The sequence below is a fragment of the Paraburkholderia sp. RAU6.4a genome (assembly GCF_050435625.1).
GTDB lineage: Bacteria > Pseudomonadota > Gammaproteobacteria > Burkholderiales > Burkholderiaceae > Paraburkholderia > Paraburkholderia tuberum.
In genome coordinates this window covers 2,580,112-2,810,797 of sequence record NZ_JBNDKQ010000002.1, presented here as the reverse complement: position 1 = coordinate 2,810,797, position 230,686 = coordinate 2,580,112, and the positions used below count along the sequence as shown (strand labels likewise).

The 230,686-nt window shown below is 63.6% G+C and carries 198 protein-coding genes, 3 tRNA genes and 12 pseudogenes (2 of these 213 running past the window's edge); 118 read left to right on the top strand and 95 right to left on the bottom strand.

The annotated features are described in order from the left end of the window. The 3 genes and pseudogenes from OKW40_RS17810 to OKW40_RS17800 all read left to right on the top strand — a co-directional run. Positions 1 to 744, top strand: the 3' portion of a protein-coding gene (locus OKW40_RS17810; RefSeq protein ID WP_184062618.1) for a homocysteine S-methyltransferase family protein. Its footprint begins 327 nt before the window's first position; the window shows 744 of its 1,071 coding nt (coding positions 328-1,071); the start codon falls outside the window, past its left edge; its stop codon occupies positions 742 to 744. Positions 745 to 803: 59 nt separating this feature from the next. After that, a pseudogene (metH, locus tag OKW40_RS17805) lies at positions 804 to 3,533 on the top strand (methionine synthase); the annotation flags it as partial. Positions 3,534 to 3,722: 189 nt separating this feature from the next. Then, positions 3,723 to 3,920 (top strand): hypothetical protein, encoded by a 198-nt coding sequence (locus OKW40_RS17800; RefSeq protein WP_018419250.1) that lies wholly within the window; start codon positions 3,723 to 3,725, stop codon positions 3,918 to 3,920. Between the two features lie 131 nt (positions 3,921 to 4,051). Here the strand turns inward: OKW40_RS17800 and OKW40_RS17795 are convergent, their stop codons facing one another. Further along, positions 4,052 to 4,378 (bottom strand): DUF1840 domain-containing protein, encoded by a 327-nt coding sequence (locus OKW40_RS17795; RefSeq protein ID WP_018419249.1) that lies wholly within the window; start codon positions 4,376 to 4,378, stop codon positions 4,052 to 4,054. A 458-nt stretch (positions 4,379 to 4,836) separates the two neighbouring features. Here OKW40_RS17795 and argS point away from each other — a divergent pair, with 458 nt between their 5' ends. From argS to OKW40_RS17750, 9 genes and pseudogenes are all read left to right on the top strand, one after another. Further along, the gene (argS, locus tag OKW40_RS17790) at positions 4,837 to 6,627 is read left to right on the top strand and encodes an arginine--tRNA ligase (RefSeq protein WP_090802794.1); all 1,791 of its coding nucleotides are present in this window, start codon (positions 4,837 to 4,839) and stop codon (positions 6,625 to 6,627) included. Positions 6,628 to 6,706: 79 nt separating this feature from the next. After that, a complete protein-coding gene (locus OKW40_RS17785) occupies positions 6,707 to 7,504 on the top strand; it encodes an SPOR domain-containing protein (RefSeq protein WP_429490762.1) in 798 nt (265 codons plus the stop codon). A gap of 176 nt (positions 7,505 to 7,680) precedes the next feature. Further along, on the top strand, positions 7,681 to 8,319 hold the full coding sequence (locus tag OKW40_RS17780) for a thiol:disulfide interchange protein DsbA/DsbL (RefSeq protein WP_184062632.1): 639 nt from the start codon (positions 7,681 to 7,683) through the stop codon (positions 8,317 to 8,319). A gap of 15 nt (positions 8,320 to 8,334) precedes the next feature. After that, a complete protein-coding gene (locus tag OKW40_RS17775; RefSeq protein ID WP_429490760.1) occupies positions 8,335 to 9,108 on the top strand; it encodes an SDR family oxidoreductase in 774 nt (257 codons plus the stop codon). 3 nt (positions 9,109 to 9,111) lie between these two features. Then, complete coding sequence (locus OKW40_RS17770; protein ID WP_429490758.1) at positions 9,112 to 9,930, top strand: helical backbone metal receptor; 819 nt, start codon at positions 9,112 to 9,114, stop codon at positions 9,928 to 9,930. 281 nt (positions 9,931 to 10,211) lie between these two features. Beyond that, positions 10,212 to 11,799 (top strand): annotated as a pseudogene (locus OKW40_RS17765) (ABC transporter substrate-binding protein). Between the two features lie 155 nt (positions 11,800 to 11,954). After that, entirely contained in the window at positions 11,955 to 12,575 is a 621-nt protein-coding gene (locus OKW40_RS17760) for a hypothetical protein (RefSeq protein ID WP_429490757.1), read from the top strand. Between the two features lie 12 nt (positions 12,576 to 12,587). Continuing rightward, a protein-coding gene (locus OKW40_RS17755) for an IS3 family transposase (protein WP_090812387.1) occupies positions 12,588 to 14,155 on the top strand; the annotation gives its coding sequence in 2 pieces (ribosomal slippage) (positions 12,588 to 13,026 and positions 13,026 to 14,155; 1,569 coding nt in all). Between the two features lie 271 nt (positions 14,156 to 14,426). Beyond that, positions 14,427 to 14,870, top strand: coding sequence for a lysozyme inhibitor LprI family protein (locus OKW40_RS17750; RefSeq protein ID WP_429356514.1), 444 nt, complete (start codon positions 14,427 to 14,429; stop codon positions 14,868 to 14,870). A gap of 100 nt (positions 14,871 to 14,970) precedes the next feature. Here OKW40_RS17750 and OKW40_RS17745 read toward each other — a convergent pair whose 3' ends face one another. Beyond that, positions 14,971 to 16,044, bottom strand: coding sequence for an MBL fold metallo-hydrolase (locus OKW40_RS17745; protein WP_429490754.1), 1,074 nt, complete (start codon positions 16,042 to 16,044; stop codon positions 14,971 to 14,973). A 158-nt stretch (positions 16,045 to 16,202) separates the two neighbouring features. Here OKW40_RS17745 and OKW40_RS17740 point away from each other — a divergent pair, with 158 nt between their 5' ends. The 6 genes and pseudogenes from OKW40_RS17740 to OKW40_RS17715 all read left to right on the top strand — a co-directional run bounded on the left by OKW40_RS17740 (position 16,203) and on the right by OKW40_RS17715 (position 22,079). After that, positions 16,203 to 16,607, top strand: coding sequence for a MerR family transcriptional regulator (locus tag OKW40_RS17740; RefSeq protein ID WP_429490752.1), 405 nt, complete (start codon positions 16,203 to 16,205; stop codon positions 16,605 to 16,607). 39 nt (positions 16,608 to 16,646) lie between these two features. After that, positions 16,647 to 18,464: a bifunctional isocitrate dehydrogenase kinase/phosphatase gene (gene aceK, locus OKW40_RS17735; RefSeq protein WP_429490750.1), complete on the top strand. Its 1,818-nt coding sequence runs from the start codon at positions 16,647 to 16,649 to the stop codon at positions 18,462 to 18,464. 72 nt (positions 18,465 to 18,536) lie between these two features. After that, positions 18,537 to 19,746 (top strand): annotated as a pseudogene (locus OKW40_RS17730) (acetyl-CoA C-acetyltransferase). 28 nt (positions 19,747 to 19,774) lie between these two features. Continuing rightward, positions 19,775 to 20,452: an SDR family oxidoreductase gene (locus tag OKW40_RS17725; protein WP_429490749.1), complete on the top strand. Its 678-nt coding sequence runs from the start codon at positions 19,775 to 19,777 to the stop codon at positions 20,450 to 20,452. A 33-nt stretch (positions 20,453 to 20,485) separates the two neighbouring features. Continuing rightward, complete coding sequence (locus OKW40_RS17720) at positions 20,486 to 21,616, top strand: acyl-CoA dehydrogenase family protein (protein ID WP_429490747.1); 1,131 nt, start codon at positions 20,486 to 20,488, stop codon at positions 21,614 to 21,616. A gap of 7 nt (positions 21,617 to 21,623) precedes the next feature. Further along, positions 21,624 to 22,079: a YchJ family protein gene (locus OKW40_RS17715; RefSeq protein WP_429490745.1), complete on the top strand. Its 456-nt coding sequence runs from the start codon at positions 21,624 to 21,626 to the stop codon at positions 22,077 to 22,079. Between the two features lie 335 nt (positions 22,080 to 22,414). Here the strand turns inward: OKW40_RS17715 and OKW40_RS17710 are convergent, their stop codons facing one another. Continuing rightward, entirely contained in the window at positions 22,415 to 22,543 is a 129-nt protein-coding gene (locus OKW40_RS17710; protein WP_429490743.1) for a hypothetical protein, read from the bottom strand. Positions 22,544 to 22,697: 154 nt separating this feature from the next. Here OKW40_RS17710 and OKW40_RS17705 point away from each other — a divergent pair, with 154 nt between their 5' ends. The 11 genes and pseudogenes from OKW40_RS17705 (at position 22,698) to OKW40_RS17655 (ending at position 33,498) form a co-directional block, all read left to right on the top strand. Continuing rightward, positions 22,698 to 24,005, top strand: a complete 1,308-nt coding sequence (locus tag OKW40_RS17705; protein WP_429356509.1) for a dienelactone hydrolase family protein — start codon at positions 22,698 to 22,700, stop codon at positions 24,003 to 24,005. Between the two features lie 352 nt (positions 24,006 to 24,357). Beyond that, the gene (gene bioA / locus OKW40_RS17700) at positions 24,358 to 25,719 is read left to right on the top strand and encodes an adenosylmethionine--8-amino-7-oxononanoate transaminase (protein ID WP_429490741.1); all 1,362 of its coding nucleotides are present in this window, start codon (positions 24,358 to 24,360) and stop codon (positions 25,717 to 25,719) included. Beyond that, positions 25,719 to 26,904: pseudogene (gene bioF / locus OKW40_RS17695) on the top strand (8-amino-7-oxononanoate synthase). Before bioA ends, bioF begins: the two are co-directional and overlap by 1 nt. After that, positions 26,901 to 27,641 (top strand): dethiobiotin synthase, encoded by a 741-nt coding sequence (gene bioD, locus OKW40_RS17690; RefSeq protein ID WP_429490740.1) that lies wholly within the window; start codon positions 26,901 to 26,903, stop codon positions 27,639 to 27,641. Before bioF ends, bioD begins: the two are co-directional and overlap by 4 nt. 52 nt (positions 27,642 to 27,693) lie before the next feature. Beyond that, the gene (bioB, locus tag OKW40_RS17685; protein ID WP_429490738.1) at positions 27,694 to 28,794 is read left to right on the top strand and encodes a biotin synthase BioB; all 1,101 of its coding nucleotides are present in this window, start codon (positions 27,694 to 27,696) and stop codon (positions 28,792 to 28,794) included. 528 nt (positions 28,795 to 29,322) lie between these two features. Next, entirely contained in the window at positions 29,323 to 30,264 is a 942-nt protein-coding gene (locus tag OKW40_RS17680) for a 2-hydroxyacid dehydrogenase (RefSeq protein WP_429490736.1), read from the top strand. A gap of 116 nt (positions 30,265 to 30,380) precedes the next feature. Next, entirely contained in the window at positions 30,381 to 31,307 is a 927-nt protein-coding gene (locus OKW40_RS17675; protein WP_429490734.1) for a hydroxymethylglutaryl-CoA lyase, read from the top strand. A 34-nt stretch (positions 31,308 to 31,341) separates the two neighbouring features. Then, positions 31,342 to 31,863 (top strand): YbaK/EbsC family protein, encoded by a 522-nt coding sequence (locus OKW40_RS17670; RefSeq protein WP_184051277.1) that lies wholly within the window; start codon positions 31,342 to 31,344, stop codon positions 31,861 to 31,863. A gap of 5 nt (positions 31,864 to 31,868) precedes the next feature. After that, the gene (locus OKW40_RS17665) at positions 31,869 to 32,114 is read left to right on the top strand and encodes a DUF1289 domain-containing protein (RefSeq protein ID WP_429490732.1); all 246 of its coding nucleotides are present in this window, start codon (positions 31,869 to 31,871) and stop codon (positions 32,112 to 32,114) included. Further along, positions 32,111 to 32,584 (top strand): MaoC family dehydratase, encoded by a 474-nt coding sequence (locus OKW40_RS17660; protein ID WP_429356501.1) that lies wholly within the window; start codon positions 32,111 to 32,113, stop codon positions 32,582 to 32,584. Before OKW40_RS17665 ends, OKW40_RS17660 begins: the two co-directional genes overlap by 4 nt. Further along, positions 32,581 to 33,498: an MBL fold metallo-hydrolase gene (locus OKW40_RS17655; RefSeq protein WP_184062674.1), complete on the top strand. Its 918-nt coding sequence runs from the start codon at positions 32,581 to 32,583 to the stop codon at positions 33,496 to 33,498. Before OKW40_RS17660 ends, OKW40_RS17655 begins: the two co-directional genes overlap by 4 nt. A 299-nt stretch (positions 33,499 to 33,797) precedes the next feature. On the opposite strand, the gene OKW40_RS17650 is transcribed toward OKW40_RS17655, so the two are convergent. Next, a complete protein-coding gene (locus OKW40_RS17650; RefSeq protein ID WP_429490730.1) occupies positions 33,798 to 34,736 on the bottom strand; it encodes a DMT family transporter in 939 nt (312 codons plus the stop codon). Positions 34,737 to 34,848: 112 nt separating this feature from the next. On the opposite strand from OKW40_RS17650, the gene OKW40_RS17645 reads away from it, so the two are divergent. Beyond that, complete coding sequence (locus OKW40_RS17645; protein WP_184026307.1) at positions 34,849 to 35,319, top strand: Lrp/AsnC family transcriptional regulator; 471 nt, start codon at positions 34,849 to 34,851, stop codon at positions 35,317 to 35,319. A 49-nt stretch (positions 35,320 to 35,368) separates the two neighbouring features. Here OKW40_RS17645 and OKW40_RS17640 read toward each other — a convergent pair whose 3' ends face one another. Next, positions 35,369 to 36,259, bottom strand: coding sequence for an alpha/beta fold hydrolase (locus tag OKW40_RS17640; protein ID WP_429294382.1), 891 nt, complete (start codon positions 36,257 to 36,259; stop codon positions 35,369 to 35,371). 314 nt (positions 36,260 to 36,573) lie between these two features. Here OKW40_RS17640 and OKW40_RS17635 point away from each other — a divergent pair, with 314 nt between their 5' ends. Continuing rightward, positions 36,574 to 37,533, top strand: coding sequence for an NAD(P)H-dependent flavin oxidoreductase (locus OKW40_RS17635; RefSeq protein ID WP_429356499.1), 960 nt, complete (start codon positions 36,574 to 36,576; stop codon positions 37,531 to 37,533). A 38-nt stretch (positions 37,534 to 37,571) separates the two neighbouring features. Here OKW40_RS17635 and icmF read toward each other — a convergent pair whose 3' ends face one another. From icmF to OKW40_RS17615, 4 genes are all read right to left on the bottom strand, one after another. Next, complete coding sequence (gene icmF, locus OKW40_RS17630; RefSeq protein ID WP_429490728.1) at positions 37,572 to 40,952, bottom strand: fused isobutyryl-CoA mutase/GTPase IcmF; 3,381 nt, start codon at positions 40,950 to 40,952, stop codon at positions 37,572 to 37,574. A 118-nt stretch (positions 40,953 to 41,070) separates the two neighbouring features. Beyond that, on the bottom strand, positions 41,071 to 42,003 hold the full coding sequence (locus tag OKW40_RS17625) for a LysR family transcriptional regulator (RefSeq protein ID WP_184051262.1): 933 nt from the start codon (positions 42,001 to 42,003) through the stop codon (positions 41,071 to 41,073). A 151-nt stretch (positions 42,004 to 42,154) separates the two neighbouring features. Next, positions 42,155 to 43,240: a porin gene (locus OKW40_RS17620; protein WP_184062688.1), complete on the bottom strand. Its 1,086-nt coding sequence runs from the start codon at positions 43,238 to 43,240 to the stop codon at positions 42,155 to 42,157. 504 nt (positions 43,241 to 43,744) lie between these two features. Then, on the bottom strand, positions 43,745 to 44,281 hold the full coding sequence (locus OKW40_RS17615) for a hypothetical protein (protein WP_429490726.1): 537 nt from the start codon (positions 44,279 to 44,281) through the stop codon (positions 43,745 to 43,747). Between the two features lie 555 nt (positions 44,282 to 44,836). Between OKW40_RS17615 and OKW40_RS17610 the strand changes: the two genes are divergently transcribed. From OKW40_RS17610 to OKW40_RS17575, 8 genes are all read left to right on the top strand, one after another. Next, entirely contained in the window at positions 44,837 to 45,862 is a 1,026-nt protein-coding gene (locus OKW40_RS17610; RefSeq protein ID WP_184062690.1) for a bile acid:sodium symporter family protein, read from the top strand. Positions 45,863 to 46,232: 370 nt separating this feature from the next. Further along, complete coding sequence (locus OKW40_RS17605) at positions 46,233 to 47,219, top strand: LacI family DNA-binding transcriptional regulator (RefSeq protein ID WP_090805561.1); 987 nt, start codon at positions 46,233 to 46,235, stop codon at positions 47,217 to 47,219. Next, a complete protein-coding gene (locus OKW40_RS17600) occupies positions 47,216 to 48,517 on the top strand; it encodes an AGE family epimerase/isomerase (protein ID WP_429490724.1) in 1,302 nt (433 codons plus the stop codon). The genes OKW40_RS17605 and OKW40_RS17600 overlap by 4 nt, the downstream gene beginning before the upstream one ends. Continuing rightward, on the top strand, positions 48,514 to 49,422 hold the full coding sequence (locus OKW40_RS17595; protein ID WP_429490722.1) for a carbohydrate kinase family protein: 909 nt from the start codon (positions 48,514 to 48,516) through the stop codon (positions 49,420 to 49,422). Before OKW40_RS17600 ends, OKW40_RS17595 begins: the two co-directional genes overlap by 4 nt. A gap of 153 nt (positions 49,423 to 49,575) precedes the next feature. Further along, on the top strand, positions 49,576 to 49,806 hold the full coding sequence (locus tag OKW40_RS17590; protein WP_018419210.1) for a hypothetical protein: 231 nt from the start codon (positions 49,576 to 49,578) through the stop codon (positions 49,804 to 49,806). A 76-nt stretch (positions 49,807 to 49,882) separates the two neighbouring features. Beyond that, positions 49,883 to 50,128 carry a hypothetical protein gene (locus OKW40_RS17585; RefSeq protein WP_184051250.1) on the top strand — a complete coding sequence of 82 codons (246 nt, stop codon included), beginning with the start codon at positions 49,883 to 49,885 and terminating at the stop codon, positions 50,126 to 50,128. A 222-nt stretch (positions 50,129 to 50,350) separates the two neighbouring features. Then, on the top strand, positions 50,351 to 51,313 hold the full coding sequence (locus tag OKW40_RS17580) for an ion channel (protein WP_187612568.1): 963 nt from the start codon (positions 50,351 to 50,353) through the stop codon (positions 51,311 to 51,313). A 243-nt stretch (positions 51,314 to 51,556) separates the two neighbouring features. After that, positions 51,557 to 55,144, top strand: a complete 3,588-nt coding sequence (locus tag OKW40_RS17575; protein WP_429490720.1) for an indolepyruvate ferredoxin oxidoreductase family protein — start codon at positions 51,557 to 51,559, stop codon at positions 55,142 to 55,144. Positions 55,145 to 55,161: 17 nt separating this feature from the next. Here the strand turns inward: OKW40_RS17575 and OKW40_RS17570 are convergent, their stop codons facing one another. Together OKW40_RS17570 and OKW40_RS17565 are read right to left on the bottom strand one after the other, a co-directional pair. Next, positions 55,162 to 55,878: a copper homeostasis protein CutC gene (locus OKW40_RS17570; RefSeq protein WP_184026264.1), complete on the bottom strand. Its 717-nt coding sequence runs from the start codon at positions 55,876 to 55,878 to the stop codon at positions 55,162 to 55,164. Between the two features lie 35 nt (positions 55,879 to 55,913). Then, positions 55,914 to 57,200 carry an EAL domain-containing protein gene (locus OKW40_RS17565; protein ID WP_090802732.1) on the bottom strand — a complete coding sequence of 429 codons (1,287 nt, stop codon included), beginning with the start codon at positions 57,198 to 57,200 and terminating at the stop codon, positions 55,914 to 55,916. Between the two features lie 312 nt (positions 57,201 to 57,512). Here OKW40_RS17565 and OKW40_RS17560 point away from each other — a divergent pair, with 312 nt between their 5' ends. Then, the gene (locus OKW40_RS17560) at positions 57,513 to 59,168 is read left to right on the top strand and encodes a Na+/H+ antiporter (protein ID WP_429490719.1); all 1,656 of its coding nucleotides are present in this window, start codon (positions 57,513 to 57,515) and stop codon (positions 59,166 to 59,168) included. A 62-nt stretch (positions 59,169 to 59,230) separates the two neighbouring features. Here OKW40_RS17560 and OKW40_RS17555 read toward each other — a convergent pair whose 3' ends face one another. Together OKW40_RS17555 and OKW40_RS17550 are read right to left on the bottom strand one after the other, a co-directional pair. Beyond that, positions 59,231 to 60,538, bottom strand: a complete 1,308-nt coding sequence (locus OKW40_RS17555; RefSeq protein ID WP_429490717.1) for a solute carrier family 23 protein — start codon at positions 60,536 to 60,538, stop codon at positions 59,231 to 59,233. Positions 60,539 to 60,687: 149 nt separating this feature from the next. Then, a complete protein-coding gene (locus tag OKW40_RS17550; RefSeq protein ID WP_429490715.1) occupies positions 60,688 to 62,220 on the bottom strand; it encodes a sensor domain-containing diguanylate cyclase in 1,533 nt (510 codons plus the stop codon). A 333-nt stretch (positions 62,221 to 62,553) separates the two neighbouring features. Here OKW40_RS17550 and antA point away from each other — a divergent pair, with 333 nt between their 5' ends. From antA to antC, 3 genes are read left to right on the top strand one after another with little or no spacing between them, the layout of a single operon-like run. After that, entirely contained in the window at positions 62,554 to 63,945 is a 1,392-nt protein-coding gene (antA, locus tag OKW40_RS17545) for an anthranilate 1,2-dioxygenase large subunit (RefSeq protein ID WP_429490714.1), read from the top strand. Next, a complete protein-coding gene (antB, locus tag OKW40_RS17540; RefSeq protein WP_429490713.1) occupies positions 63,942 to 64,430 on the top strand; it encodes an anthranilate 1,2-dioxygenase small subunit in 489 nt (162 codons plus the stop codon). The genes antA and antB overlap by 4 nt, the downstream gene beginning before the upstream one ends. 15 nt (positions 64,431 to 64,445) lie before the next feature. After that, positions 64,446 to 65,474: an anthranilate 1,2-dioxygenase electron transfer component AntC gene (gene antC / locus OKW40_RS17535; protein WP_429490712.1), complete on the top strand. Its 1,029-nt coding sequence runs from the start codon at positions 64,446 to 64,448 to the stop codon at positions 65,472 to 65,474. 6 nt (positions 65,475 to 65,480) lie between these two features. Here antC and OKW40_RS17530 read toward each other — a convergent pair whose 3' ends face one another. Further along, positions 65,481 to 66,404 (bottom strand): AraC family transcriptional regulator, encoded by a 924-nt coding sequence (locus tag OKW40_RS17530; protein ID WP_429490710.1) that lies wholly within the window; start codon positions 66,402 to 66,404, stop codon positions 65,481 to 65,483. A gap of 316 nt (positions 66,405 to 66,720) precedes the next feature. Between OKW40_RS17530 and OKW40_RS17525 the strand changes: the two are divergent. From OKW40_RS17525 to OKW40_RS17515, 3 genes and pseudogenes are all read left to right on the top strand, one after another. Continuing rightward, a pseudogene (locus tag OKW40_RS17525) lies at positions 66,721 to 67,050 on the top strand (methyl-accepting chemotaxis protein); the annotation flags it as partial. 376 nt (positions 67,051 to 67,426) lie between these two features. After that, on the top strand, positions 67,427 to 68,788 hold the full coding sequence (locus OKW40_RS17520) for a tyrosine-type recombinase/integrase (RefSeq protein WP_429490708.1): 1,362 nt from the start codon (positions 67,427 to 67,429) through the stop codon (positions 68,786 to 68,788). 12 nt (positions 68,789 to 68,800) lie between these two features. Then, positions 68,801 to 69,376: an AlpA family phage regulatory protein gene (locus OKW40_RS17515; RefSeq protein WP_429490706.1), complete on the top strand. Its 576-nt coding sequence runs from the start codon at positions 68,801 to 68,803 to the stop codon at positions 69,374 to 69,376. 112 nt (positions 69,377 to 69,488) lie between these two features. Here OKW40_RS17515 and OKW40_RS17510 read toward each other — a convergent pair whose 3' ends face one another. The 11 genes from OKW40_RS17510 to OKW40_RS17460 form a co-directional block, all read right to left on the bottom strand. Beyond that, a complete protein-coding gene (locus OKW40_RS17510; protein ID WP_429490704.1) occupies positions 69,489 to 69,875 on the bottom strand; it encodes a hypothetical protein in 387 nt (128 codons plus the stop codon). A gap of 106 nt (positions 69,876 to 69,981) precedes the next feature. After that, positions 69,982 to 73,878: a BREX-1 system adenine-specific DNA-methyltransferase PglX gene (pglX, locus tag OKW40_RS17505; protein WP_429490702.1), complete on the bottom strand. Its 3,897-nt coding sequence runs from the start codon at positions 73,876 to 73,878 to the stop codon at positions 69,982 to 69,984. A 222-nt stretch (positions 73,879 to 74,100) separates the two neighbouring features. Continuing rightward, positions 74,101 to 76,143 carry a protease Lon-related BREX system protein BrxL gene (gene brxL, locus OKW40_RS17500; RefSeq protein ID WP_429490701.1) on the bottom strand — a complete coding sequence of 681 codons (2,043 nt, stop codon included), beginning with the start codon at positions 76,141 to 76,143 and terminating at the stop codon, positions 74,101 to 74,103. 3 nt (positions 76,144 to 76,146) lie between these two features. Further along, entirely contained in the window at positions 76,147 to 78,699 is a 2,553-nt protein-coding gene (locus OKW40_RS17495) for a PglZ domain-containing protein (protein WP_429490699.1), read from the bottom strand. Continuing rightward, positions 78,699 to 80,786, bottom strand: a complete 2,088-nt coding sequence (locus tag OKW40_RS17490; protein WP_429490697.1) for a hypothetical protein — start codon at positions 80,784 to 80,786, stop codon at positions 78,699 to 78,701. The genes OKW40_RS17495 and OKW40_RS17490 overlap by 1 nt, the downstream gene beginning before the upstream one ends. Then, positions 80,783 to 82,609, bottom strand: coding sequence for an Eco57I restriction-modification methylase domain-containing protein (locus OKW40_RS17485; RefSeq protein WP_429490695.1), 1,827 nt, complete (start codon positions 82,607 to 82,609; stop codon positions 80,783 to 80,785). Before OKW40_RS17485 ends, OKW40_RS17490 begins: the two co-directional genes overlap by 4 nt. 1 nt (position 82,610) lies before the next feature. Next, entirely contained in the window at positions 82,611 to 83,699 is a 1,089-nt protein-coding gene (locus OKW40_RS17480) for a GTP pyrophosphokinase (protein WP_429490693.1), read from the bottom strand. An 8-nt stretch (positions 83,700 to 83,707) separates the two neighbouring features. After that, the gene (gene brxC / locus OKW40_RS17475; protein ID WP_429490690.1) at positions 83,708 to 87,256 is read right to left on the bottom strand and encodes a BREX system P-loop protein BrxC; all 3,549 of its coding nucleotides are present in this window, start codon (positions 87,254 to 87,256) and stop codon (positions 83,708 to 83,710) included. A gap of 9 nt (positions 87,257 to 87,265) precedes the next feature. After that, a complete protein-coding gene (locus tag OKW40_RS17470; RefSeq protein WP_429490688.1) occupies positions 87,266 to 87,841 on the bottom strand; it encodes a BREX protein BrxB domain-containing protein in 576 nt (191 codons plus the stop codon). Further along, positions 87,838 to 88,623 carry a BrxA family protein gene (locus tag OKW40_RS17465; RefSeq protein ID WP_429490686.1) on the bottom strand — a complete coding sequence of 262 codons (786 nt, stop codon included), beginning with the start codon at positions 88,621 to 88,623 and terminating at the stop codon, positions 87,838 to 87,840. The genes OKW40_RS17470 and OKW40_RS17465 overlap by 4 nt, the downstream gene beginning before the upstream one ends. After that, a complete protein-coding gene (locus OKW40_RS17460; protein WP_429490684.1) occupies positions 88,620 to 89,174 on the bottom strand; it encodes a BrxE family protein in 555 nt (184 codons plus the stop codon). Before OKW40_RS17460 ends, OKW40_RS17465 begins: the two co-directional genes overlap by 4 nt. A gap of 650 nt (positions 89,175 to 89,824) precedes the next feature. Here OKW40_RS17460 and OKW40_RS17455 point away from each other — a divergent pair. Then, positions 89,825 to 90,076 (top strand): hypothetical protein, encoded by a 252-nt coding sequence (locus tag OKW40_RS17455; RefSeq protein WP_429490683.1) that lies wholly within the window; start codon positions 89,825 to 89,827, stop codon positions 90,074 to 90,076. 106 nt (positions 90,077 to 90,182) lie between these two features. On the opposite strand, the gene OKW40_RS17450 is transcribed toward OKW40_RS17455, so the two are convergent. From OKW40_RS17450 to OKW40_RS17400, 11 genes are all read right to left on the bottom strand, one after another. After that, positions 90,183 to 90,785, bottom strand: a complete 603-nt coding sequence (locus OKW40_RS17450) for a recombinase family protein (protein ID WP_429490681.1) — start codon at positions 90,783 to 90,785, stop codon at positions 90,183 to 90,185. 190 nt (positions 90,786 to 90,975) lie between these two features. Then, positions 90,976 to 92,940 carry a GmrSD restriction endonuclease domain-containing protein gene (locus OKW40_RS17445; RefSeq protein ID WP_429490679.1) on the bottom strand — a complete coding sequence of 655 codons (1,965 nt, stop codon included), beginning with the start codon at positions 92,938 to 92,940 and terminating at the stop codon, positions 90,976 to 90,978. Between the two features lie 1,122 nt (positions 92,941 to 94,062). Beyond that, on the bottom strand, positions 94,063 to 96,654 hold the full coding sequence (locus OKW40_RS17440; RefSeq protein ID WP_429490677.1) for a DUF5906 domain-containing protein: 2,592 nt from the start codon (positions 96,652 to 96,654) through the stop codon (positions 94,063 to 94,065). A 59-nt stretch (positions 96,655 to 96,713) separates the two neighbouring features. Continuing rightward, the gene (locus OKW40_RS17435; RefSeq protein ID WP_429490676.1) at positions 96,714 to 97,148 is read right to left on the bottom strand and encodes a hypothetical protein; all 435 of its coding nucleotides are present in this window, start codon (positions 97,146 to 97,148) and stop codon (positions 96,714 to 96,716) included. Then, positions 97,145 to 97,354, bottom strand: coding sequence for a helix-turn-helix domain-containing protein (locus OKW40_RS17430; protein ID WP_429490674.1), 210 nt, complete (start codon positions 97,352 to 97,354; stop codon positions 97,145 to 97,147). Before OKW40_RS17430 ends, OKW40_RS17435 begins: the two co-directional genes overlap by 4 nt. Positions 97,355 to 97,539: 185 nt before the next feature. After that, entirely contained in the window at positions 97,540 to 98,307 is a 768-nt protein-coding gene (locus OKW40_RS17425; RefSeq protein WP_429490672.1) for a hypothetical protein, read from the bottom strand. A 210-nt stretch (positions 98,308 to 98,517) separates the two neighbouring features. Continuing rightward, a tRNA-Ala gene (locus OKW40_RS17420) sits at positions 98,518 to 98,593 on the bottom strand. 64 nt (positions 98,594 to 98,657) lie between these two features. Continuing rightward, positions 98,658 to 99,002, bottom strand: coding sequence for a c-type cytochrome (locus OKW40_RS17415; protein ID WP_429491995.1), 345 nt, complete (start codon positions 99,000 to 99,002; stop codon positions 98,658 to 98,660). Positions 99,003 to 99,010: 8 nt separating this feature from the next. Continuing rightward, on the bottom strand, positions 99,011 to 99,802 hold the full coding sequence (locus OKW40_RS17410) for a BON domain-containing protein (RefSeq protein WP_187628372.1): 792 nt from the start codon (positions 99,800 to 99,802) through the stop codon (positions 99,011 to 99,013). 26 nt (positions 99,803 to 99,828) lie between these two features. Continuing rightward, positions 99,829 to 100,416 carry a phosphoheptose isomerase gene (locus tag OKW40_RS17405; RefSeq protein ID WP_184002795.1) on the bottom strand — a complete coding sequence of 196 codons (588 nt, stop codon included), beginning with the start codon at positions 100,414 to 100,416 and terminating at the stop codon, positions 99,829 to 99,831. Between the two features lie 142 nt (positions 100,417 to 100,558). Then, a complete protein-coding gene (locus tag OKW40_RS17400; RefSeq protein ID WP_429491993.1) occupies positions 100,559 to 101,032 on the bottom strand; it encodes a YraN family protein in 474 nt (157 codons plus the stop codon). A 37-nt stretch (positions 101,033 to 101,069) separates the two neighbouring features. Here OKW40_RS17400 and rsmI point away from each other — a divergent pair, with 37 nt between their 5' ends. Continuing rightward, complete coding sequence (gene rsmI / locus OKW40_RS17395) at positions 101,070 to 101,954, top strand: 16S rRNA (cytidine(1402)-2'-O)-methyltransferase (RefSeq protein ID WP_429407737.1); 885 nt, start codon at positions 101,070 to 101,072, stop codon at positions 101,952 to 101,954. A gap of 120 nt (positions 101,955 to 102,074) precedes the next feature. On the opposite strand, the gene OKW40_RS17390 is transcribed toward rsmI, so the two are convergent. After that, a complete protein-coding gene (locus OKW40_RS17390; RefSeq protein ID WP_429490670.1) occupies positions 102,075 to 102,680 on the bottom strand; it encodes a septal ring lytic transglycosylase RlpA family protein in 606 nt (201 codons plus the stop codon). Between the two features lie 648 nt (positions 102,681 to 103,328). Between OKW40_RS17390 and OKW40_RS17385 the strand changes: the two genes are divergently transcribed. From OKW40_RS17385 to OKW40_RS17375, 3 genes are all read left to right on the top strand, one after another. Continuing rightward, a complete protein-coding gene (locus OKW40_RS17385) occupies positions 103,329 to 103,973 on the top strand; it encodes an MBL fold metallo-hydrolase (protein ID WP_187612058.1) in 645 nt (214 codons plus the stop codon). After that, positions 103,970 to 104,602, top strand: a complete 633-nt coding sequence (locus OKW40_RS17380; RefSeq protein WP_090802665.1) for an exonuclease — start codon at positions 103,970 to 103,972, stop codon at positions 104,600 to 104,602. Before OKW40_RS17385 ends, OKW40_RS17380 begins: the two co-directional genes overlap by 4 nt. 90 nt (positions 104,603 to 104,692) lie before the next feature. Then, positions 104,693 to 105,151: an Lrp/AsnC family transcriptional regulator gene (locus tag OKW40_RS17375; protein WP_012431468.1), complete on the top strand. Its 459-nt coding sequence runs from the start codon at positions 104,693 to 104,695 to the stop codon at positions 105,149 to 105,151. 63 nt (positions 105,152 to 105,214) lie between these two features. Here the strand turns inward: OKW40_RS17375 and OKW40_RS17370 are convergent, their stop codons facing one another. Next, positions 105,215 to 106,408, bottom strand: coding sequence for a cation diffusion facilitator family transporter (locus tag OKW40_RS17370; protein ID WP_429490668.1), 1,194 nt, complete (start codon positions 106,406 to 106,408; stop codon positions 105,215 to 105,217). Between OKW40_RS17370 and OKW40_RS17365 the strand changes: the two genes are divergently transcribed. Then, a complete protein-coding gene (locus OKW40_RS17365) occupies positions 106,397 to 106,600 on the top strand; it encodes a hypothetical protein (RefSeq protein WP_187612135.1) in 204 nt (67 codons plus the stop codon). The genes OKW40_RS17370 and OKW40_RS17365 overlap by 12 nt on opposite strands. 185 nt (positions 106,601 to 106,785) lie before the next feature. On the opposite strand, the gene OKW40_RS17360 is transcribed toward OKW40_RS17365, so the two are convergent. After that, positions 106,786 to 107,088 carry an H-NS family nucleoid-associated regulatory protein gene (locus tag OKW40_RS17360; RefSeq protein WP_008921239.1) on the bottom strand — a complete coding sequence of 101 codons (303 nt, stop codon included), beginning with the start codon at positions 107,086 to 107,088 and terminating at the stop codon, positions 106,786 to 106,788. A 404-nt stretch (positions 107,089 to 107,492) separates the two neighbouring features. Beyond that, the gene (locus OKW40_RS17355) at positions 107,493 to 108,155 is read right to left on the bottom strand and encodes a HugZ family protein (RefSeq protein WP_429490666.1); all 663 of its coding nucleotides are present in this window, start codon (positions 108,153 to 108,155) and stop codon (positions 107,493 to 107,495) included. Positions 108,156 to 108,406: 251 nt separating this feature from the next. On the opposite strand from OKW40_RS17355, the gene OKW40_RS17350 reads away from it, so the two are divergent. Then, entirely contained in the window at positions 108,407 to 109,621 is a 1,215-nt protein-coding gene (locus OKW40_RS17350) for an MFS transporter (RefSeq protein ID WP_184051207.1), read from the top strand. A gap of 106 nt (positions 109,622 to 109,727) precedes the next feature. On the opposite strand, the gene OKW40_RS17345 is transcribed toward OKW40_RS17350, so the two are convergent. Both OKW40_RS17345 and OKW40_RS17340 read right to left on the bottom strand, forming a co-directional pair. Next, complete coding sequence (locus OKW40_RS17345) at positions 109,728 to 110,873, bottom strand: branched-chain amino acid ABC transporter substrate-binding protein (protein ID WP_184026037.1); 1,146 nt, start codon at positions 110,871 to 110,873, stop codon at positions 109,728 to 109,730. Positions 110,874 to 111,324: 451 nt separating this feature from the next. Then, positions 111,325 to 112,428: an NAD(P)H-dependent flavin oxidoreductase gene (locus tag OKW40_RS17340; protein ID WP_429356442.1), complete on the bottom strand. Its 1,104-nt coding sequence runs from the start codon at positions 112,426 to 112,428 to the stop codon at positions 111,325 to 111,327. Here OKW40_RS17340 and OKW40_RS17335 point away from each other — a divergent pair. From OKW40_RS17335 to OKW40_RS17325, 3 genes are all read left to right on the top strand, one after another. Then, complete coding sequence (locus tag OKW40_RS17335; protein ID WP_184146058.1) at positions 112,427 to 112,654, top strand: hypothetical protein; 228 nt, start codon at positions 112,427 to 112,429, stop codon at positions 112,652 to 112,654. The two genes, OKW40_RS17340 and OKW40_RS17335, sit on opposite strands and share 2 nt — an antisense overlap. Before the next feature lie 95 nt (positions 112,655 to 112,749). Continuing rightward, positions 112,750 to 113,448: a dienelactone hydrolase family protein gene (locus tag OKW40_RS17330; RefSeq protein ID WP_018419150.1), complete on the top strand. Its 699-nt coding sequence runs from the start codon at positions 112,750 to 112,752 to the stop codon at positions 113,446 to 113,448. Between the two features lie 242 nt (positions 113,449 to 113,690). After that, positions 113,691 to 115,247, top strand: a complete 1,557-nt coding sequence (locus OKW40_RS17325; RefSeq protein WP_429490664.1) for an amidase — start codon at positions 113,691 to 113,693, stop codon at positions 115,245 to 115,247. Positions 115,248 to 115,312: 65 nt separating this feature from the next. On the opposite strand, the gene OKW40_RS17320 is transcribed toward OKW40_RS17325, so the two are convergent. From OKW40_RS17320 to OKW40_RS17310, 3 genes are all read right to left on the bottom strand, one after another. Beyond that, complete coding sequence (locus OKW40_RS17320; protein ID WP_429490663.1) at positions 115,313 to 115,624, bottom strand: high-potential iron-sulfur protein; 312 nt, start codon at positions 115,622 to 115,624, stop codon at positions 115,313 to 115,315. A 132-nt stretch (positions 115,625 to 115,756) separates the two neighbouring features. Next, a complete protein-coding gene (locus tag OKW40_RS17315) occupies positions 115,757 to 116,863 on the bottom strand; it encodes an NAD(P)/FAD-dependent oxidoreductase (protein WP_429407751.1) in 1,107 nt (368 codons plus the stop codon). A gap of 356 nt (positions 116,864 to 117,219) precedes the next feature. Further along, positions 117,220 to 118,197 (bottom strand): AAA family ATPase, encoded by a 978-nt coding sequence (locus OKW40_RS17310; protein ID WP_184060843.1) that lies wholly within the window; start codon positions 118,195 to 118,197, stop codon positions 117,220 to 117,222. Between the two features lie 270 nt (positions 118,198 to 118,467). On the opposite strand from OKW40_RS17310, the gene OKW40_RS17305 reads away from it, so the two are divergent. Next, positions 118,468 to 119,028: a hypothetical protein gene (locus OKW40_RS17305; protein WP_429490661.1), complete on the top strand. Its 561-nt coding sequence runs from the start codon at positions 118,468 to 118,470 to the stop codon at positions 119,026 to 119,028. Between the two features lie 54 nt (positions 119,029 to 119,082). Continuing rightward, a complete protein-coding gene (locus OKW40_RS17300; protein WP_184060845.1) occupies positions 119,083 to 119,880 on the top strand; it encodes an endonuclease/exonuclease/phosphatase family protein in 798 nt (265 codons plus the stop codon). A 46-nt stretch (positions 119,881 to 119,926) separates the two neighbouring features. Here the strand turns inward: OKW40_RS17300 and OKW40_RS17295 are convergent, their stop codons facing one another. Beyond that, on the bottom strand, positions 119,927 to 120,931 hold the full coding sequence (locus OKW40_RS17295; protein WP_429490659.1) for an aldose 1-epimerase: 1,005 nt from the start codon (positions 120,929 to 120,931) through the stop codon (positions 119,927 to 119,929). 354 nt (positions 120,932 to 121,285) lie between these two features. Here OKW40_RS17295 and OKW40_RS17290 point away from each other — a divergent pair, with 354 nt between their 5' ends. The 3 genes and pseudogenes from OKW40_RS17290 to OKW40_RS17280 form a co-directional block, all read left to right on the top strand. Next, positions 121,286 to 122,338, top strand: a complete 1,053-nt coding sequence (locus tag OKW40_RS17290; protein WP_429490657.1) for a LacI family DNA-binding transcriptional regulator — start codon at positions 121,286 to 121,288, stop codon at positions 122,336 to 122,338. 186 nt (positions 122,339 to 122,524) lie between these two features. Further along, positions 122,525 to 122,794, top strand: a pseudogene (locus tag OKW40_RS17285) (sugar ABC transporter ATP-binding protein); the annotation flags it as partial. Between the two features lie 96 nt (positions 122,795 to 122,890). Then, a pseudogene (locus tag OKW40_RS17280) lies at positions 122,891 to 123,100 on the top strand (ABC transporter permease); the annotation flags it as partial. Positions 123,101 to 123,286: 186 nt separating this feature from the next. Here the strand turns inward: OKW40_RS17280 and OKW40_RS17275 are convergent. After that, positions 123,287 to 123,499, bottom strand: a pseudogene (locus tag OKW40_RS17275) (hypothetical protein); the annotation flags it as partial. Between the two features lie 684 nt (positions 123,500 to 124,183). Between OKW40_RS17275 and OKW40_RS17270 the strand changes: the two are divergent. The 12 genes from OKW40_RS17270 to OKW40_RS17215 all read left to right on the top strand — a co-directional run bounded on the left by OKW40_RS17270 (position 124,184) and on the right by OKW40_RS17215 (position 138,599). Continuing rightward, complete coding sequence (locus tag OKW40_RS17270) at positions 124,184 to 124,954, top strand: ferredoxin--NADP reductase (RefSeq protein WP_018419136.1); 771 nt, start codon at positions 124,184 to 124,186, stop codon at positions 124,952 to 124,954. Between the two features lie 408 nt (positions 124,955 to 125,362). After that, positions 125,363 to 126,250, top strand: a complete 888-nt coding sequence (locus OKW40_RS17265; RefSeq protein WP_429490655.1) for a sensor histidine kinase — start codon at positions 125,363 to 125,365, stop codon at positions 126,248 to 126,250. Positions 126,251 to 126,260: 10 nt separating this feature from the next. Then, a complete protein-coding gene (rqpR, locus tag OKW40_RS17260; RefSeq protein ID WP_429490653.1) occupies positions 126,261 to 126,917 on the top strand; it encodes a response regulator transcription factor RqpR in 657 nt (218 codons plus the stop codon). A gap of 300 nt (positions 126,918 to 127,217) precedes the next feature. Then, on the top strand, positions 127,218 to 128,609 hold the full coding sequence (locus OKW40_RS17255; RefSeq protein WP_429490652.1) for an amino acid permease: 1,392 nt from the start codon (positions 127,218 to 127,220) through the stop codon (positions 128,607 to 128,609). A 415-nt stretch (positions 128,610 to 129,024) separates the two neighbouring features. Then, positions 129,025 to 129,546: a (2Fe-2S)-binding protein gene (locus tag OKW40_RS17250; RefSeq protein WP_429490650.1), complete on the top strand. Its 522-nt coding sequence runs from the start codon at positions 129,025 to 129,027 to the stop codon at positions 129,544 to 129,546. Positions 129,547 to 129,556: 10 nt separating this feature from the next. Continuing rightward, positions 129,557 to 131,938, top strand: a complete 2,382-nt coding sequence (locus tag OKW40_RS17245) for a xanthine dehydrogenase family protein molybdopterin-binding subunit (protein ID WP_429490648.1) — start codon at positions 129,557 to 129,559, stop codon at positions 131,936 to 131,938. A gap of 28 nt (positions 131,939 to 131,966) precedes the next feature. Continuing rightward, the gene (locus OKW40_RS17240) at positions 131,967 to 132,764 is read left to right on the top strand and encodes an FAD binding domain-containing protein (protein WP_187612077.1); all 798 of its coding nucleotides are present in this window, start codon (positions 131,967 to 131,969) and stop codon (positions 132,762 to 132,764) included. A gap of 168 nt (positions 132,765 to 132,932) precedes the next feature. After that, positions 132,933 to 133,814 carry an AAA family ATPase gene (locus OKW40_RS17235; RefSeq protein ID WP_429490646.1) on the top strand — a complete coding sequence of 294 codons (882 nt, stop codon included), beginning with the start codon at positions 132,933 to 132,935 and terminating at the stop codon, positions 133,812 to 133,814. 11 nt (positions 133,815 to 133,825) lie between these two features. Further along, positions 133,826 to 135,091 (top strand): vWA domain-containing protein, encoded by a 1,266-nt coding sequence (locus tag OKW40_RS17230; RefSeq protein ID WP_429490644.1) that lies wholly within the window; start codon positions 133,826 to 133,828, stop codon positions 135,089 to 135,091. Then, positions 135,082 to 135,696 (top strand): CoxG family protein, encoded by a 615-nt coding sequence (locus tag OKW40_RS17225; protein ID WP_429490642.1) that lies wholly within the window; start codon positions 135,082 to 135,084, stop codon positions 135,694 to 135,696. Before OKW40_RS17230 ends, OKW40_RS17225 begins: the two co-directional genes overlap by 10 nt. Continuing rightward, entirely contained in the window at positions 135,669 to 136,691 is a 1,023-nt protein-coding gene (locus OKW40_RS17220) for an XdhC family protein (RefSeq protein ID WP_429490640.1), read from the top strand. The genes OKW40_RS17225 and OKW40_RS17220 overlap by 28 nt, the downstream gene beginning before the upstream one ends. Positions 136,692 to 136,700: 9 nt before the next feature. Next, the gene (locus OKW40_RS17215) at positions 136,701 to 138,599 is read left to right on the top strand and encodes a DUF3857 domain-containing transglutaminase family protein (protein ID WP_429490638.1); all 1,899 of its coding nucleotides are present in this window, start codon (positions 136,701 to 136,703) and stop codon (positions 138,597 to 138,599) included. Positions 138,600 to 138,610: 11 nt separating this feature from the next. On the opposite strand, the gene OKW40_RS17210 is transcribed toward OKW40_RS17215, so the two are convergent. The 3 genes from OKW40_RS17210 to OKW40_RS17200 all read right to left on the bottom strand — a co-directional run bounded on the left by OKW40_RS17210 (position 138,611) and on the right by OKW40_RS17200 (position 140,478). After that, positions 138,611 to 139,657: a serine/threonine protein kinase gene (locus OKW40_RS17210; protein WP_429490636.1), complete on the bottom strand. Its 1,047-nt coding sequence runs from the start codon at positions 139,655 to 139,657 to the stop codon at positions 138,611 to 138,613. Positions 139,658 to 139,866: 209 nt separating this feature from the next. After that, entirely contained in the window at positions 139,867 to 140,079 is a 213-nt protein-coding gene (locus OKW40_RS17205) for a hypothetical protein (RefSeq protein WP_018419122.1), read from the bottom strand. 234 nt (positions 140,080 to 140,313) lie between these two features. After that, the gene (locus OKW40_RS17200; RefSeq protein ID WP_429490635.1) at positions 140,314 to 140,478 is read right to left on the bottom strand and encodes a hypothetical protein; all 165 of its coding nucleotides are present in this window, start codon (positions 140,476 to 140,478) and stop codon (positions 140,314 to 140,316) included. A gap of 20 nt (positions 140,479 to 140,498) precedes the next feature. Between OKW40_RS17200 and OKW40_RS17195 the strand changes: the two are divergent. From OKW40_RS17195 to OKW40_RS17185, 3 genes and pseudogenes are all read left to right on the top strand, one after another. Then, positions 140,499 to 141,520: pseudogene (locus OKW40_RS17195) on the top strand (efflux RND transporter permease subunit); the annotation flags it as partial. Positions 141,521 to 141,896: 376 nt separating this feature from the next. Beyond that, on the top strand, positions 141,897 to 143,087 hold the full coding sequence (locus tag OKW40_RS17190) for an MFS transporter (protein WP_018419117.1): 1,191 nt from the start codon (positions 141,897 to 141,899) through the stop codon (positions 143,085 to 143,087). A 326-nt stretch (positions 143,088 to 143,413) separates the two neighbouring features. Next, positions 143,414 to 143,596, top strand: a complete 183-nt coding sequence (locus OKW40_RS17185) for a hypothetical protein (RefSeq protein WP_090805541.1) — start codon at positions 143,414 to 143,416, stop codon at positions 143,594 to 143,596. Positions 143,597 to 143,696: 100 nt separating this feature from the next. Here the strand turns inward: OKW40_RS17185 and mgrA are convergent, their stop codons facing one another. Then, positions 143,697 to 144,740 carry an L-glyceraldehyde 3-phosphate reductase gene (mgrA, locus tag OKW40_RS17180; protein WP_429490633.1) on the bottom strand — a complete coding sequence of 348 codons (1,044 nt, stop codon included), beginning with the start codon at positions 144,738 to 144,740 and terminating at the stop codon, positions 143,697 to 143,699. Between the two features lie 228 nt (positions 144,741 to 144,968). On the opposite strand from mgrA, the gene OKW40_RS17175 reads away from it, so the two are divergent. Continuing rightward, positions 144,969 to 145,175: a DUF3185 family protein gene (locus OKW40_RS17175; protein WP_018419114.1), complete on the top strand. Its 207-nt coding sequence runs from the start codon at positions 144,969 to 144,971 to the stop codon at positions 145,173 to 145,175. A gap of 31 nt (positions 145,176 to 145,206) precedes the next feature. Here OKW40_RS17175 and OKW40_RS17170 read toward each other — a convergent pair whose 3' ends face one another. Further along, positions 145,207 to 145,968 carry a phytanoyl-CoA dioxygenase family protein gene (locus OKW40_RS17170; protein ID WP_429490631.1) on the bottom strand — a complete coding sequence of 254 codons (762 nt, stop codon included), beginning with the start codon at positions 145,966 to 145,968 and terminating at the stop codon, positions 145,207 to 145,209. Between the two features lie 572 nt (positions 145,969 to 146,540). Between OKW40_RS17170 and OKW40_RS17165 the strand changes: the two genes are divergently transcribed. Continuing rightward, a complete protein-coding gene (locus OKW40_RS17165; protein WP_429356424.1) occupies positions 146,541 to 146,915 on the top strand; it encodes a hypothetical protein in 375 nt (124 codons plus the stop codon). 316 nt (positions 146,916 to 147,231) lie between these two features. On the opposite strand, the gene metK is transcribed toward OKW40_RS17165, so the two are convergent. Beyond that, a complete protein-coding gene (metK, locus tag OKW40_RS17160; RefSeq protein WP_090802193.1) occupies positions 147,232 to 148,422 on the bottom strand; it encodes a methionine adenosyltransferase in 1,191 nt (396 codons plus the stop codon). A 285-nt stretch (positions 148,423 to 148,707) separates the two neighbouring features. On the opposite strand from metK, the gene OKW40_RS17155 reads away from it, so the two are divergent. The 9 genes from OKW40_RS17155 (at position 148,708) to hslU (ending at position 158,396) form a co-directional block, all read left to right on the top strand. Beyond that, positions 148,708 to 149,592: a lipid A biosynthesis lauroyl acyltransferase gene (locus OKW40_RS17155; protein ID WP_184060883.1), complete on the top strand. Its 885-nt coding sequence runs from the start codon at positions 148,708 to 148,710 to the stop codon at positions 149,590 to 149,592. Positions 149,593 to 149,764: 172 nt separating this feature from the next. Next, positions 149,765 to 150,700: a diaminopimelate epimerase gene (dapF, locus tag OKW40_RS17150; protein WP_184061033.1), complete on the top strand. Its 936-nt coding sequence runs from the start codon at positions 149,765 to 149,767 to the stop codon at positions 150,698 to 150,700. A 57-nt stretch (positions 150,701 to 150,757) separates the two neighbouring features. Continuing rightward, complete coding sequence (locus OKW40_RS17145) at positions 150,758 to 151,504, top strand: DUF484 family protein (protein ID WP_184060885.1); 747 nt, start codon at positions 150,758 to 150,760, stop codon at positions 151,502 to 151,504. Between the two features lie 28 nt (positions 151,505 to 151,532). Further along, positions 151,533 to 152,456, top strand: a complete 924-nt coding sequence (xerC, locus tag OKW40_RS17140; protein ID WP_187615113.1) for a tyrosine recombinase XerC — start codon at positions 151,533 to 151,535, stop codon at positions 152,454 to 152,456. A 61-nt stretch (positions 152,457 to 152,517) separates the two neighbouring features. Further along, positions 152,518 to 153,720 carry a class I SAM-dependent rRNA methyltransferase gene (locus OKW40_RS17135; protein ID WP_429490629.1) on the top strand — a complete coding sequence of 401 codons (1,203 nt, stop codon included), beginning with the start codon at positions 152,518 to 152,520 and terminating at the stop codon, positions 153,718 to 153,720. A gap of 240 nt (positions 153,721 to 153,960) precedes the next feature. Further along, a complete protein-coding gene (locus OKW40_RS17130; RefSeq protein ID WP_429490627.1) occupies positions 153,961 to 155,061 on the top strand; it encodes a CobW family GTP-binding protein in 1,101 nt (366 codons plus the stop codon). Between the two features lie 682 nt (positions 155,062 to 155,743). After that, a complete protein-coding gene (gene dksA, locus OKW40_RS17125; RefSeq protein ID WP_090802202.1) occupies positions 155,744 to 156,163 on the top strand; it encodes an RNA polymerase-binding protein DksA in 420 nt (139 codons plus the stop codon). A 339-nt stretch (positions 156,164 to 156,502) separates the two neighbouring features. Next, complete coding sequence (hslV, locus tag OKW40_RS17120) at positions 156,503 to 157,039, top strand: ATP-dependent protease subunit HslV (protein ID WP_184051150.1); 537 nt, start codon at positions 156,503 to 156,505, stop codon at positions 157,037 to 157,039. Positions 157,040 to 157,049: 10 nt separating this feature from the next. Next, a complete protein-coding gene (hslU, locus tag OKW40_RS17115) occupies positions 157,050 to 158,396 on the top strand; it encodes an ATP-dependent protease ATPase subunit HslU (protein WP_090802203.1) in 1,347 nt (448 codons plus the stop codon). Between the two features lie 133 nt (positions 158,397 to 158,529). Here the strand turns inward: hslU and OKW40_RS17110 are convergent, their stop codons facing one another. The 3 genes from OKW40_RS17110 to OKW40_RS17100 all read right to left on the bottom strand — a co-directional run bounded on the left by OKW40_RS17110 (position 158,530) and on the right by OKW40_RS17100 (position 160,939). Next, positions 158,530 to 159,072 carry a response regulator transcription factor gene (locus OKW40_RS17110; protein WP_184025882.1) on the bottom strand — a complete coding sequence of 181 codons (543 nt, stop codon included), beginning with the start codon at positions 159,070 to 159,072 and terminating at the stop codon, positions 158,530 to 158,532. Further along, positions 159,069 to 160,379, bottom strand: coding sequence for an ATP-binding protein (locus tag OKW40_RS17105; protein WP_429490625.1), 1,311 nt, complete (start codon positions 160,377 to 160,379; stop codon positions 159,069 to 159,071). The genes OKW40_RS17110 and OKW40_RS17105 overlap by 4 nt, the downstream gene beginning before the upstream one ends. Before the next feature lie 335 nt (positions 160,380 to 160,714). Then, positions 160,715 to 160,939 (bottom strand): cysteine-rich CWC family protein, encoded by a 225-nt coding sequence (locus OKW40_RS17100; protein ID WP_090802208.1) that lies wholly within the window; start codon positions 160,937 to 160,939, stop codon positions 160,715 to 160,717. Positions 160,940 to 161,204: 265 nt separating this feature from the next. Here OKW40_RS17100 and argB point away from each other — a divergent pair, with 265 nt between their 5' ends. The 7 genes from argB to OKW40_RS17065 all read left to right on the top strand — a co-directional run bounded on the left by argB (position 161,205) and on the right by OKW40_RS17065 (position 168,569). Then, positions 161,205 to 162,104 carry an acetylglutamate kinase gene (gene argB, locus OKW40_RS17095; RefSeq protein WP_018419098.1) on the top strand — a complete coding sequence of 300 codons (900 nt, stop codon included), beginning with the start codon at positions 161,205 to 161,207 and terminating at the stop codon, positions 162,102 to 162,104. A 157-nt stretch (positions 162,105 to 162,261) separates the two neighbouring features. Continuing rightward, the gene (locus OKW40_RS17090; RefSeq protein ID WP_184060892.1) at positions 162,262 to 163,029 is read left to right on the top strand and encodes a pyrimidine 5'-nucleotidase; all 768 of its coding nucleotides are present in this window, start codon (positions 162,262 to 162,264) and stop codon (positions 163,027 to 163,029) included. A gap of 41 nt (positions 163,030 to 163,070) precedes the next feature. Further along, entirely contained in the window at positions 163,071 to 163,781 is a 711-nt protein-coding gene (slmA, locus tag OKW40_RS17085; protein ID WP_429490623.1) for a nucleoid occlusion factor SlmA, read from the top strand. Between the two features lie 321 nt (positions 163,782 to 164,102). Then, complete coding sequence (gene metX / locus OKW40_RS17080; RefSeq protein WP_429490621.1) at positions 164,103 to 165,248, top strand: homoserine O-succinyltransferase MetX; 1,146 nt, start codon at positions 164,103 to 164,105, stop codon at positions 165,246 to 165,248. After that, the gene (gene metW / locus OKW40_RS17075; protein WP_090802214.1) at positions 165,245 to 165,853 is read left to right on the top strand and encodes a methionine biosynthesis protein MetW; all 609 of its coding nucleotides are present in this window, start codon (positions 165,245 to 165,247) and stop codon (positions 165,851 to 165,853) included. The genes metX and metW overlap by 4 nt, the downstream gene beginning before the upstream one ends. A gap of 14 nt (positions 165,854 to 165,867) precedes the next feature. Continuing rightward, positions 165,868 to 167,262, top strand: coding sequence for an AmpG family muropeptide MFS transporter (locus OKW40_RS17070; protein ID WP_184060896.1), 1,395 nt, complete (start codon positions 165,868 to 165,870; stop codon positions 167,260 to 167,262). Beyond that, positions 167,244 to 168,569, top strand: a complete 1,326-nt coding sequence (locus tag OKW40_RS17065; RefSeq protein ID WP_429490619.1) for a M48 family metallopeptidase — start codon at positions 167,244 to 167,246, stop codon at positions 168,567 to 168,569. Before OKW40_RS17070 ends, OKW40_RS17065 begins: the two co-directional genes overlap by 19 nt. 59 nt (positions 168,570 to 168,628) lie before the next feature. Here OKW40_RS17065 and OKW40_RS17060 read toward each other — a convergent pair whose 3' ends face one another. The 5 genes from OKW40_RS17060 to gatC form a co-directional block, all read right to left on the bottom strand. Then, positions 168,629 to 169,408, bottom strand: a complete 780-nt coding sequence (locus OKW40_RS17060; protein ID WP_090802219.1) for an exodeoxyribonuclease III — start codon at positions 169,406 to 169,408, stop codon at positions 168,629 to 168,631. Between the two features lie 52 nt (positions 169,409 to 169,460). Then, on the bottom strand, positions 169,461 to 170,300 hold the full coding sequence (locus OKW40_RS17055; protein ID WP_090802221.1) for a PPK2 family polyphosphate kinase: 840 nt from the start codon (positions 170,298 to 170,300) through the stop codon (positions 169,461 to 169,463). A gap of 143 nt (positions 170,301 to 170,443) precedes the next feature. Further along, positions 170,444 to 171,919, bottom strand: coding sequence for an Asp-tRNA(Asn)/Glu-tRNA(Gln) amidotransferase subunit GatB (gatB, locus tag OKW40_RS17050; protein ID WP_429490613.1), 1,476 nt, complete (start codon positions 171,917 to 171,919; stop codon positions 170,444 to 170,446). Between the two features lie 5 nt (positions 171,920 to 171,924). Beyond that, a complete protein-coding gene (gatA, locus tag OKW40_RS17045; RefSeq protein WP_429490611.1) occupies positions 171,925 to 173,412 on the bottom strand; it encodes an Asp-tRNA(Asn)/Glu-tRNA(Gln) amidotransferase subunit GatA in 1,488 nt (495 codons plus the stop codon). Positions 173,413 to 173,570: 158 nt separating this feature from the next. Next, positions 173,571 to 173,870, bottom strand: a complete 300-nt coding sequence (gene gatC / locus OKW40_RS17040) for an Asp-tRNA(Asn)/Glu-tRNA(Gln) amidotransferase subunit GatC (protein WP_018419087.1) — start codon at positions 173,868 to 173,870, stop codon at positions 173,571 to 173,573. Between the two features lie 372 nt (positions 173,871 to 174,242). On the opposite strand from gatC, the gene OKW40_RS17035 reads away from it, so the two are divergent. The 5 genes from OKW40_RS17035 to rodA all read left to right on the top strand — a co-directional run bounded on the left by OKW40_RS17035 (position 174,243) and on the right by rodA (position 180,700). Further along, positions 174,243 to 175,286, top strand: a complete 1,044-nt coding sequence (locus OKW40_RS17035; RefSeq protein ID WP_004189550.1) for a rod shape-determining protein — start codon at positions 174,243 to 174,245, stop codon at positions 175,284 to 175,286. Between the two features lie 154 nt (positions 175,287 to 175,440). Beyond that, positions 175,441 to 176,577 (top strand): rod shape-determining protein MreC, encoded by a 1,137-nt coding sequence (mreC, locus tag OKW40_RS17030; protein ID WP_429490609.1) that lies wholly within the window; start codon positions 175,441 to 175,443, stop codon positions 176,575 to 176,577. Then, the gene (gene mreD, locus OKW40_RS17025) at positions 176,574 to 177,086 is read left to right on the top strand and encodes a rod shape-determining protein MreD (protein ID WP_018419085.1); all 513 of its coding nucleotides are present in this window, start codon (positions 176,574 to 176,576) and stop codon (positions 177,084 to 177,086) included. The genes mreC and mreD overlap by 4 nt, the downstream gene beginning before the upstream one ends. A gap of 79 nt (positions 177,087 to 177,165) precedes the next feature. Continuing rightward, complete coding sequence (mrdA, locus tag OKW40_RS17020; protein ID WP_429490607.1) at positions 177,166 to 179,541, top strand: penicillin-binding protein 2; 2,376 nt, start codon at positions 177,166 to 177,168, stop codon at positions 179,539 to 179,541. Between the two features lie 10 nt (positions 179,542 to 179,551). After that, complete coding sequence (gene rodA, locus OKW40_RS17015; protein WP_187612101.1) at positions 179,552 to 180,700, top strand: rod shape-determining protein RodA; 1,149 nt, start codon at positions 179,552 to 179,554, stop codon at positions 180,698 to 180,700. 85 nt (positions 180,701 to 180,785) lie between these two features. Here rodA and OKW40_RS17010 read toward each other — a convergent pair whose 3' ends face one another. The 14 genes from OKW40_RS17010 to def form a co-directional block, all read right to left on the bottom strand. Further along, a complete protein-coding gene (locus tag OKW40_RS17010) occupies positions 180,786 to 181,520 on the bottom strand; it encodes a tetratricopeptide repeat protein (protein WP_429490606.1) in 735 nt (244 codons plus the stop codon). Next, positions 181,517 to 182,299, bottom strand: coding sequence for an HpcH/HpaI aldolase family protein (locus OKW40_RS17005; protein ID WP_429490604.1), 783 nt, complete (start codon positions 182,297 to 182,299; stop codon positions 181,517 to 181,519). Before OKW40_RS17005 ends, OKW40_RS17010 begins: the two co-directional genes overlap by 4 nt. Positions 182,300 to 182,490: 191 nt before the next feature. After that, positions 182,491 to 182,946 carry a 6-carboxytetrahydropterin synthase QueD gene (gene queD / locus OKW40_RS17000; protein WP_184061034.1) on the bottom strand — a complete coding sequence of 152 codons (456 nt, stop codon included), beginning with the start codon at positions 182,944 to 182,946 and terminating at the stop codon, positions 182,491 to 182,493. Between the two features lie 9 nt (positions 182,947 to 182,955). Next, a complete protein-coding gene (gene queE, locus OKW40_RS16995) occupies positions 182,956 to 183,588 on the bottom strand; it encodes a 7-carboxy-7-deazaguanine synthase (RefSeq protein WP_184060905.1) in 633 nt (210 codons plus the stop codon). Between the two features lie 64 nt (positions 183,589 to 183,652). Then, complete coding sequence (queC, locus tag OKW40_RS16990) at positions 183,653 to 184,384, bottom strand: 7-cyano-7-deazaguanine synthase QueC (RefSeq protein ID WP_429490602.1); 732 nt, start codon at positions 184,382 to 184,384, stop codon at positions 183,653 to 183,655. A gap of 395 nt (positions 184,385 to 184,779) precedes the next feature. Beyond that, positions 184,780 to 184,856: transfer RNA gene (locus OKW40_RS16985), tRNA-Phe, on the bottom strand. 93 nt (positions 184,857 to 184,949) lie between these two features. Continuing rightward, a complete protein-coding gene (gene esaR, locus OKW40_RS16980; protein WP_184051110.1) occupies positions 184,950 to 185,639 on the bottom strand; it encodes a response regulator transcription factor EsaR in 690 nt (229 codons plus the stop codon). Further along, positions 185,640 to 188,066 carry an ATP-binding protein gene (locus OKW40_RS16975; RefSeq protein WP_429490600.1) on the bottom strand — a complete coding sequence of 809 codons (2,427 nt, stop codon included), beginning with the start codon at positions 188,064 to 188,066 and terminating at the stop codon, positions 185,640 to 185,642. It lies immediately after the preceding gene. After that, on the bottom strand, positions 188,056 to 188,655 hold the full coding sequence (locus OKW40_RS16970) for a DUF4390 domain-containing protein (protein WP_090802240.1): 600 nt from the start codon (positions 188,653 to 188,655) through the stop codon (positions 188,056 to 188,058). Before OKW40_RS16970 ends, OKW40_RS16975 begins: the two co-directional genes overlap by 11 nt. Then, positions 188,652 to 190,091, bottom strand: a complete 1,440-nt coding sequence (rsmB, locus tag OKW40_RS16965) for a 16S rRNA (cytosine(967)-C(5))-methyltransferase RsmB (RefSeq protein ID WP_429490598.1) — start codon at positions 190,089 to 190,091, stop codon at positions 188,652 to 188,654. The genes OKW40_RS16970 and rsmB overlap by 4 nt, the downstream gene beginning before the upstream one ends. 199 nt (positions 190,092 to 190,290) lie before the next feature. Then, positions 190,291 to 191,148 (bottom strand): zinc metalloprotease HtpX, encoded by an 858-nt coding sequence (gene htpX / locus OKW40_RS16960; RefSeq protein ID WP_018418965.1) that lies wholly within the window; start codon positions 191,146 to 191,148, stop codon positions 190,291 to 190,293. Positions 191,149 to 191,253: 105 nt separating this feature from the next. After that, complete coding sequence (locus tag OKW40_RS16955) at positions 191,254 to 191,895, bottom strand: LysE family translocator (protein ID WP_429357154.1); 642 nt, start codon at positions 191,893 to 191,895, stop codon at positions 191,254 to 191,256. A gap of 125 nt (positions 191,896 to 192,020) precedes the next feature. Beyond that, the gene (fmt, locus tag OKW40_RS16950) at positions 192,021 to 193,007 is read right to left on the bottom strand and encodes a methionyl-tRNA formyltransferase (protein ID WP_429490597.1); all 987 of its coding nucleotides are present in this window, start codon (positions 193,005 to 193,007) and stop codon (positions 192,021 to 192,023) included. A gap of 30 nt (positions 193,008 to 193,037) precedes the next feature. Continuing rightward, the gene (def, locus tag OKW40_RS16945; protein ID WP_429490595.1) at positions 193,038 to 193,541 is read right to left on the bottom strand and encodes a peptide deformylase; all 504 of its coding nucleotides are present in this window, start codon (positions 193,539 to 193,541) and stop codon (positions 193,038 to 193,040) included. 277 nt (positions 193,542 to 193,818) lie between these two features. On the opposite strand from def, the gene dprA reads away from it, so the two are divergent. From dprA to OKW40_RS16930, 3 genes are all read left to right on the top strand, one after another. Then, a complete protein-coding gene (gene dprA / locus OKW40_RS16940) occupies positions 193,819 to 195,048 on the top strand; it encodes a DNA-processing protein DprA (RefSeq protein ID WP_429490593.1) in 1,230 nt (409 codons plus the stop codon). Positions 195,049 to 195,149: 101 nt separating this feature from the next. Continuing rightward, on the top strand, positions 195,150 to 195,527 hold the full coding sequence (locus OKW40_RS16935) for a thioredoxin family protein (RefSeq protein WP_018418960.1): 378 nt from the start codon (positions 195,150 to 195,152) through the stop codon (positions 195,525 to 195,527). A 308-nt stretch (positions 195,528 to 195,835) separates the two neighbouring features. Then, positions 195,836 to 198,502, top strand: coding sequence for a DNA topoisomerase III (locus tag OKW40_RS16930; protein WP_429356405.1), 2,667 nt, complete (start codon positions 195,836 to 195,838; stop codon positions 198,500 to 198,502). 188 nt (positions 198,503 to 198,690) lie between these two features. Here the strand turns inward: OKW40_RS16930 and OKW40_RS16925 are convergent, their stop codons facing one another. Then, a complete protein-coding gene (locus OKW40_RS16925) occupies positions 198,691 to 199,797 on the bottom strand; it encodes a LysR family transcriptional regulator (protein ID WP_090802249.1) in 1,107 nt (368 codons plus the stop codon). Positions 199,798 to 199,857: 60 nt separating this feature from the next. Here OKW40_RS16925 and OKW40_RS16920 point away from each other — a divergent pair, with 60 nt between their 5' ends. Continuing rightward, positions 199,858 to 200,124, top strand: coding sequence for a hypothetical protein (locus OKW40_RS16920; RefSeq protein ID WP_429490591.1), 267 nt, complete (start codon positions 199,858 to 199,860; stop codon positions 200,122 to 200,124). A gap of 16 nt (positions 200,125 to 200,140) precedes the next feature. Here the strand turns inward: OKW40_RS16920 and OKW40_RS16915 are convergent, their stop codons facing one another. Next, the gene (locus tag OKW40_RS16915; protein WP_184060914.1) at positions 200,141 to 201,997 is read right to left on the bottom strand and encodes a phosphoenolpyruvate carboxykinase (GTP); all 1,857 of its coding nucleotides are present in this window, start codon (positions 201,995 to 201,997) and stop codon (positions 200,141 to 200,143) included. 386 nt (positions 201,998 to 202,383) lie between these two features. On the opposite strand from OKW40_RS16915, the gene OKW40_RS16910 reads away from it, so the two are divergent. Continuing rightward, on the top strand, positions 202,384 to 203,397 hold the full coding sequence (locus OKW40_RS16910; protein WP_184025762.1) for a D-2-hydroxyacid dehydrogenase family protein: 1,014 nt from the start codon (positions 202,384 to 202,386) through the stop codon (positions 203,395 to 203,397). 58 nt (positions 203,398 to 203,455) lie between these two features. On the opposite strand, the gene OKW40_RS16905 is transcribed toward OKW40_RS16910, so the two are convergent. Further along, positions 203,456 to 204,334: a patatin-like phospholipase family protein gene (locus OKW40_RS16905; RefSeq protein WP_090805505.1), complete on the bottom strand. Its 879-nt coding sequence runs from the start codon at positions 204,332 to 204,334 to the stop codon at positions 203,456 to 203,458. 75 nt (positions 204,335 to 204,409) lie between these two features. Further along, complete coding sequence (locus tag OKW40_RS16900) at positions 204,410 to 204,814, bottom strand: PaaI family thioesterase (protein ID WP_018418954.1); 405 nt, start codon at positions 204,812 to 204,814, stop codon at positions 204,410 to 204,412. A gap of 200 nt (positions 204,815 to 205,014) precedes the next feature. Between OKW40_RS16900 and OKW40_RS16895 the strand changes: the two genes are divergently transcribed. Further along, positions 205,015 to 205,090: transfer RNA gene (locus tag OKW40_RS16895), tRNA-Lys, on the top strand. Between the two features lie 364 nt (positions 205,091 to 205,454). Then, positions 205,455 to 206,210 (top strand): complement resistance protein TraT, encoded by a 756-nt coding sequence (locus OKW40_RS16890; protein WP_184040829.1) that lies wholly within the window; start codon positions 205,455 to 205,457, stop codon positions 206,208 to 206,210. A gap of 114 nt (positions 206,211 to 206,324) precedes the next feature. Here OKW40_RS16890 and OKW40_RS16885 read toward each other — a convergent pair whose 3' ends face one another. Further along, complete coding sequence (locus tag OKW40_RS16885) at positions 206,325 to 207,842, bottom strand: sensor domain-containing diguanylate cyclase (RefSeq protein WP_429490589.1); 1,518 nt, start codon at positions 207,840 to 207,842, stop codon at positions 206,325 to 206,327. A gap of 436 nt (positions 207,843 to 208,278) precedes the next feature. Between OKW40_RS16885 and OKW40_RS16880 the strand changes: the two genes are divergently transcribed. After that, positions 208,279 to 208,866: a LysE family translocator gene (locus OKW40_RS16880; protein ID WP_429490587.1), complete on the top strand. Its 588-nt coding sequence runs from the start codon at positions 208,279 to 208,281 to the stop codon at positions 208,864 to 208,866. A 40-nt stretch (positions 208,867 to 208,906) separates the two neighbouring features. Here OKW40_RS16880 and OKW40_RS16875 read toward each other — a convergent pair whose 3' ends face one another. The 5 genes from OKW40_RS16875 to OKW40_RS16855 all read right to left on the bottom strand — a co-directional run bounded on the left by OKW40_RS16875 (position 208,907) and on the right by OKW40_RS16855 (position 213,905). Then, positions 208,907 to 209,779, bottom strand: coding sequence for an AraC family transcriptional regulator (locus OKW40_RS16875; protein ID WP_429490585.1), 873 nt, complete (start codon positions 209,777 to 209,779; stop codon positions 208,907 to 208,909). Between the two features lie 141 nt (positions 209,780 to 209,920). After that, the gene (locus OKW40_RS16870) at positions 209,921 to 210,715 is read right to left on the bottom strand and encodes an ABC transporter substrate-binding protein (protein WP_429490583.1); all 795 of its coding nucleotides are present in this window, start codon (positions 210,713 to 210,715) and stop codon (positions 209,921 to 209,923) included. A 64-nt stretch (positions 210,716 to 210,779) separates the two neighbouring features. After that, a complete protein-coding gene (locus OKW40_RS16865; protein ID WP_429490581.1) occupies positions 210,780 to 211,934 on the bottom strand; it encodes a pyridoxal phosphate-dependent aminotransferase in 1,155 nt (384 codons plus the stop codon). A 343-nt stretch (positions 211,935 to 212,277) separates the two neighbouring features. Continuing rightward, positions 212,278 to 213,681 carry an ATP-dependent RNA helicase DbpA gene (dbpA, locus tag OKW40_RS16860; protein ID WP_184056100.1) on the bottom strand — a complete coding sequence of 468 codons (1,404 nt, stop codon included), beginning with the start codon at positions 213,679 to 213,681 and terminating at the stop codon, positions 212,278 to 212,280. Positions 213,682 to 213,704: 23 nt separating this feature from the next. After that, positions 213,705 to 213,905, bottom strand: coding sequence for a hypothetical protein (locus OKW40_RS16855; protein ID WP_090802271.1), 201 nt, complete (start codon positions 213,903 to 213,905; stop codon positions 213,705 to 213,707). Here OKW40_RS16855 and OKW40_RS16850 point away from each other — a divergent pair. After that, positions 213,898 to 214,035, top strand: a complete 138-nt coding sequence (locus tag OKW40_RS16850; protein WP_429490579.1) for a hypothetical protein — start codon at positions 213,898 to 213,900, stop codon at positions 214,033 to 214,035. The genes OKW40_RS16855 and OKW40_RS16850 overlap by 8 nt on opposite strands. On the opposite strand, the gene cadR is transcribed toward OKW40_RS16850, so the two are convergent. After that, positions 214,028 to 214,459 carry a Cd(II)/Pb(II)-responsive transcriptional regulator gene (gene cadR / locus OKW40_RS16845; protein ID WP_429407840.1) on the bottom strand — a complete coding sequence of 144 codons (432 nt, stop codon included), beginning with the start codon at positions 214,457 to 214,459 and terminating at the stop codon, positions 214,028 to 214,030. The genes OKW40_RS16850 and cadR overlap by 8 nt on opposite strands. A gap of 81 nt (positions 214,460 to 214,540) precedes the next feature. Here cadR and OKW40_RS16840 point away from each other — a divergent pair, with 81 nt between their 5' ends. After that, complete coding sequence (locus tag OKW40_RS16840; protein ID WP_429490577.1) at positions 214,541 to 216,976, top strand: heavy metal translocating P-type ATPase; 2,436 nt, start codon at positions 214,541 to 214,543, stop codon at positions 216,974 to 216,976. A gap of 31 nt (positions 216,977 to 217,007) precedes the next feature. On the opposite strand, the gene eutC is transcribed toward OKW40_RS16840, so the two are convergent. After that, positions 217,008 to 217,799 carry an ethanolamine ammonia-lyase subunit EutC gene (gene eutC / locus OKW40_RS16835; protein ID WP_429490576.1) on the bottom strand — a complete coding sequence of 264 codons (792 nt, stop codon included), beginning with the start codon at positions 217,797 to 217,799 and terminating at the stop codon, positions 217,008 to 217,010. Continuing rightward, the gene (locus OKW40_RS16830) at positions 217,796 to 219,190 is read right to left on the bottom strand and encodes an ethanolamine ammonia-lyase subunit EutB (RefSeq protein ID WP_429490574.1); all 1,395 of its coding nucleotides are present in this window, start codon (positions 219,188 to 219,190) and stop codon (positions 217,796 to 217,798) included. Before OKW40_RS16830 ends, eutC begins: the two co-directional genes overlap by 4 nt. Positions 219,191 to 219,502: 312 nt before the next feature. Between OKW40_RS16830 and OKW40_RS16825 the strand changes: the two genes are divergently transcribed. Further along, on the top strand, positions 219,503 to 220,384 hold the full coding sequence (locus OKW40_RS16825) for an AraC family transcriptional regulator (RefSeq protein ID WP_429407847.1): 882 nt from the start codon (positions 219,503 to 219,505) through the stop codon (positions 220,382 to 220,384). Between the two features lie 459 nt (positions 220,385 to 220,843). Here the strand turns inward: OKW40_RS16825 and OKW40_RS16820 are convergent, their stop codons facing one another. Continuing rightward, positions 220,844 to 221,749, bottom strand: coding sequence for a dienelactone hydrolase family protein (locus tag OKW40_RS16820; protein WP_429490572.1), 906 nt, complete (start codon positions 221,747 to 221,749; stop codon positions 220,844 to 220,846). Between the two features lie 922 nt (positions 221,750 to 222,671). Here OKW40_RS16820 and OKW40_RS16815 point away from each other — a divergent pair. The 4 genes and pseudogenes from OKW40_RS16815 (at position 222,672) to OKW40_RS16800 (ending at position 225,471) form a co-directional block, all read left to right on the top strand. Next, positions 222,672 to 223,254: pseudogene (locus OKW40_RS16815) on the top strand (transposase). Next, entirely contained in the window at positions 223,230 to 223,586 is a 357-nt protein-coding gene (tnpB, locus tag OKW40_RS16810; protein WP_090812353.1) for an IS66 family insertion sequence element accessory protein TnpB, read from the top strand. The pseudogene OKW40_RS16815 and the gene tnpB overlap by 25 nt, the downstream one beginning before the upstream one ends. Positions 223,587 to 223,616: 30 nt before the next feature. Continuing rightward, a complete protein-coding gene (gene tnpC, locus OKW40_RS16805; RefSeq protein WP_429488555.1) occupies positions 223,617 to 225,197 on the top strand; it encodes an IS66 family transposase in 1,581 nt (526 codons plus the stop codon). A gap of 121 nt (positions 225,198 to 225,318) precedes the next feature. After that, positions 225,319 to 225,471: a hypothetical protein gene (locus OKW40_RS16800; RefSeq protein WP_429490570.1), complete on the top strand. Its 153-nt coding sequence runs from the start codon at positions 225,319 to 225,321 to the stop codon at positions 225,469 to 225,471. 22 nt (positions 225,472 to 225,493) lie between these two features. Here OKW40_RS16800 and OKW40_RS16795 read toward each other — a convergent pair whose 3' ends face one another. Beyond that, positions 225,494 to 225,718: a hypothetical protein gene (locus tag OKW40_RS16795; protein WP_184060931.1), complete on the bottom strand. Its 225-nt coding sequence runs from the start codon at positions 225,716 to 225,718 to the stop codon at positions 225,494 to 225,496. 155 nt (positions 225,719 to 225,873) lie between these two features. Continuing rightward, positions 225,874 to 226,059 carry a DUF3562 domain-containing protein gene (locus OKW40_RS16790; RefSeq protein ID WP_184060932.1) on the bottom strand — a complete coding sequence of 62 codons (186 nt, stop codon included), beginning with the start codon at positions 226,057 to 226,059 and terminating at the stop codon, positions 225,874 to 225,876. A 384-nt stretch (positions 226,060 to 226,443) separates the two neighbouring features. Between OKW40_RS16790 and OKW40_RS16785 the strand changes: the two genes are divergently transcribed. The 3 genes and pseudogenes from OKW40_RS16785 to OKW40_RS16775 form a co-directional block, all read left to right on the top strand. Next, positions 226,444 to 226,896, top strand: coding sequence for a hypothetical protein (locus OKW40_RS16785; protein WP_429356394.1), 453 nt, complete (start codon positions 226,444 to 226,446; stop codon positions 226,894 to 226,896). Positions 226,897 to 227,082: 186 nt separating this feature from the next. Then, complete coding sequence (gene phoU / locus OKW40_RS16780) at positions 227,083 to 227,790, top strand: phosphate signaling complex protein PhoU (RefSeq protein ID WP_184060934.1); 708 nt, start codon at positions 227,083 to 227,085, stop codon at positions 227,788 to 227,790. A gap of 60 nt (positions 227,791 to 227,850) precedes the next feature. After that, positions 227,851 to 228,374 (top strand): annotated as a pseudogene (locus OKW40_RS16775) (OB-fold nucleic acid binding domain-containing protein); the annotation flags it as partial. Between the two features lie 85 nt (positions 228,375 to 228,459). Here the strand turns inward: OKW40_RS16775 and OKW40_RS16770 are convergent. From OKW40_RS16770 to OKW40_RS16760, 3 genes and pseudogenes are all read right to left on the bottom strand, one after another. Beyond that, entirely contained in the window at positions 228,460 to 228,849 is a 390-nt protein-coding gene (locus OKW40_RS16770) for a response regulator (RefSeq protein WP_184060935.1), read from the bottom strand. A gap of 548 nt (positions 228,850 to 229,397) precedes the next feature. Continuing rightward, positions 229,398 to 229,577 (bottom strand): DUF2934 domain-containing protein, encoded by a 180-nt coding sequence (locus OKW40_RS16765; protein WP_184004408.1) that lies wholly within the window; start codon positions 229,575 to 229,577, stop codon positions 229,398 to 229,400. 307 nt (positions 229,578 to 229,884) lie between these two features. Next, a pseudogene (locus OKW40_RS16760) lies at positions 229,885 to 230,085 on the bottom strand (cold-shock protein); the annotation flags it as partial. 68 nt (positions 230,086 to 230,153) lie between these two features. On the opposite strand from OKW40_RS16760, the gene hfq reads away from it, so the two are divergent. Beyond that, complete coding sequence (gene hfq / locus OKW40_RS16755) at positions 230,154 to 230,447, top strand: RNA chaperone Hfq (protein ID WP_260321168.1); 294 nt, start codon at positions 230,154 to 230,156, stop codon at positions 230,445 to 230,447. Between the two features lie 23 nt (positions 230,448 to 230,470). Here hfq and OKW40_RS16750 read toward each other — a convergent pair whose 3' ends face one another. Beyond that, on the bottom strand, positions 230,471 to 230,686 hold the 3' portion of the coding sequence (locus OKW40_RS16750) for an XRE family transcriptional regulator (RefSeq protein WP_184060937.1). It continues 48 nt past the right edge of the window; the window shows 216 of its 264 coding nt (coding positions 49-264); the start codon falls outside the window, past its right edge — the gene reads right to left on this strand; its stop codon occupies positions 230,471 to 230,473.

Below are 230,686 nucleotides of genomic sequence, written 5' to 3'. Positions count from 1 at the left end.
GGCATGGAATCGCTCGCCGTCGAGATGAACATCGAATCGGCGAAGCTCGCGCGCGCCGCGTGCGACAAATACACAACGCCGGACAAGCCGCGCTTCGTCGCCGGCGCGATCGGCCCGACGCCGAAAACCGCCAGCATTTCGCCGGACGTCAACGATCCGGGCGCGCGCAACGTGACCTTCGACGAACTGCGCGCCGCGTACTACGAGCAGGCGAAAGCGCTGCTCGACGGCGGCGCGGACCTGTTCCTCGTCGAAACGATCTTCGACACGCTGAATGCGAAGGCCGCACTGTTCGCGCTCGACGAGCTGTTCGAAAACACCGGCGAGCGTCTGCCGATCATGATCTCGGGCACCGTCACCGATGCGTCGGGCCGCATTCTGTCGGGCCAGACCGTCGAGGCCTTCTGGAACTCGTTGCGTCACGCGAAGCCGCTCACGTTCGGCCTGAACTGCGCGCTCGGCGCGGCGCTGATGCGTCCGTACATCGCCGAGCTCGCGAAGCTGTGCGACACCTACGTGTCGTGCTATCCGAACGCCGGCCTGCCGAACCCGATGAGCGACACCGGCTTCGACGAATTGCCCGCGGATACCTCTGGCCTGCTGAAGGAATTCGCCGAAGCGGGGCTCGTGAACATCGCGGGCGGCTGCTGCGGCACGACGCCCGAGCACATCGCGGCGATCGCGAAGGCGCTCGCCGAGCTGAAGCCGCGCAAGTGGCCGAGCCAGTATCGCGACGCGGCCTGAGCCCGCCTGAAACACTTCGCCCCGACGCCCTGCACGTCCCTTAACGCACGCACCCGACTCGCACACACGCCATGACCGATCACACCATGCGCCTTGCCGGCCTCGAGCCGTTCAACGTCACGTCCGGGACGCTCTTCATCAACGTTGGCGAACGCACCAATGTGACCGGCTCGAAAGCGTTCGCGCGAATGATCCTGAACAATCAGTTCGACGAAGCATTGGCCGTCGCGCGCCACCAGGTCGAGAACGGCGCGCAGGTAATCGACATCAACATGGACGAGGCGATGCTCGATTCGAAAGCGGCAATGGTCCGCTTCATGAATCTGATCGCGTCGGAGCCGGACATCGCGCGCGTGCCGATCATGATCGACTCGTCGAAGTGGGACGTGATCGAGGCGGGTCTCAAGTGCGTGCAGGGCAAGGCGATCGTCAACTCGATCTCGCTGAAGGAAGGCAAGGAAGCGTTCGTTCATCATGCGAAGCTGATTCGCCGCTATGGCGCGGCTGCGGTCGTGATGGCGTTCGACGAACAGGGCCAGGCCGATACGTTCCAGCGCAAGACCGGGATTTGCAAGCGCTCGTACGACGTGCTCGTCAACGAAGTCGGCTTTCCGCCCGAGGACATCATCTTCGATCCGAACATCTTTGCGATCGCGACCGGCATCGAGGAACACAACAACTATGCGGTCGACTTCATCGAGGCGACCCGCTGGATCAAGCAGAACCTGCCGTACGCGAAGGTGAGCGGCGGTGTGTCGAACGTGTCGTTCTCGTTCCGCGGCAACGATCCGGTGCGCGAGGCGATTCACACCGTGTTCCTCTATCACGCGATCCAGGCGGGAATGGACATGGGCATCGTCAACGCGGGCCAGCTCGGCGTGTATGCCGAACTCGATCCCGAACTGCGCGAGCTCGTCGAAGACGTCGTGCTGAATCGCCGTCAAGACGGCACCGACCGCCTGCTCGAAATCGCCGACAAGTTCAAAAGCGGCGTCGCGAAGAAGGAAGAGAACCTCGAGTGGCGCAAGCAGCCGGTCGAGAAGCGTCTCGCGCATGCGCTCGTGAGCGGCATCACCACGTTCATCGTCGAAGACACCGAGGAAGTGCGCGCGAAGATCGCCGCTGCAGGCGGCCGTCCGATCAACGTGATCGAAGGTCCGCTGATGGACGGCATGAACATCGTCGGCGACCTGTTCGGCCAGGGCAAGATGTTCCTGCCGCAGGTCGTGAAGTCGGCGCGCGTAATGAAGCAGGCGGTCGCGCATCTGATCCCGTTCATCGAGGAAGAAAAGCGCCAGCTCGCGGCGGCCGGCGGCGACGTGCGCGCCAAGGGCAAGATCGTCATCGCGACCGTGAAGGGCGACGTGCACGACATCGGCAAGAACATCGTGTCGGTCGTGCTCCAGTGCAACAACTTCGAAGTGGTCAACATGGGCGTGATGGTCCCGTGCAGCGAGATCCTCGCGAAGGCGAAGGTCGAGGGCGCGGACATCATCGGGCTGTCGGGCCTGATTACGCCGAGTCTCGAAGAAATGGCCTACGTCGCATCGGAAATGCAGCGCGACGACTACTTCCGCGTCAAGAAGATTCCGCTCCTGATCGGCGGCGCGACGACCTCGCGTGTGCACACGGCGGTGAAGATCTCTCCGCACTACGACGGGCCGGTGGTCTACGTCCCGGACGCGTCGCGCTCGGTATCGGTCGCCTCGAGCCTGCTGTCCGACGAGGGCGCCGCGAAGTACATCGACGAACTGAACGCCGACTACAACCGCATCCGCGATCAGCATGCGAACAAAAAAGCACAGCCGATGGTCACGCTCGCGCAAGCGCGCGCCAATAAGACGAAGATCGACTGGGCAGGCTATCAGCCGGTCAAGCCGAAGTTCATCGGCCGGCGCGTGTTCAAGAACTTCGATCTGAACGAGCTCGCGAACTATATCGACTGGGGTCCGTTCTTCCAGACGTGGGATCTCGCCGGCCCATATCCGGCGATTCTCAATGACGAGATCGTCGGCGAATCGGCGCGGCGCGTGTTCTCCGACGGCAAGTCGATGCTCGCGCGCCTGATTCAGGGCCGCTGGCTGCAGGCCAACGGCGTGATCACGCTGTTGCCGGCCAATACGGTGAACGACGACGACATCGAAATCTACACGGACGAATCGCGCACCGAAGTCGCGCTGACGTGGCGCAATCTGCGTCAACAGAGCGTGCGGCCGGTGGTCGACGGGGTGATGCGACCGAACCGCTCGCTGGCCGACTTCATCGCGCCGAAGGACTCGGGCGTCGCCGACTACATCGGCATGTTCGCGGTGACGGCGGGTCTTGGCGTCGACGTGAAGGAGAGGCAGTTCGAGAAGGATCTCGACGACTACAGCGCGATCATGCTGAAGGCGCTCGCGGACCGGCTCGCCGAAGCATTCGCCGAAGCGTTGCACGCGCGCGTGCGGCGCGACCTGTGGGGCTACGCGAACAGCGAAAACCTCTCCAGCGACGAGCTGATCGCCGAAAAATACCGAGGCATCCGCCCGGCGCCAGGCTATCCGGCCTGCCCCGACCACCTCGTCAAGCGCGACATGTTCGACGTGCTGCGGGCGAACGAAATCAACATGAGCGTGACCGAATCGCTGGCGATGCTGCCGGCGGCGAGCGTGTCGGGCTTCTACCTCGCGCATCCGGACAGCACCTATTTCTCGGTCGGCAAGATCGGCGCGGATCAGCTCGACGACTACGCGCAGCGGATGTCGCTCACGAAAGCGGACGCCGAGCGCGCGTTGGCGCCGTTGCTTTGAGCGTGAAGCGATACGTGGCCGGGCCGTGCGGCCCGAGCCGCGCATGCGCGACTATATCGAGTCCGAAAGACAGAATATTTGGCGCCACCGCAATTTCGGCTTTGTAGACTGAGTCGGCTTTCATCCCGTCAGGCGCGAGCACAACGCGCCGGCTCACCGAGATTGCAACCGTCAACGGAGAAAAATCGTATGAAGAAGCTGACACTGTTATTGACCGCTGTTTCGCTGGCCGCGGGCGCTTCCGTGGCGCTCGCACAACCCGCCGCGCCGGGCGGATCGAGCGCGGTCAGCTCCTACTCGCCCCCCACCGAGGCGCATGTCAAAAAGGCGAAGAAGCAAAAGATGAAGAAAGGCGCGGCAGCCTCGGCGGCCCCCGCGAGCCAGTGAGCGGCGAGGCCGACAAGCCCTCTGAATGACAAAGAGCCCGCGTCAAGCGGGCTCCTTTCTTTGAGTGCGCCCCAAAAGCGCTTATGAAGGCCTTCCGAGACCGGGCCGCGGCGCTCGGGACCCAGCAGAAATCAAAGCCCCCAGACGATATCCGCGTTTTCCTTCTGCGCCGCGCGCAGCATGTCGAGGAACGGATACGCGCGCTGCGCGAGACCGGGCGGAATCTCGTGACGATCGCGGCCGTCTTCGCCCTCGTGGAAATGGCCCTCGTGCTCGGCGCGCTCCTGCTTGTCGGAGGTGATCGCCGCTTCGAGCTTCTCGATGGCCGGGCCCAGTTCGTCGTGAGTAATGACGCCCCGCTGCCCAAGGCGTTTGCCGACAATGCCAACCAGATACTGCGCCAGATTCTCCAGCATCATCACGTCCGGGCAGGCGTGGCACTTGAAAGTAATCAGCATGACTGTTCCCTTTTTCGTTATGTCGGGTTAATGCATGAGCGTCCCAAGGGCGGCAACAGCGCGCGCCTGACGTGGCGCCGGCAAGGCGCGGCGGCCCCAGCCCCTCGTGGGCAACTCATTAAACATATTAGCACCTGCTAAAATCCGTCTGAACGGAAAAGCGCGCCGCCCAGCGCCACGTATGGCAAGGCTCGACGAGCATCGCGCACGTGGGCCAAGCGGGGGCGTCGAACCATCGGCCGCGATCCGCATGCCGCGCGAGCCTGCGTGCCGGCGGGCCGCCGAGCGGAGTCCACCGGGTTGCGCTGCTTGCGTCTCGTCGCATCGCCTGGGGGACACTCTGCCGGCGGCGCAGCTATCGGCGCCGCAAAGCGCTGCCGCGTTCAACGCTTGCGACACCGGCCTCGGCCGGCGCCTCTTCCGCCTTACCGGATTGCCTCACTGGACTCGCAACAAGCATGCTGCCCGCACACAAACACACACTCGAAACACTGCTCGCCGAGACGGTGAAGCAGGTCGCGACTGCGACCCAAGGCGCGACGGAAGCCGCCTTCGTCTCGCCCGCCATCGCGCTGGAGCGCCCGAAAGTCGCCGCGCACGGCGACGTCGCGTGCAACGTCGCGATGCAGCTCGCCAAGCCGCTGCGCGCCAATCCGCGCCAGCTCGCGCAACAGATCGTCGATGCGCTGCTCGTCAATCCGCAGGCCAAAGGCCTGATCGACACCGCCGAAGTGGCGGGCCCTGGCTTCATCAACCTGCGGCTCACGGCCGCCGCCAAGCAAGGCGTGATCGCCGCCGTGTTCGCCGAGAAGGACGCGTACGGCCGCTCACGGCGCGACGCCGGCAAGCACGTGCTGATCGAGTTCGTGTCGGCCAACCCCACCGGCCCGCTGCACGTCGGCCACGGCCGCCAGGCCGCGCTCGGCGACGCGCTCGCGAACGTGCTCGCGTCGCAGGGCTGGGACGTGCACCGCGAGTTCTACTACAACGACGCCGGCGTGCAGATCCACACGCTCGCCCTGTCGACCCAGGCACGCGCACGCGGCCTCGCCCCCGGCGACGAAGGCTGGCCCGCGTCGGCCTATAACGGCGAGTACATCGCCGATATCGCGAAAGACTATCTGAACGGCATCACGGTCGAGGCGAGCGACGGCGAGCCCGTCACCGGCGCGCGCGACGTCGAGGACCTCGAGGCGATCCGCCGCTTCGCCGTCACGTATCTGCGTCGCGAGCAGGACATGGACCTGCAGGCGTTTGGCGTGAAGTTCGACCAGTACTACCTGGAGTCGTCGCTGTACACGGAAGGCCGCGTCGAGAAAACGGTCGACGCGCTGATCGCCGCGGGCAAGACCTACGAGCAGGAAGGTGCGCTGTGGCTGCGCACCACCGACGACGGCGACGACAAAGACCGCGTGATGCGCAAGACCGACGGCACCTACACGTACTTCGTGCCGGACGTTGCCTATCACGTCGCGAAGTGGGAGCGCGGCTTCACCAAGGTCATCAACGTGCAGGGCTCGGATCACCACGGCACGATTGCGCGCGTGCGCGCAGGTCTGCAGGGTCTCGGCATCGGCATTCCGAAGGGCTACCCCGACTACATCCTGCACAAGATGGTCACGGTCATGCGCAACGGCGAAGAGGTGAAGATCTCGAAGCGCGCGGGCAGCTACGTGACGGTGCGCGACCTGATCGAATGGTCGGGCGGCGCGACGCCGGGCTCGGAAGCGGCCGTCGATCTGATCGACGAGGAAACCATTCGCCGCGGCCGCGACGCGGTGCGCTTTTTCCTGATCTCGCGCAAGGCGGACACCGAGTTCGTGTTCGACATCGACCTCGCGCTGAAGCAGAACGACGAGAATCCGGTGCACTATGTGCAGTATGCGCACGCGCGCATCTGCTCGGTGATCGCCGAGTGCAACGCGCGCTACGGCCTGGATGAGAACGCGCTCGCGAGCGTGGACTTCGCGCCGCTGACAAGCGAGCGCTCGATGGCGCTGCTCAACAAGCTCGCCGAATTCCCGGACATGCTGCAGCACGCCGCCGACGAACTCGCGCCGCACGCGGTCGCCTTCTACCTGCGCGAACTCGCCGGCGAATTTCACTCGTTCTACAATGACCGTGCCGAGCGCGTGCTGGTCGACGATGCGGCCGAACGCAACGCTCGCGTCGCGCTGCTCGCGGCCACGCGCCAGGTGCTGGCCAACGGTCTCGCGACGATCGGCGTCTCCGCTCCCGTCAAGATGTAACTCCTCCAGCGTAATATGCGCGCGGCCGTCGTTATAATCGGCGGCCGTTCCTGGATTCTTTTTGCAGGTGATTCGTACGATGGCAAAACCACGCCGCACAACAAAGCAATCGAAGCAAACCGGGGGCACTTTTCTCGGCATCGTGCTGGGCCTGATCGTCGGCCTGGCGATCGCGGTAGTGGTGGCGCTGTATATCACCCGTGCACCTACGCCGTTCGTGTCGAAGGTCGCGCCGCCAGCGGCGACCGACAACGGTGCGAGCCAGCCGCAATACGATCCGAACCGTCCGCTGCAAGGCAAGACGCCGGGCCAGCCGGTGCCGCAGGCCGCGCAACCGGCTCCGCCGAACACCGCGCCGGGCCAGACCAACGCCCAGACCCAGTCGGGCATGCTCGAAGAACCGCAGATCGTCGAAGTGCCGCCGTCGGGCGGCAACGCGAATAACAACGGCACGGCGGTCGCGCCGAATCCCGCGCAGGAGAACGGCACCGGCGGCATCGTCGCGCCGGCGCCGGCGAAGAAGCCGCAGACCTCGAGCGCGCCGGCCGCCACGGCGGCAGGCTCCGCGCCTAAGAGCGCGACCACGGTCGCCAACGCCAAGCCGGGCTCGGCTGCCGCTCCGGCACCGGGCGAGGCGAACACCGGCTATTTCCTGCAGGTCGGCGCGTACAAGACCGCCGCCGATGCCGAACAGCAACGCGCGCGCCTCGCGTTCCAGGGCTTCGAATCGAAGGTCACGCAGCGCGATGCCGGCGGCGTCACGTACTACCGCGTGCGCATCGGGCCGTTCTCGAAGTTCGAGGACATGAATTCGAGCCGTCAGCGTCTGTCGGACGGGGGTGTCGATACCGCGGTGATCCGCTTCACCAAACAATAAATAAACGGTAATGCCGGCTCGCACGGTGCGTCGAACTATCCGCGCGGCGCGCGGGTCACAAGCACGATGGCCGCTTCGACCTGTATTGTGGCGGGCGGCCACACCGAATCCGACCAGCGGCGACGGGCCTTTCGCATGGCGTCGCCGCGCTACCGCCTTATCTGGGTCTACACAACATGAAAAAGCTGCTGAGCATCCTGTTTCTCTCGCTGGGCCTGATCGGGGCCAGCGCGCATGCGTCGCCGACCGCGCCGGTTGCCGGCAAGGACTACACCGTGCTGGCCTCGCCGCAACCGACCGACGTGCCGGCCGGCAAGATCGAAGTCATCGAATTCTTCTGGTACGGCTGCCCGCATTGCAATGAATTCGACCCGTTCCTCGAAGCCTGGGTCAAGAAGCAGGGCCCGGACGTCGTGTTCCGCCGCGTGCCGGTCGCCTTCCGCGACGACTTCATCCCGCACTCGAAGATGTACCACGCGCTCGACGCGCTCGGCGTCGCGAACGAACTGACGCCGAAGGTGTTCAACGAAATCCATGTCAACAAGAACTATCTGCTGACGCCGGAAGACCAGAGCAAATACCTCGCGACGCTCGGCGTCGATCCGAAGAAGTACATGGAAGCGTACAACTCGTTCTCGACGCAAAGCGCGTTGCAGAAGGACAAGAAGCTGCTCGACGACTACAAGATCGACGGCGTGCCGACGCTCGCGGTGCAGGGCAAGTATGAAACCGGCCCGGCCGCGACCGGCACCCTGCCGGGCACGATCCAGGTGCTCGACTACCTCGTCTCGCAAGTCCGCGCCAAGAAGATGTAATCACGAGGCGCCGGTATGAGCTCTCCGCTGAAGGTTTTCATTACCGGCGCTTCGAGCGGCATCGGCCTCGCGCTCGCCGGCGAATACGCACGGCGCGGCGCGATTCTCGGCCTCGTCGCCCGCCGCGGCGACGCGCTCGCCGCGTTCCAGCGGTCCCATCCCCAGAACACCGTCTCGATCTATGCAGTCGACGTGCGCGACGCAGAAGCGCTCGCCGATGCGGCCGCGCGCTTCATCGCCGCGCACGGCGTGCCGGACGTCGTGATCGCCAACGCCGGCATCAGCCGCGGCGCGCTGACGGGTCACGGCGATCTGCGCACGTTCCGCGAGGTGATGGACATCAATTACTTCGGCATGGTCGCGACGTTCGAGCCATTTGCCGCCGTGATGGCCGCATCGAAGCGCGGCACGCTGGTCGGCATTGCGAGCGTCGCGGGCGTGCGCGGCTTGCCCGGTTCGGGCGCGTACAGCGCGTCGAAATCGGCGGCCCTGAAGTATCTCGAGGCGTTGCGCGTCGAGATGCGGCCGTTCGACGTGGGGGTCGTCACGATCGCGCCCGGCTATATCCGCACGCCGATGACCGAGCACAATCCGTACAACATGCCGTTCCTGATGGACCCCGACCGTTTCGCGGCGAAGGTCGCGCGGGCAGTCGAACGGCAGACGTCGTTCGGGGTGTTTCCGTGGCAGATGCGCGTGGCCGCGATGCTGCTGCATGTGCTGCCGCGCTGGCTCTACGACCGCGTGTTCGAACGCGCGCCGCGCAAGCCGCGCGCCGCCACCGAGTAAGCCATGCAGTCCCGTGCGGTCGATGCAGCCGGCGTCGCGCACGAATCCGCGGGCACCGACGCGCGCATCGTGTCGCTGGTGCCGAGCCTCACCGAAACGCTTTTCGCGCTCGGCCTCGAACGGCAGATCGTCGGGCGCACCGGCTTTTGCGTGCATCCGCACGACAAGGTCCGGGCGGTGCCGAAGGTCGGCGGCACGAAGGCCGTCAAACTGGACGCGATCCGCGCGCTGCGCCCCACCCATCTGATCGTCAATGTCGACGAGAACGAACGCGACACCGTCGAGCAACTGCGCGCGTTCGTGCCGCACATCGTCGTCACCCATCCGCAGACGCCGCACGACAACCTCGCGCTGTTCGCGCTGCTCGGCGCGATCTTCGGGCGTGAAGAAGAAGCGCGGCGCTTGAGCGACTCGCTCGAAGCGCGTCTGCGCGAAGCCGGCGCTCACGCCTTCGCCGCGCAGAGCGTGCTGTACCTGATCTGGCGCGAACCGTGGATGAGCGTCGCACGCGACACCTACATCGCCGCGATGCTGCGCCTCGTGAACTGGCATACGCTGCCCGACGTGCGCGGCGGCAGCGCGGGCGCCGCGCGTTACCCCACGCTCGACTTCGACGACGCGCCGTGGCTCGCGCAGGTCGAGCGCGTGCTGCTGTCGAGCGAGCCGTACCGCTTCACGGCCGCGCATCGCGATGCGCTCGCGCGCGATCCGCGTCTCACCGGCAAGCGCATCGATCTGATCGATGGGGAAATGACGTCGTGGTACGGCGTGCGCGCAATAAGTGGCATCGGCTACCTGCTGCGTCAGGCCGCCGCAGCCTGAGGCGGCGGCATGGTCGCGCCGCCCCCATATGGATATGTCGATTAAATTGTTGTCGCCAAAATGGCGCTTCGATAAGCTTTCGCGAAGGCGCGCCGCCGGCCAGGCCTCGAAGGCCGGCCCCCAGGCCTCGGGCCGGGATCGCCCGACCTGTACGACGGCGCCGGGAACGTATCACAATCGTGGCGACGCGCGCGCCGGGACCGCTGACCTGCCCGCTCACGCATCGCCGCCATAAACACAACCAGACGCACTGCCTGACTGCGCTCGTTACCGGAGATCCTATGCGCTTCAAACTGCTCGCAGCCGCCATCCTGCTCACTGCGCCCGCGCTCGTGCTCGCCAAACCGTTGACCGTCTGTACCGAATCGAGCCCCGACGGCTTCGACGTCGTGCAGTTCAATTCGCTCGTCACGACGAATGCATCGGCCGACGTGATCTTCAACTCGCTGGTGTCGTTCGACGAAGCCGCGAAGAAGGTCGTGCCCGCGCTCGCCGACAAGTGGGAAGTGAGCCCCGACGGCCTGACGTACACGTTCCACCTGCGCCCCAACGTGCAGTTCCAAACCACCGACTACTTCAAGCCCACCCGCGCGCTCAATGCCGACGACGTGATCTTCACGTTCGACCGTATGCTCAACGACAGCAATCCGTGGCACAAGGTGGCGGGCGCGAGCGGCTTCCCGCATGCGCAATCGATGGGGCTGCCGAAGCTGATCAAGTCGATTACCAAGGTCGACGACAACACGGTCAAGTTCGAGCTGAACGAGCCGAACGCGACGTTCCTGTCGATCCTGACGATGGGCTTCGCGTCGATCTATTCGGCCGAGTACGCGGACCAGTTGCTGAAGGCCGGCAAGCAGGTCGATCTGAATGCGAAGCCGATCGGCACCGGCCCGTTCGTGCTGAAAAGCTATACGAAAGACGCGGTGATCCGTTATGACGCGAACCCGACCTACTGGGGACCGAAGCCGAAGATCGAGCGCCTGATCTACGCGATCACGCCGGACGCGACCGTGCGCGCGCAGAAGGTGAAGGCTGGCGAATGCCAGATCGCGCTGTCGCCGAAGCCGCAGGATCTCGCCGACGCGAAGAACGACAAGTCGCTCGCGATCGTGCAGACGCCCGCGTTCATGACGGCCTTCGTCGCGCTGAACACGCAGCAGAAGCCACTTGAAAACCAGAAGGTGCGCGCCGCGCTGAACATGGCGTTCGACCGCACGACATATCTGAAGACCGTGTTCGACAACACCGCGACGCCGGCCGTGAACCCGTTTCCGCCGAATACGTGGAGCTACAACCATTCGATCAAGGGCTGGCCGTACGACCCGGCGAAGGCGAAGAAGCTGCTCGCCGACGCGGGCTATCCGAACTGGTTTTGAAACGACGATCTGGGTGCGTCCGAATGGCAGCGTGCTCAATCCGAATCCGAAGGCCGGCGCCGAACTGCTGCAGGCCGACTTCGCGAAGATCGGCGTGAAGGCGGACGTAAAGGTGATCGAATGGGGCGAGCTGATCAAGCAGGCGAAGCAGGGTCAGCATGACACGCTGTTCATGGGCTGGGCCGGCGACAACGGCGATCCGGACAACTATCTGTCGCCGCTCTTCAGTTGCAACGCGGTGAAGTCGGGCATCAACTTCGCGCGCTTCTGTAATCAGGATCTCGACAAGCTGATCGCCGACGGCAGAGCGACGTCCGATATCGCCAAGCGCACGAAAGCGTATGAAGCCGCGCAGCAGATCATCCACGACGAAGCGCTGTGGATTCCGCTCGGCTATCCGACCGCTGCCGCGATCACGCGCACGAACGTGAGCGGGTATCACGTGAGTCCGTTTGGGCGGCAGAATTTTGGGGCGGTGGTGGTGCAGTGATTTTGCACTGCGGTTAGCGCAGGCGGCCCTGCAAGAAAGCCCGGTTTTTGAACCGGGTTTTTTTATTCAACGCGCGAATTGGCTGGTTGCATCTGACACTGCGTAACCTTTTTTTCGACGTGATCTCGGGCCTTCGCCCGCCAGACCGATTCCTAATGCAATTTTCCTCAGTCAAGAAGCTGATAATTGCTTGCAAAGTAGCCGCCCACACTTTGACAGAAGGAATGGTTATGGCAATGCAAGCTCCAACGCGGACAGGTTTTGAACGGTGGCAGGATGACGTTAGCAAGGCTGTAAGCGATGCCAAATGGAATTCCTGGGACTGCGAGATCCAGATGGCAGTCCATGAGTACAACCGCTATCTTCACGGCACTTCCGGGTACGTGCCCTTGGACTGGCAGCTTATCAAGGCGATGTTGTGGGTCGAAACAGGTGCCCACGATCCTCAGTGGAACGCCAAGCCGATGCAAATCGGGGTTGCAGGCGATCCTGGATTAGCATCGCTGCTTTCACGCAAAGAAGGCGGTGATTTGATTGTGCCGTCAGCCTGGATAGGACGGCTGACAATGGCCTCTGTCAGAACGATACCGGCGTATAACATTCGTGCTGGTATTGGTTATTTGCTAATGCGCATGGCACATTTTAAGTACAGAAGCGTACTTGGTGCTGACCCTGAGGTTTACGAAATCGCGGTGAGGCCAGGAGATAGCCTCGACAAGATCCCCCCGCGTCACATTGGTTGTCGCCTGGATAAAATTGGAATCTGGGGGCGATAAAGAGAGAACAAGTTGGCGCGTTACGGAAAGACATTCAAGGACAGAGCAGTGGCGCGGTTGCTGCCGCCGGAGAGCGCATCAGTGGAAGAGGTTGCGCGAGAGATCGGTGTGGGCGCGCAGACGCTGGAGCGCTGGCGCAGTGATGCGCTGTCCATGCCCGCTCGCGAGCGGGCATGGACAGCGGCCGCGCGTTTCGAAGCGGTGTTGAGCACGGCAGCGATGGACGAGACGGCCCGCAATGCGTGGTGCCGCGAGCATGGCGTGTATCCGCAGGAACTGGCGCAGTGGCGGCAAGCGGCCACGCAGGCGCTGGCCGAGCCCGAAGAGGCCCGTGCGAGTCCACAGCAGACGAAGCAGGACCAGCGTCGCATCAAGGAACTGGAACGCGAACTGCGGCGCAAGGAGAAAGCACTGGCCGAGGCAGCCGCATTGCTGGTTCTTTCAAAAAAACTCGGGGCGATCTTCAACACGGACAAGGGCGAGGACGAATGATCGGCCTCGAAGATCGCCAGTTCCTGGCCCGGGAAATCGATTCGGCAAGACTGGCTGGCGCACGGTTGCGCCTGGCCTGCGAGGTGGCCGGAATCGACGTGCGTACCCTGCAGCGCTGGAGGGCCAATCAAGGGCTCGTCACTGGCGACGCCAGGCCCGGCGCGATGCGCCTGCTGCCCGCGCACACCTTGAGCCCGCAGGAGCGGGAAAACGTGCTGCGCGTAGCCAGCGAGCCGCGCTTTGCCGACATGCCACCGGCGCGCATCGTGCCGATGCTGGCTGACGAAGGCGTGTATATCGCCAGCGAATCGACCTTTGCACGCGTGCTGCGCGAGCATGGGCAGATGAGGCGCCGTGGCCGTGCCAGAACTCCTTCGAGCGGCCGGCCGCCGACCACGCACGTTGCAACCGCGCCGCGCCAGGTGTGGTGCTGGGACATGACCTATTTGCCGGCAACGGTCACAGGGCGATGGTTCCACCTGTACCTGATTCTGGACCTGTACAGCCGCAAGATTGTCGGCTGGGAGGTGCACGACAGCGACGCGGCCGAACACGCTGCTCATCTCGTACGTCGTACGGCGCTCTCCGAAGGCATTGCCGCCCTTGAGGCCCGGCCGGTGCTGCACGGCGATAACGGGGCGACGCTGAAGGCCACGACCGTGCTGGCGATGCTGCACTGGCTGGGCATCAAGCCGTCGTACTCGCGCCCCCGGGTCAGCGACGACAACGCCTATGCCGAGGCGCTGTTCCGAACCGCGAAGTACCGGCCGGAGTTTCCGGTCACAGGCTTCGAGGACCTGAACGCTGCTCGCACCTGGGCTGCCGGCTTCGTGCAGTGGTACAACTTCGAGCATCGTCATAGTGGCATCCGCTACGTGACGCCTGCGCAGCGTCACGCCGGTGACGATCGTGCGCTTCTCGCCGCTCGGCATGCACTTTACGAGAGGGCCCGCGAGCGCAATCCGGCCCGCTGGTCGCGCCACACGCGCAACTGGACACCGGTTGGTGCCGTGACGCTTAACCCCGAACGCGACTCAGTCGTCGAGATGGCGTCGATCAGCGCAAATAAACAGCCTCTGGCTGCATGAGTGAGGCGACAACTTGCTTGACGCGCGCCGAGATGGCGAGGGCTCAGGGCACCACGATCGACACGTTAAAAAAACTGAATCCCACCGCCACTGTTCTGCGCCCCGGACAAGTGTTGAAGTACCGGAAAGCTTCAGTTCAAAACGCTGTTACAAGCTGGCGTCCCATGTCCGCGCCAGTGATAGCGGAGCGTTACAACGGAGGGGGCGACCCCAACTACGCCAGGAAGCTTGATTACGCTTTGTCAATGGTGCGCAAAGGAAAGGTAGCCCTATGCGCACGATGAAGCTGATCTGTTTCGGTTTGACCGCCTACCTGCCAACGATGGTCCTTGCGGCCTCAACTGCTCCCGTTGCAAGCGAACGGGCTCTGCGCGAGGAATGCAGCGCGTTCTCGCAAGCGGGAATGCGGGACTGTCTGGCAGAGAAAGCAGAGGCCAGTCTGAAGGCCCTCAAACGAGCCGAGGAGAAGATGGCTGGCACCCTCTCCGAATGGGATGAAGACAACAAGTACGTCAACCAGGCCAGGGCAAAACTCGTCGCATCAAACAGGAAATTCGCGGAGTACCGCAAGGCTCAATGCGAATTCGCAGCTTCGCTAAGTGGTGGTGGGGCTGGCAATTCGCACGAATTGGGCCGTTTGGCTTGCATTTCCGAACTCAACAACCGGCGAGCCCAGCAACTACGCGACGCTGCCTCCGGCTTGCCGTTGAAGTAGTTCGCACGAAAGGACGCCTGGCATCGTTGCGCCGCTCAGTGCCTCCGCGTAGCGCGGGCCTATGCGTCCTCGGTTCTACGGCCGCAGCCAACGGCCGAGATCACACCGCCGCAAACCGAATCACCCCATCCGCATCCTGCGTCCGCTTCAAATCCCCCGCCCGCCACAGCAGATGCAAATGCGCGAGCGCCTCACCCATCGCGAATGTCATCTGATGGATATCGAGCTGGCGCTTGAACATCAACGGCACGATATCGGCGGCGCTGCGCGGCTTTTCCGCACATGCTTCGCGCACTTCGGCGAGCCGCGCGTCGTGATGCTCGCGCAGTTGCTGAATGCGCGTGCGCACGCCGCGAAACGGCTTGCCATGCGACGGCAGCACGAGCGTGTCTTCAGGCATCGTCTCGTAGCGGCCGAGCGACTCCAGATACAGTTCGAGCGGCGAACCCTCAGGCTCAATATCGAACACCGACACGTTGGTCGAAATGCGCGGCAGCACCATATCGCCGGAAATCAGCGTGCCGGTTTGCGCGCAGTGCAGCGCACAGTGTTCCGGCGAATGGCCGAAGCCCGTCACCACGCGCCACGTCCTACCGCCAATCCTCACGTCCTCGGCTTCGCGCAAACGACGGTATTGCCCCGGAATCGCCGGCACGAGGCTCGCGTAGTAGCTATTGCGATTGCGCAGTTTCTCGAGCGATTCGGCGTCGGTCAGACCGTGCCGCGCGAAGTGCCGCGCCGCGGCCTCGCCACCCGCGTTCGAGCCGTCGCCGGTCGCCATCACGCGCGCCTGCATGTATTCGCCAAGCGTCATCCACAGTCGCGCGTCCCAACGCTTTTTATCGCCACCGCCGCACACCCAATGCGCGAGGCCGATGTGATCCGGATGGCAATGCGTGACGATCACGCGCAGCACCGGCAGGCCGTCGAGCACCGATTCGAACACGCTCTCCCAATTCGCCTTGATCGTGTCCGACGTGATGCCGCAATCGACCACGGTCCAGCCTTGCTGGCCATCGATCTCATCGCGCAGCAGCCACAGGTTGATATGGTCGAGCGCGAATGGCAGCGGCATGCGCAGCCAAAGCACGCCGGGCGCGACTTCCATCGTGCGGCCCGCGTCGGGCATCGTGTCGTTGAAGGGGTATTCGAGCTGGTGTTCGAGTGCATTCATGGGGACTGTCTTCCTCCGACGACCCTCCGGCATGGCGAGGTGTGCGATGCCGGTCGGCCGGGTTGTGGTTGCTTTCCGCTCAGGTTGACGATAACGTAAACGTCGATTCTATCGTCCAATCCGGTTTTGTGCCGACCAAGCGGCCACGAGATGTCCCGATGAATACGCAATACACGATTACCGAGCTGGCGCGCGAATTCGACGTCACGCCACGCGCGATCCGTTTCTACGAAGACCAGGGTTTACTCTCACCGAGCCGCGAGGGTTCGAGCGGCTTGCGGCGCGTCTATTCGGGCCGCGACCGCACCCGTCTGAAGCTCACCTTGCGCGGCAAACGGCTTGGCTTCACGCTGTCGGAGATCCGTGACCTGCTCGACGTCTACGAATCGCCGACCGATACCGTACAGCAGTTGCACGCGTTCCTCGCGACGGTCGCGCGTCATCGCGAAGTGCTCGAACGTCAGCGAGAAGATCTCGACGCGACGCTCGAAGATCTCGCGCAGTATGAAGCGCAGGCGCGCGCGCTGCTCGATGGCGCGAGGCACGACGCGAAGCCTGCCTGAAGCGGCCTGACTCTGACCGGCGTTTGCGGAGCGCGCGTGATGAATCACTTCCCCAAGCTGTTATCGTCGCAAATCGGTTTCGACGTCGCGCAGACGATGCTCGATGGGTTCGACCGTCACTACCGGATCTTTCGCGACGCGGCGATCCACGCGAAGACGCTGTTCGAAGCCGGCGACTGGCACGGCCTGCAAAAGCTCGCGCGCGACCGCATCACGTCGTACGACGATCGCGTGCAGGAATGCGTGCAGTTGCTCGAAGACGAGTACGACGCGGAGAACATCGACAGCGAAGTGTGGCAGCAGATCAAGCTGCACTACATCGGCCTCCTGACCACGCACCGTCAGCCGGAATGCGCGGAAACCTTCTTTAATTCGGTTTCCTGCAAGATTCTGCATCGCTCGTACTTCAACAACGATTTCATTTTCGTGCGCCCGGCGATCTCGACCGAATACATCGAGAACGACGAACCGGCCGCGAAGCCGACCTACCGCGCGTATTACCCCGGTACCGATGGACTTGCCGCAACGCTCGAACGGGTCATCACGAACTTCCAGCTCGATCCGCCGTTCGAGGATCTGACGCGCGACGTCGCCTGCGTGATGCAGTCGATTCGCGAAGCGTTCGGCATGTTCGACGAAGCGCCGAACTTCCAGATTCACGTGTTGTCGTCGCTGTTTTATCGCAACAAGGGCGCGTATATCGTCGGGCGCATCATCAACGGCGAAGCGCTGCTGCCGTTCGCGGTGCCGCTGCGTCACGTGAAACCGGGCGTGCTCGCGCTCGACACCGTGCTGCTCAAGCGCGAGCAGTTGCTGATCATCTTCAGCTTCTCGCACTCGTATTTTCTGGTCGACATGGAAGTGCCGTCCGCGTATGTCGAGTTTCTGCGCACGATCATGCCGGGCAAGCCGAAGGCGGAAATCTATACGTCGGTGGGTCTGCAGAAGCAGGGCAAGAATCTGTTCTATCGCGATCTGCTGCATCACCTGAAGCATTCGAGCGACCGCTTCATCGTCGCGCCCGGCATCAAGGGGCTCGTGATGCTGGTGTTCACGTTGCCGTCGTTCCCCTACGTGTTCAAGCTGATCAAGGACAACTTTCCGCCGCCGAAGGAAACCACGCGCGCGCAGATCCAGCAGAAGTATCTGCTCGTCAAACGTCATGACCGGCTCGGCCGGATGGCCGACACGCTCGAATATTCGAGCGTCGCGCTGCCGCTCGCGCGGCTCGACGAAACGCTGTTGCGCGAACTCGAAAAGGAAGTGCCGTCGCTGATCGAGTACGACGGCGACAACCTCGTGATTCGCCATCTGTACCTAGAGCGACGCATGGTGCCGCTCAATCTGTTCCTGCAGAACGGTAACGACGACGACGTCGAGCACGGCATCAAGGAATACGGCGACGCGGTGAAGGATCTGATCCAGGCGAACATCTTCCCCGGCGACTTGCTGTACAAGAACTTCGGTGTCACGCGACACGGCCGCGTCGTGTTCTACGACTACGACGAGATCGAATACCTGACCGACTGCAATGTGCGTGCGGTGCCGGCGCCGCGCAACGAGGAAGACGAAATGTCGGACGAGCCATGGTACGCGGTAGGCCCGCACGATATTTTCCCGGAGACGTACGGCACGTTCCTGCTCGGCGATCCACGCGTGCGGCGCTCGTTCATGCGGCATCACGCGGATTTCTTCGAGCCCGAGCTGTGGCAGCGATACAAAGATTTTCTGTTGAAGGGCGAGCTGCCCGATTTTTTCCCGTACGACCCGAGCGTGCGCTTCTGCGTGCGTTATCCGGAGCGGTTCGCCGAAGCAGCCGATGCGCAGGCGAACGAGCCAAATGTGCGCGTGGCTTGATGAATCCCACAAGGGTTCGCAGCGGGCAACGCGCGGCGGTAGCCATCCAAGCTATGACCAAGGAGCTCGAACATGAGTGACGCAAACCACAGTGGTATCAACGCCGATCCAATCGTAATCGTCAGCGCGGCGCGCACGCCGATGGCCGGCTTTCAGGGCGACTTCGCGTCGCTGAGCGCGCCGCAACTCGGCGCGGTCGCGATCAAGGCGGCCGCAGAACGAGCGGGTCTGAAGCCCGAGCAGATCGACGAAGCGGTGATCGGTTGCGTGCTGCCCGCCGGCCTCGGCCAGGCGCCCGCGCGCCAGGCCGCGCTCGGTGCGGGTCTGCCGCTCGCCACCCGGCTGCACGACGGTCAACAAGATGTGCGGCTCCGGCATGCGCGCGGCGATGTTCGCGCACGACATGCTGGCCGCCGGCTCGCTCGACGTGATCGTCGCGGGCGGCATGGAGAGCATGACGAACGCGCCGTATCTGTTGCCGAAAGCGCGCGGCGGCATGCGCATGGGCCACGGCCAGGTGCTCGACCACATGTTCTACGACGGTCTCGAAGACGCCTACGACAAAGGCCGTCTGATGGGCGCGTTCGCCGAGGAGTGCGCGGCGTCGTTCGACTTCACGCGCGAGGCGCAGGATGCGTTCGCGGTCGAGTCGTTGAACCGCGCAAAGCGCGCGAACGAGGACGGCTCGTTCGACTGGGAAATCGCGCCGGTCACCGTAGCGGGCCGAAAGGGTGACGTCACGATCGCGCGCGACGAGCAGCCGTTCAAGGCCAACCTCGACAAGATCCCCACGCTGAAGCCCGCGTTCAGCAAGACCGGCACCGTGACGGCGGCGAACTCGTCGTCGATCTCGGACGGCGCGGCCGCGCTCGTGATGATGCGCGAGTCGACCGCGAAACGGCTCGGCGTGGCGCCGCTCGCACGCGTCGTCGGTCATTCGACGTTCGCGCAGGCGCCCGCGAAGTTCACCACCGCGCCGGTCGGCGCGATCCGCAAGCTGCTCGGGAAGAACGGTTGGCGCGCCGGCGACGTCGATCTGTACGAGATCAACGAAGCGTTCGCGGTCGTCACGATGGCCGCGATGAAAGAGCACGATTTACCGCACAACAAGGTCAACGTGAACGGCGGCGCGTGCGCGTTAGGCCATCCGATCGGCGCCTCGGGCGCGCGCATTCTCGTCACGCTGATCGGCGCGCTGAAGAATCGCGGTCTGAAGCGCGGTGTCGCGACGCTGTGTATCGGCGGCGGCGAGGCGACCGCGATGGGTGTCGAACTGATCTGATGCATCCACAAAATCTTCGAGGAATACGATGAAAACAGTGTTGATCGTCGGTGCATCGCGTGGCATCGGCCAGGAATTCGTCCGGCAGTACAGAAAGAGCGGCTGGCGCGTGCTCGCGACCGCGCGCGACGGCGCCGCGCTCGACGCGCTCAACGAACTCGGCGCCGAAACCTTCGCGCTCGACGTCACCGCGCCCGAAGACATCGCGGCGCTCGGCTGGAAGCTCGACGGCGAACGGCTCGATGCCGCAATCCTGGTGTCGGGCGTGTACGGTCCGCGCACCGAAGGCATCGAAACGATCACCGCCGAGGACTTCGATCACGTAATGCACACGAACGTGCGCGGCCCGATGCAGTTGCTGCCAATCCTGCTGCCGCTCGTCGAGGAAACGGACGGAATGCTCGCGGTGATTTCGAGTCGCATGGGCAGCATCGCCGATGCAAGCGGCACGACCGGCTGGCTGTATCGCGCGAGCAAGGCGGCGCTGAACGCCGTGCTGAAGCTCGCGTCGCTCGACGCGCAGCGCGCGACCTGCGTGTCGCTGCATCCGGGCTGGGTGCGCACCGACATGGGCGGCGCGCAGGCCGCGCTCGATCCCGAGCGCAGCGTCGCTGGCATGCGCGAGGTGCTGGCGCAGGCGGCGGCATCGCGCGACGCTTTTCACGGCCGCTTCTTTCAGTACGACGGCACGCAGCTCGACTGGTAGACAACTACGTTGCATGGGACCGGAGACACGCTCATGGTGCTTGATCAGGATCACCTGATGGTGCGCGACGCGCTGCGCACCTTCGTGCGCGAAGAGATCACGCCGTACGCGGCGCAATGGGACCGCGACCGCACCTTCCCGCGCGACGTGCACCGGCAGCTCGCCGAGCTCGGTGCTTATGGCGTGCTGGTGCCCGAAGCGTATGGCGGCGCGGGCATGGACGCGCTCGCGCTCGCGTTGATCCTCGAAGAAATCGCGGCCGGCGACGGCGGCACGTCGACCGCGATCTCGGTGAACAACTGCCCCGTGTGCAGCATCCTGCTCACTTATGGCAACGACGCGCAGAAGCGCGACTGGCTCACGCCGCTCGCGCGCGGCGAGATGCTCGGCGCGTTCTGCCTGACCGAGCCGCAAGCGGGCTCGGATGCGTCGGCGCTGCGCACCACCGCGACACGCGACGGCGACGCGTACCTGCTGAATGGCGTCAAACAGTTCATCACGAGCGGCAAGAACGGCGACGTCGCGATCGTGATGGCCGTCACCGACAAGGCCGCTGGCAAGCGCGGCATCAGCGCGTTCATCGTGCCCACCGGCACACCGGGCTACGTGGTCGCGCGGGTCGAAGACAAGCTCGGCCAGCATTCGTCGGATACGGCGCAAATCGTATTCGAGGCGTGCCGCGTGCCGGCCGCGAACCTGATCGGCGCGGAAGGCGAAGGCTACCGGATCGCGTTGTCGGGTCTCGAAGGCGGGCGCATCGGTATCGCCGCGCAAAGCGTCGGCATGGCACGCGCCGCGTTCGAGGCGGCGCTGACTTACGCAAAAGAACGCGAGAGCTTCGGCGCGCCGCTGTTCTCGCACCAGGCGGTGCAGTTTCGCCTTGCCGACATGGCGACCCAACTCGAAGCCGCGCGTCAATTGATCTGGCACGCGGCATCGCTGAAGGACGCGGGCCAGCCGTGTCTGACCGAAGCCGCGATGGCAAAACTGTTCGCCTCCGAAGCGGCCGAGCGCATCTGCTCGGCCGCCTTGCAGACTCACGGCGGCTACGGTTATCTGAGCGACTTCCCGGTCGAGCGGATTTACCGCGACGTGCGCGTGTGCCAGATCTACGAAGGCACGAGCGACATCCAGAAGATCCTGATCGCTCGGGCGCTCAACTGAAATTTCAATGAACAAGCCATTGTTGTCACTGCAAAGACCTGTCGACTGTCCGTGCGGCGGCGCCGCGCCCGACGCACGCGGGGGCACCGCGACCAAAGCCCCGCGTTTCGTGCAATGCTGCGGCCGCTATATCGACGGCGGCGAAGCCGCGCCGCGCGCGCTCGAACTGATGCGCTCGCGCTATAGCGCGTACGTGCTCGGTGCAACCGACTACCTGCGCGCGACGTGGGACCCCCGCACCTGCCCCGCCGATCTCGACGTCGATCCCACCGCGCCCGACGCGCCCCGTTGGCTCGGACTGCAGATCAAAGGCTTCGCCGAAAGCGATGCCGATCGCGCGACCGTCGAATTCATCGCCCGCTACAAAGTGGGGGGACGTGCTTATCGGTTGCATGAATCGAGTCGATTCGTGCGCGGCGATGATGGCCGCTGGCGTTATGTCGATGGCGACGTCAATGAGTAAATGAAGAGCATGCGCCGATTAAGCAATCGCTGCATTACGCGCCGAAGCTTTCTCGTGTCTTTCACTTGCCCTCCACAAACTTTATAAAGGCCTTTGCATAGGCCTTTTTTCGTTCCTTTCACGCGGGCTTCTTCGTTGGCCTCGCGCCACAGCACTGACACGACCTTTGCTCGCCGCTTCCCGCCACATGTCCCCGGCCCTTGCCCGGCAAGGCTTTGAAGCCTCGTTCGCACATGCAGCAATTTTTTCGTCACGGGTTCTCCTTGATTGCACAAAACAAAATTGTCGTGCCAGGATGAGTCCGTAGTTTCATGACGTCACATTGCGAGAGCGGGTCATACCGGCTCCGCAACATGCAAAGGAAGGCTGACCGGCCGCTGATCGAACGCGAGCCGCGCGGACTCCGACAGCATCAGGTGACGTTCATCCTCGACGCGTGGGGTCGCGTCGGCCGTTGGGTTCATCCCGTGCGATCTCGATTTGCGTGCGTGCGCTTCCCGCAACGTTCGCGAGTGAGTCTGTTTGTGTCGAAATCGCGAACGAAAGCTGAATGTCAGCCGCGTTTTGCGCAACCGGACAGCACGGAATTCAGGACACGTCTTTAAAGCAGGTGCGTCAATGGTGTTGAGCAAGGTTCTGACGAAGTGTGCGGCGATCTGCGCCGCGGCCACGTGTGCTGTCACGATCGCGCATGCCGATCCGCTCGCCTACTCGTCCCTTTCCGCACACGACGCGACGCCGTCGAGCGACATCCAGGGACCGCTGTCGCGCGCCCGCGTGCCGCGCCTCGCGCTGGACGACGACGTCTACCTGCCCACCGCTCACCTGAACGAAAGGATCATCCGCGTACCGGTCGACGCCGCCGGCACGGTCACGCTTGAAACCACGATCTACAAGCCGGACGGCCCCGGCCCGTTCCCGATGATCGTCTTCAACCACGGCAAGATTCCGGGCGACCCGCGCACGCAGGAACGCAGCGACCCGCTGCCGTTCGCGCGCGAATTCGTGCGCCGCGGTTACGTCGTCGTCGCGCCGAACCGCCAGGGCTTCGGTCACTCGGACGGCGTGTACGAGCAGGACGGCTGCGACGTCGAGCGCAACGGCCTTGGCCAGGCCGGCGACGTCGCAGCGACGATCGATTACATGTCGAAGCAACCTTATGTCGACGCGACGCACATCGCGGTGGCCGGCACCTCGCATGGCGGTCTTGCGACGATCGCATACGGGACCGAAGCGGCGCCCGGCGTGCGCGCGCTGATCAATTTCTCGGGCGGCCTGCGCCAGGACGCCTGCGAAGACTGGCAAGGCAATCTGACGCGCGCATTCGGCGCGTACGGCGAAAAGACTGCGGTGCCGTCGCTGTGGCTCTATGGCGATAACGATTCGGTGTGGAACGCGCCGCTCGTCGCGGGCATGTACGCCGCGTACGGCGCACACGGCGCCAGCGCGAAGATGGTCGACTTCGGCCACTACAAGAACGACGCGCATCGGCTGGTCGGCGACCGCGACGGCGTGCACGTATGGTGGCCGGCCGTCGAAGCGTTCCTCGCGCGCGCCGGTATGCCGACTGCCGTGCAGTATCACGTCGCCGATCCGGCCGCGCCGAAGGCAACCGGATTCGCCGCGCTCGACGCGGTCGACTCGGTGCCGTACCTCGACAACGAGGGCCGCAATGGCTATCGCAACTTCCTGCATCAGTATCCGAGCCGCGCGTTCGCGGTGTCGGATTCGGGCGCGTGGTCGTGGGCCGAGGGCGGCGACGATCCGATGTCGGTGGCGGTGACGAATTGCCAGAAGCAGAGCTCCGATCCGTGCCGGTTGTATGCGGTCGATAACGCGGTCGTGTGGGGCAATCAGAACTCGCAGACGGCGGATGCAAGCGATGCCGATGCCAATGGGCGCAAAGCGATTGCGAGCCGGGAGTGAAGTACGAATAGAGCCGTGAATCGAGGCGTGAATCGCGCCTGATTCTGATGTGCCGCAAGCCCGCCGTATTGGCGGGCTTTTTCTTGTGCGCTCAGTTCCCCCGCAAAAAACACCTCGTCACCCCAAATTCTGGCCAGTAACAGCCCATTACTTTGACGTCGCTATCTCCGTCGATTGGCGAGCTTCCCTCACGAACTCGAACGAGCTGCATCGAACGATGCTAAACCTCGACGCCACCGCGAAAAACGAGCATTTCGAGGTTGATGCGCGCGACCAAATAAACCGCTAATCTCGACCCCGCGCACTCGCCGAGGCTTGCGTGCGTGGCAAAAAAGCACCCTGGAGTACCTCTTTGGAAAAGTCAGCAGTCCCCCCGGTCGCCCCTGAAGATTGGGTCGCCCGCAGCCTGCGCGCGGTGTGGCATCCGTGCACGCAGATGAAGCACCACGAACGTCTGCCGCTGATCCCCGTCGCGCGCGGTCAAGGCGCGTGGCTGTACGATCGCGCCGGTCATCGCTATCTCGACGCGATCAGTTCGTGGTGGGTCAATCTGTTCGGTCATGCGAACCCGCGCATCAACGCGGCGCTGAAAGATCAGCTCGATACGCTCGAACACGCGATGCTCGCTGGCTGCACGCACGAGCCCGCCGTCGAACTCGCGGAACGTCTGCACGCGTTGACCGGCAACACGCTCGGCCACGCGTTCTTCGCGTCGGATGGCGCGTCGGCGGTCGAGATCGCGCTGAAGATGAGCTTTCACAGCTGGCGCAACCGGGGCTACGCCGACAAGCAGGAATTCGTCTGCATCGCCAACAGCTATCACGGCGAGACGATCGGCGCGCTCGGCGTGACCGACGTCGCGCTGTTCAAGGATGCGTACGATCCGCTGATTCGTCACGCCCACGTCGTCGCCTCGCCCGATGTGCGGCTCGCGCAAGCGGGCGAAACCGCCGCCGACGTCGCGCGCCGCGCGCTCGACCATGTGCGTGCGCTGTTCGAGGCGCGCGCGAACCGCATCGCCGCACTGATCGTCGAGCCGCTCGTGCAATGCGCGGCCGGCATGGCGATGCACGACGCGTCGTACGTCGCCGGATTGCGCGCGTTGTGCGACCGGTACGGCGTGCATCTGATCGCAGACGAAATCGCAGTCGGCTGCGGCCGCACCGGCACGTTCTTCGCGTGCGAACAGGCGGGCGTGTGGCCGGACTTCCTGTGTCTGTCCAAAGGCATCAGCGGCGGCTATCTGCCGCTGTCGATCGTGCTGTCGCGCGACGAGATCTTCGCGGCCTTCTATCACGACGACACCGCGCGCGGCTTCCTGCACTCGCACTCGTACACCGGCAATCCGCTCGCGTGCCGCGCCGCGCTCGCGACGCTCGATCTGTTCACGAGCGACGACGTGCTCGCCGCCAACGCACGCAAATCGGCGACGCTCGCGGCCGCGCTCGCGCCGCTCGTCGAGCACGCGCAGGTGCGCAATCTGCGTCAGCGCGGCACGATCTTCGCGTTCGACGCAATGATCGACGATCCTCAGCAAGCCAAAACGTTCTCGCGCCGCTTCTTCGAAAACGCGCTGCAACGCGAGCTGTTGTTGCGCCCGATCGGCACCACCGTGTACCTGATGCCGCCGTACATCCTCGAAGACGAAGAACTCGCGCTGCTCGCCACGCGCACGCGTGACACCTTCGACGCCACGCTCGCGGAGGCCCGCTGATGCATCTGCTCGACACACTCGCCGAAGGCCTGAAGGAAATCGACGCGCGCGGCCTGCGCCGACGCCGGCGCACCGCCGACACACCATGCGCCGCGCACATGACGGTCGACGGCCGTGAAATCATCGGCTTCGCGAGCAACGACTATCTGGGCCTTGCCGCGCATCCGCAATTGATCGACGCGATCGCCGAAGGCGCGCGCCTGTATGGCGCGGGCAGCGGCGGCTCGCATCTGCTCGGCGGTCATTCGCGTGCGCATGCGCAACTCGAAGACGATCTCGCCGAATTTGCCGGAGGCTTTCTCGACGACGCCCGCGCGTTGTATTTCAGCACCGGCTATATGGCGAATCTCGCGACGCTGACCGCGCTCGCGGGCCGCGGCACGACGCTGTTCTCCGATGCGCTCAATCACGCTTCGCTGATCGACGGCGCGCGGCTGTCGCGCGCGGATGTGCAGATCTATCCGCACTGCGACGTGGATGCATTGAGCGCGATGCTCGAAGCGTCGGAGGCGGACGTCAAGGTGATCGTGTCCGACACGGTGTTCAGCATGGACGGCGACATCGCGCCGCTGCCGCGTTTGCCTCGAACTCGCCGAGCGGCACGGCGCATGGCTGATCGTCGACGATGCGCACGGCTTCGGCGTGCTCGGTCCGCAAGGCCGTGGCGCGATTGCGCAAGCCGCGCTGCGCTCGCCGCATCTGATCTCGATCGGCACGCTCGGCAAGGCGGCGGGTGTCTCCGGCGCGTTCGTCGTCGCCCATGCGACCGTGATCGAATGGCTCGTGCAGCGCGCGCGTCCGTATATCTTCACGACCGCGTCGGTGCCGGCGGCCGCGCATGCGGTGTCGGCGAGTCTGCGCATCATCGGCGGCGTGGAAGGCGATGCGCGCCGCGCGCATCTCCAGCAACTGATCGAACGCACGCGCGCGATGCTGAAGGCGACGCCGTGGCTGCCCGTCGATTCACATACGGCCGTGCAACCGCTGATCATCGGCGCGAACGATGCGACGCTCGACATCGCCGCGTCCCTCGATCGCGCGGGGCTGTGGGTGCCCGCGATCCGTCCGCCGACCGTGCCGACCGGCACGTCGCGCCTGCGCATCTCGCTGTCGGCCGCGCACTCCCATGCGGATCTCGACCGGCTCGAGGCCGGCCTGCAACAAGTCGGAGCGCGCGCGGCATGAGCAACATGATTAACGATGACGGCGCGCTGTCGCTGTTCGTCACCGGCACCGATACGGAAATCGGCAAGACCTTTGTGTCGTCGGCGCTATTGCGCGGCTTCGTGCGCGAAGGCCTGCAGGCAGCCGCGATGAAGCCGATCGCGGCAGGCGCGTTCGAAGTGAACGGCGTGCTGCACAACGAGGACGCGGATCAGCTCGATGCCGCGTCGAGCGTGCTGCTGCCGCCCGCCATGCGCACGCCGTATCTGCTGAGGGAACCGGCCGCGCCGCACATCGCGGCGGCGCTGGAAAACGTCTCGTTCGATCTCGAGCACATCGTCGCGTGCCACAGCCAAGCGTTGAAGCTCGCCGAGGTGGTCGTAGTCGAAGGTGTCGGCGGCTTTCGCGTGCCGTTGACCGCGACGCAGGACACCGCCGATCTCGCCGTCGCGCTGAAGCTGCCGGTGGTGCTGGTGGTCGGCATGCGGCTCGGCTGCATCAGCCACGCGCTGCTGACTGCCGAAGCGATCGCCGCGCGCGGTCTAACGCTCGCGGGCTGGGTCGCGAATCGCATCGACCCGGACATGACCTTTCCCGACGAAAACATCGCGTCGATTCGCGTGCATTTCGCGCAAGCGTACGACGCGCCGTTGCTCGGCGTCGTGCCGCATATCAGCCCGCCGTCGCCGGAGCTTGCAGCGCAACAGCTCGACATTCGACGGCTTCTGCAAACGCTGCGCCAATTGCGCGCGGCATAGCGCTGCCCCGCAGCGCCGAACCCAAATTCATCCGTTTACGAGGATCGATCATATGACACAACTGAACATCGCAGCGGGCACCGCCGAAGCGAGCGCCGCCAACAGCAATCCGACCGCAGCCGCTACTGAAGCGAAACCGCTCGCGCGTTGGCGCGTCGCCGATATCGTCGCGTTGTACGAACTGCCGTTCAACGACCTGCTGTTTCGCGCGCAGCAAACGCATCGCGAGCATTTCGACGCCAATGCGGTGCAACTGTCGACGCTGCTGTCGATCAAGACCGGCGGCTGCGAAGAGGATTGCGCATACTGTCCGCAATCGGTGCATCACGACACGGGTCTCGCCGCCGACAAGCTGATGCCGGTCGACGAAGTGTTGGCCGCCGCGCAGGTCGCAAAGCAGAACGGCGCGACGCGCTTCTGCATGGGCGCCGCGTGGCGCAATCCGAAGGACCGTCATCTGGAGCCGATCAAGGACATGATCCGCGGCGTGAAGGCCATGGGCCTCGAAACCTGCGTGACGCTCGGCATGCTCGAAACGCACCAGGCGCAAGCGCTGCGCGATGCGGGCCTCGACTACTACAACCACAACCTCGATACGTCGCCGGAGTTCTACGGCCAGATCATTTCGACGCGCACGTACCAGGATCGCCTCGACACGCTCGAACGCGTGCGCGACGCGGGCATCAACGTGTGCTGCGGCGGCATCGTCGGTATGGGCGAATCGCGCCGCGAACGCGCGGGGCTGATCGCGCAGCTCGCGAACATGGAGCCGTATCCGGAATCGGTGCCGATCAACAATCTGGTGCAGGTGCAAGGCACGCCGCTGAGCGGGACCGAAGCGATCGATCCGTTCGAATTCGTGCGCACGATCGCGATTGCGCGCATCACGATGCCGCGCGCGATGGTACGTCTATCGGCCGGACGCGAGCAGATGGATGAGGCGTTGCAGGCAATGTGCTTCCTCGCAGGCGCGAATTCGATTTTCTACGGCGATCAGTTGCTGACCACGAGCAACCCGCAGGCGGAAGCGGATCGCAAGCTGCTCGCGCGCCTGGGGATTCGCGCTGAGGCTGCGCAGCAGATGCCGGTCGAGCAGAGCGAGTGCGAGCATGGGTGTGCGCATGGGCATGGGGATCACAGCGTGGCGAATTGAGTCGCGGAACCGCTGAGCCGCATGCGCTGCGTGCGCGAACTAGTGGTCTGCGTCGCCGCATAGTGGCGAAATTCACCCCGAAAGTTGGACGTTGATCCAATCTTCGGAGTGTTTTTCATGGCGAAGCTTTGAACACCAATTCAAGAAACCTAATCAATATTCAAATTGCGTCAAATTAGGAATTGTTGCGATCGATCGGGTGCATGAAAGCATGTGCGTGCCTCGCTGCGCAAGGAATCCAGGCAATCATTGTCCCGCCCGGTCGCGCATCGATGAACCAGGTTTTTGTGCTTTCGTTATCGGGCAAACGAAGAAATGCGCGGGTACGCGCGAACTCGACGCCCACCACGGCATGCATCTCGAAGCGCACGTGCGTGCGCAAACGCGCGCGATTTGCGTCGAAAAAGTAGAATGAAGCCTGTTCATACCGGGAGGAGACCCGATCCCGCACGCGTCGTCCGATTGCCGTCGCGCGCTCCGGGTCCGTCCCGCTCACGCCCACATCGACGCCGACGCATTCCGCACCGCATGAAAATACTCTTCTACGCACCGCACACCGAAGCCGCCGCGTGGCTGCACGACTTTGCGCGCGCTCTGCCCGCCGCCGAGCTGCGCGAATGGAAGCCCGGCGACACCGGCCCAGCCGATTTCGCGGTGGTCTGGCGTCCGCCGCGCGAGATGCTGGCCGGACGCAATACGCTGCGCGCGATCTTCAATCTCGGTGCTGGCGTCGATGCGATTCTCGCGCTCGAACGCGCGCATCCGGGCACGTTGCCGCCCGAGGTGCCGTTGATTCGCCTCGAAGATACCGGCATGGGCGCGCAGATGGCCGAGTACGTGACGCATGCGGTGCTGCGCTATCTGCGCCGCTTCGACGAATATCAGGTGCTGCAAGGCGAGCGCCGCTGGAAAGTGCTCGAGCCGCATCCGCGCGCAACGTTCACGGTGGCTGTGCTCGGGCTCGGCGTGCTCGGCACGCAGGTCGCGCAAACGCTCGCTTCGTTCGGCCTGCCGGTGCGCGGCTTTACTCGCGGCGAGAAGCAGATCGATGGCATCGCGACGTTCGCCGGCGACGCGCAATTCGATAGCTTCCTCGACGGCGCGAAGGTGCTCGTCAATCTGCTGCCGCATACACCCGACACGGAAAGCGTGCTGAATGCGCGAGTCTTCGCGAAGCTCGCGCGCGGCGCATATCTGATCAACGTCGCGCGCGGCGCGCATCTCGTCGAAGCGGATCTGCTCGCTGCGCTCGCGAGCGGCCAGCTCGCCGCCGCGACGCTCGACGTGTTCCGCGAGGAACCGCTGCCCGCCGATCATCCTTTCTGGCGCGAGCCGCGCGTCACGATCACGCCGCACACGTCGGCGCTGACGTTGCGCGAGGACAGCGTCGCGCAGGTCGCGGACAAGATCGGCGCGATGATGCGCGGCGAGCAGGTGAGCGGCGCAGTGCAACTGGAACGCGGCTACTGAGTGAAACCCGCGCCCGCATGCGTCGCAGGCGTGCAGGCTGAATTGAATTGCAGCAACGCGGCAGCACCCATCCTGGATGGGACAGCGATCAAACCGCATCGGATCGGAGACACATCATGGCCTTACCGAAGCAAGTGAAAATCGTCGAAGTGGGTCCGCGCGACGGGCTGCAGAACGAAAAGGAATTCGTGCCGACCGCGACCAAGATCGAGCTGATCAACCGTCTGTCGGCGGCGGGCTTCCGCAACGTCGAGGCAGCGTCGTTCGTGTCGCCGAAATGGGTGCCGCAGATGGCCGACGGCGCCGACGTGATGGCCGGCATCGAGCGCCGCGACGGCACGATTTACTCGGTGCTGACACCGAACCTGCGCGGTTTCGAAGGCGCGCTCGCCGCGCGCGCCGACGAGATCGTCATCTTCGGCGCGGCGAGCGAGGCGTTCTCGCGGAAGAACATCAACTGCAGCATCGCGGAGAGCATCGAGCGATTCGCGCCAGTCGCCGCGGTGGCGAAACAACATAAGCTGCGGATTCGCGGCAGCGTGTCATGCGCGCTCGGCTGTCCGTACCAGGGCGAAGTGCCGGTCGCGTCGGTCGTCGACGTCGTCAAGCGCTTCGCGGCGCTCGGCTGCGACGAGATCGATATCGCCGACACGATCGGCGTCGGCACGCCGAAGCGCACCCGCGAAGTGTTCGAGGCCGTGACCGACGTGTTTCCGCGCGAGCATCTGTCGGGACACTTCCACGACACCTATGGCCAGGCGCTCGCGAACATCTACGCGGCGCTGCTCGAAGGCGTCGAGATTTATCATGCGTCGGTCGCGGGGCTCGGCGGCTGTCCGTATGCGAAGGGCGCGACCGGCAACGTCGCGACCGAAGACGTGCTGTATCTGATGAACGGCCTCGGCATCGAGACCGGTATCGACCTCGCGCAAGTGGTCGAAATCGGCGACTTCATTTCGAACGCGATCGGCCGGTCCAACGTGTCGCGCGCCGGTAAAGCGCTGCTCGCGAAGGCGCGCAGCGAAGCAAACACCTGCGTATAACCGCAGCATCCATTTTCATTCAGGGTCCCAAACAATGAACGACCTCGCGTCCTTCGACTCCGACGATCTCGCCGCGCTGCCCGACTCGGCACGCCGCGTCGCGCTGCTGCTGCGCGAACGCGGTCACGCGGGGCGAATCGTGATGCTGCCGGAAACCGGCAAGACTTCCGCCGAAGCGGCCGCCGGACTCGGCTGCTCGGTCGCGCAGATCGCGAAGTCGATCCTGTTCCGGCGCCGCGAAGACGACGCGCCGGTGCTCGTGATCGCGAGCGGCGCGAATCGTGTCGACGAAAAGAAAGTGGCCGCGCAGGTCGGCGAGATCGGCCGCGCGGACGCGAAGTTCGTGCGCGAAAAAACCGGCTATGCGATCGGTGGCGTGTGCCCGGTCGGTCACGCGACCGAGCCGGTCACGTTGATCGATGCGGATCTGCTCGAGCTGGAGAGCCTGTGGGCGGCCGCCGGTCATCCGCACGCGGTGTTCAATCTGACGGCGCAGGAGCTGATCTCGCTCACAGGCGCGCCGGTCGTCGATGTCGCGTTGCGCGAGCCGGCCTGAACACGATGGCGAGCGGCAACGACTACGACGACAAGGACGACGGCGGTTGCGTGCCGTCGCCGTGCATCAGCGTGTGCAGGATGGATGCATCGACCGGCTGGTGCGAAGGATGCCTGCGCACGATCGACGAGATCGCCGGCTGGTCGACGCTCGACAACGACGCGAAGCGCGCGGTGTGGGACGCGATCGAAGTGCGCCACGCGACGTTAATGGCGCTGCGCACGACATCGACGACGAAGGAGAAGCAATGAACGCCGCGCCGCGCATCGTGACGCCCGGTGAGACGTTCAGTTCGACGCTCGAGTTGTCGGTGGATTCGATCAAATCGTTCGCGACGCTCGTCGTCGATCTGAACCCGTTGCATCACGATGAAGCGTATGCCGCGCAAAGCCGCTTTGGAGGCTTGATCGCGTCGGGCACGCAACCCACCGCGTATTTCATGGCGCTGCTCGCCACGCATTTCTCTACTTACGCGCAACCGCTCGGCCTCGAATTCGATATCAAGCTGAAGAAGGCAGTGCAGGCGCACGACACGCTGACGATCACGTGGCGTGTGCGCGACGCTCACTGGAAGCCGAGCCTGAACGGCGATCTGACCTATCTCGAAGGTTCGGTGGTCAATCAGCGCGGCGAGCTGATGTTGACGGGTACCTCGACGATCCTCGTGATGCCGAAGCCCCCCGCAGTCGCAAACGCGCACGCGAGCACGGCGACGCCATGATCGCGCTGCCCGCATCGATCCGGGTTTTCGAACGCGGCTGGCTGTCGTCGAACAACGTGCTGCTCGTCGACGACACATGCGCCGCGCTGGTCGATACCGGCTATGCGACGCACGCATCGCAAACGGTCGCGCTGGTACGCAATGCGTTACGCACGCGGCCGCTCGATCTGATCGTCAACACGCACCTGCATTCGGATCATTGCGGCGGCAACGCACTGTTGCAGGCAACGTGGCCGTGCCGCACGCTGATTCCGTCATCCGAAGCCGATGCCGTGCGCGGCTGGGACGAAACTCGCCTCAGCTTTCGCGCGACTGGTCAAACCTGCGAGCGCTTCGGCTTCACCGGCACGCTGGCACCCGGCGCACGTTTGCGGCTGGGCGCACTCGACTGGCAGGTGCTCGGCGCGCCGGGCCACGATCCGCATTCGCTGATGCTCTATTGCGCGGACGAACGCTTGCTGATCAGCGCGGATGCGCTGTGGGAAAACGGCTTCGGTGTGATCTTTCCAGAACTCGAAGGCGAAAGCGGCTTCGCCGAGCAGCAAGCCGTGCTCGACCTGATCGCAACGCTCGACGTGCGCGTCGTCATCCCAGGCCACGGCGCGCCGTTCACGCAGGTCGAAGCGGCGCTCGAACGCGCGATGTCGCGCGTCGCCTGGTTGCGCGCCGATCCCGCGCGCAACGCAAGGAACGCGCTGAAGGTGCTGATCGTATTCAAGCTGCTCGAAGTCCGCGAGATGAGCGTGGACACGCTTTTGCGCATGCTCGACGACGCGGCCGTGATGCGCGCCGCCGCCTCGATGCTGAAGCCGCGCGGCGAATGGCCCGCGTTGCTGAAGGGAATGATCGGGGAGCTCGCGGCGAACGATGGGCCGCTCGAAGTGGACGGCACGCGCATTCTCGCGCGGCATTGAACTGTGATGTGACCGGTTCGACCGGCGCGGTGGAAAAGCGCACCGGAACGCAAAACCGTGCTGCCAAAAAGAAAACCGCTCGACGAAGCGAGCGGCGGAACATCTGTTGGACGTGATCAGCGTCGCTGTCGATGATACGCGTGTGGGTTTTTGCATCGCATCGGTGATTTCCCTACAGAAATTTGACGCCACGTTTTACGAATGCATACATGATCTGTCATCAAACGGCGTTAGGCGCTTGAACGCTTGCGCGTTGTTCCGGGATCCGTAGCAATATCCGATTGAATGTCGAATCGGCATCACGTGGACGATAAGCGCTTTCTCTGCGGCACGATCCGCCACCCGAGATTGACGCCCGCCGCCGCCAGCAGAATCAGCGCGGCGCCGAGCACCTGAATCCATGCGAGCGTCTGTCCGAACGCAAGCCGGTCGACGATGATCGCGACCACCGGATAGATGAACGACAACGCGCCCGTCATCGACGTCGGCAGCTTCTGGATCGCGCCATACAGCAGCACGTACATGAGCCCGGTATGGACGACGCCGAGCACGATCAGTTCGAGCCACTGCGCGCCGTTTGCCGGCAACGCGTCGAAGCGTACGAACGGCGCGAGCAACAGCACGCCGAGCGATACCTGAATCAGCGCGAGCAGATGCGGCGGCGTGCCCTTCAGCCGCTTCGTGATGATCGACGACACCGCGTACATCGCCGCCGCACCGACCGCATAGGCGACGCCGACCAGATACTGCCCCGGCACCGCGAGCACGGCCGGCTCGACCTTCACGACGAACACGAGCCCGACGAACGCGACCACGAGCCACGCGATCGTCGATACGCTGATGCGCTCGCGAAACACCAGCGCGCCGAGGCCGACCAACATGAACGGCTGCGTGTTGTAGACGGCCGTCGCCATTGAGATCGACGCGCGTGAATACGCGGCGAACAGCAATACCCAGTTCACGACGATCGCCGCGCCGCCGAGCAACGCGAGGCCGAGCATCTTCCACGAAAACAGCTCGCGGCGGAACAGGCCGAGTACGGCGCACACGAGCGCGAGCGTCGCGCCGCCGAAAATGCAGCGGAAAAACACCACGTTGAACGGGCTTTGCTGCGAAGACACGACGAGCCAGCCGATCGTGCCCGACATCAGCATCGCGACGCTCATCTCCGCCGCGCCACGGCGGATGTCGCTGGGCGAACTGCTCGAGGTCGTGACGGAAGCCTTGTTTGAAGCCATGATTCGATCCCGGATTGTGACTGCATAACTGGCAGTGTAATTAATCCACCCGCGCGAATACATGGCTAAACTTAAGCGTTACCGCATTTGCACCTCATAAACGAAGGCCATCATGAGCAAACGCCTTGCATCGATCACGCCGGTCGCACTCGACGACACCGACCGCGCACTGCTCGCCGCGCTCGCGCAGGACGCGCGCCAGCCGGTCAGCGAACTCGCGCGCGTCGTCGGCTTATCGGCGCCCAGCACGGCCGAACGCGTGCGGCGGCTCGAAGCGCAGGGCGTGATCGAGCGCTTCACCGTGCAGATCGATCCGCGCGCGCTCGGCTTCACGCTGCAGGCGGTAGTGCGCGTGAAGCCGCTGCCCGGGCAGCTGCATCTGGTGGAGGAAGTGATCCGGCGCATTCCGGAGTTCGTCGAATGCGACAAGGTGACCGGCGACGACTGTTTCATCTGCCGCCTGTACCTGCATTCGATCGAACAGCTCGACGAGATCCTGTCGAAAGTGACCGAGCGCGCGGAGACCAGCACGGCGATCGTCAAGTCGACGCCGGTCGCGCGACGGCTGCCGCCGCTCGGCTAACGAAGGTCCATCGCTGGTCAAACGAAGGTCGCGCGAAGCAGCCCGGCGCTTATTGTTCGAGCGTCTCGAAAAACGACAGCATCTCGGCGACCAGTTCGTCCGGCGCTTCCTCGGGCAGATAGTGCCCGCACGATAGCGCGCGGCCGCTCACGTCGCGCGCGACATGCCGCCATTCGTCGAGCGCATCGAAGCATTTTTCGATCACACCCTTGTCGCCCCACAGCACCCGCAGCGGACAGCCGATCTTGTTGCCGCGCTCGATATCGGCGCGATCATGTTCGAGGTCGATGCTCGCCGACGCGCGATAGTCCTCGCACATCGCGTGCACCGCACCCGGTTGCGCGAGCGCCGCCCGATACGCGTCGAGCGCGGCGGGATCGAACGGTGCGAGACCCGCGTGACGTCCGCCCATCACCGCGTCAACATAGGCGGCCGGATTTGCGCCGATCAACGTTTCGGGCAGCGGCTCGGGCTGGATCAGGAAGAACCAGTGGAAGTAGTGCGTTGCGAACGCGCGGTCGGTGGCTTCGTACATCGCGAGTGTCGGCGCGATATCGAGCAGCATCAAACGCTCGACCGCGTCGGCGTGATCGAGCGCCATCCGGTGCGCGACGCGCGCGCCGCGATCGTGCGCACAGACGAGGAAGCGCTCGAAGCCGAAGTGGCGCATCACCGCGACCTGGTCGGCGGCCATCACGCGTTTCGAATACGGTGCGTGCGCGGCATCGCTCGGCGGTTTGCCCGACGCGCCATAGCCGCGCAGATCGGTTGCGATCACCGTGAAGTGCTGCGCGAGCGGCGCGGCGCAGCGTTCCCAGATCAGATGCGATTGCGGATGGCCGTGCAGCAGAAGCAGAGGCGGCCCGGCGCCGCCCTTCACTCCGAAAATGTCGACATCGCCCACGGCGACGCGAAAAGACGTGAAATTTTCGAAGGCCATGACGTCTCGTTGATCGTTTGAGGTCCGTGCATTGTAGAAGGCCAACAGGTCCGTGCGAGGTGGGATATCCCACGCAGACATGGAACCTGAATACTCCTTCGAACCGTTCCAAACGGGCCTACCGCGCGCGGGTCGCCCGCATCGCCTATAATCGAACGACCGTTCTTAAATGTTTGGCGCGACTTCGACATGCCGGTTTCGTTCGATTGCCACACGCATTCGCCGGTCAACACGCCGCAAGCCGTGTCGCTAAACTCATTCATCTATTCGCCGGCGCACGTCGCACCGGTTGGCCCAACCTGGAGACTCGCACCATGGCATTGCCCGCCGTTCTGCAAAACCTCGCGCTGCCCGTCGTCGCTTCGCCGATGTTCATCGTCAGCTATCCCGAACTCGTGCTGGCGCAGTGCAAGGCCGGTATCGTCGGCTCGTTCCCTGCCCTCAACGCGCGCCCGGCCGAACTGCTCGACGAATGGCTGACGCAGATCCAGGCGCAACTCGCCGGGCACAAAGCCGCGAACCCGGATGCGGTGATCGGCCCGATCGCGGTCAATCAGATCGTTCACCAGTCGAATGCGCGGCTCGAGCACGACGTGCGCGTCTGCGTCGAGCACAAGGTGCCGATCTTCATCACCAGCCTGCGCGCGCCGGCACGCGAGATCGTCGATGCGGTGCATAGCTACGGCGGCATCGTGCTGCACGACGTGATCAATCTGCGTCATGCGCAGAAAGCGCTGGAAGCCGGCGTCGACGGGCTGATTCTGGTCGCATCGGGCGCGGGCGGCCACGCGGGCACCACCTCGCCATTCGCGCTGGTCGGCGAGGTGCGGCGCATTTTCGACGGCCCGATCGTGCTGTCGGGCTCGATCGCCAACGGCGGCTCGATTCTCGCCGCGCAGGCGATGGGCGCGGACCTCGCGTACATGGGCACGCGCTTCATCGCCACCAAAGAAGCGCACGCGGTCGACAGCTACAAGCAGGCGATCATCAATGCGAAGGCGTCGGACATCATCTACACGAATCTGTTCACCGGCGTGCACGGCAACTACATCCGCGAGAGCATTACGAACGCGGGCCTCGATCCCGACGCGCTGCCCGAATCGGACAAGACCAGGATGAACTTCGGCGGCGACAAGACGAAGGCGTGGAAGGACATCTGGGGCGCGGGCCAGGGCGTCGGCCTGATGGACGACGTGCCGGACGTCGCCGAGCTCGTGCGGCGTCTGAAGAAGGAATACAACGACGCGAAGGCGCGGCTCGGCATCGCGCGCTGAGGTGAAGAACGGAGCGGGCCGGGCCGCCCGCTCGCGGCCTACATATTGCGCCGATACTGCCCGCCCACCTCGAACAGCGCGTGGGTGATTTGCCCGAGCGAACACACGCGCACCACGTCCATCAGCACCGCGAACACGTTGCCGTCGTCGATCACCGCGCGCTTGAGGCGTTCGAGCGCCTCGGGCGCGGCGTCGCGGTGGCGCGCCTGGAAGTCGCGCAACCGCCGCAGCTGACTCTGCTTCTCCGCGTCGGTGGAACGCGCGAGCACCAGCGGCCGCGGCGCTTCATGCGGATGCGCGCTCAGGAACGTATTGACGCCGACGATCGGATACGAGCCGTCATGCTTGCGATGCTCGTACAGCATCGACTCGTCCTGAATCCGTCCGCGCTGATAGCCGGTTTCCATCGCGCCGAGCACGCCGCCGCGCTCTGTCAGCCGCTCGAATTCGGCGAGCACAGCCTCCTCGACCAGATCGGTCAATTCATCGATCACGAAACTGCCCTGATTCGGATTCTGGTTCTTCGCGAGCCCCCATTCGCGATTGATGATCAGCTGGATCGCAACTGCGCGGCGCACCGATTCCTCGGTCGGCGTCGTGATCGCTTCGTCGAACGCATTGGTGTGCAGCGAGTTGCAGTTGTCGTAGATCGCGATCAGCGCCTGCAGCGTCGTGCGGATGTCGTTGAAATCGATCTCCTGCGCGTGCAGGCTGCGGCCCGACGTCTGCACGTGATACTTGAGCTTCTGACTACGCTCGCTCGCGCCATAGCGCTCGCGCATCGCGACCGCCCAGATGCGTCGCGCGACGCGGCCGAGCACCGTGTACTCCGGGTCCATGCCGTTCGAGAAGAAGAACGACAGATTCGGCGCGAAGTCGTCGATCGACATGCCGCGCGCGAGATACGCCTCGACGTAGGTGAAGCCGTTCGCGAGCGTGTACGCGAGCTGCGAGATGGGGTTCGCGCCGGCCTCGGCGATGTGATAGCCGGAAATCGACACCGAATAGAAATTGCGCACGCCGTGTTCGACGAAATACGCCTGAATGTCACCCATCACCTTCAGGCTGAATTCGGTCGAGAAGATGCAGGTGTTCTGCCCCTGGTCTTCTTTCAGGATGTCGGCCTGCACGGTGCCGCGCACGTTTTCGAGCGCGGCGCGGCGCGTTGCGGCGAGTTCGGCTTCGGTCAACAGGCGGCCTTGCTGTTGCTCGCTCAGCGCGATCCGCTGGTCGATCGCGACGTTGAAGAACATCGCGAGGATCGTCGGCGCGGGGCCGTTGATCGTCATCGAGACCGACGTATCCGGCGAGCACAGATCGAAGCCGTCATACAGCGTCTTCATGTCGTCGAGCGTCGCGACCGACACACCCGAATTGCCGACCTTGCCGTAGATGTCCGGGCGCTCGTGCGGCTCCTCACCGTAAAGCGTCACCGAGTCGAACGCGGTGGATAGCCGTTTGGCCGGCATGCCTTCCGACAGCAGCCTGAAGCGACGATTCGTGCGCTGCGGATCGCCCTCGCCCGCGAACATGCGCGTCGGGTCCTCGTTCTCGCGACGAAACGGAAACACGCCAGCGGTGAATGGGAAATAGCCGGGCAGATTGTCGAGCATCAGCCAGCGCAGGATCTCGCCGTGATCGACGAATTTCGGCAGCGACACTTTGCGGATTTCGGAGCCGGACAGCGTCGTGACCGTCAGCGCGGTGCGGATTTCACGCTTGCGGATGCGCACCACATGTTCGTCGCCCGCATAGGCGGCCACCGTTTGCGGCCACGCGTCGAGCAGCTTGCGTTCGCGCTCGCCGAGCGCGGCGCCGCGTTGGTCGATCAGCGCATCGAGCGACGAGGCGTCGCTGCCCGCCTCGCCGAGCATGCGGCGCGTCTCGACGATCTGCCAGCGTTCCCGCGCGATTTGCGCCTGCGCGTCGGCCCGCGCTCGATAGCCGCGTACCGTCTGCGCGATGTCGGCCAGATAGCGCACGCGCGCGGGCGGCACGATTGCATGCAGGTTGCTCGAAAAGCGCAGGCCTTCGGTCGCGCCGAGCCGTGCGCCGCCCTCGCGCAGGCCGTGCGTGCGCAGCGCATTAGCGATGCGCCGGTACAGCGCGCTCACGCCGTCGTCGTTGAAGCGCGACGCGATCGTGCCGAACACCGGCATCGCGTCGGGCGATGTCGCGAAGTCCCCACGATTGCGCTGCACCTGCTTCGCGACGTCGCGCAGCGCATCCTGCGCACCCTTGCGATCGAATTTGTTGATCGCGACGAAGCTCGCGAAGTCGAGCATATCGATCTTCTCGAGCTGGCTCGCGGCGCCGAACTCCGGCGTCATCACGTACAGCGATTCGTCGACGAACGGCACGATCGCCGCATCGCCCTGACCGATCCCCGACGTCTCGACGACGATCAGATCGAAGCCCGCCACCTTGCACAGCATCAGCGCGGCGGGTAGCGAATCGGAGAGTTCGGTCGACGCCTCGCGCGTCGCCATCGAGCGCATATAAATGCGGGCGCCGTCGCCCCAATCGCCGATCGCATTCATGCGGATGCGGTCGCCGAGCAGGGCGCCGCCGGATTTTCGGCGCGACGGATCGATCGCGAGCACGGCGATGTTCAGCGAGTCGCCGTAGTCGAGCCGGAAACGGCGGATCAGCTCGTCGGTCAGCGACGACTTGCCCGCGCCGCCGGTGCCGGTGATGCCGAGCACCGGGATGCGTGGCGCTTGCGCGAGCGTCGCTAGCTGGTCGCACGCGGCGGCGTCGACGCTGTTCGTTTCGAACGCGCTGATCAGTTGCGCGAGGCGGCGCAAGATCGGCGCGGCGGGATCGGCGGGGTGCGAGCCAGCAGCAGTGCCAGCGTGCGGAGCATGGGCCTCACCGCAACGCGGCAACGGCCGCGCGGCCAGCTCGGCGAGCCATTCGCGCACCGGCGTCGGCCGCGCCGCGTCGGCCGCGCGCGCCCCTTCGACGCAGCGCGCGATCATGTCGTCGATCATGCCTTGCAGACCGAGCCGCTGACCGTCGTGCGGCGAGTAGATTTTTTCGACACCGTCGCGTTCGAGCGCGGCAATTTCCTCGGGGACGATCACGCCCCCGCCGCCGCCGAACACCTTGATGCGCTCGCCGCCGCTTGCACGCAGCAAATCCACCAGGTAGCGGAAGTATTCGTTGTGGCCGCCCTGATAGCTCGACACGGCGACGCCGTCGGCGTCCTCGTTGAGCGCGGCGGTCGCGACTTCGGCGACTGAGCGGTTGTGGCCGAGGTGGATCACCTCGACGCCGCTTGCCTGCAGGATGCGCCGCATGATGTTGATCGACGCGTCGTGGCCGTCGAACAGCGCGGCGGCGGTGACGAAGCGCAGGCGCCGGCCCGCGGGCAGTTCGTGGCTGCCGGCACGCTGCGGCGTGGACAGATCGGTCATGTCTCCCCCAGATCATTTAACTGATGGGTGCTCACAATCAGTATATAGAAACGGGGTAACACGGCGCCGGGGCGCGGGGCGGGCGATTGGCGACGTATGCTCGGTGCTTCGCGACACGCTACCGCACCGCCAACGCCTTGATTTGGTCGAGCGACGGCCACAGCGATTCGTTTGCGAACCGCGCCGCCAGAAAATCGACGAATGAGCGCACCTTGGCCGAGAGATGCCGCCGGCTCGTGTAGACGACGTGGATCGGCAGCTCCCGCGGCGGCACCTGGTCGACGAGCAGCGGCACGAGCCGCCCTTCGGCGAGATCGCTGCCGATCACCTCGGTGCCCAGCATCGCGATGCCCGCGCCATGCAGCACGACCACGCGCTGGGCCTCGAGCTGATTGACGATCAGGTTGCCCGACAGGCGCACACGCGAGCCCGCGTCGCCGGTCGCGACTTCGAGCGCCGATACGCCCGCGTACTGCAGATAGTTGTGGCGCGCGAGATCGGCGACGCTCTTCGGCGTGCCATGCTTGCGCAGATAGGCGGGCGATGCGCACAGCACCAGATGCGCGGTCGCGATCTGCCGCGCGATCAGCGACGACGACTTGAGCCCGCCCGGCGACGCGCGGATCGCGACGTCGAAGCCCTCGTCGATCAGTTCGACGACGCGGTCGGACAGTGTCATATCGACGGTGACCTGCGGATACTGCGCGGCGTAGTCCGCGACCGCGGCCATCACGTGATTCAGGCCGAACGCCGACAGCGACGACACCCGCAGCCGCCCGTGCGGCACGACGCTTGCCGCGCCGACCGCCTGGCCGGCTTCGTCGAGCTCGGTGAGCGCCTGACTCAGCCGCTCGTAGTACTCGCGGCCTGCCTCGGTCGGCGCGACGCGACGCGTGGTGCGGTTCAGGAGCCGCGCGCCGAGCTGCTGCTCCAGATGCATCACGTGCTTGCTCGCCATCGCCGCCGACATCTCCATCTTCTCCGCCGCGCCGACGAAACTGCCGGCTTCGACCACGTGGCGAAACACTTTCATGCTGACGAGGGTGTCCATCTCAGTCGCTCGCTTCAGGAATCAATCGACGTCATTTTGCCGGGTTTATCAAAAGAACGGCAGCAAACGCTCGTATTCGGCGGCGCCCGAAATCGACAAAGCCCGCGTTCCGGGCGGAACGCGGGCTTTGCGGTGACACCGTGAGCCGAGATCAGAACTTCGCGCGCAACCCCGCGCCATATGTATTGCCGCTCGACTGACCGGTGATGTGGTCATACAGGTACGCGGCATAGACATCGGTGCGCTTGGACAGCGGATAGTCGTAGCCGACCGCCGCCGTCTGGCGCGTCTGGTTCGAACCGCCGCCGTTACGCGAATACGCATACGAAGCCATCACCGAGCCAGGCCCGAACGGCACCGTGACGCCGCCCTGACCCGTGTTGACGTGCCAGCTCGTGACCTGCTGGTCGTTGTACGTGTACATGTACTGGCCGTACAGCTTGACGAACTTCAGGTCGTACGACACGCCCGCCTGCGCGACGCTCTGGCTGCGCAGACCCGGCACGCCCGACGTTTCGAAGCTGCCGAGGTCGCCCGGCACGTTGTTGAAGTTCACGTACTGGTACACCGCGGTCGCCGCGAACGGCCCGTGGAAGTACAGCACCTGGCCGCTCCACTTCTTCGCGCCGTTCTGGGTCGTGTTGCCGAGCGCGTACATCGCGGTCGCCGAAAGGCCGTTGAAGTTCGGCGACGTATACGACACCGCATTGTTCCAGCCCGAGTCGCCGGTCACGCCCTGGTCGGTCGTGTAGGTCGGGAAGGTGCCGAGGCCGAGGTACACGTGATAGACCATCGGCGAGAACCAGTACGAATCGACGAACGGGTTGAACAGGATCGTCGACACGAACAGCGGCGTCGTCAGGCGGCCGGCGGTCACCGTACCGTACGGCGATTCGATGCCGACGTACGCGTTGCGCGAGAACGTCGTGTCGCCGGTGAAGCGGCCGTACTCGCCGGTTTGCGCGCGGAAGAAGCCTTCGATAGTGAAGATCGCCTTGTAGCCGTTGCCCAGATCCTCGGTCCCCTTGAAGCCCCAGTACGACGTCGACATGCCGCCGCCCGACACGACCACCGCGGTCTTGCCGCCCGGAAACTTCTGCGAGCCGACCCATTCGTCGACCTGGCCGTAGAGCTGCACGCTCGATTGCGCGAACGCCGACGACGCGCTCGCCAGCGCGACGACGCATGCGGTGGCCTTGAGAGTAGTCTTCAGCGCGCTGCTGAGGCTTGTGTTCATGGGTTCTCCAATCTTTGTCAAAAGGGTGTGGCTGTGCGAAAGGGGGCGCTCGCGCGAAACGTCGTTGTTATCCGTTCGATCGTCGAGTCAATCTGGGCGGGTCCCATCTTTGCGGACCATTTTTATGAACAAAAATATCGCTGCTTATTGCGGGTATATCGGTCTGATTAGTTTGGTCGGTTATCGGCTTGATATGACGCTTCAGAGCGGACTGGCGCCGCCCCTTGGACGCAATGCGGCATGCGGCGAACGGCGCGCCACAGCGTGCTTGAACGCCTTAAATGACGGGCCGATGGCGCGACGCGGCAGAATGCCAAGATTTGACGCTGACCGGTAATTCGATGCCGGGTGTTTTCAAAAAAGTGTGGCGTCGAAACGTCAGATTCGGGGCTACAGCGCAGAGGAAGGCGCGCGAAGCCGCGCGAGGGATCGCGGGAAGGATCTGGAAGACGGGTTTCGGGACTGCGGTTGGGGCGGTGCGGTGGTTTGCGAAATCGCGCTCAGCTAATTCCGGTACGGTGAACCGCCCGGCTGACGCGGATCGTCGGCTGGGCGTTGCAGCGGGCGTGCTGCGCCACGCTCTTCGTTGTAGCGGGCGACGTCGGCGCGGATCGAGCCGTTGCGCATCGGCATGTTGGACGGGGGATGCGGCACCGGACGCGACTCCGCGCTGACCGGCGTGATCGCGCCCGCATAGCCGGACGGATCGCCGACACGGCGCATGCCGGACTTGTAGCTGCCGAAGCCATAACCGAAATTGGCGTCCGCGATATTCGCGTTGCCGCGCTGCGCGCGTGCGTCACGAGAAGCCATCGCATTGCGCGAGCCGCGCACAGCAGGTGCGCCGCCCGCACCGGCATAACGGCCGTCGCCACGCATCTCCATGCGCGGCGCGCGCCCGGCAGTGTCGCGCGAATGAGCGCCGCCCGCGGCGGCACCGCCGCCATGCGGCCCACCCGGCTCCTTCGCATAAGCGAACGAGCACAGCACGGCGATGACCGCGCCCCACGCCCAGTGCCTCGTTCTCGACAACCCGTCCACCTGTGACTCTCACGCCCGAAGACTTGCCTGAAATCCACCGTTCGAGCTGCGATGGACCTGTTGCGGGAGGAGAAAAGCGCCGCGTTCCTGTCGCGGCGCAGGGCATCCCTGCGGCCTTTGAACGAGTAATTTATGGTCGGGGGCAGAGGGTGTCGAGCCAAAAAGTGTTAGGTCTCGTCGGTGGATGTAACACCCTGTTACTGCGGCCTTTTTCCGCGCCGGAGCCCTCGTGCGGACGCGCCTCGGCGGCTTGCTGGCCGGCGTTTTCGCCTGGCCCGCGCGGGTGCCGTTTGTTGCAAATAAACGCCGCTTGCAACGTCAATGGTTAAACGGTTTGTCGCGAGAAAGCACCTCGCCAATACTGAGACCTGGCACGTCGCACGAATGGGCTCGGTCTGATTGGGGAGTCAATGCGCAAACTTCATTAATCGATTCGGCAAATGAATTTGCGTTTTCAATCGGCTTTCGACAACAATAGCCGCTTTCCATTGGCATGGACCACGCCTGACAGACCCGTCCCATGCTTACACCGCGTCATTGAATCGAGATTGCGACATGGCCCGCCCGAAATTCCTGCCCGATAACTTCACCCTGTGCCTCGTCGGCACCGTGATCCTCGCCAGCTTCCTGCCCGTTCATGGGCAGGCCGCCGTGGGGTTCAACTGGGTGACGAACATCGCGGTCGGCCTGCTGTTCTTCCTGCACGGCGCCAAGCTGTCACGCGAGGCGATCATTGCGGGCGCGACGCACTGGCGCCTTCACCTCGTGGTGCTGCTGAGCACGTTCGCGCTGTTTCCGCTGCTCGGCCTCGCGCTTAAACCGGTCCTTTCGCCGCTGGTCACGCCGTCGCTCTACGCCGGCGTCCTCTTCCTCTGCACGCTGCCGTCGACGGTCCAGTCGTCGATCGCGTTCACGTCCATTGCCAAGGGCAACGTGCCGGCCGCGGTATGCAGCGCGTCCGCCTCGAGCCTGCTCGGCATCTTCTTCACTCCAGCACTCGTCAGCGTCATCGTGACGAATCAGGCCGCGAGCGGCGGTGCGTCGCCGTGGCATACGATCGGCAACATCGTGCTGCAACTGCTCGTGCCGTTCGTTGCCGGCCAGCTGCTGCGCCCGCTGATCGGCAAGTGGATCGAGAAGAATCGCGGCGTGCTGAAGTTCGTCGACCAGGGCTCGATCCTGCTCGTCGTCTACGGTGCGTTCAGCGAGGCCGTCACCGAAGGCCTGTGGCACACGATTCCGCTGTCGGCGCTCGGCGGCCTCGTCGTGGTGAGCGCCGTGCTGCTCGCGCTCGCGCTGGCCGTGACGATCTTCGCGAGCAAGCGGCTCGGCTTCAGCCGCGCGGACCAGATCACCATCATCTTCTGCGGCTCGAAGAAGAGCCTCGCCGCCGGCGTGCCGATGGCCAAGGTGATCTTCGCGTCGCATGCGGTCGGCGCCGTGGTGCTGCCGCTGATGCTGTTCCACCAGATTCAGCTGATGGTCTGCGCCGCGCTCGCGCAACGCTGGGGCGCCCGCGACCTCAGCGGCGAGAGCAATGCCGCGGCGCGGCGACCCGCCGCCGCCGTCGCGCGCCGTTGAAAACACACGCAATGCAAACAGGACATTCATAAGCGCCCTCCCTGAGCGTCGTTTTGATCGTGTGAAGCAAGCCGCCTTCGGGCGGCTTTTCTTTTGGCTCTGCACTGGCCTTTGTCGTTATTTCACGCGCAAACGCTCTCGCTGTCGCCTCGGCCGGATGGCATAGGACGATTCTCGAACCGTCTCGAAAACGGCGGCCCGCCTGCTGTTTAGGCATTTTTACTAAACAACTTAATTTCCAACAAATCCATAAAATACGGGTATTTACTGGTGTCATGCTGGCGTTTTGCAAGCGGCTTTAGCTGCGTTTTACTATACAATCGCCCGACCTGAACCCGTGCTGCCTCGCCTCGCGCGGCAGCTTCATTCGATGGCCACAACCATCCGCGACGTCGCCCGCGCGGCCAGCGTTTCGATCGGCACCGTGTCGCGCGCGCTCAAGAATCAGCCGGGCCTTTCCGAGGCCACGCGCGAACGCGTCGTCGAAGCGGCGCGCCAGCTCGGCTACGACTCGGCGCAGCTGCGTCCGCGCATCCGCCGGCTAACCTTCCTGCTGCATCGTCAGCACAACAACTTCGCCGCGAGCCCGTTCTTCTCGCACGTGCTGCACGGTGTCGAAGACGCGTGCCGCGAGCGCGGCATCGTGCCGTCGGTGCTGACTGCCGGGCCGACCGAGGACGTGATTCACCAGATGCGCCTGCACGCGCCCGACGCCGTCGCGATCGCCGGCTTCGTCGAGCCCGAAACGCTCGCCACGCTGGTCGCGATGCAACGCCCGCTGGTGCTGATCGATCTATGGTCGCCGGGCTTGCGCTCGGTCAATCTCGACAACGCCGGCGGCGCCACGCTCGCAATGCGCCATCTGTTCGCGCAGCAGCGCAAGCGCGTCGCGTTCATCGGCGGCTCGCTCGCGCACTTCAGCATCGCCGAGCGCGCGCTCGGCTACCGGCGCGCATTCTTCGAAGCGGGGCTGCTGTTCGATCCGTCGCTCGAAGTGAACATCGACGCCGGGCTCGATCCCGACACCGGCGCCGCGCGCGCGATGCAGCGCCTGCTCGACGCGCCGGGCCCGCGCCCCGACGCCGTATTCGCGTTCAACGACGCCGCCGCGCTTGCCGCGCTGCGCGTGTGTCTCGCGCGCGGCTTCAGCGTGCCCGACGACATCGCGATCATCGGTTTCGACGACATCCCCGCCGCCGCCCACGCTACCCCGCCGCTATCGACGATCGCGGTCGACAAGGAAGCGCTCGGCCGACGCGGCGTCGAACTGCTGCTCGAAGACTCGCCCGCCGAACTCGAAGTCCGCTTGCCCGTTCAACTCGTTGCCCGTGCCAGTACTTTGGTGAAAACGCCATGACGCTAACCGATCCGCTTCAACTTTCCAGCGACGCCGCGAAGGCGCCGCCGTTCGCCAGCTTCCGCAAGCGCGAGTTCCTGCTCGCGCACATCGAAGACACGCTGCGCTTCTATGCGCCGAACGTGCTCGACCCGAGCGGCGGCTTCTACCACTTCTTGCGCGACGACGGTTCGATCTACAACCGCACCACGCGCCACCTGGTCAGCAGTTGCCGCTACGTGTTCAACTACGCGATGGCGTACCGGCAGTTCGGCGACCCGAAGCACCTCGAATACACGCGCCACGGCCTGCGCTTTCTGCGCGACGCGCACTGGGACTCGCAGCACGAGGGCTACGACTGGGAAATCGAATGGCGCGACAGCAAACGGCGCACGCTCGACGCGACGCGCCACTGCTACGGCCTCGCGTTCGTGCTGCTCGCGTACTCGCACGCGGCGATGGCCGGCATCGAGGAAGCGAAGCCGATGATCGGCGCGACCTTCGAGCTGATGGAGCACCGCTTCTGGGACGCCGCCGCCGGCCTCTATGCCGACGACGCGTCGGCCGACTGGCGTGTCAGCACGTATCGCGGGCAGAACGCGAACATGCATACCACCGAGGCGCTGCTCGCCGCGCATGAAGCGACCGGTCATCTGGTGTATCTCGATCGCGCCGAGCGCGTGGCGTCGAATATCACGCTGCGCCAGGCGAAGCTGTCGCAAGGACTCGTGTGGGAGCACTTTCACGCGGACTGGTCGGTCGACTGGCACTACAACGAAGAGGACAGCTCGAACATCTTCCGTCCGTGGGGCTTTCAGCCCGGTCATCAGACCGAATGGGCGAAGCTGCTGCTGATTCTCGAACGCTTCCGTCCGCTGCCGTGGCTGCTGCCGCGCGCGATCGAACTGTTCGACGCCGCGATGACGTACGCGTGGGACGAAGACCACGGCGGCCTCTACTACGGCTTCGGCCCCGACGGCACCGTGTGCGATCACGACAAGTACTTCTGGGTGCAGGCCGAAACGTTCGCGACCGCCGCGCTGCTCGGCAAGCGCACCGGCAACGAGCGCTTCTGGGACTGGTACGACGAGATCTGGCGCTATAGCTGGACGCACTTCGTGGACCACAAGTACGGCGCCTGGTATCGCATCCTCACCTGCGACAACCGCAAGTACAGCGACGAAAAGAGCCCGGCCGGCAAGACCGACTATCACACGATGGGCGCGTGCTACGAAGTGCTCGCCCATGCGCTCGGCGAAAACGCTGCGGCTGAATCAGCCGCTCCCGCCGCAGCGGCTTCCGCGGAGAAAGCACAATGAGCGCGACGACCAACCTCCCCGTTTTCGTATCCGCCGGCGACATCCTGACCGATCTCGTGCGCACCGGCGCATCGCACTGGCTGTCGCGTCCGGGCGGCGCGGGCTGGAACGCCGCGCGCTGCGTCGCGCGGCTCGGCCTGCCGACCGCGTGCGCGGGCTCGCTCGGCGTCGATAACTTTTCCGACGAGCTGTGGGACGCGAGCGTCGCGGCCGGCCTCGACATGCGCTTCCTGCAGCGCGTCGAGCGCCCGCCGCTGCTCGCGATCGTGCATCAGACCCATCCGCCCGCGTACTTCTTCATGGGCGAGAACGGCGCCGACCTCGCGTTCGAGCCGGCGAAGCTGCCCGCCGGTTGGATGAACGCGGTGAAGTGGGCGCACTTCGGCTGCATCAGCCTCGTGCGTCGGCCGCTCGGCGACACACTGGCGCAACTCGCCGCCCAGTTGCGTTCGCACGGCGTGAAGATCAGCTTCGATCCGAACTATCGCAACCTGATGGAGCACGGCTACGAGCCGACGCTGCGCAAGATGGCCGCGCTCGCGGATCTGATCAAGGTGTCGGACGAAGATCTGCGCATGATCTTCAAGACCAGCGACGAAGCCGCCGCGCTCGCGCAATTGCGCGCGATGAATCCCGCCGCCACCGTGCTCGTCACGCGCGGCCCCGAAGCGGCGATGCTGCTCGACGGCGCCGCGGTGATCGAGGCGAAGCCGCCGCGCGTCGAAGTGGTCGATACGGTCGGCGCGGGCGATGCGTCGATCGGCGGTCTGCTGTTCAGCCTGATGAGCGCGCCGCAACGCGGGTGGCCCGAGCATCTCGCATTCGCGCTCGCGGCCGGCGCGGCGGCTTGCGGGCACGCCGGCGCGCACGCGCCGACGCTCGACGAGGTGGTCGCGCTGCTATAAAACGCGACGCTGTAATTCTGCTGCCCTGGGGCGCGCGTAGCGTAACGGAAGTCGAGCACGTCGCGCGGCGCGAAGCTGCCCCGGGCGGGAACCGATCCCGCCACGCCGTGCTAGGATGAAAACATCGAAACCTTTGCGAAAAGGAGCGAGGCCATGGAGGACGTCACCTACACCAAAGGGCTCTACACGGCCACCGCGTCGATAAGAGAAGTCGCACATGACGCCTGGCAAGGTGTCGTCACCCTCGCGCGCGACGAAGGCGAACCCAGCGCCGATCAGGAAACCACGCTCTACGAAGTCGACTCGACGTCGTCGACGCCGGGAGAAGCGCTCGAAGAAGCCAAAGCGCTCGCACATCGTATCCTCGGGGAAATCGAACTGTAGGCCGAACCAGGGGCTGCGCGTCGCGCGTCCTCGCGCATCGGCGCGCCGCTGCCGGATCGGCCGGCTGGAGGCGATCATGGCTGAACAGCTGTTCCAATACGGCGTGTATTCGATTCACGTTCGTCCGCTCGAACTCAGTGGCGCGCGCTGGGACGCGGAATACGAAATCCGTCATCGCGAGAAGGCCGTCAAGGCGTGGACCACGGTCGGCGGCGACGCGGGTTATGCCGAGCAGGCCGAAGCGGTGGAAAGTGCGCATCGGCAGGCGGTCGACGATATCGAGCATGGCGCGGGAATTCCGAAGCCGCACGTGTTTCCGTGACGGCGGGTGGGTGTGGCGCGCGGCCGCGTCCGACCCGCTCGCCGCGCGTGATGCGACCTGACCCAGCCTGAATTCCGGGACGCGCCCGGAAGCATTTCAACGACGGCATCGCGCAACCTCGCACCCTGGCGATACATCGCGCCGCGCTGCCTTCGCACCGCGCGGAAACTCGCGCAGCGCGCCATGCTACGCTGTCCACGTCTTCATTCCCACGAGCGCGTGATGGCAAGCGAACCGTCAGACCGTTTTTCCACGCTCGGCGACACCGACGCGAGGCGCCGCGCGCGCGGCAGTCGCGAAATGCGTCTCGACGATCGCGTGGTGATCGCGCACGGCATGCCGACGCCGCTGTGGCAAGACCTGTATCACCGCGCGCTCGGCGTGCGCTGGCCGGGGTTCTTCGTGTCGCTCGCGCTGCTGTTCCTGCTGCTCAACATCGTGTTCGCCATGCTCTACATGCTCGGCGACGCTCCGATCGCGAATCAGTTTCCGAAGGGCTTCGGCGGTGCGTTCTTCTTTAGCGTCGAAACCCTTGCGACGGTCGGCTACGGCGACATGCATCCGCAAACCGTCTACGCGCACTGGATCGCGACGCTCGAAATCTTCATCGGCATGTCGAGCATCGCGTTGGCGACCGGACTGATCTTCGCGCGCTTTTCGCGGCCGCACGCGAAGATCATGTTCGCGCGCTACGCGGTGATCCGGCCGATCGACGGCCGCATGACGTTGATGGTGCGCTCGGCCAACGCGCGTCAGAACGTGATCGCCGAGGCACGCGCGCGGCTGCGCATCATGCGTCTGGAGACCTCGATCGAAGGCTTTACGCTGCGCAAGCTCTACGACCTCGCGCTGGTGCGCGACCAGCACCCGGTCTTCAAGCTCGGCTGGACGCTGATGCACATCATCGACGAAGCGAGCCCGCTGTTCGGCGAAAACGCCGAATCGTTGAAAGGCCGCGACGTTTCGCTGCTGCTCACGCTCGAAGGCATCGACGAATCGACGTCGCAAACCATGCAAGCGCGCCACATGTGGACCTGCGACCAGATCGTCTGGCAGCACCGGTTCGTCGACATCATGAGTGAGCGCGACGGCGTGAGCCACATCGACTACGCGCACTTCGACGAAATCGTGCCGCTCGATGCGGCACCGCTCCAACCGGACATCGCGGCGAACACGGCGCAATAGCAATAGCCATCGTCCCATTCGCCGCCTCACGACACCCCAGGGCATACCCGAAGCGCGCCGCCGCGTGGCAAATCCGGCTCAAAAGCGGGCCGAAACGCGCGACTCGTCGCGCCCATTCGCGCACGCCCGATTAAAGAAGAAATAATTCACTCTCGCGAGCGCTAAAAAATAGAGTCTCTTTCGCTGCGCGGCATCCGTGACCCCACCGCCCGCGCGCGAAGCCAGAACATTGGAGACTCCCCCATGACCGCTCGCCTGCCCATCGACGGCACGCCCGCACTCGCCGACTACAAGCTTTCCGACAATCTCACCGCGACGCGCGGCCGGATCTTTCTGACCGGCACGCAGGCGCTCGTGCGCCTCGCGCTGATGCAGCGCACGCTCGACAAGACCCGCAACCTGAACACGGCCGGTTTCATCAGCGGCTATCGCGGCTCGCCGCTCGGCATGGTCGATCAGCAGTTGTGGAAGGCAAAAAAACTGCTCGCCGCCAGCGACATCCGCTTTCTGCCCGCGATCAACGAAGAACTCGGCGGCACCGCCGTGCTCGGCACGCAGCGCGTCGAAGCCGATCCCGAGCGCACCGTCGATGGCGTATTCGCGATGTGGTACGGCAAAGGCCCGGGCGTCGACCGCGCGGGCGATGCCTTGAAGCACGGCAACGCGTACGGCTCGTCGCCGCACGGCGGCGTGCTGGTGGTCGCGGGCGACGATCACGGCTGCGTGTCGTCGTCGATGCCGCATCAGAGCGACTTCGCGTTGATCGGCTGGCACATGCCGGTCGTGAATCCGTCGAACATCGCGGACATGCTCGAATTCGGCCTGTATGGCTGGGCGTTGTCGCGCTTCTCCGGTGCGTGGGTCGGCTACAAGGCCATTTCGGAGACCGTCGAATCGGGCTCGACCGTCGATCTCGACGCGCTGCAAACCGAATGGACACCGCCACCGGAATTCGAAGCACCAGCCGGCGGTCTGCACAACCGCTGGCCCGATCTGCCGAGCCTGACGATCGAAGCGCGTCTGCACGCGAAGCTCGACGCGGTGCGCCAGTTTGCGCGCATGAACAGCATCGACAAATGGATCGCGCCGAGCCCGCACGCCAATGTCGGCATCGTCACCTGCGGCAAGGCGCATCTCGATCTGATGGAAACGCTGCGCCGGCTCGATCTGACGGTCGCCGATCTCGACGCGGCCGGCGTGCGCATCTACAAGGTCGGGCTGTCGTTTCCGCTGGAGATGACGCGCATCGACGCGTTCGTGTCGGGTCTGTCCGAAGTGCTCGTGATCGAAGAGAAAGGCCCGGTCATCGAGCAACAGATCAAGGACTATCTGTACAACCGCACACAAGGCACACGGCCGGTCGTGGTCGGCAAGCACGCCGAAGACGGCACGTTGCTGCTGTCGTCGCTCGGCGAATTGCGGCCGTCGCGCATTCTCCCGGTGTTCGCGAACTGGCTCGCGAAGCACAAGCCGGCGCTCGATCGCCGTGAACGCGTCGTCGATCTGGTCGCGCCGCAGATCCTGTCGAACGCGGCGGACAGTGTGAAGCGCACGCCGTACTTCTGCTCCGGCTGCCCGCACAACACGTCGACGAAAGTGCCGGACGGCTCGATCGCGCAGGCGGGCATCGGCTGTCATTTCATGGCGTCGTGGATGGAGCGCGACACGACCGGGCTGATTCAGATGGGCGGCGAAGGCGTCGACTGGGCCGCGCATTCGATGTTCACGAAAACCCGCCACGTATTCCAGAATCTCGGCGACGGCACCTACTTTCACTCCGGCATTCTCGCGATCCGCCAGGCGGTCGCCGCGAACGCGACGATCACCTACAAGATCCTCTATAACGACGCGGTCGCGATGACGGGCGGCCAGCCGGTCGACGGCAGCATCTCGGTGCCGCAGATCGCGCGGCAGGTCGAAGCCGAGGGCGTGTCGCGCTTCGTCGTGGTCAGCGACGAGCCGGAGAAATACGACGGCCATCACGGCCAGTTTCCGCAGGGCACGACGTTTCACCATCGCAGCGAGATGGACGCGGTGCAGCGCCAGTTGCGCGACACCGACGGCGTGACCGTGCTGATCTACGACCAGACCTGTGCGGCCGAAAAACGCCGGCGCCGCAAGAAGGGCGAATTCCCCGACCCGAACAAACGGCTCTTCATCAACGAGGAAGTCTGCGAAGGCTGCGGCGATTGCGGCGTGCAGTCGAACTGTTTGTCGGTGGAACCGGTGGAAACCGCGCTCGGTCGCAAGCGCCGCATCGATCAGTCGTCGTGCAACAAGGACTACTCGTGCGTGAACGGCTTTTGCCCGAGCTTCGTCACCATCGAAGGCGGTACGCTGAAAAAAGCCGCGGGCGACGCGTTCGATCCGCAGGCGCTCGCCACGCACGTCGACGCGTTGCCGATTCCCGCGACGCAACTCGATGCCGCGCCGTACGACATCCTCATCACGGGTGTCGGCGGTACCGGCGTCGTGACGGTCGGCGCCTTGATCAGCATGGCCGCGCACCTCGAAGGCAAGAGCGCGTCGGTGCTCGACTTCATGGGCTTCGCGCAGAAGGGCGGCGCGGTGCTGTCGTTCGTGCGCTTTGCCGCCCGCGACGAATGGCTGAACCAGGTCCGCATCGACACGCAGCAGGCCGACGTGCTGCTCGCCTGTGACATGGTGGTCGGCGCGAGTGCCGATGCACTGCAGACGGTGCGACATGGCCGCACGCGCATCGTCGTCAACACGCATGCGATTCCGAACGCGAGCTTCGTGCAGAACCCGGATGCGACGCTGCATGCCGACGCGCTGATCGACAAGATGCGTCACGCGGCCGGGGAAGAGCGTATGTCGACGTGCGACGCGCAAGCACTCGCAACGCGTTTTCTCGGCGATACGATCGGCGCGAACATTCTGATGCTCGGTTTCGCGTGGCAGCTCGGTCTCGTGCCGGTGTCGTTCGCCGCGATGATGCGCGCGATCGAACTGAACAACGTCGCCGTGCAGATGAACCAGCTCGCGTTCTCGATCGGGCGCATGGCCGCGGCTGATCCCGTCGCGCTCGAATCGCTGTGGCAGTCGCGTCATGCACCGAAGCCGAGCGTGCAGGTCGATACGCTCGACGAGCTGATCGCCCATCGCGAAGCACGGCTGCTCGCGTATGGCGGCGCGGCTTATGTGAAGCGCTATCGCGCGCTCGTCGGTGCGGCACGGCGCGCGGAGACCACCGTCGACGCGACGAGCGAGCGCGTGACGCGCGCGGTCGCGACGACGTTCTATCGCCTGCTCGCGGTGAAGGACGAGTACGAAGTCGCGCGCCTGCATACGGATGCCGCGTTCCGCGAAGCGCTCGAAGCGCAGTTCGAGGGCGTCGCCGGCAAGGACTTCACGATCCGCTTCAACCTCGCGCCGCCGACGCTCACGCGCGCGCAGCCCGGCGCCGTGCCAACGAAGAAAACCTATGGTCAGTGGATGTGGCCCGTGCTCGGCCTGCTCGCGAAATGGCGCGGTCTGCGTGGCTCTGCGCTCGATCCGTTCGGCCGCACGCTCGAGCGCAAGATGGAGCGCGAGCTCGCGAGCGATTACGAAGCCACGCTGCACCGTGCGCTAGCGAAACTCGACGCGGGCCATCTCGACGACGTCGCGAAACTCGCTGAACTGCACGCGCGCGTGCGCGGGTATGGGCACGTGAAGCTGGCGAATCTGGCGGGGGTCAAGCGTGGTGAGCGTGACCTCGCCGCGCGCCTCGGCATCGATGCGGCGACGGGTGTCGCGGTGAAGAAGTCGCTCGAGGAGATGAAGGGCGCCGGACAGTTGCGCGGCATTCCGGTGGTGGTCGCGAAGTAAGTGGTTCGTTGCGCTGCTCACCGTTGCATTGCGTCGAGCAGCGCCCTCACCTGCATCACCTTCGCCGGATCGACTGGCGCGAGTCCGTTGCCGTTCACGCGCACGCCGGAGCCGAAATGCACGGCCTCGACGTGCGTTTTGCTCACGAACTCCGCGACCGCATCGACCGTCAAGCCGGCACCGGCGAGCACCGTGCAATGCGAGCCGGCAGCCTGCCGCAGCAGTTCGCCGATCGTCGCTTGCGCCCGCAGCACCGACGGCTGTCCGCCCGACGTCAGCACATTCGTCACCGCCTCGAAACCGAGCAATACGTCGAGCGCTTCGCGCAGATCGCGCGCCTCGTCGAACGCGCGATGGAACGTGATCGCGAGTCCATCGGCAGCTTCGCACGCGCGCGCGAGACCTTCGCGGTCGATCGCCCGCTCGGCATCGAGCATGCCGATCACGATGCCGTTCGCGCCGGCCGCCTTGACGGCCCGGATGTCGCGCAGCATCACCGCGTAGTCGTCGGCGTCGTAGACGAACGCGCGGCTATGCGGCCGCACGATCACGTTCACGGGTACGCCCGCTGCCCGGACGCCGACCGCTGAAACCACCGCCTCGATCAACCCCACACTCGGCGTCAGTCCGCCCTCGCCCATCGCGGTCACGAGTTCGAGACGGTCGGCACCGGCCTGCGCGGCAGCGCGCGCATCGGCGACGGTCGTGGCAATCACTTCGAGCAGCACGGACATGAGCGCAACCTGGTGTCGTTGAAAACGACATCATGTCAGATGCGCGCGTCGCGTTCGTCTTCGACCCAGTCGATATCGCCGCACAGCACGCAGGTCTCGCTGCCGACGCGCGTTGCCACCGACAGCGTCACGCACGGCAACGCCTCGTTGATCGACAGATATGGCCGCGTCACGTGCACCCGCTCCGGCGCATTGATCGCGACGCTGAAGTACGGCCGACGCAGCCAGTTCGCGCCCTGCGCGTCGGCGAGCGGCAGAAAGCGCGTTTCGTGCGCCGCGCGATCGGCGCGCAGCACGACGTTGCGGCCGGCCTGGCGCCCCTTCGCGTCGAGCAGAAAACAGCGCGCCACGTGATCGAGCGCGAGGAAATTCCAGCACACCTCGTCGAGCGGCTCACCGGCGGCGAGACGCTCCGCGGCGCGCTCGAACGCGCGCAGATACGGGGCGAGCCGACTCGCGCTGCGCCGCTCGCGTGCCTCGGCCTGCTCACGATAACGCTCGGTGACTTCGCCGATGCAAACCGCCGCGTGGATCGGATCGGCAACACCCGGATTCGGCCGGCCAAAGAAAAAGCCCTGCACGAAGTCGGCATTGCAGGCGAGCGCCATCTGCGCTTCGTGCTCGGTTTCGATGCCCTCGATCAGCACGAGCTTGCCCGCTTCATGCAGCATCGCCACGAGCCCCGGCAGGATCGTCGCCATGTCGGCGCGATGCGCGGCATGCGACAGCATGACGCGGTCGAGCTTCACGATGTCGGGATTCAGTTGCCAGATCCGCTCGATGTTCGAATGGCCGGCGCCGAAATCATCGAGCGCGATCAGGAAGCCGCGCTCGCGAAACTCGCGCACCGCGTCGGCAAGTCGATCGAGATCTTCGGCGCTCTGCTCGAGCACTTCGAGCACGACGCGCCGCGGCGACAGATCGAGCCGCCGCAGATTGGCGAGCAAAGCGGCCGCGAGATACGGGTCGGTCAGCACGCCCGGGTGCACGTTCAGGAACAACCATTCGCGCTCGGCGCCGAGCACCTTGAAGTTCTCCAGATGCAGCGTCTGCGCCAGCCGGTCGATCTGCAGCGCGTCGCCGAGGCGCGCGGCCTCGCCGAACACATCGAGCGGCGACACCGCGCGATCGAGCGCGTCGTGCGCGCGCAGCAAGCCCTCATAGCCGACCGCGCGCAGGTGCGACAGACTGAAAATCGGCTGGAACACGCTGGTAAGCGTCAGTTCGCCGTGCTGCACCGAATAGCGTTGAAGGCCCGAGCTCACCTCGACCTCGAAGCCGTGCGGCACGCTCGCCGCCCTGTCCTGTTGCGCAATCGTCATGCAATCCTCTCACGCGAGAGCCGGCCGGTCCGAACGCGACCGGCAACGAGCTCTCAAAATGTGCGTCATCGTTACCGGTTAAGCAAGGTCCATGCGCACGCTGGCGCACACTGCGCTATAACTCGCTCGAAAGATTGCACCGGCGACAGCGCTCGTGCGCCGCCCGTGGGCGTCGCGCGCACCGTTGCGGTGCACGGATTCGCAGGCCACGTCGCGGCGAAGCTCGCGGCAACTGCGCGCGCCGCCGGGCTACACTCGACCCTGCGCATCGCGCCCTCTCCCGGGACAACCCTGCATCCCCCGAAACACACGATGGAAATTGTCTTTACCGTCCTGATCCTGCTACTCGCCGTCGCCGCGTCCGGCATGCTGACCCGCGCGCTGCCGTTCAAGCTGCCGCTGCCGCTCGTGCAGATCGCGATCGGCGCGATGCTCGCGTGGCCGCGCCTCGAATTGCACGTCGCGTTCGATCCGGAAATCTTCATGCTGCTGTTCATTCCGCCGCTGCTGTTCGCGGACGGCTGGCGCATCCCGAAGCGCGAGTTCTTCATGGCGCGCCGCGCGATCCTGATGCTCGCGCTAGGCCTCGTGTTCATGACGGTGCTGGTGGTCGGTCACTTCGTGCACGCGCTGGTGCCGCAGATCTCGCTGCCGGTCGCATTCGCGCTCGCCGCCGTGTTGTCGCCGACCGACGCGGTCGCGCTGTCCGGCATCGCCGGCAAGGGCAAGATTCCGGTGCAACTGATGCATATCCTCGAAGGCGAGGCGCTGATGAACGACGCGTCAGGCCTCGTCGCGCTGAAGTTCGCGATCGCCGCCGCGCTGACCGGCGCGTTCTCGCTGCGTGAAGCGTCGGTGAGCTTCGTGATCATCGCGGTGGGCGGCCTCGCGGTCGGCGCGGCGGTGAGCGCGGTGTTCAGCTTCGTGTCCGCGCGCTTCCTGAATCTCACCGAAGAAGGCGATCCCGCGCCGGGCGTCGTGATGACCCTGCTGATTCCGTTCGCCGCCTATCTGACCGCCGAGCGCTTCGAGCTGTCGGGCGTTCTCGCCGCGGTCTCCGCCGGCATGATGATGAACTACGCGAGCATCACGGAAAAATGGCAGGTCGCCTCGCGCGTGCGGGCCTCGAGCACGTGGACGATGATCGAGTTCGTGTTCAACGGCATGGTGTTCATCATGCTCGGCCTGCAGTTTCCGCACATCCTCGGCCGCGCGCTGCTCGACGCGCACGAAACCAACGACGCGCAGGTCGCGCTGCTGATCGGCTATATCGTTGCGGTGGCGCTCGCGCTGTACGCGATGCGCTTCGCGTGGGTGTGGCTGCTGCGCTGGTTCGCGAGCCGCGGCGCGACGAAGCACGGCGTCGCGAACGCAGTGCCCGGGTTGCGCATGGTGTCGGTGACGACGGTGGCCGGCGTGCGCGGCGCGGTGACGCTCGCGGGCGTGCTGTCGCTGCCGGAGGTGCTGCCGAACGGCACGCCGCTGCCGGGACGCGATCTCGCGATCTTCATCGCGTCGGGCGTGATCCTGGTGTCGCTGCTGGTGGCGGTGGCCGCGTTGCCGCTGCTGCTGCGCGGCTGGCGGCGCGGCAAGGACCCGCATGCCGCCGAGGAAGCACTCGCGCGTACGCTCGCCGCGCAGTCGGCGATTCGCGCGGTCGATCATCTGCACGACACGGAATGCGCGAACCTCGAGGAATCGGCTCAGGCGTATGCGACCGATGTAACCGCGCGGGTGATGGACCTGTACCGCCGCCGCCTCGCGACGCTCGACGACGAACAGGCGCCACGCGAACTCGCGCGGCGTGCCGATGCGCTCGAATTCCGCATGAAGCTCGCGGCGATGCGCGCCGAGCGCAAGACGCTGCTCGACCTGCGCGACACCCAGCGCATCAACGACGAGACGCTGTACAAGCTGATGCGCGAGGTGGATCTATCGGAGACGGCGCTGACCGCGCGCAAAAGGTAGGAATTGGCTGCCGCATCGGCATCGGCACCGGCGCTTGACATGCCAGTGCCGATAAAAGACGCTCAGGCCACCGGCCCTTGCGTCGGCTTTCTTCTCAGCAGCGCGTACAGGATGATCGCGCCGAACGTCGCGGTGCCGATGCCACCGAGCCCGAAGCTGCCGAGCTTCAGCGAGAAGTCGCCGGCGCCGAGCACGAGCGTGACGGCCGCGACGATCAGATTGCGGTTGTCGGAGAAGTCGACCTTGTTGACGACCCAGATGCGCGCGCCCGTCACCGCGATCAGCCCGAATACGACGATCGACACACCGCCCAGCACCGGTCCCGGAATCGTCTGGATCACCGCGCCGAACTTCGGCGAGAAGCCGAGCACGAGGGCGATCAACGCGGCGATCACGAACACCAGCGTCGAATAGATCTTCGTGACCGCCATCACGCCGATGTTCTCCGCGTACGTGGTCACGCCGGTACCGCCCGCGAAGCCGGACACGATCGTCGCGAGCCCATCGCCGAGAAACGCGCGGCCGATATAGCGGTCGAGGTTCTGGCCCGTCATCGCGCTGACGGCCTTGATGTGGCCGAGGTTTTCGGCGACAAGGATCACCGCGATCGGCGCGAGCAGCGTCATCGCGTGCGGGTCGAACACCGGCGACATGAAGTGCGGCATGCCGAACCACGCGGCGTTCGCGACGATCGAGAAATCGATCGGCTTGCCCATGCCGAGGCCGTTGGTGACGATCGCGTAAATGACGTAGGCGAGCAGCAGGCCGACCAGGATCAGCAGACGCTGGAGCATGCCGCGCGTGAACACCGCGACCGCGCCGACGCACAGCACCGTGACGAGCGCCATCCACGACTCGAAATTGCTGCCGCTCACGCCATGCACGGCGATCGGCGCGAGGTTCAGACCGATCACGCAGACGATCGCGCCGGTCACGACCGGCGGCATCAGCGTTTCGATCCAGCCCGTGCCGACCGCCGCCACGATCAGACCGATCACCCCGTACGCGACGCCGCACGCGATGATGCCGCCCAACGCGACCGCAATATTCGGGTTCGCGCCGTGTCCGCCGTAGCCGGTCACCGCGATCACGAGACCGATGAACGCAAAGCTCGAACCGAGATAGCTCGGCACGCGCCCGCCGACGAGCACGAAGAACAGCAGCGTGCCGATCCCCGACATGAAGATGGCCAGGTTCGGATCGAAGCCCATCAGCAGCGGCGCAAGCACGGTCGAGCCGAACATCGCGACGACGTGCTGGACGCCCATCGCGAACATCTGCGGCCACCCGAGCCGTTCGTCGATGCCGACGATGCCGCCTTCGGCGCCGGCAGGCTGGCGGCGCCAGCGGGGGAAATAGGATGCGGCCATCGCGGGGATTCTCCTCAGGGTCGGCGTGGTGTGTGCCGATCACACGCTGCGGCGTGGGTCCGGCAAAAGTTACGCGCGAGTTTACGGAGAGCAATAAGGGCTGGCAAGCGGGCCGACGAGTGGCTCGGGAAACGAGCCCTGGAAGCGCGTCAATTCGCGCGGCGCGGGTCGGGGTCCGGCGTCACCGCGGCGCCGTCCCGCGAGGAGTGGTCCGTCGGCGCGCCGTACGGCATCACCCGATTGCGGCCGGCATCCTTCGCGCGATACAGCGCTTCGTCGGCGGCGTCGACGAGCGCGCGGCTCGTCGCGAGCGCCGCGCCCTGCGCGGTCGCAGCGCCTGCGCTCACCGTCAGCACGTGATGCGTGCTGGCCACATGGCGGCATTGCAGCGCCTGCACCGCCGCGCGGATCTGCTCGGCGATCCGCTGCGCGCCCGTCGCGTCGGTGTCCGGCAGCAGCACCGCGAACTCCTCGCCGCCGAAGCGCGCGGCCGTATCGCCCGGACGTCGCACGTTCTGCGCGATACAGCGCGCGACGCCGATCAGCGCTTCGTCGCCGGCCGAATGGCCGTACAGGTCGTTGAAGCCCTTGAAGTTGTCGACATCGATCAGTAGCAGCGACAGAGGCCGGCCGGTGCGCTGCGCGCGTCGCCATTCGTCGTTCACGTGCTCCTCGAAGGCGCGGCGGTTGTTCAGGCCGGTCAGCCCGTCCGTGCGCGCCAGTTCGCGCAACTCTTCCTCGGCCGCGCGGCGCAGACGCAACTGGCGTGAGAACAGGATCGCGAGCGCGATGATCGTCACGTCGAGCGCGCCGATCAGCGTGCCGATGATCCATGCGCGCCGCCGCCACTCGACGTAGATGTCGCGCGTCGAGAGCGCGACGTCGAGGATCAGCGGAAAGCCGTCGATATGGCGGAACGCATACCAGCGCTCGACGCGATCGATCGCCGCCGTGCCGAAGAAGTCGCCGCTCGGATGCTTGACGAAGCGCGAGAAGTTGGCCGTGCCGGTCAGGTTGATGCCGATCGTTTTCGAATCGTAAGGACGGCGCATCAACATCGTGCCGTCGCTGAGCATCAATGCCATCGAGCCGCTCGGCCCGAGCTTCATGCCGTCGAACAGCCGATGGAAATACGTGAGGCGCAGCGTGCCGACCACCACGCCGCCGAAGCTGCCGTCCGGCCTCGAGATGCGCCGGCTCAGCGCGATGCGCAGGTCGTCGTCGGTGCCGCTCGGGCTGAACGGATGGCTGATGTACAGGCCGACATCGGGCGAAGCGCGCTGCGCCTTGAAGTAGTCGCGGTCCGCATGGTTGCTTGCGCGCGGCGGCCATGCGCGTGAATCGAAGCGCACGTTGCCGTTCTCGTCGAGCACGAATACCGAGCCCATGTCCTTTGCGCTGATCGAGCCGTCGAACAGCACCATCTGACGAATCTCAGGCGGCAGATCGAGCACGCCCGGCTGCTTCAGTCCGTCGATCGCCGCGCGCAGCGACAGGTCGTAGATCTCGAGATTGCGCGACACGTCGCGGTGGACCAGCAGGGATATGTTGGCGATGGAGTCCTGCGCGCGCCGCAACGCATCGTCGCGCATCTGTGCGAGCAGCGACACGGCGATCGCGAGGATCGCGCCAGCCAGCAAGACACTGATCGCAATCACGTTGTTCGGTCGGCGCGTCACCATGCGTTTTTGGTTCTGACATGCGCTGAACGTCGCGCGTGAAGAAGCGGCCGCGTCTCGGCAATCACCGTCAAAAACGCGACCTACGAAAACGTGAGCGTAGCAGACATGGCGCGCAGGCAAACGTTTGCGTAGCCGGGTGTTTGCCCGCATGCACCGGAACGGCACGCCAGAAGTCCCGTCCGGCGGGGGTTGCGCCCGATCGCCAGATTATCCAGGCGCGGTCCAAATATTCGGATAGCAAATGCGAATTGGCTGGATAGTTGGCCTCGCCACTTGGGTATTCAATCGAGCCTGTCACGTTCAAACGATTGGACACAAGGAGAGAGACACATCATGAGCGAGAAGCGCAGCGCCTCGGAATGGCGCGAATTCGTCAGCGGCTGTCTGGACTTCCGCCCCGCGGAAGGCGTGTACCGGATTGCCCGCGAAATGTTCACGGAGCCCGAGCTGTTCTCGCTCGAGATGGAGCACATCTTCGAGAAGGCCTGGATCTATGCGTGCCACGAAAGCGAGATCCCCAACAAGAACGATTTCCTGACGATGCGCGCGGGCCGCCAGCCGCTGATCATCTCGCGCGACGGCGCCGGCAACCTGAACGCGATGATCAACGCGTGCCAGCACCGCGGTGCGACGCTCACGCGTATGACCAAGGGCAACCAGTCGACCTTCACGTGCCCGTTCCATGCATGGTGCTACAAGAACGACGGCCGGCTCGTGAAGGTGAAGGCGCCAGGCGAATACTGCGACGACTTCGACAAGTCGGTGCGCGGCCTGAAGAAAGCGCGCATCGCGAGCTACAAGGGCTTCGTGTTCGTGAGCCTCGACGTCGACGGCATCGACACGCTCGAAGACTATCTCGGCGACGCGCGCATCTTCTTCGACATGATGGTCGCGCAGTCGCCGACCGGCGAGCTCGAAGTGCTGCCCGGCAAGTCGACCTACACGTTCGACGGCAACTGGAAGCTGCAGAACGAGAACGGTCTCGACGGCTATCACGTGAGCACCGTGCACTACAACTACGTGGCGACCGTGCAGCACCGCATCGAGGCGAATGCGAAGAAAGGGGATAACCCCGGCGGCACGCTCGACTACAGCAAGCTCGGCGCCGGCGACAGCGAAACCGACGACGGCTGGTTCGCGTTCAGGAATGGCCACAGCGTGCTGTTCAGCGACATGCCGAATCCGCAAGTGCGTCCCGGCTACGAGAGCGTGATGCCGCGGCTCGTCGAAGCCTATGGCGAGGACAAGGCCGAATGGATGATGCACCGGCTGCGCAATCTGAATGTTTACCCGAGCCTGTTCTTCATGGACCAGATCAGCTCGCAGCTGCGCATCGTGCGGCCGGTCGCGTGGAACAAGACCGAGGTCATCAGCCAGTGCATCGGCGTGAAGGGCGAATCGGCGAAGGATCGCGAGAACCGCATCCGTCAGTTCGAAGACTTCTTCAACGTGTCCGGCATGGGCACGCCCGACGATCTCGTCGAGTTCCGCGAGCAGCAGCGCGGCTTCCAGGCGCGCCTCGAACGCTGGAGCGACATCTCGCGCGGGCATCACAAGTGGGCCAGCGGCGCGACCGCGAACACCACGCTGCTCGGCATCGAGCCGAATCTGACCGGCACCGAGCTGACCCACGAAGGGCTTTACGTGAACCAGCACGGCACCTGGCGCGACACGATCCTCAAGGGTCTCGACAAACCCATCGAATCGCAGGGAGAGCAGACATGAGCCAACTCCAACACTCCGTCGAGCAGTTTCTGTATCTGAAGGCCGATCTGTGCGACAAACGGCAATGGGACGAATACCTCGATTTATTCGATCCGCAGAGCGTGTTTCATGTGCCGCAGTGGGATTCCGAGCACGTGTACACGACCGATCCGAAACAGGGCATGTCGCTGATTTACTACTCGGATCGCGCCGGTCTCGAAGACCGCGTGTTTCGGCTGCGCACCGGCAAGTCGGCCGCGTCGACACCGCTGCCGCGCACGATGCATCAGATCAGTAACGTGCGACTGAGCGAGCGCGAAGATTCGAGCGTCGAAGCGAACGTGAACTGGTCGACGCTGTACACGCGTCACGGCTCGACCGACTACTTCTACGGCCGCGCGGTGTACGACCTGCAAGCGTCGGGCGATAGCTGGAAGATCAAGCGCAAGCACGTGCTGCTGCTGAACGACCACATCAACGCGGTGCTGGATTTCTACCATCTGTAAGCCGGGAGCACGACGATGAAACATAAGGTCGCGTTGAGCTTTGCCGACGGCAAAACCGCGTTCTTCAATGTGAGCCCGAACGAGCTGCTGCTCGACGCGGCGCTGAAGAACGGCGTGAACATTCCGCTCGACTGCCGCGAAGGTGTGTGCGGCACCTGCCAGGGGCGCTGCGAATCGGGCGACTACACGCTCGATTACGTCGACGAGGAAACGCTCAGCGAAGAAGACCTCGCGCAGCGCAAGATCCTCTCGTGCCAGACGCGTGTGAAGTCGGATGCGTCGTTCTATTTCGACTTCGACTCGACGCTGTGCGAAGGCGCCGGCACGAGCACCGTGTGCGCGAGCGTGGTCGGCATCGAGCTGGTGTCGGCGACGACCGCGATTCTACGTGTCGATGCGAGCGCTCTTGAGCGTCAGCTCGATTTTCTGCCGGGCCAGTATGCGCGCGTGAAGGTGCCCGGCACCGAAGAATGGCGTTCGTACTCGTTCGCGAATCATCCGAACGCGCGCAACGAGTTGCAATTCCTGATCCGTCTGCTGCCCGACGGCATGATGAGCAACTATCTGCGCGAACGTTGCAAGGCCGGTGATACGGTCGAGTTCGAGGCGCCGCTCGGCGCGTTCTATCTGCGCCAGGTCGAGCGTCCGCTCGTGATGGTGGCGGGCGGCACGGGACTCTCCGCCTTCCTCGGCATGCTCGACGACATCTCGGCGAAACGCAATGTCGCGCATCCAGTGCATCTGTACTACGGCGTCACGAATGCAGCCGATCTGTGCGAGACCGGGCGCATCAACGGCTACAAGGCGAGCATCGAAGGATTCGCGGTCGAGACCGTCGTGATGAATCCGGCGCCGGAATGGTCGGGCAAGACCGGGCTGATTCCCGAGCATTTCGACCGCTCGTTTTTCGAATCGAATGGCTTCGACATGTACGTGTGCGGACCGCCGCCGATGGTCGAAGCGATCAAGACCTGGCTCACCGAACAGGGTATTCAGGATTACCGGCTGTTTTACGAGAAGTTCGGCGAAAGCAACGCGCGATAGGACGTTCTAACGCCGCGCCGCGCGCTTCAGCGTCTCGGATGGCGACTCGCCGAACAACGCCTTGTATTCGGTCGAGAAACGGCCGAGATGGGACATCCCCCAGCCCAACGCCACCGACGAGATATTGCGCACCGAGCGGTCGTCGAGAATATCGCGCCGCGCCGATTCGAGCCGGTAGCGTTTCAGATACGCGATCGGCGCGCAGCCAAAATATTGACGGAAGCCGTCGAACAGCTTGAAGCGCGACACACCCGAAGCGCGCTCGATGTCTTCGAGCGTGATCGGCTCGCGCGCGTTGTCGTGGATGAACTGACGCGCGCGGGTCAGATAATGCGGTGGCGTCGGCGCGGTCGCGTTGGCCAGCTGTTCCGAATAGTTATGCGGCTGTGACAGCAGCAGCCCCTTCAGCAACGTCAGTTCGAACTCGCTGGACATGTAAAGCTGCCCCAGCGATGGTCCCGAGCGCTCCATCTCGCCGGCCAGGAACTTGACCATGCGCCACCACGATGCCTGGTCGCCGGCGGCTGCGTCCATGTCAGGCTGGAACACGAGCGGCGCTTCGATGGGGCATTGCAGCATCGTCTGCAGCACCTGTTGGAGCGCGGAGCGAGGAATCGCGACGTGCAGCTTGCGGCAATTGCCGGTGATCGCGAGATCTTGCGATTCCTGCGGACTGACGATCAGACCGCAATCCTGATCCGACAACCACCTCTTGCCGTGTGCTGCGAGCTCCTGTTGACCGACCATCGGCAGGCTCACGCTGTAGCAGTTCAGCGGACTGCTCTCGCTCACCGCGACCGTCACGTCGGTGCCGTATTCGACGTAGCCGATAGTCGTCGCCATCGAACGAAGTACGGTGCCGGACTGGTGGAAGCGCAAGCGCTCTGGATGACTGACCTGGAGGCCGTGGGGGCCGCAGATGGACGCCATCCAGTTGCGGGCGCCGTCTAGGTCGTTTAACGCGGCACGGAGGTCGCGGTTGTTGGGGTCCGGAGTTGACATACGTGGAGACGAGCTATTGAGGTGCGTGCCCCGAGGGGAGACAGTCCATCTGGGCGCAGAACGGGGGACATAAGGGGATTGGCTAAGCCTACCTCAACCGTGGTCGCTCCGGGTGGACGAATGAAACATTGTCGTCGGGTAAAGCACCGCTGTGCTGCACGGAGAATTGCTGACAAATGGAAAAAGAGACCAAAACTCGAACGAAAGGCGACGCATTCATCACGCATTTAAATACGCGCAAAACCGTGCAAGCTTCTATCGGTCATTTGCGTTGTCAGTTGCGCAGAAGGGCAGCGCGGTGGCTGGCGCGAGGTCGTCAACACGACGCAGCACATCAGCGACAGCTCGACGAAGATCGGGGCCATCATGGCGATCACCGAGGTGGTGTTGCGTTTCAGACCAACATTCTCGCGCTAAACGCGGCCAGCTCGTCGAGCGCAGCCAAGGAGATCAAGGACCCGATCGCGACGTCGGTCGACCGGATCCGCGACGGCTCGGCGCTCGCTGGCGAAGGGGGAGGACGATGAACGAGGTCATGCACGCCGTCGCACGCGCGACCGACTTGATCGCAGAGGGGTGGGATAAGTTCTGACCGGTGCTTTTTCGCCTGCGCGTCGCGCCTGCTGTTCCCGAAGGCACGGCATGCGGTCATCTCGTTCATCGAGGGCAATGACGATGTGCGTTTGTCGATATAGAAAGACAAAAACCGGCGGGAGGCCGGATTTCGTTTTGAGGAGGAGGATCGAACTCCCGACCTTCGCATTGCGAATACGAACAAGTCGATATTCCCCTGACCAAATCAGCGTTGATCCACGTCGACAAGTCACTGAATATAATAGATTTTATTGTAAACTGGTGATTCTCAGCATTGATCAATACGCCTTCGCTCCGCCATAATCCGGTTACATGGCGGTTACATGAACTTGCCGACTCGGAAATAAGGAGGCTTGGTGGCGAAGGTCAATTTCACTGCAGCCCGAGTAGAAGCCCATCGCTGCGTCGAAGGAAAGTCCCAGTCGTTTCTCTGGGACAGCAAGACGCCGGGGTTGGGCTTACGGGCCACGGCTGGCGGGGCGAAGGCTTACATTTTCCAAGGGAAGATACATGGCTCGACGGTGCGGATCACCATCGGCGATCCGAAGAACAAGTCGATAGCTGAGGCGCAGGCGCGAGCACGCCACCTCCAGAACCTCATCGACGATGGCAAGGATCCGCGGGAGCAAGCGGCGGAGGACAAGGCAGCACACGAAGCTCGGCAAGCGGCCAAGCGCCGCCAAGACGTGACCGTCGGAGAAGCGTGGGAAGATTATCTTGAGCACCTGCGTACGAAAATCTCGCCCAAAACGAAGAAGCCGAGGTCTGAACGATACATCGCCGACCATATCAACCTTTCTTCGCCCGGCGGCGGCATCGCGAAGCGCGGCGGCAAGCAAAAGGTGCGCGGCCCGTTGGCACCACTGATGCCGCGTAGGCTGTCCGAAATTTCGGTGACGAACATGGCCGACTGGCTTGAGGTTGAAATAGCCCGAGGGCCGACGAATGCCGCTCACGCCTTTGGCCTGTTCAAGGCATTCATTCGGTGGTGTGACACGCACGAGACGTACGCAGGCACTGTCTCCCAGGACGCCTACGCGTCGCCAAGGGTCAAGGGAATTCTCCCTCGGAGCGTCGCGAAGGACGACTGCCTGCAGCGCGAGCAGCTGTCGGTTTGGTTTGACGCCGTGAGTGGCATCGCGAATCCCGTCATCAGTGCATACCTGCAAGGCCTTCTGATCACAGGCGCTCGTCGCGAAGAGCTGGCCGCATTGCGCTGGGATGACGTGGACTTCCGCTGGCGCAGTCTGACCATGAATGACAAGGTCGAGGGTACCGGCGGTCGAACCATTCCGCTGACCCCGTATCTGGCGAGTTTATTGTTGGGCCTCCAGCAGTTGAACGAGACTCCCCCTAACAGGCGCCAGGCCACGCGCCTTGCGGAAAGGGGCAAGCCTTGGGCGCCGTCCGCATGGGTGTTTGCGAGCAAAACGGCATCCGACGGCAAGATTGCCGAACCGCGGCACGCGCACAACCGGGCGCTGGCCCCGACCGGTTTGCCGCACATCTCGCTGCACGGTTTGCGCCGTTCTTTTGGCACGTTGTCCGAGTGGGTCGAGGTTCCTGTCGGCGTTGTCGCCCAAATCCAGGGACATAAGCCGTCAGCCATCGCCGAGAAACACTACCGACGCCGCCCGCTTGATCTGCTGCGGATGTGGCATGACAAGATCGAAGCTTGGATGCTCGAGCAAGCGGGGATCAAGTTCACTGGCACCTGAAAGGAGAGCGAGATGCCTGGACGGAAATCGGGCCGAGCAGTGCAAGGGACTACGTCGGCTCAACCAGATGAGGAGAATCGGCAAAACCGTCCCAAACACGCTGTCGACATGGAAGTGTTGGGACAGCTCTCTCCCGCAGCGATTGCACACTGGCCCACGGTAGCCAAACAACTCTCTGAGGCTAGCGTGCTGGGTTCCGTTGACGCTCGTTCCATCGCTCGCTACTGCGAGGCGTTTGCTCACTGGTGCGCCTCGGCTGACGAACTCGCGAAAATGCTGATCGAGTTCGGAATGAAGTCGAGCCGGCGGGCACAGGAGCAGCCCACCACTCCTCAAAATCCCCCGCCACTTGCCGCGGCTGCTCCGAGGACAGCGCCGAATCGACGAACGCCTAACGCAATCATGCGTCGTGTGGAGGTCGAAAGGGAAACTGGCCTGTCTCGCTCGACCATATATCAGCGGGTGAAAGATGGCACCTTTCCCGCCCCATTAAAGATCGGCCCAGGTTCAACTGGATGGCGCGTCGCCGACATCGAGGCTTTTTTGGCATCGCCTGCCGAGTATCGAGTGAGAGCCGGGACCGCATAGGGCGGGCAGACTCCCATGCCAGAGGATGTGAAGGAGGCCGTCGATCGGCACGGCGGTGGCAATTGTTCAGCGCAGACCCAATTGGTTGATGGATCGTGCGAGTGTGAAGAAGTCAGTCCCAAGGCTTCAATTCTTTTATCGACTTGGCCGATCTGAGTTTATCCAACGTTGTATAACGATGCCCCTGAATTGCATGTCCTAAGTTATCCCCCATCTCGATACGATCAGGCAGGTCGATAGGAGCTGAGAAGAAAACTTTATATCGACCCGATTCAAGGTAGGGTTCGATCTTCTCAATCTTCGCGTAGCTAGTGATGGCACTTACAGGACGCCCCTGGTAGACGGCAATCCATTTCAAGAAGCGCAACCTCTTGTCGTCGATCCGAACCGGATACCAACAGCGCTGTCCGACAAACACGTCTTTGTAACTCGCTGGCTTTGCAGCGATTAGCAAAGTGTCACCAGTGGCGCTACTAAGCTCATCATTCGTCAAAGCCATTCACCTTGAACTTGAGTTGATTGATATCGAACGTAGTACCAAACGACGGTGCAACACGCCTGGCTTGTCGGCGACCTGCTTGTCACGTAGTCGTGCAGCGGGTGCATCAGGTGTTTCCTCCTTCGACAACAGCCTTGCGTCGCCCTCCACGACCGCGCCCGGCGTTGCCGGTGGCTGTCGGCGCTTCAACCAGGCTCGTCAGCGCAGACTTAACCGCAGGTGAAGTCCGCTCGCGCGCGAGTTCGTCGACGCTTCGCGCGGGCGTCTTGCGCGCGGTCCACTTGCCGTCGGTGCCTTCCACCCAGAACAAATCTTCGAGCCCGTGTGCGATGGCAAGGCTCCGGTCCTTTGCACATTTTGGTACAACGCGCTCGGGCCAGAGACGCATTGCGAGGTGCGCCCAGTCGTACTTGCCCTCGCAGAGCGCGTCCCAGTGAGACTTCAGCTCCTTTTGCCAAGCCCTGTTCTGCGGAACGAGTCGCCAGAGCGGCGCGAAGTTTATGACGACACCGTCGTCGAGATTCGGATTCCACAGCGGTGCGACCTGCTTCACTTCCTGAATGAAGGCACGCAATTCGTCAACGATAGCGGCTTGAGCGGCGAGTGCCTTTCGCTGGGCGGCCGTTGCACCGTCGCGTAGTTCATTGGTCAGGGACTCGAGGCGGCGCTCTTCATGCGCGAGCTTCGGCGCGGCGTATTCGTTCTGCACTCGGAAGAGCGTGTCTTTGCTGAAGGCGTGGATGTACAGCCAGACGGAGTAGCTCGTCGAGGGGGTGGCGAGCTGCCAGTAGATCGGTGCTTTGCGGCGGCTCTTCGAGTACATTTTGATGTGCAGAGGGAAGAACTCCTTCGCGAGCCAACCACGCAAGTTCTCGGGCACGTCGAGGTGGATGCGCTCGGCTATGGTGCGTGCCCGGGCAGTAAGATCGTACTCGTGCCCCTCGTCGTCAACAAGAATGTCGGGACGATCGGCTGGTTCTTCGCCTTCGGGATACATACCGGGCGAGCGCGCCGGCAGCGGATCGAAGGGTTCCGGCTCGGACGGAATCGCGCGTTCGCCGGTCGCGAGGCGCGGGTCGAAGCGACCGAAGGAACAACCTACGAGCCACGAGCTCGCGGCATTCCCGGCGAGGCTGGCGTCGCTCGAATCATCTCTCAAATCGTCTTCATCATCGCCATCATCCACCGCCTCGCCCCTAGACACAGGACGTTTGAATGATGCCTCGATCGAACGCCGATCATCCACACTGATTCCATATTCAACAAAGGCGACTTCATCGATTTCCTGCTGCAGCGCCCCCAACTCGACCTCGGCGCTCCCGCAATCGAGGCCACTGATCTTCTCGTTCAACCCAAGTGGCAACACGAAGGCGTGTGAGGTCTCGTTCGTGGTATCGAGCGATCGCTTCGCTCTCCATGCCCGCTTAGCCAAGGAGGCGAGACGCGTGAGCGACGGCTTCTCCAAATTCGGCACAGAAGTTCGCTGAATGACTCCGACTTCGTAGGAGCGAGCTGCGCCGCCCGCCTTGGCATCTGCGGCTGCGAGCTGAAACTCAACCAGCGAGCGAAACGCCATGCTGGTCGTCAGCGCGAGAAGCGCGAGCAGTTCGGCCTCTCTGTCTCCTTCAACTACGGCAGCCGGCCCCTTGTGACCGAATGCGCAGCCCTTAGGCATGATTCGGAATCCGAGCTCGCTCTTAGTGCGGAGCGGCCATGTCAGGCCAGGCCTCGAGAACAGATGGGTATTCCGAGGGAATGCCTTTTCGTAGCCGCGCACGTCGCGTCCATCATCTTCCCATTTCACGCACAGGTGAAGGTCGAAGTAGAACGGCGAGTACTTTCCCCCCTTCGCGAAAAGGGACCAGCGACGACCGAGCTGATGCGTCGGCACGCCCCACCAAGTGCGCACGAACCTGAAGTCATCTGCCGTCGCCAATCCCTGTCGCGCCTGCCTGCCGTTCGATTCGAACGGAGGGACACGTCGAAACACATCACGCAGAGAATCGCTGACCCAGTAGGCGAACGGACTTCCAGGCACACTCGCGAACGTTGCTGCATCGATATCGAACCACCTGTGGGTGCCCGACGTGTTTGGGAGAAGAACAGCTCGCTTGAGCGCTCCGGCCTTGTCGTCGAGTTCCTCGAGAACGCGCAGGAAGATCGTTCGCTCACCACGCGAGTGCTGCGAGCGTTCAAGGCAATACGCCGCTGCTTCGACAAGGGCGGCGTCCATAACGCCGAGGCCCAGATCAGCGAAAACGACCGGCGGTGACGTCTTGAGCAGCCCCTCTCGCCAGCTCACAAAGCTCGACAGAAAGAATCCGGTTCTTGAGGTGATTGCGCCGAGTCGACCACGCGGAGTAAGTAGCTCGACGCCTCGATCGACGAACGCGGCATAGATATCGTTCTTCGTTCGTGGATAGGCCTTCTCGAATTCCTTCTTCGCCTTGGCACTCCCGTCCCCGAAGGGCGGATTCATCAGCACCACGTCGAACCTTGTCTCCGCCACGCCGAGCAGCGCCACGCCATGCGCAGCGTCGTCGGCAAAGAGGCGCCTTCGGGTGTTTGCGCGTCTGCGCTCGTCACTCACAAAGAGCGCGAGCGCCGCTCGGATGCGCTCCTCGGGCGGCGCAAAAAGGTCGTCGGTCTGACCTCGCTTGACCTGCCGCCCCACAAGCTGCTCGATGCGCAGGAGGAGCCCCATGTCGCCCGCGAGGTTCAGCGACTTCACCAGCGAGCTGAACACGAGCCCAAGCTCTGCGTCGCCGAGCTTCGCGACGAACTCCTCGACGATTTGCTCGTCCCCGATGAGCGGCTCGGCCACAACGATGTTCGAGCGGCGGATCTGAGCGCGGTCGGCCCGGCCTATGCCGAAGTCACGATACGCTTTTTGCGCCCGCATCCAGAGCGCGAGCTGAGCGATCTGTGCACAGCGCGGGTCGATGTCGACGCCGTGAAGGTTATGCGCAAGAACGAGCCCTGGCACGGCCCTTCGAAATTCGTCCAGGCTCGGGTAGTCCTCCGCCAGCGTCCGGCAGGTAGCTTCGCTCTTAGGGCTTTCGGGATCGGCGTGCGCCTCCTCGTAGATCGCGAACAGCAGATCGAACGCGTAGAGCAGGAAGTGTCCACTGCCACACGCCGGGTCGAGCACGCGCAGGTCGCGCGGGTCCTTCTTCGAGCGCGGCGCGAACTCCTCATCGGGTTTGCGGACCATGTACTCGCACCGATCGGCGAGGGCGGTCTTCGTACCGCGCATCTCGTACCAGATGCGCCCAAGTGTGTTATCAGTCAGGAACTGGACCACATAGCGAGGCGTGAAGAACTGGTTGCGCACCGCCAGCTCGCGACTGTTGCGTGGTGCCTGGCTCTCCTCCCGCATTTTCCGACGTTCGTCCTGGCCATTGAAAAACTGGTAGACCCAGCCGATGGTCTCGTCCTCGCCCCAAACGCCGGCAAGCTCGGTAGCATTTAGAATCTCGAGCAGCTGCTCAAAGATTGCACGCTTCGGCCAGAGCACGTTCGATGGATCGCGGCGGTCGAAAAGGACCTTTACCTCGGTCGATAGCTCGTCGAAAAGCGACTCGATGTAGAGCCGGTAACCCGCGCTGTCAGGAAGGAGCGGCAGGCCCGGCGCCAAGCCGCAGAACTCGCGATAGCCGGCAGACTGCTCGCCCTTCGTAATGCACTCTTGCACTAGCTCGCGCGCCTCCATCATCTTGAGCGCGACGAAGCGATTGAGAGTGGTGAAGGCGGCGTCGCGCAGGTAGTCAGCGACCGAATCGGCTGCGCTCATCCCGGCAGCGCGCTTATGCTCGATGGTGGCGACGATGCGCTCACGCTGGAACGCTTGGCGCGCTGAGAGATGGCCGCCAGCATTTGCGGCTACCGCGCCATCGCGGTGCACGTCGAAGTCGCCCTCGAGCTGCGCCGCAAAATCCTCCTCAAGGAGCTTTCGCGCTCGCTGAGTTGCGCGTTCAATCGCGCTGCGTGTTTCCTTGTCCACCCTTGCAGATTCCCGTTACTGGATGATGACCTTCTTGTCGGCACTAGTAATGACCGACGCGCACTTGTTGCGCAGGCCGTCGAGCGAGGTTTCAGGCTGCTCTTCGGCTCCGATGCCTCACGCGAATGGCCGGCGACGCTCACGGTGGAGACGCGTCCGCTGTTGCTTTACTCATCAGAAAAAAGTTCTCTTATTGCGGACGGCCCCGGACAGAAACCAGACTTAGACTATCCCGAGTACCTTCATCGCTGCTGTCTTTGGATCTCCAAAGAATATTGGATCAACATGTTCCATGATGTCTGCGCTGACATCGAGAAAGTTGCGCTTGTTTTCGATTGGTATCAGCGCCCGCTTCGCACCGTTGTCCTTCGCGACCTGAAGCGGTTCCGTAAGCGATCGGAGGGGCTTGATGTTTCCTTGAACGCTCATGTCACCGAGGATGAGAAGCGCCGAATTCACGGGTGCCTTGCGCAATGCCGAATAGCTTGCGACGAAGAACGCCACACCAAGCTCAGCTTCAACGCGGTTCGCGAGTAGATCAATAACTTCAACGTGAAGGTCGGAGACGTCAAGGTCGCGCGCAATTCCGAGGTCCGACTTCTTTGCGTGCAAAAAGCTAAAAGCGCGCTGGACCGACTCTTTCATAGCGCCGGAGACACCTCCAGCCAATTTTAGCTTGCCCGTGCCATTCGAGACTGAGACTTCAACTCGGTACAAACCAACCGTCCCATCCGACGTCACGCCCGCTGAGTAGACCGTTCCCGGCGAAAGCGGGTCTATAGAGATAAGATCACGGCCCCCTTGCTCGGGTACACCAACGAATTTCTCCTCGCCCGTCTCCTGTAACGTGTAGCTGAACGAGGTGTGGTAGTACTCGAAGGAGCCCATCTTCTTGAGCTGCTCCTTAACCCGTCGCCGCCCTTCGAGCGCGAGCTCAAGGATCTCACCAAGCTCGTCCTGAGTCACCTCGCCCTGCGGATACAGGATCTTCATAAACCCGGAAACCGTCTTGCGTACCGCCTTGCGATCACGGGTGTTGAGGTGGGCTCCCAAGGAGAAATGGCGGTCGATGATCTCAGTAAAGTTGTGTTTCCGCATCTCGCGGAGCGCCTCCGCAAGATAGTCGACAACGAACCCGTAGTGGTTCGTAAACAGATCGTTCCGCATCTTCGGGATCTCCCAGCCTGGAAGATAGAAGTGCATGCGGTCGATGAACGCCATGTCGTCGCGGATGATGTCCGGCATAGGGGCGAACAGATGGCCTGTCTGCACCATCACGTCCACCGGCTGATTGGTATTGCCGAACATTGCGATGCTAGCGTCGCCGGATACCGCTTCCTGGCCGCGCTGAAAGGTGCCAGATTCACAGTAGGTCTTCATCGTCGTGATGACCTCCTTCGGCATCTTCTGCAGGTCGGCTACTTCGTCAAATCCAACAACGTCCCAAATCTGCACCATGCCCTTCTGCCGCCCCGACATGTGACCGAACAGGTTTGCCACCGTGGTTCCCCCGGTGAGCAATGCGGAGTATGGTGACACCTCCTGCACGACGTAGCTCTTACCCGTACCGCGCGGCCCGAGCTCGACGAGGTTGTAGTTGCGCTCCGCCAATGGAATCAAACGCAGGAGGAACAGCAGCTTGAGGCGTCTCGACATCTCGCTGGGCTCATAGCCCATGCTCCGCATGATGAGATCGAGCCACTCATCTGCCGTGAACTCGCTGCGGATGCGCCGGTACTCATCGGCGTCGAAGGTGGCAATCTGGATCGGGGTCAACTTGTCGATCCAAAAGGGATTCTTCCCCCGTGATTCCTCATCATACTCAAAACGCATGTCCACCTGCGCCCAAACGCCGCCCATTACGAGGCGCTCGTAATCGCGGACATAGTGCTCTGGGATGTGTACGTTCTTGTGGCCAAAGTTCGTGACCTCCGCCCAGTAGTCCGAGTCGACAAGGCGCACCTTCACTTTGTCGATGAACGTGTGGCGGCCGCGATCCTTTACCATCGCCTGCGCCTTCATCGATTCGTCGGAGCGGATGTAGTTGTTGGCCAACGTGTCGTTGACCACCTGCAGGCCCATCTGAATCGCGACCTCGTCGCTCGAGGCGCAATACTTTCCGAGGAGGAACTCGAGGACGAAGACCGGCACGTTGGCGCCGACCTTGACTTTTCGGACAAGGTCCTTGCGCACCACTTTCCCGGCGAATAGGCGGTTGACCTTGTCGTCGAGCGCGTCTCGTGTCGGGGTCACTCCGTTGCTCATGGCTTACACTCCAAGTCGAACCGGGATGTCGGTGGGCGAGCGGTAAAGCTCTGCATCGGTTGCCGGATCCTGCACTACGACGCGCAAGGAGGCGGCATTCTCATCGCTCAGCAGGAATGCGATGGTTACCGGCTTGTTGGGCTCCAGCTCCACGATGCCTGTAGCGCGGTCAAACGGCGCATCGACCGCCATACCGACGGCCCCCACCGGCCTGCCGGCCGCGATCAGCAGCGGCCGAACTTGAATACTTGTGGCACCGAGCAGCATCTGCTTGGCACCGTGGGTAAATGTGACGCTGAAAATCCGGTTTGTCACTACATTCGGAAGGCCCATTGCTTCTATTGGGTCCGCTGAGAGGCGAGCCACCTCGCGGGGTTTTGTGCGCACCGTCAGAACTGGGATGACCATCTCCTGGAGCGAAGGTCCGCCGTGGTGAAACGCGAGGTCGCCGCCCGCCTTGAACACACCCGACGCAGCAGGAAACACGAGTTCCAGGTCAGAGGCGTAGCCGAGAGAGGACGCCGATACGCGCACGCAGCCGGGCGGCGTCGCACCGCCCCGCCCAATCCAGCACCGCCGGTGTAGCTCCACGGTGTCACCGCCGGGGGCGTCTGTGCGCATCGACTCGTCGCGGTCGATCGCGAAAAACAGATGGCCGTGGTCCGCGCTCACCACGGCGTATTCGATTCCTGCAGCCGCGAGCTTACTGATTGCGCGCGCGAGGTTGTCGATAACAGTGTCCATCACCTGGCGCGCCTGGAAGGTGAAGCCCGTTTCACCTGCGTGGTCGATTTCCTGCGAGCGAACGACGACTACCCGTGCGCCATCGAGCTTCTTTGCGAGCTTCGAAGCCTGAAGGCTCAGAAGCTCGTCGAGCGCCATGTCGACTAGGTTTGGCACACGCGCGGCAGCATGCTTCTTCCGACTCGCGAGGTCGGGTAAGAAACTGTCATCGATGCGGACACCGAGCTTGCCTGCTTGCTCGATGACGGAGAAGCTCGCCGAAGCGCCGGGCTGCAGCGCCGCCATGCCGACAGGCGTGATGCTGGGCAGTGCACCAATGGCCGCGCGAACCGAAACCTCGGAGTTTTTCGGCAAACGCTCGGCGAGCTCGACACCCATCTCGAAGCGCATGGCGTCGACGAGGATGTAGGCGACAGGCTTGGGCTTGTCTGCCACGACTTCGCTCCAGATGTGCGTCTGGTGAAGCGCACCAGGGACGGTCCACCCGGCCTTGACGAGCGCCTTGGTAAAACCCACAGCCATTGCGTGGCAGGCGTCCTCGTAAGCGCGGCGAACAACTCCCAGCGGGCGCTCGTCGGGCTCCTCGTCAAGGTTCGCGATCCACACTTCCATGCGACGTTGAGCCTGATCGAGCCGGAACCAACCATCCTTCGATGTGTAAGCGTCCAGCCACGCGGCCGCGTCCCCCGATGTCTTGCTGACCGCGTTTCGCACTTCCACCGCCACGTTACCAAGCTCGGCGATCCGCCGCGTGGCTTCCCACTGGGCCTTCCTGCTGACGTCACGGTCAAGCCAGAAGCTCTGTTCACGCTCGATTACAAGTCCCAGCGCTTCTCCGAACCTGCGGCTCAAGATCAGGTCACCCGCGTGACGAAGCAGGGCCCGCTCCTCGAAACGGAAAGTGTCGATGGCTCCAAGCCCTCCGGTAGGGAGCGTCACATTCCTCAGACCCAGTTCATCTTCGACGCGATCGGCGAGTGCCGCGTATGCATCGGGAAAACGGTTGCGGAGACGCCGCGCAAGCTCGCACACGGCAGACTCCTCATCCTTTGATGCCGGCTTGGGAACGCTGTCGAGGCAGGCAGGCGCGTCGCACGCCAAGTCGAGGCGAAACTCCCCGGCGAGGACGTAGCGGAGCGTGATGGCGCGCAGTTTCGCGAGGGGCGCGCCAAGTTGCAGATCGAGTCCGAGACGCGCCTTCACGAGCTTCGCCAGCTCTTGCGTTGCCTCTTTGCTGCCGATCTCTGCGTCACGCGCGTCGCTCACGAGCCATGCGGCCAGGAGGGCATCGTTGCTGCTCGTGTCGTAAAAGATGCCCTTCAGTATCGAAGGTGGCTCTGCGCCGGAGTCTCCCGCCGCTGCACGCGCAAGATCCTCATAGGAGACCTTTCGGTCAAATGGCAGCATCTCATCGACAACACCAAGCGTGTACTTCTGGAGGAGAACATTCTTCGCAAGCTGCTTAAGCTGGGGCTCCCACGTCGTGCCGGCCTTTTCCAACTCCATCAACACGGATGCGTGGCGGTCACGGGCGACGTTCGGCATGTAGATGATGACCGCGCCCGGAGCGTCGCTGCTCACGTGTGGCTCGATCACTGCGCGCAGCTCGAACATCGACCCAGCGTACTCTGCAAGGCTCGCCTTTATGCCGCCGACATCAACCTGAGCGGGATCGCTCGCGCCGCGAGGACCGCCACGTACCTCCTCCATAAAGACCTCGAACTCGCTGCGCTCGTCGTACCATACGACGACACGACGGGACTTGAGCTTCTCGGCAAGCTGTTTCGCAATATAGTCGTGAAGCGGGTGCATCAGGCGTTTCCTCCCTCGACAGGCCCCTTGCTGCGTCCACCACGACTGCGACCGGCGTTGCCGCTGGCAGTCGGTGCTTCGAGCAAGGTCTTTAGCGCGGACTTTACCGCGGGTGAGGTTCGCTCGCGCACGAGCTCGTCTACGGTGCGCGTGGGCGTCTTGCGCGCGCTCCACTTGCCGTCGGCGCTTTCCACCCAGAACACATCTTCGAGACCGTGTGCGATGGCGAAGCTCCGGTTCGTCGAGCACTTTGGCACCACGCGTTCGGGCCACAGATGCATCGCGAGATGTGCCCAGTCGTACTTGGCCTCGCAGAGCGCGTCCCAGGTGGACTTGAGCTCTTTTTGCCACGACTTGTTCTGGGGGACGAGTCGCCAGAGCGGCGCGAAGTTGAGAATGACTCCGTCGTCGAGATTCGGATTCCACAACGGTGCGACGCGCTTCACCTCGTCGAGGAACGCGCGCAATTCCTCAACCATGGCCTCCTGTGCGGCGAGTACCTTTCGCTCCGCGGCGGTCGCGCCGTCACGCAGTTCGCTGATGAGCGACTCGAGACGCCGCTCCTCGTGCGCAAGCTTCGGCGCGGCATAGTCATTCTGAACGCGAAAGAGCGTATCCCTGCTGAAGGTGTGGAAGTACAGCCAGACCGAGTAGCCCGCGGAGGGAGTCGCGAGCTGCCAGTAGATTGGCGCCTTGCGACGGCTCTTCGAGTACATCTTGATGTGCAGGGGGAAGAACTCCTTGGCGAACCAGGCGCGGAGGTTCTCAGGAACGTCGACGCGAACACGCTCGGCGATGGCATGAACACGCGTGGCGAAGTCATCGGCGTGACCTTCGTCGTCGACGAGCACATCAGGACGGGCGGTAGGCTCATCGCCCTCCGGGTACATGCCCGGTGAGCGAGCAGGCAGCGGATCAAAGGGGTCGGGCTCGACTGGAGTCGCGCGTTCGCCAGTGGCGACGCGCGGATCAAAACGAGCGAACGCAACGCCGAAAAGCCACGATGCCAGAGCGTCCGCGTCCGCGTCCGCGTTCGCGCTTTCGCTCACGTCGCCCTCGTCGACTTCGTTTTCGTTGTCTGCATCAACGGAGCCTTCGAGTGGATGGACGCGTTCGAACGACACCTCTATCGCAGCGCGATCCTTATCGGTGATTCTGTAGAGCGCGAAAGCCGCATCGTCAAGTTGCATCTGAATCGCCGCTAGGTCGCGCTCAACGCGATCGCGATCCCTATCCCTATCGATCCCAGCCACTCTTTCGTTCAGGACTGAAGGAAGGATGAAAGCGTGCGAAGTCTCGCTCATTGTATCTTGAGAGCGCTTAAGAGACCACGCGCGCCGCGCGAGCTTGGAGAGAGACGAAACCTCTTTGTCGCCAAGAGCGGCGATCGGAGTGCGTTGAACGACGCCGACCTCGTATGAGCCGAAGGCCATCTGGACTTCCACCAGTGCCTTGAAAGCGGTACTGGTCATGATCGCAAGCAATGCAAGAAGGTGCTCGCTGTCATTCTCTTCGATAAACGCGGCTGGCCCCTTGTGACCAAATGCGCACCCGGCGGGCATGGCGCGAACTCCAAACCCGCGTTGGGTGCGCAAAGGCCAAGTCAGCCCAGGCCGGGAAAAGTAGCCAGTGTTCTGAGGACGAGAGGCCGGACGATCCGATCCCGGCTTTGTGAACGTGATGATTTCCGAGCCACCGCTCTCCCAGTTCACACATAGATAGATGTCTGCGTAGAACGGCGAGTACGCGCCGCCTTTAGCGAAGCTCAACCAGCGCCGCCCCAATTGCGCAGCAGGGACCTCCCAGACCGCGCGGACGAACCTGAAGTCATCAGCAGTCGCGAGTCCCTGCTTGACAGAACGGTCCCCCGCTTCGAGCGGTCGCATCGTCAGAAATACCTCCCGAAGCGAGGAACTCACCCAGTAGGAGAACGGGCTGCCCGGGACGACCGCGAACGAGTCATGTTCAACATCGAACACCGCGTGCGAGGAAGCCGAGCGTCCCTGACGGACGGCATCGATGGCTGCGTGAAGCGCTGCCTGTTTGCCGTCGACCGGGGCGTCAAATGCACGAATGAACACGGTCACTGGCAAGCCTCCAAACAGTAAGCAGCGGTTTCCACCATCGCGCTATCGAGGATGCCGTATCCCAGATCGGCTACGACAGCCGGAGGGGCTCGCTTGAGGAGCACTTCCTCCCGCCACTTCTGAAAACTCGACAGGAAGAAGCCCGTGCGCGAGGTAATCGCACCCAGTCGCCCGCGCGATGAGAGCATTTCTATGCCTCGTTCCACGAAGGCGGCGTAAACGTCGTTCTTCGTCATCGGGTACGCCTTCTCGAATTCCTTCTTTGCGCGCGTGCTTCCGTCTCCGAAGGGCGGATTCATCAGAACGACATCGAACCTCTTTTCGGCCACGCCCAGCAAGGCGACGCCATGCGCGGCATCGTCTGTGAAGAGGCGCCGTCGCGTGTTCGCGGGCGGACCACCGTCACTGACGAAGCGAGCGAGGGCCGCACGGATGCGCTCTTCCGGGGGAGCGAAGAGGTCGCCAGTATGGTCGCGCTTGGCTTGGGGCGCGACGAGTCGCTCGACGCGCAGGAGCAGCCCCATGTCGCCGGCAAGGTTTAGCGATTCGACGAGTGAGGTGAATACGCTCCCGAGTTCGACGTCGGCTAGCTTGGCCACAAACTCCTCTGCGACCTGGCCATCGGCGACAAGCGGCTCAGCCACGACAATGTTCGAGCGACGGATCTGCGCGCGATCGGCACGGCCGACTCCGAAGTCCCGGTAGGCTTTCTGCGCCCGCATCCACAGCGCGAGCTGAGCGATCTGTGCGCAGCGCGGGTCAATGTCCACACCGTAGAGGTTGTACGCGAGTATCAAGCCCGGAACCGCCATGCGGAGCGCCTCGAGGCTAGGGTAGTCCTCCGCGAGCGTCCTGCCCGTGGCTTCGCTCTTCGGGCTTTCTGGATCGGCGTGAGCCTCCTCGAAGATTGCAAGCAGCAGGTCGAAGGTGTAGAGGAGAAAGTGTCCGCTGCCACATGCCGGATCGAGCACACGAAGCTCGCGCGGGTCCTTCTTCGTGCGCAGCGCAAACTCTTCGCCGGGTTTGCGGACCATGTACTCGCACCGATGGGCGAGCACGGTATCCGTGCCGCGCATCTCGTACCAAATGCGGCCGAGCGTGTTGTCGGTCAAGAACTGGACGACATAGCGTGGTGTGAAGAATTGGTTGCGAACGGCGAGCTCGCGGGTGTTGCGAGGCGCTTGGCTCTCCTCGCGCATCTTCTTTCGCTCGTCCTGGCCATTGAAGAATTGGTAGACCCAGCCAAGGGTCTCGTCCTCCCCCCAAACGCCAGCAAGCTCGGTGGCATTCAGGATTTCGAGAAGCTGCTCGAACGTCGCTCGCTTCAACCAGAGCACACTGGAATGGTCTCGCCGGTCGAACAGGACCTTCACCTCGGTCGACAACTCGTCAAACAGCGACTCGATGTAGATCCGGTAGCCGGTGCTGTCCGGGATGAGCGATAGGCCTGGGGCCATGCCGCAAAACTCGCGGTAACCGGCGGACTGTTCGCCCTTCGTGACGCATTCCTGCACGAGCTCGCGTGCTTCCAGCATCTTGAGTGCGACGAAGCGATTGAATGTAGTAAAGGCGGCATCGCGCAAATAGTCGACGACCGAGTCCGCAGTCCCCATGCCGGCGGCACGCTTGTGCTCGATGGCGGCGACTATGCGTTCACGCTGGAAAGCTTGGCGGACCGAGAGATGCTCGCCGGCCTTTGCGGCAACAGTACCGTCTCGGTGCACATCGAACTCGCCCTCGAGCTGCGCTGCGAAGTCCTCCTCGAGGAGCTTCCGCGCTCGCTGGGTCGCGCGTTCGATGGCGTTGCGTGTGTCCTTATCCATGTCAGGGTTCCACTGTCTCTGATCCGCCCACTGTTGGCGCAGCAGTCAAGTCCACGAATTGCTCGGCGAACCATTGCACTCTTGCGACGCCCTCTGTCGGAGCATCATTGAGTGGCGTCCGAAGATGCTTGCCGATCTTTGGCAGCAGTAGCACCAGCAGAACATCTGATGAGTTGCGATCAAGTGTGAACCGTGTCGATCCTTGTGCGTCCAGTCGCTGCGCGAACGAATCAAGCGCCGCTTGTGCAGAATCCGTCATCGGCTCGGGCAGATCGAGAAGCTTCCGGATGCTGTCGGGGCTCAGTAAACGGATAGGCAAGAATGATTCAAAAAGTGCCCCAGCGTTGCGGGCAAACTCTATTCCCGGAAACCAGTTGCGCAGGCGCGCGACGAAGTCGTATACGTCGCTGAACGTACCGCCTTGTTCCCGCTGCCGTCGTTCGGTTTCGGCAAATAGGCTCGATATCGTGCCATCGCCCATGCGCACCGATTGGCCAAGCATGACTAGGAAATTACGTTCCTGCTCTGAAAGCGTGCCAGCGGCCGGCTTGTACCCAAGATCGTGTTCAATCTCGTTCCAGACGTGAGCCATCATGCTGCAGACCTGCACCTCACATGGGACGTCCATAACATTCGCATATGTTCCAACGCCGTCAGTCTTGGTCAGGTACACCTCGATGTGGCTCGCGCGGTAGAAGTTGTCGGGGTTGTCGCGATTCTTGTCCTTTCGTTCATGGGGCGGCCGCTGACCACCAGCATCGCCGAACCGACGGCAGACCAGCTCTACGACCTGCTCCTCGTGGCGCTGCTCATAGGTCGCAATTCTCACCGCGGCAAGGTCACGAATCTGCTCGAACACGGCGTCAACGTCCGGAATCGACTTCTTGCTGTTGGCAGCAAAGCGTCGCAGCTTACCTTCGAGGCTCTTCGGGCTTTTGGCCCGGGATGTCACCTGAGCACGGATGGCATTCCCCTCAACGATTTCGGACCGGCAAATCTCGGCAACGCGCGCCGCGAGCTTGAGGTAACGGTCATACTCGCGGAGGTAGCGTTGAACAGCCTTCTTGATGGTGTCGTCAGAGATCGTCATGTCGGTCCCTACTGGACAATGACTTTCTTGCCGGCACCGATTAGGCGGGAACACTCCTCTCGAATACCGTCCAGCGCAGCCTCGAGCTGATCCTCAGTCTCTATTCCTTCCGCGAAATAGCTTCCGACGCTCACCGTTACGACGCGCTCGCCATCAATGATGTGCCGCAGCTCCGCGGTGGCCGCGCGAAGACGCCCCTCACAGGCATCGCGATCTGCTCGAAGCTGCGGAATAGGCACGTCTTCGGGATCGCGTTTTTGCCCACGCTCGAAAGGCTCCGCGATACGACGCCGCTGTTCTTCGTCGATCTCTGTCCAGCCCGGCACCTTGACTAGCTTGTCGAATGCCTTCGAGTAGGCAGCAATGCGGGCATCGAGTGCCTCGTTGAAGCGTTGACCGTACTCGGTTTCAATCGCTTTGGTGTGCTGGTCGATCGATGGCAATTCCCTGAAGAACGTTTCACGCGCGAGGAGATCTTCGAGCGACGACGCGCGAGTGCGCAACCCTTCCGAGATGTCGGACTCTCGGCTTAGAAACTTCCAAAGCTCGCCTTGAGCGTTGCGCGCGCGTTCGAGATCGTGAAGGCGCGGCTCGGAAAGCACTTGCTCAAGCTCGACAGCGCGCTTGACAGCGTCTTTGATAGCGCGATGGCTCGTGTTGAAGGTCGCGATGGCGTTGTCCTCTGAGCCCCGGAGGATGGCCTTCATTTGCCCGATGGCATCGTCTAGCATCACCCGTCCTGGCAAGCGATTGCTGTTCAGCGTTGCGAGCGCTGCAGAGACCGAGTCCTCGTTGCGCGCAACCTCCTTACGAAGCTCCGCAACTATTGCGCCGGCGTTTAACTCCTTCACCTCGCTACCGAAGGTGTCGCGGAAGGCCTCCGAGGCTTTTACGAGCTCCTCGAATTCGATACCCTTCTTCGGCCGGAACGACGCCTGGCGGAACAGGTTGTTGTTTGAGAAGGTTTCGCGCGCCTCTACCCCGGTGACGGTATCGATCGTTTGTCCCTTGCTCGTCGCTTCGATCTTCCCGGCGCGGAGCAACGAAAGCACCAAAAGACGCACGACCTCGAAGTCCCAGCCGAAAGGCTCTTTGGCGAACTCGTCGGACAGGTAGCGGCCGCTCGCCGTATCGCCGTAGTTGGCGCGCTCCTCGATGCGGTCGAGCACTTCTTTCAGCAGGCCGCTTTCTGTACGGAAAACTGTTTTGCCCTTCTCGTCACGCAGGACACCGATGCTGCCGAACACGCTCGGGAGCCCCTGGAGGTTCTCGGCAACGAAGAGGGCGTCGGTTCCCTTCTTGACGTCTGCCGCACGGGCTGCAGCCTCCTTGAAGCGATCGAAGACCTCAGGTAGCACCTGACCAAGCACCTCGGCGGCGGTCTTGCCTACATCCGCGGCAAGATCCCCAGGACTGCGGTCGTTGCCGCGGAAGTAGATGCGGCCGGATAGGCACGCGGCGCGCAGAAGGCGACGAAGCTCGTCACTGTGGCGCCGCAGACGAACGCGCTCCTCGGCAATTAGCGCGGGCGTGTCCTCGCCCCTAGGCTCGCGCTCCTTGCGGGCAAGCATCTCCTTGGAGCGGAACAGCTCGACGGTCTCCCGGTCGATGGCATCGCTTAGGCCGACAGCCCAGAAAACATGCTTGCGCTCCTGCTGACTGCGCGTGCGCAGATCGGCGGCGAGCGCGTCGAAGTCCTTTCCGTCCTCGGCTAGGTACGCCTGGAACATCATGTCGCCACCCGTGACCTCACGGCCGTGGATCGCCAAGCCCGCCTTGAAGGTCTTTGTGTCGAAGAGGGTGTGCGACGGCTGGGGCTGCCAGAATGCAGACAGCACCTCGGAGTAAAGACGGTGCGAATCACCCGGCTTCGGGCTGATGCCGTTGCGCAGTCGCTCCCAGTCATCTTCGGCGGGCGTCGGGATGCGATAGCCGTCGTCGCCTTGGCGAACCTTGTGAGTCGCCACGAGCTCTCGAAGTGCCTCCTTCACCGATGCGAGCTGGGAATCGCCGTCGACGCTCGGGTGGAGCGCGGCTGCAATGTTCTCGGCGCTGCGGTGTACGCTCTTCACGTACTGAAGCAGGCAGATCACTTTCGCGACCGGCTGCGCGAGTGGGTGGCTCAGCTCCTTCGAGATGGCGACGATCTTAGCGCGGACCTCCGAGCCGATGTTCCCCTCAACGAGGTCGTAGACATGGTCGAGACGCACAAGGTCGCCGAGCTGATGGTCGGCGAGGTTCACGGCCGGGTTGACGAGAAGCTGTTGCGCTAGCTTGATGATGGTGCGGTTTGCGCCGCCGACGTGCTTGCTCCCTCCGCCCTGCGTGCGCAAACCCGAGACGACCTGGATGATGAGGTCAATCTGGAACGGCAACAGCGGGTATAGGTCGATGAAGGTCTCGCGCGATAGCTCCGGAAGCTTGACGTCCGCGGTTAGCCGTGTGTGTTCGATGAGCCGGCCACGATGCCCGTCGAAGAGTTTTCCTAACGCTGTCTGAGCGGCTGCGTTCTTCGAAAGAACGCGGCGACTGGTGACCTCGGAGATGTCCGACGGTTCGAGGTGGACCTGTAGCGGGAACCGGTCCATCAACCGCGCCAGCTCGATCTTCTTGTCGTCGAGACCGCTGACAAGCTCGCCGAGCTTCTCCTGGGAGGTGACGACGACCCAGTGCCTGCCTCGGCCCTTCACGCCGAGGCTTTGCACAACGGCTTGCAAGTCCAGCATCTTCTGGACGTCTCGCGCGACGAACTGTCCAACTTCGTCGACAACGAACATCAGCGAGAGTCCCGGCTTGCGACGCTTCATTAGCTCACCCACGCGCTCGGCGAGCTTACCCGGCGTAATGTCGGCCTTGTTCTTGACTGCCTTCACCCAGGAGTCGGCCATCGGGTACGTATTGGGATCAAGGCTGTGGATCACGCGGCTCGCCTCGGAAAGTGCGAAGGCCACCTTTCCCTTCTCAGCAGACCAGTCCTTTTTGAAGAGCTGCTTGTATTCTTCCTCGAAGCGGTCGAGCTGCCCCTTCTCCTCGAGTCCAATCTCGAGCTCCGAAAGGTCGAGATCCTTCGCATAGCCTAAGCTCTGCAGGAAGAGCCCATACATGATCTCGGTAAGAGTCTGGTTGCCGCTGCGAATACCCCGGTCCGTCGAGACGTCAAAGATGACAGCATGAGTGGGGATCTTCTCGTTGATGGCCTGCAGCAGAACCGAGAGCTTCATGTCGCCGGCGCGCTCGGCGAAGCGCTCGGCGGCGGACTCGCCCGCCACGGTACGGTTCCCGATGGAAAGCCCAAGCATCTTGGCGAAGCTCGACTTACCGGAGCCGAAGAAGCCTGATACCCATATGGCGATGCCCTCATGCGGCTTGTTCGGCGTCTCGCGGTAGGCGTCGAAGATGGCCGTGTAGTGCGAGCGGATCGCGTCCGTTACAACGTACTCGTCAATCTCGTCGCGGATGATCTCTTCATTGGTCTGGTCGACCTTGATGACTTCTTCGATGCGACGGTGAATGTCGTTGGCGAAGAGCGTCTTGATAAGCGTGGGCGTCGTCATCATCGGTAGTCTTCAAAAGATCTTCGGGCGATAGTTGTGCTCCGCGTCGAGCACGCCCATGAACCGCAAGCCGGCCGCGCCATCGAAGTCGCCCGGATAGAAAAGAACGGTCGGAACGTGAACGCGGCCCTTAAGCTGCTCGAGCAGCGAGAAGGTTCGATACATGGGGAATAACGCCCCGGTGCGCATGATGAACACGACGTCCCGCAATGGGTCGGGCTCCTCCGGCATGCAGGCGCTGACAAGATCAACAAGCGGCGAGTACTCCGAAAGCACCGAGTGAACGGTCTCGACGATGGTTTCGACGCCCTGTTCCCGCTCGGCAGCGAACCACTCCTCCAGCGGACGTTGCGAGCGCATCGCTTCATCGAGACACTCGGCGAGCGAGATGCGCTTCACACGCTTGCCCTTCTGGGAAAGTCGTGTCTCTAGGAGGGTCACCTCCTTGCGCAGGTCGAATTCGTCCTCTGGATCATAGCGAAATAGCGCGTATGGCATGTCGTGATACGCGCTGATACGCTGCCGTGGATCGGGTAGTTCGAGGACGGGCTCGAGGTTCTGCTTGATGCGGTGTGCGAAGTCGCTCATGCAACCATCCTCTCTGCGTATTTGTAAGAACTCGTGCAGGGGAGATCCAACTGCACGAGACTGCCGGCCACGTGGTATCCGAGCTTGCGGTATTGGTGGAGTCGTAGGAGCTCTTGCTCGACGTCGGCGGGATGCATCAGAAAGAGCCGCCAATCGCGCGACGCGATGACCTTGCTTGGGCTCAGTTGCTCCTCGCGCATCGCATGGAGCAGGTACAGAAAGCTTTTCTCCGGCAGGTGGAATGACGCGAACTCCTTATTGCCGGAGCCACGTAAAAGACCGAAGTCGACAGCGATTTTGAGTAGACCCGCAGCGACGCGCTTCGTTGTTTGCTGAGACCAGGTGTGCTCGGTGGTTGCGCCACGCTCGGCGATGCTGCCTAGGTATTCCTCGACATCCTCGCTGCAAACGCGGAACGTGCCGACATCGTACGCATCGAAAAGCCATGTCTCGAGGAAGTCGCGGACCAAGAACTCGTCGCGCGTCATATGCCAGAGGAGCAACGGTTTCCACTCTTCGACCGGCAACCCATGCTGCGCGAGCAGGACCAAGGGACGGTCACGCCCCTCAGGGTCGAAGCGGCGATTGAGCACCTTAGCGACGTCGCGCAGCCAAGTTGCGCTGCTCGCACCGATGAAGTTATCCTGCCGTAGACGATCGAGATTCTCGCGCTTCGACCACTCGAAGTCCCACTCCGAAAAAATGGAGTAGGTTTCGTCAATCATCGCGCCTTTAATAACGGTAAATGAGGATGCGACATTCGCGCGGGAGCTCGTCGTCATGTGTCGGCCCACTTGATATATGGGACCGCGAGAGCTCCCGGCTCGCCCCGCGCAAAGCCGAGAGCAAGCATCGCAATAACCGCATTAGCGTTACCACGGACATCGGGCAGCGGTACGGCACGTCCTTCTGCCGAGCGGCGCAGCCGCGCATAGGCATCAAGTTCGGCCTCAGTCACCAGTTCGAGACTACGGAATATCTCGACCAGATCCGTGCTGCCCAACGTCTCGATCCGCTCGAAGAATGAATTCCAGTCGCTTGCATGATCAAGCCAATACTCCCAACGTGCGTCGAAGTCCTCCTCGACGGCCTCGGGCAGTTTCCAGAGCGTCACGCAGCCGGGCGGGTTGAACACCTCGTCGCACCGCTGAGCGGCAACGGCGAAGACCGAACGCGCTTGTGCGAAGCGATATGTGCGAGGAAATCCGCGTCGCAGCACTGTAGCGCCAAGTCTTCCCATCTGGCCCTTGGTGTTCCACCAGCCGGCGTTGTCGAGTTCCCCGAAGCGCCCCACAACGATGCGAAGCCTAAGTAGTTTTTCAAGATCAATCATGCGTCACTCCAAGGTGCAGCTTCTTCGCCCATGGCGACGCCCCTTGTCTTTTGGTCTTCCTTTTCGCGCCAGCCAAATCGTTGCTGCTGCCCAATATCGGCTCACTAAAACCGCTGGGTTTCGCCAACCTTGGAGCCCGGTATTTTCTTGGATTCCGCTATGCAAAGAGCGTCCCGTTTGCCGACCTTCAGATGAGCAGCCGCTTTTTCTAAAGTCAATTACTCGTCAGCGTCGTCGCACATTGGGTCCTTCCCAGTCGGAACGAAATATTCATTCTTCGTAGCAAACTTTGGAAGGATACGGCAAATTCGCCTAGGTTTGAACAGGCTTCGTGCAGAACGGCCGGTAGTGTGGGCGATCGGCTGGAGAACCCCGGTTGCCGCACCAAAGCCGGTGATTGAAAACGCGGCGGCTCGGCGAGATCGGGAAGGTCAGATATACCGGCTCGACACCAAGGAATCACGTTGCCTGCAACGGCATAGAGGCCGAAGCTACTTAATCGTTCCACGCGATAGGTTAAAATCCTGCCCGAAAAGATCATGCCTCCGCCCCCAAAAAGGACCGCAGCCATCGCTGATGGGCCGTCCGAGAACAACGCTACCGCATGGACTCTACTTGCGGTTCACCAGCGCAAGCCAGCCCCAAGTCGCATGCCGGCCCCGATTTACGTTGCCCAAGAATTTTTAATTGATTGTCCCTATCTGCGTGTTCGCTCCCGATGGGACCCGTTTCGAAAAACAAAGCGGGTATGCCGGGGGCCGAAAATTAACGACAATGGACCGTCAGATGGTGATCAAACGCCAATTCATAAGGTCGGCCAGATGAAAGTCGCTTCGCGACTCGCAATTGCCGGTGAGATCGACGTGGCAACTGCGCTTTTAGCGATGGAAGCTGTGGCGTGACCGCCACCGGCAGAAAAAGTGCGTTTGTGGATTATTTGCGCCACCCTCCGTATTGTTAGTTCGAGTCATGGTCGAGCACACACTGGCCTACACAGAATCGCGGCCCCTATGTCATCTCATCCTCATTTCTGGCCTCAGCCCGAGCTCGCACTCGCATGATCGTCTGCCGCGTTGTCTTGTAGTCGCGAGCCAGTTGCGCTACCGATACACCCTCCGCCAAGCGCGCTCGAGCCTCGGTCTGTTGCGTTGACGTCAGTGTCGGCTTGCGACCGAGTGACTTCCCCTCAGCCTTCGCACGTGCAAGACCGCTTTGCGTGCGTTCTATCAACAGGTCGCGTTCGAATTCAGCGACAGCGCACAACACTTGCATTGTCATCTTGCCTGCCGAGCTAGTTAGATCGATGCCTCCGAGCGCTAGGCAATGCACGCGCACTTCGATTTCGGTCAATCGCTCGACGGTTTCACGCACGTCCATTGCATTTCGTCCGAGGCGATCGAGCTTCGTTACAACAAGCGTGTCCCCTGCTTCGAGCCGATCAAGTAGCCTCGTGAAGCCAAGGCGCTGCACGGCCGCTACCGACCCGCTGATACACTCTTCGACGATGCGACGTTTATCAACTGCGAAACCGGCCATCTCGATCTCACGGCGTTGATTCTCAGTCGATTGGTCGGGTGTGCTAACGCGGCAGTATGCGAATACGCGGGACATGGCGACGCCTCAAGATAGGATGGCGATGTACAAATACCATGTACGAATAATAGGCAATGTTCCAAAACCTCAACTCCTAATTTTCGTACCCCCTTCTATGGCGGGGTACGGAATCGTTCGTTTTCGAACACCGCCTTCACGGCTAACGCGGCAAGCGCGATTCTGTGCCTTACGTTCTAAGCGAGGTTGCTCAGGCATGGGTGCCGGCCGCCAGAACTTCCGCGGTCACATAGCGACGGAAGGACTTCGAGTCGGTAAAGCAACGGTACCCCGCCTGACTTGCGAGGGTGATGACCGCCGCGTCTTCGTTGAGCAGCACTGCGACCGGTTGGCTCAGCTCCTCCTGAATGCCGTTCGGCCAAACTAGGTCGAACACGGCTTTCTGCTCGCCGGTTGCCGGGTCGGCAAAGTCGTAACCAAGAATGCCTCGCGGCAGCCCTTCGGATTCCACCCAGCTGTTCAAGGCCTCAAGTTCAGCCTCTTCTTCCTCACTGGAGATACCGCTGACAACCATACCAACAGGCAAAGTGGGCGCTGCAGCGGTGGCCAACCAACGATCATCACCGTGGAGAAGTCCTTCCATGCGCCGGTTGAGTTCTGCCGCGAGCAATTCCTTGCGCACCTCCAAGAAGTCGCGGAACCGCTCGATTTTCCACAGCGCCGGATCGGTCGGAATCCATTGAGAGGCCAGTACGCCAGGATGCGCTGCGTCGACCTCAGGGAAGTAGTCTTGCGGCAATCGGTCGCTGATGCTGAGGTTCGTGTCCTTGGTCAGAAAGCAGAAGTTGGCCAGCGCATTAACTTCGGGGCGTCTGTAGTTGCGTCTGTAGAGCTGGGCTTTGGGGAAGATATGATGTACTTCCAGCCGGCTCATCTTGCCAAGAAGGCTCGCCTTTAGCGGAAGTCCCGTGCCCCAGTCCCGGGCGGCGCCCATCCGTGTCAGCAGATAGAGAACCGGGTAGAAGCGCGCTCCAAGACTCCATCCGGTGAAGTGTCCGGCCTCCGCCCGCAGTCCACCATGCCACAACCGCAACTGTTCCAGCAGTTTGTCGAGGCCGCCGTCCTCGCCTTCCAAGGCAGCGAGGTCTTGGTCGATGAACGACTCAGTCGATCCCGAAAAGCGTCCCCACATCGCCGCCTGCACGTACCAGAAGAGCAGCTTGTCGCGTTCCTTAACGTCCATCGGACCGGTTTTATTCGCCTGCCGCTGATCGAGGTAGCGCGCCATCACCGGTACGCCGAAGCGACCAAAGAACACCTGGTCGTGGTCGAGCCCGAGACGTCCGCCGATCAGATTGAGGCAAGTGTCGATGTGCTTGGTCGTACGTATCAGAGCATCCTGTACTTCGGCGGCGCTCTTCTCATGTAGGAACTGGAACTTGGCCTCGCCTGTCAGCACCGTGTTCACCGAGCGCAGCAACCAGTCGAGATTAAAATGGTAGTCGGCTTCGACCCACTCTTTGAGCTTGGCCTTCATGGCGTCGCGGCCATCGGGCCACTCCGCGCAGATCTTGGCCAATGCAAGATCACCTTTCGAGAGCTTGGTGCCGCCACTATTGACTCGATTGAAAATGTCCACCACCACATCCAGCGATTTGTCCGCGCCGGTAACCTCCTCGATATGCAAGTCGACGTCAGTGATCCCGAGCAGGCGGCTCAGGCGGCCCGCGTAGTCACCAACCTTGGCGGCAAGCGACGGCTGAGTCGCCAGTCGGGTGACATATTCACCGAGCCCCGCCGTGCCTTTCTTCATCAGTTCGGTCACGTCGATCCACAGCGAATCGTCCTTCATCTTGACCGGCTGGTAGAACTCGAACGTCTCGCTGTCGAGGTGGAAGCGCAGGCCGGTGAAAGCCTTCGCGTTGCCGTCGAAGAATTTGGGCGGCTTGCCACGCACGACGCCGTAGAGCGAGGTCATACGCTGCTGGCCGTCTAGCAGAAGCTTCACCACCCCCGCCGCCAGCGGACCGTCTCCCCTATGGGTGGCGGTCGTTGATTCGGTAGCCCAGACCAGCAGGCCACCAACGGGGTGACGGCGGTAGAGCGAATCGAACAGCCCACGCACCTGATCGCCATTCCAGACGTAGCCGCGCTGGAATTCGGGCAACGCCATGTGGCCGCTGTCTATGTGGTCAAGGATGGTAGAGATCTTCATAAGAGCCTCGATTTGCCGGAAAGCAATTCCTGCCTCACCGCCTGTTTGAGGGCGCGGGTTTTGTCGCAGCGGACTTCCCGCGCCGGCAGTTCAGAGTCCATGTCGGAGCGGATTGTACCGGAGAGTCGCGGTTCAATGCCCCCTCCGGCCGGCAGCCGTTGCGAAACCCATCACTCGGTACTCCGCGGTAACTAACGACGCTCACGGACACAACGCCCGGAAGCACTTCGCCATGGGTGTTCACCTGCCCCCTGTTGCCAGCAGCAATCGGGCGCGCGCGGTCCTGATGGATGGGTCGCCCGGGGAAAGGCCGCGCCAAGTGCGACCGCCCAGCCCGCCTTGACTTCGCCTCAGCCACCGCGCCTAGTCATGCTGGGGATGACGCGCAGGCTTCGAGGCTATAGGCCGGTAACACCGTTGCGAGGAATGCGGAAACACCGCTCCGACAGAGCTTGCCCATCCATGCTGGAAGCGCATCCGGCTCATCCCGCTGACGACGCAACCACAGGTGTCCAATCCGACGAAGTGGCTTTCGTGACAGCATCGACGTGCGATTCAGGAACCTAGCGGCGCTTTAGTCGGCCCGAAAAATCGGCAGCCAACGCTGGAATCAAGAGTCAATTGCCGACTACATCGGCGACGGCGTGTAGTTCAAAGTCAGTGACATAACGAAGAGCGTTAACACGAGCCGTATTTGCAGCCAAGCCACTCCTGCGCGTCGACTACCTGCGCGCGCGATACCTGTATGCGCGTTCGACCCTCTGACAGCGAATGCGAGCCGCCCATCAAATTACCCTGCTCGTCGGGCTGCCTCAATGCTCACGTGGGCAGGTAGGCATCCAGCCGCCGCGCCGCTTTTCCAGATGTGTGAAAAAGCCCCTTGGTAGGTGAGCTGTGCTAGGTGGGCTGTGCTACGGGTGATCGCTCCTTCACCCCAAAGAAAAAATGCATATGCGTACGCGCTGCGTTGCTCATGTGCAACAACCACATTAACACTTAGACCTAGCACAACAATCACGCAGAACGTTACGAATACGCGGTTCCATGGGTGTGCTAGCTGCCGTGCTAGCCATCTTGCTAGCCACCGTGCTAGCTCCCTATTCGAGAGCTAGCACGGGCGATTCAGTCCAGATAGTCCTGTGTCGCCCCCTGGCAGAACGACGCGGCGAGGATCGGCTCGGCCATTTCCCACCAGTTCGAAGGAGGCTCGCACAGCGATTCGTGCCGCCAGAAGTACGACGGTTCGCGGGTCGGACCTACCCGGTGGCGCTCGTCGCCCATGCGGACATACCCATTGTCGGTTAGGAACTGCGACGCAATTGCCGCGAGTTTCCGCCGCACCAGTTGGCTGTCCGGCCCGAGCTTCGCCTTGATCGCGTCCACGAAACAGGTCGAGGCAATCCACAATTGCGTCACCCCAGGGGCTTTGTCCGTCAGCACCTCCTGGCAGGCGGCGTCCACCTCGGTTCGCGACATGTCGATCACTATCTCGCGCATGGCGGTTAGCGGCGCGCTGCCGTCGGGCTTGAAATCCGCATGGAAATCAGCGAAGTGCATCAGCCAGAAACGCATCGCTTCCGGGTGCGTGCGAATGGCGTTGAACAGGTTGGAATACCAGTCTGGGTTCTCCGCCTTGAACTGCTGAAGCGACGCAGCGCCGAAGCGCGACCGCAGAAACATATAGCGCCGGTCGGTGTCCGTGATCGGCACGCCGTCAAGATAGTTCGAAAAGATGATGTACTGGGTAGTATTCACCGCCTGGTAGGTCTGTTTGCCCTTTGGGTGTACGTCAATGCTCTCATTCGTAATAAACGGCTTGAGCTTATTGCTCGCGTCGAATCTGTTGTGCCCGTGCAGTTTCATCTCCTCGATAGCTGTGACACATTGGCCTACGGCCCAGTCGGTAAACGGACTTGCCTCCAGGGTATGACCGTTGAGGGAGCGCACGTTGGCGGAGCCCATCACCAAGCCGAGTAATTCCAGAAAAAAGCTCTTGCCGTCGCCCTCCGGTCCACACAGGTATGGCGCCCAGCGAATTTTTTTCCCGGGATTTTGCACGACAAACGCCAGCCAGGACATGAGCAGTTGCTGCTCGCGCTTGTCCTGCAGGATGTTGGCGATGTGGGCTTTCACTGCCTCCACTGCGGCCTGCTGGTCCGCCATTAGCACATCAGGCATGGACGGCACGGAAGCAGGATCATAGCGATTAACATGGGGCACGCCATTTACCTGGAAAACGTCGCCCATCTGCGGGTGGTAGCCGATGCGGCGAACAACTTCAAGATTCCATTTAGCGGCAACGGCATCGGCCGCCTGTCTAACCGGATATCCGGAATCGTTCTTCGGCATGTCGCGGTTGTGCGTGACGTTGAACGCGCGGTGGCTGAGCCTCGCCTTGGTCCTCTTATTGAAGTAGACGTCGTCGTCGGTCACGTACACGTACTCATGCACCCAGGCGGGCGCAGCGTCGGCGTCCTGCGTCACGGCCGGCGCGAGCAGGCCGCGCACCTCTTCAATTTGGAAACTTAGACCCGTTACTTCCTGCAGCCGTGCATGAAGTGCCGGGACCAGTCGTTTGCGCGCGAGCTGATCGACGGCGGTGTCGCTCCGGATCAGTTGGGGCAGCGTGTCACGCAACTGCCCCTCGTCGTCGGTCGCCTGGATCTGCTCCAGCCAGTGAGTGACGCGCTGACGCTTCCACGCGATACGCGCCTTTTTCGCCATCTCGATGACGGTAGCAAACGTTACCGGCCGCACACTGGGCGAGCGCGTGAGACGATCCCATTTTTCATCAACGACGCCGTCTTCATATTTCTCGCCGCGCGAGCTCCATTCGGTGACGGCTTCAAGCCATGCGTCGGACTGCCCGAGACCCGTCCCTTGGTGATGCATGCCGCGCAATACATTCAGCCACTCGGGCTCGGGAAGATCCGGATCAAGGTCTGCGAGGTGTGCCCGCGCCACTTCCAGCGTGACACCGCGGAGCGGCGGCTCAGCAAAGGTCAGTACCGCGAACTCATCGTCCGCGACCGTCGGCGTCGAGCGCACTCGCGACTGTTCGCCGTGCGTCATTTGTCCAGAAACAGCCTCCGCCAAGTAGTCGTCCGGATTCAGGTAGCCATCACCTTGATGCAGGCCACACTCAAACTCAGCCTGCTTATTTTGCACAGGCCGGTACATGATCCGTTCCGCTTCGAGTGAACCACGATCGAGTGCCGCGGGAAAAAAGGATGCAATCGTCTGGATCAGCGAGCGATGTTCGGCACGCGAAACGTCACGCCGGGACGGAACAATTACGCGGATACGCGGTTTCTCAGGCGTATGGGACCGCGTCGTATGCCACAAATAGGTGAATGGGGCGAGCACATCGCCTCGAAGAAGCGCGGCGAACAATCCTGCCGTGTCGTGGTCGAAGTCGAACGCGAGGGCCGATGCATATTCGAAGGATGCACCGTCGCGCTTGTTGCCCTTGAACGAAGCGAACGCAACGAAAGGATCGCGCGCCTTCACTTGGTTCCTCGCCGCCGAACGCAGCGCCATGAAGTCACTGTGCAGCATGGAATTTTGCTTCGGCCTCGAGATAAGCGAAGTCAGGCCGGCGAAATCAAGAGTTTCTCTTTTGGTGATTGCGCCACGGTCGCCCTGACCGAACGATACCAGCACCGGACGTTCGACCAGCGCAGGACGGAGCTGCGGAAGTTGGATATCTTCCATAATTTCTTAGAAATCCTAATATTCCCGGTGTCCGTCATGGACTGCCGGGGGCTTTATTACTATTCCGCAGCGCGGGCCAGGTAGAAGTCGGGATCCAGTTCCTTCCTCGTTCTGTTCAGCGTCTCGTAGAAGCCAGAAGTGCAGCCTTTCCCCGGGACACGCAACACTGCAGTGTGCGCCATGAAAACGGGGCGGAGGCGCGGGCCGAACAGGCTGGCAACGCGCGGAGAGAGGCGCTGGTATTCGGCGGGCGTAACGTTGCGGGCAAGCGGAATCACCGCGCACATAGCCGGCTCACCGGGCAACGTGATGGCGCGGTGCAGCCAACGAAAATTGAACGGGCTTTTGACGAATTTTGCGTCGAATTCGAGCGCACGCATCAGATCGTGCAGGTTGTTATCGAAATAAAGCGTCAGCGCCGAGAGGGAGACAATGTGCTCGTCGTCCCAAAGACCGTCGGTGCACTCGCCGAACACGCAGTAGCGATCGCTCATGCCGCCCCTCCATCCAGCAGCGCCTGCAGTTCAGCGACGCGCCACGCAAGGCGGCCGTTGATGCGAACTGGACGGATGGGCCCGTTTTCAAGACATGCCCATTTTCGGAGCGTCTGCGGCTTGCGGTTGAGCGCAGCGGCAGCCTCGTCCGTGGTGAGAACCTCGGGAAGTGTCGCGGCAAACGGAGGTGAGTATGGTGCTTTCATCGTGGTTTCCTTTCCCGCGTGTGCGGGTCTGTTGATTCACGATGAACTTCACTGGTGGGAAAACTCACTGGCAAGCAATATCGAAAAAGCCAGCAAACCTTTGTGTACGTGGGCTTGGGCCCGAGACTTCCGCGCGGGGAAAACGCTGGGAAAACGCGGGGAACGCCTCGCACGTTCCCCGCGTGTCAGTTCTTCGCTTTCTGCTGCCACCATTTCGTGCCTTGCAGTGCCTCACGCTGGACCGTCTTGGAGTTCTCGATGACCTCCCCTCGCTGCCCCTTGATTCCGAGCATGCGCATTTCGTCCATAACGCGCCGGGAGTACCCGATCAGACTATCGCGGACACCGATAGCCGTGTCTCGTTCGTATAACACGTTCGCAATCTGCCGCGCATGTACCGTCCAGTGGACGACACGCGCGGCCGCGTCGCTCGCCGACCGCGCTCGCAGCCATTGGTCAATCCACGAGTTGTAGCGCAAGCGCTTGTGCTGAGCGATCTCGATCCACTGCTCCAGCCGCCTCGCGCCGGGCTGTGCCTTTTGAACGGCCGTGAACTCGTGCAGCATGGCGCGATAGGCGCGATTGTCTTCCGAGTCGGCGGGAGTGCCTTCCGGATCGTCGAGCGGGTTGATGTACCACAGTAGCATTGCAGCCTGCTGCGGTTCGACGCCTGTACTGTCCCACCAGAAAGATGCGGACATGAGGTCATCAAAAAAGGGCAGGAAACGTGCGTCGTTGGATCGACCATCACGCCCGCGAACGTCGATCTCTGGACCTGGCCGACAGTTTGACTGGAACGCGTCGGGAGAGCCGTCGTTGCGCGCCAGCGTAACGGACCCGCCACAATCCGTACACGCAACGGCTTTAGCGTCGCGCGAGTCGTCGGGAAGAAAGGTATCGCCGGTAGTGCCGCAGGTGACACAGCGGTAGCCGAAACGGATCTGCGTTGCCATGTAAGTCAGTTTCAAATAGTTAGCTTAGGCCAGACTGACTGTCAGGCTGGCCGACGTAGATGGCCGCCCCAGTCGGCCGGTTCGTAAATCGCTGCGTTCTGTAGAATCATGATTGATTCACGTCGACCGAATTCGGTTACACCATGGTTACATGGCGTGCAGAAACGAAAAAGGGCTACAGGCAAATCGCCTGTAACCCTTTGATATTCCTGGTGGAGAGGAAGGGGATCGAACCCTCGACCTTCGCATTGCGAACGCGACGCTCTCCCAGCTGAGCTACCCCCCCAACACAAAAATAATTCTAGCACAGCCATTTTCCCTTTTGCCAAGCCTCCAGCCCCGGGAAAACCTCATCTGGACGGTGCGCCCGCGAGCACCCAGTCGACCACCGCGCGGATATCCGCATCGCTCATCGATTGATGGGCCGGCATCGGAATCATGCCCCATACGCCGGAGCCGCCGTCCTTCACCTTGCGCGCGAGTTTGGCCGGCGCCTGCGCGTCGCCCTTGTACTTCGTGGCGATTTGCTGGAACGACGGACCAACCAGCTTGCGATCGACCGCGTGACAGCCCATGCACGCATTCGCGGCGGCGACCTGCTGGCCGCGCGGCGCCTCGGCCGCGCGAGCACGCGACGTCATCGTGCCGGCGAGCGCGCCCACCACCAACGCGAACACGACACCCGCACGCCTCATACCGCGCATCAAGGCACCGCCTTCGGATTACCCGGTCGCACCGACGTCGACGAGTTGACCGGCGCAGGCGCCTGCTGATCGAGCGGCCGCGCGCTCACCGACGAATCGGGAATCGCGCCGACCGTCGGCTCGCTGACCTCGGGCTGCGAGGCGGCCACTGGCGCCGTCGCACCGGCGGCCGCAGCAGCTTCGGCTTCCTGCGGCTGGATGTACTGGAACACCTTGACCACCTGCACGACGCCCGGCACGCGGCTCGTGACGTCGGCGCCGATATTGCCCTCATTCATCGTGACGAGGCCCATCAGATAGACGTTGCCGCGCTCGGCCACGACCTTGAAATTGTTCGCCGAAATGTTCTTCTCGGCGATCAGAGCGGTCTTCACGCGCGTTTCGAGGTAGGTGTCGTTGGTGCGCGACGAGAACGAGCTCGCCGGCGCGATCGCCAGTTCATTGACGATCGTATTCACGTTGTTCATGTTCCGCACGATGCTCTCGGCCCGCTGCTTCGACGCCTCGCCCGCGACCTCGCCGGTCAGCAGCACGCGGCGGTTGAACACCGTGACGTTGACGTGCGCGGAGTCCGGCAGATTCTGGCTGATCTGCGACAGCGCCTTCACCTGAATCTCGCGATCCTCGGTCTGCGCGCCGAGCGTGCGGCGGTCGGTCGCCATCAGCGCGCCGCCGCCCGCCGCGGCCCCGACAGCGAGAAAGCAGCCTTGCAGCGTGGCCGACAGGCCCGCCGCGAACCCGACCACGAGCACGGTTCTCACCAGTGTCTTCTTGATGCGGAAAACGCTCATCAACTAGCTCTCCTTCGAAATCAGTCTCAGTCTTCGCCGAGCAACATGGCATCGATGCCGTCGCACAGGCAATGGATGGTCAGCAGGTGCACTTCCTGGATGCGCGCCGTGCGGTCGGACGGCACGCACACGTGAATGTCGGTGTCGCTCAGCACCTCCTGCGCGCGTCCGCCGCCCTTGCCGGTCAGCGCAACGACGATCATTTCGCGCTCATGCGCGGCTTCGATCGCGGCCAGCACGTTCGCGGAATTGCCGGATGTGGTGATCGCGAGCAACACATCGCCGGGCTGACCGAGCGCCCAGACCTGTTTCGCGTAGATCTGTTCGAACGAATAGTCGTTGGCGATCGCGGTGAGCACGGAGGTGTCGGTGCTGAGCGCAATGGCCGGCAGACCTGGCCGCTCGCGCTCGAAGCGGCCGATCAGCTCGGCCGCGAAATGCTGCGCGTCGGCGGCCGAACCGCCGTTGCCGCACGCGAGGATGCGATTGCCGTTGGCGAGCGCGGCGAACATCGTGTCGATCGCGACGGCGATCGGCATCGACAGGGTTTCGAGGGCTTCGAGTTTGACTGCCGCGCTGTCGCGGAAGTGTTGTTGGATGCGTTCGACTGACATCGAGTCTCTATCTTGTACCGCGAATGGACCGCACTGCGCGGCCGTGTTGTGAAGTCATACTGCCAGGCTGTGGCCGCCGATGAGTTCGCGCGGCACGCGAGCGCAAGTTTATCGCACTCACGCGCGTTGTCTGCGCTGTCGGTCAGACTTCGTCGGCGCGAAACGCATCGCGCAACCACACGAGCCTGCCGCTCTCGAACGCGACGACGTCGAAACGGCACGCGGGTTCGTCGCGCGGGCCGCGGTTCGTCGTGGCGCGCGTCGCGAGATAGTGCCGCGCCGCTCGCACGATGCGCTGTCTCTTCTGCCAACCGATGCTCGCAGCCGCACCGCCATAATGCCGCTGCGCACGCGCGCGAACTTCGACGAACACCAGCGCGCCGTCACGATCACTCATCACGAGGTCGATCTCGCCGCCCCGACATGTGACGTTGCGCGCCACGAAGCGCAGACGCTGGCGCTGCAAATATTCTCGCGCGCGTGCTTCGAAAGCCGCGCCGACGGATTTGGACTGGTGAGCGCAGGAAAAGTTGTGGGGGGTTTTTGGACCGGCGTTTATGGGCATCTTTTGCGCAGTGTTCGGCACGGCCTGCTCGCGCAAGCCCACATGGCACAATGTCGGCCTCGTTCCGTCTGTTTGTGTCTTCCGTGTCATGACTCCTCTCTCCGAACTCGCGCAAGGGCAGCAGTACCCCGCCGCCGCGCTGTATGTGGTGGCCACGCCGATCGGCAACATCGCCGACATCACGCTGCGCGCGCTGCACGTGCTCGGACTCGCGGACCGCATCGCCGCCGAGGACACCCGCAACACCGGTCAGTTGCTCGCGCGCTACGGCATCTCGAAGCCGCTCGTCGCCGTGCATCAGCACAACGAGCGCACCGCCGCGCAGCGCGTGATCGAGTATCTGCAGGCCGGCGAGCGCGTGGCCTACGTGTCCGACGCGGGCACGCCGGGCATCTCGGACCCCGGCGCCAAGCTCGTCGATGCCGTGCGCGAGGCCGGCTTCGTCGTGGTCCCGCTGCCCGGCGCGAGTGCGCTCGCCACCGCGCTCAGCGCGAGCGGCGACTGGGTCGCGACGTTCTCGTTCCTCGGCTTCCTCCCGCCGAAGCCGAAGGCGCGCGCCGCCGCCTTGCAGGCGCTCGCGCAACATCCTCACGCGATGGTGTTCTACGAAGCGCCGCACCGGATCGTCGAGACGGTGCAGGCGCTCGCCGATGTGTTCGGCGGTACACGCCGTCTGCTGATCGCGCGGGAACTGACGAAGTTACACGAAGCCCTGCACCAGGGCACCCTGGCCGAAGGGCCAACGTGGCTCGCTGCCGACGCGAACCGGCAGCGTGGCGAATTCGTGCTGGTGGTCGAAGGCGCGGCGCCCGAAGCGGCCGGCGAGCACGATCACGACGCGCTGCTCGGCATCCTGCTGGAAGAATTGACGGTGAGCAGCGCGGCGAAGGTCGCGGCAGCGCTCACGGGCGCATCGCGCAACGTGTTGTACGCGCGCGCGCTGGCGCTGAAGGAAGACAAGCCCGAAACGTGAGGGTCGAGCCCGGCGGGTAAAAGGCTGACGGCAACAGAAAAGGGCCGCATGTCGCGGCCCTTCGATTTTCTGCAGACGGTTGGTTCAGCCGACGCGGCATCATCGCCACGTAACGTCACATCACTTGTTCGAATCCGAGTTCGACGCGAGCGTCTCGTTCAGTTCGGCGCGCGCTTCCTGCTGCGTGAGCCCTTCGATTTTGACCCGCGCGGTGCCGGTGTGGCGCATGTCGAGCATGGCGGCGGCCGCCATCGACAGGTCGATCACGCGGCCGCGGGCGTACGGGCCGCGGTCGTTGATCCGTACGATCACCGAGCGCGAATTGGCCGGATTGGTCACGCGCACGTACGAGCCGAGCGGCAGCGTGCGATGCGCGGCCGTCATGGCATGCATGTCGTAACGCTCGCCATTGGCGGTGCGGCGGCCGTGGAAGAAGCGTCCGTACCACGACGCGCGTCCGATCTGATGGAAGTCCGCGACGTCGACGCCGTCGTCGGTGAGCGGCTGCGCGTCAGCCAGCGGCGACGCGGGCGCGTTCGACGCGCTCGGGCTCGAGGCCGGCGCGCTACCGAACGATTGTGGTCCGAAAGAGCTCAGGTGCGTGTTCTTTGTACTTTGCGGCGTGTCGTTCGCGGACGTATCGGGCGCGCCCGGAGGCGTGGCACAGCCGGCCAGTACAAAAAACGCAAAAAGAGTCCCTACACCACGGGTTAGCCGAGTTTTCATAAGACGTGCAATCACATTGTCGAGCCGCGTCACCCGCAAACTGCTGGGTGTGTTGCTTGCAGCTCCGGCGGTAGGGACGACAACGCGCCGCGCGAAAATGCGCAGTACGTCAAAGCCCGGATACGGCTCACTCAGCCGCTACCGCACGGTTAATTTTCACGTCTGGCGCAACCTGTCCCCGGCAGCCTGACCAGACCCCACATGCCGCCAACTGAACGTGGCAATGACACGTTCTTGCGCGCGCAACTCAGCGCGCAGGAACGGCGGCGTAGGCCCCACCCAGCGTCACGGAGATTAATTCCGTAGCAGGCGCGCGGCGCCTGGCTGGGCAAGACGTGTGCATCGAACGCATCGATACTGATGGCCGTCGGCATTCCGACAGCCCTTACTTGAACGGCGAGCGGCATTCCCTTTTTGTGGGAACGCATCGCCTTGTGGCAGCACAATTCCTAGTGCATGGAGTCCATTATACCCAAAACTTTTTTTTGGGATGGTGAGCTGCTCAAAAACTTGATCAATCTTCACATTTATCGCAAAAATGGACATACGAAAGTCCGAGACGGGCCGTGAGCCGGCCCCGTCGCGTGGGCGGCGGAGGCTGTCGCGAGGCCCGGTACAATCAACGTTTTCCCAGCGCGTCGTCCAGCCATGAAAGTCACCCTGATCCCCGTCACGCCGTTCCAGCAGAACTGCTCGCTGCTCGTTTGCGAGGCCACCGGGCGCGCTGCCGTCGTCGATCCGGGCGGCGACCTCGACATGATCCAGCGCGAGATCGCGCGGCAGAACGTGACCGTCGAAAAGGTCTTGCTGACCCATGGCCACATCGATCACTGCGCCGGCGCGAAGACACTCGCCAGCCACTACGGCGTGCCGATCGAAGGTCCGCATCCCGACGAACGCTTCTGGCTCGACAAGTTGCCGGACCAGAGCACGCGCTTCGGCTTCCCGGCCGCCGACGCCTTCGAGCCGGACCGCTGGCTACAAGACGGCGACACCGTGCAATTCGGCGACGAAACCCTCGAGGTCTACCACTGCCCCGGCCACACGCCGGGCCATGTGGTCTTCTTCAGCCGCGCGCACCGGCTTGCACTAGTTGGCGACGTGCTGTTCGCCGGCTCGATCGGCCGCACGGATTTCCCGCGTGGCAATCATGCGGACCTGATCCGCTCGATCCGCGACAAACTCTGGCCGCTCGGCGACGACGTCACGTTCGTGCCCGGCCACGGCCCGACCTCGACGTTCGGCGCCGAGCGCCGCACGAATCCCTACGTCGCAGACGGAGTGGGCGCATGAGCAGCGAAATCTATGTGAGTACCGACGTCGAAGCGGACGGCCCGATCCCCGGCCCGCATTCGATGCTGAGCTTCGCATCCGCCGCATACACCGAAGACAAGCAGCTGATCGCGACGTTCTCGGCGAATCTCGAACTGCTCGAAGGCGCAGCGCCGCATCCGGTTCAGGAAGCGTGGTGGAAGACCCAGCCGGAAGCATGGGCGGCCTGCCGCCAGGACTTGCAGAAACCCGAGGCCGCCCTGACCGCCTATGTCGAATGGGTCGAGGCGCTGCCGGGCAAGCCGGTGTTCGTCGCGATGCCCGCCGGCTTCGACTTCACCTATATGTTCTGGTACATGATGCGCTTCGTCGGCCGCTGCCCGTTTTCGTGGTCGGCGCTCGACATCAAGACGCTCGCGTTCGCGATGACCGGCCTGCCGTACCGCAAGAACATCAAGCCGCGCTTTCCGAAGCACTGGTTCGACGAGCATCCGCACACGCACGTCGCGCTCGACGACGCGATCGAGCAGGGTGCCCTCTTTTGCAACATGCTGAAGGACTTGCGCGCGCGTCAGCCCGAGCTGCCGGGGGACGGCAAGGATGATGGGGACGGCTCAGGGCAAAACGCCGCTCCCGACCCGGTAAATTAGGCAATCTCGCTCGCGAGAGCCGTTTTACATTGCGTTTCGTTTTCGCGCCCTCTACCATGCGTTGATACGGCGACGCTAACGGAGGCGCAGTTGACACTCGATACGTTCTCACAGAAGATCCTGCGCCTACTGCAGCTCGACGCACGTCGTTCCGTGCAGGAAATCTCCGACCAGGTCGGGCTGTCGAGCACGCCGTGCTGGCGGCGCATCAAGGACATGGAACAGTCGGGCGTGATCCAGCGCTACACGGCGCTGCTCGATCGCGAAAAACTCGGCTTGCATGTGTGCGCGCTCGCGCATATCCATCTGACGCGCCACACCGAAGGCGGCGTCGAGCAGTTCGAGCGGGAAATCGCCACCTGCCCCGAAGTGACCGAGTGCTACAGCACGACCGGTGAATCCGATTACATCCTCAAGATCGTCGCGCCGGACATCAAGGCGTACGACAGCTTCCTGCACGAACGCATTTTCAAGATTCCAGCCGTCGCGCAGGTGCGGACGAGCGTCGTGCTGCGCGAAATCAAGTTCGATACGCAGTTGCCGTTGTGACGGATGCCGCCGCCGCGGGCGGCATGAAGGTTCGCGGCATCGGGTGTCCGAAACTCATCGGACTCAGGCGGCGTTGTGAGGCTCCGCGGCGATTGACCGACCGCCGGGGGCGACGCCAGTCTTGAGTTCCGCCACCGGACCGCCTTGCGCGGCCGAGATATCCCGTTGCAGCAGCACGTCTAGCTTGCGCGCGCCGAGACGACGCTTGAGCGCCTCCAGATCGACGCGCCCAAGCGACTGCGCCTCGCTTTCCAGCAGACGCGCGGCCTCTGGGCCGTCCGCAGCGCGCCCTTCAACGGACGCCGCCGCCGGTAACACCACCTCCACGTCGAGCCCGGTGCTCAGGTAGTGCAGATTTATCCCAGCGGCCTGCAAGCCCGAGGCCGCCAGCGCCGCGTCGACCTCGGCGGTCACGCGCTCCCGCGGCGGCAGATCGACCGGTGGATGCGCGAGCGCATCGTTTTCCGGATCGACGTGGATCAGCGCGTCGAGCACGCGCTTGTCGGTCAGCACACGCAGCCGCGCCGACTCCGCGATGTAATGCCCTTCCGATACCGAAATCATCGGATCGACCAGAATGTGCGCGTCGACGAGCGCGAAATCGCCCATCTTGCGCGTACGCATTTCGTGCACGTCACGCACGCCGGGGGTGGACATCAGTAATGCGCGCATGTCGGCCGCGGCGGTTTCGTCGAGCGCGCGGTCCGACAGATCCTGCAGCGCGTCCCAACCGAAGGTCCAGCCCATGCGCGCGACCATGAAACCGACGATGGCCGCTGCGATCGGGTCGAGCAACCGCAAGCCGGCGAGGCTGCCGATCACGCCGATCCCCACCACCAGCGACGACGCCGCGTCCGAGCGCGCGTGCCATGCGTTCGCGATCAGCATCGCGGAACGCACGCGCTTCGCCTCGCGCAGCATGTAGCGAAACAGCGCTTCCTTGCAGACCAGCACGAGCGCCGCGACCGCGAGCGCGCTCATGTGCACGGCGGGAATATTTTGCAGGTCGGCGAGCCGCGTACCGGCGCGCCACAACATGCCGACGCCGACCGAGATCAGCAGCGCGCCGAGAAATAACGACGCCACCGTCTCATAACGGCTATGCCCGTAATTGTGATCCGCGTCGGGCTTGGCCCCGCTGTGCCGATTGGCAATCAGCACGACAAAATCGGAAATAAGATCGGCAAGGGAATGGACACCGTCGGCAACTAGCGCCTGCGAGTGCGCGATCGTGCCGATGGCGATTTGCAGCGTCATCAACACGCTATTGAGCGCAATACTCGCAAAAGTACTTTTGCGCGCAACGCGTTGTTTCTCGGTGGATTGGGCGATCGCGGCGGACTGCATGCTGAAGTGGCGGAAATGTCAATTATCGTTATTGTAGCCGCCGCGAATCGCGCGCGCAGGGAAAAGCGGAAAAAAACCTTTTTAAATCAATCGCTTATCTAAACGAAAAGCATTCGCGTTCCAGTTGCCTGAAGCGCATGCGACAAAAAACTCGGCGCCGCAAATGACGAAAACCGCGCCCTGAACGGTGCGCGGCTTTTCCAGATTCTGCAGCAGGCTATAAACGCGGGTGGATCGCCGCTATTCGTACTACGTGCGGCCAACCCTCATTGCCCGCCTGATCGTGATTACTTCTGGATCAGAAACTTTTCGCGATCAAGACCCGCAATCCAGCGCGGCGGCTTGCCGCGACCGGACCACGTGCTGCCGCTTTCCGGATCGCGATATTTAGGCGCGACGCCTGCGCGCGGCCGGCTCGCTTTAGCGCCTTTCGGTGCGCGGCCGCCGCCGAGTTCGCTCAGCGAAATGCCGTAATCCGCCATCTTCTGCTTGATTTCATTCAAGACTTCCGCGTATTCGCGCGACTTCGCTTCTTCAATCTGCTTTTCGAGCTTCTCGCGCTGTGCGAGCAGTTCCTTGTAAGAAGACATAGGTTTCCCTTGTGGTATGGATAAATGACCGCCGGTCTTTTGCCGACTCGCCTTTGAAGGTTTCATGCCTCGGAATTTGACGGCGAGATTAACACAAAATAGAAAGGCTGGATAAGCAACCGGAAAAAATTAATTTAAATTCGTTTCAAAAAGTTTCCTGCGCTGCTTTTGGGTCGGACTACGGCCTTTCTAATCGCTGATTTCGCATGTCGCTAAAAAAGTCCACTCATCTGCATATTTACACGATTTAACTATCAGGAAATGAGACTTGAGCGGTCCATTGCACATCGAACATTTCACGGCATGAAAGCTTTGGCTTGAATAAGCCGCGCACTATTGAGACAAAGATCAGACCCGTTCGTCGCGACTGGCGCACGCGCGCTTTCTCGATAAACGATAAATACTTAATCCGCATGCCGCTCGATGCAGACTTCGAGCGCGGCGTGCAATGTCCCGGTATCGGACCGGGCGCCATCGAATGCGAAACGGTGGCGCACGCCGTTGCGTTTCAGATCGGCGCCATAACGGTCGACACCCAGCAATTCGACGCCGCCCGTGCCACTCAGCCGGTGACCGAATTCCGCGATCAGCGCGTCCTCCTCGCTGACTGCAAGCGGCGGCAGCGGATCGAGTTCGGCGCCATCGAGCCAGCCCATCGCACCAAAGCCGCCGATGTAGCGCAGCCGCTCGACCTCCATGATCCAGAACGTGAAATCGCCCAGCATCAGGTAGCGCTCCGCGTCCGGGTGATAGCGCAGGTAGCGCCGCGCCAGTTCCGGGCTCGAGCCGACCGGCTCGAAGCGGCCAAGCAGCGTGACGCGCTGGCCGCCCAGCACGTCGCCGTCGGGTGCGTCGACGGCCAGAAAACCGGCGCGCGGATCGGTGTGCAGGTTGTGCGTGTGCTCCGCGAGCCGGCTCACGAGGATCGTCGGACGATGCCGCGCGTCCGGCGCGAACGGCAGCACCGACGGATACGGAAAGCCCTCGGGCTGGCGAGCATGGGTGGCGAGCGTGCCGACCGTGGCCGTGTGCAGCAGATGCAGCGGAGCGTGAGCCGGAATGTTCAACTGAGCGTTCCTCGTTGAATTAGGAATGGACGGAAAGCGGTGAGCGGCAGAAAAGCCGCCGCGCACGGCAATGCAAAAACCAACTGCGGCGTGCCATGGCATGACAGCCGGCAATACCGCCAGGTTGCATCCCCCAGCCTATCAATCGTATGCGCCCGATCCCACGGCTCCAAGCATTCGCCACCACGCTTCGATAGAATCGAAGATCCGCTTTCAATGCGCTTTCTCGCGCACTTCGCCTCGAGACCTCCGTGCCCGATCACCAAGCCTCCGAATTCGCCGTCCTGCCCGCCGCGCATCGCAATCTGTCCGTCACCGCACGGCAACGCGCACGCATTGCCACGATGGCGGTATTTTTCATCGCCGGCATGATGTACGCCTCGTGGGGCGTGCACGTGCCGACGGTGCGCGACCGCTTCCATCTGAATCCGGCGATGCTGTCGTTCGCGTTGTTCGCGGTGGCGGGCGGATCGATCGGCGCGATGGTGACCAATGCGTCGTGGATCGCGCGGGTCGGCACGCGCCGCGCCTGCCTGACCGGCGGCCTCGCGATGGCCGCCTGCGCCGCGTTGATCCTCGTCGTGCCGGCGTACTGGATCCTGCTGGTCGTGCTGGCCGTCTTCGGCGCGGGCATGGCCACGCTCGACGTCGCGATGAACGCCGAAGCGAGCGCCGTCGAAAAGGCGCTCGGCAAGCCGATCATGTCGTCGCTGCACGGGATGTTCAGCCTTGGCGGCATGTTCGGCGCGGCGGTGGGCGGGGCGCTGCTGTCGCGCGGCATGGCGCCGGCTGTGCATCTTGCGCTCGCCGCGGCGGCCAGCGCGCTCGTGCTGGTGCTCGCGTGCCCGTCGGTGCTGCCGCACGTGCCGCACGCCGAGCATCCCGATGCCGCGACGCCGCGCGCGAGCCGCTGGCGCTCGCCGGCGTTGTGGGCGCTCGGCACGATGGCGCTGGTCGCGCTGATCGCCGAAGGCGCGATGTACGACTGGGCCACGGTCTATATGCGCGATGTCGTGCTCTCGACGCCCGCGCTCGCCAGCGCCGCCTACGCGGCGTTTTCCGGCGGCATGGCGGCAGCGCGTTTTGCCGGCGACGCGGTGCGCGCCCGCTTCGGCGCGCCGCAACTCGTGATGATCAGTGCGGCGCTCGCCTGCGCCGGGATGGTCGACGCGCTGCTGCTGCCGAATCCGGTGGCCGCGCTCGCCGGCTTTGCGCTGATCGGCCTGGGCCTCGCGAACATGATGCCGGTGCTGTTCGCGGCGGCCGCGAGCGTGAAGGGCATCCACGCGGCCGAGGGACTCGCGCACGTCGCGGGGCTGGCCTATTTCGGGTTGCTGCTCGGACCGGTGATCATCGGTGCGGTCGCGCAGGTGACCAATCTGACGATCGGGCTGTCGGTCGTCGCCGTGTGCGCCGCGATGATCGCGCTCGTCGGGCCGAAGGTGCTGCGGCGTTTGAAGATCTGACGCAAACGCAACGCCAAAAAGAAGAGGCACGCAAGCCTGACGGCCCACGTGCCTCTTTAGCGGCAAATCGAAGTGCGGCCCGACGCCGCCTTCGACCACACCGAATTTACATCTTCACGACGTCGAGCAGCGTCTTCTTGCCTTGCTTGTAGTTGTACAGCGAGATCACGCCGTGCTGCAGGTCGCCCTTCGAGTCGAACGTCGTTTCGCCGATCACGCCCTTGTAGTCGGTCGTCGGCATCGCTGCCAGGATCTTCGCCGGATCGGTCGAGTTAGCGCGCTTCATCGCGTCGACGATGATGTACACCGCGTCATACGTGAACGGCGCGTAAATCTGGATCGGCTGGCCGAAGCGCTTCTCGTACTTCGTTTCGAACGCCTTGCCGCCCGCCATCTTTTCGAGCGCCATGCCGGCTTCCGAGCAGACGATGTTGTCGGTTGCGTCGCCGGCCAGGTCCGACAGCTTGTCGGTACACACGCCGTCACCTGCCAGCACCTTCGCGCGCAGGCCGAGCTGCTTCGCCTGCTTGGCGAACGGGCCGCCGGTCGCGTCCATGCCGCCATACATGATCGCGTCGGGATTTTCACCCTTGATCTTCGTCAGAATCGCGCGGAAGTCGACGGCCTTGTCGTTCGTCGCGTCGTGCGACACGACGTTCATACCGAGCGACTTCGCCGTCTTCTCGAATTCGTTCGCGAGACCCTGGCCGTAAGCGGTCGAGTCGTCGACGATCGCGACGCTCTTCACCTTCATGCCCTTCGCCGCGTAGTTCGCGAGAGCCGGGCCTTGCTGCGCGTCGGTCGCGACGACGCGGTAGGTCGTCTTGAAGCCTTGCTGCGTGTAGGCCGGGTTCGTTGCCGACGGCGAGATCTGCACGATGCCCGCATCGCTATAGATCTTCGATGCCGGGATCGAGGTGCCCGAGTTCAGGTGGCCGACCACGGCGACGACCTTGTCGTCGACGAGCTTCTGCGCAACCTGCGTGGCCGTGCGGGGGTCGGCCGCGTCGTCCTGCGCGTCGAGTTGCAGCGTGATCTTCTGGCCGCCGATCGTCAGACCCTTCGCGTTGATTTCCTCAATGGCGAGGCGCGCGCCGTTTTCGTTGTCTTTACCCAGGTGAGCGATACCGCCAGTCAACGGCGCGACGTGACCGATCTTCACGACCGTGTCGGCCGCGGCCGATGTTGCCAACGTCGCGAACAGCACCGCCGCAGCGCTGATCGGCAACAGCTTTTGAATCTTGATGTTCATGTAAGTCTCCAGTTTCGGTCAAAACAACGTAATCGCCCTGTGCCCCGCTTCCCCTACTCGTGTCGCTCAGTCCCGTGGACGACCACGCCGGTTGCATCGTTCATGCACTTGGCCAGTACGTTTACCGGACTGTTTGTGACAGTTGGCAAACCGTACTTGCGCGCAAGTGTAGGCCATCAAATTAATTTGCGGGAATTTTTTGAGAAAGTGGGAACAACACTAATAGCGCAGTTCCCGGGCGAACCGCTCGTGGCTTGGGCGAGCGGACCGGAAAGCCCCAGCCCATGCGGGTTTCCGCTAATTAGGAAGTTTCTCCGCGGGCGCGGATTTAGCCATTTTCCGGCTTCTGTCACATATGATTCGAAGGGTTTTTCAACTCAAAAATGTGGCGTGCCGCACAGGATTGTGAGTGCGGTAAAAAACTTGAATCAGCCTTAAATCGGCCATGCAATCAACGCAAGAACGCGGCGATTCGCACGGAGGCCGCCTGCCATTCCTGCTCGAGCTGCGCCATCAGTTCGATCGCGCCGATTGCTTCGGCGCGCGTGTGGCCAAGCGGCGCACCCTGCCCCGCCCACAACGACAGGTAATCGCCGTTCTGCGCACGCGCCGCGTTTTGCCGCAGCTCCTGCGTCAACGCGTTTTGCACCGGATACGGCGCGATGCTGTCCGCCGATTCGCGCAAACGTTGTATCAACGGATTGCGGATGCCGCGCGCGTGGCGGCCCGTGATCGCGCGCGTCACCGTGGTCGAGGTATCTGACATGCCGCGCACGCGGGTTTTCCATACCTCGGGGATCGCGCTCTCGCGGGTGGTCAGAAACGCGGTGCCCATCACCGCGGCTTGCGCGCCGAGCGCGAGTGCCGCGACGATGCCGCGACCGTCCATGATGCCGCCGGCCGCGAGCACCGGCAGCCCGGTCGCGTCGACCAGTTGCGGCACGAGCGCCATCGTGCCGACCAGCGCATCTTCGAATGCGCCGATGAACGTGCCGCGATGCGCGCCCGCCTCCGCGCCTTGCGCGGCGACGGCATCGGCGCCCGCATCGCGCCACGCGATGCCTTCTTCAACATGCGTCGCAGTCCCAACTACATAGCTGCCGCTCGCGTGCAAACGCTCGACGTCGTCCGCTGCTAGCAGTCCGAACGTAAAGCCGGCGACCGGCACCCGCAATTCGATCAGCGTTTCCAGTTGCGCGCGAAAGTCAGGCGCATAGCGTGCGAGCGGCTGTCCCGGCGGCAAGCCGAGATCGGCGCGCAGCGGATCGATTGCGTCGAGCGCGCGGCACACGGTGGCTTCATCGGGCGAGACCGGATCGAGCACGAACAGATTCACGCCGAACGGGCGATCGGTCAGCGCGCGAATCGCCGCGACCTCGCTCGCGATCTTCTCGGGTGCGAGCGCTGCCCCCGCGAGAAAACCAAGTCCGCCCGCATTGGATACCGCCGCGACGAGCGCCGGCGTCGTCGCGCCGCCGGCCATCGGCGCCTGCACGACGGGTACCCGCATCTGGAAGTGCTCGGCGAACGGCGTCACGAAACTGCCTTCATTCATGTTCGTTTCCTTCCGGCGCAAAGCCGTCGATGTGCTGATTCATGCGCTCGCCAACATGTTCGCGAGATGCGCTGACACGCGCGAGCCATCACGCGCTGACTTTACCGACACGCGCCATCGCGGAGAAATGAATTATCGAGATCGTTTCAATCGCCTGACGAGAATCGAAGCACGCCGCATCACCCGCGAGGCCCCGTCCCGCCTCCCTGCAAGGCGATTCTTTTGATGGCAAACTAACCGCCCGTTGCAGGGCCTCGTGGCCTTGAGCGTTTCGTACACACCGACCTCGCGCGGCGGTCGCGCGAGTCAATGGAGAACAGCATGAGCACGACTTCCCGATGGATCGACATCCCCGCCGGCAACGACAGTTTCGGCGGCTACCTCGCGCTGCCGAAGGGCGGCAAGGGACCGGCCGTCATCATCATTCAGGAAATCTTCGGCGTGAACGGCCATATCCGCTCGGTCGCGGATCAGTACGCGCAGGACGGCTATGTCGCGCTCGCCCCGGACGTGTTCTGGCGCGTGCAGCCGCGCGTCGAATTGACGTATGACGGCAAGGATCGCGAAAAGGGCATCGAGCTGATGCAGAAAACCAAGGTCGACGACGCGGTCGCCGACCTCGGCGCCGCCGCGGCCGCCTTGCGCGCGCTGCCGGAAGTGACCGGCAAGATCGCGGCGATCGGCTACTGCTTCGGCGGCCGTCTCGCCTATCTGGCCGCGGCGGCCGGTTCGGTCGACGCCGCTGTCGCCTACTACGGCGGCGGCATCCATAACCATCTCGACAAAGCCGCGAACATCAAGGTGCCGATGCAGTTCCACTACGGCGAGCTCGACGCGCATATTCTGCCGTCGGACATCGGCCAGATTCAGGAGCGCTTCGCGGGTCGCGCCGACGTGCAATTCAACATCTACCCGAACGCCGACCACGGTTTCAACTGCTCGGAGCGTGCGTCGTACAACCAGCACGCGTCGGCATTGGCGCATGGCCGCACGCTGACGTTCCTCGGCGAGCGGATGTAATCCGCGGTTCCGGCATTCAGTCGGCCCCGCCGCGTTGCGCATGTGATCGCAAGCTCGCGCATTTGAAGTGCGCACTCGAATTCACATGAGTCACGTCGGCGCTCAACTCGGGTACTCTGTGCAAGACGGCGTGTCGGCCGACACGCCGTCTTTTCACATGTGCGACGCCCGAGCGGGGCAACGCGATGCCGAGCGAAACGCCCCAGTCGCGCGTGCATGGCCGGCCACGAATTCGACGCAGCATGCCAACCGACCGCGAGGGCTCAATCGACGTGCAATCAGACTATCTCGCTCATGACGCCATCGGCCTCGCCGAACTCGTGCGCACGCGCCAGGTCAGCGCGCGCGAATTGATCGACGTCGCGATCTCGCGCACCGAGGCCGTCAATCCCGCGATCAACGCGGTCGTTCTGAAGGACTACGATGCGGCCCGCCAACGTGCGTCGCGCGAAGACGCGAATCGCGCGAATACCGTCGACGGCGCGAACGGAACGGACAACTCCGCCGCCCACGCCGCGCTCGCCGGCGTGCCGTTCCTGATCAAGGATCTCGGCGCGCCCGTTGCGGGACTGCCCATGGCAATGGGCAGCCGACACTACCGGCACTTCATTCCGACTCAGGATGCGCCGGTCGTCGCGCTCGCGAAAGCGGCGGGTTTGAATATCTTCGCGAAGACCAGCACGTCCGAGCTCGGCCAGATGCCTTATACGGAGCCCGAACTATTTGGCGCGTGCCGTAATCCGTGGAATATCGATCACACGCCGGGCGGTTCGAGCGGCGGCGCGGCGGCAGCGGTCGCTGCCGGCATCGTACCGCTCGCGCATGCGTCGGACGGCGGCGGCTCGATCCGGATTCCGGCGTCGTGCTGCGGACTGTTCGGCCTGAAACCCTCGCGCGGTCGCGTGCCGCGCGCGGCGCAGGCCAGCGCCGGCGAACTCGGCATCGATCACGCCGTGTCGCGCAGCGTGCGCGACAGCGCGTTGCTGCTCGATCTGCTGGCCGGCAACGCCGAGCGGCCGAGCGGCGCGCCCGGCACCTTTCTCGGCGCGACGCGCGAGCCGTGCAAACCGCTGACGATCGCCTACGTGACCGAGCCGATGCTCGCGCCGTCGTTATCGGCCGATGCGCGCGCCGCGCTCGACGACGCCGCGCAACTCGCGAGCTCACTCGGCCATCGGCTGGAGCCGGTGTCGCTCGGCGTCGATTTCGCGGCGGTCCGTCATGCGTTCCTGACACTGTGGTCGGTGACCGCCGAGGACCTCGTGCTGAACGCGGAGCGCATCACCGGCCACAAGCCAACGCGCGGCGAGTTCGAGATTTCGACATGGGCGATGGCGCACGTCGGCCGCAAGCTCGGCGAGCAGGGCTTGCCGGCCGCGCTCGACGAACAGCGCCGCATCACTGCGCGTCTGACCGACCTGCTGAACCGCTACGACGTGCTGTTGTGCGCGACGCTCGCGTCCGCGCCGATCAAGATCGGCGAGATGCGACCAAGCTCGGTCGAGCGCATGCAGATGCGCGCGATCACCACGATGCCGCTAGAACGATTGATGAAGAAACTGCTGTTCGAAGCGTCGAACAAGGCATTCGCGTGGGCCGGATGCACGGAGCTGTTCAACCTGAGCGGCCAGCCGGCGATGTCGGTGCCTTTGTACTGGAATGCGCGCGGGCTGCCGATCGGCGTGCAGTTCGCGGCGCGTACCGGCGGCGAGGCGACTCTGTTCAGACTCGCCGCGCAACTCGAGGCGGCACGGCCGTGGTTCGACAGGCGGCCGCCATTGATGAATGCGCGCCGCTAATAGTCCAGCGGCCCGCTGCAATGAAGCTTTGAAAAACCGGCCCGGCTTGCGCCGCGCAGGCTTGATCAGGCCTTCTTGTTATAGGCGCTGCACCATCCCGTGGCCGCGACCTGCTTGCCCGCGAACATCGGGCAGAGGCCGTAGGCATCGCCCGCCTTGCCCTGGAAGAAGCTGCAGTTGCTGCATTGCTCGCCAGGCGTGTATTTGGCGAATTTCGCCTTGTCGACCTTGCTCGCGTCCGCCTTGTAGCCAAGCGCCTGCGCGGTCGGATCGGTTTCGGAGACTTTCGGCGCGTCGGCGAACGCCTGGCGCGACAGCGCGAGCGTCGATGCCACACCGATGCTGGCGATCAAAAACGTACGACGGGAAGAACTCATGGGGACTCACTCCATTTATATTGGAATCAACGCCGTTCTGATGACAGCGTTCGCCAAGCATAGCAACGTAGCCGTCGCCCGTGATATTCCAAATGCTAAAGATAAGCGGATCGGTACGGTCCAAACGCAGCCTCAAGGCCGCCCGCTCAGCTCGCAGACCCGCTGCGCAATCGCAAGCGATGCCGTCAACCCCGGCGACTCGATGCCGAACAGATTGACGAGCCCGCGCACGCCATGCGCGGCCGGCCCCTGGATCATGAAGTCCGCGGCGGGCTCGCCCGGGCCGGACAACTTCGGACGAATACCGGCGTACGCCGGCTGCAACGCGCCATCGGGCAAGGCCGGCCAGTACGCGCGAATCGCCGCATAAAACGACTCCGCGCGACGCGGATCGACGTCGTAATTGATCGCATCGACCCATTCGACGTCGGGGCCGAAGCGCACCTGGCCGCCCAGGTCGAGCGTCAGATGCACGCCGAGGCCGGCTTCGTTCGGCATCGGATAGATCAGGCGGCTGAACGGCGCGCGCCCCGAAATGCTGAAGTAATTGCCGCGCGCCAGGTAGAGCGGCGGCACGTGGCGCGAGTCGAGTCCGCGAATCTTGCGCGCGAGTGCGTTCGCATGCAGACCCGCGCTGTTGATCACGCAGGCAGCGCTGATCGTGGTGGGCGCCGCACCGCCGACCGCGATGGTGAAACGGCCGTTGTGAGCCTCGATCGCCTCGACCGGCGCATGGAACGCGTACACGGCGCCGTCGCGCTCGGCATCGCCTTGCAGCGCGAGCATGTACTGATGACTATCGACGATCCCCGTCTGCGGCGAAAACACTGCCTCCACGCATTCGAGCGCCGGTTCGAGCGCCTGCGCCTGATCGCCGGTGACGCGCATCAGGTCGAGCACGCCGTTGTCGCGCCCTTTGGCCATGATGCTTTCGAGCTGCGGAATCTGGTTGCGCGACGTGGCGACGAGCAGCTTGCCGCAGCGCGAATGCTGCACGTTGCGCTCGGCGCAATAGTCATACAGCATTTCGCGGCCGCGCACGCACAGCGTGGCCTTCAGCGATCCGCGCGGATAGTAGATGCCCGCGTGAATCACTTCGCTGTTGCGTGAACTCGTGCCCACGCCGATGGCGTCGGCGGCCTCCAGCACGATCACCTCGCGCCCGCGCGCCGCCAGCGCGCGCGCCGTCGCGAGGCCGATCACGCCGGCGCCGATCACTACACATTCGATCTGATCCATATCCGTTGACGCGGCGCATTGGGCCGCGCGCTGCCTCGTTCAGCCGATGGAAGGAAGACAAGTACGGCACCTCGCCGCCGCGTTCCGTTTGTTGTCGAACGCGTCTGTCCGCTGGTCTGCTTATGTCTTTTTATCACCGGCACGGGAAATTGTACGACTCGGTACAGACAGAAGTGACAAACGTTCGTGCGCGCCGACCAGGCGATGGCGGCGCAAGCTGCGCTCGATTCTGCGCTCCACATCGAAAATAGCAATAATTGCCGCAGCATTCACAACGCAGGCTGTATGAATTTGCCGAAACAGCTCCCCAAATTCCAGAGAAGCGGGGTTTGGGTGCAAAAAACCGACCGAAAACCTCAAAAACCGATCGGTTTTCGCCGGTTTCCGTAATCGAGGCGGATATCGGCGGGCTCGATCTGGTCGCGTCCCGCGATGCGCGCCGCGCCGAAGCCGTTCAGGATCGCGCGGCGCATCTCGCGCGGCGACGCCCGCTTGAGCGCATCGAGCGTCGCTTCGCCAAGCGTCCCCGGAAAGCGCAGGCCCCAGTTGTGCGCGCCGCGGATCTCGTCGTAGATCGACTGCGCGATGCGTCGCGCGCCGGCGTGGTCCGGCGGCGAGATCTCGTAGACGTTCATGCGGTTCAGGATCGGCTCGGGGATCGCGCGTTCGTCGTTGGCGGTCGCGATCCAGATCACGTTGCCCGCGTTGATCGGTATCTCGGCGAACTCGTCGATGAAGCTCTGGGCGGTGTCGTGTTCGAGTAGCGCATACAGCGCGCCGAGCGGATCGTATTGCGAATCGCCGCTCGCCTTGTCGATTTCGTCGACGGCGATCACCGGGTTCGCATAGCTGCCGTTCACGAGTGCATCGAACACCTTGCCCGGCTTCGCGTTCTTCCATTGCGACGACGCGCCCGACAGAATCCAGCCCGCCGTCAGCGAACTCATCGCGACGTATTGGTACGCGGTGCCGAGCAGGCGCGCGAGCTGCTTCGCGAAATGCGTCTTGCCGATGCCGGGCTCGCCGAGCAACAGGATCGGCATCAGTTCGAGCCGGTCCTCGGTTTCGAGGCACAGCGCGACCTGCTTGCGGATGTCGTCGAGCGGTGCGGAAAAATTGGGCAGCGCGCCGATCAGATCGTCGATCGACGGCATCCGGTTCGGCTTCACGCAGAATCGCAGATTGCCGGTTTTCAGCATCTTTTCGTAGGTCGCGCGCAGCGCCTCGTTCGCGCCCTCGCCGAGACCGTTCAGCGCGCTTTCGACCTCGTCGAGGTCATACACCCGGCTGAACGAGGCCACGGCGATTTCCTGTTTGACCATTGCTGTCGTCATCGCTCACCCCGTTTGGCTGATTCTGCAGCGGCGGCGCCTTGTGAGCGCCGGTTCGAGTCCAGTGTAGCGAGGACACAAACGCGTGCAAGCCAGCAGTCATGTGGCTCTGCTGCTAACGATCGCGGGCATCCCATCCTCATCTGGAATGGAGGGTTGCTGAACCGGCCCTCGTCGACCGTGTCAGAAATCGTTGCGGCCATCGGGGGTAAGATGGCTCTCTAATTGCGACGAGGCACCCACGCAAGCGACGCGTAAGCGGAGATCCTTTTTATGTGGAAAACCAGTATCGTGGCCATGCTGCTTGGCGCTTCGTTGCTCGCCCACGCGCAACAACAGCCAGCGCAGCAGGTCGTGCAATGGCAGCTGCAGGTGGTGAAAGATGGCCAGCAGATCGATTCGTTCGACGGCACCACGACCGTCGGCCAGGCGCGCACGGATACGCATCACCAGGTCGTGCAACACGAGGTCGGCTGCAAGGACCAGCCGGCCGGCAGCATCGATCTGTCACGCACGATCACGGTGTCGCCGCTGCGCGTCGATCCCGAGGGCGTGATGTTTTCGATCGACACGCAGGAAACGCTCGAGGACGACAATGCGCGGCGCACCGACATCGGCTGCAAGCTGCCGCCGCAGCCGCGCCAGGTGAGCGCGAGCCACCCGGGTCTCGTGGTGCCGCCGGATCAATGGGCGAGCTGGACGATCGTCGATCACAATCCGAACCTCGTGTACCGCGTGCATGCGAACGTCGTGAGCAACGGTGCGAACGGCAACGGCACGAACGGCGACATGAGCGGCAATGGCGCCGCGACCGGCAGCAGCAATCCGAACTGACAGGAACCGCGCGCCTTACCGACGCGCTCAAACAGAACACGTGGATAACGCGGCATGCGAAACCCAGAAGAACTGATCCGCGAGAGCCTCGCTCCGAACGATTTCGTCGCGGTGAGCTGGAACCTGCACAAGGGCCGCACACCGCTCGGTTTTCAGGCCTGGCAGGCGATGCAGCGCTGGGTTCAATCGACCCACGCGGACGCGTACTTCCTGCAGGAAGCGATGGCGCGGCGTATGCCCTCGCCGGTATTGGCGAGCAGTTTCGGCACGCCGATGGGCGATCCACTGACCGATGTATGGCACTGTCAGGCAACCGAAATCGCGCGCGCGCTCGAACTCGAAGTCGCGCTCGGCCCGAACGTGTTCAAGCCGTCATGGCGGCACGGCAATGCGATCCTGTCGCCGCATCCGCTCGATCTCGGCGGCCGCTGGGACATCTCCGCGCACCGCTTCGAAAAGCGCGGCCTGCTGGTCGCGCGTGCGACCTTCGGCGGACGACTCGTCACGTTGCTCTGTGCGCATCTCGCGCTGACGCGTCCGGCGCGGTTGCGGCAGATGGACTGGATCGCGCACTGGATCGCGAAGGAAGCCCCCGACGGTCCGCTCGTGCTGGCCGGCGATTTCAACGATTGGCGCAACGATTCGGTGCCGCTCTTTCGCGAGCATGGCTTGCAGGAAGTCGCGACGCTGCTCGGCGAACCGGCGCGCACGTTCCCGGCGTTCTCGCCGGCGCTGTCGCTCGACAAGATGTTCGTGCGCGACATGCAGCCGGTCGAATGGATCCAGCCGACGCAGGAGACCGCGTGGCTGTCCGATCATTTGCCGTATATGGCGAAGTTGCGGCTGGAGTGAGCGCTTCTGCTGGTTGAGCTTTCGCCAACGGAACGCGCGTCCCGCCTCACTCGCGATGCGGCGTCCAGCTCAACGCCGTTTCGATCTCCTCCCCCGGCTGCAATACGCAGCCACCGACGTGTTCTTGTGTACCCACCGCGTTGAAGCAATCGGTCGTATTCGTGACCGGTTCCACGCATAGCTGCGGATCATTGACCGGCGCGAACACGACCAGGTGATCGAACGGCGCGTCGGCACGCATCGTCAGATTGCGGCGCTCGTCGGGCCACGCGATCGTCGCCACGCGCGACCAGTTTGAAAAGTTGTTGTCGAGATCGAACGCATCGGGCGACATGCCCGCGCGCAAGGCGTCGACGGCGGGATGCGGGCCGAGATGCGTCGGCAGCACGTCGGTGTCCGCGTGCCACATCGCCTGCACATCGGCATGGATGCGCGTCGACGCGGTGCGCGGATAGTACGGATGATGGCCCATGCCGAACGGCATCGGCCGGCCGGCGAGATTCCGCGCGGACATCGTGATGTGGAGCGCGCCACCGCGCAACTCGATACGCTGCCGCGCGCGATAGCGAAACGGCCAGTCGCCAGTCGCGCTCGCATCCGGTTCGTGCTCGAAGTGCAAGTCCACCGCGCTTTCGCTGCGCGCGCCGACGCGCCACTGATGCCGCCACGCGTTGCCATGCAGCGCGTGGGCGAAACGCGGGTCGTTGCCGGCGAGATCGATCGTCGCGCCGTCGAACGCGAAGCGCGCATCGCGAATCCGGTTGCAGTATGGGAACAGCGGAAAGCTCGCCATGCGCAGCGGATCGCGCGCTTCGAACGCTTCCGGCAGCGCCGGTCGCAGCCAGTGCAACGGACCTTCCGGCGTGACTTCGTAGAACGCCGCGAGCGCGCCGCCAACGTCCGGCGCGAGCACCGCTCGCAACGCACCGGCCGACAACGTGACGAGGCGCGCGGCGATCACGGGATCGTCGAGCCATGAGCGTCGAGTCGCCGATCGAGTCACGGCATGTGCCTCGCGCGGCCGGGCAGGATTCAGGGAAACGTCGCGCATGGTCAGACGAGGCGAAACCGCGAGCGGAAAGCGGCATCAACGTGCGTTCATATCTCCTTTGACGTGCCGCGCACCCCCGCGGCCGGCGGACCACCTCAGTCCGCCCCGAGCGAGAATCGCACGACACCGCACCATTAGTCAATATTATTAGTAATAAATTCATTCAAAAAGGGCCGGTAACTGACCGTACGCTCCGTTCCCAAATGGCGGGTAGCGCGCGTTGCCGCGCGCATATTATTAGTGGTACCGTCAGAATGGTACCGTCAGCAGCATGATGCCGCTGGCATTCCCCCGCTTCAGCGCCGCCTCCGCGCGGCCCGCCCGATGAAAAAATCGACTCAACGCCGTCCCACCATGACCGACATCGCCAAGCTCACCGGCGTGTCGCAATCCACCGTCTCGCTCGTGCTCAACAACGCGGCCGGCGCGAAATTCTCCGATGCGACCCGCAACAAGGTGCTGAAGGCCGCGCACGACCTCGGCTACCGGCTGTCGCTGCGCGCGCCCGTAGCGGCATCGAGCGACGAGCGCAACCTGATCGTCTATCTGGCCGACGAAATCTCGACGAGCCCGCACCCGGTCGTCAACATCGACGGCGCGCGCGACGCCGCGTACGCGAGCGGCAAGATGCTGGCGGTCTACTCGACGCACGGCAACGCCGACATCGAAAAACAGGTACTCGACACGGTCCTCACCAATCCGCACGTGTTCGGTGTGATCTACGCGACCGTCTACACGCGCAAGGTCGCGCCGCCGAGCGCGCTGTCGCAGGTGCCGACCGTGCTGCTGAACTGCTACACCGGCGACAGCACGTTCTCGTCCGTGGTGCCAGCCGAGGTCGCGGGCGGCCATCTGGCGACCGAGTACCTGCTGCAGGCCGGCCATCGGCGCATCGGCTACATCAACGGCGAGCCGTGGCAGGACGCCGCGAAAGACCGCCTGAAGGGCTACCGCACCGCGCTCGCGACCGCCGATCTGCCTTTCGCGGCCGAACTCGTGCGCGACGGCGACTGGAGCCCCGGCCTCGGCTTCGAGCTGACGCTGTCGCTGATGCGCGAGGCCAATCCGCCCACCGCGATCTTCTGCGCCAACGACCTGACCGCGATCGGCGCGATCGAGGCGCTCAAGCAGCTCGGCCTGCGCGTGCCCGAGGACGTGTCGGTGCTCGGCTACGACGACCAGGAAATCGCGCGCCACACGCATCCGCCGCTGTCGACGGTGGTGCTGCCCAACTACGAACTCGGCCGCTGGGCCGTCGAAACGCTGCTGCAGGAAGAGCACAACCGCGCAGCCGGCGCGCCGGTGCGCCATCGCACGGTCAAGCTCGACGGACCGCTGGTGGAACGCACCTCGGTCCGGGTAACTACCGAGGCAAAACCGGCGACAATTAATATTATTAGCGATTGACCAATAATAATTTTGAGTGGAATAATCGGCACGTCGGGTCGGGAAGACAGCGCACCGGTGGGTCATAGCCAATCGCGCGCTCGCCGGCGAACCAACGTCGGCCCCCCCGGCTGGACAGAGGCAATCCCGAGCAGCACGAAAAGCAAATAAACCGTCACCGGTTACTGGAGGAAGACATGGCGGCAAATGGTGGCGCTTGCGCGCGCGGTGTCGTCGGACGCGAAGATGGTGATCATGGACGAATCGACGTCGTCGCTCGACGAGCGCGAAGTCGAACTGCTGTTCACCGTCGTGCGCAAGCTGCGCGACGACGGCCGCGCGGTGATTTTCGTCTCGCACCGGCTCGACGAGCTGTACGCGCTGTGCGATCGCGTGACCGTGATGCGCGACGGCCAGACGGTCGTGCAAAGCACGATGGCCGAGATGGACAAGCTGCAGCTCGTCACGACGATGCTCGATTTCCGCACGCCCAAGCAGGCGCGCGAAGCGGGCATCAGCACGATCTACCGGGAGATCAACCTGGTGCCGTTCCGCGAATCTGAGCGTCGCCGCGGGCGCGAGGGTTCAGTCGCGATGACGATTGCCGGCGTGCTGCTGCTCGGGCTCGTGCTCAATCTGCTGAACTTCGAGAACGGGCTCGGGTTCATCAGTCTGTCCGCGTACTGGCAATCGGTGATTCGCGGCGTGTTCCTGCTACTCGTGATCGTGCTGCAGGCGCGCGTGTTGAAACAGCGCGGAAAAAAGCGGGTGCCGGCGGTGTGAGCAAGCGGCACCTGCGAATTGGCGTCATCAATTCCATCGGACAGAATTTCCTTACTTGGCCGAGGCTTGCCGCCACAATCGCCGCCCCCGACCCATCTCTGTGTACCGATAGACTCGCCGCGAAACCGTGTGACCGTGACGCGTCCCCGACGCGTCACGACGTCCCCGATCGTCGTCCCGGTTTCCTTATTGACTGTCGGTGCGCAACGTCCAGACGGTCGCCGTATTCGTGGCGTCGTCTACCGCGGTGAACTGCAAGTGGCGCTTGCTATCGAGGCCGGGTGCGAGGCCGAACGCGAGGCCGAACGCGGAGCCCGGCGCAGGGTCGACCGACATTTGAGCGACGAATTGTCCGTCGACGGTGAACTCGACGATTTCGCTAGGACGTTTCGGGTCGGGCGCGCGACGCACGCGGCGCGATGCGCGTGCCCGTATCACCAACCCGTCGAAGCCAGTGTATGAACCGAATGCAGATATCGCACGAGAAGCCTCCATTTGACACCTCCTACTCGCATGGGCGGCCGCAGCCGCCAGGACGAGTCGCGCACCCACCGCGCTGCCTGGCTTAGCGCGACTCGCCTCCTGCGTAAACGAGGCAACGTCGGGCGTATTCCCCAAAAAATCGCGGCGCGCAAACGATAGTCGAAAGCGAGGCGATCTCGATGGCGCCGGCAGGGTTCCGCCCCATTTGCCAGTTTTATCAGCAGGGTCAATGCTGCAGCGCACGCCGCCTTTCGGTATCATCTTGAAAATGTTGCCCTTGCGGCGCGTCGCTTTCGCGCCTGCCGGGTAACCAATGGCAGCCGCCCTTCGCGGCGTTCGCCGAATCGCCGTACCCCGCTGTAGCACGGCCGCACTCACGCCAACGTACTTCGCGGCGCCAGCAAGCCGGCGCCGCCGCTTCCCGGTTTAGCAACCCGCTTTACCACGCTCGACCGCCGCGCCGCGGCCCCGCCCCGGCGGGCACGGTAAAATGACGGATTGCGCGGGAGTCCCGACCACGGGTCAGCGCAGCATCGCCCCTTGCCGTGCCGGCCGGCTCAGACGACTGGCCGCCTTTGTTTTCGCACTATCCAAGAAGCCATGAGCAACCTGAATTCACAAACCGTCCTGAGCGTCCATCACTGGACCGATACGCTTTTCAGCTTCACCTGCACGCGCGATCCGTCGTTCCGTTTCGAAAACGGCCAGTTCACGATGGTGGGCCTGCAGGTCGAGGGCAAGCCGCTGCTGCGCGCATACAGCCTCGCCAGTGCGAACTACGAAGAACATCTCGAATTCCTCAGCATCAAGGTACAGGACGGCCCGCTCACATCGCGACTGCAGCACCTGAAGGTCGGCGACGAAGTGCTGATCGGCAAGAAGCCGGTCGGCACGCTGGTGGCCGACAACCTGCTGCCGGGCAAGACGCTGTGGCTGTTGTCCACCGGCACGGGCCTCGCGCCGTTCATGTCGATCATCAAGGATCCGGACATCTACGACCGCTACGAGCGCGTGGTCCTCACGCATACCTGCCGTTTCGTCGACGAACTCGCGTACAAGGAATACATCACCGAGCACCTGCCGGCGCATGAACACCTCGGCGAGTTCGTACAGGAAAAGCTGCTGTACTACCCGACCGTCACGCGCGAAGCGTTCCAGAACCGCGGCCGCATCACCGAGTTGATCGAAACCGAAAAGCTGTTCGCCGACCTCGGTGTGCCGGGTTTCTCGCTCGAGGACGACCGCGTCATGCTGTGCGGAAGCCCGCACATGCTGCGCGACACGCGCAAGCTGCTCGAAGACGCGGGCTTCAAGGAAGGCAGCAACAACGAGCCGGGCCATTACGTGGTCGAAAAGGCCTTCGTCGGCTAAGCCGGCCGGCATTCTTCTTCGCGGCCCGCGCGCCGCGAATTCCCGAAAAAAAGGAGCCTCCGGGCTCCTTTTTTTGTTGCTCCGTTACAAATCGGAGCGCGTTGCGTCACCTTCGCTGTCAGAATTCCTCTGACAGCACGAGTCCGCGGTAAACATCATGTAATCTCTGAAGACTCTGCGCTAAGCCTTGGTACGACTGCTTTTTTAATCTTTTTGAGATATCATCGCGCCGCGAGATCAGACGAATTCATGCACCGATCGTCGTCAATCCGAGTTGTTACTGAATGTAAATTTCGTTACGTTGGGCCATCGTGTTTCGTCCGACGCGAAACCTCGTGATTCGCGGGCTTTGATTCCGTCTGCGCGTGCCCGCTTCGCCGTCCACTCCGCCTCCTGAGAGGGAAATTCATGGATACGTCGACTGCCGTCCCGTTCAACGCTGCGCTGGCTTCGTCCGCGCAGCGTGATGGCTTCGACATGCCATCGCTCGCCGCGCGCGAGATCGAGCGGCTGCGCGCGCGGGTACGCGAGCTGTCGGCCGAATTGGTCGACGCGCAGGAAAGCGTGCGCCGTCACGTCGCGCGCGAGCTGCACGACGGCGTCGGCGCCGAGCTGACTGCGACGCGCTTCGCGCTCGCCGGCATCGAAACCTGGCTGCCCGCCGACGCGCCCCCGCAATGCGCGGCCGCGCTCGCGGTCGCGAATCGTTCGCTCGACGCCGTGCAGGCGGCAAATCGCGACGCCATCGCGCAACTGCACGCGCCGTCGTTCGAGACAGGCCTCGCCGGCGCGCTGCAGTGCTGGGCCCGCGACTTCTCCATGCGCACCGGCTTGCGCATCACCTTCACCTGCAGCGTCGACGCGCGGCTCGCGCGCCTGCCCGCCGATGCCGCGCTCGCCGTGTTCCGCGTCGCGCAGGAAGCGCTGAACAACATCGCGAAGCACGCGCGCGCGACCTGCGCCGACCTGCGCGTCGAAACCGGTGCGCGTCATCTGAGGCTCCTCGTTAGCGACGATGGCATCGGCCTGCCGCGCGGCGCGCGCGAACGCGGTGGCCAGAAAAAAAACGGCGGTCATTTCGGCCTCGCCGGCATGCAGGCGCGCTGCGCCGCATTCGACGGCACGCTGCGAATCAGCGCGAGGCGCACGAGCGTCGGTCGTGGCGAGGACAGCGGCGCTGGCAACAACGGCGCCATCACCCCGCGCGGCACCCTGATCCAGGCCCGCTTCGCGTGGCACGCGCTGCTCGCGGCCGCCCCAACGCCGCGCGCCGCCCGGCGCGCGCTGCAATCGTGAGCCCGCGACCATGAGCCTGCGCATCCTGATCGTCGAAGATCACGCGGTGGTCCGCCAGGGCGTTCGCCATCTGCTGCTCGATCGCGGCGTCGCGCGCGAGGTCGCCGAGGCGCAAAGCGGCTCCGAAGCGCTCGACCTGGTCGTCCACCAGAGCTTCGACGTCGTGCTGCTCGACATTTCGCTGCCCGACATGAATGGCGTCGAGGTGCTCAAGCGTCTGAAGCGCAAGGCGCCGCGCGTCGCGGTGCTGATGTTCTCGATGTACCGCGAGGACCAGTACGCGGTGCGCGCGCTCAAAGCCGGCGCGTCCGGCTATCTGTCGAAGACGGTCGATGCCGCGCAGATGATCGGCGCGATCCAGCAGGTCGCGGCGGGCCGCAAGTACGTGAGCCTCGAGATGGCCGAGGCGCTCGCCGACTACGTGTCGTTCGACGGCGAGCAGTTGCCGCACGAAAAGCTGTCCGATCGGGAGTACCAGACGCTGTGCATGCTCGCGTCCGGCAAACGTCTCACCGATATCGCGGCCGCGCTGTCGCTGTCGGTGAAGACCGTCAGCGTGTACCGCACGCGGCTGCTCGACAAGATGAAGCTGCGCAACAACGCCGAGTTGACCTTTTATGTAATGAGTAACCGCCTGGTCGATCTGAATCCCGCGATGGCGGGCTAGCCCAGCAGGCGCCGCCAGCCGTGCCTGCGGCGTTGCGCCGCAGTCGTCCGATCGTGGCGCCGGCGCAATCGGAGAGATTCCATCCTCATCAATTGACTATTCAGTAAATAGCTTCACCGCCGCCCCGCTTCCGGCACCGCAAGACCTCCTCGAAATCACCTCCTGGCGGGAGTTTCCGCCCATCGCCTTGGCCCAGAAAGCGCCGCGCGCGAACCAGCCCGGCGACACGCATCCGCTAGAATCGCGGGTTTTCCCGACATTCGGCGCGCAACACGCGTGCACCACTGGAGACCCACGCCAATGTCCCTGTTTCGCAAAAAGAGCGTCGAGCACATGCTTGCGGCGAGCGCTCAGACCGCCGGCCTGAAAAAGGCGCTGGGCGCGCTCGACCTGACTTTCCTCGGCGTCGGCGCCATCATCGGCACCGGCATCTTCGTGCTGACCGGCACGGGCGCCTTACAGGCCGGTCCCGCGCTGATGATCTCGTTCCTGATCGCGGCGATCGCCTGCGGCTTCGCCGCGCTCGCCTACGCTGAATTCGCATCGACGATTCCGGTCGCCGGTTCGATCTACACGTACTCGTATGCGACGCTCGGCGAACTGGCCGCGTGGATCATCGGCTGGGACCTGATGCTCGAGTACGGGCTCGCGACCTCGGCGGTGTCGGTCGGCTGGTCCGGCTATCTGCAGTCGTTGCTGTCGGGCTTCGGCGTATCGCTGCCGATGGCGCTGAGCGCAGCCCCCGGCGCCGTGCCCGGACACGAAACGCTGTTCAACCTGCCCGCCTTCCTCGTGATGATGGCGATCACCACGCTGCTGTCGCTCGGCGTGCGCGAATCCGCGCGAATCAACAACATCATGGTTGCGATCAAGGTCGTCGTCGTGCTGCTCGTGATCGGCGTCGGCGTGTTTCACGTCACGCCGGCCAACTGGCACCCGTTCATGCCTCACGGCTGGAGCGGCGTGTTCGGCGCGGCCGCGGTGATGTTCTTCGCGTTCATCGGCTTCGACTCGGTGTCGTCGGCGGCCGAAGAAGTGAAGAATCCGAAGCGCGACCTCCCGATCGGCATCATCGCGTCGCTCGGTGTGTGCGCGGTGCTGTATGTGGCCGTGGCCGCGGTCGTCACCGGCATCGTGCCGTCCGAGAAGTTCATGGGCATTTCGCACCCGGTGTCGTACGCGCTGCAACTCGCGGGGCAGAACTGGGTCGCCGGCTTCATCGACCTCGGCGCCGTGCTCGGCATGCTGACCGTGATTCTCGTGATGGCCTACGGTCAGACGCGGGTGATCTTCGCGATGTCGCGCGACGGCCTGCTGCCCGCGAAGCTGTCGAAAGTGCATCCGCGTTTCGCGACGCCGTTCTTCACGACGTGGCTCGTCGGCATCTTCTTCGGCCTGATCGGCGCGCTGGTGCCGCTCAATGTGTTGGCTGAGCTGATCAATATCGGCACGCTCGCGGCGTTCTCGGTGGTATCGATCGCGGTGCTCGTGCTGCGCAAGACGCACCCACAGCTGCCGCGCGCGTTCCGTTGCCCTGGCGTGCCGGTCGTGCCGGTGCTCGCGGTCGCATCGTGCCTGTTCCTGATGCTGAATCTGCAAGGCATCACGTGGGGCGCGTTCGTGATCTGGCTGCTGATCGGCATGGTTATCTATTTCGGCTACTCGCGCCGTCATTCGAAACTGGCAAAGTAAAGCGCCGTTCCGATGAAGCCACGCCAATGAGCTGAATGCTCGCGAGCGTGGCCTCGCTTTCCGCTGATCTATCGATGCGCCCCGTCATGCTCCGCAGACGGGGCGCTTGTCTTTGCGGCGTCCCATTCCGTGGCCGCCGTGTTCTCTTCGTGCGCTCGCGCGCGCCGAACACACTTCCCCTCATAGCGCGCCCGCGCGATTTGTGCTTTACTTTTCGGCAGATTTGTAAAACCCGTAGCACCCTCATCGGACTTGGCGAATCGAAGTCAGCACGCAGTCGAAGCAAAGCAGGGGCAATAACAATCACAGGTCCGGTCTCACCCACAGCAACTATCTTGCATGGGATCGTGGTCTGCGCCGAGGCAGGGATCGATACGCCGAAGCGCTCGCTCCGATCAATATAGGAGACAGCTTCATGGCGATCAGCATCAGTCTGACGGTCAATGGCGCGCCCGTGAGCGCCTCAGTCGACCCTGGCACCCTGCTTGTCCAGTTCCTGCGCGATCAACTCCGTCTGACCGGCACCCATGTCGGCTGCGATACGGCGCAATGCGGCGCCTGCACCGTGCATCTGAGCGGCCGCGCGATCAAGTCCTGCAACATCCTCGCCGTGCAAGCCGATGGCGCGGAAGTCACGACCATCGAAGGGCTCGCGCACAACGGCGCGCTGCATCCGATGCAGGCCGCGTTCAAACACTGCCACGGTCTGCAATGCGGCTTCTGCACGCCGGGCATGGTGATGAACGCGGTGTCGCTGGTGCAGCGTCAACCCGATCTGACCGGCGACGAGGTGCGCGAGCAGCTCGACGGCAACCTATGCCGCTGTACGGGCTATCACAACATCGTCAAGGCCGTGCTCGAGGGCGCCGCGGGTATGAAGTCCGCCGCATCGAGCGCATCTGCCGGCGCGAATGCCGCCGGCGCCACCGCCGCCTGAGGAGCCGTCGATGAACGCACCCGATACACAGAGCCTGATTGGCGCCGCCGTCGAACGCAAGGAAGACTATCGCTTCCTGACCGGCAAAGGCCAGTACACCGACGACATCGTGCTGCCGCAGCAAACCTACGCGGAGTTCCTGCGCTCACCGCACGCGCACGCGAAGATCAGAAGCATCGACACGAGCGCGGCCAAACAGTCGCCGGGCGTGATCGCGATCTTCACCGGCGCGGATCTCGCCGCCGACAACGTCGGCGGACTGCCGTGCGGCTGGCTGATCCATAGCACCGACGGCAAGCCGATGAACGAGCCGCCGCATCCGGTGATCGCGCATACGAAAGCACGGCACGTTGGCGATCAGGTCGCGCTCGTGATCGCTGAATCGATCAAGGCGGCGAAAGATGCGGCAGAACTGATCGACGTCGATTACGAAGAACTGCCGGCCGTCGTCGATACCGCGCATGCGGCCGACCCGGGTCAAGCGGCCGTGCACGACGAAGTGCCCGACAACGTCTGCTACAACTGGGGCCACGGCGACAAGGCCGCGACCGACGCCGCGTTCGCGAAAGCCGCACACGTGACCACGCTCGATATCGTCAACAACCGCCTCGTGCCGAACGCGATCGAACCGCGCGCGGTCAACGCGAACTATTCGGCGCAGGACGAGAGCTACACGCTGTACGTCGCGAATCAGAACCCGCACGTCGAGCGGCTGCTGATGGCCGCGTTCGTGCTGTCGCTGCCGGAATCGAAGCTGCGCGTGATCGCGCCGGACGTCGGCGGCGGCTTCGGCTCGAAGATCTTCCTGTACGCCGAAGACGTCGCGCTCACCTGGGCGTCGAAGAAGATCGGCCGGCCGGTCAAATGGACCGCCGAGCGCTCCGAGGCGTTCCTTTCCGATGCGCATGGCCGCGATCACGTGACCAAAGCCGAGCTTGCGCTGGACGCCGACGGCAAGTTCCTCGCCATGCGCGTGCATACGATCGCTAACATGGGCGCGTATCTGTCGACGTTCGCGTCGAGCGTGCCGACGATCCTGTACGCGACGCTGCTCGCCGGGCAATACGCGACGCCCGCGATCTACGCCGAAGTGAAGGCCGTCTTCACCAACACCGTTCCGGTCGATGCGTATCGCGGCGCGGGCCGGCCGGAAGCGACGTTCGTCGTCGAGCGCCTGGTGGAAGCCGCGGCGCGCGAGATGAAACTCGACCCCGCGGAAATCCGCCGCCGCAATTTCATCACGCAATTCCCGTACGCGACGCCGGTCGGCCTCACCTACGACACCGGCGACTACAACGCGATCCTGTCGCGCGCGCTCACGCTCGCGGACGTCGAGGGCTTCGCCGCACGCCGGCAGGAATCCGAAAAGAACGGCAAGCGCCGCGGCCTCGGCTATTCGTGCTACATCGAGGCATGCGGTCTCGCGCCGTCGAACATCGCGGGCGCGCTCGGCGCGCGCGCGGGCTTGTTCGAAGTCGGCCAGATTCGCGTACATCCGACCGGCTCGGTCACCGTGTTCACGGGCTCGCACAGTCACGGCCAGGGGCATGAGACGACCTTCGCGCAAGTCGTCGCGGATCGCCTCGGCATTCCGCTCGAAAGCGTCGAGATCGTGCACGGCGACACCGGCCGCATCGCGTTCGGCATGGGCACGTATGGTTCGCGTTCGATCGCGGTCGGCGGCTCGGCCATCTCGAAGGCGCTCGACAAGATCGAAGCAAAGGCGAAGAAGATCGCCGCGCATCTGCTCGAAGCGTCGGCTGAGGACATCGAGTTCAGGAACGGTGTGTTCCGCGTCGCGGGCACCGACCGCACCAAGGCGTTCGCGGAGATCTCGCTCGCCGCGTACGTGCCGCACAACTATCCGCTCGACGTGCTCGAACCGGGGCTCGAAGAAAGCGCGTTCTACGATCCGACCAACTTCACGTATCCGTCGGGTGCGTATATCTGCGAGATCGAAGTCGATCCGGACACCGGCGTCTCCCGCATCCAGCAGTTCACCGCGGTCGACGATTTTGGCAACGTGATCAATCCGATGATCGTCGAAGGTCAGGTGCATGGCGGGCTCGGGCAAGGCATCGGTCAGGCGATGCTCGAGCGCTGCGTGTACGACAACGACAGCGGCCAGCTGCTGTCCGGCTCGTACATGGACTATGCGATGCCGCATGCGTCCGACCTGCCCGACTTCACGGTCGAAACGTCGAAGGGCACGCCGTGCACGCACAATCCGCTCGGCGTCAAGGGCTGCGGCGAAGCGGGCGCGATCGGCTCACCGCCGGCCGTGATCAACGCGATCATCGACGCGCTCGCGCCGCTTGGCGTGACCAATCTGCAGATGCCGGCCACGCCGCATCGCGTCTGGTCCGCGATTCAAGCGGCGAAGCAAGACTGACCCAACGATCCTGAGCGGAGCATTCGACATGTATTCATTCGAGTATCAACGCGCGACGGATCCGCAAGCGGCCGCCGCAGCCCTCACCGCCGACAGCGACGCGAAGTTCCTCGCCGGCGGCCAGAGCCTTCTGCCGACGATGCGCCTGCGTCTCGCGCAGCCGTCGCAACTGATCGACGTGACGCGCATTCCCGCGCTCAGGACGATCACCGTCGACGCCAGCATGGTGACGATCGGCGCGGCCGTCTGTCACGCGGACGTCGCCGAACACGCGGACGTGCGGCGCGTGTTGCCCGCGCTCGCGGAGCTGGCCGCGAATATCGGCGATCGCCAGGTGCGCGCGCTCGGCACGATCGGCGGCTCGCTCGCGAACAACGACCCGGCCGCGTGCTACCCGGCGGCGGCGATGGGCCTCGATGCGACGATCGTCACGGACCGGCGGCGCATCGCTTCGGCCGACTTCTTCGTCGGCATGTACGAGACCGCGCTCGCGCCCGACGAGCTGATCGTCGCCGTCGAGTTTCCGGTGCCCGAGCGTGCCGCATACGAGAAATTCCGCAATCCGGCCTCGCACTTCGCGCTGGTCGGCGTGTTCGTCGCGAAGGTCGCGAGCGGCGTGCGCGTCGCGGTAACGGGGGCGGCGTCATCGGTGTTTCGCGTGGCCGAGCTCGAAAGCGCGCTGTCGACGAACTTCACGCCCGAGGCGGCACGTGCAGTGAGCGTGTCGCCCGACGAGCTGAACGACGACATGCACGCGAGCGCCGCGTATCGCGCGCATCTGATTCCGGTGCTCGCCGCGCGCGCGGTCACGAAGGCAAATGCCTAGCGATCCTCGCTAGGCGCCCCGGCTTGCCGCGCCTTCAACACGGTGCGCGCAAGCCGGCTTCGTTCACTTCGCGAGCCGGCGCGACAGTTCGACGCCGGGCTCGCGGCCATTGCGTTCTTCACTCGCGCCACGCTTTGCCATGGCCTGTCGCGCAGATTCAGGACCACCATGCAGCCGGCTTCGATCGACGACACCCTCGCCCAACTCGCCGCCAAACGCTATTTCGCGAGCCGCGAGCTCGCGACCGCACTGTATCTCGCGCTGCGCATGGAGCGGCCGTTGTTCGTCGAAGGCGAGCCGGGTGTCGGCAAAACCGAGCTCGCGAAAGCGGCGGCGGGCATGCTCGGCACCACGCTGCTGCGGCTGCAATGCTATGAAGGCCTCGACACCGCGAGCGCGCTTTACGAATGGGACTACCCGCGCCAGATCATGGCGCTGCGGCTTGCCGAAGCGAGCGGCGAGCGCCCCGACAACGACACGCTATATCGTGGCGAATTCCTGCTGAAGCGTCCGCTTCTGCAGGCGTTGATGCCCGACGAAAACCATCCCGGCGCGCGGCGCGTGCTGCTGATCGACGAAATCGACCGCGCCGACGAACCGTTCGAGGCATTCCTGCTCGAACTCCTGTCCGACTTCCAGGTATCGATTCCCGAATACGGCACCGTGCGCGCGACGCAGCCGCCGCTCGTCATCATGACGTCGAACCGCACGCGCGAAGTTCACGACGCGTTGAAGCGCCGCTGTCTGTATCAATGGATCGGCTATCCCGACCGCGATCGCGAACTGGAGATCGTCGCCGCGCGCGCGCCGCAAACGTCGGCGCAATTGCAGCGGCGCGCGGTCGACTTCGTGCATCGGCTGCGCGGCATGGATCTGTTCAAGGCGCCCGGCATCGCCGAGACGATCGACTGGTGCCGCGCGCTCGAAGCGCTGTCGGTCACGGAGCTCGATCCGCAATCGGTGCAGAACACGCTCGGCGTGCTGCTCAAGTATCAGGACGATCTCGCGCGTGTGGATGCCGCGCAGATCGCGCAGTGTCTGTCCGGGTGAGGGTGATTGGCATGACGAACGGAACCGGCTCGGGCAGGCTCGACGACACGAACCAGCACACTGCGCCAACGCTCGCGCGCAACGTCGTCCATTTCGTGCGCGTGCTGCGCGGCGCCGGCTTGCCGATGTCGCCCGCACAGGCAGTCGACGCACTCGCCGCGTTGCAGTGGATCGACCTCGGCCGCCGCGACGACGTGCACGCCGCGCTTGCCGCGCTGCTCGTCACCGCGCCCGACGAACGCGAACTCTTCAATGCCGCGTTCGATCTGTTCTGGCGCGACCCCGATTGGGAAGGCAAGCTGCGCGCGCTGCTGCTGCCGAAAGTGCGCGACGGGCTGCCACCGCCGAAGCGCAACAACCGTCTCGCCGATGCGCTCGCGGTGCGCATGCCACCGTCGCCGCATCTGCATGCGCCGCAGGAAACCGAGCAGCACGAGTTGCATGCGCAGTTGACGTTCAGCGCAGAAGAGCGGCTGCGTCATCGCGATTTCGACACGCTGAACGCCGACGAATGGCGCACGCTGCGGCATCTGATTCGCGGCCAGCGGCTGCCGCTCGCAACCGAATCGACGCGGCGCCTGAAGGCGGCATCGCACGGCACGCATGCGGACTTGCGCGCGAGCGCGCGGCATGCGGTGCGCGCCGGTGGCGACTGGACCGTGTGGAAGTATCGCGCGAGGGTCGAGCGCAAGCCGCCGCTCGTGCTGCTGCTCGACATTTCCGGCTCGATGAGCAACTACTCGCGCGCGGTGCTCTACTTTTGCCACGCGTTGTTGCAGTCGCGCGAACGTCTGCAGGTGTTTCTGTTCGGCACGCGGCTCACGAACGCGACGCGCGCATTGCGCGAACGCGATCCGGACGTCGCGATCGCGACGCTCAGCGATCAGGTGGTCGACTGGTCGGGCGGCACGCGCATCGGCGCGGCGCTCGCCGAGTTCAACCGACGCTGGGCGCGCCGCGTGCTCACAGGTCGTGCGACGGTGCTGCTCGTCACCGACGGTCTCGATCACGAAGCGATCGACGTGCTCGATACCGAAATGGCGCGGCTCGCACGCTTCGCGCATCGCATCGTGTGGCTCAATCCGCTGCTGCGGTTCAGCGGCTTTACTCCGAAGGCGCGCGGCGTGCAGGCGATCCTGCCGTATGTCGACGCGCATCGTCCGGTTCATAATCTAGACAGTCTCGCAGCATTCGGCCACGATCTCGCGCAACTGACGCGCGCGCCTCGCCACGCCGTCGCCGCGACGACATTCGCAGGAGCAACGTCATGGAATTGAGCGAAATTCATACGCTGCCGGTCGCGCAGCAGCAAACGTGGGACGCGTTGAACGACACCGAGATTCTGCGCGCTTGCATCCCCGGCTGCGAAAGCATCGACCCGGACGGCGAAAACGCGTACCTGGTCACGCTGAGCGCGGCGGTCGGCCCGGTCAAGGCGCGCTTCAAGGGGCGCATGCAACTGACCGATATCGACGCGCCGAACACCTACACCATTGTGTTCGAAGGCCAGGGCGGCGCCGCGGGTTTTGCCAAGGGCAACACGCATGTCACGCTCGAAGCCGACGGCGATGCCGCGACGAAGCTCTCCTACACCGCCAATGCGCAGGTCGGCGGCAAGCTCGCGCAGATCGGCTCGCGGCTCGTCGACGGTGCGGCGCGCAAGATTGCGGGGGAGTTTTTCAAGCGCTTGAGCGCCCAGCTCTCGGGAGACAATAGCGCTCATGAAACAGCGGAAGGCGACGCCCCGGTGCATACCGAAACCGGAGCCGAAGCCGCATCCGCCTCCGAGCAAACGGAATCGAACGAGGCCGCGGACGGCGAGTCCGGCGGCGAAGCAAAGAAAGGGAAGAAATCATGGACAGCGTGGATCTCGAAGTTCTGAAAACCAGCGCCCGCTGGCTGGCGGACGGACATCGCGCGCTCCTCGTGACGGTCGTGAAGACGTGGGGCTCGTCGCCGCGTCCCGAGGGCGCGATGCTCGCGGTGCGCGACGACGGACTCGTGGTGGGCTCGGTGTCGGGCGGCTGCATCGAAGACGATCTGATCGATCGCGTGCGGCAACGGGGCATCGAGCAGACACATCCGGAGGCGGTGAAGTACGGCATCACGGCCGAGGAAGCGCATCGCTTCGGCCTGCCGTGCGGCGGCACGATCCAGCTCGTGCTCGAACCGTTGACGCGGCAAAGCGGCATCGCCGAGCTGTGTCACGCGGTCGAAAATGGCCGGCTCGTCGCGCGCGAACTCGACATGACGACGGGCGCGGTGCGGCTCGACGACGCGCAGGCGACCGACGGCGTGCATTTCGACGGTGAGCGTCTGTTGACGATCCACGGCCCGCGCTACCGGATGCTAGTGATCGGCGCCGGGCAGTTGTCTCGCTACCTGTGCCATATCGCGGTCGGGCTCGATTATCAGGTGACGGTCTGCGATCCGCGCGAGGAATACACCGAGGAATGGGACGTGCCGGGCGCGAAGATCGTACGCACGATGCCGGACGATACCGTGATCGACATGAAGCTCGACGAGCGCTGCGCAGTGATCGCGCTCACGCACGATCCGAAGCTCGACGATCTCGCGCTGATGGAAGCATTGAAGACGCCGGCGTTTTATGTCGGCGCGCTCGGCTCGCGCAGGAACAATCACGCGCGACGCGAGCGCCTGAAGGAGTTCGATCTGAACGAAGCCGAACTGGCCCGCTTGCACGGACCTGTCGGCATTTATATCGGCAGCAGGACGCCGCCCGAGATCGCGGTGTCGATTCTGGCGGAGGTGACGGCGGCGAAAAATGGCGTGTCGCTGCCGACGCTATTGCAGGTCGAAGGCGCGAAGGCCGCGCGGGAGATTGCGGCGTCGGGTGGCGCCGCTTACAGCGTGTAGCCCGCCGTCATGCGACTCTGCCTCGTGGTCCTTGCCTCCGCCGGCTGGCTGGCCGGCGTTCACGCCGCGAGCGCGAGCGCGCCGCTCAACCTGGACGATCCCTACGCCAACGAAGGCGAGACGCAGACCTTCACCGTCAACGCTGACGGCTCGTATGCGAAGCTCGATTCGATGACGCTGCGCGTGAACAACGAAGCCGGCGTCGAGCGGGTCGCTCAGCAATACGTCTGGTTCAACCGCAACATGGCCGACGTGCAGATCCTCGAGGCCTACACGGTCACCGCCGACGGCAAGCGTCACGATGTTGCGCCCGAGCAGATCCGCGACGTGCAGGAAGTCCGCTCGTTCGACGCGCCGATGTTCCAGGACATCCAGGAAAAGGTGATCGTGTTCCCCGCGGTCGAACCCGGCGCGCGCGTGCATCTGACGTACCGCAAGACGCAGCGTCAGCCGATAGTGCCGGGCGAATTCAGCGACTTCACGCCGCCCGATCTCGCTCCGACCCGCAACTTCCGCCTGATCTACGACCTGCCCGCCGACAAGCCGCTGTATGCGGACGCGCGCGGCTTCAGCGCAGTGACACCGGTCACGCGCGACGGCCGCACGCGTTACGAATTCCGCTATGACAAGGCACACTTCGACCGGCTCGAACGCGGCTCGGTCGCGTACGTGTCGTACGGTGATCGGCTGATGGTGTCGACCTTCCCGAGCTATGCCGCGTTCGCCGCCTCCTATCGCAGCTCCGCGGCCGACCCGGGCGCGCACGACGTCGCGATCACCCAGTTCGCGCAGCAGCTGAGCGCGCACGATCACACCCCACACGACAAAGCCAAAACGCTGTACGACTGGGTTCGCCGCAATATCCGCTATGTCGCGATCTACGTCGGACGTGGCGCCGTCGTGCCGCACAGCGCGAGCGCGATTCTCGCGAACCGCTATGGCGACTGCAAGGACCACGTCGCGCTCTACGGCGCGCTGCTCGACGCGGTCGGCGTGCGCAACGAGCCGGCGTTGATCAGCAGCGGCACGATCTACACGCTGCCGAGCGTCCCGGGCTACGGCGTCATCAATCATGCGATCACGTGGCTACCCGATTTGCAGATGTACGCGGATTCGACCGCGTCGAACGTCGAATTCGGTTTTCTGCCTTCGTCCGACATGGACCGTCCTACCGTGCTGATCGGCGACGGCGTGCTCGCGCAAACGCCGGCCACCGCGCAGATGTCGCGCAGCACCGATCTCGCGATCAAGATTGAACCGGATGGCTCGGCGAGCTTCACGTATCGGCTGCAGGATGCCGGGCCGTACGCCGAGCAGGCCCGCGCGCGGCTGCGCACGCAAACGCCCGCGCAACGCGAGGAATCGATTCAGGCCGAGTTACGCAACGCGAATCTGCGCGGCACCGCGACCCTGACGACGAGCGACCTCAGCGCGGCCGACGGCCCGCTCACGCTGACGATGAAAGGCACGCTCGAGAGTCTCGTGGTGACCGGCATGACGGCCTCGATTCCGGCCTTGACGAGCCTCGGCGGCGGCGTCGAAGCCGACACGCGCTACTGGCTCGGCGAACGCAAGCGCACGCAGCCGTTCGTGTGCCACAACCTCGCGATCCACGAACGCGCGCGCATCGAACTGCCGGCCAATTTCCGCGTGCTCGACATGCCGGAGGCGCAACGCACGCTGGACCGCTTCGTCGATTTCACGTCGCAGTACGCGTTCGACCCGCGCAGCAACGTGGTCACGATGACGCGCGACGGCGCCACCCATTTCGACAGCGACGTCTGCACGCCCGACGATTTCACGCGCATGCGTCCCGCGATCGAAGCGATTGGGCGGGACGTGCGCGCGGAGGTGATCGTCAGATCGACGTTGGTGGAGTCGTCGAATGTGGCGTCGCAGGCGCCTTGACCGTCAAGACGTCAAACCGGCCACAACGGCCCTTCCTGCATCGCGCCGATCTGCTCGCGCATCTCGAGGATGCGATCTTCCCAGAAGCGCTGCGTGTTGAACCACGGAAACGCGGCTGGAAACGCCGGATCGTTCCAGCGGCGCGCGAGCCATGCCTGATAGTGAATCAGCCGCAACGTGCGCAGCGCTTCGATCAGATACAGCTCGCGCGGCTCGAATTCGCAGAAATCCTCGTAACCGGCGAGCAGATCGGCCAGCGCGCGCGACGCCTCCGCACGCTCGCCCGGCAGCAGCAGCCACAGATCCTGAATCGCGGGCCCCATGCGGCTGTCGTCGAAATCGACGAAATGCGGGCCCGCGTCGGTCCACAGCACGTTGCTCGGATGACAGTCGCCGTGCAGACGCAGCCTGCGAATCTCGCCAGCCCGCTCGAACGCACCCGCGACGCCTTCGAGCGCGAGATTCACGACGGTTTCCCACGCGGTGCGCAGATCGTCGGGCACGAAACGGTGCGCGAGCAGGAAGTCGCGCGGCTCGTAGCCGAACGTGTCGATGTTTAGCGTGGGACGTTCTACGTAGTCCTCGGTCTGCCCGATCGCATGAATGCGTCCGATGAAACGCCCCAGCCATTCCAGCGTGTCGCGCCGGTCGAGATCCGGCGCGCGACCGCCGCGTCGCTCGAAGACCGAGAAGCGGAAGCCGTCGAAGCTGTGCAGCGTGCGGCCATCGAGCACGCGCGCGGGCACGGCTGGGATCTCGCGCGCGGCGAGTTCGGCGACGAACGCGTGCTCTTCGAGAATCCCCGCGTCGCTCCAGCGCTCGGGACGATAGAACTTCGCGACCACGGGCGGACCGTCTTCGACGCCGACCTGATACACGCGATTTTCGTAGCTGTTGAGCGGCAGCAGACGGCCGTCGGTACGCACGCCGGTCGTTGCGAGCACGCCGTCGATCGCGTCGAGCACGGTTTCCGGCGTGAGCCGCGCGAATGGCACGGCGCCATCGGCGCCGGCCTCGGGATAGGAATTGTCGGGAATGGTGTCGTTCATGCCCCGCATTGTGCGCCGCGCCGCGGGTAAAGACGAGGGCGACGACTCACAATGCGTGGGTGGCATCGCTAGAAATACGGGCTGATTTGGGACGCGCCGTGAATCGACGCGCGCATCGGCCCACGGCGATGCTGGCGAGCCGAGCTCACCTTACAGCATCACTACAGCCCGCACCTGCGGGTCACACAACGGCAATGAGCAACCGGTCAGCCTCTCGTTCAATGCGTCTGCGCGCCGGCCGGACGTATCAGGTCGCCGGTATCGATCAGATCTTCCAGGAAAAAGGGTTCGGTATTGAGTTGCTGCGAGGCGCCGGGCTCGCCGGCGTACCATGCCACCATCGCCATGTCGCCAAGAATGCGCATGACGATTCCGCGCGCGCCTTGCGGCACGGCGATATGTACCGATCGGACAATGGAACCGACTTCCATGATAATTCCCCGCTTCCCTTAGCCGGCTTTATGATTTCACGCCGGTCGAGGTGATGATAAAAACGCCGCTTCGCATTTGACGTTGCGTGCGCACTTAATCTGTCGCGCGCATGGCGCGTAAGAGGTTCGAGTCATTGTTCCCGCTTTGCGGGGCTTTGGGAAGGCGAATAGAAGGCTTTCACCCGTCGTTTCGCCCTATTCCCATTACGCTGAGCACGGCCGATTATCTCGGCGTCAGACGTCGTAATGCAGACCATCATAAACCCTGCGGGGGGAGACATCAAAAACGTGCATTGCCGGAACGATCTGCCAGATGCGGGCGCCGCGCGGCTTCGCACCTGCCTTCGCGCCGAGGTGCGCGCCTGCGTTTTGGATCCGCGCGGCGCGGTCGCCGCTCATTTCATTCGTCTGCGCTAGTCATGTGGATCGTTCGTCTCGCGCTACGGCGCCCCTATACGTTCGTCGTGCTGGCGCTGCTGTTGCTGATCGTCGGACCGTTGACCATTCTGCGCACGCCCACCGACATCTTTCCGAACATCGATATTCCGGTGCTCTCGGTCATCTGGTCGTATAACGGCCTGCCCGCCGACGAAATGGAGCGGCGCATCGCGCTGAACTACGAGCGCGGCTTGTCGGTGGCGGTCAACGATATCGAACACACGGAATGTCCACGCTCGATATCGTCGACCGCATCAAGACGATGATGCCGACGCTGCGCAATCTGGTGCCGCCGTCGCTGAATATCGATCCCGTCGCCGACCAATCGCTGTTCGTGCGTGCATCCGTGCAGGGCGTATTGCGTGAAGCGCTGATCGCCGCGTGCCTGACGGGCCTGATGATTCTGCTGTTCCTCGGCAACTGGCGCGCGACGCTGATCATCGCGGTATCGATTCCGTTGTCGATGATCACGTCGATCATCGCGTTGTCCTCTCTCGGTCAGACGATCAACATCATGACGCTCGGCGGCCTCGCGCTCGCGGTCGGGATTCTCGTCGACGATGCGACCGTCGCGATCGAAAACATCAGCCATCAGCTCGAACAGGGCACGACGCTAGAACAGGCGATTCTCGACGGCGCGCATCAGATCGCGATTCCGACGCTGGTGTCGACGCTGTCGATCTGTATCGTGTTCGTGCCGATGTTTCTGCTCACCGGTGTCGCGCACTATCTGTTCATTCCGCTTGCCGAAGCGGTGGTGTTCGCGATGCTCGCGTCGTACTTCTTCTCGCGTACGCTCGTGCCGACGCTCGCGAAATATCTGCTGCGCTATCACCACCAGCCCACGGATTTACATCACACACCGGTGCAAACGCGCAATCCGTTGATGCGCATGCACTACGCGTTCGAGCGCGGTTTCTCGCGTTTGCGCGAGCGCTACCGCGTGTTTCTCGAAGCGCGTGTCGCGCGACCGGGACTGTTCGTCACGCTGTTTCTCGCGTGCCGACTCGGACATCCTGATCACGCTGAACCCTGATCATCATCCGAGTGCCGGGCGACGACGCGCTCGCGCATCCGTCGACGGCGACTTCGGGGGCGACGCGGGCGCCGGCGCCGGGCAGTGAAGCCGGGGCGCACGGCTAGCGCCGGGAGACAGGCGCGCGACATGTTGCGGATGGAGCGCTGCGGGTCACCATTGGCACGCCGGGTTGCCCGCGACGCCGGCTTGAAACGCGTTTTCAGCGTATCCTTAACACTTTTGCGCGTTTCCGTGTGACCCAAGGAGTTTTGTTGTGACCCTGCCGCCGCCATCCCAGCGGACCGCATCTGCCGTTCCCTCCCGCGGCGCAGCTTCAGCTGCTTGCGCAAGCACCACCACCGTGTCGGACATCCCTTATCTCGAACGCGGCTCGCGCGCGTACTGGCGTGCCAGCCTCGCGCTGCTGTTCGCCGGCTACGCGACGTTCTCGTTGCTCTACTGCGTGCAGCCGCTGCTGCCGTCGTTCTCCGAAGCGTTCAACGTAACGCCGGCGCAAAGCAGTCTGTCGTTGTCGCTATCCACTGCTGCGCTCGCGCTCGCGATCTTCGTCGCCGGTTTCGTCTCCGAGGGTTGGAGCCGGCACAAGCTCATGACGCTGTCGCTGACGGTGTCGTCGGTGCTGACGATCGGCGTATCGGTCGCGCCGCACTGGCACCAGCTGCTCGTGCTGCGTACGCTCGAAGGGCTCGCGCTCGGCGGCGTGCCGGCCGTCGCGATGGCTTATCTCGCCGAGGAAGTGCATCCCGACGGCCTCGGCCTCGCAATGGGCCTGTACGTCGGCGGCACGGCGATCGGCGGCATGGCCGGGCGGGTCATCACCGGCGTGGTCGCGGATCTGTTTTCGTGGCGCGTCGCGATCGGCACGATCGGCGTGCTCGGCCTGCTGTCGATGCTCGCGTTCCGCGCGCTGCTGCCACCGTCGCGCCATTTCGTGCCGCGCCGCGGGCTCGGCTTCGCGCATCACCGCACGCTGCTGTTGCGCCAGTTCACGCGACCGGGTCTGCCGCTGCTGTTCCTGCTCGGCTTCGTGCTGATGGGCAGCTTCGTCACGCTGTACAACTACATCGGCTACCGGCTGCTCGCGCCGCCGTATCGGTTGAATCAGACGGAGATCGGCGCGATTTTCATCGTCTATCTGGTTGGCGTGGTCGCGTCGCCATGGTCCGGGCGCATGGCCGACACGTTCGGCCGTGCACGCGTGCTGATCGGGAGCCTGCTGCTGATGGTGTTCGGCCTCGCGCTGACGATGCTGCATCCGCTCGCGGCGATAGCGACCGGTATCGCCTGCGTGACGTTCGGGTTCTTTGCCGGGCATTCGGTCGCGAGCGGCTGGGTCGGGCGTCTGGCGAAAGACGCGAAAGGCCAGGCCGCTGCGCTGTATCTGCTCGCGTACTACATCGGCTCGAGCCTGGTCGGTTCGTATGGCGGCCATGTGTGGGCCGGTCATGGCTGGAACGGCGTCGTCGGGCTAGTCGGTGCGCTGCTCGTGATCGGCTTGATCGCGGCGAGCCGCCTGCGCGGGCGCGAATAGCCCGGCGTATCGGTCGCGTTGCGCGGTGCAGGCACCGCGAGCCGGCCGCAATCAGCCAACCCGCATGGATCGGCGGCAAAACGAAAGGCTTGCGTAAGCGAACGTTTGCTATTTTCCGCCGCGTTTTGTTGCGCCGCGCCAATCGCCGCGGGCCGCGCCGCGCCTGGGTTCAGCAGCTTACGAATAAGCGCCGACGCGCCGGCTTGCGCCGTCGCGCCGCTCGATCGGTCTCCTATACTCGATTCGTGCAATGGCGCGGCATGATTTCGAAGCCGCGGCCTCTGCCGGAACGACATAGCAATCATCCCGCATGGGAGGAGACGAAGATGACCTACTTTACGATCGGCGATTTCATCCTGGTCATTCCGATGGCATTGGCGGGCGCGCTATTCGTCGGCGCGCTGCCCTGCAAGACCGAGTTGCGACACAACGGGCTGCGTGTGCTGGGCGCGCTGATAGGTGTGATGTGCGCGGTGGCGCTGGTCGAGGGTCTGCCGGCGCTCGTGTAGCGGCGCGGCGAAATACCTGCAGAAAAGCCGCACGCTGAGCGTGCGGCTTCGTTTTGCCCTTGCGTCCGTCCACCTGTTGTGCGGACGGCTCCTCACGCGATCAGATCGCCTGATCGGTCGACGGCTTTTCCCACAGATTGATCCCGCCTTCGGTCGCATAGCGATCGATTTCAGCGAGTTCGTCGGCCGAGAATGCGAGCTTCTTCAGCGCGCCGACGTTCTCGCGCACCTGCTCCGCGCGGCTCGCGCCGATCAGCACCGAGCTCACGCGTGGATCGCGCAACGCCCACGCGAGCGCCATCTGCGCGAGGCTCTGACCACGGCGCTGCGCAATGTCGTTGAGCTTCCGCACGTGCTCGATGTTCCGCGGGCTCAGATGCTCGTCTTTGAGCGAACCGCCGCCCGGCTTGTTGACGCGCGCATCTTCCGGCACGCCGTTCAGGTACTTGCCGGTCAACAATCCCTGCGCGAGCGGCGTGAACGCGATCGTGCCCGCGCCGACTTCATCGAGCGTATCGAGCAGGTCGTGTTCGATCCAGCGGTTCAGCATGTTGTACGACGGCTGATGGATCAGCAGCGGCACCTTGTATTCGGCGAGCAGCTTCGCCATTTCGCGCGTCTTCGCCGACGAGTACGACGAGATGCCGACGTACAGCGCCTTGCCCTGCTGCACCGCGCTCGCGAGCGCGCCCGCGGTTTCCTCGAGCGGCGTGTGCGCGTCGAAGCGATGCGAATAGAAGATGTCGACGTAATCGAGGCCCAAGCGCTTCAGGCTCTGATCGAGACTCGCGAGCACATATTTGCGCGAGCCGCCGCCCTGGCCGTACGGACCGGGCCACATATCCCAACCGGCCTTCGACGAAATCAGCAACTCATCGCGATACGGTTTGAAATCGTCCTTGAACAGACGGCCGAAGTTGGTTTCCGCGCTGCCGTACGGCGGCCCGTAGTTGTTCGCCAGATCGAAGTGCGTGATGCCGAGGTCGAAGGCCGTGCGCAGGATGTCACGCTGCGTCGAGATCGGCGTGGTGTCGCCGAAGTTGTGCCACAGGCCGAGCGACAGCGCCGGCAGTTTGAGACCCGACTTGCCGCAGACGCGGTATTGCATGTCCGAATAGCGTTCTGAAGCTGCTTCGTAAGCCATTGCTAGTGTCCTTGTCGATGAGATCGCCCGAGGATGGCGGGCGTGAGGATTCGCGCGTTGCGGGAGGCGTGCTGCTGGGGAGATTTGTTGTTGTGGTGTCGCCGCGGTGCGGCCAGACCGCTATGTTAGCCAATCGACGCGGCGCTTGCAGCGCAACCAGTATGCGGGATGGACGAGCACGCACGCCTCACCTACACTCTGGCCGGTTCAGGTTGATGGGAGGTGCAGATGACGAAAGCGATTTCGATCGCGCTGATTGTCGGCGGTATCGTGCTGCTGTATTTCGGCGGGCAGGCATTCAATTCGGTGAGCAGCGACGTGTCGCGCTTCTTTACCGGCTCGCCGAGCAACAAGGCGATCGTGCTGATCGTCGCGGGCGTGGTGGCGACACTCGCCGGGCTGACGGGAATCGCGATGTCGGGGCGCAAGCGCTGAGCGTCGGCGCGAGGCCCGCGACCAAAATAATCTAGAACGCGATCTCGGGCTTCGCGGCCGAGCGCGTGCCGGGCAGGGGCACATTGCTTGCGCCGTGATAGGTGAACACCAGCGAGAACTTCACCTGGTCGCTCAGATTCTTGCCGGCCGAGTGCAGCGTGTTGCAGTGAAAGAACGCCACGTCGCCAGTCTTCAGCTCGGGCGACACCGCCGTGCGGATCGCGGCCTCGTTCTCGGCGAGATCCGCGCGGAAAAACTTCGCTTCGTCGAAGCGGTCCGATGTGAACGCGGCGCCGTGCGATTGCGGCACGAACCACAGCGCGCCGTTATCGACGGTTTCCGGGCCGACCGCGAGCCACACCGACACCAGATCGTCGCGCTCGAACGACCAGTAGCGCACGTCGCGATGCCAGCCGGTCAGGCTGCCGTACGCGGGGTGCTTGGTCATCATGCAGTTGTGATGCGCGCGCGACAGACGCGGCTCCTCGCCAAAATACAGCTCCATCCAGCCACGGATTTCGGACGCGGTCGCCCATTGCGCGAACGCGGGGTGACGACCGTACGCGTCGAGCAGGCGCCGCACCGTATGTCCGCCCGGAGCATCCTTCGATGACGGCGCGCCCGGATACTGCAAATCCGCTTCGAATTCGATCGGCGCCGCCGCTTCCTGCAGCTGCCGCTGCGCGATCCGCTTCAGCTCGTCGCAACGCTCGGGCGACACGAGTCCTGGCACGACGACAAAACCCTGCTCCCGCAACGTTTGAATCTGCTCTTTCTTCGAATGGAGTGACATGGCGTTCCGTTACCGTCGACTGACTGATGTTCGATTGTAAAACGGGCGCGATCGGGATGCGTTGGTTCACCGCGAGAGGCTCCTGCGTCCTGCTGATCTTTTGCGCTGGTCGCCTTCGCTTTTCGCGGCGCGCCAATGCACCGGTTTCAGGCGCGCGGCGCGCCCGCACCGCACATTCGCTGGGCAAACGCGCACGCAAATCGCCCGTAAGGGGTGACAGCAAACCGGCATCAGCGACGATTCGATCCGCGGAGAAATCTGGTTCGCGCAGGGTATTAACCGACTTTCTGACGTCACGATTCCCGTGTAGCCTGCTCGCATGTCGATCGTCGCTTACGCAGTTTTCTGTTGTGCGCAGGCCGCCAGGGCCCGTGCCGTCGGTTTCTCCGCGTTGTACCTTTGCTGCGCTGTGCGCCGTGTTTCGCGTCGCAATCTCCCGCGCCACGACCCGCAACGAATTTCCCGCTTTCAGGCCGTTCATCGCAACCCCGTCATTGGCACATATGGTGCTGTTTGTCCGTGCACATCCGGTGCACGCACCGACGTGCGGTTCATTGCCTAAATGTGAAGCCATGCATACTCTTTTGAGCACCCGTCTTACCCGCGCCGCGCTGAAAGCGGCGCGTCCCGCGCGCCGCCATATGATGCGGGCGCTGCGCCATCATGCCGCGCGCACCCGCGCGCTCGGCGAGCAGTGGCGCGACGCGAAGGCCGTCGACGGCTTTCGCACCTGGTTCCATACGTTCTTCTCGGCGCTACGCCAGCAGAGCGGCATGCGCCGTCTGTCGCTGCGCACGCTGCTGCGCAAACCGACACCGTTGCGCCTCGCGGTCGCGAAACGCGCGCCGACGGTGCGCACGCCTGCGAGCCGCAGACCGCGTCGCCTGTCGACGAGCAGCGGCGGGTGGTTCGCGTTTGCGTTTGCGTTTGCGTTTGCGAGCCGGTGAGATTGCTGGGCCGGGGAGTTGCAGTTGCGCGTTGAGTGGCTAGACCGCTGATCTGCCGACCGGCTGGCCGTTCACCGCTGGGCCGACTTCGAGCACCGCAAGACTTCGAGCACCGCAAGACTTCGAGCACCGCAAGACTTCGAGCACCGCAAGACTTCGAGCACCGCAAGACTTCGAGCACCGCAAGACTTCGAGCGCGCCGCCTCGACGACGTGCTTCGCGCGGCGGCATCGCTACGCCATCAATGGACAAAGAAAAACCCCGCCGGCTCACGCCGGCGGGGTTTGTTTGCTTTCAAGCGGCGATCGGCTCGACCTTATTCGGCAAGCGCCGCGACCGGCTCAGTGCCTGCCGCTTCAGCGAGTGCGAGCGCCTTGTCGGTGGCTTCCCACGTGAATTCCGGCTCTTCGCGGCCGAAATGACCATACGCCGCGCTCTTCTCGTAGACCGGGCGCAGCAGGTCGAGCATCTGGATGATGCCCTTCGGACGCAGGTCGAAATGCTGACGCACGAGTTCCGTGATCGTCGCATCCGACACGCGGCCGCTGCCGAACGTGTTGACCATCACCGAGGTCGGCTGGGCGACGCCGATCGCGTACGACACCTGGATCAGGCAGCGCGATGCGAGGCCCGCGGCCACGATGTTCTTGGCGACGTAACGGCCGGCGTACGCTGCCGAGCGGTCCACCTTCGACGGATCCTTGCCCGAGAATGCGCCGCCGCCGTGCGGCGCCGCGCCGCCGTAGGTATCGACGATGATCTTGCGGCCCGTCAGACCGCAATCGCCCTGCGGACCGCCGATCACGAAACGACCGGTCGGGTTCACGAGGAACTTGATGTCACCCTTGATCAGTTCGGCCGGCAGCGTCGGCTTGATCACTTCCTCGATCACCGCTTCGCGTAGCGTGTCGAGCGCGATGTCCGGCGAATGCTGGGTGGACAGTACGACGGTGTCGATCGAATGCGGCTTGCCGTCGACGTAGCGCACGGTGACCTGCGACTTGGCATCCGGACGCAGCCAGGGCAGACGGCCGTCGCGGCGCAGATTCGCCTGACGCTCGACGAGGCGGTGCGACAGGTGGATCGGCAGCGGCATCAGTTCCGGCGTTTCCTCGCACGCGTAACCGAACATCAGGCCCTGGTCGCCCGCGCCTTGATCGAGGTTGTTGTCGTGCGCGCGGTCCACGCCCTGGGCGATGTCCGGCGACTGCTTGTCGTAGGCGACGAGCACCGCGCAGCCGCGGTAGTCGATGCCGTAGTCGGTGTTGTCGTAGCCGATGCGCTTGATCGTGTTGCGCGCGATCTGGATGTAGTCGACGTTCGCGGTGGTGGTGATTTCACCGGCCAGCACGACGAGACCCGTGTTGCACAGCGTTTCGGCCGCGACACGCGAGTACTTGTCTTGAGCGAGGATGGCGTCGAGGATCGCGTCCGAGATCTGGTCCGCGACTTTGTCGGGATGGCCTTCGGAAACGGATTCGGAAGTGAAGAGATAGTCGTTTGCCACGTTGCAGACTCCTGTTAGTGGTTACGGTTGCGTTCCACGTAGCCGACTTCGGGAGTCTGAAGCGGCGACGCTTTAGCGGATTACCTGACCGATGGACGCATAACCCATGAAAACCCATGGACCGCACCCGCCGGCTTCGCCCCGCAAGTTGTCTATTAACTCGGCGAAGCCCTTATTATAGCGACTTCCTTTGAATGTCACAGAGTCGAAACGAGTGCGGTATCACGTCAATTTTTCCGCTTTCCACAATTTCGCCCCCTGCGGCGCCGCGCGCCTGGAGGCTGCATGCTGAGCCGCTACGGCGCGAAGCTCGCGATCGGGCTGCTCAAACTCTTTGCGCTGTTGCCTTACGGATTCGTCGCTCGTCTCGGTGACGGGCTCGGCTGGCTGCTCTACCAGATCCCGAGCCGTCGCAAGCACATCGTTCATACGAATCTGAAGCTGTGCTTCCCCGACTGGAGCGACGAGCGCCGCGAGGACGTCGCGCAAAAGCACTTCCGTCATGCGATCCGCAGCTATCTCGAGCGCAGCGTGCAGTGGTTCGGCCCGGCGAAGAAGCTCGACAAGCTGATCCAGCTCGACAGCGCGATCGACCTGACGGATCCGAACCTGCCGCCCACATTGTTTCTCGGCTTTCATTTTGTCGGCATCGAGGCCGGTTCGATCTTTCTGAACTACTCGCTGAAGCGCCAGTGCGGCTCGCTCTATCAGCCGATGTCGAATCAGGAGTTCGAGGAAGTCGCGAAAGCAGCGCGCGCGCGTTTCGGCGCGGACATGGCGAGCCGCGCGGACAGCGCGCGCGTCGTGCTGCGCTGGCTGCGCGAACGCAAACCGGTGATGCTCGGCGCGGACATGGACTACGGCGCGCGCAATTCGACGTTCGTGCCGTTCTTCGGCGTGCCGACCTGCACGCTGACCGCAGTCGGCCGTCTCGCCAAGGTCGGGCACGCGCAGGTCGTACCGTTCATCGGCGAGGTGCTACCGAACTACAAGGGCTACCGGCTCAAGGTCTTCAAACCTTGGGACGACTATCCGACCGGCGACGATGACGCTGATGCGCGACGCATGAACGAGTTTCTCGAAGAGCAGATTCCGCTGATGCCCGAGCAGTATTACTGGGTGCACAAGCGGTTCAAGACACGCCCGCCGGGGTTGCCGGGGGTGTATTGAAGGTGGGGCTGGGCTCCTTGCATGCCGTACCGTTTCCGATGTGCCAACGTGTATCATCTGCTATTGGCCGGGCACGGCTCCAATGGGTGATTCACCCAACGGCGGTGAGGCCGGGATTTCCGGCTTCGCCCGCACGCGCGAAGCCCTACGCAGCAACGGATACACGGAAAACGTGAAGCTCAAATTCACCAAAATGCACGGAGCGGGCAACGACTTCGTCGTACTCGACGGCTATACCCAACCGGTTGATCTAACCACGGCGCAGGTGCGCGCGTTGGCGAACCGCCATTTCGGCGTCGGCGCCGACCAGTTGCTGCTGGTCGAAAAGCCGACCGTCGAAGGCGTCGATTTCAGATATCGCATCTTCAATTGCGACGGCGGCGAGGTCGAACACTGCGGCAACGGCGCGCGCTGCTTCGTCAAGTTCGTGCGCGAGCGCGGTCTCACCGACCAACGCAGCGTGCGCGTGCAGGTCCAGAAAGGCACGATCACGCTGACGATGCAGGACAACGGCGAAGTGATCGTCGACATGGGCACGCCCGTGTTCGATCCCGAACTCGTGCCGTTCGCGACCAAGGGTCTGCAAGGCCGCCGCGAAGGCGAGGATACGCTCTGGCCGCTCGACGTGAACGGCACGACGCGCTGGATGTCGGTGGTGTCGATGGGCAATCCGCACGCCGTGCAGGTCGTCGACGATGCCGAGGTGTTCCCGGTGCTCGCCGAAGGTCCGGCCATCGAGCGGCACACGCGCTTCCCGCAGCGGGTCAACGCGGGCTTCATGCAGATCGTCAACCGCAACGAGATCAGGCTGCGCGTCTACGAACGCGGCGCAGGCGAAACGCTCGCGTGCGGCACCGGCGCGTGCGCGGCGGTCGCGGCCGGCATCCGGCGCGGGCTGCTGGATTCGCCGGTGCTCGTACATACGCACGGCGGCGATCTGACCATCACTTGGGACAGCGCGCACCCAGGCGCGCCGCTGCTGATGGCCGGCCCCGCAGCCACCGTCTTCGAAGGGGAGATCGAGTTGGCCGAAGAGGCGTCGAGCGCCTCGTCGGACTCGACGCAGCACAATCCGTCCAGCCCGGCCGACATGGCGCCCTCCGTCTAACTCATTGACCGACGCGCCGCCGTGAGGCGGCCGTCCCGTAGTCCTCTAGCCGAAACCATGAACGATCGCGAAGTCGCCGAATACCTGCTCGCCAATCCCGAATTCTTCGTCGAACACGCGGAAACGCTCGCGACGATCCGGCTCGCGAACCCGCACGGCAAAGCCGCGGTGTCGCTGCAGGAGCGGCAGATGGAGATGCTGCGCGACAAGAACAAGCATCTGGAGCGGCGTCTTGCCGAACTGCTGCGCTACGGTCACGAGAACGACAGCATCGCGTCGAAATTCAACCGCTGGACCATCCGTGTGATGGCCGAGCGCGATCCCTACGCGCTGCCGCGCACGATCGCCGGCGGTCTGCGCGACATCTTCGACGTGCCGCAAGCGGCTCTGCGCGTGTGGGACGTCGCCGAGCCGTATGCGCAAGCGGACTTCGCGCGCCACGTCAGCGAGGAAGTGCGGATTTTCGCGGGCAGCCTGAGCACGCCGTACTGCGGCGCCAACACCGGCTTCGAGGCCGCGCAATGGCTCGCGCAAGCTGCGGTCGCGTCCCACGGGACGACCAACCCGGCGGCAAGCGCGACCGACGACCTCGGCGTCGCGTCGAACGGGACGGCGCAGAGCACCGAATCGATCGCGCTGCTCGCGCTGCGCGACCCCGAAGGTGTCGAAGACGCGCCGACGTTCGGCCTGCTCGTGATGGGCTCATCCGACCCGCGGCGCTTCCACGAAGGCATGGCCACCGATTTCCTCACGCAGATCGGCGCGCTCGCGAGCGCCGCGCTGAGCCGGCTGCTGCCGCGCTGAGCCGCGCCACGCAACGTCACCGCGTACCGTGACCGCCGCCGACCCGATCGCCGCCTACCTGTCGCATCTCGAGCACGAGCGGCGGCTGTCGGCGCACACCCTGCGCGGCTACACGCATGAGCTCGCGGAACTGAAGCAGCTCGCCAAAGGCCGAGCGCTCGAAAGCCTCACCGCCGTCGACATCCGCGGCGCCGTCGCGCGCGCGCATGCGGGCGGTCTCACCGCGCGGTCGATCGGCCATCGGCTGTCGGCATGGCGGGCGTTTTATCGCTGGCTCGCGGGCCACGTCGAGTTGCCGGCCAATCCGGTCGCCGCGGTGCGCGCGCCGAAGCAGGCGAAAATGTTGCCGAAGGCGCTTTCCGTCGACGACACCGCGCGCCTGATGGACAGCCCGCCCGCCGACTCGCCCGAAGGCCTGCGCGATCACGCGATGCTCGAGCTGTTCTACTCGTCGGGCCTGCGCCTCGCCGAACTGGTCGGCCTCGACGTGCGTTTCGCCGACGTCGACGGCTATCGCTCGGCCGGCTGGCTGAAACTCGATTCCGGCGAAGTCGAAGTGCTCGGCAAAGGCAACCGGCGGCGCGTCGTGCCGGTGGGCAGCAAGGCGGTCGCGGCGCTGAACGCATGGCTCGCGGTGCGCGAACCGATGGTCCGCCACGATCCGCATCCGCTGTTCCTGTCGGCGCGCGGCAACCGGCTGTCGCCGAACGTCGTGCGGGAGCGCGTGAAGCGCGCGGCGCTCGCCGCCGGCATTCCGGCCAACGTGCATCCGCACGTGCTGCGCCATTCGTTCGCGACGCACGTGCTGCAGTCGAGCGGCGACCTGCGCGCCGTGCAGGAGCTGCTCGGCCACGCGAGCATCACCGCGACGCAGGTTTATACGGGCCTCGATTTCCAGCACCTCGCCCACGTCTACGACAGCGCGCATCCTCGCGCAAAGAAACGCAACTGATCACGCGACTGACGCCGCGCGCCACGACGCGGCGCCTTCGCTTGCACTTTACCTACACCTGATGAATACCGTTACGCTCAAACCGTCGAAAGAAAAATCGCTGCTGCGCCGCCATCCGTGGGTTTACGCCAATGCGATCGAGCACGTCGACGGCCGCCCCGCGCCCGGCGCGACCGTGCTCGTGCGCGCGCACGATGGCCGCTTTCTCGCCCGCGCCGCCTACAGCCCGCACTCGCAGATCCGCGCGCGCGTCTGGAGCTTCGACGAAGCCGAGCCGATCGATCACGCGTTCTTCAAGCGCCGCGTGCAGCGCGCGTTCGCGCATCGTCAGGCGATGGTGCGCGACACCGGCGCCGTGCGGCTGATCTTCGGCGAGGCGGACGGTCTGCCGGGCCTGATCGTCGATTACTACGTCGCCGAGGACGCGGATCAGCGCAGCCAGATCGTCTGTCAGTTCATGGCGGCCGGCGTCGAAGCGTGGAAGGACGCGATCGTCGCGGCGCTGGTCGGCGCGACCGGCTGCCCGAACGTCTACGAGCGCTCTGACGTGTCGATCCGTCAGAAGGAAGGGCTCGAGCAGATCACCGGCGTGCTCGCGGGCGAGTCGCCTTCCGAGAAGCTGATCGCGAGCGAAAACGGCGTGCGCTATCACGTCGACGTGCGCAACGGCCACAAGACCGGCTTCTATGTCGACCAGCGCGATAACCGCCTGCTCGTGCAGCAGTTCGCGAAAGATCGCGACGTGCTGAACTGCTTCTGCTACACCGGCGGCTTTTCGCTCGCGGCGCTCAGGGGTGGCGCAAAGCGCGTGGTGTCGGTCGATTCGTCGGGTGAAGCGCTCGCGCTCGCGCAGCAGAACGTCGCGGCCAACGGCTTCGACGCCGACCGCGCGACCTGGCTCGACGCCGACGCGTTCAAGACATTGCGGCGCCTCTACGACGAAGGCGAACGCTTCGACCTGATCGTGCTCGATCCGCCGAAATTCGCGCCATCGCGCGAGCACGTGGACCGCGCCTCGCGCGCGTACAAGGACATCAATCTGACGGGCCTGAAGCTGCTGCGCCCCGGCGGTTTGCTGTTCACGTACTCGTGCTCGGGCGCGATCGATCCCGAGCTGTTCCAGAAGATCGTGTCGGGCGCGGCCGCCGACGCACGCGTCGACGCACGCATCCTGAAGCGCCTTGGCGCGGGCGTCGATCATCCGCTGCTCACTGCGTTCCCCGAAGGCGAGTATCTGAAGGGGCTGCTGTTGCAAATCGCCTGATCGCCCTTATTTTCCCGGTGATTGCGCGCGGCGGCGGCAGCGGCAGCGGCCCGCCTCCGCGCAGGCGGCCATCAGCCGGCCGCAGCGCGGCCGCCCCTGCGCCCGCCTGGCAAATATGTTTCAATGACCGGCTGGACGGGGCTCGCGCCATCTGGCTGCGGCGGCCCGCCTAACGCATCTGGCTAGCCTTGCGCGCTAGCGTCCGATCACGCACCGTTTCACGACTTACAGGCGACCCACATGATTCCAGTCACCATCCTGACCGGCTTTCTCGGCAGCGGCAAAACCACCCTGCTCAAGCGCATCCTGAACGAAAAGCACGGCATGAAGATCGCCGTCATCGAGAACGAGTTCGGCGAAGAGAACATCGACAACGAGATCCTCGTGCAGGACACGAGCGAGCAGATCATCCAGATGAGCAACGGCTGCATCTGCTGCACGATTCGCGGCGACCTGTCGCGCGTGCTCAACGATCTGGCCGCGAAGAAGCAGGCGGGCGAAGTGGACTTCGACCGCGTCGTGATCGAAACCACCGGCCTCGCGAATCCGGGCCCGGTCGCGCAAACCTTCTTCATGGACGACCAGATCGCGAGCGAATTCCTGCTCGACGCGATCATCACGCTAGTCGACGCGAAGCATGCGAACCATCAGCTCGACGAGCACGAAGTGGTGCAGCGCCAGGTCGGTTTCGCGGACCGGCTGTTCATCACGAAGGCCGATCTGGTCGACGAGCGGCACGTGGGCGATCTGCGCCACCGTCTGCTGCACATGAACCCGAAGGCGGCGATCAAGGTCGTCAATTTCGGCGAGGCGGACATCAAGGAAATTTTCGATCTGCGCGGCTTCAACCTGAACTCGAAGCTCGAAATCGATCCGGACTTCCTGAGTGAAGACGAACACGCGCATAGCCACGCGCACGCGCACGACGAGCACGGCCACACGCACGACGACCATGACCACGATCACGCCAATTGCGATCACGACCATGGCCATTGCGATCACGAAGGCCATGATCACGGACATCACCACCATGCGCATCACGACGACAAGATCAAGTCGTTCGTGTACCGCAGCGATCGTCCGTTCGATCCGAACAAGCTCGAAGACTTCCTCGGCGGCATCCTGCAGATCTATGGCGAGCACCTGCTGCGCTACAAGGGCGTGCTGTACATGAAGGGCGTCGATCGCAAGGTCGTGTTCCAGGGCGTGCATCAAATGATGGGCAGCGACCTCGCCGCGAAATGGCAACCGGCCGAGAAGAAGACCAACAAGATGGTGTTCATCGGCATCGAACTGCCGCGCGATCTGATCACCGACGGTCTCGACGCCTGCCTCGCCTGAGCGGGCGCAGCGCCGTCGCGCAAGCAAGCCTCGGAGCAAGCCCACGACACGCCGCGCGCAGCGCGGCATGCGCCGTGCTACGTCTAGTGCGGTGAGACGCCCGCCGCCGACTGCGCGGGCGTGAATCCTCTGCTGAAACTGCGACGCCGCGGCGCCGAGGCCTTTCGAATCCAGGCCATATGAAAAACGCGTGAAAACCCTGCTGTATTAAAGCGCGCACGACCATCGCTTTTTGGCTTTCTGCGCGTTATATTTTCGGGATATCGCAGCGCCGCAGGCCGGCTTTCAGCAGTTGCGGTGCCGTATTGTGATTCAGTTACAATACGTGCCCACTGGAGAATGACAACGAATTGCCCGGTCGCGCGTATCCCGCGACGGGCCTGAAACGGCGCCGGAAAATCTTGTCCGGAGACACGCCGAAAACGCCGGCGGGCATGGCCTGAAAGGGCAGGCGCTCGTCGGCGAGCGATGCCTCAGGAGCATGTGTGAATCGGTTTCCAGAGGAGTTCGGCCCCGCAGCGGCGTAGCTAGCAACGCCCGGTGTGTGGGCGCCAGGCGCTTCGGCGTCACGACAGTCCAACGTTCGTGGCCACCCTGCGCTGCGCGTCCGCGCGACGCGTTTGCGGGCAATACGAAAGTGCGGGCCCTATGAGTTTTGCCTCACATTGAAGAAGTAAGCCAGATGACGACGAAACGACTCTTGACCGAAGCCGAAATCCTGAAGATGAGCGACAAGGATTACATGAATGCGGATCAGCTCGCCTTCTTCAAGAACAGGCTCGAACAGTTGCAGGCGGACATTCTCCGCAATGCCGGCCAGACGACCGAGAACCTGCGCGAAACGGTCATCGTGCCGGACCCGGCCGATCGCGCCACGATCGAGGAAGAGCATGCGCTCGAACTGCGCACGCGCGACCGCGAACGCAAGCTGCTGAAGAAGGTGCAGCAATCGATCGCGCGAATCGAGGCGGGCGACTATGGCTGGTGCGAGGAAACCGGCGAGCCGATCGGCATTCCGCGTCTGCTCGCGCGGCCCACGGCTACGCTGTCGCTCGAAGCCCAGGAGCGCCGCGAACTGCGCCAGAAGCTGTTCGGCGACTGATTATCTGCGGCGCGGCTTCGGCTTAGCGCCCTGAAAACGCTGCTTCGTCGAGAGGCGCACGGTGAACCGTGCGCCTTTTCTTTTTGCGCGACATCCGCGCATGCTCCGCCATCCGTCCCGCCCCGCCGTCCCTTCCCGCCTCGTTTCTCAGGCTCCCTGAGCGGATTTTCAGTTTTTCGTCCTATGCCTTCCGGCGGATCTTGATATGACCGCGCGCGCCCTAAAATAGATCGGACATGCGCTCACGAGCGCGCCAGCCGGCGCGCCGTCCGCTGACTGGATTCATGCGGTAGCGCACAGCGCTGCCGCGTTCTACCCGTTTTGCAAAGAGGAACGCATATGGAGCAATTTCACGGCACGACGATCGTTTCCGTGCGCCGCGGCAACAAGGTGGCGCTCGGCGGCGACGGCCAGGTCACGCTCGGCAACATCGTCATGAAAGGCGGCGCGAAGAAGGTCCGGCGCATCTACAACGGCAAGGTGCTGGTCGGCTTCGCCGGCGGCACGGCGGATGCCTTCTCGCTGCTCGACCGCTTCGAGGCGAAGCTGGAAAAACATCAGGGCAATCTGACGCGCGCGGCCGTGGAGCTCGCGAAAGACTGGCGCACCGACCGCATGCTGCGTCGTCTCGAGGCGATGCTGATCGCCGCGGACGCGACCACCACGCTCGTCATCACCGGCAACGGCGACGTGCTCGATCCCGAAGGCGGCATCTGTGCGATCGGCTCGGGCGGTGCGTACGCGCAGGCGGCCGCGAAGGCGCTTGCCGACAACACCGAGCTGTCGCCGCGCGACATCGTGGAGAAGTCGCTGGAAATCGCCGGTGACATGTGCATCTACACGAACCATAACCGCGTCATTGAGACGATCGAGTAAGGACCCATCGATGAGCACCATGACCCCCGCCGAGATCGTCTCCGAACTCGACAAACACATCATCGGCCAAGGCCGCGCGAAGAAGGCCGTGGCGGTCGCGCTGCGCAACCGCTGGCGCCGTCAGCAGGTCGACGAACCGCTGCGCCAGGAAATCACGCCGAAGAACATCCTGATGATCGGACCGACCGGCGTCGGCAAGACCGAAATCGCGCGGCGTCTCGCGAAGCTCGCGGACGCGCCGTTCATCAAGATCGAAGCGACCAAATTCACCGAAGTCGGCTACGTGGGCCGCGACGTCGACAGTATCGTGCGCGACCTGATCGAAATTTCGGTCAAGCAGACCCGCGAAACCGAAATGCGCAAAGTGCGGACCAAGGCCGGCGATCTGGCCGAAGACCGCATCCTCGACATCCTGCTGCCAACCGCACGGCCGGTCGGCTTCGGTTCGAGCTCGAGCTCGACCGACACCGCCGATGAAGGCAGCACGACGCGTCAAACGTTCCGCAAGCGCCTGCGCGAAGGCCAGCTCGACGACAAGGAAATCGAGCTCGACGTCGAGCAGCCGCAGGTCGGCATGGACATCATGGGGCCGCCGGGCATGGAAGACATGACCGAGCAGATCCGCTCGATGTTCGCCAACATCGGCGGCGGCAAGAAGATGCGCCGCAAGATGAAGGTCAAGGAAGCGCTGAAGGTGCTCACCGACGAAGAAGCCGGCAAGATGCTGAACGACGAAGAGGTGAAGAGCAAGGCGGTGCAGAACGTCGAGCAGAACGGCATCGTGTTCCTCGACGAAATCGACAAGATCGCGTCGCGCAACGAAGCGGGCGGCGGTGAAGTGTCCCGTCAGGGCGTGCAGCGCGATCTGCTGCCGCTCGTCGAAGGCACGACGATCAACACCAAGTACGGCATGGTGAAGACCGATCACATCCTGTTCATCGCGAGCGGCGCGTTTCATCTCGCGAAGCCGAGCGATCTGATTCCCGAGCTGCAGGGACGCTTCCCGATTCGCGTCGAGCTCGATTCGCTGTCGGTCAACGACTTCGAATCGATCCTCGTGTCGACGGACGCGAGCCTCGTCAAGCAATACCAAGCCCTGCTCGCGACCGAAGACGTGCACCTCGAATTCGCCGACGACGGCATCCGCCGTCTCGCCGAGATCGCGTACTCGGTCAACGAGAAGACCGAGAACATCGGCGCGCGGCGTCTTTATACGGTGATTGAAAAACTGCTCGAAGAAGTGTCGTTCTCGGCCGGCAATCATTCGGGCCATGCAGTGCAGATCGACGCGGCGTATGTCGATAGCGCGTTGAACGAAATCGCCGAAGACGAGGATCTGTCGCGCTACGTGCTTTGACATGCGCGGTGACAGCGCGAAGCGCTGATGCATGAAAAACGGGCTGCCTTCGCATAGGCAGCCCGTTTTGTTTTGTGCCGCCCTTCCCGCGGCGGCGCCTCGAACAGCCAACGCCGCGCCAGAAGATCGCCGCCTACTGCTTCACCGGCCGCTTCGCCAACTTGCGCTGCAACGTGCGCCGATGCATGTTCAACGCGCGCGCGGTCGCCGAGATATTGCCGTTGTGTTCTGCGAGCACACGCTGGATATGCTCCCATTCGAGCCGCGCCACCGACAGCGGCTGCGGATGCTCGATCGCCTCCTCGGCCTGCAACGCGCTCGCCTCGCTTTGCAGCGCCGACAGGATCGTCTCGACGTTGGCGGGCTTTGCGAGATAGTTGTCGGCGCCGTCCTTGACCGCCTGCACCGCGGTGGCGATGCTCGCGTAGCCGGTCAGCACGAGCATGCGCGCATCGGGCTGCAGATCGCGTAACGGCGCGACGAGCGTCAGGCCGGAGTCGTTACCGAGATGCAGGTCCACGGTGATCTCGCTGAACTTCTGCTGATTCGCGAGCCGGATCGCCTCGTCCGCGTTGTGTGCTTCGGTCACCGTGTAGCCGCGCCGCGTCAAGCCGCGCGCGAGGATGCCGGAGAACACTTCGTCGTCGTCGATCACCAGAAAATTCTTCTCGCTCATGCCTGTTTCTCCGTGTTGGATGGCGCGGCGCCATGTGGGCTCGCTCCGGAAATCTTGCGCGCGGCGAGCGGTAGTCGCAGCACCGCACGCGTGCCGCGCGGCCGTCCGCCGTTGGCGTCGGTCAGCTCGATCGATCCGTTCAGACGCGCCGCCGCCGAAAACGCCAGATACAGGCCGACGCCGTGACCGCCCTGCGTGCTCTCCACCGGCATCGCGCCGAGCGAGCCGCGCAGCGCGGCCGGAATGCCCGGACCGTGGTCGCACACTTCGAACACGATCTGGTCGCCGCGTGGCGCGAGCACGCAGGACAGCGTCACGTGATCGCGGCTCGCGCGCGCGGCGTTGTCGAGCAGGATCGTCAGTATCTGGCTGACGGCCACCGTGTCGTTGAGACTGACATCGGCGGGCGGTGTGCCAAGCCGCTCGAACTTCACGTGAGGATGGCGCAGGCGCCATTGCCCGGCAAATGATTCGAGCCATTCGTCGACCGGCTGGCGGTTCGTCGTGGTCGTTGCGCGGCTGCGCAACCGCGCGAGCGCCGACGTGCACAACATCATCTGCTGCTCGAGCAGCTCGAGATCGGCGCGGTAGGGGGCGAGTCCCGCGTCGGTCCGCGCCGCGTCGCGCAATTCTTCGGACAACATCGCGATTGTAGACAGAGGGGTGCCGATTTCGTGGGCCACGGTGGCCGCCTGCACGCCGAGCGCGACCGCCCGTTCGTCGTGGAGCAAGCGCTGCTGCGCTTCTCCAAGCGCTGCGTCACGTAGCCGCAGCGCTCGGGACATGCGCGCGACGAACCACGCAATCAGCCCCACGCTGACCATGAAGTTGACCCACATGCCCGAGCGGTAGTAGTCGAACAGGTTGGCGGGATTCTCGAGATTGAGCGGCACGGAATCGAAACTGAGCATCGCGTAGCAGGCGACCGCGAACGCCGCGAGCCAGGCCATCAGATACCACGGCAGCACGGCCGCCGCGATCGCAAGCGATGGCAGGTACAGCGACACGAACGGGTTGGTGGTGCCGCCGGACAGGAACAGCAGCGCCGACAACGCCCCGAGATCGACCCAGATCTGCCCGAACAGCTCGAGGTTGGACTCGGGACGCTGCTGCGACACGCGCCACCACGTGAGCGCGTTGAACAGCACTTCGAGCCCGATCACGAGCAGCATCGCCGGCAACGGCAGATTGGCGCCGAGGAAGATCTGCACGAACGCGATCGTCAGCAGCTGACCGATGATCGCGAGGCTGCGCAGCCAGAACAGATGACCGAGATTGACGCGGCCGGTGTTGGTTATACGGTGCATGACCCTAGTCTACCCGTTACGCCGCCGCTGCCCGAGCCAGTGGCGCTGCGGCAGATGAAGCCCGTTGCTTCGCCGCCGCGGCCAAACTGCACCCGCTCGACGACGCCCGCCATTATTGCCCCACTCGACCCGAGAAACGCCGTCGCACAATTCCGCGCCGGCTACACGCTGCGGATGGCCAGCCGGCACGCCGACGCGATCGCCGCGGATCGGCAGCCGCGGTTCGGCGAATGGGAGCCGGCGCTGCAAGCGATTGTGCGCGATCTGCGGGCGCGGGTGGCGCAGCATCGCCGCGCGTCGGCGGTTTCTGATCGGCCCCGGGGCAAATCCGACCATCACGGCCGCTCATGCTCACTCGCCTCGTGTGTCGCCTGTGCAATCTCCGCGGCCAGACACTCCGGGCATAGACACCGGCCGCCTGGCTTTAACCGCTCGACCGGTAGCGGCGGCAGCGCGCGGCACCAGCAGTTGGACGGCTCAGTCTGCATGCCGCAGTCGAAAGCATTGCCGCAGCGCGGACAGCGTGCGCTGCGTTCGGAGCGGGGGGAAGACGATTTCATCGCAGATCGGCGCTCAGGGCCGGGGACATTGATCAAGCCATGATGCCATGACTGACACGCTCAGGTGCAGTCGTCCGTTCGGCCAATGCACAGCCGTCACGCAAGTGCGTTACGCTTGCTGTTCGCCGCCCCCGTGGCGCGTCATGGTGCGGTACGCCAAGCCTGCACCGCCCGTCGCTCGCGCCGCGGCCGAAAACCCTGTTGCAGCGCGCCAGTCCTGTACAATTCGCGCTGTTTCAACTGTTCCGTGCCCGAGCCTGCCGCCATGTCCGAGCTTCCCGACCTCTCGCAGATTGCGCCCACCCTGAAAGCCGAAATTCTGGCCGAGGCGCTGCCTTACATCCGTCAGTATCACGGTAAGACCGTGGTCATCAAATACGGCGGCAACGCCATGACCGAAGAGCGTCTGAAGCAGGGCTTCGCGCGCGACGTGATTCTGCTGAAGCTGGTCGGCATCAACCCGGTCATCGTGCACGGCGGCGGTCCGCAAATCGACCAGGCGCTTAAGAAAATCGGCAAACAGGGCACGTTCATCCAGGGCATGCGCGTCACCGACGAAGAGACGATGGAAGTCGTCGAATGGGTGCTCGGGGGCGAGGTGCAGCAGGACATCGTGATGCTGATCAACCACTTCGGCGGCCACGCGGTCGGCCTGACCGGCAAGGATGGCGGCCTGATCCACGCGCGCAAGATGCTGATGCCGGATCGCGAAACTCCGGGCCAGTACGTCGACATCGGCCAGGTCGGCGAAGTCGAGTCGATCAACCCGGCGGTCGTGAAGGCGTTGCAGGACGACGCGTTCATTCCGGTCATCTCGCCGATCGGCTTCGGCGAAGACGGCCTGTCGTACAACATCAACGCGGATCTCGTCGCGGGCAAGCTGGCGGTCGTGCTGAACGCCGAAAAGCTCGTCATGATGACCAACATCCCCGGCGTGATGGACAAGGAAGGCAATCTGCTGACCGACCTGTCGGCGCGCGAAATCGACGGTCTGTTCGAAGACGGCACGATCTCCGGCGGCATGCTGCCGAAGATCTCGTCCGCGCTCGATGCGGCGAAGAGCGGCGTGCGCTCGGTGCACATCATCGACGGCCGCATCGAGCACTCGGTGCTGCTCGAAATTCTGACCGAACAGCCGTTCGGCACGATGATCCGCTCGCATTGATCGTTGCGGCATCCCCGGCACAGGGGTTGCGTCCGAGCGGCGCGACGCCTGTGCCCCACCTCGCGGCCGGCAGTCCATGCGCGCCCCCGAGCGTTGATGCGGCAATCTCTGCGCATCCGCAGCATGAAACGCCCGTCAGCGGCTGAAGAAGTTCACCATGTGCACCCACACTTCGCGGCGCCGCCGTCCTGACCTCGCAGGCGGCAAGCCCGTCTGGCTGTTCGATCTCGACAACACGCTGCACCGCGCGTCACATGCCATTTTCCCCGCGATCAATCGCGGCATGACCCAGTACATCATCGACGCGCTGCAAGTCGACATCGACGAAGCCAACCGTCTGCGCACCGGCTACACGCTGCGCTACGGCGCAGCACTGCTCGGTCTCACGCGCCACCATCCGCTCGACGCGCACGACTTCCTGAAGGTCGTGCACACGTTCCCCGACCTCTGCTCGATGATCCGCCACGAGCGCGGCGTCGCGCGTCTGATCGCGGCGCTGCCGGGCCGCAAGATCGTGCTGACCAACGCGCCCGAAACCTACGCGCGCGCGGTGCTCGCCGAGTTGCGCATCGAGCGGCTATTCGAGCGCGTGATCGCGATCGAGCACATGCGCGATCGCCGCCAATGGCGCGCGAAGCCCGATCACGCGATGCTGCGCCGCGCGATGCGCGACGCGCACGTGTCGCTGAAAGACGCGATCCTCGTCGAGGACACGCGTTCGCACCTGAAAAACTATCGACGGCTCGGCATCCGCACCGTGTGGATCACCGGGCACCTGCCGCGCAAGCCGCACGCGGACGGTGTGCCGACGCGCCTGCCGGGCACCGGCCGGCCGCATTATGTCGACCGCAGCATTCGTTCGCTAAAATCGCTACGACTGGGCACGCGCTCGGTTCGATGGAAGGGACGCAAGCCGGGACAGTAGGGACGAAAGCCGCCAACGACATCAGCCGGGGGACCACAGCCATGCAGCCGATCGACAAGCCTGACGAAACCTCAGCCGCAGCCTCCCCCGCGGCGCCGGCCGCCACACGCTCGCCGCGTCCGAAGCCGGGCGAGCGTCGCGTGCACATCCTGCAGACGCTTGCCAGCATGCTCGAGGCGCCGAAGCGCGAGAAGGTCACCACGGCCGCGCTCGCCGCCCGGCTCGGTGTGTCGGAAGCCGCCCTGTATCGCCATTTCGCCAGCAAGGCGCAGATGTTCGAAGGGCTGATCGAGTTCATCGAGCAGACGCTGTTCGGCCTCATCAACCAGATCACCAATCACGAAAACAACGGTGTGCTGCAGGCGCGCGCGATCGCGCTGATGCTGCTCAACTTTCCCGCGAAAAATCCCGGCATGACGCGCGTGCTGACCTGCGAGGCGCTGATCGGCGAGCACGAGCGACTCACCGAGCGCGTGAACCGGATGCTCGAACGGATCGAGGCATCGCTGAAGCAGTGCTTGCGGCTCGCGCAGTCCGAAGCGCTTGCCCGTGCGGATAACGACGTCACAGGCAACGCCGGCCCGCAGACCGCACCGCAATCCACTGCGTTGCCTGCCGGCTACGATCCCGCCATTCGCGCGAGCCTGGTGGTGAGCTACGTGATCGGCCGCTGGCATCGCTATGTGCGCAGCGGTTTCGCGCGGCCGCCCGCCGAACACGCGGACGAGCAACTGCTGCTGATTCTTCAGTAGTCCGCGAGGACTCGCCCCCTTCGCGCGGCATCGCCCGTGCCGCTGCCGCGCGGAATTTTCCGCTATACTTTGCGCCTGATGTTGCCGCGGCCTTCCGATGCATAACGGGCCGCGCCAAGGCATCCCGATACACGTTGCACCCGGTTTCACACCCTTTCACGCGCCGATTTGCTGACTCGATTGCGGGCGCGCGAACCCTTGGCCCCAGGCCCGCGGTTCACTATAAATGCGGCTAAAGAGGTCGTCAGCTGCGCACACCGTCCTTCTCTTCGTGCTTCGCCGACGCCGTTTAGCCGCCCTGTTGACTCAATGGCGGAATGAATGGAATCCATCGGCATCGTCGCTCCCCAAAAAATGCATTTCACCGAGCCGCTGCCATTGCGCAACGGCAGCTCGCTCGCAGGCTACGACCTGATGGTCGAGACCTACGGCACGCTCAATGCCGCGCGCAGCAATGCGGTGCTCGTGTGCCACGCGCTGAACGCATCGCATCACGTGGCGGGCGTGTACGCCGACGATCCGAAAGACATCGGCTGGTGGGACAACATGGTCGGCCCGGGCAAGCCGCTCGATACCGACAGGTTTTTCGTGATCGGCGTGAACAACCTCGGCTCGTGCTTCGGCTCGACCGGGCCGATGAGCATCGACCCCGCGACCGGCAAGCCGTATGGCGCGACCTTTCCGGTCGTCACCGTCGAAGACTGGGTCAACGCTCAGGCGCGCGTCGCCGACGCCTTGGCCATCACGCGCTTCGCCGCCGTGATGGGCGGCAGTCTCGGCGGCATGCAGGCGCTCGCGTGGAGCATGATGTATCCGGAGCGGGTCGCGCATTGCATCGTGGTCGCATCGACGCCGAAACTGTCCGCGCAGAACATCGCGTTCAACGAGGTCGCACGCTCGGCGATCCTGTCAGACCCCGACTTCCACGGCGGCAACTACTACGCGCACGGCGTGAAACCGAAGCGCGGCCTGCGCGTCGCGCGGATGATCGGCCACATCACGTATCTGTCGGACGACGACATGGCCGAAAAATTCGGCCGCTCGCTGCGTCGCGCGGAAGGCGCGCTCGATGACTACAACTTCAGCTTCGACGTCGAATTCGAAGTGGAATCGTATCTGCGCTATCAGGGCGACAAGTTCGCCGACTACTTCGACGCGAACACCTACCTGCTGATCACGCGCGCGCTCGACTACTTCGATCCGGCCAAGGCCTTCGAGGGCGATCTGACCGCCGCGCTAGCGCACACCACCGCGAAGTATCTGATCGCGAGCTTCTCGACCGACTGGCGTTTCGCGCCGGCACGCTCGCGCGAACTGGTGAAGGCGCTGCTCGACCACAAACGCACGGTCACCTATGCGGAGATCGACGCGCCGCACGGCCACGATGCCTTCCTGCTCGACGATGCGCGCTATCACAACCTGCTGCGCGCCTACTACGAACGCATTGCAAACGAGGTCAACGCATGAACCAGCGAGCACTTGATTACCTGGCATTGCGCCCGGACTTCCGCGCGATCGCCCGCTGGGTCGAACCGCGCGCGACCGTGCTCGATCTCGGCTGCGCGGACGGCTCGTTGCTGTCGCTGCTGAACGAAGAACTGGACGTGCAGGGCTACGGCATCGAGATCAACGACGCCGGCGTGCTCGCCGCGACGCAGAAGGGCGTCAACGTGATCCAGCAGAATCTCGAAGACGGCCTGCGCCTGTTCGAAGACGGCAGCTTCGATTTCGCGGTGCTGTCGCAGACGCTGCAGACGATTCATCAGACCGCGGCGATCCTGCGCGAGACGGTGCGCGTCGGCAAGCAATGCATCGTGTCGTTTCCGAATTTCGGCTATTGGGCGCATCGGCTGTCGGTGTTGCAGGGGCGTATGCCGGTGTCGAAGTCGCTGCCTTATCAATGGCACAACACGCCGAACGTGCGTGTGCTGACGATCAAGGACTTCGAAGCCCTCGCGCCCGAAGTCGGCATCGAGATTCTCGATCGCGTCGTGCTGCATGACGGACAGGTGGTGCGTTGGGGCGTGAACTGGCGTGGTAGTCTTGCGGTCTATCGCGTCAAGAAAAGCTAACGTCACTTATCCACATGTCGAACCCGCCGCACGAGGCGCCCGCACTTACCGCTCACGAAGAACATCCCGGCTGGCGCGCGTTTTTGAATACGCGCATGCTGATTTGCGTCTTTCTCGGCTTCACGTCGGGATTGCCGCTGTTTACGCTCGTCTACCTCGTGCAGGCGTGGCTGCGCTCGGAAGGCGTCAATCTGAAGGAAATCGGCCTCTTCGCGCTGATCCAGTTTCCGTACACCTGGAAATTCGTCTGGGCACCGCTGATGGACCGCTACGTACCGCGCGTGCCCGCCTGGCGGCCCGGCAGACGGCGCGGCTGGATGCTCGTCACGCAATTGCTCGTGGCCGGCGCGATGGCGACGCTCGGTTTCGTGTCGCCACGCGAATCGATCTGGACCGTCGCCGCGCTGACCGCTCTGGTCGCGTTCTTCGGCGCGAGCTCCGACATCGTGATCGACGCGTACCGGCGTGAATTGCTCAGCGACACGCAGCAGGGCCTCGGCAACGCGGTGCACGTGAACGCGTACAAGATCGCGGCGCTCGTGCCCGGTTCGCTCGCGCTGATTTTGTCCGATCATCTGCCGTGGAGCACCGTCTTCATCGTGACGGCCGCGTTCATGCTGCCGGGCGTTCTGATGACGCTGGTCGTGCGCGAGCCCGAGGTGCACGGCGAGCCGCCGAAGAATCTGCGCGAGGCGATCGTCGAGCCGTTCAGGGAATTCATTCAGCGCGACGGCTGGCGCACTGCCCTTTTCGTGCTCGGCTTCATCTTCCTGTACAAGCTCGGCGATACGATGGCGACCACGCTGTCCACGTCGTTCTTCCTCGACATCGGCTTTTCGCGCACGCAGATCGGCGTGATCGCCAAGACCACGGCGTTCGGCGCGAGTCTCGCGGGCGGCATCGTCGGCGGGATCTGGCTGATGAAGATCGGCATCGGCCGCGGCTTGTGGATCTTCGGTTTGCTGCAGATGGTGTCGACGCTCGGCTTCGCGTGGCTCGCGCATCTCGGCCCGGACTCGCCCGGACTTGCCGCGATTTACAACATTGCCGTCGCACTGAGCCAGGGGACGACGAAGCTGCTGTCGTTCGTCGGCATCGACTGGAGCGTGCAGCTCGATCCACGCTCGGTCGCGCTCGCGCTCGTGTACGGCTTCGAGACCTTCGCCACCGGTCTCACGATGGCCGCGTTCACCGCGTATATCGCGAGCACCACCGATCCGCGCTACACCGCGACGCAGTTCGCGCTGTTCACGAGCCTGGCGTCGGTGCCGCGCACGCTCGCGTCGGCGGCGAGCGGCTATGTGGTCGCGCGGATGGGCTGGTTCGACTACTTCATCCTCTGCACCGCGCTCGCGGTGCCCGGCATGCTGCTGCTGGTGCGCATCGCGCCGTGGAGGGACCGGTCGTGAAGGTACCGCTTCCGACCCGCGCGCGCCGCACCACACTCAGCGCCGTAAGCGTCCTCGGTTGCGCGAGCGTCGCGCTGGCGATGCCGGCGGGCGCCTATGCGGCCGGCACGCCGGCGACTGGCGCGAGCCCGGTGAGCGGCGCGCAAGCGCCCGCGCCGGCCGCCGCCGCCGCGACCACTAGCGGTGCGACGCCCAACCCGGCCCCGATGCCTGCGGCCAGGTCCGCGACCAGCGGCACCAGCGCCGCGGACAACACGACTTCGGCTGCAGGCGGCAACAGCGGCAACAGCGGCAACAACAGCGCCGGCGGTGCCAAACCTGGCGCGGATAACAGCACCGGTGCCAACGCCGGTGCCCCGGGCACGCCCAGCGCTAGCGGTAGCGCTCCGGGCGCCGCTACTTCCGGCTCCGCGCCGCAGCCCGCGCACGCCCCCGCCACCGCCAAAGCGCCCGCCGCGGCATCGGCCCCCGCGGCCGTCCCGCCGCCCTACTACGTGAGCCCGCAACTGCGCTACGGTGGCTACATGGTGTTCCGCAACCTGATCCCGTCGTCGATGCTCGAGGCGCAGGCCGCCGAGGAGTTCAACCAGATCGTCTACGGCGCCAGCCACGCGAACCGCCTGTACGGCGAGACGGACGCGCGCGTGACGCGCGTGCGCTCGATCATCGACCGGATGATTCCATACTCGTTGAAATGGAACGAGCGAGCCAAGCTCTGGAAGTGGGAAGTCGCGGTGGTGCGCTCGAACGACATCCGCATGTACTGCCTGCCGGGCGGCAAGATCGTCGTCTATAGCGGGATTCTCGATCGCGTCCGCCTGAACGACAACGAGGTCGGCATGCTGATCGGCCATGAGATCGCGCACGCGTTGCGCGAGCACGCGCGCATGCGGCTCGGTCAGTTGCAGGCGAGCCAGCTCGATTCGTCCGGCACGATTCCGCAACTGTTCGGCCTCGCCGATCTGGGCATGGCGCCGCTCGGCATCGGTTCGCGTCTGCTGGAAATGAAGTACGAGAGCACCGACGAAACCGAAGCCGACGTGATTGGCAGCGATATCGCGTCGCGCGCCGGCTTCGATCCGCGCGCGGCGGTCACGCTGTGGGATAAGCTCGCGCAGGCGACGCGCGGCAGTCGCGGCCAGGGCTTCATCTACGTGCACCCGTACACGCCGGCGCGCCGCGACGACATCATCAAGCGGCTGCCGGACATGCTGCCGCTGTACGCGAAGGCAATCGGCAAGAGCGTCGACGAGTTGCCCGATTATGCAGGCATCGGTCGGCCGACCCGCAAGCCTGCGCGCGACTGATACCCCGGTTCTACGACTGCCGGCGGGCCACGGCGCTGCACGCGTCGCGGCCGGTGGGCTTACTTTTTGACCTTATGGTCATAGTCGACGGTCAGCGGCGCATGGTCGCTGAACTTGATGTCGCGGAACACGTCCGTGCGCTTCGCCTTGCTTGCGATGCCCGGCGTCGCGATCTGGTAATCGATCCGCCACCCGACGTTCTTCGCATACGCCTGACCGCGATTGCTCCACCACGTGTACTGCTCGGGCCGCTGGTCGAGCGTGCGGAACACGTCCACATAACCGACTTCGTCGAACAGTTTGTCGAGCCATGCGCGCTCTTCGGGCAGGCAGCCCGAATTCTTCTGGTTGCTCTTCCAGTTCTTGATGTCGATTTCCTTGTGCACGATGTTCACGTCGCCGCACACGATCACCTCGCGCTCCTTCGCCAGTTCGGCGAGATGCGGCATGAACTCGTCCATGAAACGGAACTTGGCCTGCTGGCGCTCGTCACCGCTCGACCCCGACGGCACATACACCGAGACCACCGACAGCTTGCCGAAACGCAGCTCGACATAGCGCCCTTCCGGGTCGAACTCCTCGCTGCCGAAGCCGATGACCACTTCGTCCGGCTCATGACGCGTATAGACGCCCGCGCCGCTATAACCCTTTTTTACCGCATGCTGGAAATAGCCGGTGAAATCGTGCGGCGCCATGAACTCCGGCGTCATGTCGTCTTGCGAGCATTTGATTTCCTGCACGCAAAGCACGTCGGCGCCCTGTTCGCCGAACCAGTCGAAAAAGCCCTTCTTCGCCGCCGAGCGGATGCCGTTGAGGTTGGCGGTAATCACACGCAACATGTCTTTCCTCTTTTGTTCGATTCGTTTCTGAAGCCAAGGGGCAAGGCCGCGTTCACTCGACCTTGACGCCCTTCAGCGATTCCTTGGCCGGCGGATATTCGAGCTTCAGCGCGTCGAGCGTGCGCAGCAGCAGTTCGGCGACCATCACGTTGCGATGCGTCTTCGACTCGGCCGGAATCACGTACCACGGCGCGTATTCCGTCGACGTCGCGGCCAGTGTGTCGCGATACGCGGACTGATACGCGTCCCACTGCTTGCGCGCTTCGAGATCCGACACGTCGAATTTCCAGTGCTTCAGCGGATCGTCGATGCGCTCCTGCAAACGCACACGCTGCTCGTCCCTTGAAATGTGCAGCATGCACTTGAGAATCGTCGCGCCGCTGTCGGCGAGCATCTCCTCGAACTGACGGATGTGGCGGCACCGCTGCTGGAACGCCGCGGCGTCGAGCGCGCCCAGCACGGTCGGCACGAGCAGGTCTTCGTAGTGACTGCGGTTGAAGATCGTCAGCTCGCCGGCCGCGGGTGCCTGCGAATGCACGCGCCACAGGAAGTCGTGCGCGAGTTCGACGGGCGTCGGCGCCTTGAACGGCACGATGCGCAAGCCGAGCGGATCGACTTCGTGAAATACCGCGCGGATCGTGCCGTCCTTGCCGCTCGTGTCCATGCCTTGCAGCACTAGCAGAACGCGGCGCTTGCGCTGCGCGTGCAGCCGCTCCTGCAGGTTGTCGAGCAGCAGGCCTACTTCCGACAGACGCGCGCGGTCCGCGTCTTTCGAGCCGCTCGAAAACGGCTTCGCCTTCGGGTCGAAATGGTCGAGCGAGAAGTGGTTTTTTTTCTTGCCGTCGTCGAAATACGGCACGCGGAAATCGTCGAGATCGGGTTGCTTTGTCATGCATACACTCCAAGGTCTACGCTTACCTACGCTTAACCGGCTGAAGCGGGTCCGCAAAATAAAACGGGCCGTTGCCCTGCTTCGATCCGGCAACGGCCCGTGGTGACACGGGCGCGATCACGCCCGGCCCGCAGCACTTCAACTCAGGACAACTTCTTCTTGAGCAATTCATTGACCTGAGCAGGGTTGGCCTTACCCTTGGTTGCTTTCATCGCCTGGCCGATCAGCGCGTTGAACGCCTTTTCCTTGCCGGCGCGATATTCGTCGACCGACTTCTGGTTCGCGGCGAGCACTTCGTCGATGATCGCTTCGAGCGCGCCGGCGTCCGAAATCTGCTTCAAGCCTTTCGCCTCGATGATGCGATCGGCGGCGGCTTCGTCGGTGGCCTTCTCTTCCCAGATCGCGAGGAAGATTTCCTTCGCGATCTTGTTCGAGATCGTACCGTCGGCAATACGTTGCAGAACCAGCGCCAGCTGCGCGGCCGAGACCGGGCACGCGGCAATGTCGAGGCCTTCGCGATTGAGCTGCGACGACACTTCACCCATCACCCAGTTCGCCGCGACCTTCGCGTTGGCCGCACCGAACTTGGCGACCACCGCTTCGTAGTAAGCGGCCGTCGCCTTGCTCGAGGTCAGCACGTTCGCGTCGTACGGCGTGAGTCCGTACTGCGACACGAAGCGCCGCTGGATCGCTTCCGGCAGTTCCGGCATCTCGCTCTTCACGCGCTCGACCCACGCGGCGTCGATCACGAGCGGCATCAGGTCGGGGTCGGGGAAATAGCGGTAGTCGTGCGCGTCTTCCTTGCTGCGCATCGAACGCGTCTCGCGCTTGTCCGGATCGTACAGACGCGTTTCCTGCACCACCGTGCCGCCGTCTTCGATCAGCTCGATCTGGCGACGCACTTCGTACTGGATCGCTTCTTCGAGGAAGCGGAACGAGTTCAGGTTCTTGGTCTCGGTGCGCGTGCCGAATTCCTTCTGGCCGACCGGACGCACCGACACGTTCGCGTCGCAGCGGAACGAGCCTTCCTGCATGTTGCCGTCGCAGATGCCGAGCCACACGACGAGCGTGTGCAGCGACTTCGCATAGGCAACGGCCTCGGCCGCGCTGCGCATTTCCGGCTCGGTGACGATTTCGAGCAGCGGCGTGCCGGCGCGATTCAGGTCGATGCCGGTCATGCCCGCGAAGTCTTCGTGCAGCGATTTGCCCGCGTCTTCCTCGAGGTGGGCGCGCGTCAGGTTGATGGTTTTCTCGTACGCTTCCTTGCCCGCCTTTTCATTGGCCGGTACCTGGATCGTCACCTGACCGCCCTGCACGACGGGGATTTCGTACTGGCTGATCTGGTAGCCCTTCGGCAGGTCGGGGTAGAAATAATTCTTGCGCGCGAAGATGCTGCGCGGCGCCACCGTTGCGCCGATCGCGAGGCCGAACTGAATGGCGCGTTCGACCGCGCCGCGGTTCATCACCGGCAGCGTGCCCGGCAGGGCCAGATCGACGGGGCTGGCCTGCGTGTTCGGCGCGGCGCCGAATTGGGTCGCGGTGCCCGAGAAGATTTTCGAATGCGTCGACAACTGCGTGTGGGTCTCCAGACCGATCACGACTTCCCATTGTTTGGTCATGGTGCTCACACTCCTGCCGGTGCCTGACGGTGCCAGTCGGTCGCGCGCTGGAACGCGTCGGCCACCTGCAGCATCCGGGCTTCGTTGAAATAGTTGCCGATGATCTGCAGACCGACCGGACGCTGCGCGTTCGCGCCCGCGCCGAAACCGCACGGCACGCTCATGCCCGGCAGGCCGGCGAGGCTCACCGACAGCGTATAGATGTCGGCCAGATACATCTGCACCGGATCGTCGCCCTTCGCGCCGATGTCCCACGCCACCGACGGCGCGACCGGTCCCATGATCACGTCGCACTGCTTGAACGCTTGCTGGAAGTCCTGCGCGATGATGCGGCGGATCTTCTGCGCCTGCAGGTAGTACGCGTCGTAGTAGCCGTGCGACAGCACGTAGGTGCCGACCAGAATGCGGCGCTTCACTTCCGGGCCGAAGCCTTCGGCACGCGACTTCTTGTACATGTCGAGCAGATCGCGGTACTCGGCCGCGCGATGGCCGAAGCGCACGCCATCGAAACGCGACAGGTTCGAGGATGCTTCGGCCGGCGCGATCACGTAGTAGACCGGGATCGACAGTTCGGTCTTCGGCAGCGACACCTCGACGAGCGTCGCGCCGAGCGCTTCGTACTGCTTCAAGGCGGTGTCGATCGACGCGCGCACGTCGTCGGCGAGACCGGGGCCGAAATACTCCTTCGGCAGGCCGATGCGCAGACCGGCGAGCGGCTTGTCCGTGCCGCCGTCCTGCCACGACTTGCCGAGATAGCGCGTGTAGTCCTCGCGCTCGTGCGAGAGGCTCGTCGAGTCGCGCTCGTCGAAGCCGGCCATCGCGTTGAGCAGCGTCGCGCAGTCCGCGGCGCTTTGCGCCATCGGGCCGCCCTGGTCAAGCGACGACGCGAACGCGATCATGCCGTAGCGCGACACCCGGCCGTACGTCGGCTTGATGCCGGTGATGCCCGAGAACGACGCCGGCTGGCGGATCGAGCCGCCGGTGTCGGTGCCGGTCGCGGCGGGCGCGAGACGCGCGGCCACGGCGACAGCCGAGCCGCCCGACGAACCGCCCGGCACGGCCTTGCGGTCCCACGGATTCTGCACGGCGCCGAAATACGAATTCTCGTTGGACGAACCCATCGCAAACTCGTCCATGTTGGTCTTGCCCACGCACACCATGCCGGCGTTCTGCAGACGCGCGACCACGGTCGCGTCGAACGGGCTTTCGTAGTTCGCGAGCATCTTCGAGCCGGCCGTGGAGCGCCAGCCCTTCGTGACGAACACATCCTTGTGCGCGATCGGCAGGCCGACCAGCGGGCCCGCATGGCCGGTGTGCAGCAGCGCGTCGGCGGCTTTCGCCTGCGCGAGCGTCAGTTCCGGATCGACCTGAATGAACGCGTTCAGGCTATTGGCCGCGTCGATCCGCTTCAGGTACAGCTGCGCCAGTTCGACTGCGGAGCATTCCTTGGCCGCGAGCGCAGCGCGCAGTTCGCTCAAACTTTTTTCATGCATTGCGTTTTATCCTGGAAAGCGCGGCAGCGTGGTCACGCCGCCGTGGAGGCGTTCGGTTGCCCGTCGGCAGACCGGTCCGGCAAGCTTCGCGGCGAGGACGCGCGTCTGGACCACGGAGGCTCGCGCCGACGCCAGACCCGGGGTCTGCCCGGCGGGTCTTATTCGATCACCTTCGGCACGAGGTACAGGCCGTCCTGAACGGCCGGCGCGGGGCGCTGGAAAGCCTCGCGCTCGACCGTCTCCGTGACGGCGTCGTCACGCAGACGCAGCGCGACGTCTTCGATCTGCTCGATCGGGTGGGCAAGCGGCGCGATGCCGGTGGTATCGACCGCCTGCATCTGCTCGACGAGGCCAAAAAAATCATTGAGCTGGGCACGCGTGTGCTCGGCGTCGGCATCGGCCAGTTCGAGTCGCGCGAGATGCGCGATGCGTTTTACATCGGTCAGGGTCAGAGCCATGCAGTCACCGGAAAGGGTGGAATGTCACAACAGTTAAAAAGTCGCGTTGTAACAGCGGGTTACGACAAGATAGGACAATCCGGAAAAAGGAGCGGCAATGACAAAATGTGCGCTCCGTTTCCTTCAAAACATCCAAAATTATAAGGTATCATTACGCGTTCGACCCAAACCCGGACCGACTTACCAAGGCCTTACGGACAATTCCAAGAACGTCCGGCGCTTTCCGCCCTGGCTTTGCAACGGCCTCCGGTAGACTCCCCCGCGGCTTCAAGTTCATGTGGCGTCGCTACCGCCCGGTTGAAGCTGTTATTTTTCCGCTGCCGCCCTACGCATACGGTGCGAGGCCCGGCCCCCAGCGAGACAGGATTTTGAATGTTCGGTTTTTTGCGCAGCTACTTCTCCAACGATCTGGCGATTGATCTCGGCACCGCCAACACCCTTATCTACATGCGCGGCAAGGGCATCGTTCTCGACGAACCGTCGGTCGTGTCGATCCGCCAGGAAGGCGGCCCCAACGGCAAGAAGACCATTCAGGCAGTCGGCAAGGAAGCCAAGCAGATGCTCGGCAAGGTGCCGGGCAACATCGAGGCGATCCGCCCGATGAAAGACGGCGTGATCGCCGACTTCACCGTCACCGAGCAGATGATCAAGCAGTTCATCAAGACTGCTCACGAATCGCGCATGTTCTCGCCGTCGCCTCGCATCATCATCTGCGTGCCGTGCGGTTCGACCCAGGTCGAGCGTCGCGCGATCAAGGAAGCCGCGCACGGCGCCGGCGCCTCGCAGGTGTATCTGATCGAAGAGCCGATGGCTGCCGCGATCGGCGCGGGCCTGCCGGTGTCGGAAGCAACGGGTTCGATGGTCGTCGACATCGGCGGCGGCACGACAGAAGTCGGCGTGATCTCGCTCGGCGGCATCGTGTACAAGGGCTCGGTGCGCGTCGGCGGCGACAAGTTCGACGAAGCGATCGTCAACTACATCCGCCGCAACTACGGCATGCTGATCGGCGAACAGACCGCCGAAGCCATCAAGAAGGAAATCGGCTCCGCGTTCCCGGGCTCCGAAGTCAAGGAAATGGAAGTGAAGGGCCGCAATCTGTCGGAAGGCATTCCGCGCAGCTTCACGATCTCCAGCAACGAAATCCTCGAAGCGCTGACCGATCCGCTGAACCAGATCGTGTCGTCGGTGAAGATCGCACTGGAACAGACGCCGCCGGAACTCGGCGCGGACATCGCCGAGCGCGGCATGATGCTGACCGGCGGTGGCGCGCTGCTGCGCGACCTCGATCGCCTGCTCGCCGAAGAAACCGGCCTGCCGGTGCTCGTCGCCGAAGACCCGCTGACCTGCGTCGTGCGCGGCTCGGGCATGGCGCTCGAACGCATGGACAAGCTCGGCAGCATCTTCTCGTACGAGTAAGCGAGCCTTCCTCCCATGTCAGTAGCGCGGATCTGGCACACGGCCCCTTGCGGGCCGCTTTGTCGTTGGCTGGGCCGACCAGCCTCCGCTCGCTGACCGCGCGCGCCCTGCGCGTCGCCGTCTCACCCAACCGCTCACGCCCCCGGCGCCGACCATGGAATACAGTCCGCCGCCCCTGTTCAAGCAAGGCCCCTCCGCTCTGGCCCGACTGGTGTTCTTCGTCGTGCTGGCGCTCGCCCTGCTGATCTCCGATGCCCGCTTCCAGACGCTCGAAATCGTCCGCGGCGTGCTCGGCGCGGGTCTTTATCCTTTGCAGCGTGCAGCGCTCGTGCCGCGCGACATCTTCATGGGCGCCGCCGACCTCGCCGTGACGAGCGCCACGCTGCGCGACGAGAACGCGAAGCTGCGCGCGAAGGATCTGCGGCTGTCGCAGCAGGCCAATCTGGCCGCGTCGCTCGCCGCCGAAAATGGCCATCTGCGCGCGCTGATGCAACTGTCGCAGAGCCTCACCACGCAATCGCTGCCCGCCGAAATCCAGTACGACACGCGCGATCCGTTCACGCAGAAGGTCGTGATCGGACGCGGCGCGCAGCAAGGCATCCAGAACGGCTCGCCGGTCGTCGACGAAGATGGCGTGATCGGCCAGGTCACACGGGTGTTCCCGCTGCAGGCTGAAGTCACGCTGCTGACGGACAAGGACCAGGCGGTGCCGGTCGAAATTCTGCGCACCGGCTTGCGCAGCGTGATCTACGGTACGCCGAAGGGCGACACGCTCGATCTGCGCTTCGTGCCGATCAGCGCCGACGTCCAGACCGGCGACGAGCTCGTCACGAGCGGCCTCGACGGCGTGTATCCGCCGGGGCTGCCGGTCGCGAAGGTCGTGCGCGTCGACAAGCAGGCCGACACCGCGTTTGCGCGCGTAGTCAGTCTGCCGGTCGCCGCGGTGCGCGGTGCGCGTCAGGTGCTCGTGCTGCACGTCCAGAACAACGCGCCGCCGCGCCCGGCGGACGAACCCGACGCGGCAACCGTCGCGAAGGAAGCGAAAGCGAAGAAGGGCGCCAAAGCAGCGGACGGCAAGGGCGCGGCGGACAAATCCGCCGCCAGGCCAGCCGACAGGAACGCCGCCGACAAAGCGGCGACCGAAAAGCCCGCAGCCAAATCCGTGGAAAAGGCGCCGGGCAAAGCTGCGGCCGACAAGAAGTCCGAAAAGCCCGCAGCCGACAGGAAAACCGAAAAGCCGGCCGCCGCGAAGAACGTGAAGCCGCAAGCCGAGCCGGGGGCTCAGCCATGAATCGCCCGCAATACATCCTGCAGCCCGTCAACCCGTACTTCATCGCGTTCAGCCTCGCTTCCGCGTTCCTGCTGAACCTGATGCCGTGGGGGCGTCTCGCCGGCGTGCCCGATTTCGTCGCACTCGTGCTGCTGTTCTGGAATGTCCATCAGCCGCGCAAGGTGGGCATGGGCATCGCGTTTCTGCTCGGTCTGCTGATGGACGTGCACAACGCGAGCCTGCTCGGCGAGCACGCGCTCGCCTACACGCTGCTGTCGTACGGCGCGATCACGATTCACCGCCGCGTGTTGTGGATGTCGCTCGGCGTGCAGACGTTCGCGGTGATGCCGCTGCTCGTCGTCGCGCAACTGGTGCCGTTCGTGATCCGGTTGTTGACCGGCGCGGCGTTTCCGGGCTGGAGTTATCTGATCGACGGTTTCGTCGAAGCGGCGCTGTGGCCGGTCGCCAGCATCTTGCTGCTGATGCCGCAGCGCCGCCCCGCCGACCCGGACGATACGCGCCCCATTTGATCCCGCATCGGGCCCACCGGCCGCGGCCAGTTTGGGCGCACACTCTTGATGGCCGCATGCCGGCCTTTTGCAGAATCGCATGACCGAATTCAAGGACACTCAACAGCAGCTCACGAAATTCCGCCTGCGCGTCGCGGCGGCGGGCCTGTTCGTGTTTGTCTGCTTCGGGCTGATCGGCTTCCGCTTCCTGTTCCTGCAGGTCTGGCACTACAGCAAGTACTCGCTGCAAGCCGATGAAAACCGCATCTCCGTCGCGCCGATCGTGCCGAACCGCGGCATTATCACCGACCGGAACGGCGTCGTGCTCGCGAAGAACTACTCCGCCTATACGCTCGAAATCACCCCATCGAAGCTGAACGACACGCTCGATAACGTGATCGACAACCTCGCCACCGTCGTGTCGATCGATGCGCGCGACCGTCGCCGCTTCAAGAAGCTGCAGGAAGACTCGAAGAACTTCGAAAGTCTGCCGATCCGCACGCGCCTGACCGACGACGAAGTCGCGCGCTTCACCGCGCAGCGTTTCCGCTTCCCTGGCGTCGAAGTGCGCGCCCGGCTGTTCCGCCAGTACCCGCTCGGGCCGACCGCCGCGCACGTGATCGGCTACATCGGACGGATTTCGCAACGCGACCAGGACCGCATCGACGACGCCAGCGATCAGAACGACAGCGATCCGGACCACTACGATCCGCGTCTTGACGCGAACAACTACAAGGGCACCGATTACATCGGCAAGATCGGCGTCGAGCAGAGCTACGAGACCGAACTGCACGGCCAGACCGGTTTCGAGGAAGTCGAGGTGACGGCGGGCGGCCGCCCGGTGCGTACGCTGTCGCGCACCCAGGCGACCCCGGGCAACAACCTCGTGCTGTCGCTCGACATCGGCCTTCAGCAGGTCGCCGAGCAGGCGTTCGCCGGACACCGCGGCGCGCTCGTCGCGATCGAGCCGTCCACCGGCGACGTGCTCGCATTCGTGTCGGCGCCGAGCTTCGATCCGAATTCCTTCGTCGACGGCATCGACCAGCAGACCTGGGACGAGCTGAACAACTCGCCCGACCATCCGCTCCTGAACCGGCCGCTGCACGGCACCTATCCGCCGGGCTCGACCTACAAGCCGTTCATGGCGCTCGCCGCGCTGACGCTGCACAAGCGCACGCCGAGCTGGGGCTTCCAGGACCCCGGTTACTACACGTTCGGCGGCCACACGTTCCGCAACGACGTGCGCTCGGGCCAAGGCTGGATCGACATGAACCGCGCGATCGTCGTGTCGAACGACACGTACTTCTACATGCTCGCGCACGATCTCGGCGTCAACAACATCGCGAACTTCATGAAGCCGTGGGGCTTCGGGCAGATCACCGGCATCGACATCGCCGGCGAAGCGAAGGGCATCCTGCCGTCGACCGACTGGAAGCGCCACGCGTACCGCCGCCCCGAGCAGCAGAAGTGGTACGAAGGCGAAACGGTCAGCCTCGGCATCGGCCAGGGCTACAACTCGTTCACGATCCTGCAGCTCGCCCATGCCACCGCAACGCTCGCGAACAACGGCGTCGTGATGAAGCCGCACCTCGTGCGCGACATCGAGAATCCGATCACGAAGGACACGCGGCCGGTGGTGCGCGATCCGAGCGACAAGATCGCGGTCAAGCAGCAGGACATCGACTTCATCAAGCGCGCGATGGAAGGCGTGGTCACGAACGGCACGGCGGCCAAAGTGTTCGCGGGCGCGCCATATCAGGCGGCCGGCAAGACCGGTACCGCGCAGGTGTACTCGCTGCAAGGCGCGAACTACAAAGGTCACGCGGTTGCGGAGAATTTGCGCGATCACGCGCTGTTCATCGCCTTCGCGCCGGCCGATCAACCGAAGATCGCACTCGCGCTGGTCGTCGAAAACGGCGGCTGGGGCGCGGAGGCGGCCGGTCCGATTGCGCGCAGGGTGCTCGACTATTACCTGGTCGGCAAGAACAAGCCCGGTGCGGAAGAAGCGGCCGTCGCGGTAGCGGCATCGACCACGCTCGAAGCATCCGCGCCGCAGGTCGGCGATACGCCTGTATCGCATGATGGCGCTCAGCCGCTCAAGATTGCGGCGGGCTTCAAGGCACTGCCGATGCCAGGGGCGGCGGCTGCCGCGATGGCCTCCGGTGCGTCGGCGGCTGTTGCGGCTTCGGGCGCGAATGGCGCGTCTGCGCCGGTGGCGGCGTCGGCTGGCGCGGCGGCAACGGTGCCGGCCAGCGCGCCGGCAGCGGCTTCGGCCACCGCAGCGCGCGCGGCCTCGGCGGCGAAGCCGGCATCGGCTTCGTCCGCGGCAAAGAAATCCGCGTCGCGTACGTCCGGCGCCCCGCACCAACCCCGTCCGGCAAGCGAGCCGGCGCCGAGCGTAGCGGCACCATCGCGCGAGGACAGTTTCCAGGGCGCGTCGCCGCGCCAGCCGGCCGCCGGCGGCATCGACGAATAAGGAGAAAGGCATGCAATTCGACAAGCGCGCCTGGCTCGAGCGCATCAAGCGGATGTTCGTAGGCTTCGACCGTCCGCTCGCACTGATCGTGTTTCTGCTGCTGTGCGTCGGCATCGTCACGCTGTACAGCGCGACGCTCGACATGCCGGGCCGCGTCGAAGACCAGTTGCGCAACATCCTGCTCACCTTCGTGCTGATGTGGGGGCTCGCCAATGTGCCGCCCAATACGCTGATGCGCTTCGCGGTCCCGCTCTACGCGTTCGGGATCGCGCTACTGGTCGCGGTCGCGATGTTCGGCCTTACGCGCAAGGGCGCGAAGCGCTGGATCAACGTCGGCGTGGTGATCCAGCCATCGGAAATCATGAAGATCGCCACACCGCTGATGCTCGCCTGGTACTACCAGCGCCGCGAAGGCGTGATGCGCTGGTACGACTACCTGGTCGGCTTCGTGATCCTGATCGTGCCGGTCGGCCTGATCGCGAAGCAGCCCGACCTCGGCACGGCCGTGCTCGTGTTCGCGGCCGGCCTGTTCGTGATTTACTTCGCGGGGCTGAGCTTCAAGCTGATCATGCCGGTGCTGATCGCGGCCGTGATTGCGGTTGCGTCGATCGCGGCGTTCCAGGACAAGATCTGTCAGCCCGAAGTGCAGTGGCCGCTGATGCACGACTACCAGAAGCACCGCATCTGCACGCTGCTCGATCCGACCTCGGACCCGCTCGGCAAAGGCTTCCACACGATTCAAGCGGTGATCGCGATCGGCTCGGGCGGCCCGCTCGGCAAGGGTTGGCTGAAGGGTACGCAGGCGCATCTGGAGTTCATCCCCGAGAAGCACACCGACTTCATCTTCGCGGTGTTTTCGGAAGAGTTCGGTTTGGCAGGCGGAATCGTGCTGCTCACGCTGTACATGCTATTGATCGCGCGCGGGCTCTACATCGCGGCCAACGGCGCGACATTGTTCGGGCGATTATTGGCCGGCTCGTTGACGATGGCATTCTTCACGTACGCGTTCGTCAATATCGGCATGGTGAGCGGGATTCTGCCGGTGGTCGGCGTGCCGTTGCCGTTCATGAGTTACGGTGGCACCGCGCTGACTACATTGGGCGTCGCGATCGGGCTGATCATGAGCGTCGCGCGACAGAAGCGGTTGATGCAGAGCTAACCCGTAGCTAGCGGCACGCTAGCAAACGACAATGCAAAAAAGGGCGCTCGTTGCGAGTGCCCTTTTTGCTTTTTTTGCTGCTTTATTACTGCGGCTTCACTTCCTTCTGATCGCGCAGCTGCGCGCTCAACTGCTGATACTTCAGGCGCGCGGCCGGATCGCCCTGCGCCGCCGCGGCCGCGTAATATGCGCGCGCCACATTCAGATTCCGGTCGACGCCATCGCCGCCACGCTCGTAGAACGAGCCGGTCACGTACTGCGCGGTCATGTCGCCGCCCTGCGCCGCTTTCTTGTACCAGACGAACGCCTGCTTGTTGTCACGCTCGGTACCGCGTCCGTCGAGGAACTGATTCGCGAGCGCGAGCTCCGCCTGCACATGGCCCTGCGCGGCCGCCTTCATGAACCAGCGATGCGCCTCCACCGGATCGCGCCCGACGAACTCGCCATCGTCGTACATCTTGCCGTACACGTATTGCGCGTGCGACATGTTCGCGTCGGCGGCCTTGCGCAACCACTTCTTGCCTTCGTCGACGTTGACCGGCGTGCCTTCGCCGTTGAGCAGCATCATCGCGTAATTGAACTGGGCGAGGCGGCTGCCGCGCTCGGCGGCCTGGCGGAATTCACTCAGCGCCGCGCCAAGATTGCCGGCGTTGTAGTCGGCCACCGCGGATTGCGTCTGCGGATCGTTCGCCTTGGCGACGTGATCCTGTGCATACGCGGCGTTCCACGCCCCAGTCGCGAGCAGCGCCACCGCCATGCTCACTTGCGCGGTCACTCGCGTGATCATCCGCCCGGCGCCCCCCTGCACTCTGCCGTTCATGACCTCACCTCCTGTAATGCCTGGCGCGTCGCGCGCAACATCCAGATCACGTCGGCGGCTAGCGCGACGAAGCGAAAACCGGCGTCGCGATGCTGCCGCGCGCTCGCCACGTCCATCGCGAAGATGCCGGCGGCAATGCCGGCCTTGTCCGCCGCGCTGACGATACGCGCCATCGCCGCCTGCACGTCCGCGTGTTTCGCGTCGCCGAGATGACCAAGGCTCGCGGCCAGATCGGCCGGCCCGACGAACAGGCAATCGACGCCCGGCGTCGCCGCGATCTGCTCGACCTCCCGCAAGCCGCGCGCCGATTCGATCTGCACAATCGTCGCGATCTGTGCGTTGGCCGTCTGCACGTAATCACGCCGCATGCCGTAACCGGCCGCGCGCACGACGCCCGCGACGCCGCGCAGGCCGTCGAGCGCCTCGGCGGTCGGATATTGGGTGAGCCGCACGGCGCGTGCCGCGTCTTCAGCGGATTCGATGTTCGGGAACATCAGCGTGCGCGCGCCGGCGTCGAGCACGCGCTTGACGAGCCACGGCTCGCTCGCGGGCACCCGCACCACCGGCTCGCTCGGCAGATGCGCGGCGGCAATCGCGCGCAATTGCGACTCGACGCCGCCGCTATCGTTGGGCGCGTGCTCCATGTCGATCAGCAGCCAGTCGAAGCCGGCGTGCGCGAGTGCTTCCGCGGCGGCCTCGCTGCCGAGCGACAACCACAGCCCGAACAGCGGCGCGTTGTCCTTCAGACGTTCTTTGAGGGAGTTGGTGAAGGTGCTCATCGGCTGGCCTCGCGCAGGTTTGCAATGCGAAGCGGGGCCAGATAGTGGATCAGACAGGCACCGGGGCGCTGACGGCCTCGTTGCCTGCTGCGACGCGATGCGGTGACCGGCATGTCTCGCTCCGTGTGTTGGTCGGAACGATCATACCGTGACAATAACGCGAGAGTTCGTTCGCGTGGCGGGGCGTGGATTCAGGTGGGAAGCGAGTCGCGGACCACCTCGGCCCAGCAATTCGGCGTCTCGTACAGACGCACTTTGTGCAGGCGCAGGTTCACGCCGTAGTGCGCGTCGTAGACGTTCGCGAGAATGTCGAACGCAATCGCGGCGAGGTTTTCGACGGTCGGAATGCGATCGATCACGACCGTCTTGTGATCCGCCATGCTGTCGAGGAAGCCACGCACCTGCGTGTCGCCTTCGTAGACGAGAAACGCGTGGTCCCACTTGTCGACCAGGTGCTCGTTGGCGAGCGACTTCACGTCGGCGAAGTCCATCACCATGCCGCGATCGGGCGCGCCTTCGGTGTCGACCAGATCGCCTAGCAGCGTGATTTCGAGCACGTAGCGATGGCCATGCAGATTACGGCACTGGCTGCGGTGATCGGGAATGCGGTGGCCCGCGTCGAATTCGAGTTTTCGGGTAATCGTCAGCACGGCAAATCAGGGAATGTTCAGATACTTGTGAGTCTGCATCGACAGGCGCCACTGCGGATGACGTTTGCACCAGTCGATCGCGAGCTTCGTGTTGATGTCGCGCGACGGGCCGTCCATCGGCTGGACGAGGAAATACTCGAAGTCGAGCTTGGCGTAGTCGTCGAGGCGCTGGTTGTCCTGCGGGATCACGACTTTCAGTTCGTTGCCCTTCGTCACGACGAGCGGCGCGTCGGCCTTCGGGCTCACGCAGATCCAGTCGATCGTGTCGAGCACCGGCAGCGAGCCGTTGGTCTCGATCGCGATCTCGAAGCCGGCCGCGTGCAGCGCGTCGACGAGCGGCTGATCGAGCTGCAGCATCGGCTCGCCGCCAGTGCACACGACGAAGCGTTCGCCCTCGCCTTGCGGCCATTGCGACGCGATCATCGCGACCAGTTCGTCGGGGGTGCGGTACTTGCCGCCGTTCTCGCCGTCGGTGCCGACGAAATCGGTGTCGCAGAAACGGCAGACGGCGTCCGCGCGATCCTCTTCGCGGCCGGACCACAGATTGCAGCCCGCGAAACGGCAGAACACGGCCGGCCGCCCGGCATTCGCGCCCTCGCCCTGCAACGTGTAGAAAATTTCCTTGACCGCGTACGTCATGCTGCTTTCTGTCCTGTGTTCCTGAATCAATGATGCTCAATGATGGGCGCTCTCGCGCGAGCCGTCAGACCGGCTCGGTGACTTTTTCGCCGGCGAGGTAGGCCTCATAGCCGCGTTTGCGCAACCGGCATGCCGGGCATTCGCCGCAGCCGAAGCCCCATGCGTGCAACTCGGCCCGTTCGCCGACGTAGCAGGTATGCGTCTCGACACGCACCAGTTCCACCAATGCGTCGCCGCCGAGCTCGCGCGCGAGGCGCCACGTGTCGGCCTTGTCGAGCCACATCAGCGGCGTCTCCAGCGCGAAACGCGCGTCCATGCCGAGATTCAGCGCGACCTGCAGCGCCTTCATCGTGTCGTCGCGGCAATCGGGGTAGCCCGAGAAGTCCGTCTCGCACATCCCGCCGACCAGCACCTGCAAACCGCGCCGATACGCGATGGCCGCGGCGATCGTCATGAACATCAGATTGCGGCCCGGCACGAACGTGTTTGGCAACCCATTGGCCGTGGCTTCGATTTCGATCTCGCGCGTCATCGCGGTGTCACTGATCGCGCCGAGCAGCGACAGGTCGATCGTGTGATCGTCGCCGAGACGATCGGCCCACGCCGGAAACGCACGCACGACGGCCTGACGGAATCCTTCGCGGCATTCGAGTTCGACACGATGACGCTGACCATAATCGAAGCCGACCGTTTCGACCGTGTCGTAATGGTCGAGCGCCCACGCGAGACACGTGGCAGAATCCTGGCCGCCGGAAAACAGCACGAGCGCGCTACGCTTAGCGTCTTTGCGGATCACCGTGATACTCCGTGAATGAGAGTGCCACGTCGCGCTGCGCGAGGTGCGCCATGCAAGCAACGCGGCGCGACGTGTGCCGGCACTGTGCCGGCCCAAAGCAGTATAGGTCGCGCGTTGCGCGGGAACGTGGCTGGGCGCTTATACCGCCGATCGTCGGGCGAAGGATTGGGTGCTTCGGTGCGACATGCTCGGCACTGCATTCGCGCGGTGCACGACCGCGTGCGACGCCTGCATGCAAGTCCTTGAACTGGCGCGATTTTATCACGCGACACCGAATGTCGCCGACGCCAGCTGTCTCACGCGCGCGGCTTCAACTGCATGGCAAGCCGAAGTGACGACTTGTCCGCCAAACGGAAAAGCCCCAGGGAATCTTGCGATTTCCTGGGGCTAAATCCTGGTGGCCTGGGGCGGAATCGCAACCACCGACACGCGGATTTTCAATCCGCTGCTCTACCAACTGAGCTACCGGGCCAACGAAGAACGAAACTATATCAAGCGATCCGCAGTTCAGCAAGCCCTTTCATAAATAATCTGCCGGGCCGCGTTCGCATGCAACACGTGGCGCTCACTCCCCTTTGTTCTTGCCGAGATCGACGCCGAGTTGCTTCAGCTTGCGATAAAGATGCGTGCGCTCGAGACCGGTCTTCTCCGCGACACGCGTCATGCTGCCGTTCTCGCGCGCGAGGTGATATTCGAAGTACGCGCGCTCGAACGCATCGCGCGCATCGCGCAGCGGAATGTCGAACGAGATCGACGCGGTTTGCGCGACGAGCGTGCCGCCGCCGACGCCATCGGACGACAGTATCGGCAACGCGGCCGCCGACGCGACTGACGATGCGCTGACCGGCAACGCCGGCTTCGCAGCCACGCCGCCAGGCACGGCCGCCGCGTTACCACGCGCGAGTCCCTGCTCGACCGCCTTTAATAGCTTCTGCAACGCGATCGGCTTTTCGAGGAAGTTGAGCGCGCCGATCTTGGTGGCCTCGACCGCGGTGTCGATCGTCGCGTGACCGGACATCATGATGACGGGCATCGTCAATTGACCTTGCGCGGCCCATTCCTTGAGCAGCGTCACGCCGTCGGTGTCCGGCATCCAGATGTCGAGCAGCACGAGGTCCGGCGCCTGACGCAGACGGAACTCGCGCGCCTCCTGCGCGTTTTCAGCGGCCTCCACGACGTGTCCCTCGTCGCTGAGGATCTCCGAGAGCAGTTCCCGGATGCCCATTTCATCATCTACCACCAGGATGGTTGCCATTTACGCTGCCCTTGTCTGCACTGTTGCTTTTGTCGTTCCCTGCGACGCGCCGCCGTGCGCCGGATGGGCACCCGAACCAGGTGCACCCGGCTGCGCGGAGTCGTCCGCCAGTTGAAGGAAGAGAATCGAAATCTGCGCGCCTTCGATCACGTCGCCGGCCTTCATGCGATTGCGAATGTCGATGCGCGCGCCATGTTCGTCGACGATCTTCTTGACCATCGCAAGTCCCAGACCCGTACCCTTGGCCTTGGTCGTCACGTACGGCTCGAACGCGCGCGTGAGGATACGCGCGGGGAAGCCTGGTCCGTTGTCCGACACTGTCAGACGGACCGCGACGCGCGCCTTGCCTTGCGCGTCGGGGTCTCCGTATTCTACTGTCCTCGTCTCGAGCAAAACACGCGGATGCGCGACTTCGGCGACCGCGTCCTGCGCGTTCTGCAGCAGGTTGTGGATCACCTGTCGCAACTGCGTCGCGTCGCCGCGTATCGCGGGCAAGGCCGCCAGCTCGACCTGGATCGCGCCCTTGCCTTCTTCGATACCGTACAGCGTCAGCACCTCGCTGACCAGACCATTCAATTGCAGATGCGCGAGTACCGCGGGCGGTGTGCGTGCGTAGTCGCGGAAATCGTCGACCATCTGCTTCATCGCGGCGACCTGATTGACGATCGTCGTCGCGCCGCGCTTCAGCACGTCCGCATCCGACGGCGCGAGCTTGTCGGCGAGCTTCATCTGCAATCGTTCGGCCGACAGTTGAATCGGCGTGAGCGGATTCTTGATCTCGTGCGCGAGGCGCCGCGCGACTTCGCCCCATGCGATCGAACGCTGCGCGGAGATCACGTCGGAGATGTCGTCGAACACGATCACGTAGCCCGCGGTCTGCATGCCTTCAGCGTCGCGCTCGTTCGCCGCGACGAGGCGCGCGCCGCGCACGAGCAGCGTGAGCGGCTCGGTTTCGCCGGGCACCGGCACCGAGAACTGCTGCTGCCAATGGCCGTTGTCGTCATGGCCGTCTTCACTCGCCGCTTCGCGATCGGCGAATGCCTTGCGCACCATCGCGCCGAATTCGCCGAGCACGCCGATCTGATCGAGCGACGAGCCGAGCACCGTCTGGAACGGCTGACGGAAAATCCGCTCGGCGCCTCGATTCGCGGTGGTCAGCCGGAATTGCCGGTCGAACACGAACACACCCGCGGTCAGGTTCGCGAGGATGCTCTCGAGATACGCCTTCGAATGCTCGAGCGCGATACGATTTTTCTCGACCGCCCCGCGCGCTTCCGACAACTGCCGCGTCATCGCATTGAACGACTGCGTGAGGAAACCGAGTTCGTCGCGCGACTTGATCTCGCGCTTTGGCGTGTAGTCGCCCTCGGTGATTTCCTTCGTGCCCTGCGCGAGCAGGAATAGCGGCCGCGCGAGCTGATTGCCGAGCGCCAGCGCGAGCATCATCGCGATGAAAGTCGCGAGAAACAGCGACAGGGTCAGCGTGCCGATGTACATCTTGCGCAAGCCGGTGCGGCCGAGCGCCTTCTCCTGATACTCGCGATACGCGCGCTGCACCGAGTCGGCATTGCGCGCGAGTGTCGTCGAGACCGGCTGCGTCAGTTGCAGGAAGCGCTCGGCGGGCTGCAACAGCGACGCGTTCGCATCGGGAATACGCTGCACCACGCGCAGACGCAGCGCTCCCTTGCCGCCGTGCGCATTCGGATCGCCGTCCACTTCGCCTTCGATCGCCGCATAGCCGTGGCCACGCGCCTGCTCGATCATCAGCGGTGTCGGCAGATCGTTCGGCAGCAGCATCGCGTAGTTGCCGGACGCCTGCGCGACCACGTGCATGTCCGGCGTCGCGCCAGACATGCTGCGGGTCGGCTCGACGATCGTCGCGTCCTGCACACCGAACTGGTCGCGCAAACGCAGCAGCGTCAACGTGGTGCCGGCCGCATCCGCGCTCGCGAGCTGCTCGGACATCAGACGCGCCTTCGTCTGCAGATCGGACAGCGACGCGTCGAGCATGCCGCGCCCGAGGTTGAGGCCGGACGCGAGCGCGGTTTCGACGTTCACGTCGAACCACGACTCGATGCTGCGCGACACGAACTGATACGACACGATGTAGATGATGCCGCCCGGCACCACACCGACCAGCGCCATGAAGAACGCGAGCTTCGCGAGCAGCCGTGTGCCGAATTTGCCCGTGCGTAATCGCACGATGATGATGACGACGAGCGTCACCACCACCAGCAGAAAGATCAACGCGACCGCGACGTTGGCCGCATACAGCCACTGGTAATAGCGGTCGAAGAATTCGGTGTTCGCGCTGGCGGCGGCCAGCAACACGAGCAGCAACACGGCCGTCACCGCGACCGTCGACACGAGCACGCGCACGACGATGCTGCTGACACTGGTGGAAGATGAGCGCACTTTATTTAGCACGATCGGCGGCCGTGAAAGTGAAGCGCTTCCAATCGGAGGCGAGGTTCCAGTCGCGGTTGTTCACCGCGTCGATCTGGAACGGCTTGGGCATCAGCCCGATGTCGAGTTGCATGCGCACGGACGCGTTATAGGTTTCGCCGACCCGCACCTGATTGCGGTCGATCACGTGCCACGACGTCACGTGCTTGATCACCGCGAGCGCATCGTTGAGCGTGGAAAAGCCGAGCTGCAAGCCGCCCGACTGCACGCTCGACACGCGATATTCGCGCGTGAGTGGCTGGAACGACAGCCGCAAACTTTGCGACACGCTGACCGGCTGCTCGTCGAACCAGTACCAGCGCGGCCGGCTCAGTTCGAAATCGGTCGTGAAATAAAGCGGAATGCCTTTGTTGACCGCGTCTTCGAGATTGCTGTTCAGCTCGAATTCGAAATGCGCGTCGAGACTCCAGCCGCCGTTGTCGGCCTGCAGCGACGCCCGCTGCACCGCGATCGAGTCAGCGTGCGCCGCGCCCGGCGCTGCAAGCCAGACGGCAAGCGCGATCCAGAGCACGGCAGCGAGCCGAAGCGGGAAGAAGCGTTTTATGGTCACCGTTTCTGAAAGCGCGCGTAGAAAAATCCGTCGTGGTCTGAGTTCGTGCCGGCGCTGAATTCGGCGGGTCGTCCAGCATGAGAACCGGCCGATGGGTCGGCGGGCGCGCGGGCAACTGAGGGTAAAAGCTGCCCCGGCGCGTCCAATCGTACCGCATCCTGGTGCTGGTTTCCAAACCACTGTGCCTGCAACTCGCCCTCTTCGGGGAAGATCGAACAGGTGACGTAAAGCAACTCGCCGCCCGATTTCACGAGCGGCCACAGCGCGTCGAGAATGCGGCGCTGTTCGGCGACGAGCGCGGCAATATCGGACTGACGACGCAGCCAGCGAATATCCGGATGACGCCGCACGATGCCCGACGCCGAGCACGGCACGTCGGCGAGGATGCAGTCGAACGGCTGGTCGAGGTCGTCGTGCCATTGCGCGGGGTTGCCCGCGTCGCCGATGCGCACTTCCGCTTCGAGCTTCAGACGCCGCAGGTTTTCGCCGATGCGGCGCGCGCGAGACGCATCGCTTTCGAGCGCGACCACTTGAATGTTGGCGAGTTCGAGCAGATGCCCGGTCTTGCCGCCAGGGGCCGCGCATGCGTCGAGCACGCGCATGCCGTCGCGCACGCCGAGCAATTGCGCGGCGAGTTGCGCCCCTGCGTCCTGCACGGACACGACACCTTCGCTGAAGCCCGGAATGCGCTCGACCGGCATTGGCGTCGCGAGCGTGACCGCGTACTCGCCAGCCTTGCTTGCGGCGATCTGCTGGCGTTGCAGCACTTGCAGATAGGCGTCGACCGTCGAATGGCGCGCGTTCACGCGCAACGTCAGCGGACCTTGCGTGTTGCCGGCGGCCAGCACCGATTGCCACGCCTCGGGCCATGCGCGCTTCACCGCGTCGATCCACCAGGCCGGATAGTTCCAGCGCGCTACTTCATCGGCTTGCACGGAGGCGAGCAACGTGTCGCGCTCGCGCAAGAAGTTGCGCAGCACCGCGTTGACGAGCCCCTTCGCGAACGCGAACTCGCGACGCGCGCCAATCACCCTGACCGCCTGGTCGACGACCGTGAACGGCGTGTAGGCGGCGCTCGCTTCGTCGTCGACGAGCAGCGCGAGCGCGCACGCGAGCACATGCGCGACGTGCGGCGGAGGCGCCTTCTTCACCAGCTTCGCGATCAGCCACTCGGCGGTTGCGAGACGGCGCATCGTGCAATAGGCGATATCCTGCACCGCGCCGCGCGCCGCTGCGGCGTTGTCCTCGGGCACCGCCACGAAAACGCTTTGCAGCGCCGCGGGCAAGGCGGCGCCGAGACGCACGGCGCCGACGGCCTGGGCCGCGCAATCGAGTGCGAACCCGAGCGATTCGGGCGACAGTTGCAGCGTCGACAAACGGGATTCGCGCGAACGCGCCGACGAGGAAGCAGAACGCGAAGAAGGCTTTGGAGTCATGAAGGGAGCAAGGGCAAGCCGCACGGTGCGCGCGACGCAATCAGCGCACATTGTAGCGTGGCGCCGGTGGGGCGCTGCCATGCGTGGGTGGTGGCCGCAGACGCTGTCGTGCAGTGGCGACGAACGGTGCGAAAAAAAGCGGGCCTCGCGGGCCCGCTCTTCAGTACTTCAGGCTCGACGCGCCGAGCGACGCGGCGCCTCAGTCGAAGCGCCCGGTGCGCGCCATTTCCATCAAACGCGCGATGCGTTCCTCGGTCGCCGGGTGCGTCGAGAACAGACTCGCGATACCGCCGCCCGACAGCGGATTCATGATCATCATCTGCGCGGTGGCCGGATGCGCCTCGGCCGTCGGGAACGGAATGCCGCTCGCATAGCGATGGATCTTGTCGAGCGCCGACGCCAGTGCCTGCGGGTCGCCCGAAATCTGCGCGCCGCCCCGGTCGGCTTCGAATTCGCGCGCACGCGAAATCGCCATCTGGATCAACGCACCCGCAATCGGCGCGAGCAGCGCAACCGCGATGCTCGCGATCGGGTTCGCGGGACGGCCGTTTTCGTCGCGGCCGCCGAAGAACATCGCGAAGTTCGCCAACGCGGAAATCGCGCCGGCCATGGTCGCCGAAATCGTCGAGATCAGAATGTCGCGATGCTTCACGTGCGCGAGTTCGTGCGCCATTACGCCGCGCATTTCGCGCTCGGACAGTACGCGCAGAATGCCGGTGGTCGCCGCGACTGCCGCGTGCTCCGGGTTGCGGCCGGTGGCGAACGCGTTCGGCGCGTCTTCGTTGATCAGGTAGACGCGCGGCATCGGCAGGTTCGCGCGCGTGGCGAGATCGCGCACCATCCGATAGAACTGCGGCGCGCTGTTTTCGTCGACTTCCTGCGCGTTGTACATGCGCAGGACCATCTTGTCGGAGAACCAGTACGAGAAGAAATTCATCCCAAGGGCGATCACGAGCGCGACCATCATGCCGCGCGACCCGCCGATCATCCCGCCGATCACGATGAAAAGGGCCGTAATCGCGGCCATCAACATCGCGGTTTTCACCCAGTTAAACATGTCTGCAACTCCTTGCCCCGAGCGTGGCCTTCATCTCCGTGCCGCGCGATTGCGGCGCCAGACTGTAAGCGAAATGTTAGATATGGGCGATGCGGGAAAATTCAATCATCGCGCGGCGCTCGCGAGTTTGATGCCCAGGCCGACGAACGCGCTGCCGACGCCGCGATCGAGCCAGCGCTTGACCGCCGGTTTGCCCGAGAAACGCTGCGTGACGCTTCCCGCGATCCACGCGACGAAGCTGTTCCAGACCATGCTCATCAGCACGAAGACCGCGCCGAGCGTGAGAAACGCGAAGGTCTTGTGTTCGCTGCCCGTCGTGACGAATTGCGGGAAGAACGACACGAAGAACAGCACGACTTTCGGGTTCAGAACGTTGGTCCAGAAGCCTTGCAGGAACAACTGCCGCAGCGACTTCGGCGTGGACGACGCGCGCGCGTCGCCGACCGGCGCATCCGCGGCCGGTTTCGTGAAGATCAGGCGCACCCCCAGATAGATCAGATAAATCGCGCCGACGAATTTGACGATGGTGAACGCCGTAGCCGACGCGGCCAACAGCGCGGTCAGTCCAAACGCGCAGGCAAGCGAGTGAATGCAGCAGCCCGCCGAAATGCCGAGCGCCGACATCAGCCCCGCGCCGCGGCCCTGGGCGACGCTGCGCCCGACGATATAAGCGGTATCCGGCCCCGGCGTGATGTTCAGGAGAAAAACCGCGACGATGAAAAACTCGAAATGGACGATGCCGAACATGTGATGCACCCTCGAAAACCTGGTCTGCTGCATGGAGGATTCTAACGCGCGTCGCGCTCGCGGCGGGCGCGGAGAACACCGGCCGAATGGACGATGCTCCGGCGTGCGAGACGCGCTTATTGCGCCTAAGGAAGCTGGAAGCGCTGGCCTGCGGCGAGCGGCGAGCCAGCAAGGAATTCGCGCACCGGCAGGCGCTTGCCGCCGGGCTTCTGCAATTGCGTCAGACGCAGTGCACCTTCGCCGCAAGCGACCAGCACGCCGTCGGGCGCAACCTCGACGATGGTGCCTGGCGCCTTGTTGCTGCCCGACGCCGGCGAGGCTACGGCGGTGGCGGCCCAGATCTTGACGGTGCTGCCGTCGTCGAGCGTGCCGGCGCCGCCGGGGAACGGGTCGAACGCGCGCACCTGACGCGCAAGCGCCTCGGCCGGCCGGCGCCAGTCGAGCGCCGCTTCGTGCTTGGCGATTTTCTCGGCGTAGGTCACGCCGTCGGCCGGTTGCGGGATCGACGTCAGCTTGCCGCTGCGCTCGAGCTCGATCAGTGCGTCGACGATCAGTTGCGCGCCGTCCGCGGCGAGGCGGTCGTGCAGCGTGGCGGTGGTGTCGTCGGCGGAGATGGGGGTGCGTACTTCGGAAACCATCGCGCCGGTGTCGAGTCCAGCGTCCATCTGCATCAGCGTGATGCCGGTTTGCGCGTCGCCCGCCTCGATCGCGCGATGAATCGGCGCCGCGCCGCGCCAGCGTGGCAGCAGCGACGCGTGGATGTTGATGCAGCCGAAGCGCGGAATGTCGAGCACTTCCTGCGGCAGGATCAGTCCGTAGGCGGCGACCACCATCACGTCGTGCGGCGTCGCGCGCAGTTGCTCGATGCCGGCGGCGGCTTCCTGTGGATATTTGCCAGCGCGGCGCAGCGACGCGGGCTGCGCAACCGCGAGGCCGTGCTCCTGCGCGTAGCGCTTGACCGGACTCGCCTGCAGCTTCATGCCGCGACCCGCCGGCCGGTCCGGCTGCGTCAAGACGAGCGGCACGGCAAACCCGGCGCCATGAATCGCGGCCAGCGCGGCCGCGGCGAATTCCGGTGTGCCGGCAAAGATGACGCGCAACGAATGACTCATGAATGGGGCGATAGGCAAGTTGAAAGCGCGTTACATCGCGTGGGCGAGCTTCTTCATCTTGCTCTTGATGCGCGTTTGCTTCAGCGGCGACAGATACTCGACGAACACGTGGCCCATCAGGTGATCCATTTCGTGCTGAATGCACACGGCGAGCAGCCCCTCGCAATCGAGCTCGAACGTTTCACCCTTCTCGTTGAGCGCACGCACGCGCACTTTCTCGGCACGCTCGACGTTGTCGTAGATCCCGGGCACCGACAGGCAGCCCTCTTCCGACAACTTCCTCTCATCGCTCGACCAGACGATTTCCGGATTGATGAACGCGAGCAGTTCGTCGTGCGTTTCCGACACGTCGATCACGATCACGCGTTCGTGCACGTCCACCTGGGTGGCGGCGAGGCCGACGCCGGGCGCCGCGTACATCGTTTCGGCCATGTCCGCGACGAGACGGCGGATACGGTCGTTGATCTCCGGGACTGGCTTCGCCACCTTGTGCAGTCGTTTGTCCGGGTAATTGAGGATGCTCAGTAAAGCCATGATTTCGAGTGTGATTTGAGACGCCGCCAACCGTTGGAGGCTCGCGTTGGCCATTTGGCCAGGTTGTGAGCCCGTCGTAATACGCAGAGGATAGATGATGTCGAACCGGTTCGATTCAACGCGCCTCGTGCGCCCGACGACGAACCCGCGCCGGTAAGCGCGGCGCCGCGATTATTCGCGGCTCATTGCCGTTTTATTTCCGCGTTTTTATTTCGGATGATGAAAATTTTAGCATGGCGCCCGCCTGCCCGCAGGCCCCGCCAGAGGAGCGACCCGCATGCAGACCTTGCCCGCGACCCGTATCGAACTTGCCGCCTGGCTGCGGTTGTCACTTGCGCCGGGCCTAAAACCCGCGGCGTTGCGCCTGTTGCTGGGCGCATTCGGGCTGCCGCAGGCGCTGTTGGCGCAGTCGCCGGAGACGCTCGTGGAGGTCGCCGGTGACGCCGCGGCGCGCGCGGTGCTGGCGCCGCCGGGTCCAGCGTTCGACGGCCAGCTCGATGCGGTGCTCGCATGGCGCGAGCAGCCGGGCAACCAGATCGTCACGCTCGACGATCCCGCCTATCCGCCCGCGCTGCTGACGTTGCCCGATCCGCCACCCCTCCTATATATAAAGGGCCGGCTTGAGCTGCTGCATACGCGCGCGGTCGCGCTGGTCGGCAGCCGCAGCGCGACGCCGCAGGGCATCGAGGATGCGCGGCGGTTCGCGCGAGTACTGTCGGCGGCGGGCGTGACGGTCGTATCGGGGCTCGCACTCGGCATCGACGGCGCCGCGCATCGGGGCGGGTTGGAGGGTGTCGGCGGAACGGTCGCGGTGGTCGGCACCGGCGCGGACCTCGTCTATCCCGCCGCGCATCAAGCGCTCGCGCGGCAGATCGCGGCGCAGGGTGCGATTCTCTCGGAGTGGCCGCTCGGCACGCCGGCACGCGCCGCCAACTTCCCACAGCGCAACCGGCTGATCGCTGGGCTGGTCAGCGGAGTCGTGATCGTCGAGGCGGCTATGCGTTCCGGTTCGCTCATTACTGCGCGGCTTGCCAATGAGATGGGGCGTGACGTGTTCGCGTTGCCCGGATCGATTTACGCGCCGTTGTCGCGCGGCTGTCATCGGATGATCAAGCAGGGAGCGCGGCTCGTGGAAACGCCTGACGAGGTGCTGGAGGAGCTCGGTTTTGCCCGGCGGCCGGCGGGCGATGCGAGACGCTCGGCGAAGCGGGCCGTGCCGCTGGAGCATGCGGGTTTGCACGTTTCGTCGGGTGGGACCGCTTTGCCCGCTACGACCGCAGCCTTCGCCGACTCACCGGCGTCCGGGCCGGCCCCGCAGCCGGCGCTCGCCCCTGACGCACAGCGTCTGCTCGCCGCGCTCGGCCATTCGCCGACCACGCTTGAAATTCTCGCCGCCCGTACCGAGATGGAGAACGCCGCCCTGCACGCCGCCTTGCTCCGGCTCGAACTCGCCGGCGAGGTCACGCTGCTGCCCGGCGGCCGCTTCATGCGAGCCCATCATGACTGAGCCGAGACTGACCGGCGTCAATGCAGATTGGCAACTTTTCGCGACCGGCCATGCTACATTCGCGCCAAAGCACCCGACAAAACACACAAGGAAATCACTTCATGCCCGCGCTGAACCTCGACACCGACCAGGACCGGATCGCCGAGCGCGTCAACGAACCCGACACGCTGTTCGTTGCATGCCTGTGCGCGGAGTGGTGCGGAACGTGTCGCGAGTACCGGGACTCCTTCAACCAACTGGCCGAGCGGCACCCGGAAGTCTGTTTCGCATGGATCGACATCGAAACTCATGCGGATCGGTTCGACGATCTGGACGTCGAGAATTTCCCGACCGTCCTGATCGAAGACTCGGTGACGACACGGTTTTTCGGTACGGTTTTGCCACAGGTGTCGATCGTCGAGCGGATGCTGTCGGATCTGACCGCGCTGCCCGGCGTAACCGGTGCGCCGAAGCTGCGGCCGGCGCTGGCGGTCGCCTGAAGGCGGCCTCGCGCGCCGCCCGGTCAAACGGAAAGCCTCGCGACGCGCGGCTTGCGGCACAGGCCCCCGCCGATCATTTGGGACAGCATCGCGGCTGGCATCGCTGTCCGCACGCAGCGTTTGCCGCAGTTGATCAACCGCTGGACGCGCAATTATGATGACGCGCTTTTATGGCACTTGACCCGTTGGGTTCGCACCTTGTGCTATAAAGCGGTCGTTATTGGGTCGAAAGAGGTCTCAAGCGAGCGTCTCGCGCCATGTTGGCCCTCAAGGCCACCAACCCGGATCTACCAACCTCACATCGAGTCATGTCCAAAGCACTGATCATCGCCGAAAAGCCTTCTGTCGCGAACGACATCGCGCGCGCTTTGGGCGGCTTTACCAAGCATGACGAGTACTACGAAAGCGACGACTACGTCCTTTCATCGGCAGTGGGCCACCTGCTGGAAATCGCCGCGCCCGACGACTACGAAGTCAAGCGCGGCAAGTGGAGCTTTGCCAATCTGCCCGTCATTCCTCCGCATTTCGATCTGAATCCGATCGCGAAGAGCGAGTCGCGCCTGAAGGTGCTGACCAGGCTGATGAAGCGCAAGGACATCGACCGTCTGATCAACGCATGCGACGCGGGGCGCGAGGGCGAACTGATTTTCCGCCTGATCGCGCAGCACGCGAAAGCCAAACAGCCGGTGCAACGGCTGTGGCTGCAGTCGATGACGGCCGGCTCGATCCGCGACGGTTTCGCGCGTCTGCGCAGCGACGAAGAGATGCAGCCGCTCGCCGACGCGGCGCGCTGCCGCTCGGAGGCGGACTGGCTCGTCGGCATCAACGGCACGCGCGCGATGACCGCGTTCAACAGCAAGGGCGGCGGCTTTTTCCTGACCACGGTCGGGCGCGTGCAGACGCCGACGCTTTCGATCGTCGTCGAGCGCGAAGAGAAGATTCGACGCTTCGTGCCGCGCGACTACTGGGAAGTGAAGGCGGAGTTCGTCTGCGCGGGCGGCTTCTACGAAGGCCGCTGGTTCGATCCGAAATTCAAGCGCGACGAGTTCGATCCGGAGAAGCGCGATTCGCGCCTCTGGGCGTTGCCAGCGGCAGAGACGATTGTCGCGGCTTGCCGCGGCCAGCTCGGCACGGTGACCGAGGAGTCGAAACCGTCGACGCAGCTGTCGCCCGCGCTCTTCGACCTGACCAGTCTGCAGCGAGAAGCCAACGGCCGCTTCGGCTTTTCGGCGAAGAACACGCTGGGTCTCGCTCAGGCGCTGTACGAAAAGCACAAGGTTCTGACCTATCCGCGTACCGACGCGCGCGCGCTGCCGGAAGACTATCTGGACACGGTCAAGCAGACGCTCGGCATGCTCAAGGAGAGCAACAACTACCTGCCGTTCGCGAAGCAGGTGCTCGACAAGGGCTGGGTGAAACCGAACAAGCGCATCTTCGACAACTCGAAGATCAGCGACCACTTCGCAATCATCCCGACGCTGCAGGCGCCGAAGAATCTGTCCGAGCCGGAGCAGAAGCTCTACGACCTCGTCGTGAAGCGCTTCCTCGCCGTGTTCTTCCCTGCCGCCGAATCCCGAGTGACTACGCGTATCACCGAGGTGGTCGGCCATCACTTCAAGACCGAGGGCAAGGTGCTCGTCGAGCCGGGTTGGCTGCAGATCTACGGCCGTGAAACCAGCGGCGATGACGCGAACCTCGTGCCGGTGCAGAAGGACGAAAAAGTCAAGACCGACAAGATCGCCGCGCAGCAACTGATCACGAAGCCGCCCGCACGCTACAACGAAGCGACGCTGCTGTCGGCGATGGAAGGTGCGGGAAAACTGGTCGAAGACGACGAATTGCGCGAAGCGATGGCGGCCAAGGGGCTCGGCACGCCGGCAACGCGCGCGGCGATCATCGAAGGTCTGCTCACCGAAAAGTACCTGATCCGCGAAGGACGCGATCTGATTCCGACCGCCAAGGCCTTCCAGCTGATGACGCTGCTACGCGGCCTCGGCGTGAAGGAGCTGACTGCGCCGGAGCTAACCGGCGAATGGGAATACAAGCTGTCGCAGATGGAGCGCGGCAACCTGCCACGCGACGCGTTCATGCAGGAAATCGCGCGCATGACGCAGACTATCGTCAAGCGCGCGAAGGAATACGATTCCGACACGATCCCGGGCGATTACGCGACATTGCAGACACCTTGCCCGCATTGCGGTGGCCAGGTGAAGGAAAACTACCGGCGTTTCGCGTGCTCGAAGTGCGAGTTCTCGATCTCGAAGATTCCGGGCGGCCGTCAGTTCGAGATCGCCGAAGTCGAAGAACTGCTGCAGAACAAGACGATCGGGCCGCTGTCGGGCTTCCGCAGCAAGATGGGGCGGCCGTTCTCGGCGATCCTGAAACTGTCGCTCGACGACGAGATCAAGAATTACAAGCTCGAGTTCGACTTCGGCCAGGACGCGGCCGGCGAAGACGGCGAGCCGCCCGACTTCTCCGATCAGCAGCCGGTCGGCGCGTGTCCGAAGTGCCAAGGCCGCGTTTTCGAGCACGGCATGAGCTACGTCTGCGAAAACTCGGTGGCGAATCCGAAGTCGTGCGACTTCCGTTCCGGCAAGGTGATCCTGCAGCAGGAAATCGCCCGCGAGCAGATGGCCAAGCTGCTCGAGGAGGGTCGCACCGATCTGCTGACGAACTTCAAGTCGTCGCGTACCGGCCGTAACTTCAAAGCTTTCCTCGTCAAGCAGAACGACGGCAAGATCGGCTTCGAATTCGAGAAGAAGGAGCCGGCGGCGGCGAAGACCGCAGCGGCGAAGACTTCGGGTGCTCGTTCCGCGGCCAAGGCGATGCCGGAAGCGGACGAAGGTGATACCGCGGTGGCCGTGAAGGCCGAGCCGGCGGAAAAGAAGGTGGCGGCGAAGAAGGCGCCCGCCGCCAAGTCCGCGGCGGCCAGGAAGGCACCGGCGAAAAAGACCGCGGCGCGAAAAACCGGCTAGTGGGGCGAGATTCGGACCGGCGGCTCGCGGTGGTAGCAGGAATAGCTACATTAGCCACCGCAGTCGGCGATCCGTGCACAGCCCGCGGTGTAGTCCGCATCTGTCCATGAAAAAAGGCGCAGTCACTTGAGGTGACTGCGCCTTTTTAATGCCGGCCCGCATCGCTGCGGGCTTCGACATTCAGAGATTTACAACGGCGACAACGCCGTCGGGCGTGGACTGCGATTGGACGACTTCGTCATCGGCTTCGGCACGGCCGGCGACAGCTCGCTATCGAGAAGCCGCGACAGCGGCTCGGCGCCATCGAACGCTTCCGGTGCGCGCGACTCGGCAGTCTCGAACGCGGCCGACGTCGCCGGACGCTCCAGACCGTCCTTGATCCACTGCTCGCCGAGCACGCTGTTCGGCGTCTGGTTGAAGTGCTCGACCAGATGGTCGATGAACGTGCGCACCTTGGCCGGCAGGTGACGGCGGCTTGGGTACGCAATATTGATCTCGACCTGCGGCAAACGGTAATCGCCGAGCAAACGCACGAGCCGGCCGCGCGTCATGTCGCGACCGATCAGATAGCTCGGCAGAATCGCGGTGCCCATGCCGAGCAGCGCAAACTGTCTCAGCATCTCCGTGTTGTTCGCGACGATCACGTTCGACGGCCGCACGCGCACTTCGCCTTCCGGCCCCGTAAACACGCGTTCATCGCCCCAGTATTCGGATGGCAGGCTCAGGCACGGGTGCTCGAGCAGATGTTCGGGACGCGTCGGCATGCCATGCTTTTCCAGATAAGCCGGCGTCGCGCAGACGGTCATGCAGCCCGTGGTCAGACGCCGCGTAACGATACTCGCGCTGCGCATTTGCCGCGCGATCACGACGCCGACGTCGAAGCCCTCCTCGACGAGGTCCACCTGACGATCGACCAGCGTGACGTCGGGAATGACTTTTGGATAGCGCTCCGCGTACGTTTGCAGCACGGGCGCGAGGTTATGCAGCCCGAACACGACAGGCGCGACGATGCGTAGCGTGCCGACGGGTTCGTGATTGCGAGCGACCACCATCTGTTCGACGTCTTCCAGTTCGTCGAGAATCTGACGGGCGCGCTCGAGGTAGACCTGACCGGATTCGGTCAGCGACAAGCTGCGGGTCGTGCGATTGAGCAGCCGCGTACCAAGACGGCCCTCGAGGTCGGCAACGTGACGGGTGGCGACCGCGTTGGAAATATCCATGGCGCTCGCGGCGCGGGCAAAACTGCCGAGATCCGCCACCTTGACGAAAACTCGCATCGACTGCAAATGATCCATATGACAACTCCCTGCCTTGTTACTGCTTCCTGACAATTGGTGAAAACCAGTGAAGCGAACTTGGAATTCTCCTACGACTCGCAAAATCGTGCAGAAGTTGCCCGCAAAATAGGAAATATTGTCAATTTTGGTACGACTGTGTCGATAAAACCGGGGTCTGACCAGCGATTATTCCCAAATCAAAAACAATCTGCTGCGCTGCAGCTCGCTCCGTCTTTTTTGTTCGAACAGGCGCAACGGTCGTTCGGCCGTTGCGGAACTCGAAAAAACGGAAATAAACCGTGCGCCCAAACGAAAAAACCGCCCGAGGGCGGCTTTTTATGCTGAGTGTGCACTCACATAATCAAGCTGTGAGTTTTTCCTCGAGCGCGCGCTTCGCCTCAGTCAGTGCCGGCGGCAGACCGTGTTGCAGCGTGTCAAACAGCTTCGCGTGCAACACGAGCTCGTCGCGCCATGCAGCGTCATCGACGGAAATCACCTGCTCGAACTGCTCGCGGCTGAAGTTCAGCCCGCTCCAGTCGATGTCCTCATAGTGCGGCGAAATGCCGAACGCATGCTCTTCGCCCTGCGCAGTGCCTTCGATGCGGCCGACCATCCAGCTCAGCACGCGCATGTTCTCGCCGAAGCCAGGCCACACGAACTTGCCGTCCGCGCCCTTGCGGAACCAGTTCACGCAGAAGATTTTCGGCAGCTTCGCGCTCAACTGCTGCAGACGCTCGCCGGTCTTCAGCCAATGAGTGAAATAGTCGCTCATGTTGTAGCCGCAGAACGGCAGCATCGCGAACGGATCGCGGCGCACCACGCCCTGCTGTCCAGCCGCCGCGGCGGTGGTTTCAGAGCCCATCGTCGCCGCCATGTAGACGCCCTCGACCCAGTTGCGCGCTTCGGTGACGAGCGGCACGGTGGTCGAGCGGCGGCCACCGAAGATGAATGCGTCGATTGCGACACCGGCCGGGTTTTCCCAGTCCGCGTCGATCGACGGGCACTGCGAAGCCGGCGCCGTGAAGCGCGCGTTCGGATGCGCCGCCTTGCGGCCGGTTTCCTTTGCCTCGGCCGGCGTCCAGTCCTTGCCCTGCCAGTCGATCAGATGCGCCGGCGGCTCGTCGGTCATGCCTTCCCACCAGACGTCGCCGTCGTCGGTCAGCGCGACGTTCGTGAAGATCACGTTTTCCTTCAACGTGGCGAGCGCATTGTAGTTGGTCTTTTCGCTCGTGCCCGGCGCAACGCCGAAGTAGCCGGCTTCCGGATTGATCGCGTACAGGCGGCCGTCCTTGCCCGGCTTGATCCACGCGATGTCGTCGCCGATCGTCGAGATTTTCCAGCCGTTCAGGCCCGCCGGCGGGATCAGCATCGCAAAGTTGGTCTTGCCGCACGCCGACGGAAACGCCGCCGCCACGTGATGCTTGCGCCCGTCCGGCGAGGTGACGCCGAGAATCAGCATGTGTTCGGCGAGCCAGCCCTCGTCGCGGCCCATCGTCGATGCGATGCGCAGCGCGAAGCACTTCTTGCCGAGCAGCGCATTGCCGCCATAGCCCGAGCCAAAGCTCCAGATTTCGCGCGATTCGGGGAAATGCACGATGTACTTGGTCTTGTTGCAAGGCCACGACACGTCCTGCTCGCCCGCCGCGAGCGGCGCGCCGACCGAATGCACGCATGGCACGAACTCGCCGTCCTCGCCGAGCACGTCATACACCTTGCGGCCCATGCGCGTCATGATGCGCATATTGGTCGCGACGTACGGGCTGTCGCTCAACTCGACGCCGATATGCGCGATCGGCGAGCCGAGCGGGCCCATCGAGAACGGCACCACGTACATCGTGCGGCCGCGCATCGCGCCATCGAACAGGCCGTCGAGCGTCGAGCGCATTTCGGCCGGGGCGATCCAGTTGTTGGTGGGGCCGGCGTCCTCGGCGCGCTGCGAGCAGATGAAGGTGCGATCCTCGACGCGCGCGACGTCGGACGGATCGGACCAGGCGAGATAGGAATTGGGACGCTTGGCGGGGTTGAGTTTCTTCAGCGTTCCGGCTTCGACCATCTGCGCGCACAGGCGGTCATATTCTTCCTGCGAGCCGTCGCACCAGACCACTTTTTCAGGCTTGGTCAGCGCGGCGATGCGCTGGACCCAGTCGATCAGCTTGCGGTGTTTGATCCATGTGGGCGCCTCGATAGTGGGCTGGCCTTCGAACGAGGGATGATTCATCGACTTGTCTCCGTTTGAAGCAATAGAAAAACGGTACAAGCCCGGGGACGCTGCATGCGAGAGGCATTGAATTCATCGCGCCGACGTGTCAATTTTCCACTGGCGGCGCATGATCGCGCAGATCGTCCTGGGCCACACAGCTTGCCAGGCGGAGGCACGCTTCCTACAAGGCTTCTGCAACCTTGTGTAAAGCGGCTTGCCTCAACACGCAACAAACTGCTAAAAACGTTCTCAATTCGCCCTCACGTAGCGTTGCCGTTCGTTTGTGTGCGACAGCTTCTACGGTAGGACATCTAGCCAGACCAACGTGTGAGCTAAGTCACATGATGGGACAGTCAGCATAACATTCGGTTCGCACCAACGAGGTGCGCCGCAAATTACATACCATGAAGATTGCCATCCTCGACGATTACCAGGACGCCGTTCGCAAGCTCGACTGCTTTCAATTGCTGGCCGACCAGGAAGTCAAAGTATTCAACAATACCGTGCGCGGTCTCGGACAACTTGCGAGCCGTCTTGCGGAAGTCGACGCCCTCGTTCTGATTCGCGAGCGTACCCGCATCACGTCGCAACTACTCGACAAGCTGCCGCGTTTGCGCATGATCAGTCAGACTGGCAAAGTGTCGAGCCACATCGATCTAGCGGCCTGTACCGAGCGCGGCATTGCCGTGCTCGAGGGCAGCGGTTCGCCGGTCGCGCCGGCCGAACTGACGTGGGCACTCATCATGGCCGCCCAACGGCGTATTCCGCAATACGTGGCAAACCTTAAACAGGGCGCCTGGCAGCAGTCGGGGCTGAAGACGTCGGCGCTGCCGCCGAACTTCGGTTTGGGGCAAGTGCTGCGCGGACAGACGCTAGGGATCTGGGGCTACGGCAAGATCGGCCGACTGCTCGCTGGCTACGGCAAGGCGTTCGGCATGAACGTGCTGATCTGGGGCCGCGAGCACTCGCGCGAAGCCGCTCGCGCCGATGGCTACAGCGTCGCGGCGAGTCGTGAGGAACTGTTCGAGACCAGCGATGTGCTGTCCCTGCATCTGCGTCTGCACGACGACACGCGTGGCATCGTCAAGCAGGACGATTTGATGCGCATGAAACCGACCGCGCTGCTCGTGAACACGAGCCGCGCCGAGCTGCTCGAAGAGAGTGCGCTGGTGAACGCGCTGTCGCACAACCGTCCGGGGATGGTCGCGATCGACGTCTACGAAAGCGAGCCGATCCTGCAAGGCTACAGCCTGCTGCGCATGGAGAACGTGATCTGCACGCCGCACATCGGCTACGTGGAGCGCGAGAGCTACGAGCTGTATTTTTCGGCGGCGTTCAACAACATCCTCGCGTTCGATGCCGGCGATACCGCCAGTGTCGCGAATCCGGAGGCGTTGCAGGGCGGGCGTCGGCGGTGATTGGTGGGCGAGGCGGCCGGCGGATCAGCTGTGTGCCCGCCCCGCCCTGTCGCGTCGCTCATCGCGCTTCGTGCGCTCCCGCCTCCATCAATGCAGGGATGCGTTCAAGGAAGACCTCACCGTCGGCACGGCCAAGGTTATAGGCGTGCACCATCTGCGACGGACTCGTGTAATCCCAACTCGAAATCGGCACCTTGCGCGACGGTTGCACGTAAAGCCGCTGCTGCACGCCGTGTGGCACGACGAACATCTGCGGCCGCGGATAAAGACGCGTGACCATCACGAGCACGTTGCCCGGCGCGTCGGCATCTAGCGCGCCGACCGGCACGTTGTCGACCATGCCGCCGTCCAGCACCGGCCGGCCGTTGCGCCGCAGAACCGGCGTGAACGGCGGTGTACTCGACGATTGCAGGATCAGGTCGGCCAACTCGTCGACGCTTGCGCAATCCTGCGCGCGCACGAATTCCGGATGAAAGCCAAGCGTCCGACCGAGCGTCGGATGCAGCGTCTTGCGCACGTATTTTTCGATGTTGTACGCGACCAGCCCTGCCGCGACCGCACTTCTCGCGCCGAGCCAGCGCGGCAGATGCGACACGCCGATGCGGATTTCCGGCGCCTGCGCGAGCCTGGAAAACTTGTCGCCATAGATATCGAGCAGCGCCTGACGGTAGATCCGGTAATGCGGGAACACCGACTCGCCGCGCAGCAGATTGCCCCAGTATGCGTTGCGCGTGTTGTGGCGCAGCGCGTCTTCGTAATAGCGCATAACCCAGTCGGCGTCGCCGCGCGTGTAAATCATGCACGCGGTTGCGGCGCCGGCCGAAATGCCGGTGATTACGCGCGGACGGATGTCGAGCTGCGGCTGCACGACGTCCCAGAAACCCGCCTGCCACCAGCAGCGGTTGCCGCCGCCGGCGAATACGACCTGATCGAACATGCTGCTTTTCCTTGCTTTCCTTTGCTCTTGCTGCGCGCAGATTGTGTTGGCGGCCCCCTCGGGTCCGACGCGCATTCACTCGAGCAGCGCGTAAGTCGTAGTGGCTTGAACCGCCATGTTGCCGCCTTCGTCGAACAGTTCGACTTCGCCAAACACGAGATTGCGGCCCATGCGCAGCACGCGCGCCTTGATCAGCACATCGCCCTTGCGGACCGCGCGCATGAAGTTGATGTTCAGCGACACCGTGCTCATCGGCTTGAAGCCGCCGAGCGCGGCGGTGATGGCGACGACCATCGCCGTATCCGCGGCCGCCATGAATACCTGGCCGCTGATCATGCCGCCCGAGTGTCGCCACTCGCCAGAGAACGGCAGACGCAGCGTGGCACTTTCCTCGTCGACCTTGATCGGCGTCAACGTGAGCGCCCGGACCCATGGGGCGAGAACTCGGTCGAGCAGCTCGGTAATCTCTTTGTCATCCATGGGAATCCCCGGGCGAAAGCCGCGATGCTGCGTGCGGGAGGTGTCCGCGACATGATACCGGCAGCGTTGGACGCGTCGATGTTTTCGGGATGACGGCTTTGTCGAGGGAACGCTCAAGTTCGGGCGATGCGATCTTTTTAATAACACTGCGAAAAGGGCTTGGCAATCTCAAAAAGATCCTGCATAATTTCGCTTCTGTTGGGGCGTTAGCTCAGTTGGTAGAGCAGCGGACTCTTAATCCGTAGGTCGAGTGTTCGAGTCACTCACGCCCCACCACCAGATTCAAGCAAAAAGCCCGGTCACTGCGACCGGGCTTTTTGCGTTCTGGCGCCTGTGCAGGCAAATGGGACAACGCGGCTGCGGCACACCCATTCGCAAACTACTGCGAGATTGCGCAAGCTGCGCAGCCCTATCACCATACGCCCAACATCCGCTCCCCCGTAATGGCCATGCCATTACCCAATTAGCATAATTTCGCTTCTAACCCTAAAGATTCCCAAGCTAGCAGCCGACATTCCACATGCCCTTCCTTTCCTCATAAGCATGCAAGGACGGGTATCTGCGAAGAAATTAATTCAAATGATTGGCCAGCGTGCAGCAGGGGAGCGTAATGATCTGCTGCAGAAACACAGGGGAAGTTATGAAATTGAACAAACTTGCACTTACAGCAGTTCTTCTGGCTACGGCCGGCACCACCAGCTTGCTGACCGGGTGTGCGGCGACCCAGGTTGCGATCAGCAAGCACGACCTGGATGTCCAGACAAAGATGTCGGACACGATCTTCCTCGACCCGGTCGCCGATTCGAAAAAGACTGTTTTCGTGCAGATCCGCAATACCTCCGACAAGCCTGATTTCGACATCGCGGCTGACGTGAAAGCGGCCGTCTCGGGCAAGGGATACCGCATTGTCGGAGACCCCGACCATGCGCAATATATCCTTCAGGCAAACATCCTGCAGGTAGGCAAGGTCGCTCCGTCGGCGGCCCAGGAAGCATTCGGCGGATATGGCGCCCCTCTTGGCGGTGCCTTTCTTGGCGCGGCCGCCGCGGCATCGTTTGGTAGCACGCATGCCGCGCCGATCGCTGGCGCGGCCCTCGCGGGCGGTCTGATCGAACTGGTCGCCAACGCTGCAGTTAAAGACGTGTACTACACCGCCATTACCGACGTGCAAATCAAGGAGCGCCAGCACAGTGGCGTAGCGAGCCACGAAAACTCCACACACAACCTGCACCAAGGCAACAGTGGCGGCACAACCGTGACCTACAGCGAAGATACGAACTATCGTACGTATCAGACCCGCATCTTGAGCGTCGCCAACAAGGTGAATCTCGAGTTCGCTGAAGCAGCGCCGCCGCTGCGCAGTGGGCTGGTGCGCGTTATCGCTGGCTCGTTCTAATCCAGGCATCGACAACCGGCGCGAGGTAGCACGTCGCGGAAATCAGAAAGGGTTGCACGCGAAAGCGTCGCAACCCTTCTTCATTTCCGGCGCAGAAAAATCAGGAGCGACCGGTCACCCAACTCCCATCTGCGCGACCCTATTCCTGCCACGGGCCTTTGCCGTATACAACGCCTCATCGGCAGCCCGAACGACGACGCTGACATCCGTCACCCGATCCGACCGCGACGTGGTCGCGCCGATGCTGACCGTCACGCGACCGAACTCGCCGCCCTGGTGCGCGATGCCCAACTCGCCGATCGCCACGCGGATGTTCTCGCCGACCACCCCGGCGCCGGCGGCGTCGGTATCCGGCAGCACCACGACGAACTCCTCGCCGCCGTATCGACCGACGCAATCGCCCGGCCGCTGGATCACCCTGCGGATGCAGCGCGCGACCGCGGTCAGCGCGACGTCGCCGGCCTGATGACCATACGTATCGTTATAGGCTTTGAAGTGATCGATATCGACGAACAGCAGCGATAACACGCTGCCCGTGCGGCGCGCGCGCAGCCATTCGCGCTCGAGCGTTTCGCACAGCGCGCGGCGATTGGGCAGGCCGGTGAGTCCGTCCGTGCCGGCAAGCCGTTCGAGCTCGTGCTCCACCCGCTGTCGACGCTGCAACTCGGCGCCGAGCCACGCCGCCAACACGATCACGCCGATCCCGAAGATCAGCATCAGCGAACCGATCGTCAGCGCGCGCCCCCACCAGCCCGCGTAGATATCGTCGGTCGCCTCGGCGACCAGCACGATCAGCGGCAATTGCGGAATCCGTCTGAACGAGTAAAGCCGCTCGGCGCCATCGAGCGGCGAAGACGCGATCAAGCTGCCCTCGTCTTTCGCGAGCAGGTGCTGGAAGAACGCCGTCTTGCTGATGTCGCTGCCCGTCACGTGTCGATCGTCGGGCCGTCGCACGATGATCGTGCCGTCCGTTCTGACGATCGACACCGAGCCATGCTGCCCGATCCGCAGATCCGCGAACAGGCTCGTGAAATACTCCTGATCGATACCGAGCGCGACGATTCCCGCAAACGATCCGTCAGGCCGGGACAGTCGCCGGCTCAGCGCGATGCTGCGCGAACCGGGTCTGAGTCTCGAGTTGTACGGCGCGCTGACATCGAGCCCGAGATCCGGATCTTCACGATGAATCCTGAAGTACGGACGGTCCGAGAGGTTTCCCCCGCGCGGCACGTCGCTATCCGAATCGATCACGACGTTGCCCAGTGCGTCGATCACCACCATCGCGCCGACGTATTGCCCGGTCGCCGCGCGATCGAACAGGATCTCGCGCTGCAAACGCGGCGAATCGAGCACGCCCGGACGCCCGAGGCCATCGGCGACGGCCTGCAGCGACAGCGCGTACAGCTCGAAATTGCGCGCGATATCGCGCTCGGTGATCGTCGCGACATCGCGCGTCGAATCGAGAGCGCGCGCAATCGCATCCTCGCGGCTCTGATACAGCGCGTAGCCACACAGCGCGAGCATTGCGAGCACCACGCCGCATCCCGCGTAGATGACACCATCGCGTGGCATCCGCCATCTGCGCGCCCATGCGATCAGGACGTGAAACCGGGCCTTTCTTTTGTGGATCATGTGCTCTGCGTTTCCAACGGCGGGAGTCCGTTTGTCGAAGTACTCACTACGCTTCCGGTTTGTTGGGACAGAGCACCCAGCAGATAGCGAATCCATACGCAAGTGGAATCACGCATTTTCGAGGCTTCGGACTGTTTATCGGGCCGAATAATCGCCCGCTGCATAGGGGCATATCATAAGTTTCGATAAATAGAATTTACCTGATAATTCAAAAATTGTTTTTCCTCGGTAACGTTTGCGCGTATTTCTTTTTTAAATTCAAACGCGTGTTTGTTATCGAATCATCGCGTCATCGCCTAATGTTTTTGTGAACCGTTGAAGCCGCAGCGGTTTTAGCTTCTTATCGATTGGGCAATTTCCTTCAATACATGCCCTCGCCGCCTCGTTACCGTTGAGCGTCGCAATCCATTCGCACACTCACGTTTCGAGGCATCCGATGACCGCATTACTCTCGATGGCCGCGTTCGCGCTCGCCAGTTCCATTTCTCCCGGCCCGGTCAACGTCGTCGCGCTGAGCGCCGGCGCGCAGCACGGGCTCGCCGCGAGTCTGCGGCACGTCACTGGCGCGACGGTCGGTTTCACGTTGCTGCTTCTGTTGATCGGCCTCGGCCTGCACGAATTGCTCGCGCGCTTTCCCAATCTGATCGAGATCGTCAAATGGGCGGGCGTGGGCTTTCTGCTCTACATGGCCTACAAGCTCACCATCGATGACGGCCAGCTCGGCGCGGACAAGCCGGCGCGCGGGCCGTCGTTCGCGCACGGCGCGGCCATGCAATGGCTCAATCCGAAGGCGTGGCTCGCGTCGCTGGCCGGCATGGGCGCGTATGCGGCAGGCGGCGACGGCGGGCTCGTCTGGCAATTCACGGCGCTGTACTTCGTGATCTGCTATCTATCGATCGCGAGCTGGGCGTATGCCGGCACGTTTTTGCGCAGGCATCTGCGTGAAGCGAAGCGGGTCCGGGTGTTCAATCGCGTGATGGCGGCGCTGCTCGCGCTCAGTGCGATGTATCTGCTCGTCGAGTGACGCGAGCCGCGCCTGCTTCCCGAGGCGGCTTCATGCCGCGTCACGCTCCGCTGCGATATTGGCCCGGCGTCGCCGCCACCAGCCGCTTGAAGGTGCGCTGCAAATGCGCCTGATCGGCGAAGCCGGCATCGAGCGCGACATCGGCGATCAGTGCCCCGCGCCGCAGTTGCGCGCGACTGTACTGGATGCGTCGGTTGATCAGATACGCGTGGGGCGTCATGCCGTAGCGCAGCTTGAACGCGCGTATCAGGTGCGACGCGGACAGCCCGGCGGTTTCGCACACATCGTCGAGTTTTAGCGCGCGCGTGCAGTTTTCGGCGATGTACTCCGCGGCGCGCGCGAGTTGGCCGCTCACGGCACGCTCGGGCAGGCTCGCCGGATTGAGCGTTTGCTGCACGCTGGAGAAGAAGGTGATGGCCGCGCTTTCCTTGCGCAGGGTGTCGTTGTCGTCGTCGTTACCGGCGAGAATCGCACACAGCCGGTTCAGGCCGTCGAACAGCGCGGCATCGAGCGTCATGATCTGCGAAAACGCGCGGAACGCATGGTTCTCGTTGAAGCCCAGCTCGTGCTGCAGTTTCGTGAACCACGCAACGTCGACGTGCAGCATCCGATACGACCACCGCTCGCCGGCAACCGGGTTGCACGCGTGCACATCGTCGGGGTTCATCATCACGACGGCGCCCGCGCCGACCCATTCCCACGCGTGGCGGTTCAGGTACACGCTGCGGCCTCCCGTCACCGCGCCGATCGAAAACGTTTCGTGCGAATGTTTGGCGTAGCAGACCTTGCGGCCATCGTCGATGGAACGCGCCTCGATGAACGGCAGCGCCGCGCTGCGCCAGAAGCGCGGCGCGTCTGCGCCTTTTGCGCGTGCGGTGTTCGCAGCGCTTGCCGCTTCGATCGTCTCGCTCATGCGCGCTCTCCGGTTGATCCGCCGACTTCGCCGTTGTCTCCGACTTCGCGAAGCCTACGTATCGTAGCCGTCAAACGCATGGCCAACAAGCGAACGCGCGGCGCCGCTCGCAAACGGCGCCGCCGGCCGAACGCGACGCGATTACTTCGCGCTGACGTCGATATTGCCGAGATATTTCGCGGCGAGCGTCTTCACCGTGCCGTCGGCTTGCACCTTCGCGATCGCGGCGTTCAACTGATCGCGCAGCGCGGTATCACCCTTGCGAATGCCGTATGCGATGCCGCTGCCGAGAATCTTGTCGTCACGCACAGGCTGACCGACGAACGCGTAGCCCTTACCTTCGGGCTTCGACAGAAAGCCCGTTTGTCCGGCCGGCGCGAGCACGAGCGTGCCGTCGAGACGGCCAGCCGTCAGATCGGCATAGACCTGGTTCTGATCCTGATACGGCAGCACGATCACGCCGGCCGGTTCCCAATGCACCTTAGCGAAGGTCTCCTGAATCGAGCCTTGCAGTACGCCGATGCGCTTGCCCTTCAGCGACTCAGGCGTCGGCTGCAAACCGCTGTCGCTGCGCGCGATCAGTTGCGACGGCACGCGATAGACGACGGTCGTGAAATCGATCGCCTGGCGGCGCTGCTCGGTCGCGTTCATCGCTGAATTGATCGCGTCGAACTTGCGGCCTTGCAGGGCCGGAATCAGGCCGTCGAACGCGGTTTCGACCCACTTGCACGTCATGTGCGCGGCCGCGCAGACCGCGTTGCCCACGTCGATATCGAGCCCTTGCAGTTCGCCGTTCGGTCCTTTCGACTCGAACGGCGGGTACTGCGCTTCGAGGCCGAAACGCAGCGTCGCGGTATCGGCGGCGCTTGCGGCCGACGATGCTGCGAGCGACGCGCCGGCACAGGCCAGCGCCAACAAGCACTTGAGCAACTTCATGACATCTCCCTTCATACTTCGAATACTTTGATGACTTCGATACTTCGAGTGTGCTCTCGCGCGCTCAGATTTCACACAAACGCCGCGCGCCTTCGAGCAGCGTCGCGTCGTCCTTCGAGAAACTCAGGCGAATCAGCCCCGAATCCGTGCCGTCGGTGTAGAACGCCGACAACGGAATCGTCGCGACGCGCGCATCGCGGATCAGGCGCAGCACGAAATCGCTGTCGCTTTCATCGGAGAAGCCGCGGAACCGGGCGAGCATAAAGAAACTGCCTTCGCTCGGCAACAGCTCGAAGCGCGATTCGCGCAGCGTATGCGCGAGCAGATCGCGTTTCTTCTGATAGAAGTCGGACAGGCCGAGGTAGCTGTCGCGATTGGCGAGCGCGTCGACGAACGCGTGTTGCATCGGCGTATCGGCGGAGAACACCATGAACTGATGGACCTTGCGGATCTCGTCCATCAGTGCGGCGGGGGCGAGGCAGTAGCCGACGCGCCAGCCGGTCACGTGGTACGACTTGCCGAACGACGACACGATCACGCTGCGCTCGGCGAGTTCCTGATGGCGCGCCATGCTCTGATGCTTCGCGCCGTCGAACACGACGTGTTCGTAGACCTCGTCGGACAGAATCACGATGTCGGTGTTGCGCGTGAGCGCCTTCAGCCGCTCGATATCGGCGTCGCTAAAAATCGTCGCGGTCGGATTGTGCGGTGTGTTGACGATGATCATGCGCGTCTTCGGCGTGATCGCGGCGGCGACTTCATCCCAGTTCACGCGGAAGTGATCGAGCGACAGCTTGATCGCGACCGGCTTCGCGCCCTGCAGGCGCACGATCGGACCGTAGCTGTCGAACGACGGCTCGAAGTAGATCACTTCGTCGCCCGGATGCACGAGCGCGCTGATCGTCGAATAAAGACCTTCGCTCGCGCTCGCGAGCACGGTCACCTCGCTGGCGGGGTCGTAGCGCACGCCGTACAGCGTTTCGACCTTGTCGGCGAGCGCTTCGCGCAGCGCGCCGATGCCGGCCATCGGCGCGTACTGGTTGTGGCCGGCGCGCATCGCCTGCGCGACGCCGTCGACGAGCTTCGGGTCCGGCGCGAAATTCGGCGCGCCCTGCGACAGGTTCAACGCATCGTGTTGCGCGGCCAGTTGGCCGATCACGGTAAAAATGGTGGTGCCGACGTCCGGCAGTTTCGAGCGGGCTTGCATGGCGCTCTGCATAAGACTTTCTCCCTATCTACACCCGCCGGCGGCCGCGCGAATGGCGGCGGCGGGGCGTTACTTCCGGTGGGGTGATTAGGCATCAGCCAAAGAACGCTCACAATCGAAACTTTGTCATGCGCGGCATGCGTTTTCTTCATGGCTCGCGCGAAGCCGCTCGACGCAGGCCTAAGCCGGTGGGTTCATGGTTTGCGGGGACGCGGTGTGGATTTCGGGGAATGCGGGTAACTGCGTAGGTATGAAGGAATGTGATGCTGAGCGGCCCGGTCGCGAAAACGGCCGCTGACGCGGCCGTTTTCGAGTTATTGGACTTTCAATAGAAGCCGGAGGAGCTTCGGGTGAATCAGGCTTCGTCCATCAAACGAACCTTGACCTTGCGCCCCTTCAGCTTGCCCGCGCTGAGCCGGCGCACCGCCTCGCGCGCGATGCTGCGCTCCACCGCGACATAGGTCGACATGTCGGTCACGTTGATCTTGCCGATCTGCGAGCCCGCGAAGCCGGCGTCGCCGGTCAGCGCGCCGAGCACGTCGCCGGGACGGATCTTGTCCTTGCGGCCGCCGAGGATCTGCAGCGTTTCCATCGGCGGCAGCAGCGGTTCGTTGTTGCCCGCCTTCAGCTCGGCCAGCTTGTGCCATTCGACGTCGCGCTTGTGCGCCTGCTCGATCCCACCGACGCGCCCCATCTCGTCCATGCTCGCGAGACTCAGCGCCCAGCCTTCCTGATCGGCGCGGCCCGTGCGGCCGATGCGATGCGTGTGCACTTCCGGGTCCGGCGTCACGTCGACGTTGATCACCGCTTCGAGTTGCGCGATGTCGAGGCCGCGCGCGGCGACGTCGGTCGCGACGAGCACCGAGCAGCTGCGGTTCGCGAACTGGATCAGCACCTGATCGCGCTCGCGCTGATCGAGTTCGCCGTGCAGCGCAAGCGCATGGAAGCCCTGCGCGCGCAGCACGTCGAGCAGATCGCGGCACTGCTGCTTCGTGTTGCAGAACGCGATCGTGCTGACCGGACGATAGTGATTCAACAGCAGACCGACCGCGTGCAGACGTTCGTCTTCGGTCACTTCGTAGAAGCGCTGACGGATCTTGCTGTCGTCGTGCCGCTCGGCGAGTTTGACTTCCTTCGGGTTTCGCAGGAATTGCTGGCTCAGCTTCGCGATGCCCTCAGGGTACGTCGCCGAAAACAGCAGCGTTTGGCGCTCTTTCGGGCATTGCCTGGCGACCTTCGCGATGTCGTCGAAGAAACCCATGTCGAGCATGCGGTCGGCTTCGTCGAGCACGAGCGTGTTCAGCGATTGCAGATCGAGGCTGCCGCGTTCGAGGTGATCCATGATGCGGCCCGGCGTGCCGACCACGACGTGCGCGCCGTGCTCGAGGCTCGCCGTCTGCGGGCGCATCGGCGTGCCGCCGCACAAGGTCAGCACCTTGATGTTTTCTTCCGCGCGCGCGAGACGGCGGATTTCCTGCGTGACCTGATCGGCGAGTTCGCGCGTCGGGCACAGCACCATTGCCTGCGTGCCGAATTTGCGTACATCGAGGCGCGCGAGCAGCGCCAGCGAAAACGCCGCGGTCTTGCCGCTGCCGGTTTTCGCCTGCGCGATCAGATCTTGACCGGCGAGCGCGATCGGCAGGCTCGCGGCCTGGATCGGCGTCATCTCGACGTAGCCGAGCTGCGTCAGGTTCGCGAGCGTGGCGGGCGGTAGCGGCAACTCGCTGAATGCGGCGCCGGCGGGGGTGGGACTGTTCATAGGATCGTCTGTAGGAATCGCGATTACTCGGCCATCGGGCCCTGATCGGGGCGGCCCGGCAACTGCTCGTACAGCACCGCGCCGTTGTCGCCGTCGAAACGCTCGACGTAATTGCGCGCGCCGCACAGCGGGCAGCGGAACAGCAGCCCCTGGCCTTCGTTCTTGATGACGACGTCGGATTGCTCCCACTGCGCGCCGCAGGACTGATTTCTACAGGTGAACACGTTGATTCTCCAACTGGATTCGATGATCGATTGGCAAGGTCGCACATGCGGCCTTGCCGTGTATGGGGTTGCCGCGCCGGCGCTGTGTCGTGACGCGATTGCGCTCGACGGCAAGCATGGCGTCAGCTGAGATGCGTATGCCGCGGACGCGGCACGGCCACATCCATGTCGGTCAGGCCGTGCACGATGCCGCAGTCTTCGACCGGATGCTCGCCGTGGCATTGGTCGCGCAGCGTCGTCAGTTGCGCCTTCAGCTGCTGCAGTTCTTCGATACGCGTGTCGATGTGCGCGATGTGCTCGTCGACCAGCGTATGCATGCCGCCACAGCCGTTCGCCGGCGCGTCGGTCAGACGCAGCAATGCGCGGATTTCGTCGTGAGTCATGTCGAGCGCGCGGCAATTGCGGATGAAGCGCAGGCGCTCGACATGCTTTGCCGTGTAACTGCGGTAATTGGCTTCGGTGCGCTCCGCCTCGGGCAGCAGGCGCTCTTTTTCGTAGAAACGGATGGTTTCCGTCGTGCAATGGGCGATTTTCGCCAGTTCGCCGATTTTCATGGACCCTTCCTCCACGCGGCCTTGACCTTGTAGTGGCTTCAGGGTGTTTACTAGACCACAAATCGCACGAGGAAGCCACCAATGCCTGACACCTGCCGTATTGCCACCGATCGTCCGGAACTGGACGAAGCCTGTATGCACGGGGGTTGCGGCGACGTTGATGCGCGGCGCGACCATGATCACGGCAGGGGCACGGGTGAGGGATGTGGGCATTCGCATGGCGGTGAACATGCTTGTGGCGCCGACGTGGGCGGCGGTGATCGGCATGAAGGGCACGATCATCAGGACGGTCATGATCACGGCCACGCCCATGATCACGCTGCTGTCGCTTGCTGCGCCGCTAGCGCTTTTGCGCCTGCGTCGCTGCGCCTGCCTCCGTCCGAAGCCGTCGACGACGACCTTCGCACCGCAATCCGCATCCTGCAGATGGACTGCCCGACCGAGGAAGCGCTGATCCGCAAGAAACTCGGCCGTATGCCGGTCGTGCGTAGCATGGACTTCAACCTGATGCAGCGCGTGCTGACTGTCGTCCACGCGCCGGAGGCGCTCGAGTCGGTCCTCGTCGCCCTGCGCTCGCTCGACTTCACGCCCGAACTGGCAAGCGACGCCGGAAAGGGTGGGAACGCCGACGCGGTGCCCCAAGCAGCCACTGACGCAATGCGCAAGCCGTGGTGGCCCCTGATCCTCGCCGGCATCGTCGCGGGAGCCTCAGAAGCCGCTAGCTGGCTCGGCGCGCCGGCCTGGGTGGTGGCGGGTATGGCGGTCGTCGCGATTGCCTGCTGTGGCCTCACGACATATCGCAAGGGCTGGGTCGCGCTGCGCAACGGCAACTTGAACATCAACGCGCTGATGAGCATCGCCGTGACCGGCGCGGCGCTGCTCGGCCAGTGGCCCGAAGCCGCAATGGTGATGGTGCTCTTCACGATCGCCGAGCTGATCGAGGTACGCTCGCTCGACCGCGCGCGCAACGCGATCGAAGGACTCATGCTGCTCACGCCCGCACAGGCCAGCGTGCAGCAGCCCGATGGAGCGTGGCAGCCCGTCCGCGTCGACGCGATCGTGCCCGGGACGCTCGTGCGCGTGAAGCCGGGCGAGCGGATCGCGCTCGATGGCGAAATCGTCGCGGGCCGCTCGAGCGTCGATCAGGCGCCGATCACCGGCGAGAGCCTGCCCGTCGACAAGGCGATCGGCGACGCCGTATTCGCCGGCACGATCAACCAGGCGGGCTCGTTCGATTATCAAGTGACGGCGGCCGCCGGCAACACGACGCTCGCGCGGATCATCCACGCGGTCGAGGAGGCGCAGGGCACGAAGGCGCCGACGCAGCGCTTCGTCGATGAATTCGCGCGCGTTTATACGCCGATCGTGTTCGCGATTGCGCTCGCCGTCGCTCTGGTCCCACCACTCGTGTTCGGTGGAGCGTGGCACGCGTGGGTGTACAAGGCGCTGGTGCTGCTCGTGATCGCGTGTCCGTGCGCGCTCGTCATTTCGACACCGGTGACGATCGTCAGCGGGCTCGCGGCCGCGGCGCGCAAGGGGATTCTGATCAAGGGTGGCGTTTATCTCGAACAGGGTCGCAAGCTGACCCGGTTGGCGCTCGATAAGACCGGGACGATTACGCACGGGAAGCCAGTGCAGACGGAGTTTGAGGTGGTTGGTGACGCGCGTGAAACGTTCCGATACCGCACGCTTGCGGCAAGCCTCGGGGGCCGCTCCGACCACCCTGTTTCGATGGCGATCGCTGCTGCCGCCAATGACGACGGCGTCGAACACCTGCACGTCGATGCGTTCCAGGCGATCGCTGGACGCGGCGTGCGCGGCGATATCGACGGTATCGCGTACTGGCTCGGCAATCATCGCCTGGTCGAAGAGTTGGGCCGCTGCTCGCCGCAACTCGAAGCGCGTCTCGATGCGCTCGAACAGCACGGCAAAACCGTCGTGATGCTCGCCGATGCGCAGCGCGTGCTCGCGCTGTTTGCGGTCGCTGACACGGTGAAGGAAACGAGCCGCGCGGCCGTCGCCGAATTACGGCGACTCGGCGTCGGCACCACGATGCTGACCGGCGACAACCGTCATACCGCCGAGGCGATCGCGCAGCAGGTCGGCGTCGATGAAGCGCGCGGCGATCAGTTGCCCGAGGACAAGCTCGACGTGGTCACGCAATGGTCGAGCGATGGCGCGACGGTCGGCATGGTCGGCGACGGCATCAACGATGCGCCCGCGCTCGCGCGCGCTGACATCGGCTTCGCGATGGGTGCGATGGGTACCGACACCGCGATCGAAACCGCCGACGTCGCGTTGATGGACGACGATCTGCGGAAGATTCCGACGTTTATCCTGTTGTCGAAGGCGACGTACGGGGTGCTGGTGCAGAACATCACGCTCGCGCTTGGCATCAAGAGCGTGTTCCTCGTGCTGACGTTGATGGGCTTCGGCACGATGTGGATGGCGGTGTGCGCAGATGTCGGTGCGAGTTTGCTGGTAGTGGGCAATGGTTTGAGGTTGTTGCGCAAGTGAGTGGGCGTGCGAGATTTACGCTCGTTGCTTCCTACGCTGAACCGTCGTTCACGGCAGGATGCGTCGGAGCGCTGGCTAGCAGCTCATCGCTGTCGTCTTTCAAGCCCACCCCTGTCAGTCTCAGCTTCCTCGCCTGCGTGAGCAGATAGTGCAGCTTGTGCGCGGCCTGCGGATAGTCGAGGCCTTGCGGGCGCACGTTGGAAATGCAGTTGCGCTGGGCGTCGCTGCACCCCGTTTTCGGCGCGTACGTGACGTAGATGCCGAGGCTATCCGGTGAACTCAAACCCGGCCGCTCGCCGATCAGCATCACAACGATTTTCGCGTCGAGCAATTCGCCGATCTCGTCGCCGAGTGCGACGCGCGCCTGACGCGCGACCACTGCGGGACCGATGGTCCAACCCGCGAGCTTTGGATGTATAGCTTGCAGCAACGGTACAGCCTGCTTCGATGCGGCGAACGCCGATAGACCATCGCCGATCATAAACAGCACATCGCTTGATTGCGATGGCAGTCGGGCAAGCGTCGCGCGACTCTCCTCCGACAGACGCCGCCCAAGATCGGGGCGCCTCAAATAATGCTCGCGATCCGGCGCGGCGCTATGCACGTCGAGCGTGTTGAAACCTTGCGCGCGCAGCTGTGCGTGCAGCGGGTCCACGTCGAGCGGATGGTGCACGGCGTCGCGCGCCTGCGCATGCGCGAGATTGAACGCGAGCAATGGTGCCGTCGGCAGGCTGTTGCCCGCGCGGCCTAACGCGATGCGCGCTTGCGTAAACCGACGCAGTGCGCTCCACGGGTCCTTGTCGAGTGCGTCGTTCTCGCTCATGCGATCCCCATCCAGTCGCGCGCGCCTTCGAGCAGCGGTTGCCGCGCCGATGCGCCGATCAACGCGCCGCGTGCGTCGATGATCTGCATCGACTCCAGCCATTCCTCGAATTCCGGCGCCCGGCGCAAACCGAGCACGTCGCGCACGTACAGCGCGTCGTGAAAGGACGTGCTCTGATAGTTGAGCATGACGTCGTCCGCGCCAGGTACGCCCATGATGAAATTGATGCCCGCTACGCCGAGCAGCGTCAGCAGATTGTCCATGTCGTCCTGGTCCGCTTCGGCGTGGTTCGTGTAGCAGATGTCGCAACCCATCGGCACGCCGAGCAGCTTGCCGCAGAAGTGATCCTCGAGGCCCGCGCGCGTGATCTGCTTGCCATCGTACAAATACTCAGGGCCGATGAAACCGACTACCGTATTCACCAGAAACGGCTTGAACTTGCGCGCGACCGCATAGGCGCGCGCCTCGCAGGTCTGCTGGTCAACGCCGAAATGCGCATCCGCCGACAACGCGCTGCCCTGCCCCGTTTCGAAGTACATCAGATTGCTGCCGACGGTGCCGCGTTGTAGCGACAGCCCCGCCTCGTACGCTTCCTGCAGCAGCGCGAGCGAAATGCCAAAGCTCGCGTTCGCTTTTTCGGTACCGGCGATCGACTGGAATACGAGATCGACCGGCGCGCCTTTTTCCATCGCGGCGATCGTGCTCGTCACGTGCGTGAGTACGCACGACTGCGTCGGTACCTGATAGCGCTGGCGGAAGTCGTCGATCATCTGCAGCAGCTTCGTGATCGCGGCGAGGTTGTCGCTCGCGGGGTTGATGCCGATCAGCGCGTCGCCGCAGCCGTACATCAGGCCGTCGAGCATCGAGGCGGCGATGCCTTTGACGTCGTCGGTTGGGTGGTTCGGTTGCAGGCGTACGGACATGCGGCCCGGTAAACCGACCGTGTTGCGAAAGCGTGTGATGACCGGGCGTTTACGGGCGGCGGTGATCAGGTCCTGGTTGCGCATCAGCTTTGAGACGGCGGCGACCATTTCTGGTGTTAGGCCCTCGGTGATGCGGGTGAGTGCGTCGGTGTCGCTTGTGGTGCTGAGTAGCCAATTGCGGAAGTCGCCTACTGTCAGATGGGAGATTTCGGCGAAGGCTGCTGGCGAGTGATCGTCGATGATCAGGCGGGTGACTTCGTCGGTTTCGTAGGGGATCAGCGGTTCGTTCAGGAACGTGCGTAGCGGCACCTCGGCGAGCGCCATTTTGGCGGCGACGCGCTCTTCTTCGCTCGCTGCCGCGATGCTTGCGAGCTGGTCGCCCGAGCGTTGCGGGCTCGCTTTCGCGAGCAGGGTCTTCAGGTCGGCGAAGCGGTACGTGCGACTGCCGATCGACTCGGTGTAGCTCATGTTTGCGGCTCCATCGCCTCGCGCGAACGCGGGTAGGAATGGGAACGGCGGTTACATGCTGCAGGTTGCTTGCTGCTGGTGCTGCGCACTACACGATAGCGCCAAACGGCGGCAGCGTCACGTTGCGGAGATTGGGGCTGTTTGCCGATGCTGTGTTTGGCGCTCCTGCTCGCGTCCACGGGGCGCGGTCAACAGGCGCTCAATCCCCTTTGTGCGCACCGCTTGAAATCCGCAGGATTTGGTAAACGGCCGACACTCGCTGACGTGATACTTTGTTCGCATCCTCTCGCGACAATTTTCTGCGGTCCAGTCATGAACGAATCAGACCATCGGGCTCGATACGAGACGCGACTCGCACGCGTGCTCGACCATATCTACGATCACCTCGACGAACCGCTCGATATAGGACGGCTTGCGGAGATTGCGTGTCTGTCGCCGTATCACTGGCACCGGATTTATCAGGCGATGTATGGCGAGACGGTCGCGACGACCGTGCGGCGTTTACGGTTGCATCGCGCAGCGGGTTTTCTTGCGAGTAGTTCGATGCCGATTGCTCAGATTGCCGAGCGTTCGGGGTATAGCAGTTTGCAGTCTTTTTCGCGGACGTTTTGCGCGGTGTTTGGTGTGCCGCCGGCGCAGTATCGCAGGCAAGGCACGCATAGCCGGTTTCGTCCGGCGCTTTCAGGAGACGATCAGATGACGATGATTCGTGAGGTCGTGATTCGTTATGTGGAGCCGATGGAGATTTTGTCGGTCGATCATGTCGGACCTTATATGCAGATCGGAAAGGCTTTTGATGCTTTGTTGGGGTGGCTTGCGAAACATACTCTGCTCGAGGCGCAGGTGCGGATGATCGGGGTTTACTTCGATGATCCGGGAGTGGTCGAGGAGAAGGCGTTGCGCTCGAAGGCGGGTGTGTTGTTGCCGGGGCCTGTGATGGCTGAAGTGGCTTCGGCTGTTGGGATGGGTGGGGCGGTTTCTGCTACGCGTATACGCGGTGGGGAATATGCGGTGTTGCGGCATGTGGGGCCGTATAGCGATATGCGAGCGGCTTATGAGTGGTTGTACGGGACCTGGCTCGTGCAGTCTGGGAGGGAGGCAGCGGATGCGCCGGTGTTTGAGGAGTATTTGAACAGTCCCAAGGAGACTGCGCCTGCGGAGTTGGTTACGGAGATTTGTTTGCCGTTGGGGTGAGGTGTGGGTGGCTGGGTTGGTGCTCGCTGGTTCTCCGTCCTGCGATGTTGCTGTCGTTATGTGCGTATACGTTGCGCGTGTTTCGGCGTGCTTCTCCGGTTTTTATAGTCTTTATATATGTATACGTAGTAATAGTTAACAAGTGGGGCGTTCGGCTGTGGATAACGTGGAAGTTCGTTTACGGATCAATGCGCTGCAGAATCGATAACCCTTGGGAGCGCGGGCGGACAGGTTAACGGAGCCAGGGAGAATTTTTAGCCGACCGGTTACCGCGGCGCATTTATCAAGGTTTCGCCCACAATGTGTTCGGCTGTTTTTACAAAAGTTTTCCAAAGGGGGATGTGGATAAGTGGCCTCGAGTGGAAGGCCATTTTTTGAAGAAGATCTCGCAGAAAGCAAATCTCCGCGCGTTTTACGTAACAGCCCAAAGCAATGCTGTTCCCGCCAGTCTCAACGGAATCACGGGGCACGTGTCGGTGTCGGCTTAAGCGTAGTGGTAACCAGGTTGGCTATTGCCTTCTTCGTTTGCTCCGTCGCGCTCTCGTCGTACCCGATTGTCACGCCCCGTTCGACACAGGGGTCCGCATATGAGAACGGCAGGTTGCTTTTGACGTTAAGCAAATGTCCCGCACTGCGTTCTTCCCATGCACAATTGCGCACTGTTTGCGCTTTCGGCAGGGAGGTTGGATGTGCGAAGGCGCGCGCATCGAAAATATGATTAACCCCGGCAAACTCGGTCAGCTCTACGTCCGCCCCCTTGGCTTTCAGCCGTTCCACATAGGCCTTGCAAGGCGCGACCGGGTCATAGTTGTCTGCGCTTCCATGGAATATGCGAATGGGAGCCTGTGATACGTTGTCGTCATCGAGGTAGTGGGCACTGCAGTCTGGGTAAAGCGGAACATAGGCTGCAAATCCTGGAGTCGATGCATCGGCATGCGCTTTCTGGAAGCGCACCATGCTCGCGTAGAGCGTGTCTTGCCCTCCACGGGAAAAGCCCATTAGCATCACGCGGCTCGCGTCGACATGAGGGTTTTTGGAAATAAGGCTGAGCGCGCGATACGCGTCTTCTGTCTGGGCGAGTCTGCCAAGCTGACTCTGGTCATTGATTGTGTTTTCTATGCCTCGGCTCGTGAAACTGTCGACAACGAAAGTGGCAACGCCCAACGACAGGAACCACTGCTCCCAGTCCGCTATCTGGCCGCCGATACCCCCAGACGGGTGCAGCAGTATGACGGCGGGCAGCCTGTCGGTCCCGGATCGAGGCAGCCGCAATTCACCGGCTATCGTCACGCGCTTGCCGTCTTCGCTTCCGGCCAGAAATTGCTCGTCTGTGAGCGTCAACGACTCGAATGGAATGACTTCCATTCGCGCCACCTGCGCGTAGGGGACGCGCGGAATGCAAAGGAGCACAAGGACTAGCAAAAGGAACGGCAAGCCTCTCACACTTGCGAACATGGCCGTCTCCCATGAGTACGGACAGAGTTATTTATGCAGCGTTATAGGCGGTCCGGGCAGGAATGCAATGCAAATGACAGAATTGTCGTGATACGACAGACGGTGACGGCAGACGGCAGACGGCAGACGGCAGACGGCAGACGGCAGACGGCAGGCACTTTATCGATTCGCCGGGTCGCGCATGTCCAGAAAGTCGAGGATTCGAGTCGCTTTTAGCCGTCCGGAGTCGCCGAGCGCGGTCGGCGCGCGAGCGTAGCGCCGATTTCACTTCGCCGCCCCCAGGTTGATTCCTGAGCGGGAGATGTTTGGCCTGAATGTCGACTCCGCGAGCAGGAAGAAAAGCTCAAGCAGTATCAGCACGTCGACGTATTGTTCATCAGCCTGACTATTAATAAAAAGTTTAAAACTCTTATTGAACGGGTCGACCGGTATCGAAGTGATGCACTATCGTTCAGCAACAGGACAATCGCAAATGCTGGTGTTGAACGGATAGTTCAACACGCGATGGCCGCCGCCGAAAATCAGATTTGTGCACAAACTGTCCTGACGCCACTGGATGAATTTGCGGCGCGGCGCGCGGAGCAAGCCAGCAGGATGTTGAAAAAGCGCGTTAGGCGCGTGGTCTCGAATCGGGACGCTGACTACGCAGCGCTTCACGATGTACGTATCGCGGGGAAGAGAAGAGGCTGCGATATTCACTCGAATTCTTCACGCCGGTACTTGACGACCACTACCTGGCGGCGATTGAACGTAAGCGATCCATTTTCGGCGTCTAGCCGCTGGGGACAGGAGCGAGGAGCATAGGTGTCCACCTATTCGGAGGTGGACACCTATGGCTGACAAAGATCCAGAGTTAAGAGTAGTTCGACGCAGCAGCGACGGTCGCCGTCGTTACGACGATAAAGGCAAGCGTGCGCTCGTTGAGGAAGCGCTGCGTTCTGGCGTGTCGGTTGCCCGCCTTGGCGCAGGAGCACGGGATCAACGCCAACCTGCTACGCAAGTGGATCACGAAGTACCTGCTGGAGCGCGAGAAAGGCATCTCGCCGGCATCGCAGGATGATGCTACCGGCGAACAGGAACGTCCACATGCCCCGGAGGAAATCGTACTGGAGGGCGCGCTCGCGGTGATTGATGGCGCGCCCATTGACATCCCGGGTTCGCGCAAACGCTCCCCACCTGTCGCCTCGCCCACGGCATTCGTGCCTGTCGTTGCAGCACCACCAGCACGGCCAACCGCACCGCCGTCGCCGTCGCCGTCACCGTCACCGTCACCATCGCCATCGCTGACGCTCGCACTGCATGTGCGACTGTCCAACGGCGTCGAGTTTGATCTCGGCGAGGCGAGCATCGACGAACTGACCACCGTGGTCCAGATGCTGGGGAGGATGCCGTGTTCCGGTTCGACGAAGGCCTGAAGGTCTACCTGCATCGGGAACCCGTCGACTTCCGGTATGGCATGAACAGCCTGTCGATTCTCGTGGAGCAGGCCATGCATTTGAACCCGATGGATTCCTCGCTCTATGTGTTTACCAACCGGAGATGCGATCGCATCAAGATCCTGGGCTGGCAAGGCAACGGTTTCTGGCTCATGCTCAAGAGACTCGAGGCAAACGATCGCTTCGTGTGGCCTGACAGCGCGAACCGGGTCGCGACACTGAGCGTCGAGCAGCTGCACTGGCTTATCGAGGGCATCGACATTGCCGCAGTCCAGCGACATCCCAGTCGAGATTACGCACGCGTGAGCTGAACACGTCACCGGCGTGCCGGTCTAAGCGGTATGCCGATCAACGTGATCATCGACGCCGACGAACTCAAGGCACTGCTCGCGATGCGAGAGGCCTATGGTTCGCTTCAGCGCGATCATGAGGAGGTTCGCAGCGCACTGCGCCTCGTGACAGCTGAGCGCGATCTCGCCGAGGAACGACTGCGCGCTTACCGTCGCGAACTGTTTGGCGCGAAAAGCGAAGCGCGCGCCTCGGACCAGTTCGGCCTGTTCAACGAAGCCGAAGCGCTCGGCGCGAACGCCACTCCCGCGCAGGAAGATACCCCCGGAACCGAGGTCGCGGCCCACAAGCGCAAGAAGCGCGGCCACCGCAAGCCTCTCGATCCCAATCTGCCGCGTGATGTCGTGCGACACGAACTCCCTGAGGCAGAGCGCTTCTGCGATCACGACGGACACGCGCTCGTCGAGATCGGCGTCGAGATCAGTGAGCAGCTCAATGTCATTCCCGAGCAGTTGCGAGTCACCCAGCATCAGCGTATCAAGTACGCCTGCCCATGTTGCGATCTCGGCATCAAGGTTACGCCGGCACCGCCCCGTATCATCCCGCGTGGGCTGCTGAGTGAATCGGCGCTCGCGTGGATCGCCACCGGCAAGTACCAGTTCGGCATGCCGCTCTATCGCCTGGCCGGTCTGCTGCGTCGCTTCGGCGGCGACATCTCGTCGAACACGATTGCCGCGAGCATGGTCCGCGTCGGTCTTGCGACGCAACCCGTCATCAACCTGATGCGCGATGCGCTGCTCGATGCCGAACTGATCTACGGCGACGAGACGACGTTCCAGGTCCTGAAGGAGCAAGGGCGAAAGCCGCAAACGAAAAGCTATCTGTGGGCGCAGATGACCGGTTCGGGCATCCCCATCCGTTGCTTCACCTATACGCCTGGTCGTGGCGCCAGGCTGGCTGACAGGCTGTTTGCCGGTGTCCGTAAAGGTGCCGCCCTGATGACCGATGGATACGAACCCTACAACGGCATCGCTGAACAGTACCAGCTCGTGCACCTCGGATGCTGGACGCACGCAAGACGGTACTTTGTGAAGGCGGAAGACAATGTCCCCAAAGCAGCGCGCCCGCCCGATCTGCTCGCGACACGCTTCATCAGCCTGATCGGAAAACTGTTCGCGGCCGAAGCGCGAAGCCAGACGTGGACGGCTGGGCGACGACAGCGATTGCGGCGACGATACAGCGCGTGCGTACTCGATGTTATCGAAAAGCTGATGCTTGAGCACTCGCCTGGCGTCGTCCCCAACAGTCTGCTCGGCAAGGCGCTGACCTATCTGCACGGGCAGTGGCCGAAGCTGATCCGTTACGTTGAAGACGGCAACTGGCCCATATCGAACAACCCTTGCGAAAATTCCATTCGCCCGTTCTGCCTGGGACGCCGCGGCTGGTTGTTTGCTGACACCGTCGATGGCGCAAACGCGAGCGCCAATCTCTACTCACTGGTCGAAACCTGCAAGGCGAACAGCATTGATCCGTATCGCTATCTCACCTGGCTGTTACAGCGTCTCCCGCTGGCACAGACCGTCGACGACTACGACGCGCTCTTGCCCTGGAAGATGCCCATCGATCTCCGCTGACTGAGCCCTGTACCACATCTCATGAGAACCGCGCCCTTACTCTGAGGGGTGTCGTCAATGGATCGCGTACGATTGAACAACTCGCACAGGTCCGGGAGCACCTGGCCATTTGAACGACTTGGTGACCAGCGAAACCTTACTCCGCGAATATGCTTTTCAGCTCGGCGAACCGCATGCGTTGAAGAAGGCAGTCAAATATCTGGGGGAGCAGCAGCAACTCCACGGACGGGTCGCGCTCGAAATGCTGCGTACAGGCTGTCAGGTGGGGCCGTGAGTACAGCCATTCCTGAATCATTCTAGCTACCAGACGCTTTCCGCTTCCTCGACTCGACCCGTCGCGACAGGTCGGTCAGCAGCCATCTAGCAACTACGTCAGGCCCGTTCATGTCATGGCTGGCGAACTTGATTTCGTCCTCGAAGTAGACGATAACCGTGCCGCTCATGACGCGGTAGCGGCCCCGATAGCGGGTGCCATCCAACTCGACTTCGATTTCCCTGGTTGTTTCGTAATCTTCGACCATCAACACCGCCCTGTAGTAACTATGACCAGTCGAACTTACCCAATCACATGAGGTACGTCAACGACACAGGAGCAGGAGCCTTTCGGTGCACTTCTTCAATGCGGCAGAATGCGGCGTTGCACGGCGTCGTGATGGTTATTGATGTCAATTCGGCCCTAGTGCCGATGTCGCAAATTCTCGCGAACACGCTTGGCCACGAGAACTGTCATGTAATCCATCACCCGCGCGCCGTCGCTGTATTCGGCCCGCGTGTCCTCATACAGCTTCGACACGGTCTCGGTGGGGGTATTGGTGTCGGAGGCAATAGCCTTGATGACATCCTCAGCGTTGGGCTGGGCCATGGCGCTCTCCTAGCGTTGAGTAGGAACGGCAACTTCGGGAGGTCGATTAGACGACGCTGCCCAACCGCATGCAAATTGAATAGACCTATCGCTTCGTTTTGTCTTTAGGGACGCTTTTGTGTTCTGTTGACCACTGGTGCGCTTACTCCAATACTTGGTGCCCGACACAGATGAGCTGCGAAATGCACATGTTCGGCGCGCACTGCACAAAATCAATCTTTTCAGCTACTTGTCCCGCTTGCCCGGGAATTGTCCACAGCCTTGCAAACAGATTGTATGGACAACTTGATGGTCCTGGCATGAGGGCGGCATCTCGAATGCGGTCTGGCAATCGCAAATTAACGGTATATACTGTTTATACCGTTAATCAGTCTGGAGATGGTCATGAGTGAACCCAGCGTGAGGAAGCCGACGAAGAAGGCCTTTCACTTCCCGAAGAATGTCAACGGCCATGCGAAAGCCGATGAGAAGCCAGCGGATGAGAAGAGCGTGGCCGCAGCCGCAGCGCCAGATGCCCAGCCGGCTCCGACGAAGGCCGGCAAACAGAAGCGCGCGAAACCCGTTGAGGCAGCGCAAGTCAGTCCGGCAGCCGAGGTGAAAGCGAAACGCGCGAAGAAAGAGAAGGTGGTTCGCGACAGCTTCACGATGCCGAGGTCCGACTACGAGAAAATCGCGGCGCTGAAACAGAAGTGTCTCGACGCAGGCGTCTCGGTGAAAAAAAGCGAGCTTCTTCGCGCTGGTCTGCTCTTGCTGGACTCGGCCCCCACCGCCGAGGGTCTGCTGGCAGCTGTTTCTGCGGTCGAAACCGTCAAGACTGGTCGACCAGCAAAATCGTAGCTGTACCACGGTCCGAACGGATTGCCCGTGCGGGCCGGGGTTCGCCGCTGTGCTTCGCTGAATGCTCCTGCACGGTTCCTGGAACATCGGCCACTGTTCCATACGACGCGCGCCATGACGTGATGGAGCGGTCACGAAACCGCGCGGCGATTACAAAAACAGCTGGGTTGGCTGGCACGGATTCCTATGCCCGATAACCACCTTTCCAGTCGATTCGACGCTGACATCAACCACGTATTGTCCAAGGTTTTCGAGATGGGCGGTTTCGTTGAATCGCAAGTCATGAATGCGATGCAGGCGCTTAACCACCTCGATTTGGACCTGGTCGACAGAATCATCGCCGACGAGCGTCGAGTCAATGCCATCGAAGCAGAGGCCGATGAAGAGTGCATCAACATCATCGCGCGGTACCAGCCGGCTGCACGCGACCTGCGTCTGCTGATGGCCATTTCGAAGATCGTCACGAACCTCGAGCGTGCTGGGGATGAAGCGCGGAAGGTCGCTAAGCGGACTCGACGCATTGCAGAAGACCACAATGCACCGACCATCAATGTCGCGGAAATCGCGTTATCCGGTGAGATGGCCATGACTATCCTCCGCGGTGCGCTTGATGCATTCGCGCGCCTCGACACAGTTGCCGCAGCACAAATCGTCCGCGACGACGACGCTATCGATGACCAGTTTCGTTTGTTCGTCCATGAGCTGGTGAAGTACATGATGGAGGCTCCCCGAATCATCCCCATCGCGCTGGACTACCTCTTCATCGCAAAGGCCATCGAACGCATTGGCGACCATGCGACGAACATAGCGGAATTCATTATCTACGTAGTCAAAGGCAAGGACGTGCGCCACGTTTCCCGTGAACAACTCGAACGCGAAGCATTCGGTCAATGATAGAGCGTGAAAGCAGGACGAAGCAGGGAGCGCATCGGTCGCGAAGACGGACTGACAGCGATGCGCTTCTCCTCGCCTTCGCAGTTAGTACGGGATGCACAACGCCATGGCGTCAAGGTGCTGCCAGTCGATGTGACCATCAGCGTTTGGGACTCGTCGCTTGAGCACAGTGCCGGCATCGTCGCTGACTATCTCGGTCTGTCGGTCTTACGCTTGGTCGACATCCGCTCGAACTGCTGCGGCCGGAGTTGCTCGCAAACCGGCTGATGCCAGCGTCGACTCTGCGCACCTATCGCGACGAGCGGCTCGCACGAGGCTGCGGTCTTGTTACCGCACGGCAACGGCCGGGCACTGCGAAGGGAGTCATGTTTGTGACGCTTGAAGACGAGACCGGCAACGTGAATGTAATCGTGTAGCCGAGCCTGCTCGAGAAGCAGAGAAAGGAAGCGCTCGGCGCATCGCTACTTGCCGTGTACGGAACATGGCAATGCGAAGGTGAGGTTCGACATCTGGTCGCGCAGCGCCTTGTCGATATGTCTCACCTGCTTGGCGGCCTGATTACTGCGAGCAGAAATTTTTGCTGACTTACCAACGTGCCTTTGGAATCGGCATTTCCTTTCAACAGCCATCTTTCGATTTCCCTCGTCAGCACAAGAGGCGGCTTTTCGACTACGTTGTCTTGCGGCGCTGTTGCTCGCGATGGGTTATGTGGTCCGCCAGCAGCCGTCGCATTGTGGCCAGCAACACCGGTCCGTCCACGGGTTTGGGAAGGAAGCCGTCGTAATTGATGAAGGCCGGTGGACTGGGTTCGCCGGAAACCAGTATGAAAGCAACGTCAGCTAGTCCAGGCAGCGTGCGCAAACGATGACAGAGTTCGCTGCCCGACATCACCGGCATGCGCCAGTCGGCGACCACTATGTCGACTGGGGATTCGATGAACATTGCCAATGCTGACTGGCCGTCGCTCGCGCTTCTTACATCAAATCCGTCAGTGGCACAGATCGCGCCCCACGCGGCCAAAGCCTCCGCATCATCGTCTACCAGCAGTACGCTTGTCATGACCAATTGCAAGAGTCGCCACATGTCGTTTGGCAGCTTGATGCAGGTCAAAGTTCACGGGCCATGCATCGACGCCGCATACGCGCAGGGTGCGGGAACAGGTGGTGGAGGGGGCGCCGGTGCAGGCCAGGGTGGCACCGGAATGGGAACGCCGAAAGCAAGCGGCGCTACAAAGTCACCATCTGGAGCGTCCGGCGCAAACACCATGGGTAAGTCGGGCGATATGTCGCAGAAACAGACGAAGCCGAAAATGCAGAAGAAGAGGGAATGAATGCGCCCGCCTCTGACAGCAGTGGAATGAAGAAGACTTACAAGGGTGTCGCTGCGGAGGCACGCCGTTTAACCTGCCAGGTCAGCCTCGCGGTCAGGAGCGCGGTGCGGCAGGACACCAGCGACGCTGGATAGCGTCCGGAACGTCGAGTGGTCGGCGCAAAGCGACAACGAAGAGGCTCGTTGCGAGCATTGCGCCGCTGTCGCTCCGCCTTCAATAATTGCAACTCGACCAAGCGGTCAATGGCGGCTCTTCGTCAGCGCCATTCCAGTTTTCGTCACAGCGGCAGCCGCCCCTTTAGGTCGGCTCCGCTCCCGTCGGCATCGGATTCTTCCTCTTCTATCTGTGCGCGGGGTTGCTCCCAATACTCGTCGGCGCGACCGTCGGGGCTGCCGTCTTTTTCCCGGAGCTCGTAGGCCCGTACACGAATCTTCTCTTCCCGCGAAACGTTGTCCATTGCTCAATCCTCCAGAGATTTTTCGCGAGCAGCTACTCGTGAAGTTGCTCCGCGTGCCAGTTTCACAGCGGAAGGCGAAAGCGTCGATGCGGGAGCAGAAAGGCCCACGCCGACGAACGTGTCGAAGCAATTGGCGTCCGAGTCATGCGTGATGACGCCGCCGCGCCGCGCTTCGCGTTGACTTCCAATCTCGGCGCTTGGTGGCGGATTCTGCTTTTTCGACAGGCGCTCCTGGCCGACTCCGCCTTGAAAGTACGACGCCTGACGAACCGGCGCCGTAAGCGGCAAAGAGACAGACTATCTCCTGGACTGGCTTGATATCCGCGGCTTGCTTGCCCTTCGGCCCTATCTTCACGTCGAAGCTGACCTCCTGATTCTCTTGCGGCGACTTGAACCCGTCTGCGCTGATTCCCGAGAAGAGGGCAAACAGGTCTTCACCGCTGCCATCCGACGTGATGAAACCAAAACCCATCGCATCATTGAACCACTTTACGGTACCGCTTGCCATCATTGTGTCCAGAATCGAAAAGGCTGGCCGCTTCAGGTATCGCCGGTACAATCCAAGGACCTATCGCCTTGACCTTGAACATGACCGGACGCCCAGGCGTACAAGACGATTTTTTGCAGATGCCCGTGAACGACAAGACCACCGTAAACGTGTTCCTCGTGAACGGCATCAGACTGAGCGGTCAACTGGCCGCCTTTGACCAGTTTGCAGTTCTGCTGGAGTCTGGCCCGGGTGCGCAACTTGTCTTCAAACATGCCACTTCGACCGTGTTGCCAGTCAATGGCAGGAGCCAGGCACGTGACCCGACCGAGGTGCCGGTGAGTGGCGACAAGCCGAACCGCGTGCGAGGCCGTGTCCGATGAGAACTGCCATGACATGCTGTCGCTTACGCTTGACCTGCGCATAGCCAGACGACGTCCACGTCGAGAAGTTCAGAAAGGCGCGCACAATCCGTGCTCTTCGGAACGGTAACTCCGGCGCGCCAAAGGGTCACCTCGTGTTCCGGTACGCCGAGTGACCTGGCCACCCGACCGGAGGTCACCTTGGCGCGCTTGATGGTCATGTCCAGTCGTGCAGCGAAGGCCCGCCTGGAGCCGTTGTG

Coding starts and splice junctions, on each gene's coding strand:
- OKW40_RS17800 (WP_018419250.1), top strand. CDS start 3,723: ATGAAGAAGCTGACACTGTTATTGACCGCTGTTTCGCTGGCCGCGGGC.
- OKW40_RS17795 (WP_018419249.1), bottom strand. CDS start 4,378: ATGCTGATTACTTTCAAGTGCCACGCCTGCCCGGACGTGATGATGCTG.
- argS (WP_090802794.1), top strand. CDS start 4,837: ATGCTGCCCGCACACAAACACACACTCGAAACACTGCTCGCCGAGACG.
- OKW40_RS17785 (WP_429490762.1), top strand. CDS start 6,707: ATGGCAAAACCACGCCGCACAACAAAGCAATCGAAGCAAACCGGGGGC.
- OKW40_RS17780 (WP_184062632.1), top strand. CDS start 7,681: ATGAAAAAGCTGCTGAGCATCCTGTTTCTCTCGCTGGGCCTGATCGGG.
- OKW40_RS17775 (WP_429490760.1), top strand. CDS start 8,335: ATGAGCTCTCCGCTGAAGGTTTTCATTACCGGCGCTTCGAGCGGCATC.
- OKW40_RS17770 (WP_429490758.1), top strand. CDS start 9,112: ATGCAGTCCCGTGCGGTCGATGCAGCCGGCGTCGCGCACGAATCCGCG.
- OKW40_RS17760 (WP_429490757.1), top strand. CDS start 11,955: ATGCAATTTTCCTCAGTCAAGAAGCTGATAATTGCTTGCAAAGTAGCC.
- OKW40_RS17750 (WP_429356514.1), top strand. CDS start 14,427: ATGCGCACGATGAAGCTGATCTGTTTCGGTTTGACCGCCTACCTGCCA.
- OKW40_RS17745 (WP_429490754.1), bottom strand. CDS start 16,044: ATGAATGCACTCGAACACCAGCTCGAATACCCCTTCAACGACACGATG.
- OKW40_RS17740 (WP_429490752.1), top strand. CDS start 16,203: ATGAATACGCAATACACGATTACCGAGCTGGCGCGCGAATTCGACGTC.
- aceK (WP_429490750.1), top strand. CDS start 16,647: ATGAATCACTTCCCCAAGCTGTTATCGTCGCAAATCGGTTTCGACGTC.
- OKW40_RS17725 (WP_429490749.1), top strand. CDS start 19,775: ATGAAAACAGTGTTGATCGTCGGTGCATCGCGTGGCATCGGCCAGGAA.
- OKW40_RS17720 (WP_429490747.1), top strand. CDS start 20,486: ATGGTGCTTGATCAGGATCACCTGATGGTGCGCGACGCGCTGCGCACC.
- OKW40_RS17715 (WP_429490745.1), top strand. CDS start 21,624: ATGAACAAGCCATTGTTGTCACTGCAAAGACCTGTCGACTGTCCGTGC.
- OKW40_RS17710 (WP_429490743.1), bottom strand. CDS start 22,543: ATGAACCCAACGGCCGACGCGACCCCACGCGTCGAGGATGAACGTCAC.
- OKW40_RS17705 (WP_429356509.1), top strand. CDS start 22,698: ATGGTGTTGAGCAAGGTTCTGACGAAGTGTGCGGCGATCTGCGCCGCG.
- bioD (WP_429490740.1), top strand. CDS start 26,901: ATGAGCAACATGATTAACGATGACGGCGCGCTGTCGCTGTTCGTCACC.
- bioB (WP_429490738.1), top strand. CDS start 27,694: ATGACACAACTGAACATCGCAGCGGGCACCGCCGAAGCGAGCGCCGCC.
- OKW40_RS17680 (WP_429490736.1), top strand. CDS start 29,323: ATGAAAATACTCTTCTACGCACCGCACACCGAAGCCGCCGCGTGGCTG.
- OKW40_RS17675 (WP_429490734.1), top strand. CDS start 30,381: ATGGCCTTACCGAAGCAAGTGAAAATCGTCGAAGTGGGTCCGCGCGAC.
- OKW40_RS17670 (WP_184051277.1), top strand. CDS start 31,342: ATGAACGACCTCGCGTCCTTCGACTCCGACGATCTCGCCGCGCTGCCC.
- OKW40_RS17665 (WP_429490732.1), top strand. CDS start 31,869: ATGGCGAGCGGCAACGACTACGACGACAAGGACGACGGCGGTTGCGTG.
- OKW40_RS17660 (WP_429356501.1), top strand. CDS start 32,111: ATGAACGCCGCGCCGCGCATCGTGACGCCCGGTGAGACGTTCAGTTCG.
- OKW40_RS17655 (WP_184062674.1), top strand. CDS start 32,581: ATGATCGCGCTGCCCGCATCGATCCGGGTTTTCGAACGCGGCTGGCTG.
- OKW40_RS17650 (WP_429490730.1), bottom strand. CDS start 34,736: ATGGCTTCAAACAAGGCTTCCGTCACGACCTCGAGCAGTTCGCCCAGC.
- OKW40_RS17645 (WP_184026307.1), top strand. CDS start 34,849: ATGAGCAAACGCCTTGCATCGATCACGCCGGTCGCACTCGACGACACC.
- OKW40_RS17640 (WP_429294382.1), bottom strand. CDS start 36,259: ATGGCCTTCGAAAATTTCACGTCTTTTCGCGTCGCCGTGGGCGATGTC.
- OKW40_RS17635 (WP_429356499.1), top strand. CDS start 36,574: ATGGCATTGCCCGCCGTTCTGCAAAACCTCGCGCTGCCCGTCGTCGCT.
- icmF (WP_429490728.1), bottom strand. CDS start 40,952: ATGACCGATCTGTCCACGCCGCAGCGTGCCGGCAGCCACGAACTGCCC.
- OKW40_RS17625 (WP_184051262.1), bottom strand. CDS start 42,003: ATGGACACCCTCGTCAGCATGAAAGTGTTTCGCCACGTGGTCGAAGCC.
- OKW40_RS17620 (WP_184062688.1), bottom strand. CDS start 43,240: ATGAACACAAGCCTCAGCAGCGCGCTGAAGACTACTCTCAAGGCCACC.
- OKW40_RS17610 (WP_184062690.1), top strand. CDS start 44,837: ATGGCCCGCCCGAAATTCCTGCCCGATAACTTCACCCTGTGCCTCGTC.
- OKW40_RS17605 (WP_090805561.1), top strand. CDS start 46,233: ATGGCCACAACCATCCGCGACGTCGCCCGCGCGGCCAGCGTTTCGATC.
- OKW40_RS17600 (WP_429490724.1), top strand. CDS start 47,216: ATGACGCTAACCGATCCGCTTCAACTTTCCAGCGACGCCGCGAAGGCG.
- OKW40_RS17595 (WP_429490722.1), top strand. CDS start 48,514: ATGAGCGCGACGACCAACCTCCCCGTTTTCGTATCCGCCGGCGACATC.
- OKW40_RS17590 (WP_018419210.1), top strand. CDS start 49,576: ATGGAGGACGTCACCTACACCAAAGGGCTCTACACGGCCACCGCGTCG.
- OKW40_RS17585 (WP_184051250.1), top strand. CDS start 49,883: ATGGCTGAACAGCTGTTCCAATACGGCGTGTATTCGATTCACGTTCGT.
- OKW40_RS17580 (WP_187612568.1), top strand. CDS start 50,351: ATGGCAAGCGAACCGTCAGACCGTTTTTCCACGCTCGGCGACACCGAC.
- OKW40_RS17575 (WP_429490720.1), top strand. CDS start 51,557: ATGACCGCTCGCCTGCCCATCGACGGCACGCCCGCACTCGCCGACTAC.
- OKW40_RS17570 (WP_184026264.1), bottom strand. CDS start 55,878: ATGTCCGTGCTGCTCGAAGTGATTGCCACGACCGTCGCCGATGCGCGC.
- OKW40_RS17565 (WP_090802732.1), bottom strand. CDS start 57,200: ATGACGATTGCGCAACAGGACAGGGCGGCGAGCGTGCCGCACGGCTTC.
- OKW40_RS17560 (WP_429490719.1), top strand. CDS start 57,513: ATGGAAATTGTCTTTACCGTCCTGATCCTGCTACTCGCCGTCGCCGCG.
- OKW40_RS17555 (WP_429490717.1), bottom strand. CDS start 60,538: ATGGCCGCATCCTATTTCCCCCGCTGGCGCCGCCAGCCTGCCGGCGCC.
- OKW40_RS17550 (WP_429490715.1), bottom strand. CDS start 62,220: ATGGTGACGCGCCGACCGAACAACGTGATTGCGATCAGTGTCTTGCTG.
- antA (WP_429490714.1), top strand. CDS start 62,554: ATGAGCGAGAAGCGCAGCGCCTCGGAATGGCGCGAATTCGTCAGCGGC.
- antB (WP_429490713.1), top strand. CDS start 63,942: ATGAGCCAACTCCAACACTCCGTCGAGCAGTTTCTGTATCTGAAGGCC.
- antC (WP_429490712.1), top strand. CDS start 64,446: ATGAAACATAAGGTCGCGTTGAGCTTTGCCGACGGCAAAACCGCGTTC.
- OKW40_RS17530 (WP_429490710.1), bottom strand. CDS start 66,404: ATGGCGTCCATCTGCGGCCCCCACGGCCTCCAGGTCAGTCATCCAGAG.
- OKW40_RS17515 (WP_429490706.1), top strand. CDS start 68,801: ATGCCTGGACGGAAATCGGGCCGAGCAGTGCAAGGGACTACGTCGGCT.
- OKW40_RS17510 (WP_429490704.1), bottom strand. CDS start 69,875: ATGGCTTTGACGAATGATGAGCTTAGTAGCGCCACTGGTGACACTTTG.
- brxL (WP_429490701.1), bottom strand. CDS start 76,143: ATGAGCAACGGAGTGACCCCGACACGAGACGCGCTCGACGACAAGGTC.
- OKW40_RS17495 (WP_429490699.1), bottom strand. CDS start 78,699: ATGCACCCGCTTCACGACTATATTGCGAAACAGCTTGCCGAGAAGCTC.
- OKW40_RS17485 (WP_429490695.1), bottom strand. CDS start 82,609: ATGGATAAGGACACACGCAACGCCATCGAACGCGCGACCCAGCGAGCG.
- OKW40_RS17480 (WP_429490693.1), bottom strand. CDS start 83,699: ATGACGATCTCTGACGACACCATCAAGAAGGCTGTTCAACGCTACCTC.
- brxC (WP_429490690.1), bottom strand. CDS start 87,256: ATGATGACGACGCCCACGCTTATCAAGACGCTCTTCGCCAACGACATT.
- OKW40_RS17470 (WP_429490688.1), bottom strand. CDS start 87,841: ATGAGCGACTTCGCACACCGCATCAAGCAGAACCTCGAGCCCGTCCTC.
- OKW40_RS17465 (WP_429490686.1), bottom strand. CDS start 88,623: ATGACGACGAGCTCCCGCGCGAATGTCGCATCCTCATTTACCGTTATT.
- OKW40_RS17460 (WP_429490684.1), bottom strand. CDS start 89,174: ATGATTGATCTTGAAAAACTACTTAGGCTTCGCATCGTTGTGGGGCGC.
- OKW40_RS17455 (WP_429490683.1), top strand. CDS start 89,825: ATGCCGGCCCCGATTTACGTTGCCCAAGAATTTTTAATTGATTGTCCC.
- OKW40_RS17450 (WP_429490681.1), bottom strand. CDS start 90,785: ATGTCCCGCGTATTCGCATACTGCCGCGTTAGCACACCCGACCAATCG.
- OKW40_RS17445 (WP_429490679.1), bottom strand. CDS start 92,940: ATGAAGATCTCTACCATCCTTGACCACATAGACAGCGGCCACATGGCG.
- OKW40_RS17440 (WP_429490677.1), bottom strand. CDS start 96,654: ATGGAAGATATCCAACTTCCGCAGCTCCGTCCTGCGCTGGTCGAACGT.
- OKW40_RS17435 (WP_429490676.1), bottom strand. CDS start 97,148: ATGAGCGATCGCTACTGCGTGTTCGGCGAGTGCACCGACGGTCTTTGG.
- OKW40_RS17430 (WP_429490674.1), bottom strand. CDS start 97,354: ATGAAAGCACCATACTCACCTCCGTTTGCCGCGACACTTCCCGAGGTT.
- OKW40_RS17425 (WP_429490672.1), bottom strand. CDS start 98,307: ATGGCAACGCAGATCCGTTTCGGCTACCGCTGTGTCACCTGCGGCACT.
- OKW40_RS17415 (WP_429491995.1), bottom strand. CDS start 99,002: ATGAGGCGTGCGGGTGTCGTGTTCGCGTTGGTGGTGGGCGCGCTCGCC.
- OKW40_RS17410 (WP_187628372.1), bottom strand. CDS start 99,802: ATGAGCGTTTTCCGCATCAAGAAGACACTGGTGAGAACCGTGCTCGTG.
- OKW40_RS17405 (WP_184002795.1), bottom strand. CDS start 100,416: ATGTCAGTCGAACGCATCCAACAACACTTCCGCGACAGCGCGGCAGTC.
- rsmI (WP_429407737.1), top strand. CDS start 101,070: ATGACTCCTCTCTCCGAACTCGCGCAAGGGCAGCAGTACCCCGCCGCC.
- OKW40_RS17390 (WP_429490670.1), bottom strand. CDS start 102,680: ATGAAAACTCGGCTAACCCGTGGTGTAGGGACTCTTTTTGCGTTTTTT.
- OKW40_RS17385 (WP_187612058.1), top strand. CDS start 103,329: ATGAAAGTCACCCTGATCCCCGTCACGCCGTTCCAGCAGAACTGCTCG.
- OKW40_RS17380 (WP_090802665.1), top strand. CDS start 103,970: ATGAGCAGCGAAATCTATGTGAGTACCGACGTCGAAGCGGACGGCCCG.
- OKW40_RS17370 (WP_429490668.1), bottom strand. CDS start 106,408: ATGACGCTGCAAATCGCCATCGGCACGATCGCGCACTCGCAGGCGCTA.
- OKW40_RS17360 (WP_008921239.1), bottom strand. CDS start 107,088: ATGTCTTCTTACAAGGAACTGCTCGCACAGCGCGAGAAGCTCGAAAAG.
- OKW40_RS17345 (WP_184026037.1), bottom strand. CDS start 110,873: ATGAACATCAAGATTCAAAAGCTGTTGCCGATCAGCGCTGCGGCGGTG.
- OKW40_RS17335 (WP_184146058.1), top strand. CDS start 112,427: ATGTTCGTTTCCTTCCGGCGCAAAGCCGTCGATGTGCTGATTCATGCG.
- OKW40_RS17340 (WP_429356442.1), bottom strand. CDS start 112,428: ATGAATGAAGGCAGTTTCGTGACGCCGTTCGCCGAGCACTTCCAGATG.
- OKW40_RS17330 (WP_018419150.1), top strand. CDS start 112,750: ATGAGCACGACTTCCCGATGGATCGACATCCCCGCCGGCAACGACAGT.
- OKW40_RS17325 (WP_429490664.1), top strand. CDS start 113,691: ATGCCAACCGACCGCGAGGGCTCAATCGACGTGCAATCAGACTATCTC.
- OKW40_RS17320 (WP_429490663.1), bottom strand. CDS start 115,624: ATGAGTTCTTCCCGTCGTACGTTTTTGATCGCCAGCATCGGTGTGGCA.
- OKW40_RS17315 (WP_429407751.1), bottom strand. CDS start 116,863: ATGGATCAGATCGAATGTGTAGTGATCGGCGCCGGCGTGATCGGCCTC.
- OKW40_RS17310 (WP_184060843.1), bottom strand. CDS start 118,197: ATGACGACAGCAATGGTCAAACAGGAAATCGCCGTGGCCTCGTTCAGC.
- OKW40_RS17305 (WP_429490661.1), top strand. CDS start 118,468: ATGTGGAAAACCAGTATCGTGGCCATGCTGCTTGGCGCTTCGTTGCTC.
- OKW40_RS17300 (WP_184060845.1), top strand. CDS start 119,083: ATGCGAAACCCAGAAGAACTGATCCGCGAGAGCCTCGCTCCGAACGAT.
- OKW40_RS17295 (WP_429490659.1), bottom strand. CDS start 120,931: ATGCGCGACGTTTCCCTGAATCCTGCCCGGCCGCGCGAGGCACATGCC.
- OKW40_RS17290 (WP_429490657.1), top strand. CDS start 121,286: ATGACCGACATCGCCAAGCTCACCGGCGTGTCGCAATCCACCGTCTCG.
- OKW40_RS17270 (WP_018419136.1), top strand. CDS start 124,184: ATGAGCAACCTGAATTCACAAACCGTCCTGAGCGTCCATCACTGGACC.
- OKW40_RS17265 (WP_429490655.1), top strand. CDS start 125,363: ATGGATACGTCGACTGCCGTCCCGTTCAACGCTGCGCTGGCTTCGTCC.
- rqpR (WP_429490653.1), top strand. CDS start 126,261: ATGAGCCTGCGCATCCTGATCGTCGAAGATCACGCGGTGGTCCGCCAG.
- OKW40_RS17255 (WP_429490652.1), top strand. CDS start 127,218: ATGTCCCTGTTTCGCAAAAAGAGCGTCGAGCACATGCTTGCGGCGAGC.
- OKW40_RS17250 (WP_429490650.1), top strand. CDS start 129,025: ATGGCGATCAGCATCAGTCTGACGGTCAATGGCGCGCCCGTGAGCGCC.
- OKW40_RS17245 (WP_429490648.1), top strand. CDS start 129,557: ATGAACGCACCCGATACACAGAGCCTGATTGGCGCCGCCGTCGAACGC.
- OKW40_RS17240 (WP_187612077.1), top strand. CDS start 131,967: ATGTATTCATTCGAGTATCAACGCGCGACGGATCCGCAAGCGGCCGCC.
- OKW40_RS17235 (WP_429490646.1), top strand. CDS start 132,933: ATGCAGCCGGCTTCGATCGACGACACCCTCGCCCAACTCGCCGCCAAA.
- OKW40_RS17230 (WP_429490644.1), top strand. CDS start 133,826: ATGACGAACGGAACCGGCTCGGGCAGGCTCGACGACACGAACCAGCAC.
- OKW40_RS17225 (WP_429490642.1), top strand. CDS start 135,082: ATGGAATTGAGCGAAATTCATACGCTGCCGGTCGCGCAGCAGCAAACG.
- OKW40_RS17220 (WP_429490640.1), top strand. CDS start 135,669: ATGGACAGCGTGGATCTCGAAGTTCTGAAAACCAGCGCCCGCTGGCTG.
- OKW40_RS17215 (WP_429490638.1), top strand. CDS start 136,701: ATGCGACTCTGCCTCGTGGTCCTTGCCTCCGCCGGCTGGCTGGCCGGC.
- OKW40_RS17210 (WP_429490636.1), bottom strand. CDS start 139,657: ATGCGGGGCATGAACGACACCATTCCCGACAATTCCTATCCCGAGGCC.
- OKW40_RS17205 (WP_018419122.1), bottom strand. CDS start 140,079: ATGGAAGTCGGTTCCATTGTCCGATCGGTACATATCGCCGTGCCGCAA.
- OKW40_RS17200 (WP_429490635.1), bottom strand. CDS start 140,478: ATGAGCGGCGACCGCGCCGCGCGGATCCAAAACGCAGGCGCGCACCTC.
- OKW40_RS17185 (WP_090805541.1), top strand. CDS start 143,414: ATGACCTACTTTACGATCGGCGATTTCATCCTGGTCATTCCGATGGCA.
- mgrA (WP_429490633.1), bottom strand. CDS start 144,740: ATGGCTTACGAAGCAGCTTCAGAACGCTATTCGGACATGCAATACCGC.
- OKW40_RS17175 (WP_018419114.1), top strand. CDS start 144,969: ATGACGAAAGCGATTTCGATCGCGCTGATTGTCGGCGGTATCGTGCTG.
- OKW40_RS17170 (WP_429490631.1), bottom strand. CDS start 145,968: ATGTCACTCCATTCGAAGAAAGAGCAGATTCAAACGTTGCGGGAGCAG.
- OKW40_RS17165 (WP_429356424.1), top strand. CDS start 146,541: ATGCATACTCTTTTGAGCACCCGTCTTACCCGCGCCGCGCTGAAAGCG.
- OKW40_RS17155 (WP_184060883.1), top strand. CDS start 148,708: ATGCTGAGCCGCTACGGCGCGAAGCTCGCGATCGGGCTGCTCAAACTC.
- OKW40_RS17145 (WP_184060885.1), top strand. CDS start 150,758: ATGAACGATCGCGAAGTCGCCGAATACCTGCTCGCCAATCCCGAATTC.
- OKW40_RS17135 (WP_429490629.1), top strand. CDS start 152,518: ATGAATACCGTTACGCTCAAACCGTCGAAAGAAAAATCGCTGCTGCGC.
- OKW40_RS17130 (WP_429490627.1), top strand. CDS start 153,961: ATGATTCCAGTCACCATCCTGACCGGCTTTCTCGGCAGCGGCAAAACC.
- dksA (WP_090802202.1), top strand. CDS start 155,744: ATGACGACGAAACGACTCTTGACCGAAGCCGAAATCCTGAAGATGAGC.
- hslV (WP_184051150.1), top strand. CDS start 156,503: ATGGAGCAATTTCACGGCACGACGATCGTTTCCGTGCGCCGCGGCAAC.
- hslU (WP_090802203.1), top strand. CDS start 157,050: ATGAGCACCATGACCCCCGCCGAGATCGTCTCCGAACTCGACAAACAC.
- OKW40_RS17110 (WP_184025882.1), bottom strand. CDS start 159,072: ATGAGCGAGAAGAATTTTCTGGTGATCGACGACGACGAAGTGTTCTCC.
- OKW40_RS17105 (WP_429490625.1), bottom strand. CDS start 160,379: ATGCACCGTATAACCAACACCGGCCGCGTCAATCTCGGTCATCTGTTC.
- OKW40_RS17100 (WP_090802208.1), bottom strand. CDS start 160,939: ATGAAATCGTCTTCCCCCCGCTCCGAACGCAGCGCACGCTGTCCGCGC.
- argB (WP_018419098.1), top strand. CDS start 161,205: ATGTCCGAGCTTCCCGACCTCTCGCAGATTGCGCCCACCCTGAAAGCC.
- OKW40_RS17090 (WP_184060892.1), top strand. CDS start 162,262: ATGTGCACCCACACTTCGCGGCGCCGCCGTCCTGACCTCGCAGGCGGC.
- slmA (WP_429490623.1), top strand. CDS start 163,071: ATGCAGCCGATCGACAAGCCTGACGAAACCTCAGCCGCAGCCTCCCCC.
- metX (WP_429490621.1), top strand. CDS start 164,103: ATGGAATCCATCGGCATCGTCGCTCCCCAAAAAATGCATTTCACCGAG.
- metW (WP_090802214.1), top strand. CDS start 165,245: ATGAACCAGCGAGCACTTGATTACCTGGCATTGCGCCCGGACTTCCGC.
- OKW40_RS17070 (WP_184060896.1), top strand. CDS start 165,868: ATGTCGAACCCGCCGCACGAGGCGCCCGCACTTACCGCTCACGAAGAA.
- OKW40_RS17060 (WP_090802219.1), bottom strand. CDS start 169,408: ATGTTGCGTGTGATTACCGCCAACCTCAACGGCATCCGCTCGGCGGCG.
- OKW40_RS17055 (WP_090802221.1), bottom strand. CDS start 170,300: ATGACAAAGCAACCCGATCTCGACGATTTCCGCGTGCCGTATTTCGAC.
- gatB (WP_429490613.1), bottom strand. CDS start 171,919: ATGACCAAACAATGGGAAGTCGTGATCGGTCTGGAGACCCACACGCAG.
- gatA (WP_429490611.1), bottom strand. CDS start 173,412: ATGCATGAAAAAAGTTTGAGCGAACTGCGCGCTGCGCTCGCGGCCAAG.
- gatC (WP_018419087.1), bottom strand. CDS start 173,870: ATGGCTCTGACCCTGACCGATGTAAAACGCATCGCGCATCTCGCGCGA.
- OKW40_RS17035 (WP_004189550.1), top strand. CDS start 174,243: ATGTTCGGTTTTTTGCGCAGCTACTTCTCCAACGATCTGGCGATTGAT.
- mreC (WP_429490609.1), top strand. CDS start 175,441: ATGGAATACAGTCCGCCGCCCCTGTTCAAGCAAGGCCCCTCCGCTCTG.
- mreD (WP_018419085.1), top strand. CDS start 176,574: ATGAATCGCCCGCAATACATCCTGCAGCCCGTCAACCCGTACTTCATC.
- mrdA (WP_429490607.1), top strand. CDS start 177,166: ATGACCGAATTCAAGGACACTCAACAGCAGCTCACGAAATTCCGCCTG.
- rodA (WP_187612101.1), top strand. CDS start 179,552: ATGCAATTCGACAAGCGCGCCTGGCTCGAGCGCATCAAGCGGATGTTC.
- OKW40_RS17010 (WP_429490606.1), bottom strand. CDS start 181,520: ATGAACGGCAGAGTGCAGGGGGGCGCCGGGCGGATGATCACGCGAGTG.
- OKW40_RS17005 (WP_429490604.1), bottom strand. CDS start 182,299: ATGAGCACCTTCACCAACTCCCTCAAAGAACGTCTGAAGGACAACGCG.
- queE (WP_184060905.1), bottom strand. CDS start 183,588: ATGACGTACGCGGTCAAGGAAATTTTCTACACGTTGCAGGGCGAGGGC.
- esaR (WP_184051110.1), bottom strand. CDS start 185,639: ATGGCAACCATCCTGGTGGTAGATGATGAAATGGGCATCCGGGAACTG.
- rsmB (WP_429490598.1), bottom strand. CDS start 190,091: ATGACTCCAAAGCCTTCTTCGCGTTCTGCTTCCTCGTCGGCGCGTTCG.
- htpX (WP_018418965.1), bottom strand. CDS start 191,148: ATGTTTAACTGGGTGAAAACCGCGATGTTGATGGCCGCGATTACGGCC.
- OKW40_RS16955 (WP_429357154.1), bottom strand. CDS start 191,895: ATGTTCGGCATCGTCCATTTCGAGTTTTTCATCGTCGCGGTTTTTCTC.
- fmt (WP_429490597.1), bottom strand. CDS start 193,007: ATGAGTCATTCGTTGCGCGTCATCTTTGCCGGCACACCGGAATTCGCC.
- def (WP_429490595.1), bottom strand. CDS start 193,541: ATGGCTTTACTGAGCATCCTCAATTACCCGGACAAACGACTGCACAAG.
- dprA (WP_429490593.1), top strand. CDS start 193,819: ATGCAGACCTTGCCCGCGACCCGTATCGAACTTGCCGCCTGGCTGCGG.
- OKW40_RS16935 (WP_018418960.1), top strand. CDS start 195,150: ATGCCCGCGCTGAACCTCGACACCGACCAGGACCGGATCGCCGAGCGC.
- OKW40_RS16930 (WP_429356405.1), top strand. CDS start 195,836: ATGTCCAAAGCACTGATCATCGCCGAAAAGCCTTCTGTCGCGAACGAC.
- OKW40_RS16925 (WP_090802249.1), bottom strand. CDS start 199,797: ATGGATCATTTGCAGTCGATGCGAGTTTTCGTCAAGGTGGCGGATCTC.
- OKW40_RS16915 (WP_184060914.1), bottom strand. CDS start 201,997: ATGAATCATCCCTCGTTCGAAGGCCAGCCCACTATCGAGGCGCCCACA.
- OKW40_RS16910 (WP_184025762.1), top strand. CDS start 202,384: ATGAAGATTGCCATCCTCGACGATTACCAGGACGCCGTTCGCAAGCTC.
- OKW40_RS16905 (WP_090805505.1), bottom strand. CDS start 204,334: ATGTTCGATCAGGTCGTATTCGCCGGCGGCGGCAACCGCTGCTGGTGG.
- OKW40_RS16900 (WP_018418954.1), bottom strand. CDS start 204,814: ATGGATGACAAAGAGATTACCGAGCTGCTCGACCGAGTTCTCGCCCCA.
- OKW40_RS16890 (WP_184040829.1), top strand. CDS start 205,455: ATGAAATTGAACAAACTTGCACTTACAGCAGTTCTTCTGGCTACGGCC.
- OKW40_RS16885 (WP_429490589.1), bottom strand. CDS start 207,842: ATGATCCACAAAAGAAAGGCCCGGTTTCACGTCCTGATCGCATGGGCG.
- OKW40_RS16880 (WP_429490587.1), top strand. CDS start 208,279: ATGACCGCATTACTCTCGATGGCCGCGTTCGCGCTCGCCAGTTCCATT.
- OKW40_RS16875 (WP_429490585.1), bottom strand. CDS start 209,779: ATGAGCGAGACGATCGAAGCGGCAAGCGCTGCGAACACCGCACGCGCA.
- OKW40_RS16870 (WP_429490583.1), bottom strand. CDS start 210,715: ATGAAGTTGCTCAAGTGCTTGTTGGCGCTGGCCTGTGCCGGCGCGTCG.
- OKW40_RS16865 (WP_429490581.1), bottom strand. CDS start 211,934: ATGCAGAGCGCCATGCAAGCCCGCTCGAAACTGCCGGACGTCGGCACC.
- dbpA (WP_184056100.1), bottom strand. CDS start 213,681: ATGAACAGTCCCACCCCCGCCGGCGCCGCATTCAGCGAGTTGCCGCTA.
- cadR (WP_429407840.1), bottom strand. CDS start 214,459: ATGAAAATCGGCGAACTGGCGAAAATCGCCCATTGCACGACGGAAACC.
- OKW40_RS16840 (WP_429490577.1), top strand. CDS start 214,541: ATGCCTGACACCTGCCGTATTGCCACCGATCGTCCGGAACTGGACGAA.
- eutC (WP_429490576.1), bottom strand. CDS start 217,799: ATGAGCGAGAACGACGCACTCGACAAGGACCCGTGGAGCGCACTGCGT.
- OKW40_RS16830 (WP_429490574.1), bottom strand. CDS start 219,190: ATGAGCTACACCGAGTCGATCGGCAGTCGCACGTACCGCTTCGCCGAC.
- OKW40_RS16825 (WP_429407847.1), top strand. CDS start 219,503: ATGAACGAATCAGACCATCGGGCTCGATACGAGACGCGACTCGCACGC.
- OKW40_RS16820 (WP_429490572.1), bottom strand. CDS start 221,749: ATGGAAGTCATTCCATTCGAGTCGTTGACGCTCACAGACGAGCAATTT.
- tnpC (WP_429488555.1), top strand. CDS start 223,617: ATGCCGATCAACGTGATCATCGACGCCGACGAACTCAAGGCACTGCTC.
- OKW40_RS16795 (WP_184060931.1), bottom strand. CDS start 225,718: ATGGTCGAAGATTACGAAACAACCAGGGAAATCGAAGTCGAGTTGGAT.
- OKW40_RS16790 (WP_184060932.1), bottom strand. CDS start 226,059: ATGGCCCAGCCCAACGCTGAGGATGTCATCAAGGCTATTGCCTCCGAC.
- OKW40_RS16785 (WP_429356394.1), top strand. CDS start 226,444: ATGAGTGAACCCAGCGTGAGGAAGCCGACGAAGAAGGCCTTTCACTTC.
- phoU (WP_184060934.1), top strand. CDS start 227,083: ATGCCCGATAACCACCTTTCCAGTCGATTCGACGCTGACATCAACCAC.
- OKW40_RS16770 (WP_184060935.1), bottom strand. CDS start 228,849: ATGACAAGCGTACTGCTGGTAGACGATGATGCGGAGGCTTTGGCCGCG.
- OKW40_RS16765 (WP_184004408.1), bottom strand. CDS start 229,577: ATGGACAACGTTTCGCGGGAAGAGAAGATTCGTGTACGGGCCTACGAG.